At 67.5% G+C, this 203,876-nt stretch carries 169 protein-coding genes, 1 tRNA gene and 2 pseudogenes; 74 read left to right on the plus strand and 98 right to left on the minus strand.

Features of this window, described 5'->3' with window-relative positions; translation table 11 throughout:
* From ACYVAN_RS21935 to infC, 21 genes are all read right to left on the minus strand, one after another.
* Positions 1-198, minus strand: a 198-nt coding sequence (locus ACYVAN_RS21935) for a hypothetical protein (RefSeq protein ID WP_460962592.1), incomplete at its 3' end; no start/stop codon positions are given.
* 2 nt (positions 199-200) lie between these two features.
* Positions 201-1,475, minus strand: coding sequence for a tyrosine--tRNA ligase (tyrS, locus tag ACYVAN_RS21940; protein ID WP_460962594.1), 1,275 nt, complete (start codon positions 1,473-1,475; stop codon positions 201-203).
* A gap of 33 nt (positions 1,476-1,508) precedes the next feature.
* On the minus strand, positions 1,509-2,132 hold the full coding sequence (locus ACYVAN_RS21945) for a DNA-3-methyladenine glycosylase (RefSeq protein WP_460962596.1): 624 nt from the start codon (positions 2,130-2,132) through the stop codon (positions 1,509-1,511).
* Between the two features lie 100 nt (positions 2,133-2,232).
* Positions 2,233-3,666 (minus strand): argininosuccinate lyase, encoded by a 1,434-nt coding sequence (gene argH, locus ACYVAN_RS21950; RefSeq protein WP_460962598.1) that lies wholly within the window; start codon positions 3,664-3,666, stop codon positions 2,233-2,235.
* A 264-nt stretch (positions 3,667-3,930) separates the two neighbouring features.
* Entirely contained in the window at positions 3,931-5,124 is a 1,194-nt protein-coding gene (locus ACYVAN_RS21955; RefSeq protein WP_460962600.1) for an argininosuccinate synthase, read from the minus strand.
* Positions 5,117-5,710: an arginine repressor gene (locus ACYVAN_RS21960; protein ID WP_460962602.1), complete on the minus strand. Its 594-nt coding sequence runs from the start codon at positions 5,708-5,710 to the stop codon at positions 5,117-5,119. The genes ACYVAN_RS21955 and ACYVAN_RS21960 overlap by 8 nt, the downstream gene beginning before the upstream one ends.
* On the minus strand, positions 5,707-6,630 hold the full coding sequence (gene argF, locus ACYVAN_RS21965) for an ornithine carbamoyltransferase (protein WP_460962604.1): 924 nt from the start codon (positions 6,628-6,630) through the stop codon (positions 5,707-5,709). Before argF ends, ACYVAN_RS21960 begins: the two co-directional genes overlap by 4 nt.
* A complete protein-coding gene (locus ACYVAN_RS21970; protein WP_460962606.1) occupies positions 6,630-7,829 on the minus strand; it encodes an acetylornithine transaminase in 1,200 nt (399 codons plus the stop codon). The genes argF and ACYVAN_RS21970 overlap by 1 nt, the downstream gene beginning before the upstream one ends.
* Positions 7,829-8,758 carry an acetylglutamate kinase gene (gene argB, locus ACYVAN_RS21975; RefSeq protein WP_460962608.1) on the minus strand — a complete coding sequence of 310 codons (930 nt, stop codon included), beginning with the start codon at positions 8,756-8,758 and terminating at the stop codon, positions 7,829-7,831. The genes ACYVAN_RS21970 and argB overlap by 1 nt, the downstream gene beginning before the upstream one ends.
* Complete coding sequence (argJ, locus tag ACYVAN_RS21980; RefSeq protein WP_460962610.1) at positions 8,755-9,912, minus strand: bifunctional glutamate N-acetyltransferase/amino-acid acetyltransferase ArgJ; 1,158 nt, start codon at positions 9,910-9,912, stop codon at positions 8,755-8,757. Before argJ ends, argB begins: the two co-directional genes overlap by 4 nt.
* On the minus strand, positions 9,909-10,310 hold the full coding sequence (locus ACYVAN_RS21985) for an ACT domain-containing protein (RefSeq protein WP_460962611.1): 402 nt from the start codon (positions 10,308-10,310) through the stop codon (positions 9,909-9,911). Before ACYVAN_RS21985 ends, argJ begins: the two co-directional genes overlap by 4 nt.
* Entirely contained in the window at positions 10,307-11,335 is a 1,029-nt protein-coding gene (gene argC, locus ACYVAN_RS21990) for an N-acetyl-gamma-glutamyl-phosphate reductase (RefSeq protein ID WP_460962613.1), read from the minus strand. Before argC ends, ACYVAN_RS21985 begins: the two co-directional genes overlap by 4 nt.
* Positions 11,336-11,464: 129 nt before the next feature.
* The gene (locus tag ACYVAN_RS21995) at positions 11,465-11,614 is read right to left on the minus strand and encodes a hypothetical protein (RefSeq protein ID WP_460962615.1); all 150 of its coding nucleotides are present in this window, start codon (positions 11,612-11,614) and stop codon (positions 11,465-11,467) included.
* On the minus strand, positions 11,611-12,864 hold the full coding sequence (locus ACYVAN_RS22000) for an NAD(P)/FAD-dependent oxidoreductase (protein ID WP_460962616.1): 1,254 nt from the start codon (positions 12,862-12,864) through the stop codon (positions 11,611-11,613). The genes ACYVAN_RS21995 and ACYVAN_RS22000 overlap by 4 nt, the downstream gene beginning before the upstream one ends.
* A gap of 151 nt (positions 12,865-13,015) precedes the next feature.
* Positions 13,016-14,530 (minus strand): PucR family transcriptional regulator, encoded by a 1,515-nt coding sequence (locus tag ACYVAN_RS22005; protein WP_460962912.1) that lies wholly within the window; start codon positions 14,528-14,530, stop codon positions 13,016-13,018.
* Positions 14,531-14,742: 212 nt separating this feature from the next.
* Positions 14,743-17,235: a phenylalanine--tRNA ligase subunit beta gene (pheT, locus tag ACYVAN_RS22010; protein ID WP_460962618.1), complete on the minus strand. Its 2,493-nt coding sequence runs from the start codon at positions 17,233-17,235 to the stop codon at positions 14,743-14,745.
* Positions 17,236-17,282: 47 nt separating this feature from the next.
* Positions 17,283-18,350, minus strand: a complete 1,068-nt coding sequence (gene pheS / locus ACYVAN_RS22015) for a phenylalanine--tRNA ligase subunit alpha (RefSeq protein ID WP_460962619.1) — start codon at positions 18,348-18,350, stop codon at positions 17,283-17,285.
* A gap of 196 nt (positions 18,351-18,546) precedes the next feature.
* Positions 18,547-19,353 (minus strand): TrmH family RNA methyltransferase, encoded by an 807-nt coding sequence (locus ACYVAN_RS22020; protein ID WP_460962621.1) that lies wholly within the window; start codon positions 19,351-19,353, stop codon positions 18,547-18,549.
* Between the two features lie 50 nt (positions 19,354-19,403).
* Positions 19,404-19,772, minus strand: coding sequence for a 50S ribosomal protein L20 (rplT, locus tag ACYVAN_RS22025; RefSeq protein WP_460962623.1), 369 nt, complete (start codon positions 19,770-19,772; stop codon positions 19,404-19,406).
* Between the two features lie 109 nt (positions 19,773-19,881).
* Complete coding sequence (rpmI, locus tag ACYVAN_RS22030; RefSeq protein ID WP_460962625.1) at positions 19,882-20,076, minus strand: 50S ribosomal protein L35; 195 nt, start codon at positions 20,074-20,076, stop codon at positions 19,882-19,884.
* Positions 20,077-20,180: 104 nt separating this feature from the next.
* Positions 20,181-20,723 carry a translation initiation factor IF-3 gene (gene infC / locus ACYVAN_RS22035; RefSeq protein WP_460962914.1) on the minus strand — a complete coding sequence of 181 codons (543 nt, stop codon included), beginning with the start codon at positions 20,721-20,723 and terminating at the stop codon, positions 20,181-20,183.
* A gap of 275 nt (positions 20,724-20,998) precedes the next feature.
* On the opposite strand from infC, the gene ACYVAN_RS22040 reads away from it, so the two are divergent.
* Positions 20,999-21,403 carry a DUF1844 domain-containing protein gene (locus ACYVAN_RS22040; RefSeq protein WP_460962627.1) on the plus strand — a complete coding sequence of 135 codons (405 nt, stop codon included), beginning with the start codon at positions 20,999-21,001 and terminating at the stop codon, positions 21,401-21,403.
* A 68-nt stretch (positions 21,404-21,471) separates the two neighbouring features.
* On the opposite strand, the gene ACYVAN_RS22045 is transcribed toward ACYVAN_RS22040, so the two are convergent.
* Both ACYVAN_RS22045 and ACYVAN_RS22050 read right to left on the minus strand, forming a co-directional pair.
* Complete coding sequence (locus tag ACYVAN_RS22045; RefSeq protein ID WP_460962629.1) at positions 21,472-22,257, minus strand: DUF2182 domain-containing protein; 786 nt, start codon at positions 22,255-22,257, stop codon at positions 21,472-21,474.
* Complete coding sequence (locus ACYVAN_RS22050) at positions 22,254-22,910, minus strand: DUF1326 domain-containing protein (protein ID WP_460962631.1); 657 nt, start codon at positions 22,908-22,910, stop codon at positions 22,254-22,256. The genes ACYVAN_RS22045 and ACYVAN_RS22050 overlap by 4 nt, the downstream gene beginning before the upstream one ends.
* 193 nt (positions 22,911-23,103) lie before the next feature.
* Here ACYVAN_RS22050 and ACYVAN_RS22055 point away from each other — a divergent pair, with 193 nt between their 5' ends.
* Positions 23,104-23,544: a VOC family protein gene (locus tag ACYVAN_RS22055; protein WP_460962633.1), complete on the plus strand. Its 441-nt coding sequence runs from the start codon at positions 23,104-23,106 to the stop codon at positions 23,542-23,544.
* 90 nt (positions 23,545-23,634) lie between these two features.
* Here the strand turns inward: ACYVAN_RS22055 and ACYVAN_RS22060 are convergent, their stop codons facing one another.
* Positions 23,635-24,024, minus strand: a complete 390-nt coding sequence (locus ACYVAN_RS22060; RefSeq protein ID WP_460962635.1) for a RidA family protein — start codon at positions 24,022-24,024, stop codon at positions 23,635-23,637.
* 168 nt (positions 24,025-24,192) lie between these two features.
* On the opposite strand from ACYVAN_RS22060, the gene ACYVAN_RS22065 reads away from it, so the two are divergent.
* From ACYVAN_RS22065 to ACYVAN_RS22095, 7 genes are all read left to right on the plus strand, one after another.
* Complete coding sequence (locus ACYVAN_RS22065; protein ID WP_460962637.1) at positions 24,193-25,503, plus strand: amino acid deaminase; 1,311 nt, start codon at positions 24,193-24,195, stop codon at positions 25,501-25,503.
* 133 nt (positions 25,504-25,636) lie between these two features.
* Positions 25,637-27,229 (plus strand): N-acyl-D-amino-acid deacylase family protein, encoded by a 1,593-nt coding sequence (locus ACYVAN_RS22070; protein WP_460962639.1) that lies wholly within the window; start codon positions 25,637-25,639, stop codon positions 27,227-27,229.
* Positions 27,230-27,495: 266 nt separating this feature from the next.
* Complete coding sequence (locus ACYVAN_RS22075; RefSeq protein WP_460962641.1) at positions 27,496-28,650, plus strand: lactonase family protein; 1,155 nt, start codon at positions 27,496-27,498, stop codon at positions 28,648-28,650.
* A gap of 92 nt (positions 28,651-28,742) precedes the next feature.
* Entirely contained in the window at positions 28,743-30,026 is a 1,284-nt protein-coding gene (locus ACYVAN_RS22080) for an extracellular solute-binding protein (RefSeq protein WP_460962643.1), read from the plus strand.
* Positions 30,027-30,908 carry a carbohydrate ABC transporter permease gene (locus ACYVAN_RS22085; RefSeq protein ID WP_460962645.1) on the plus strand — a complete coding sequence of 294 codons (882 nt, stop codon included), beginning with the start codon at positions 30,027-30,029 and terminating at the stop codon, positions 30,906-30,908.
* A complete protein-coding gene (locus ACYVAN_RS22090; protein WP_460962647.1) occupies positions 30,905-31,756 on the plus strand; it encodes a carbohydrate ABC transporter permease in 852 nt (283 codons plus the stop codon). Before ACYVAN_RS22085 ends, ACYVAN_RS22090 begins: the two co-directional genes overlap by 4 nt.
* On the plus strand, positions 31,753-33,252 hold the full coding sequence (locus ACYVAN_RS22095; RefSeq protein WP_460962649.1) for a beta-N-acetylhexosaminidase: 1,500 nt from the start codon (positions 31,753-31,755) through the stop codon (positions 33,250-33,252). The genes ACYVAN_RS22090 and ACYVAN_RS22095 overlap by 4 nt, the downstream gene beginning before the upstream one ends.
* Before the next feature lie 65 nt (positions 33,253-33,317).
* Here ACYVAN_RS22095 and ACYVAN_RS22100 read toward each other — a convergent pair whose 3' ends face one another.
* A complete protein-coding gene (locus ACYVAN_RS22100) occupies positions 33,318-34,772 on the minus strand; it encodes an alanine/glycine:cation symporter family protein (protein WP_460962651.1) in 1,455 nt (484 codons plus the stop codon).
* A 366-nt stretch (positions 34,773-35,138) separates the two neighbouring features.
* The gene (uvrA, locus tag ACYVAN_RS22105) at positions 35,139-38,015 is read right to left on the minus strand and encodes an excinuclease ABC subunit UvrA (RefSeq protein WP_460962653.1); all 2,877 of its coding nucleotides are present in this window, start codon (positions 38,013-38,015) and stop codon (positions 35,139-35,141) included.
* A gap of 903 nt (positions 38,016-38,918) precedes the next feature.
* Between uvrA and ACYVAN_RS22110 the strand changes: the two genes are divergently transcribed.
* Both ACYVAN_RS22110 and ACYVAN_RS22115 read left to right on the plus strand, forming a co-directional pair.
* Positions 38,919-39,728, plus strand: a complete 810-nt coding sequence (locus ACYVAN_RS22110; protein ID WP_460962655.1) for a maleylpyruvate isomerase family mycothiol-dependent enzyme — start codon at positions 38,919-38,921, stop codon at positions 39,726-39,728.
* Positions 39,729-39,838: 110 nt separating this feature from the next.
* Complete coding sequence (locus ACYVAN_RS22115) at positions 39,839-40,519, plus strand: MBL fold metallo-hydrolase (RefSeq protein ID WP_460962657.1); 681 nt, start codon at positions 39,839-39,841, stop codon at positions 40,517-40,519.
* Positions 40,520-40,618: 99 nt separating this feature from the next.
* On the opposite strand, the gene ectB is transcribed toward ACYVAN_RS22115, so the two are convergent.
* The gene (ectB, locus tag ACYVAN_RS22120; RefSeq protein ID WP_460962659.1) at positions 40,619-41,863 is read right to left on the minus strand and encodes a diaminobutyrate--2-oxoglutarate transaminase; all 1,245 of its coding nucleotides are present in this window, start codon (positions 41,861-41,863) and stop codon (positions 40,619-40,621) included.
* A gap of 524 nt (positions 41,864-42,387) precedes the next feature.
* Here ectB and ACYVAN_RS22125 point away from each other — a divergent pair.
* Together ACYVAN_RS22125 and kynU are read left to right on the plus strand one after the other, a co-directional pair.
* A complete protein-coding gene (locus ACYVAN_RS22125) occupies positions 42,388-43,242 on the plus strand; it encodes a tryptophan 2,3-dioxygenase (RefSeq protein ID WP_460962661.1) in 855 nt (284 codons plus the stop codon).
* A 66-nt stretch (positions 43,243-43,308) separates the two neighbouring features.
* Positions 43,309-44,538 (plus strand): kynureninase, encoded by a 1,230-nt coding sequence (gene kynU, locus ACYVAN_RS22130; protein ID WP_460962663.1) that lies wholly within the window; start codon positions 43,309-43,311, stop codon positions 44,536-44,538.
* A gap of 96 nt (positions 44,539-44,634) precedes the next feature.
* Here the strand turns inward: kynU and ACYVAN_RS22135 are convergent, their stop codons facing one another.
* Both ACYVAN_RS22135 and ACYVAN_RS22140 read right to left on the minus strand, forming a co-directional pair.
* Positions 44,635-45,666: a hypothetical protein gene (locus ACYVAN_RS22135; protein WP_460962665.1), complete on the minus strand. Its 1,032-nt coding sequence runs from the start codon at positions 45,664-45,666 to the stop codon at positions 44,635-44,637.
* A gap of 186 nt (positions 45,667-45,852) precedes the next feature.
* Positions 45,853-51,393: a tetratricopeptide repeat protein gene (locus ACYVAN_RS22140; protein WP_460962667.1), complete on the minus strand. Its 5,541-nt coding sequence runs from the start codon at positions 51,391-51,393 to the stop codon at positions 45,853-45,855.
* Positions 51,394-51,723: 330 nt separating this feature from the next.
* Between ACYVAN_RS22140 and ACYVAN_RS22145 the strand changes: the two genes are divergently transcribed.
* Positions 51,724-52,116: a DUF2237 family protein gene (locus tag ACYVAN_RS22145; protein WP_460962669.1), complete on the plus strand. Its 393-nt coding sequence runs from the start codon at positions 51,724-51,726 to the stop codon at positions 52,114-52,116.
* Positions 52,117-52,272: 156 nt separating this feature from the next.
* On the opposite strand, the gene ACYVAN_RS22150 is transcribed toward ACYVAN_RS22145, so the two are convergent.
* Together ACYVAN_RS22150 and ACYVAN_RS22155 are read right to left on the minus strand one after the other, a co-directional pair.
* On the minus strand, positions 52,273-54,099 hold the full coding sequence (locus tag ACYVAN_RS22150) for an AMP-dependent synthetase/ligase (protein ID WP_460962671.1): 1,827 nt from the start codon (positions 54,097-54,099) through the stop codon (positions 52,273-52,275).
* A gap of 203 nt (positions 54,100-54,302) precedes the next feature.
* A complete protein-coding gene (locus ACYVAN_RS22155) occupies positions 54,303-55,520 on the minus strand; it encodes a GH25 family lysozyme (RefSeq protein ID WP_460962673.1) in 1,218 nt (405 codons plus the stop codon).
* 394 nt (positions 55,521-55,914) lie between these two features.
* Here ACYVAN_RS22155 and ACYVAN_RS22160 point away from each other — a divergent pair, with 394 nt between their 5' ends.
* Complete coding sequence (locus ACYVAN_RS22160) at positions 55,915-58,377, plus strand: Tex family protein (protein ID WP_460962675.1); 2,463 nt, start codon at positions 55,915-55,917, stop codon at positions 58,375-58,377.
* 165 nt (positions 58,378-58,542) lie between these two features.
* Here ACYVAN_RS22160 and ACYVAN_RS22165 read toward each other — a convergent pair whose 3' ends face one another.
* Entirely contained in the window at positions 58,543-59,298 is a 756-nt protein-coding gene (locus ACYVAN_RS22165) for a MerR family transcriptional regulator (protein WP_460962677.1), read from the minus strand.
* A 213-nt stretch (positions 59,299-59,511) separates the two neighbouring features.
* Between ACYVAN_RS22165 and ACYVAN_RS22170 the strand changes: the two genes are divergently transcribed.
* On the plus strand, positions 59,512-60,312 hold the full coding sequence (locus ACYVAN_RS22170) for an SAM-dependent methyltransferase (protein ID WP_460962678.1): 801 nt from the start codon (positions 59,512-59,514) through the stop codon (positions 60,310-60,312).
* Positions 60,313-60,406: 94 nt separating this feature from the next.
* Positions 60,407-61,522 carry an acyltransferase family protein gene (locus ACYVAN_RS22175; protein ID WP_460962680.1) on the plus strand — a complete coding sequence of 372 codons (1,116 nt, stop codon included), beginning with the start codon at positions 60,407-60,409 and terminating at the stop codon, positions 61,520-61,522.
* A gap of 437 nt (positions 61,523-61,959) precedes the next feature.
* Here the strand turns inward: ACYVAN_RS22175 and ACYVAN_RS22180 are convergent, their stop codons facing one another.
* On the minus strand, positions 61,960-62,919 hold the full coding sequence (locus ACYVAN_RS22180) for a hypothetical protein (protein WP_460962682.1): 960 nt from the start codon (positions 62,917-62,919) through the stop codon (positions 61,960-61,962).
* A gap of 279 nt (positions 62,920-63,198) precedes the next feature.
* Positions 63,199-63,762, minus strand: coding sequence for a TetR/AcrR family transcriptional regulator (locus ACYVAN_RS22185; RefSeq protein WP_460962684.1), 564 nt, complete (start codon positions 63,760-63,762; stop codon positions 63,199-63,201).
* Positions 63,763-64,243: 481 nt separating this feature from the next.
* Between ACYVAN_RS22185 and ACYVAN_RS22190 the strand changes: the two genes are divergently transcribed.
* The 4 genes from ACYVAN_RS22190 (at position 64,244) to ACYVAN_RS22205 (ending at position 69,992) form a co-directional block, all read left to right on the plus strand.
* Complete coding sequence (locus ACYVAN_RS22190; RefSeq protein WP_460962686.1) at positions 64,244-65,758, plus strand: aldehyde dehydrogenase family protein; 1,515 nt, start codon at positions 64,244-64,246, stop codon at positions 65,756-65,758.
* 216 nt (positions 65,759-65,974) lie between these two features.
* Positions 65,975-67,513: an APC family permease gene (locus ACYVAN_RS22195; RefSeq protein WP_460962688.1), complete on the plus strand. Its 1,539-nt coding sequence runs from the start codon at positions 65,975-65,977 to the stop codon at positions 67,511-67,513.
* Positions 67,514-67,533: 20 nt separating this feature from the next.
* Entirely contained in the window at positions 67,534-69,084 is a 1,551-nt protein-coding gene (locus tag ACYVAN_RS22200) for a GMC family oxidoreductase (protein ID WP_460962690.1), read from the plus strand.
* Positions 69,085-69,311: 227 nt separating this feature from the next.
* Entirely contained in the window at positions 69,312-69,992 is a 681-nt protein-coding gene (locus tag ACYVAN_RS22205) for an HNH endonuclease family protein (protein WP_460962692.1), read from the plus strand.
* Positions 69,993-70,122: 130 nt separating this feature from the next.
* Here ACYVAN_RS22205 and ACYVAN_RS22210 read toward each other — a convergent pair whose 3' ends face one another.
* Complete coding sequence (locus ACYVAN_RS22210; protein WP_460962694.1) at positions 70,123-70,764, minus strand: hypothetical protein; 642 nt, start codon at positions 70,762-70,764, stop codon at positions 70,123-70,125.
* Positions 70,765-71,310: 546 nt separating this feature from the next.
* Here ACYVAN_RS22210 and ACYVAN_RS22215 point away from each other — a divergent pair.
* From ACYVAN_RS22215 to ACYVAN_RS22245, 7 genes are all read left to right on the plus strand, one after another.
* Positions 71,311-71,985, plus strand: coding sequence for an HAD family hydrolase (locus tag ACYVAN_RS22215; protein WP_460962696.1), 675 nt, complete (start codon positions 71,311-71,313; stop codon positions 71,983-71,985).
* Complete coding sequence (locus tag ACYVAN_RS22220) at positions 71,982-73,019, plus strand: phosphotransferase family protein (protein WP_460962698.1); 1,038 nt, start codon at positions 71,982-71,984, stop codon at positions 73,017-73,019. Before ACYVAN_RS22215 ends, ACYVAN_RS22220 begins: the two co-directional genes overlap by 4 nt.
* A gap of 166 nt (positions 73,020-73,185) precedes the next feature.
* On the plus strand, positions 73,186-74,394 hold the full coding sequence (locus tag ACYVAN_RS22225; protein WP_460962700.1) for an acyl-CoA dehydrogenase family protein: 1,209 nt from the start codon (positions 73,186-73,188) through the stop codon (positions 74,392-74,394).
* Between the two features lie 112 nt (positions 74,395-74,506).
* On the plus strand, positions 74,507-75,274 hold the full coding sequence (gene fabG, locus ACYVAN_RS22230; RefSeq protein WP_460962703.1) for a 3-oxoacyl-ACP reductase FabG: 768 nt from the start codon (positions 74,507-74,509) through the stop codon (positions 75,272-75,274).
* 11 nt (positions 75,275-75,285) lie between these two features.
* A complete protein-coding gene (locus tag ACYVAN_RS22235) occupies positions 75,286-76,467 on the plus strand; it encodes an acyl-CoA dehydrogenase family protein (protein WP_460962705.1) in 1,182 nt (393 codons plus the stop codon).
* On the plus strand, positions 76,464-77,591 hold the full coding sequence (locus tag ACYVAN_RS22240; RefSeq protein WP_460962707.1) for an acyl-CoA dehydrogenase family protein: 1,128 nt from the start codon (positions 76,464-76,466) through the stop codon (positions 77,589-77,591). Before ACYVAN_RS22235 ends, ACYVAN_RS22240 begins: the two co-directional genes overlap by 4 nt.
* Before the next feature lie 113 nt (positions 77,592-77,704).
* Positions 77,705-78,157 carry a MaoC family dehydratase gene (locus ACYVAN_RS22245; protein WP_460962709.1) on the plus strand — a complete coding sequence of 151 codons (453 nt, stop codon included), beginning with the start codon at positions 77,705-77,707 and terminating at the stop codon, positions 78,155-78,157.
* A 60-nt stretch (positions 78,158-78,217) separates the two neighbouring features.
* On the opposite strand, the gene ACYVAN_RS22250 is transcribed toward ACYVAN_RS22245, so the two are convergent.
* The 6 genes from ACYVAN_RS22250 to ACYVAN_RS22275 all read right to left on the minus strand — a co-directional run bounded on the left by ACYVAN_RS22250 (position 78,218) and on the right by ACYVAN_RS22275 (position 84,744).
* Positions 78,218-79,246 (minus strand): hypothetical protein, encoded by a 1,029-nt coding sequence (locus ACYVAN_RS22250; RefSeq protein ID WP_460962711.1) that lies wholly within the window; start codon positions 79,244-79,246, stop codon positions 78,218-78,220.
* Between the two features lie 401 nt (positions 79,247-79,647).
* Positions 79,648-80,643: an NADPH:quinone oxidoreductase family protein gene (locus ACYVAN_RS22255; RefSeq protein WP_460962713.1), complete on the minus strand. Its 996-nt coding sequence runs from the start codon at positions 80,641-80,643 to the stop codon at positions 79,648-79,650.
* Positions 80,644-80,735: 92 nt separating this feature from the next.
* Positions 80,736-81,359 (minus strand): TetR/AcrR family transcriptional regulator, encoded by a 624-nt coding sequence (locus tag ACYVAN_RS22260; RefSeq protein ID WP_460962715.1) that lies wholly within the window; start codon positions 81,357-81,359, stop codon positions 80,736-80,738.
* Positions 81,360-81,435: 76 nt separating this feature from the next.
* Positions 81,436-82,206, minus strand: coding sequence for an SDR family oxidoreductase (locus tag ACYVAN_RS22265; RefSeq protein ID WP_460962717.1), 771 nt, complete (start codon positions 82,204-82,206; stop codon positions 81,436-81,438).
* A gap of 73 nt (positions 82,207-82,279) precedes the next feature.
* Positions 82,280-83,035, minus strand: coding sequence for an SDR family oxidoreductase (locus ACYVAN_RS22270; protein WP_460962719.1), 756 nt, complete (start codon positions 83,033-83,035; stop codon positions 82,280-82,282).
* Positions 83,036-83,082: 47 nt separating this feature from the next.
* Positions 83,083-84,744, minus strand: coding sequence for a class I adenylate-forming enzyme family protein (locus ACYVAN_RS22275; RefSeq protein WP_460962721.1), 1,662 nt, complete (start codon positions 84,742-84,744; stop codon positions 83,083-83,085).
* Positions 84,745-84,949: 205 nt separating this feature from the next.
* Here ACYVAN_RS22275 and ACYVAN_RS22280 point away from each other — a divergent pair, with 205 nt between their 5' ends.
* Positions 84,950-85,534, plus strand: a complete 585-nt coding sequence (locus ACYVAN_RS22280) for a hypothetical protein (RefSeq protein ID WP_460962723.1) — start codon at positions 84,950-84,952, stop codon at positions 85,532-85,534.
* Between the two features lie 39 nt (positions 85,535-85,573).
* A complete protein-coding gene (locus ACYVAN_RS22285) occupies positions 85,574-86,230 on the plus strand; it encodes an RES family NAD+ phosphorylase (protein ID WP_460962725.1) in 657 nt (218 codons plus the stop codon).
* A 150-nt stretch (positions 86,231-86,380) separates the two neighbouring features.
* On the opposite strand, the gene ACYVAN_RS22290 is transcribed toward ACYVAN_RS22285, so the two are convergent.
* On the minus strand, positions 86,381-87,385 hold the full coding sequence (locus ACYVAN_RS22290) for a TerC family protein (protein WP_460962727.1): 1,005 nt from the start codon (positions 87,383-87,385) through the stop codon (positions 86,381-86,383).
* A 569-nt stretch (positions 87,386-87,954) separates the two neighbouring features.
* On the opposite strand from ACYVAN_RS22290, the gene ACYVAN_RS22295 reads away from it, so the two are divergent.
* Positions 87,955-90,771, plus strand: a complete 2,817-nt coding sequence (locus ACYVAN_RS22295) for a CocE/NonD family hydrolase (protein WP_460962729.1) — start codon at positions 87,955-87,957, stop codon at positions 90,769-90,771.
* Positions 90,771-91,823 carry an ABC transporter permease gene (locus ACYVAN_RS22300; protein ID WP_460962731.1) on the plus strand — a complete coding sequence of 351 codons (1,053 nt, stop codon included), beginning with the start codon at positions 90,771-90,773 and terminating at the stop codon, positions 91,821-91,823. Before ACYVAN_RS22295 ends, ACYVAN_RS22300 begins: the two co-directional genes overlap by 1 nt.
* Here ACYVAN_RS22300 and ACYVAN_RS22305 read toward each other — a convergent pair.
* Positions 91,813-92,556, minus strand: coding sequence for a DUF1990 family protein (locus ACYVAN_RS22305; RefSeq protein ID WP_460962733.1), 744 nt, complete (start codon positions 92,554-92,556; stop codon positions 91,813-91,815). The two genes, ACYVAN_RS22300 and ACYVAN_RS22305, sit on opposite strands and share 11 nt — an antisense overlap.
* A 99-nt stretch (positions 92,557-92,655) precedes the next feature.
* On the opposite strand from ACYVAN_RS22305, the gene ACYVAN_RS22310 reads away from it, so the two are divergent.
* Together ACYVAN_RS22310 and ACYVAN_RS22315 are read left to right on the plus strand one after the other, a co-directional pair.
* Positions 92,656-92,865: a hypothetical protein gene (locus tag ACYVAN_RS22310; RefSeq protein WP_460962734.1), complete on the plus strand. Its 210-nt coding sequence runs from the start codon at positions 92,656-92,658 to the stop codon at positions 92,863-92,865.
* Positions 92,862-93,578, plus strand: coding sequence for a DUF1990 family protein (locus tag ACYVAN_RS22315; protein WP_460962736.1), 717 nt, complete (start codon positions 92,862-92,864; stop codon positions 93,576-93,578). Before ACYVAN_RS22310 ends, ACYVAN_RS22315 begins: the two co-directional genes overlap by 4 nt.
* Before the next feature lie 16 nt (positions 93,579-93,594).
* On the opposite strand, the gene uvrB is transcribed toward ACYVAN_RS22315, so the two are convergent.
* Entirely contained in the window at positions 93,595-95,781 is a 2,187-nt protein-coding gene (gene uvrB / locus ACYVAN_RS22320) for an excinuclease ABC subunit UvrB (RefSeq protein WP_460962916.1), read from the minus strand.
* Between the two features lie 78 nt (positions 95,782-95,859).
* On the opposite strand from uvrB, the gene ACYVAN_RS22325 reads away from it, so the two are divergent.
* Positions 95,860-96,435 (plus strand): ribonuclease FAU-1 family protein, encoded by a 576-nt coding sequence (locus ACYVAN_RS22325; protein WP_460962738.1) that lies wholly within the window; start codon positions 95,860-95,862, stop codon positions 96,433-96,435.
* Positions 96,436-96,560: 125 nt separating this feature from the next.
* Entirely contained in the window at positions 96,561-97,067 is a 507-nt protein-coding gene (locus tag ACYVAN_RS22330; RefSeq protein ID WP_460962740.1) for a hypothetical protein, read from the plus strand.
* Positions 97,068-97,149: 82 nt separating this feature from the next.
* Here ACYVAN_RS22330 and coaE read toward each other — a convergent pair whose 3' ends face one another.
* Positions 97,150-98,340 carry a dephospho-CoA kinase gene (gene coaE, locus ACYVAN_RS22335; RefSeq protein ID WP_460962742.1) on the minus strand — a complete coding sequence of 397 codons (1,191 nt, stop codon included), beginning with the start codon at positions 98,338-98,340 and terminating at the stop codon, positions 97,150-97,152.
* Between the two features lie 158 nt (positions 98,341-98,498).
* Positions 98,499-100,079, minus strand: coding sequence for a 30S ribosomal protein S1 (rpsA, locus tag ACYVAN_RS22340; RefSeq protein ID WP_460962744.1), 1,581 nt, complete (start codon positions 100,077-100,079; stop codon positions 98,499-98,501).
* Positions 100,080-100,437: 358 nt separating this feature from the next.
* On the opposite strand from rpsA, the gene ACYVAN_RS22345 reads away from it, so the two are divergent.
* From ACYVAN_RS22345 to ACYVAN_RS22360, 4 genes are all read left to right on the plus strand, one after another.
* Entirely contained in the window at positions 100,438-101,316 is an 879-nt protein-coding gene (locus tag ACYVAN_RS22345; RefSeq protein WP_460962747.1) for a class I SAM-dependent methyltransferase, read from the plus strand.
* Positions 101,317-101,413: 97 nt separating this feature from the next.
* Positions 101,414-102,343 carry a GNAT family N-acetyltransferase gene (locus ACYVAN_RS22350; protein WP_460962749.1) on the plus strand — a complete coding sequence of 310 codons (930 nt, stop codon included), beginning with the start codon at positions 101,414-101,416 and terminating at the stop codon, positions 102,341-102,343.
* 50 nt (positions 102,344-102,393) lie between these two features.
* Positions 102,394-103,056: a hypothetical protein gene (locus ACYVAN_RS22355; RefSeq protein ID WP_460962751.1), complete on the plus strand. Its 663-nt coding sequence runs from the start codon at positions 102,394-102,396 to the stop codon at positions 103,054-103,056.
* Positions 103,053-105,119: a YhgE/Pip family protein gene (locus tag ACYVAN_RS22360; protein WP_460962753.1), complete on the plus strand. Its 2,067-nt coding sequence runs from the start codon at positions 103,053-103,055 to the stop codon at positions 105,117-105,119. Before ACYVAN_RS22355 ends, ACYVAN_RS22360 begins: the two co-directional genes overlap by 4 nt.
* A gap of 156 nt (positions 105,120-105,275) precedes the next feature.
* On the opposite strand, the gene ACYVAN_RS22365 is transcribed toward ACYVAN_RS22360, so the two are convergent.
* Together ACYVAN_RS22365 and polA are read right to left on the minus strand one after the other, a co-directional pair.
* Positions 105,276-105,692 carry a VOC family protein gene (locus ACYVAN_RS22365; protein ID WP_460962755.1) on the minus strand — a complete coding sequence of 139 codons (417 nt, stop codon included), beginning with the start codon at positions 105,690-105,692 and terminating at the stop codon, positions 105,276-105,278.
* A gap of 196 nt (positions 105,693-105,888) precedes the next feature.
* Positions 105,889-108,576: a DNA polymerase I gene (polA, locus tag ACYVAN_RS22370; RefSeq protein ID WP_460962918.1), complete on the minus strand. Its 2,688-nt coding sequence runs from the start codon at positions 108,574-108,576 to the stop codon at positions 105,889-105,891.
* 65 nt (positions 108,577-108,641) lie between these two features.
* On the opposite strand from polA, the gene ACYVAN_RS22375 reads away from it, so the two are divergent.
* A complete protein-coding gene (locus ACYVAN_RS22375) occupies positions 108,642-109,091 on the plus strand; it encodes a PaaI family thioesterase (protein WP_460962757.1) in 450 nt (149 codons plus the stop codon).
* 121 nt (positions 109,092-109,212) lie between these two features.
* On the opposite strand, the gene ACYVAN_RS22380 is transcribed toward ACYVAN_RS22375, so the two are convergent.
* Entirely contained in the window at positions 109,213-109,824 is a 612-nt protein-coding gene (locus tag ACYVAN_RS22380) for an ANTAR domain-containing response regulator (protein ID WP_460962759.1), read from the minus strand.
* A gap of 178 nt (positions 109,825-110,002) precedes the next feature.
* Here ACYVAN_RS22380 and ACYVAN_RS22385 point away from each other — a divergent pair.
* Positions 110,003-110,076: transfer RNA gene (locus ACYVAN_RS22385), tRNA-Leu, on the plus strand.
* Between the two features lie 826 nt (positions 110,077-110,902).
* Here the strand turns inward: ACYVAN_RS22385 and ACYVAN_RS22390 are convergent.
* The 3 genes from ACYVAN_RS22390 to ACYVAN_RS22400 form a co-directional block, all read right to left on the minus strand.
* Positions 110,903-112,360, minus strand: coding sequence for a sugar porter family MFS transporter (locus ACYVAN_RS22390; protein WP_460962761.1), 1,458 nt, complete (start codon positions 112,358-112,360; stop codon positions 110,903-110,905).
* Between the two features lie 329 nt (positions 112,361-112,689).
* Positions 112,690-114,222, minus strand: coding sequence for a glycoside hydrolase family 32 protein (locus ACYVAN_RS22395; RefSeq protein WP_460962763.1), 1,533 nt, complete (start codon positions 114,220-114,222; stop codon positions 112,690-112,692).
* A gap of 272 nt (positions 114,223-114,494) precedes the next feature.
* Complete coding sequence (locus ACYVAN_RS22400) at positions 114,495-115,256, minus strand: DeoR/GlpR family DNA-binding transcription regulator (RefSeq protein WP_460962765.1); 762 nt, start codon at positions 115,254-115,256, stop codon at positions 114,495-114,497.
* A 1,072-nt stretch (positions 115,257-116,328) separates the two neighbouring features.
* Here ACYVAN_RS22400 and ACYVAN_RS22405 point away from each other — a divergent pair.
* Positions 116,329-117,921 (plus strand): glycoside hydrolase family 32 protein, encoded by a 1,593-nt coding sequence (locus ACYVAN_RS22405; protein WP_460962767.1) that lies wholly within the window; start codon positions 116,329-116,331, stop codon positions 117,919-117,921.
* Positions 117,922-118,369: 448 nt separating this feature from the next.
* On the opposite strand, the gene ACYVAN_RS22410 is transcribed toward ACYVAN_RS22405, so the two are convergent.
* On the minus strand, positions 118,370-119,602 hold the full coding sequence (locus ACYVAN_RS22410) for a PAS domain S-box protein (protein ID WP_460962769.1): 1,233 nt from the start codon (positions 119,600-119,602) through the stop codon (positions 118,370-118,372).
* A gap of 219 nt (positions 119,603-119,821) precedes the next feature.
* On the opposite strand from ACYVAN_RS22410, the pseudogene ACYVAN_RS22415 reads away from it, so the two are divergent.
* Both ACYVAN_RS22415 and ACYVAN_RS22420 read left to right on the plus strand, forming a co-directional pair.
* Positions 119,822-120,129: pseudogene (locus tag ACYVAN_RS22415) on the plus strand (hypothetical protein); the annotation flags it as partial.
* Between the two features lie 494 nt (positions 120,130-120,623).
* Entirely contained in the window at positions 120,624-122,201 is a 1,578-nt protein-coding gene (locus ACYVAN_RS22420; RefSeq protein WP_460962771.1) for a BCCT family transporter, read from the plus strand.
* A 144-nt stretch (positions 122,202-122,345) separates the two neighbouring features.
* On the opposite strand, the gene ACYVAN_RS22425 is transcribed toward ACYVAN_RS22420, so the two are convergent.
* The 4 genes from ACYVAN_RS22425 to ACYVAN_RS22440 are packed head-to-tail and all read right to left on the minus strand — an operon-like array spanning position 122,346 to position 126,897.
* Positions 122,346-123,122, minus strand: a complete 777-nt coding sequence (locus ACYVAN_RS22425; protein ID WP_460962773.1) for a DeoR/GlpR family DNA-binding transcription regulator — start codon at positions 123,120-123,122, stop codon at positions 122,346-122,348.
* Between the two features lie 9 nt (positions 123,123-123,131).
* Positions 123,132-124,169 carry a 4-hydroxythreonine-4-phosphate dehydrogenase PdxA gene (pdxA, locus tag ACYVAN_RS22430; protein ID WP_460962775.1) on the minus strand — a complete coding sequence of 346 codons (1,038 nt, stop codon included), beginning with the start codon at positions 124,167-124,169 and terminating at the stop codon, positions 123,132-123,134.
* Entirely contained in the window at positions 124,169-125,419 is a 1,251-nt protein-coding gene (locus tag ACYVAN_RS22435) for a four-carbon acid sugar kinase family protein (protein WP_460962777.1), read from the minus strand. Before ACYVAN_RS22435 ends, pdxA begins: the two co-directional genes overlap by 1 nt.
* A 17-nt stretch (positions 125,420-125,436) precedes the next feature.
* The gene (locus tag ACYVAN_RS22440) at positions 125,437-126,897 is read right to left on the minus strand and encodes a GntP family permease (RefSeq protein ID WP_460962779.1); all 1,461 of its coding nucleotides are present in this window, start codon (positions 126,895-126,897) and stop codon (positions 125,437-125,439) included.
* Between the two features lie 328 nt (positions 126,898-127,225).
* On the opposite strand from ACYVAN_RS22440, the gene lexA reads away from it, so the two are divergent.
* Both lexA and ACYVAN_RS22450 read left to right on the plus strand, forming a co-directional pair.
* Complete coding sequence (lexA, locus tag ACYVAN_RS22445; protein ID WP_460962781.1) at positions 127,226-127,888, plus strand: transcriptional repressor LexA; 663 nt, start codon at positions 127,226-127,228, stop codon at positions 127,886-127,888.
* A gap of 322 nt (positions 127,889-128,210) precedes the next feature.
* Positions 128,211-128,747 carry an EF-hand domain-containing protein gene (locus tag ACYVAN_RS22450; RefSeq protein ID WP_460962783.1) on the plus strand — a complete coding sequence of 179 codons (537 nt, stop codon included), beginning with the start codon at positions 128,211-128,213 and terminating at the stop codon, positions 128,745-128,747.
* Positions 128,748-128,858: 111 nt separating this feature from the next.
* Here ACYVAN_RS22450 and ACYVAN_RS22455 read toward each other — a convergent pair whose 3' ends face one another.
* The 7 genes from ACYVAN_RS22455 to ACYVAN_RS22485 all read right to left on the minus strand — a co-directional run bounded on the left by ACYVAN_RS22455 (position 128,859) and on the right by ACYVAN_RS22485 (position 137,528).
* Positions 128,859-129,317: a carboxymuconolactone decarboxylase family protein gene (locus tag ACYVAN_RS22455; protein WP_460962785.1), complete on the minus strand. Its 459-nt coding sequence runs from the start codon at positions 129,315-129,317 to the stop codon at positions 128,859-128,861.
* A 13-nt stretch (positions 129,318-129,330) separates the two neighbouring features.
* Positions 129,331-130,959, minus strand: a complete 1,629-nt coding sequence (locus ACYVAN_RS22460) for a class I adenylate-forming enzyme family protein (protein ID WP_460962787.1) — start codon at positions 130,957-130,959, stop codon at positions 129,331-129,333.
* Complete coding sequence (locus tag ACYVAN_RS22465; RefSeq protein WP_460962789.1) at positions 130,956-132,659, minus strand: CoA transferase; 1,704 nt, start codon at positions 132,657-132,659, stop codon at positions 130,956-130,958. The genes ACYVAN_RS22460 and ACYVAN_RS22465 overlap by 4 nt, the downstream gene beginning before the upstream one ends.
* Positions 132,656-133,465: a methyltransferase domain-containing protein gene (locus ACYVAN_RS22470; RefSeq protein ID WP_460962791.1), complete on the minus strand. Its 810-nt coding sequence runs from the start codon at positions 133,463-133,465 to the stop codon at positions 132,656-132,658. The genes ACYVAN_RS22465 and ACYVAN_RS22470 overlap by 4 nt, the downstream gene beginning before the upstream one ends.
* A 10-nt stretch (positions 133,466-133,475) precedes the next feature.
* Positions 133,476-135,062: a class I adenylate-forming enzyme family protein gene (locus ACYVAN_RS22475; RefSeq protein ID WP_460962793.1), complete on the minus strand. Its 1,587-nt coding sequence runs from the start codon at positions 135,060-135,062 to the stop codon at positions 133,476-133,478.
* Positions 135,063-135,150: 88 nt separating this feature from the next.
* Positions 135,151-136,305, minus strand: coding sequence for a DegT/DnrJ/EryC1/StrS family aminotransferase (locus tag ACYVAN_RS22480; protein WP_460962795.1), 1,155 nt, complete (start codon positions 136,303-136,305; stop codon positions 135,151-135,153).
* Complete coding sequence (locus tag ACYVAN_RS22485; RefSeq protein ID WP_460962797.1) at positions 136,305-137,528, minus strand: DegT/DnrJ/EryC1/StrS family aminotransferase; 1,224 nt, start codon at positions 137,526-137,528, stop codon at positions 136,305-136,307. Before ACYVAN_RS22485 ends, ACYVAN_RS22480 begins: the two co-directional genes overlap by 1 nt.
* Before the next feature lie 273 nt (positions 137,529-137,801).
* On the opposite strand from ACYVAN_RS22485, the gene ACYVAN_RS22490 reads away from it, so the two are divergent.
* Genes ACYVAN_RS22490 through ACYVAN_RS22515 form a run of 6 tightly spaced genes read left to right on the plus strand, consistent with a single transcriptional unit; the run spans position 137,802 to position 143,476 of the window.
* Entirely contained in the window at positions 137,802-138,815 is a 1,014-nt protein-coding gene (locus tag ACYVAN_RS22490) for a Gfo/Idh/MocA family protein (RefSeq protein WP_460962799.1), read from the plus strand.
* Positions 138,805-139,707, plus strand: coding sequence for a sugar phosphate isomerase/epimerase family protein (locus ACYVAN_RS22495; protein ID WP_460962801.1), 903 nt, complete (start codon positions 138,805-138,807; stop codon positions 139,705-139,707). Before ACYVAN_RS22490 ends, ACYVAN_RS22495 begins: the two co-directional genes overlap by 11 nt.
* On the plus strand, positions 139,707-141,023 hold the full coding sequence (locus tag ACYVAN_RS22500; protein WP_460962803.1) for a M20/M25/M40 family metallo-hydrolase: 1,317 nt from the start codon (positions 139,707-139,709) through the stop codon (positions 141,021-141,023). The genes ACYVAN_RS22495 and ACYVAN_RS22500 overlap by 1 nt, the downstream gene beginning before the upstream one ends.
* Positions 141,007-142,119, plus strand: coding sequence for an Ldh family oxidoreductase (locus ACYVAN_RS22505; RefSeq protein ID WP_460962805.1), 1,113 nt, complete (start codon positions 141,007-141,009; stop codon positions 142,117-142,119). The genes ACYVAN_RS22500 and ACYVAN_RS22505 overlap by 17 nt, the downstream gene beginning before the upstream one ends.
* Complete coding sequence (locus tag ACYVAN_RS22510; protein ID WP_460962807.1) at positions 142,119-143,060, plus strand: Gfo/Idh/MocA family protein; 942 nt, start codon at positions 142,119-142,121, stop codon at positions 143,058-143,060. The genes ACYVAN_RS22505 and ACYVAN_RS22510 overlap by 1 nt, the downstream gene beginning before the upstream one ends.
* A complete protein-coding gene (locus ACYVAN_RS22515; RefSeq protein WP_460962809.1) occupies positions 143,057-143,476 on the plus strand; it encodes a DUF6917 domain-containing protein in 420 nt (139 codons plus the stop codon). Before ACYVAN_RS22510 ends, ACYVAN_RS22515 begins: the two co-directional genes overlap by 4 nt.
* A 242-nt stretch (positions 143,477-143,718) precedes the next feature.
* Here ACYVAN_RS22515 and ACYVAN_RS22520 read toward each other — a convergent pair whose 3' ends face one another.
* Positions 143,719-145,095, minus strand: a complete 1,377-nt coding sequence (locus ACYVAN_RS22520; RefSeq protein ID WP_460962811.1) for a nucleotide sugar dehydrogenase — start codon at positions 145,093-145,095, stop codon at positions 143,719-143,721.
* 752 nt (positions 145,096-145,847) lie between these two features.
* Between ACYVAN_RS22520 and ACYVAN_RS22525 the strand changes: the two genes are divergently transcribed.
* Both ACYVAN_RS22525 and ACYVAN_RS22530 read left to right on the plus strand, forming a co-directional pair.
* Positions 145,848-146,369: an ion channel gene (locus tag ACYVAN_RS22525; RefSeq protein WP_460962813.1), complete on the plus strand. Its 522-nt coding sequence runs from the start codon at positions 145,848-145,850 to the stop codon at positions 146,367-146,369.
* A gap of 473 nt (positions 146,370-146,842) precedes the next feature.
* Entirely contained in the window at positions 146,843-149,281 is a 2,439-nt protein-coding gene (locus ACYVAN_RS22530) for an EAL domain-containing protein (RefSeq protein ID WP_460962814.1), read from the plus strand.
* A 78-nt stretch (positions 149,282-149,359) separates the two neighbouring features.
* Here the strand turns inward: ACYVAN_RS22530 and ACYVAN_RS22535 are convergent, their stop codons facing one another.
* Both ACYVAN_RS22535 and ACYVAN_RS22540 read right to left on the minus strand, forming a co-directional pair.
* A complete protein-coding gene (locus tag ACYVAN_RS22535) occupies positions 149,360-150,109 on the minus strand; it encodes a LysR substrate-binding domain-containing protein (RefSeq protein ID WP_460962816.1) in 750 nt (249 codons plus the stop codon).
* On the minus strand, positions 150,031-150,276 hold the full coding sequence (locus tag ACYVAN_RS22540) for a LysR family transcriptional regulator (protein WP_460962818.1): 246 nt from the start codon (positions 150,274-150,276) through the stop codon (positions 150,031-150,033). Before ACYVAN_RS22540 ends, ACYVAN_RS22535 begins: the two co-directional genes overlap by 79 nt.
* Positions 150,277-150,416: 140 nt before the next feature.
* On the opposite strand from ACYVAN_RS22540, the gene ACYVAN_RS22545 reads away from it, so the two are divergent.
* The 5 genes from ACYVAN_RS22545 (at position 150,417) to ACYVAN_RS22565 (ending at position 155,366) form a co-directional block, all read left to right on the plus strand.
* A complete protein-coding gene (locus ACYVAN_RS22545; RefSeq protein WP_460962820.1) occupies positions 150,417-151,679 on the plus strand; it encodes a M24 family metallopeptidase in 1,263 nt (420 codons plus the stop codon).
* Complete coding sequence (locus ACYVAN_RS22550) at positions 151,676-152,989, plus strand: MFS transporter (protein ID WP_460962822.1); 1,314 nt, start codon at positions 151,676-151,678, stop codon at positions 152,987-152,989. The genes ACYVAN_RS22545 and ACYVAN_RS22550 overlap by 4 nt, the downstream gene beginning before the upstream one ends.
* A gap of 68 nt (positions 152,990-153,057) precedes the next feature.
* Positions 153,058-154,314 (plus strand): NAD(P)/FAD-dependent oxidoreductase, encoded by a 1,257-nt coding sequence (locus tag ACYVAN_RS22555; protein WP_460962824.1) that lies wholly within the window; start codon positions 153,058-153,060, stop codon positions 154,312-154,314.
* Between the two features lie 128 nt (positions 154,315-154,442).
* Complete coding sequence (locus ACYVAN_RS22560; protein WP_460962826.1) at positions 154,443-154,646, plus strand: helix-turn-helix domain-containing protein; 204 nt, start codon at positions 154,443-154,445, stop codon at positions 154,644-154,646.
* A 324-nt stretch (positions 154,647-154,970) separates the two neighbouring features.
* Complete coding sequence (locus ACYVAN_RS22565; protein ID WP_460962828.1) at positions 154,971-155,366, plus strand: DUF2267 domain-containing protein; 396 nt, start codon at positions 154,971-154,973, stop codon at positions 155,364-155,366.
* A gap of 100 nt (positions 155,367-155,466) precedes the next feature.
* Here the strand turns inward: ACYVAN_RS22565 and ACYVAN_RS22570 are convergent, their stop codons facing one another.
* Positions 155,467-155,856, minus strand: a complete 390-nt coding sequence (locus tag ACYVAN_RS22570; protein ID WP_460962830.1) for a DUF1330 domain-containing protein — start codon at positions 155,854-155,856, stop codon at positions 155,467-155,469.
* A gap of 144 nt (positions 155,857-156,000) precedes the next feature.
* Complete coding sequence (locus ACYVAN_RS22575; protein ID WP_460962832.1) at positions 156,001-156,867, minus strand: LuxR C-terminal-related transcriptional regulator; 867 nt, start codon at positions 156,865-156,867, stop codon at positions 156,001-156,003.
* Between the two features lie 558 nt (positions 156,868-157,425).
* Here ACYVAN_RS22575 and ACYVAN_RS22580 point away from each other — a divergent pair.
* Positions 157,426-159,102 carry an AMP-binding protein gene (locus ACYVAN_RS22580; RefSeq protein ID WP_460962834.1) on the plus strand — a complete coding sequence of 559 codons (1,677 nt, stop codon included), beginning with the start codon at positions 157,426-157,428 and terminating at the stop codon, positions 159,100-159,102.
* 69 nt (positions 159,103-159,171) lie between these two features.
* Here the strand turns inward: ACYVAN_RS22580 and ACYVAN_RS22585 are convergent, their stop codons facing one another.
* Positions 159,172-159,648, minus strand: a complete 477-nt coding sequence (locus ACYVAN_RS22585) for a (2Fe-2S)-binding protein (RefSeq protein ID WP_460962836.1) — start codon at positions 159,646-159,648, stop codon at positions 159,172-159,174.
* A gap of 10 nt (positions 159,649-159,658) precedes the next feature.
* The gene (locus ACYVAN_RS22590) at positions 159,659-162,061 is read right to left on the minus strand and encodes a molybdopterin cofactor-binding domain-containing protein (RefSeq protein WP_460962838.1); all 2,403 of its coding nucleotides are present in this window, start codon (positions 162,059-162,061) and stop codon (positions 159,659-159,661) included.
* Positions 162,062-162,534: 473 nt separating this feature from the next.
* Between ACYVAN_RS22590 and ACYVAN_RS22595 the strand changes: the two genes are divergently transcribed.
* Entirely contained in the window at positions 162,535-162,768 is a 234-nt protein-coding gene (locus ACYVAN_RS22595; protein WP_460962840.1) for a hypothetical protein, read from the plus strand.
* A gap of 48 nt (positions 162,769-162,816) precedes the next feature.
* Here the strand turns inward: ACYVAN_RS22595 and ACYVAN_RS22600 are convergent, their stop codons facing one another.
* Positions 162,817-163,206 (minus strand): DoxX family protein, encoded by a 390-nt coding sequence (locus tag ACYVAN_RS22600; protein ID WP_460962842.1) that lies wholly within the window; start codon positions 163,204-163,206, stop codon positions 162,817-162,819.
* A 123-nt stretch (positions 163,207-163,329) separates the two neighbouring features.
* Positions 163,330-163,896 (minus strand): hemerythrin domain-containing protein, encoded by a 567-nt coding sequence (locus tag ACYVAN_RS22605; protein WP_460962844.1) that lies wholly within the window; start codon positions 163,894-163,896, stop codon positions 163,330-163,332.
* A gap of 123 nt (positions 163,897-164,019) precedes the next feature.
* Here ACYVAN_RS22605 and ACYVAN_RS22610 point away from each other — a divergent pair, with 123 nt between their 5' ends.
* From ACYVAN_RS22610 to ACYVAN_RS22620, 3 genes are all read left to right on the plus strand, one after another.
* Positions 164,020-165,003: a TIGR03557 family F420-dependent LLM class oxidoreductase gene (locus ACYVAN_RS22610; RefSeq protein ID WP_460962846.1), complete on the plus strand. Its 984-nt coding sequence runs from the start codon at positions 164,020-164,022 to the stop codon at positions 165,001-165,003.
* 139 nt (positions 165,004-165,142) lie between these two features.
* On the plus strand, positions 165,143-165,541 hold the full coding sequence (locus ACYVAN_RS22615) for a hypothetical protein (protein ID WP_460962848.1): 399 nt from the start codon (positions 165,143-165,145) through the stop codon (positions 165,539-165,541).
* Positions 165,496-166,248, plus strand: a complete 753-nt coding sequence (locus ACYVAN_RS22620; protein ID WP_460962850.1) for a hypothetical protein — start codon at positions 165,496-165,498, stop codon at positions 166,246-166,248. Before ACYVAN_RS22615 ends, ACYVAN_RS22620 begins: the two co-directional genes overlap by 46 nt.
* Before the next feature lie 247 nt (positions 166,249-166,495).
* Here the strand turns inward: ACYVAN_RS22620 and ACYVAN_RS22625 are convergent, their stop codons facing one another.
* The 13 genes from ACYVAN_RS22625 to ACYVAN_RS22685 form a co-directional block, all read right to left on the minus strand.
* On the minus strand, positions 166,496-166,864 hold the full coding sequence (locus tag ACYVAN_RS22625; protein ID WP_460962852.1) for a hypothetical protein: 369 nt from the start codon (positions 166,862-166,864) through the stop codon (positions 166,496-166,498).
* A gap of 77 nt (positions 166,865-166,941) precedes the next feature.
* Complete coding sequence (locus tag ACYVAN_RS22630; RefSeq protein ID WP_460962854.1) at positions 166,942-168,405, minus strand: MFS transporter; 1,464 nt, start codon at positions 168,403-168,405, stop codon at positions 166,942-166,944.
* Positions 168,406-168,642: 237 nt separating this feature from the next.
* Positions 168,643-169,986, minus strand: coding sequence for a UDP-glucose dehydrogenase family protein (locus tag ACYVAN_RS22635; protein WP_460962855.1), 1,344 nt, complete (start codon positions 169,984-169,986; stop codon positions 168,643-168,645).
* Complete coding sequence (locus ACYVAN_RS22640; RefSeq protein WP_460962857.1) at positions 169,964-170,773, minus strand: hypothetical protein; 810 nt, start codon at positions 170,771-170,773, stop codon at positions 169,964-169,966. The genes ACYVAN_RS22635 and ACYVAN_RS22640 overlap by 23 nt, the downstream gene beginning before the upstream one ends.
* Entirely contained in the window at positions 170,770-171,714 is a 945-nt protein-coding gene (locus tag ACYVAN_RS22645; protein ID WP_460962859.1) for a glycosyltransferase family 9 protein, read from the minus strand. The genes ACYVAN_RS22640 and ACYVAN_RS22645 overlap by 4 nt, the downstream gene beginning before the upstream one ends.
* Positions 171,711-172,397, minus strand: coding sequence for an SDR family oxidoreductase (locus ACYVAN_RS22650; RefSeq protein WP_460962861.1), 687 nt, complete (start codon positions 172,395-172,397; stop codon positions 171,711-171,713). Before ACYVAN_RS22650 ends, ACYVAN_RS22645 begins: the two co-directional genes overlap by 4 nt.
* 21 nt (positions 172,398-172,418) lie before the next feature.
* The gene (locus ACYVAN_RS22655; RefSeq protein WP_460962863.1) at positions 172,419-173,762 is read right to left on the minus strand and encodes a PfkB family carbohydrate kinase; all 1,344 of its coding nucleotides are present in this window, start codon (positions 173,760-173,762) and stop codon (positions 172,419-172,421) included.
* The gene (locus tag ACYVAN_RS22660; protein ID WP_460962865.1) at positions 173,728-174,315 is read right to left on the minus strand and encodes a D-sedoheptulose-7-phosphate isomerase; all 588 of its coding nucleotides are present in this window, start codon (positions 174,313-174,315) and stop codon (positions 173,728-173,730) included. Before ACYVAN_RS22660 ends, ACYVAN_RS22655 begins: the two co-directional genes overlap by 35 nt.
* The gene (locus ACYVAN_RS22665) at positions 174,312-175,538 is read right to left on the minus strand and encodes a glycosyltransferase (RefSeq protein ID WP_460962867.1); all 1,227 of its coding nucleotides are present in this window, start codon (positions 175,536-175,538) and stop codon (positions 174,312-174,314) included. The genes ACYVAN_RS22660 and ACYVAN_RS22665 overlap by 4 nt, the downstream gene beginning before the upstream one ends.
* Positions 175,535-176,497: a glycosyltransferase gene (locus ACYVAN_RS22670; RefSeq protein ID WP_460962869.1), complete on the minus strand. Its 963-nt coding sequence runs from the start codon at positions 176,495-176,497 to the stop codon at positions 175,535-175,537. Before ACYVAN_RS22670 ends, ACYVAN_RS22665 begins: the two co-directional genes overlap by 4 nt.
* The gene (locus tag ACYVAN_RS22675; RefSeq protein ID WP_460962871.1) at positions 176,485-177,507 is read right to left on the minus strand and encodes a glycosyltransferase family 9 protein; all 1,023 of its coding nucleotides are present in this window, start codon (positions 177,505-177,507) and stop codon (positions 176,485-176,487) included. Before ACYVAN_RS22675 ends, ACYVAN_RS22670 begins: the two co-directional genes overlap by 13 nt.
* A complete protein-coding gene (locus ACYVAN_RS22680; protein ID WP_460962873.1) occupies positions 177,507-179,015 on the minus strand; it encodes an HAD-IIIA family hydrolase in 1,509 nt (502 codons plus the stop codon). Before ACYVAN_RS22680 ends, ACYVAN_RS22675 begins: the two co-directional genes overlap by 1 nt.
* The gene (locus tag ACYVAN_RS22685; protein ID WP_460962875.1) at positions 179,012-180,649 is read right to left on the minus strand and encodes a carbamoyltransferase family protein; all 1,638 of its coding nucleotides are present in this window, start codon (positions 180,647-180,649) and stop codon (positions 179,012-179,014) included. The genes ACYVAN_RS22680 and ACYVAN_RS22685 overlap by 4 nt, the downstream gene beginning before the upstream one ends.
* A 231-nt stretch (positions 180,650-180,880) precedes the next feature.
* On the opposite strand from ACYVAN_RS22685, the gene ACYVAN_RS22690 reads away from it, so the two are divergent.
* From ACYVAN_RS22690 to ACYVAN_RS22700, 3 genes are read left to right on the plus strand one after another with little or no spacing between them, the layout of a single operon-like run.
* Positions 180,881-181,789, plus strand: a complete 909-nt coding sequence (locus ACYVAN_RS22690; RefSeq protein ID WP_460962877.1) for a polysaccharide pyruvyl transferase family protein — start codon at positions 180,881-180,883, stop codon at positions 181,787-181,789.
* Positions 181,786-182,679: a glycosyltransferase family 2 protein gene (locus ACYVAN_RS22695; RefSeq protein WP_460962880.1), complete on the plus strand. Its 894-nt coding sequence runs from the start codon at positions 181,786-181,788 to the stop codon at positions 182,677-182,679. The genes ACYVAN_RS22690 and ACYVAN_RS22695 overlap by 4 nt, the downstream gene beginning before the upstream one ends.
* A gap of 28 nt (positions 182,680-182,707) precedes the next feature.
* Positions 182,708-183,136 carry a GAF domain-containing protein gene (locus ACYVAN_RS22700; RefSeq protein ID WP_460962881.1) on the plus strand — a complete coding sequence of 143 codons (429 nt, stop codon included), beginning with the start codon at positions 182,708-182,710 and terminating at the stop codon, positions 183,134-183,136.
* On the opposite strand, the gene ACYVAN_RS22705 is transcribed toward ACYVAN_RS22700, so the two are convergent.
* Positions 183,078-184,046, minus strand: coding sequence for an NAD-dependent epimerase/dehydratase family protein (locus tag ACYVAN_RS22705; RefSeq protein ID WP_460962920.1), 969 nt, complete (start codon positions 184,044-184,046; stop codon positions 183,078-183,080). The two genes, ACYVAN_RS22700 and ACYVAN_RS22705, sit on opposite strands and share 59 nt — an antisense overlap.
* A 109-nt stretch (positions 184,047-184,155) precedes the next feature.
* On the opposite strand from ACYVAN_RS22705, the gene ACYVAN_RS22710 reads away from it, so the two are divergent.
* Positions 184,156-185,058: a glycosyltransferase family 2 protein gene (locus ACYVAN_RS22710; RefSeq protein WP_460962883.1), complete on the plus strand. Its 903-nt coding sequence runs from the start codon at positions 184,156-184,158 to the stop codon at positions 185,056-185,058.
* A 101-nt stretch (positions 185,059-185,159) separates the two neighbouring features.
* On the opposite strand, the gene ACYVAN_RS22715 is transcribed toward ACYVAN_RS22710, so the two are convergent.
* The 11 genes from ACYVAN_RS22715 to ACYVAN_RS22765 all read right to left on the minus strand — a co-directional run bounded on the left by ACYVAN_RS22715 (position 185,160) and on the right by ACYVAN_RS22765 (position 198,409).
* A complete protein-coding gene (locus tag ACYVAN_RS22715) occupies positions 185,160-186,764 on the minus strand; it encodes a peptide chain release factor 3 (protein WP_460962885.1) in 1,605 nt (534 codons plus the stop codon).
* A gap of 316 nt (positions 186,765-187,080) precedes the next feature.
* Positions 187,081-188,655, minus strand: a complete 1,575-nt coding sequence (locus ACYVAN_RS22720; RefSeq protein ID WP_460962887.1) for an ABC transporter ATP-binding protein — start codon at positions 188,653-188,655, stop codon at positions 187,081-187,083.
* Entirely contained in the window at positions 188,652-189,497 is an 846-nt protein-coding gene (locus tag ACYVAN_RS22725; RefSeq protein ID WP_460962889.1) for an ABC transporter permease, read from the minus strand. The genes ACYVAN_RS22720 and ACYVAN_RS22725 overlap by 4 nt, the downstream gene beginning before the upstream one ends.
* Positions 189,494-190,441 (minus strand): ABC transporter permease, encoded by a 948-nt coding sequence (locus ACYVAN_RS22730; protein WP_460962891.1) that lies wholly within the window; start codon positions 190,439-190,441, stop codon positions 189,494-189,496. Before ACYVAN_RS22730 ends, ACYVAN_RS22725 begins: the two co-directional genes overlap by 4 nt.
* Positions 190,438-192,003, minus strand: coding sequence for an ABC transporter substrate-binding protein (locus tag ACYVAN_RS22735; protein WP_460962893.1), 1,566 nt, complete (start codon positions 192,001-192,003; stop codon positions 190,438-190,440). Before ACYVAN_RS22735 ends, ACYVAN_RS22730 begins: the two co-directional genes overlap by 4 nt.
* A 126-nt stretch (positions 192,004-192,129) precedes the next feature.
* The gene (locus ACYVAN_RS22740; protein WP_460962895.1) at positions 192,130-192,921 is read right to left on the minus strand and encodes a class I SAM-dependent methyltransferase; all 792 of its coding nucleotides are present in this window, start codon (positions 192,919-192,921) and stop codon (positions 192,130-192,132) included.
* Positions 192,909-194,189, minus strand: coding sequence for an MFS transporter (locus ACYVAN_RS22745; RefSeq protein WP_460962897.1), 1,281 nt, complete (start codon positions 194,187-194,189; stop codon positions 192,909-192,911). The genes ACYVAN_RS22740 and ACYVAN_RS22745 overlap by 13 nt, the downstream gene beginning before the upstream one ends.
* Positions 194,186-195,208 carry a dipeptide epimerase gene (locus ACYVAN_RS22750; RefSeq protein WP_460962899.1) on the minus strand — a complete coding sequence of 341 codons (1,023 nt, stop codon included), beginning with the start codon at positions 195,206-195,208 and terminating at the stop codon, positions 194,186-194,188. The genes ACYVAN_RS22745 and ACYVAN_RS22750 overlap by 4 nt, the downstream gene beginning before the upstream one ends.
* Positions 195,205-196,281, minus strand: coding sequence for a PLP-dependent cysteine synthase family protein (locus ACYVAN_RS22755; RefSeq protein WP_460962901.1), 1,077 nt, complete (start codon positions 196,279-196,281; stop codon positions 195,205-195,207). The genes ACYVAN_RS22750 and ACYVAN_RS22755 overlap by 4 nt, the downstream gene beginning before the upstream one ends.
* A complete protein-coding gene (locus ACYVAN_RS22760) occupies positions 196,281-197,138 on the minus strand; it encodes a Rossmann-like domain-containing protein (protein ID WP_460962903.1) in 858 nt (285 codons plus the stop codon). The genes ACYVAN_RS22755 and ACYVAN_RS22760 overlap by 1 nt, the downstream gene beginning before the upstream one ends.
* Positions 197,135-198,409, minus strand: coding sequence for an ATP-grasp domain-containing protein (locus tag ACYVAN_RS22765; RefSeq protein WP_460962905.1), 1,275 nt, complete (start codon positions 198,407-198,409; stop codon positions 197,135-197,137). The genes ACYVAN_RS22760 and ACYVAN_RS22765 overlap by 4 nt, the downstream gene beginning before the upstream one ends.
* A gap of 97 nt (positions 198,410-198,506) precedes the next feature.
* Between ACYVAN_RS22765 and ACYVAN_RS22770 the strand changes: the two genes are divergently transcribed.
* The 5 genes and pseudogenes from ACYVAN_RS22770 to ACYVAN_RS22790 all read left to right on the plus strand — a co-directional run bounded on the left by ACYVAN_RS22770 (position 198,507) and on the right by ACYVAN_RS22790 (position 203,736).
* Complete coding sequence (locus ACYVAN_RS22770; RefSeq protein WP_460962907.1) at positions 198,507-200,003, plus strand: alpha/beta hydrolase; 1,497 nt, start codon at positions 198,507-198,509, stop codon at positions 200,001-200,003.
* A 151-nt stretch (positions 200,004-200,154) separates the two neighbouring features.
* Positions 200,155-200,376, plus strand: a pseudogene (locus tag ACYVAN_RS22775) (cyclic nucleotide-binding domain-containing protein); the annotation flags it as partial.
* A 57-nt stretch (positions 200,377-200,433) separates the two neighbouring features.
* The gene (locus tag ACYVAN_RS22780; RefSeq protein ID WP_460962922.1) at positions 200,434-200,781 is read left to right on the plus strand and encodes a helix-turn-helix domain-containing protein; all 348 of its coding nucleotides are present in this window, start codon (positions 200,434-200,436) and stop codon (positions 200,779-200,781) included.
* Position 200,782: 1 nt separating this feature from the next.
* Entirely contained in the window at positions 200,783-201,703 is a 921-nt protein-coding gene (locus tag ACYVAN_RS22785; protein ID WP_460962908.1) for a nucleotidyl cyclase domain-containing protein, read from the plus strand.
* Entirely contained in the window at positions 201,700-203,736 is a 2,037-nt protein-coding gene (locus tag ACYVAN_RS22790; RefSeq protein WP_460962910.1) for a hypothetical protein, read from the plus strand. Before ACYVAN_RS22785 ends, ACYVAN_RS22790 begins: the two co-directional genes overlap by 4 nt.
* The last annotated feature ends 140 nt before the right edge of the window (positions 203,737-203,876 follow it).

The following is a 203,876-nucleotide window of genomic DNA, read 5'->3' on the forward strand; positions in this document are numbered from 1 at the left end:
CATCAACACCCAGTCCGAAAACCCGAACCCGAAGTCCGAAGCAATCCGCCCTGTTCCGTGCTGACCTGAACCAAGGTACGTGCCGATGCGCTCCGAGTCAAATCGGCTCGCATAGACACCGAAACCTTTCGACTTCCCCATCACGCGCAGGTCAGCGACACGACTCAGGTCATCGACCGTTTCCGGCTCTGCGAGCAACTCTAGTACAGCACCGCAACCCCTGCAGTGTTGCGCTTGCCACGGCGGACGATGAGCCATCGTCCGTGCAACAGGTCCGCCTTCGAGGGAGACCACGTGTCATCAGCGATTTTGCTGTTGTTGACGTACGCACCACCCTCGTTGATCGTGCGCCGCGCGGCACCCTTCCCCCCTACGAGGCCGGTTTCGACCAGGAGATCCACGATGGTCGGCTCGTCCGACAACCGCACTTCGCCGGTCGGAACCTCCGCCATCGCAGCGTCCAAGGTGCTTTCGGTCAATTCGCCGAGTTCTCCTCGGCCGAACAGCGCCTGGCTGGCCGCGACGACCTGTTCGGTCTGCTGCTGACCATGCACCAGCGTCGTCAGCTCCGCGGCGAGCCGACGCTGTCCGGCGCGCAACTGCGGACGCTCGGCGGTCTCGCGTTCGAGTTCCTCGATCTCCTCGCGGCCGAGGAAGGTGAACAACCGCAGGTACTTGCCGACATCCGCGTCGTTGCTGTTCACGAAGTACTGGTACCACGCGTACGGCGAGGTCATGCTCGGGTCGAGCCACACGTTGCCGCCACCGGTGGACTTGCCGAACTTGCGTCCCTCCGAGTCGGTCACCAGCGGCAAGGTCAGCGCATGCGTTGTCGCGGATTCCTGCTTTCGCACCAGGTCGACTCCGGCGACGATGTTGCCCCACTGGTCGGAACCACCGAGCTGCAACCGCGTTCCGTACTTGCGGTGCAGGTGCACGTAGTCGTTGGCTTGCAGCAGCATGTAGCTGAACTCGGTGTAGGACATGCCGTCGGTTTCCAGACGGCGTTTGACCGTGTCGCGGGCGAGCATGGTGTTCACCGAGAAGTGCTTGCCGATGTCGCGCAGAAACTCCGTGACCGACAGATCGGCCGTCCAGTCCGCGTTGTTCTCCATCACCGCCCCGGTCGACGACTCGTCGAAGTCCAGGAAGGTCTGCAGCTGACGGTGGATGCGCTCGGTCCAGTCCCGAATCGTGTCGAGGTCGTGGAGGTTTCGCTCACCGACGTCCCGAGGGTCCCCGATCATGCCGGTGGCCCCGCCCGAGAGCGCGACCGGCCGGTGTCCGGCCAACTGGAACCGCCGCAGCGTCAGGATCGGCACGAGGTGCCCGGCATGCATGCTCGGCGCGGTCGGGTCGAAGCCGGCATAGAGAGTGAGCGGCCCGTCGTCCAGTTCGCGACGCAGTGCGTCGAGGTCGGTGGACTGCGCGATCAGACCGCGCCAGGACAGCTCGTCAAGGATGTGCTCACTCACGTCGGTCAGTTTCGCGCATGGCCGCGAACGGGATTACGCCCGGTCCCGGATCCGGCGACGTCCGCCACGCCGGAAGCTGCTCACCGAGGGCGAGCCGTCCACCCAAGAACGCCAGGGAAGATCCATCGCCGCGGCCACACCGACCCGCGGGCCGGTGCGCACGTCGTCCTCGTCCACGTCCGAGCCGTTGTAGAGCCGTACCGGCGAGGCGGGATCGGTGAGGTCGAGGCCGTTGTGCTCACGCGTGATCCCCAGAGACCCCGCGAGCCGGGCCGGTCCACTCGCCAGCTGCACGTCCTTCCGGACCGACGGACGGCGCTGCTTGGCGAGTTCGTGGCCGACCTCGATCTCCCCCGCTCGCAGCAGCACCGCTCCGGGAACGCCGTCGGTCAGGCACACGACGTTGATGCAGAAGTGCATCCCGTAGACGAAATAGACGTACAGATGTCCGGCAGGACCGAACATGACCGCATTGCGGTCGGTACGCCCCCGATAGCAGTGCGAGGCGGGGTCGTCGTGACCGCGGTACGCCTCCACCTCGACGAGCCGGACGCGCACCTCGCCCTGCGGACTGTCGGAGCGCAGTTCGCACCCGAGTAGCCACCTGGCCACCCACAGCGGGTCCTGGCCCAGTTCATCGCGCGTCACTTGGCTCACGACCCGCACAGTACCTGTCGATTCGCGGTGATCAGCGCGCCCACGGCCGGATCACCGTATCGGTGAAACACGGGAACCACCCGTGAGCGGTCGCCCCGGCTCAGTCGGCCAGCCACTCCCGATGAGTCGCCACCGCTTGCTCGACGCGCTGCCGCTGTTCGGCCACCCGGTCGGGAGCGGTTCCGCCGTGCGAGTCGCGGGACGCGATCGAACCGGCGACGGTGAGCACCTCACGCACCGCTGGAGTCAGCGCCGGGTTGGCGGCGGCCAGTTCCTCGTCGGTGAGCTCGTCGAGCCCGACGCCGCGAGCTTCGGCCGCCCGCACGCACTCCCCGGACGCCTCGTGCGCGACCCGGAACGGCACGCCCTGCCGCACCAGCCATTCGGCGATGTCCGTGGCGAGGGTGAAGCCCGCCGGGGCCAATTCGGCGAGCCGATCGGTGTGGAAGGTCAGGGTTCCGAGCATGCCCGCCATCGCGGGCAGCAACAGGTCCAACTGCTCGACCGAGTCGATGACCGGTTCCTTGTCCTCCTGCAGGTCGCGGTTGTACGCGAGCGGCTGGGCTTTGAGCGTGCTCAGCAGACCCGTGAGGTTGCCGATCAGTCGTCCCGACTTTCCGCGCGCGAGTTCGGCGACGTCCGGGTTCTTCTTCTGCGGCATGATCGAGCTACCGGTGGCCCACGCGTCGTCGAGCGTGATGTAGCGGAATTCCGCGGTGTTCCAGATGATCACTTCTTCGGCGACTCGGGAGAGGTTCACCGCCAGCATCGACATGCAGAATGCCGACTCCGCCGCGAAATCACGGGCCGAGGTCCCGTCGATCGAGTTGTCGACGGCGCCGTCGAAACCCAGTTCGGCGGCGACCGTCTGCGGGTCCAGTCCGAGTGAAGCCCCGGCGAGCGCACCGGAACCGTAAGGCGAGAAGGCGGTGCGGGCATCCCAGTCGCGGAACCGTTGCACGTCCCGCAGGAGCGCCTGGCAATGGGCGAGGAGGTGGTGGCCCAACAACACCGGTTGTGCGTGTTGCAGGTGGGTGCGTCCGGGCAGCACCGCTTCCGGATGCGCCGCGGCCTGGCGGGTCAGCGCGTCCACCACGTCGAGCACGCCCGTGGCGACGCGGCGGGTGGCGTCCCGCAGCCACATCCGGAACAGGGTGGCCACCTGGTCGTTGCGGGAACGCCCCGCGCGCAGTTTGCCGCCGAGCTCGGGACCCACTCGTTCGAGCAGGCCGCGTTCCAGCGCGGTGTGCACGTCCTCGTCATCGATGACCGGTTGGAACTCGCCCGATTCGACGTCGGCGGCGAGCACGTCCAATCCCGCGAGCATGCGTTCGAGTTCTTCCGCCGTCAGCAGATCCGCGTGGTGCAGCACGCGGGCGTGCGCGCGCGAACCGGCGATGTCGTAGGGCGCGAGTCGCCAGTCGAAGTGGGTCGACAGGCTCAGTGCGGCCATCGCCTCGGCCGGGCCGGAGGCGAACCGGCCACCCCAGAGTTTGGTGGGCGCACCCGGCTGAGTCTGTTCTTGCTGCGTCACGATGCTTTCCTCGGCTAATCAGGTCGGACTGGATTGTCGGGTGCTCGATTCCAGAAGATGGATGGACCACCGTCGGGCAAGCTGCGAAGCCGCTTCAGGCCACTCCCGCGGGCGCCATCGCCGCGGGTTCTCGGGCGTCGCCTCGCGAGGACAGCCCCGACGCCGCGTACAGGTGGTACGTGATGTCGGGGATCCCGCAGCGAGGCGGCGCCCGAGGTTCCGCTCAATGACCCGCCGAGCACAGCGAGCCACGAGCAGAGAGGATCAACCCTGGTCGCGCTTCGCGGCGATCTTGCTGGGCAGGCCCCACAACTGCACGAATCCCTTGGCCAGCTCCTGGTCGAAGGTGTCGCCCTCGTCGTAAGTGGCGAGGTTGAAGTCGTAGAGGGACTGCTCGCTCCGCCGGCCGTTGACCACGGCCCGTCCGCCGTGCAGCGACATCCGGATGTCGCCGCTGACGTGCTGCTGGGTCTCGGTGATGAACGCGTCCAGGGACTTCTTCAGCGGCGAGAACCACAAGCCGTCGTAGACCAGCTCGCCCCAACGCTGTTCGGCGGTGCGCTTGAACCGGGCGAGGTCGCGCTCCAGCGTCACGGTCTCCAGTTCCTGGTGCGCGGTGATCAGTGCCAGCGCGCCAGGGGCCTCGTAGATCTCGCGGCTCTTGATGCCCACCAGCCGGTCCTCGACCATGTCCAACCGCCCGTAGCCCTGGGCACCGGCCCGACGGTTGAGCTGTTCGATGGCCTGCAACACGGTCACCGTCTCGCCGTCGATGGCGACCGGAACACCCTTGTCGAAGCTGATGATCAGCTCGTCGGGGTCGCGCGGCACGCTCGGGTCCGCGGTGTAGGAGTAGACGTCCTCGACCGGGGCGTTCCAGATGTCCTCCAGGAACCCGGTCTCTACGGCGCGGCCCCACACGTTCTGGTCGATCGAGTACGGCGACTTCTTGTTGACGTCGATCGGCAGATCGCGGTCCTCGGCCCAGGCGATGGCCTTCTCCCGGGTCCAGGCGAAGTCACGGACCGGGGCCATGACCTTCAGGTCCGGGGCCAACGCACCGATGCCGACCTCGAAGCGGACCTGGTCGTTGCCCTTGCCGGTGCACCCGTGCGAGACGGTGGTCGCGCCGTGGGCCTTGGCCGCGTCGGTGAGGTGCTTGACGATCAGCGGCCGGGAGATCGCCGAGACCAGCGGGTACCTGTCCATGTAGAGCGCGTTGGACTGCAACGCGGGCAGGCAGTACTGGTCGGCGTACTCGTCGCGGGCGTCGGCCACGACGGCCTCTACCGCCCCGCATTCCAGCGCTCGCTCGCGGACGGCTTCGAGGTCCTCGCCGCCCTGACCGACGTCGACCGCCACGGCGACGACCTCGGCTCCGGTTTCCTCGGCGATCCACCCGATGGCCACGGAGGTGTCCAGGCCACCGGAGTAGGCCAGCACTACCCGCTCAGTCATTTTCGTTGCTCCTTCGTGATGGGGATGTCCGCGTGTCATCGCTGACACCGCTGTCTTGTTGTGGCCGGCCGGGGTCCTCGTCGTCCGGCCCGCTTTCGGGGTCCTGCTGCTCGCCTGCCGCCATGGTGCTGAACCGCTCGGCCAGGTCCAGGCCGGTGAGCGGTTCGCGAGCGATGACCATGAGGGTGTCGTCGCCCGCGATCGTTCCGACGACTTCCAGCAACGCGGCCCGGTCGATGGCACTGGCCAGAAACTGGGCGGCTCCAGGCGGGGTGCGCAGCACGGTCAGGTTTCCGGATCCGTCCGCGCTGACGAGCAGTTCGCCGAGCAGTCTGGACAACCTGGACGTCCCACCCTGGACTCCGCGCACCGGACTACCGTCCTCGGGGACCACGTAGACCGCTGCGCCGCCGTCGGGGCCGCGCAGCTTGACCGCACCCAGCTCATCGAGGTCGCGGGACAACGTCGCCTGGGTGACTTCGATGCCGTCTCCCGCGAGCAGCCTCGCCAGCTCGGTCTGGCTCCGGACCGCCATCGAGGCCACGAGCTCGATGATGCGTGCCTGCCGTGCAACCCTGGTCGTCATCGTCGCTGCACCAACCACGCGAGCAGGGCTTTCTGCGCGTGCAGGCGATTCTCCGCCTCGTCGAACACCGCGCTGGCCGACCCGTCGAGCACCTCGTCGGTGATCTCCCAGCCGCGATGTGCCGGCAGGCAGTGCAGGACGCTGACGTCGGTCTTGCCGGTGGCGGCGAGCAGTTCTGCGTTGACCTGGAACGGCCGGAACGGGCTGACCCGGTCCTTCCCGTCGTTCTCCTGGCCCATCGAGGTCCAGGAGTCGGTGACCAGCACGTCCGCGCCCGCCACCGAGGGGGTGGGTTCGTGGAACGTCTCGACGGATCCCCCGGTTTCGGCGGCGCGTTCCTTCGCGGCGGCCAAGGCCCAGCCGGAGGGACCGAACCCGGTGGGGGCTCCGACTCGCACGTGCATCCCCGCGTTGGCGCCACCGACCAGCAGCGAGTGCGCCATGTTGTTGGCGCCGTCACCGAGGTAGGTCAGCGTCAGCCCCGCGAGGCTTCCGTGCCGTTCGCGGATGGTCTGCAGGTCCGCCAGCACCTGGCAGGGGTGGAATTCGTCGGTGAGGGCGTTGACGACCGGGACGGCCGACCCCTCGGCCATCGCGTCGATGCGGGCTTGGGCGAAGGTGCGCCACACCACGACGTCGACATAACGGGAGAGCACCCGCGAGGTGTCTTCTATGGTCTCCTCGCGGCCGAGCTGCATCATGCGCCCGTCGACGACGATCGGCTGTCCGCCGAGCTGGTGGATGCCGACTTCGAAGGACATCCGCGTGCGGGTGGAGTTCTTCTCGAAGATCACCGCGATGGATTTGTCGGCGAGCGGGCGCGAACCGTGCGGATCGGCTTTGAACCGGGCTGCGAGGTCGAGCACCTCGGCCTGCTCTTGCGGAGTCAGGTCGTCGTCGCGCAGGAAGTGCCGGGGCATCACGCATTCACCTCGTGGGAGAGCAGTTCGGGAAGGTCGGCGAGCAGTCGCTGCGCCTGCGCGGTCTCGAGCACCAGTGGTGGGCACAGGCGCAGGACGTCCGGCTGCACGGGGTTGATCAGGTAACCGGCGTCCTGCGCGGCCGTGGCGATATTCGCCGCCGCGGGTTTCGCCAGCTGGATGGCGATCAGCAGACCCGCACCGCGCACTCCGGTGATCATCGGGTGGTGCAACTGCTGGATCCCCGTGACGAGGTCTTTTCCGGTACGTTCGACGTGCTCCAGCAATCCCTCCGCGGTGATGGTCCGGAGTACGGCGAGGGCTGCCGCGCAGGCCACCGGGTTCCCGCCGAACGTCGTGCCGTGCTGGCCGGCGGCGAGCAGCGTTCCCGCCGCGCCGATGCCGATGCACGCTCCGAGGGGGAGCCCGCCGCCCAGTCCCTTGGCCAGCGTAATGACGTCCGGCACGATCCCGGCGCGTTGGAAGGCGAACCAGGAGCCGGTGCGCCCGACCCCGGTTTGCACTTCGTCGAGGACGAGCAGCGCGCCGTTGCGCGTGGCGATTTCACGGGCCTGCTGAAGGTATCCGTCCGGGGGCAGGATCACGCCGTTCTCGCCCTGGATCGGTTCGAGCACGATCGCGGCCGTGGTCTCGTCCACCTCGGCTTCCAGCTCCGCCGGGTCGCCGTAGGTCACGTGCACGACGCCGGGCGGCATCGGAGCGAACGGCTCCTGCTTGCCGGGCTGGCCGGTCAGGGCCAGTGCGCCCATCGTGCGGCCGTGGAAACCACCGGTGGTCGCGACGATCTTCGTGCGGCCGGTCCGCCTGGCGATCTTGAAAGCGGCTTCGTTGGCTTCGCCGCCGGAGTTGCAGAACAGGACCTTCCCCTGGTCGCCTGCTCCCGTCAGGGCCAGGAGTTCTTCGGCCAGTCGGAGCCCGGGGTCGTGCGCGTACAGGTTGGACACGTGGGCGAGCCGGGAGACCTGCTCGGTCACCGCGTCGACCACGGCCGGGTGGGCGTGGCCGAGCGCGTTGACCGCGATTCCCCCGACCAGGTCGAGGTAGGTACGTCCGTCCGCGTCGGTGACCTCGCAACCCGAACCGCTGAGTAAGGTCAGCTTGGGAGTTCCGTAGTTGTCCATCATGGACCTCTGCCAGCGCTGCGTGCCGGCTGCGTTGCCACTGTCCTGAGATGTCATCAGCCGTTCTCCTCTTCTGCCGGCAGCACCATCGTGCCCACGCCCGCGCTGGTGAACACTTCGAGAAGCACCGAGTGCTCGAGCCGCCCGTCGATCACGTGAGCACGGGGCACTCCACCTCGGACCGCTCGCAAGCACGCTTCCATCTTCGGCACCATGCCGGAGGACAGTCCCGGAAGCAGTGCCTCCAGCTCGTCGGCATCGAGTCTCGACACCAGCGAGGACTGGTCGGGCCAGTCGGTGTACAGCCCTTCGACGTCGGTGAGGACGACGAGCTTCTCCGCTTCCAACGCGACCGCGAGCGCGCCTGCCGCCGTGTCCGCGTTGACGTTGTGCACCACCCCGTCGGCGTCGGGGGCCACGGTGGAGACCACGGGGATCCGGCCTGCGCGGATCACGTCGAGCACCGCATCCGGGTTCACCGAGACCACGTCACCGACGAGCCCGACATCGACCGCTTCGCCATCGACGAAGGCGCTGCGGCGCGCCGCGGTGAACAACCGGGCGTCTTCACCGGACATCCCGACCGCGTGGGGACCGTGCTGGTTGATCAGGCCGACGAGCTCTCGTCCGACCTGACCGACCAGGACCATGCGGACCACGTCCATCGTCTCGGACGTGGTCACGCGCAGGCCACCGCGGAACTCGCCCTCCATGCCGAGGCGGTCGAGCATGGAGGTGATCTGCGGGCCGCCGCCGTGAACGACGACGGGGTTCAGTCCGGCCAGTCGCAGGAACACCATGTCCTGCGCGAACGCGTGCTTCAGATCGTCGTCGATCATGGCGTTGCCGCCGAACTTGATGACGACGGTCGCGCCGCTGAAGCGGCCGAGCCAGGGAAGCGCCTCGATGAGGACGCTGGCCTTCTCCGCCGCGCTTGCCAGGCGGTCGGGCATCTGCTCTTCGGCGGGTTTCTGGGTTCCGGTCATGACGAGTACGCGCTGTTCTCTTCGACGTAGCCGTGGGAAAGGTCGGTGGTGAGGATGGTCGCCGCGTGCTCTCCGAGCTTCAGGTCGACGACGATTTCGATGTCGCGGCCCGAGAGATCCGCCTCGCTGCGGTCCTTGGCCTGGGTTCCGCCCGAGAACAGGGTCACACCGTTGGCGGCGATCTCCACCTTGTCCATCTCGATGCCGACCCCGGCACGGCCCGTGGCCATCGCGATCCGCCCCCAGTTGGGGTCGGATCCGAAGAGGGCGGTCTTGACCAGGTTGTCCTCGGCGATGACTCGTCCGATCCGGACCGCGTCGTCCTCGGTTCGCGCGCCGCGCACCGTGATGTCGATGGCCTTGGTCGCCCCCTCGGCGTCGGCCTGCAACTGCCGGACGAGGTCGGCGCCCGCGGTGGTGAGCAGCTCGGTGAACTCGGTCGGCGTCGGTTCCACACCGGAGGCTCCGGACGCGAGCAGCAGCACTGTGTCGTTGGTGGAGGTGCCGCCGTCGACGTCGAGCCGGTCGAAGGTCACGCGGGTCGCGGCGCGCAAGGCTCCTTCGAGATTGCCCGGGCTGATCACCGCGTCGGTGGTCAGCACGCTGAGCATGGTCGCGAGGTTGGGTGCGAGCATCCCGGCGCCCTTGACGAACCCGCCGATCGACCAGCCCTCGCCGTGCGCGCTCGTCTGTTTCGGCTTGCTGTCGGTGGTCAGGACCGCGGTCGCCGCATCGGTGGCCGCCTGGTCGCCATCATCCAGCGACTCGGCCGCACAGTCCACACCGGACAGTACGGCGTCCATGGGGAGTAGTTCGCCGATCAGACCTGTCGAGCACACCGCGACCTCGATCGCCCCGGTCCCCAGCACCTCCGCGACCTTCTCCGCTGTCGCGTGGGTGTCCTGGAAGCCCTTCGGCCCGGTGCAGGCGTTGGCGCCGCCGGAGTTGAGCACCACAGCTCTCAGCTCGCGTTCCTCCAACACCTGCTGGGACCACAGCACCGGAGCGGCTTTGACCTCGTTGGTCGTGAAGACTCCGGCCGCTGTGTGGTGGGGTCCGTCGTTGACGACCAGGGCCAGGTCCCGACCACCGCTGGATTTGATGCCCGCGGCGACGCCTGCCGCCCGGAAACCGGCGGGTCCGGTCACGCTCATTGCTGCTCCTCGGTGATCACGGTGTGCCCGGCTGCGTTCAGCGCTCGCGTCGCGGCGCCGGTGTCTCCAGCGGGAACGAGAATCCAGTCGGTATCGAAAGTGGAGAGGGTGAAAATGCTGATCTCGGCTTCGGCCAACGGACCGAGTAGAGCGGTGAGCACACCGGTCAGCGAGAATTCCAAGGGGCCGACCACTTCCAGGGCGCGGAACGGGCCTTCCACCCGGGCTTCCGGCACGAGGTCGCCGGCGTTCCGGTGCGGGAATACGACCGTTCGACCCGCCGCCGTGACGAGCTCGCCCCGAATCGGAGAGTCCGGAGAGACCTGGACTTCCGCTCCGGCCGGGAGCAGCCCGACGGCCAGCGTTTCGGTATGCCAACGGCAGGTGAGAACCTTCACGGCGCGACCCCCGCGAGCGGCAGTCCAGTGGTTTCCGGCAGACCGAGCGCGAGGTTCATGCACTGGACCGCGCCGCCCGCCGTGCCCTTGGTGAGGTTGTCCTCCGCGCCGACCACGACGAGCCGCTGCGCGTCGGTGTCGATGGTGGTCTGGATGTGGACGGTGTTGGCACCGAGCGTGGACGCGGTCTGCGGCCAGGCCCCCTCGGGCAGCACGTGCACGAAGGGCTCGTCGCCGTAGGCGTCGAGGTAGATCTTGCGCGCGGCGGCCACGTCGAGGTCACCCCGCAGCGGCGCACTGCAGGTGGCGAGGATGCCCCTCGACATCGGAGCCAGCACCGGCGTGAAGGAGACCTTGACCTGTTCGCCCGCGGCTGTGCTGAGGTTCTGGATGAGCTCGGGCGTGTGCCGGTGGGCGCCACCGACGCCGTATACGCTGGCCGAGCCCATGACCTCGGCGGAGAGCAGGTGCGGTTTGAGCGCACGGCCCGCACCGGAGGTCCCGGTCACCGCGACCACGACCGCTTCGGGCTCCACCAGGCCGGCCGCCAGAGCGGGCACGAGCGCGAGGGAGGAAACGGTCGGGAAGCAACCGGGTACCGCGATGCGGTTCGCATCGCGCAACCCTTCCCGGCCACCCGGCAGTTCCGGGATCCCGTAGGGCCAGGTTCCGGGGTGCTCGCCGCCGTACCAGCGCTGCCAGTCGGCGGGGTCGTTGAGCCGGTGGTCGGCACCGCAGTCGATGACGGTCACGTCGTCGCCGATCGCGGCGGCGATCTCGCCGGAGTGACCGTGCGGCAGGGCGAGGAAGACGACGTCGTGTCCGGACAGTTCCTCGACGGATGTCTCGGTCAGCACGCGGTCGGCCAGCGGGAGCAGATTGGGCTGGTGTTGCCCCAGCACGCTGCCTGCGTTACCGCCCGCGGTCAGGGTTCCGATCTCGACTTCTGGATGTGCCAGGAGCAGACGGAGGAGTTCGCCGCCCGCGTAGCCACTGGCACCCGCTACTGCCACCCGTACAGTCATGCGGATAATTATGCACCCTGATGCAACATCAATCAAACGGGGTGCGTTTCGCGGCGGTGACCACGCAGAACGGCGGCGCGGAGCTGCTCCACCCCCAGAGCGACCGGTCATCTCCCGGTGGCGTTCAGGTCATGCCGACCCCGGCGAGATCAGTCCGTCCCGGCGCTCCAGCGCGTACTCGGTGGCGATACGCCGCAGCATCTCGTTCTCCACCCGGAGCAGGCGGTTCTCCCTCCGGAGACGTTCGACTTCCCGTTCCGGAGGTTCGTGGGCGGTCAACGTAGCGGGTCGAACGGGCGCAGTTCGGCCGGTTGCTTTCCGGAGACGATCTGCTCGGCCAACCGTTGACCGGTCAGCGGCCCCAAGGTGAGTCCCCACATCCCGTGCCCACCCGCGACGAACACTCCCGGCATGTCCGAGGCTCCGATCAGCGGCAGACTGTCCGACGAGACCGGGCGCGGCCCGACCCAGTCATCACGGCGATCCTCCCAGGACACACCTTCGAGTAGCGGTTGCGCCGAGCGCACGATCGCCTCGATGCGTTCCGGGTACACCCCCGCATCGGGCGAACGGAACTCCATCGTGCCCGCCACCCGCAGACCACCCTGGTACGGCGTGCAGGCAACTCGTGCCGCCGGCAGGTAGATCGGCCCCGGGACGGGCTGTTCCGTGGGCACGGTGAAGGAGTATCCGCGCCCAGCCTGCACCCGCTTCCGAACCCCGAGCGGCTTGGCGAGCTCGGTCAACCACGCGCCGGTGGCCAGCACCACCGCCTCCGCCGACACGTGATCACCGCGGGTGGAAGTGAGCACGACCTGACCGCTGCCCCGCAAGACCCGGTCGACTTCGAAGCCGGTGCGGATGGAACCACCCCGGTTCTGCACGGAACACGCCAATGCGCGCACGTACTCGCCGGGATCGACGTAGCGCTGACCATCCACTCGCAGCACGGACGTGATCCGCGAGGACAACTGTGGGACACCGGCCTCCGATGGAGACAGCTCGGTGATCTCGACGTCCTGCCCGGCCTTCCGCACCTGTTCGAACTCGTGGCGCAAGTCCTCGACCTGATCCGAGTTCTCGAACGCCGCCGTGATCGGAGCCGGCACGGTCGGCGCCCGCACTCCCCCCGCCTCCAACACGTCGAACGCGTCCAACGCTTCGAAGTTGACCGGCACGAAAGCCCGCATCGACCGGTTCCACGCCCCGCTCGTGCAGCGGCGGGCGAACGAGAGCAGGAACGACCACAAGGAGGGGTCGACCGTGGCCGGCACGTACAGCGGGGCGTCCCGATCGAGCAGCGAACGCGTCCCGTAGCGCAGCACGCTCGGTTCGGCCAACGGAATGGAGAACGTGGGTGACAAGTAGCCCGCATTACCCCACGACGACCCCGCGGCCACGCCTTCGCGGTCGAGCACGGTCACCTCGACCCCGTGCTCCTGCAGGAACCACGCGGTCGACAGCCCGACCACACCGGCACCGACCACCACGGCCCGGCGCGGAACTCCGTCAATACCGTCCGCACGCATGCTCGCCTCCACCATCTCGGATCACGGATCGAGCATGACCGCTCACCGGCCCGAGACGCTTGCCCGTCTCGCACAATTCACGAGTCCGCGATTGGCGATTCCGAACAAACGACCAGGCGGGTTCACCCTGGCATCGAGCACCGGAATTCCCTCAGGTCGCCGCCAGAGCGATGATCATGGCGAGTCTGGATTCCGGGTCGTCCAGCCGTAGCGAGGTCACCCCGGCCATACCCCGCATCCGGTATCGCACCGTATTGGGGTGCACGGACAACCTCGATGCGGCCGCACCCACATCGCCCTGGCATTCCAGCCACGCGCGCAACGTCGCCACGTAATGCGTGCCGTTCGCACGGTCGAACCCGCGCAGTTCCGCGATCGGCCCGCGCGAAGGCGTACGGCCAGTTGATGCCGCGGCCCGCAACCGCCACAGCAGTATCTCGTGCCACGCCTCGTCATACACCACGGCGGCCCGTTCCGGATCCGCCGCGTGCACCGCCAAGGCCTCGTCCGCCTCCTGACGACTCGCCTGCAATCGCAGCGCATCCGCGGTTCCCCCGATACCGGCGGACAGCGCCACCTCCGCGGGCAGCTCCCGCACCAACTCGCGAACCCACTCCAGCGCGCGTTCCGGATCGTCGTCGCCGTTCATGATCGTGTACACCGTGTTGGCGAACAGCGCACTGCGGGTGCTGCGGGCCCAACCGAACCCCACCGTGGCAGCCTCGAACGCGAGCAACGTTGCGCTCTGGTCACCACGCGCGCGCACCTGCAACGCCACTACCCGGAATCGCTCACCCGCCAACCCGAGACGACTCACGATCGCCTGCGCATCCGCGCTCCCCTCCAGCACGCGCAGTACGAGGTCGGATTCAACCTGCCGTTCGAGGTCCGCGCTCGCTCGGGCGCGGAGCATGTGCAGCGCTGCGGTCCGAGCGCCCTCGACGAGCGCGACGCGGTGGCTGTTCTCCAGCGGACGTCGACTCTCCACCCAGATCGAGCCCAGCAGTTCTCGCCCCGCCCGGACCGCTGCCACCACGCGCCCTTGAAAGCCCTCGGCGATCGGTTCCACGAACAGCGGGTCGTCGGAAACCGCGACGTGCGCGAAAACGCCCCGCGCGTCGAGCTCCCGGCGGATGCGTTCCGGAACTCGACGCCCGAGGATCGTCTGCGAGCGCGCACGATCAGCGCTCTCCTGCGACCGGGAGTACGCGAGCACCCCGGAATGGTGATCTTCGATCGTCACCGGACCTCCGACCGACTCCGCCAGCGAATCGGCCAGGGTGAACAGGTCGGTCGGACCGCGCCCCGCCTCCGTCTCGCGGCCCTCGAGGACGAGACCGTAGATCACGCCCGCGACCTGCCCCCAGGACACGGCCGGGTCGACCAGCACCACGGCCACGCCGCGCTCCCGCGCGACCGCCAACGCCGGATCACCGATGTGCTCGCGGCGGAACACGACCACAACAGCTTGCGTCTCGGCCAACAGATCGCTGTCCTGATCGGCATCGATTCCGATGGCCAGTAGGACTTCGTTCGCGCTCGAATCCCCCTCGGCGGGATCGCAGACCGCGACTCCGCGCAGCCAAGCCTGCCGGTCGGGTGGTGCCGTGCACAGCCGTGCCCCGTACCCACCCAGAACGTTGATCAACCGATCCAGTTTGACCATCGACAACCGCCAATCCGATGCCGAAACGCGGCTCCGCAGCCCCAGGAACAGGAGAACACGCCGCGCGGGTGGTGGAGCGTCGTCGCAGCGCGTTTCGAGGGTCGACCGAAGGCGGCGCCGACCGAAGACGGAGTTACGAGCAAGAAATGGGGTTCCGACCGAAAAGCAGGGTGCCTCCGAAGGTGTTCACCCTCGGAGGCACCCTGCTCAGATCATGCTCGCAGTGTGGCGCCGAAGGCCTGCTTCGCGGCGTCGACCGCCGCATCGCGGGCCTCGGTGGCCTCCTCCTGCTTCAAGGTCCGGTCGTGCGCCCGAAAACGCATGGCCAGCGCCAACGACTTCTTGCCCTCGCCGACCTGCTCACCGGAATAGACGTCGAACAGCCGCACGTCCTCCAGCAGCTCACCACCGCTGGAACGGATGACCTCGATCAGTTCGGTGGCAGGCAACTGGGCGTCGACGACCAGCGCCACGTCCATCAGCACCGGCGGGTACGCCGAGAGCTGTGGCGCCGGACGAGGATCGGTCAACGGCAGGGCGTCGAGATCGATCTCCATCGCACAGGTGCGCTTCGGCAACCCCAACGCCTCGACGACCTTCGGGTGCAGCTCACCGGCGTGGCCCACCACGTCGTCGCCCACCTTCAGGCTCGCGCAACGCCCCGGATGCCACGGGGCGTGATCACCCGCGTCGATCGTCAGCTCCACACCCGCCGACGACGCGACCGCCCGAGCGGCTTCCACCGCATCGGCCCAGCTCGACGCGCGTCCCTTGCCCCACCAGCCCGCAGACTCGCGCTGGCCGGCCAGGACCACGGCCGCATGCGCCGGTTGGACAGGCAACGATGCGCGCAGCGCTTCCAGCTCGGACTCGGACGGCTTGGTGGCGACCCCGACCTCCGGAACAGCCGGCTGCTGCTCCGCGGGAAGGACCACCTGCCCGATGTGGAACAGCGCAAGGTCACGTTGACCGCGCGACACGTTGCGCTGCAACGCGTCCAGCAGCCCCGGCAACAACGTGGTCGCCAGCTCCGCCCGGTCGCTCTCCAGCGCGTTCACCAGGGACAGCGTGCGCCTGCGCGGATCTTCCGCCGGCACGTTGAGCTTGTCGAGCGTCTCGCTGCTGGTGAACGGGAACGGCAAGACCTCGACGTAGCCATCGGCCGACAGCGCACGGGAGACCGAGCGGCGCCTCCGTTGTTCGGCGGTCAACCCACGACCGGGGGGCGCGGCGGGTAGCACCGAGGGAATCGTGTGATACCCCTCCATGCGCAGCACTTCTTCCACGAGGTCCGCGGGCTGCGTCAGGTCCGGCCGCCAGCTCGGCGGAGTCGCGGTCACCAACCCGACGCCTTCGTCGGAGGTACTCACCTCGATGCGGCACCCGATCTGCGTGAGCCTGCGCGCGGTCACACCGCGCTCGTAGCCGACTCCGGCGATCCGGTCCGGCAGCGCCAGCGGCATCGTGACCGGTGCCGGCTTGGCCGGTTCACCCACGTCGGTACGCCCCGGCTCGATGGTGCCTTCGCCGTAGCGGACGAGTAGTTGTGCCGCGAGTTCGGTGGCGACCGGGGCGATCGCCGGATCCACCGCCCGTTCGAAGCGCTTGCCCGCTTCGCTCGGCAGCTTGTGACGCCGGATCATCCTGGCGATGCTCTTCGGGTCCCAGTTGGCCGCTTCGAGCAGCACGTCGTGGGTCGACTCGCCGATCTCGGTGCTCGCGCCACCCATGACGCCGGCCAGCGACACCGGGCCGGACTGGTCGCAGATCACGATGTCGTCCGTGTCGAGCTCCCGGTCGAGGCCGTCCAACGTCGTCAGCTTCTCGCCCTCGACGGCGCGCCGGACGACGACATCGCCCTGGAGCTTCGTGCCGTCCCACGCGTGCAACGGCTGCCCCAGTTCGAGCATCACGTAGTTGGTGATGTCCACCGCCAGCGAGATCGACCGGATTCCCGCCAACGCGAGCCGCCTGCGCATCCACCACGGCGTCGGCGCCGTCGGATCGACGCCGGTGACCCTGCGGAACACGAACCGCGAGCAGGCGCTCGGATCCTGCAGGTCGACGGGACGCGACGGGCGCTGGTCCTCCGGAACCGACATCGAAGCCGGGTCGCCGAAGGGCACGTCGAGCGCGTTGGACAGTTCCCGCGCCAGCCCGCGCACCGAGAAGCAGTAACCGCGGTCCGGCGTGATGTCGAGTTCGATCACCGCGTCGTTCAGGCCGACCAGCTCGATCGCGTCGTCACCGGGGTCGGCGACACCGGCGGGCAACACGAGGATGCCGTCCTGGTCCTCACCGATGCCCAGCTCCTTGGCCGAGCAGATCATGCCTTCGCTGGGGCGACCGTAGGTCTTGCGCGAAGTGATCTCGAACCCGCCGGGCAACACCGTTCCGGGGAGCGCGACGGGAACCAGCGCCCCTTCGGAGAAGTTCGTGGCGCCGCAGACGATTCCCTGCAGCTTCTTCTCACCTGAGTCGGCCTCGCCCACTTCCACCCGGCAGAACCGGATCGGCTTCTTGAAGCCGGTGAGTTCTTCGATCTCGACCACGCGGCCGACGACGAGCGGCCCACGGACCGAGGAGAGGTACGTGACCTCCTCGACCTCCAGCCCGATCCGAACGAACGCTTCGGCCAGCGCCTCGGCGGTCGTGTCCTCGGGCAGCTCAAGGTGCTCGGCCAACCAGGAAACCGGGATCCGCACTTGGTCAGGCCCTTCTCTCGTTCAATGGTAGGTACCGGGAGTGAATGTCAGAGACCGCGGCCGAAGGGCTCGGTGAAGCGGACATCACCCTCCACCATGTCCCGCATGTCCGGGATTCCGTTGCGGAACTGCAGGGTGCGCTCCAAGCCCATGCCGAATGCGAAACCCGTGTGCACGTTCGGGTCGAGCCCGCAGGCACGCAGCACGTTCGGGTTGACCATGCCGCAGCCACCCCACTCGACCCAACCTGCGCCGCCCTTCTTCTCCGGGAACCACACGTCCATCTCGGCGGACGGCTCGGTGAACGGGAAGAACGACGGGCGAAGACGGGTTCGGGACTCCGCACCGAACATCGCACGGGCGAACGCGTCGAGGGTGCCCTTCAGGTGCCCCATCGTGAGGCCCTTGTCCACGGCGAGCCCTTCCACTTGATGGAAGACCGGCGTGTGGGTGGAGTCCAATTCGTCGGTCCGGAAGGTCCGGCCCGGGCAGACCACGTACACCGGCAGCTCACGATCCAACAGCGCGCGGATCTGCGACGGGGAGGTGTGGGTGCGCAGCACCAGGCCCGAGTCCTCCGGCCCGACGTAGAAGGTGTCCTGCATGGTGCGGGCCGGGTGGTCCTTGCCGAAGTTCAACGCGTCGAAATTGAACCACTCGGTTTCGAGCTCCGGCCCCTCGGCGACCTCCCAGCCCATCGCCACGAAGGTGTCCTCGACGTGCTCGATGAGCTGTGTCATCGGGTGCCTGGCTCCGGGTGGAGTCCGGTCCCACGGCAGCGTGACGTCGACCGACTCGTCCCGCAGGACGCGTTCGTCACGCTCGGCTTGCAGGTTCGCCCGACGCTCGTCGAAAGCGCTCTGGATCGAGTCGCGGGCCTGGTTCACGCGCTTACCGGCCTCGGAGCGGGCCTTCGGCGGCAAGGCGCCGATCTCGCGTCTAGCCGTCAGCAACGGCGAACGGTCCCCCAGATGAGCGGGCTTCACCGCTGCCAGCTCATCGAGATCGGCCGCAGCCTTGAAGGCCTCCCGCGCGTCGGCCACCGCGCTGTCCAGCGTTTCCGCGGAGAGCGCGGCGACCTCCTTCGGGTCGTACGGGTCGTTGGCTCCAGACATCTTTAAGGCGTAACTCCCGTGATCCGACGGATGTGCCATGTCGCGGCCCTCGGCCGCGAACCCGCGCGAGGGCATGGGACTCGTGCCGCAACTGTTCCCCACAGTCTATGCGACGGTCTCGACTCGGTTACGTCGAGCATCGATCCTCCGCGTGTTCGTCGACCGTGTGCGACACGGCGATCACAGTCGGTTCGGATCAGCGCGGGCGGTTCTGGCCGCGCGCGGACGCGTACAGGCACACGGCCGCGGCCGTAGCGAGGTTCAAACTCTCGGCTCTGCCGTACAGCGGCACCGACAGCGTCGTGTCCAGTTCGGTCACGACCTCCGGCGACAAACCATGGGCCTCACTACCGAACACCCAGGCAGTGGGCTCGGCCAGGTCACCACGCGAGTCGGCGGTGTCCAGGTCGGTCGTCGCGTAACCATCCGCGCCCACCAGTCTCAAGCCAGCCGCGCGGCATTCGGCGAGAACGGCCGAAACGTCGCGGTGCCTGGCGAGCGGGAGGTGGAAGAGGCTACCGGTGGAAGCGCGGACGGCTTTGCCGTTGTAGGCGTCGACCGAGTCACCCGCGAACAACACCGCGCCCGCACCTGCCGCGTCGGCAACCCGGACCACCGTTCCGGCATTCCCGGGATCGGAGATCCCGACGAGAACGGCAACCAGTCGCGGCCGCTCCGCAAGCGCCTCCGCCGGAGTGGAAAGCGGCAGGTCGCACACCGCGACGACCCCCTGCGGGGTCACCGTTTCGGACAGCGAGGCCGCCGCCCGTTCGGTCACCACGTGCACCGGTACCGGTGTGGCGTGGGCTCTGGTCACCAGTTCGCCGTGCCGTTCGTCATCGACGACGAACACCTCTCGAACACGCGCCGCACCGTCGGTGTGGGCCGACAGCGCTTCACCCACCGCCTGCGCGCCCTCGGCGAGGAACGCACCCGCGCGTTCCCGACCGGCGCGGCGAGTGAGCTTGCGCGCAACAGCGACCCGGGTGGAGCGCTCCGTCAACGGAGCCACTCCTTGCCCGGGTCGCTGTTCCGGTCGCGCAGCCTCGGAAATCAGGCCGAGCTTTCCGGCACGTTCTTGCGTGCCACCTCGACGAGCGCGGTGAACGCCTGCGGGTCGCGGACGGCGAGGTCGGCGAGGATCTTGCGGTCGACCTCGACGTCGGCTGCCTTCAGACCCTGCACGAACCGGTTGTAGGTCATGCCGTTCTGCCGGGTCGCGGCATTGATGCGGGTGATCCACAGCTTCCGGAACTCGCCCTTGCGGGCACGCCGGTCGCGGTAGGCGTAAGTCTGGGAATGGAGCATCTGCTCCTTGGCCTTGCGGTACAGCCTCGAGCGCTGACCGCGGTAGCCGCTGGCCGATTCGAGAACACTCCGGCGCTTCTTGTGGGCATTCACTGCCCGCTTGACGCGTGCCACGGGTCCGTCCTGTCGATCTCATCGGGGGCGGGGTTACCGCCCGGCGTGGGAGCTGGAAATCACTGGTGAGCGAATTGCGTACAGCCACTCACCCGGGGAAGTAACCCGGTCAGCGACCCAGCATCTTGTTGATGCGCTTGGCGTCGTTGTCGGACACCTCGGTGGTGCCCTCCAGGCGCCGGGTCACCCGGCTGGACTTCTTTTCCAGGATGTGACGACGGCCGGCCTGCTCCCGACGCAGCTTGCCCGAGCCGGTCACCTTGAACCGCTTGGCCGCACCGCTGTGGGTCTTGTTCTTCGGCATCTTTCATCCTCTTTCATACGTGGGCCGGGCAGGAGCGGTGTTGCGACCTTCCCACCCGGCTCATGTTTCGCGTCGCCGCTCGACGGACCGGGGTCCGCCGAACCTCACGACGCGGTCGCCTTGGCCTTGGTCTTATTGGTCTTGTGCGGCGCGAGCACCATGATCATGTTTCGGCCGTCCTGCTTCGGGTTGGCCTCGATGAAGCCGAGCTCGGCGACATCGTCGGCCAGCCGCTGCAGAAGACGAAAGCCCAGCTCGGGACGCGACTGCTCACGACCGCGGAACATGATCGTCACCTTGACCTTGTGACCCTGTCCGAGGAAGCGGGAGACATGCCCCTTCTTCGTCTCGTAGTCGTGCGGGTCGATCTTCGGGCGGAGCTTCTGCTCCTTGATGACGGTCTGCTGCTGGTTGCGGCGCGATTCGCGAGCCTTCTGCGCACTCTCGTACTTGAACTTGCCGTAGTCCATGAGCTTGCAGACCGGCGGGCGCGCCTGCGGGGCGACCTCGACAAGGTCCAGATCCGCTTCCTGCGCCAGCCGGAGCGCGTCCTCGATGCGGACGATGCCGACCTGTTCGCCGTTCGGTCCGACCAAGCGGACTTCCGGCACGCGGATGCGGTCGTTGATGCGCGTCTCCGTGCTGATGGGGCCTCCTCGGTTCGATGGCTTTCAGTGCTACACCACGGCGCGTGAAGCTCGCCCCTGGCGCAGACGTTTCGTGCTCCGAGCAATTCGGACCACGAAACCCTACTCCTACCGATCGAACAGGTACCCGCAGTACCGTTCGCGCCACCGAGGGAATATCCCAGGCGGGACCGGAACCCGACGACCTTTGAAACGGTCGATTCGGGTGGGAGCGGGGCTCCACTTTGCCGCCCCCGACTTAGCGGGGGCTGGTCGCTCATGCCAGGCTACCAGCCGTGACGGAACGGCATGCACCCCAGCCCCCCGAGGGGCCGCTCGACGGCCAGCCCGCCGAGAACGACAACGTGGACACCGAGCACAACATCCGCGAGCTCGTCGATGTTCCCAGCGTCGAGGTGATCAGCCGGGCTGCGGTGATGCTGATGTCGTCGGCTGCCGAGAAACTGGGTCTGGCCGAGGACGATCCGGAGGGAGCACCGGCCCGCGACCTGGACGAAGCGCGCAGGCTGATCACCGCCCTGGCCGGCCTGGTGACCGCATCCGTCGAGTACCTGGGCATCCACGCCGCTCCGATCCGCGACGGTCTGCAGAGCCTGCAGCGCGCATTTCGCGAGGCTTCGGCCGTGCCGGACCCGCCCGGGCAAGGTCCCGGCGAGAAATACACCGGCCCCGTCCACTGAATCCCTCGAACCACCACAACCCGGTGGCGCCGGGCCCCGTCGCCACCGGGCGGTCGGTACCGGAGCGCTCAAGCAACGAGCCCCGGTAGCACCAGGACGAGCCCGCCGAGACCGAGCAGTACCACCCCGAGTCCGACGTCGAACAGACCACTGCGCGGTAGCGCTTTCTCCAGGGTGATCACCGCCGCGATGAGCGCCATCCACACCAGGCTCATCGCTCCGGCTGCGAGCAGGACGAGCATCAGAGCCCAGCAGCACCCCAGGCAGTAACCACCGTGCCGAATACCGGCCGACAACGCGCCCGTTCGGCTGGTCGCCACCGCGGGGCCGTACCGCACGACCAGCGCCAGCGGCGAACGACATCGCACCAGGCACCACCGCTTCAGCGGCGTGAACTGGTAGACCCCCGCCAGGATCAGGACAACAGCCCCCACCCACACACCCGTCCGTTCACCGGTAGCCAACACGTCGAAGAGGCGCAGCACCCCGTGGGCAAAGACCCCGGTGACGCCCCATACGAGCAGGTACCCGGCGGTGAGCGCGACGATAGTGGCCGCGCCCGCACTCACCATCCGGCTGATTCGGACCGTGAACGGGATGATTCCCGGCAGCATCATCGCGGCCATCATGACCACCCAGGTCACCAGGAACAGCCCGGTGGGCAACGAACCGGACATGCCGTCGTGGCCTCCGGCTCCGGTCAGAACGCCGCTGCGCATACCGGGCATGGTCAGGCCTACGGTCAGCAGCCAAGCCAGTGCGGCCAACCCGAGCAGCACTCCGGCCAGCAGCAACTCGGTTTTCGACCACGAACGCGGTTCCGGTACGCCGCGGGCCCCCAGCCGTCCGATCATGTCCGGTCCGGACCCGACCAGTCGAACGGGATGAGCTTGCTCGAACGGCCCGCGTAGTCCCAGTCGTACCCGAAGGCGCCGACCCGGTTCTGGATCGCCTTGCCCCAGGTCGCCGGAGGTTGATCGGGACCGACCTCGGAGCCCGGCAGGTTGTGCACCTGCACCCGACTGTTCTCGTCCGCCGTCGGGCCGGTCAACGCCTCCACCACGACTTCGAAACGCCCCGGTATACGCACCCGCCACGAGGCCAGGTCGTCGTCGATCACGGACTCGATCGCCCCGAACTCCACACCGAGGACTTCCGCGCCGAACAGTTCGGTGAACTGCTGTGGCCAGCCGCCCGCCTGGCCGCCGAAGATCAGTTGGAGCGCGGCTCGCTGCTGCTGGTCCGCCCGCTCGTCGAGGAACACCGCGGCGTGGGCATCGCTGTGCTCTCCCCAGACGTTGCCGATGAACGAACCGAGCATCGCGACGTTCAGATCGTCGAGCCGTGTGCTGCCGTAGTTCCCTTCATTGAGCTGCCACAGCAGCACCCCTTCGCAGTCCCCGTAGGTGGGTGGCCGGGCGAACGAACACGGGCACGGGATCTCGCACTTGCAGGCGTCGAACCACGTACCTCGGAGTCGCCACTGCTCGATGCTAGGAGCACTCATGATGTCCTCCAGCCGGCGTCGAAAAGCCGTTACGGAGCCATCGTCACTCCCTCGGGACCAGTTGGGACACGGCCCAACGTCCCGACCCACGAGCCGTCACGGCGGCCGGGCGGGAACGAGCGGAGCACGCCGGTTCGAACGGATCGCCGTTTCGTCCGGTGCGAACTCCCGTCCGGCTGTCAGAATCCGCTCCATGGACCCGAGAGTGCACTTCATCACGCTCGCCACGCCGGACCTGGCCGCGGCGCGTGCGTTCTACCGCGATGGCCTGGGTTGGCAACCACTGCTCGACGTACCCGACGAGATCATCTTCTTTCAGGTGGGGCCGGGGCTCGTCCTCGGTCTCTTCGCCGCCGAGAAATTCCGATCCGACGTCGACGGAGCCGTCACCGACACGGGCACCGGGGGCATCACCCTGGCGCACAACGTGGCCAGCCCCGAAGAGGTCGAAGCGGTGGTCTCGACCGCCGTCCAGGCGGGCGGGAGGATCGTGAAACCGCCGCAGCGCGCCGCGTTCGGCGGTTTCCACGGCCATATCGCAGACCCCAACGGGGTGCTCTGGGAAATCTGCCACAACCCGGGTTGGGACGTCGACGAGTCCGGGCGCGTCCACCTGAGTCAGGTCGAATCGTGAGCAGGCCCCGCTGAATCCGGGCCGGGCTCGATACGGACGCGCAGGGGTCGTCCGCATCGGGCCCGGCAACCTCGGCAGCGCCGAGCCCGGTCAGCCGTCCAGGACCGCGAGAGCGTCGATCTCCACCAGCAGCCCGGCGGGAAGGTCGACGTACACGGTGGTCCGGGCCGGGCACGGCTCGCCGACGACCCGCGCGCAGGTCTCGTTCATCTCGGCGAACTGCGCAGTATCGGTCAGATACACCCGCAGCATCACGACATCCCGCAACGAGGCGCCCTCCGCTTCCAGGACCGCGATAACGTTCCGCAGGCATTGCTCGGTCTGCTCGGGGACCCCGCCCTCGATGACGACGCCGGTCCCGGGGTTCACCGCGGTCTGCCCGGAGACCTGCACGATGTTGCCCTTGCGGACTCCCTGCGACAGCGGGACGTTCGCGGGAGGTTTCGGGGCTCGGTCAGTACTGATCACGATCCTGTCCATCAGGCATCCTTTCTCCGATGTTGCCGACGTGATGCGGTCGATGAAGTCCTCGTGCCAAGCTCTGGTTCACCGCTCGCTCCTTCCGTTGACGCGCTGTTTCCGCGAGTGGTACACACCAATCTGTCACAGTGCGCAACGTTGTTGGCGCTTTCTGCAATGGAGGTCCGCGTGTCGGCACCGGGAATCGACGGCGAAGCGGTTCGCGCGCTGCAGGACGAACGCATCGACTGGCGATTCAAGGGCATGCCGTCGCAGGCGTTCGGCCAGACGATCGGAGGTTTCCTCGCGCAACGACCGAATATCTTCGACAGCGGGTTCGTCGGGCCGCTGCTGACTCTCGACGAGCACGCCATCCGGCACAATCTGCGCACCATGTCCGAGTGGTGCGCGAGCCACGGCCTCCAACTCGCCCCGCACGGCAAGACGACCATGGCCCCGCAGCTGTTCCGACGGCAGCTGGAACAGGGTTCCTGGGGGATCACCGCGGCCAACATCAGCCAACTGCGGGTGTACCGGGCCTTCGGCGTGGACCGAATACTGTTCGCCAACCAGCTGCTGGACCGCAACGGTCTGGCATGGCTGGCCGCCGAACTCGACGCGCACCCGAACTTCTCCTTCAGCTGCTTCGTGGACTCGGTGCCAGGTGTGCGCCTCATGTCCGAAGAGCTGACCCGATGTGGAGCCGCCCGGCAGGTCGATGTGATCGTCGAACTCGGAAGCGACGGTGCTCGGACCGGCGCCCGCACGTTCGAGCAAGCACGCGAGGTCGCCGACGCGGTGGCCGACAGCCCGATGCTTCGGCTGGTCGGGGCGGGTGGATATGAAGGTGCGGTGGCCGGGGACGTCAGTGGCCGGGCACTGGACGCGGTGGACATCTACATGCGCCGGATGCACGATCTGGTCGCCGAACTCGCCGCGGCGGGGTGTTTCGACGGGCTGGACGAGGTGATCGTGACCGCGGGAGGCAGCGCCTACTTCGACCAGGTCGCCGAAGCGATCACCGCCCCGTGGCCTGCGGACCTGCCGGTGGTTCCGGTACTGCGCAGCGGCGGCTACCTGGTGCACGACGACGGTTTCTACCGGGTTCGCTCCCCGTTCGGCCGCGAACACCGGCTGGCGGGAGAGGAAGCGCCGTTTCGACCCGTGATGCGGGTCTGGGGCCAGATCACCTCCCATCCCGAGCCCGGCCTCGCGCTGATCACGATGGGTCGTCGCGACGTGTCGTTCGATCAGGAGCTACCGGAGCCGCAGGTGATCCGCGGCGCGGACGGCGAAGTGCGGCCGCTGCCCGCCGGTTCGTGCGAGGTGCGGTCGCTGGCCGACCAGCACGCGTTCCTGTCAGTGCGCGATGCCGGAACGCGGACCGGAGACTGGATCGGATTCGGTCTCTCCCACCCGTGCACGGTCTTCGACAAGTGGGCGCTGATTCCGGTCGTCGACGGCGAAACCGTCGTGGACATGGTGCGCACGTTCTTCTGAAGAAGTCCCCTCGTTCGGCGGAATCCCGCCCACGGAGAACTGCCCGGACGTTCGCCGCACGGGCGACTCCGCTCGCTCCGGCCGGTGAGCGTGGCGGGCCGGAAGACGGAGGCACGCCGAAGGAGGTTCCACTATGGACATCGCGATCCGCGGTGCCCGGGTCATCGATGGTGAGGGCGGCCCGGCTTACCGCGCCGACGTCGGCATCGATGGCGGGCGCATCGCCGAGATCAGCACCCGGAGGCGGCTGCGCGGCACGCGCGGGATCGATGCCGACGGCTTGGTGGTCGCTCCGGGTTTCATCGACATGCACGCGCATTCGGACCTGCAGATCCTCGCCGAGCCCGACCACACGGCCAAGGTCTCGCAGGGGGTCACGCTGGAGGTGATCGGCCAGGACGGCCTGTCGTACGCGCCGGTGGACGACGACACCCTGGCGACCCTGCGCGCCCAGCTCGCGGGCTGGAACGACGACCCACCCGGTTTCGCCTGGAACTGGCGCAGCGTTGCCGAGTACCTCGCACGGCTCGACGCCGGAATCGCGACGAACGCCGCATACCTGGTGCCGCAGGGAACGTTGCGTCTGCTGTGCGTGGGATACGAAGATCGCGATGCCACCCGCGCCGAGCTCGACCGGATGCGCGAGGTGCTGGCGCGGTCACTGGCAGAGGGGGCTTTCGGTATGTCCTCCGGGTTGACCTACACCCCCGGGATGTACGCCGACACGGCCGAACTGATCGCACTGTGCGAGGTGGTCGCCGCCCACGGAGGTTACTTCAGCCCGCACCATCGCAGTTACGGTGCAGGCGCGCTGACGGCGTACGGGGAGATGATCGAGGTCTCCCGCGCAGCGGGGTGCCCGCTGCACCTCGCCCACGCCACGATGAACTTCGGGGTCAACAAGGACAAAGCCGCCGATCTCCTGTCCATTCTGGACTCGGAGCTGGCTGCCGGTGGCGACATCACGCTCGACAGCTATCCCTACCTCCCCGGCAGCACTTCGTTGCACGCCCTGCTGCCCAGCTGGGCGATGGAAGGCGGTGTGGAGGCAACGCTGCGGCGGCTCACCGACCCCGTGCGGCGCGAGCGGATCCGCGCGGCCCTGGAGGAAGAGGGGTCCGACGGCTGCCACGGAGTTCCGGTGGACTGGGAGACCATCGAGGTCAACGGGGTTCGGGACACCGACCGCAACGGTCACCTCGTCGGCCGAAGCGTCGCCGAATCCGCCCGGACGGCCGGCCGATCGAGCGCGGAGATCTACTTCGACGTCCTGGTTTCCGAACGGCTCGGCAGCTCCTGCCTGATGCACGTGGGCCACGAGGACAACGTGCGGGCCATCATGCGCCACCGGGCGCACACCGGCGGCAGCGACGGCCTCCTGGTGGGGCCCCGCCCGCACCCGCGTGCTTGGGGCACCTTTCCCCGCTATCTCGGGCATTACGTGCGCGAACTCGGCGTGCTCGGACTCGAGGAGTGCGTCCAACACCTGACCTCACGTGCTGCCGACCGGCTCGGCCTCACCGACCGTGGCCGCGTTCGGGAAGGTTTCGCTGCCGATCTGGTGGTTTTCGACCCCGAGTCCATCACCGCCACAGCGACGTTCGACGAGCCGCGGCAACCGGCCACCGGGATTCCGCACGTGCTGGTCAACGGGGTTCCGGTGATCGACGACGGCCACCGCACCAGCGCTCTCCCCGGCCGCGCACTGCGCAACCCGGCTGCCTGAGCACCCTTCGGGGCGGCTGGATGCATTCGGAGGCCGACATCCCGACGACCGCATGGAGACGGCAACGACCGTCGCTGCGATGTCGTCAATGTCCGCCGCCCGGCCCACCGTGCGTACTCCGTCCGGTATCCAGCTCCCGGTACTCAGTGCTTCGCGACGCAAGCATCGGCAACGGCGCATCGTCGGAATTAGCCCATTTTGGTCTAGTCCAATAACGCACGGCGACGGCAGACTGGCCCGACCCGATCAGCGAGCAGGGAGTCATCGTGCGAAGCAACGGAATGTCCCGTCGCCGGTTCCTCAGCACCGTCGGCAGCGCGGGTGCCATCACCGCGGCCGGTTCCGTCGGCGCGGCAACCTCGGTCGACACCGCTGTCGCTGTCGGTTCCGCGACGACGCGGACCGGCCGGACCGAAGGACTGCTGACCCTCGTCGGCAGCTACACCTCGACCACGCCACCGGGCCGCGGCCTGGAATTCGCCCGCCGGGACCAGTCCGGGCACCTGGAACCGGCAGGCATCGTGGAGGGCGTACCGGACGTTTCGTTCTTCTCCTGGGCACCCGGCCGAACGCGGCTGTACGTGACCAATGAGCTCCCGACCGGTGCGGTCACCTCGATCGACGTGACCGGACATCGACCGACCGCGCTCAACACCCGATCGAGCGGCGGAGCCGGGCCGACGCACCTGAGCGTGCACCCCGACGGTAGGTATCTCCTCACCGCCCACTACACCGACGGCACGATCGCCGTACACCGGCTCGACGAGGACGGCAGCATCGGCGAGCCCACCGACCTCCTGCGGCATCCCGGTTCCCGTCCACACGCCCATCAAGTACTGGTGGATCCGAGCGGGCGCTGGGTCGTCGCGGTCGACCTCGGTGCGGACTCGGTGTTCGTCCACGGTTTCGATCCCTCCACCGGGAGGCTCTTCCGGCACCAGCGGATGACAGTTCCACCGGGAACCGGACCACGACACCTGGTGTTCGACTTCGAACGGGCCTACTTGCTCTCCGAGCTGCGGTCCACGATCACCACCCTGGATTGGGATGCGGAGTCCGGCCGGTTCACGCCCGGGTCGGTCGTGAGCACCCGTGAACCGGATGCGACGGGCGAGAACTTTCCGGCTGAGATCGCGAGGTCCCGCGATGGGAGGTTCGTGTACGCCTCCAACCGGGGAGACGACACGATCGCCACCTTCCGCGTCGAGGATGATGCGCTGATCCGGCTCGGCACGACTCCCACCGGCGGCAGCTGGCCGCGCCACTTCGTGCTCGATCCGGAAGAAACGTCGATCCACGTGGCGAACCAGCGAACCGGCACCATCGCGCGATTGGCACGTGACCCGGCGAGCGGCACGCTGCACCGCACCCGGGACCGCTACGACTGCCCCTCCGTAGCAGCGCTGACCTTCCGCGGCTAGACGGCCCGATCCGGCGTCTCACACCACTCGCTCCAGACCGTTCTTTCGTTCAGCTCGAGTCGAGAATCGCGAACAGTGCAACGGAGAATCCCATGTCGGCGTGGAAAGCAGTCCTCATCACCTCGTGCGCGTTGCTCACCGCCTGTGGTCCTCCGCAGGTGCAGCAGTCCGCGCCTGCCGAAGACCTGAGCACCGGAACCCTTCGGGTCTGGTTGTTCGACGAAGCCGAACGCGGGCCGAAGCAGGCCACTGTGGACCAGGCCGTGGAACGGTTCGAGGCCCAGCACGAGGACGTTCGGGTGGATGTGCGGTACATCCCCGTCGACACCCGCTCGGAACGGTTCACCGGCGCGTTCAACGACCCGGCCAGCGCCCCGGATGTCGCCGAGTTCGGCAACACCGACCTCGCCGGCTACGTCGCCGCGGACGGCCTGACCGACATGACCGAGCACCTCGAGCAGTGGTCGGAGTCCGAAGACCTCGACAGGGCGGTGCTGAACACCGCCATGGTGGACGGCAGGGTCTACGGAGTTCCCTGGTACACCGGAATCCGCGCGCTGTACTACCGCACCGACGTCTTCGACGAGCTCGGCCTCCAGCCACCGCGCACCCTCGACGAACTCTCCGAGACCGCCGAACGCGTCCGGGAGGCACGCCCCGATCTCTACGGAATCTCCGTCGGCGGCAAGTACCACTACGCACTGATGCCGTTCATCTGGGCCGCAGGCGGCGACCTCGCCCACGAGGACGACGCAGGATGGAGGGCCGCCGTGGATCAGCCGGAGGCACGGCAGGGCATCGCCGATTATGCGAGGCTGATCAGCAGCGGCGCCTGCCCGCCCGAAAAGTGCGCGGACATGACAGGAAGTCAGAGCGTGCAGGCGTTCGCCGCGGGCAAAGCCGCCATGACCATCGGCGGCGACTTCAACCGCGCGGCCATCGACGCGGGCGCGGCAGCCGGGAAGTACGACGTCGTACCACTGCCCGGTACCGAGACCGGATCGATCGCTCCCGCGTTCGCCGGCGGCAACATGCTGGGCATCATGAAGTCCTCCGACCGCGCCACCCTCGCACGGGAGTTCGTGCAACTGCTGGCAGGCAAGGAGTACCAGCGCAAGATGTACTCCGCGATGGGCAACCTGCCGACGTTCACCGACATGCAGGAGAACCTCGCCACCACCGATCCCGCGGTGGCGCCGTTCGTGCGGAGCCTGCAGGCCGGAACCCGGTTCGTCCCCACCACGCCTGCCTGGTCGGAGATCGACGCCCAGGACGTGCTGCCGACAATGGTGCAGGAAATCGTCACCGGAGTGCCGGTCGAGCAAGCGACCAACGACGCGGCCCAGCGGATGAACGCCGCGTTCCAGGAGCGCTGAATGGCTGCGCTGCTCTACCTGGCACCGGCCGGGCTACTGCTCGTGGGAATGATGGCGTACCCGCTCTACCAGCTGGTGCAGATCTCCCTCTACGAGTACGGGCAGGCACAGGCAAGCGGTGGCGCCACGCCCGAGTTCCTGGGCCTGAGCAACTACGCGGAGCTGCTCGGCGACAGCCGGTTCTGGACGATCCTGGCGCAGACCGTCGGGTTCGCGTTCGTGTGCGTGGTCGGCAGCCTCGCGGTCGGCATCGCGCTGGCCGTGCTGGCCACGAAGATCTCGCCGTTGCCACGGATGGTGCTGTTCCTGACGGCGATGGGCGCGTGGGCCACTCCCGCGGTGGCCGGCTCGACGGTCTGGCTGTTCCTCTTCGACCAGGATTTCGGGTACGTCAACGAGGTGCTGTCGGGTATCGGTGTCCAGGCCGCGGACGGCTTTTCCTGGACCTACGACCGATTCGTGGCCTTCGGGCTGGTGGCTGCCGAGGTGATCTGGTGCTCGTTCCCCTTCGTGCTCGTGACCACCTATGCCGGGCTCACCGCTATCCCCCGCGAGGTGGTGGAAGCAGCTGAACTCGACGGGGCGTCGACGTGGCGCGCCACCCGCGCAGTACTGATCCCGATGCTGCGGCCGATACTGCTGATCGCGACCATCCAGTCGATCATCTGGGACTTCAAGATCTTCACCCAGATCTACGTGATGACCAACGGGGGCGGCGTCGCCGGGCAGAACCTGGTGCTCAACGTCTACGCCTACCAAAAGGCGTTCGCCGGTTCCGACTACGGGTTGGGCTCGACCATCGGCGTGGTCATGACCGCCCTGCTCATGCTGATCACGCTGGCCTACCTGCACCTCCAGCGCCGAGACGAGGGGCTCGTATGAGTGTGGCCCGTAAACCGCGCCTGTTCGCCGCCAACGCGTTGGCGCTGGTAGTCGCCGGAGCAGTGGCGTTCCCGCTGTACTGGATGCTACTGGCGGCGTTCAAGCCGGAGGGCGAACTCCGGTCGGCCAATCCCCGGCCGTGGACGTTCAACCCCACTCCGGACAACTTCCTGCGCGTGCTCACGGTGGACGGCCTGGGTGGGTACTTCGTGAACAGCCTGCTGGTCGCCGGAGCGGTCGTGCTGCTGTCCCTGCTGCTTTCGTTCCTCGCCGCGGTCGCGTTGACCCGATTCCGGTTCCGCGGGCGGACCGTGCTTCTGCTGATGCTGCTGATCGCGCAGATGGTCCCGGTGGAAGCCTTGACGATTCCGCTGTTCTTCCTGATGCGCTCGGTGGGATCGGTCTCCCCTGCGTTCGGACTCAACCACCTCGGGTCGCTGGTCCTGGTCCACCTCGCGTTCAGCCTGCCGCTGACGATCTGGATGCTGCGCGGTTTCGTCGCCGCCGTTCCCACGGAACTGGAGGAAGCCGCGACACTGGACGGCGCGAGTCGCGCGCGGTTCGTCTGGCAAGTGCTGTTCCCGCTGGTGGCACCGGGTCTGGTGGCGACGAGCGTGCTGGCGTTCATCCATGCCTGGAACGACTTCCTGTTCGCCAAGACGTTCATCATCTCCGCGACGGAGAACCAGACGCTGCCGATGGCGATCCTGGTGTTCTTCACCCCGGAAGGAAACGATTGGGGGGCGATCATGGCCGGTTCGGTGTTGATGACCATCCCGGTGCTGATCTTCTTCATCCTGGTGCAGCGGCACCTGGTGTCCGGACTGTCCGGGGCGGTGAAGGGATGAGCTGGGATTCGCTGATACCGAAACCGCTTTCGGTCGAACCGGGGAGCGGCCACCTCGCGCTCGACACGACCACCACCGTAGGCGGTGATCCCGCGACTGCCGGCTGGTTCCGCCGCCACCTCGGAGCCGCCACGGGGCTGCCTCTCGACCCCGCCGAAAACCCGGTGATCGACTTCCGGATCGACGCGGAGGGCATCGGGGAGGACGGCGGCTACCGCATCGAGATCGGACCCGACGGGGTCACCGCGGTGAGCAAGGACCCCGCCGGTGCGCACCACGCGGCGCAGACGCTGCGGCAACTACTCGCCCCGGCGGCCTACCGGGAATCGGCGATCGGCCACGGCGCATGGACGCTACCTCGTGGCCGGGTCGAGGACCGGCCACGATTCGGCTGGCGCGGATGCCATCTCGACGTGGCCCGGCACTTCCTGCCCAAGCGGGAAGTGCTGCGGTTCATCGAGCTGCTGGCCATGCACAAGATCAATGTCCTTCACCTGCACCTCACCGACGACCAGGGATGGCGAATCGAGATTCCCCGCTACCCCGCGCTGACCGAAGTCGGTGCCTGGCGACGGCGGTCGATGATCGGCCGGGGCGAACCACCGGTCTTCGACGACCGTCCGCACGGGGGTTACTACACCATCGCGGACCTACGAGAAATCGTCGCGTTCGCGGCCGAGCACCACATCACCGTGGTGCCCGAAGTCGATGTTCCCGGCCACAGCCAAGCGGCCATCGCGGCGTACCCGGAGCTCGGTACCGGCGACCGGCCGGAGGTGCTGGATTCCTGGGGCATCAGCGATCGGGGCCTCAACACCGATCGAGCCACGGTCGACTTCTACCGCGAGGTGTTCGACTGCGTGTTGGATGTGTTCCCGTCGCCGGTGATCAGCATCGGCGGAGACGAGGTGCCGGGCGCGACAGCGGCGCACTCCCGGTTCGTGCACGAACTGATCGCCTACATCCACACGCACGACCGACGAGCACAGGGATGGGACGAGATCCTCGACTCACCCGACCATCTACCCGTTGGAACCATCATCGCGGCGTGGCGGGACGAGTCAGCCGCGCAGCGGGCCGCCGAGCGGGGACACGACGTCGTGCTGTGCCCGGAGCAGCACCTCTACCTCGATCACCGACAGTCGGACCACCCGGACGAACCGATCCCCGTCGGCTTCCTCGTCACCCTCGCCGATGTCTACGGTTACGAGCTACTCTCCGCACTTCCGCTGACCCGCGTGCTGGGTATGCAGGCGCAGGTCTGGACCGAACACCTGGACACACCGCGCCGGCTGGACTACGCGGTGTTCCCGAGACTCAGCGCATTCGCGGAGACGGCGTGGACCTCACCCGATCAGCGCGACTTCATCGGCTTCCGGCAACGGTTGGTCGACCACCACCTACCGCGGCTGGAGGCTCTCGGAGTCGAGTACCGCCCGTTGGAGGGCCCACGTCCTTGGCAAACTCGCCCCGGAGTGTCCGGACGCTTCCGCTGAGGCGCCCGGACACGCTCCGATCCTCGGGGGAGACCGGACGTCGACACGCCCGGTCACGTCAGCCTCTAACCGGTGGTCGTCCTCACCGGCTTCTCCCCGACAGGCTCCCAGCAGTGCACACCCTCCAGGTCGGGCATCCGATCGCGGGTGAACACGGGATCCTTGCCCTGCTTGAGCTGGTCGGTGTAGTCCCGGAGCAACCGGAGGGCCACCACGCCGAGCGGGGCGATCGCGATGAGGTTGGTCAGGGCCATGAAGCCCATCGAAGTGTCGGACAGGTTCCAGATCAGATCGACCGAGCCGATCGACCCGAGGAACGTCATCATCAGGAAGACCCACTTGTAACCGGTCAAGACCGCGGGATTCTCGGTCAGGAACCCGATGTTCGATTCACCGTAGTAGTAGTTGCCCAGCACCGAGGTGAACGCAACGAGCAGGATGATCACGGTCAGCAGGTGCAGCGACCAGGTACCCAGGCTCGTTGCCAGGGCGTCCTGGGTCATGCTCGGCCCGCGCGTCTCACCGAAGACCGGGTCGGAGACGAGAATGATGAACGCCGTGGTCGAGCAGACGATTAGGGTGTCGAAGTACACGCCGAACGTCTGAGCGAGGCCCTGCTTGACCGGGTGGCTCACCGACGCGGTCGCTCCGGCGTTGGGCGCCGAACCCAGACCGGCCTCGTTGGAGAACATTCCTCGACGAACACCCTGCACGATCGCGGTACCGACACCGGCCGAGGCCATCTCGCGGAAGCCGAAGGCGTGGGTGACGATCTGGGCGAACACCTCGGGAATCTTGTCCACGTTGAGCGCGACGACGACCAGGCCGAGGATCATGTAGATCGCGGCCATGAACGGAACGAGCATCTGAGCCACGTAGGCGATGCGTCGCACACCACCGAAGATGATCAAAGCCGTCACGGCGACGAGCACGAGGCCGAGCACCGGTGCGATCCAACCGAGCGAATCGGCTCCCACCGAGTCCGCCGAGGTCTGAACGGCGCCGACGATCGTGTTGCTCTGCACCGCGTTGAACACGAAGCTGAAGGTAATGATGATCACGATGGCGAAGACCACGCCCAACCAGCGCGCCTTCAAGCCGTGTTGCATGTAGTAGGCCGGCCCGCCTCGGAAACCGGATCGATCCCGGACCTTGTAGAGCTGGGCGAGGGTGGACTCGACGAAGCTCGCGGCAGCCACGAGAAGCCCCATCAGCCACATCCACATCACCGCGCCCGCACCGCCGAGAGCGATCGCGGTGGCCACCCCGGCGATGTTCCCCGTTCCGATGCGCGCCGCCGCCGAAATCGCGAAGGCCTGAAAGGAGGAGACGGTCTTACCGCCGTCTTCGGCCACCTCCGCCTTGCTCCTGAGCGAACGGAACATCTCGGGGATGAGTCGCAGCTGCACCGCCCCGGAACGCACCGTGTAGTAGAGGCTGATCAGGGCGAGCAGGGGAATTACCAGGTAGAGCCAGAAGACATCATTGAACGCGACGATCGCGTCGTTGACCGATTCCACGTACGAGCAACCTTTCCGTGCACGGCGGGTGTGCGCGCGGCACTGCGCCACGTGCGCGGGTTACGCGAACACGCGACGCGTGGCTGGACTGCCGACCGGAGATGAGTCCCGTCCCCACGCTCCGGTGCGGTCGACGACCGCGAGGAGCGCACCGGCAACAGCAGTGGTTGTACAGCTTCCCCGATGGAACCAAGCTCGAACCAGTCTGCAACGAGATTCATCACAAAACGTGACCAAAGCGCAAAGATCTGGGCGCTTTGGTCACTTCATCCGGATTGCCACTCCCCGACCGCACACTCTCGGCGACATGAACGGACGGGTGCTCCCGGCGCCCGATCATCGAAAAGGCGGTTCCGGAATACCGGATCACCCGGCGACGACATCGCCCTCCACCAGGACCGGTGCCAGGAACCGGCCGGTGTAGCTCTCCTCGACCTCGGCGACCTCCTCGGGGGAGCCCTCGGCCACGAGCAGACCGCCGGCCGAACCACCCTCGGGCCCGAGGTCGAGCAACCAGTCCGCTGTCTTGATGACGTCCAGGTTGTGCTCGATGACGATCACCGTGTTGCCCTTGTCGACCAACCCGTTGACCACGCCGAGCAGCTTGCGGATGTCCTCGAAGTGCAGTCCGGTGGTCGGTTCGTCGAGGATGTAGACGGTCTTGCCGGTGGAACGCTTCTGCAGCTCGCTGGCCAGCTTGACCCGCTGGGCCTCCCCGCCGGAAAGCGTGGGCGCGGGCTGCCCGAGCCGGACGTAACCGAGGCCGACCTCCACGAGCGTTTTCAGGTGCCGGTGGATGGCCTTGATCGGCTCGAAGAATTCGGCGGCCTCCTCGATCGGCATGTCGAGGACCTCGGCGATCGTCTTGCCCTTGTAGTGCACCTCCAGGGTTTCCCGGTTGTAGCGGGCTCCCTCGCACACCTCGCACGGCACGTAGACGTCCGGCAGGAAGTTCATCTCGATCTTGAGCGTGCCGTCACCCGCGCACGCCTCGCACCGACCGCCCTTGATGTTGAACGAGAACCGTCCGGGCTGGTAACCACGTACCTTCGCTTCGGTGGTCGCCGCGAACAACTTGCGGATGTGGTCGAACACGCCGGTGTAGGTGGCCGGATTCGAGCGGGGGGTGCGACCGATCGGCGACTGGTCGACCTGCACCAGCTTGTCCACGTGGTCCAGTCCTTTGACCCTGCTGTGCCTGCCCGGAACCTGCCGCGCGCCATTGAGCTTGTTCGCCAGGACCGCCGCCAGCACATCGTTGACCAAGGTCGACTTGCCGGAACCGGAAACGCCGGTCACGCCGATCAAGCATCCCAGGGGAAACGACACGTCGATCTTGTGCAGGTTGTTCTGCCGAGCGCCCACGACCGTCAACTGCCGCTTCGGGTCCGGCGCGCGGCGTTCCGCGGGCAACGGGATCCGCTTCCGCCGGGCCAGGTAGTCACCGGTCAGCGACGCCTCGTTGTCGAGCAGCTCCTTGTACGGGCCGCTGTGCACGACCTCCCCGCCGTGCTCGCCCGCGCCGGGGCCGATGTCGACGACCCAGTCCGCGCTGCGCACGGTGTCCTCGTCGTGCTCGACGACGATCAGCGTGTTTCCCAGGTCGCGAAGCCTGCTGAGGGTTTCCAACAACCGGTGGTTGTCCCGCTGGTGCAACCCGATCGACGGTTCGTCGAGGACGTAGAGCACGCCGACCAGGCCCGAGCCGATCTGCGTGGCCAGGCGAATGCGCTGCGCCTCGCCGCCGGAAAGGGTGCCAGCGGGGCGGTCCAGGGACAGGTAGTCCAATCCCACGTCCAGCAGGAACCCCAGCCTCGCCTGCACCTCCTTGAGCACCCGGCCGGCGATCATCTCCTCGCGCTGCCCGAGCACCAGGTCTTGGAGGAAACCCGCGCAGTCGTACACGCTCAGGGCGCTGAGCTCGGCGATGGAAAGTTCGCCGTGCTCGGCGCTTTCCATCGTCACCGCGAGGATCTCCGGCTTGAGGCGCGCGCCGTCGCAAGCCGGGCAGGGCACGTCCCGCATGTAGCCCTCGTACTTCTCGCGGGAGTAGTCGGACTCGGTTTGCTCGAGTCGACGTTCCAGGAACGGGATGACGCCCTCGAAGTTGGCGTAGTAGGAGCGTCGCCTGCCGTAACGGTTCTTGTAATGAACGTGGACCTGGTCGTTCGTCCCGTGCAGCACCGCTTTCTTGACCTTCGTCGGCAACCGCTTCCACGGCGTGTCCATCCGGAAGCCGATCGATTCGGACAGCGAGGTCAACAACCGGGTGAAGTACTCGGCGGTGTGTCCGCCCGCCCAGGGCGCGATGGCACCCTCGCCGAGCGGCAGCTCCTCGTCGGGCACCACCAGTTCGGGATCGACCTCCTTCCGGATGCCGATACCGGCGCATTCCTGGCAGGCGCCGTAGGGCGAGTTGAACGAGAACGCGCGGGGCTCGAGCTCGTCGACCCCCAGTGCGTGCCCGTTGGGGCAGGCCAGGTTCTCGGAGAACTTGCGTTCCCGCTGCGGATCCTGCTCGTCGACGTCCACGAACTCCAGCAGCACGAGCCCGTCGGCCAATCGCAGCGCGGTCTCCACCGAGTCGGTGAGCCGCTGCTTGGCACTGGCCTTGACGGTGAGCCGGTCGACGACGACCGCGATGTCGTGCTTTTCCTGCTTCTTGAGCTTCGGCGGGTTCTCCAGCGGGTGTACCTCGCCGTCGACGCGCACCCGCGCGAAACCCTGGGTCTGCAGCTGTTCGAACAGGTCTACGTACTCGCCCTTGCGGCCACGCACCACGGGGGCCAATACCTGGAACTTGGTGCGCTCGGGCATCTCCAGGACCTGATCGACGATCTGCTGGGGCGTCTGCTTGCTGATCGGCTCACCGCAGGTCGGGCAGTGCGCCCTGCCCGCGCGCGCGTAGAGCAACCGGAGGTAGTCGTAGACCTCGGTGATGGTGCCCACGGTGGACCGCGGGTTTCGACTGGTCGACTTCTGATCGATCGACACCGCGGGAGAAAGACCCTCGATGAAGTCCACGTCCGGCTTGTCCATCTGCCCGAGGAACTGACGCGCGTAGGCGGACAGCGATTCGACGTATCGGCGCTGGCCCTCGGCGAAGATCGTGTCGAAAGCCAGGCTCGACTTCCCCGAGCCGGACAACCCGGTGAACACGATGAGGCTGTCGCGCGGCAGATCGATATCGATGCCGCGCAGGTTGTGCTCACGGGCGCCGCGGACGACAAGGCGGTCAGCCACTCGTTGGTTCCCTTCGAGAGTCTTTCCGGTTCGTGGGCGCGGACCCGCACACTCAATCCGGACTTGTTCAGGATGGCTCAAGCGCAGCGGGCCGCCGGAAACGTCCCCACGGCGCACGCAGGGCCCCGTGGCACACCGCAAGCCGGCTCTCGGTGCCCGCCGGTTCCGTGCGCATCGGCTCTCGGTGCGCACTGGCTCTCGGTGCGCACTGGGGCTCGGTGCTCACTCGGCAGGGTGCCGGCCCGACGAGCGTGAGGACGGCTGCCCGCAGCCCTCGTTCAACCATGCTATTCCGAGGCACCGACAGTGCCGCCGACCATGCCGCCGACAGGGCCCGACGGCGCCGCCGGCAGGGGCGCCGACCGATATTCGTGCCGACAGTGCCAGCCGTGCCAGCCGTGCCAGCCGTGCCAGCCGTGCCAGCCGTGCCAGCCGTGCCAGCCGTGCCGGGAGGCCAGCCGACCGGCAGGCCGACCGTGCCTTCGAGCAACACCCGTGAGCGGAACGCAGCACCGCCCGCACCGATTCCGAATGTCGCCCACTCGAGTTAAGAATGCCACCCGTTCGACAACGACAATACGCAAGGCACCGGACGCAAGGCACCGGTCTCGAGGCATGTGACCAGCTCCGGCCGTCCCTCCGCAACGGGCCGACCGGGCCGGGGCCGGGGCACTTTCCGGCCGACGACACGGGAACAGCGCGATTCCTCGCCACTCGGGCCACCGGCGCGCCCGAGACACCCGGCGGTACTGCTCGTCAACCGTGTACGACCGGCGACCGGCCGTCCTTTCCCGCACGACCGGCGAACCGAGGACCTCGAACACTGTCGCGGGGACATACCAGCGCCTACGCTCAGGGTTCACCGGCGCGCTCACCATTCTGCTATCGCAGGGAGACCCCGTGATGTCCGAAATCGTTCTCGGTTCAGACAACCGCAGCACGTTCACCGACCACAGCACATTCACGCAGGCCCCCGCGACCACCGCCGGGCTTGCGGAGCACGTCCAGGGAACGACGTGTGCGATCGAACGCGCGACATCGACGATGATGGACCTCGTGGAGCAGCTCGACGAGAACACCGCCCACCTCCCGAGCCTGCTGCCCGGTTGGACGCGGACACACGTGCTTTCGCACCTGGCCCGCAACGCCGACGGTTCGGTCAACCTGCTGCTGTGGGCACGCACCGGTGTCGAGCACCCCATGTACACCAGTGACAGCGACCGCGAGGCCGACATCGAAGAGGGCGCCCTACGCGATCACCGGCTGATCGTGGAGGACCTGGCCGCGTCGTGCGAGCGACTCGCCCACGAGATCCGAATCATGCCGCTGTCAGCCTGGACCAGCGAGATCGTGGGCAGGACCGGCGAACCGGAACCAGCTCACGAGGTGCTGCGCTCCCGGCTGTTGGAGGTCTGGACCCATTTGGCGGACCTCGATCACGGATTCGGTTTCGACGACATCCCCGAACCGGACGTGGAGCTGTTGACCGAGGACGTCGTGCAGCAGTTCGGCGGCCGCCCGGACGTGCCCGCCATCACGGTCACGGTCGACTTCGACGACCACCGTCGGGACTGGGAGTTGCGCGGGACCACGTCCAAGCCCGTCGCGGTCCGCGGCCGCCCCGGACCGATGCTGGGTTGGCTGCTGGGACGCACCGGGGCCGAACGGCTCGAATGCGGTGGAAAGCCCCCCACGCTGCCCGACTGGCTGTGAGCCCGCGCCTGCTCCGCGGAGGACCGAGAAGTCTTCGGAACACGTTCGGCTCCGGGCGGTGGTGCCCAGCGAGGTCCGCGCATCCTGCGAGGACTCGTTAGGATCTCGGCGTGGAGGTACAGGAGAATTACACAGGTCACGTCGAGCCGGGTGGCACCGCAACGCGCCGGACGCTCGACGCGCTGACCATCACGAAGCTCTCGGTCGGCCCGATGGACAACAACGCGTACCTGCTGACGTGCCGTCGTACCGGCGACGCGCTGCTGGTCGACGCCGCGAACGACTCGGAGCGTCTGGCCGACCTGCTCGGTCACGACGACCAGCGGCCACGGCTACGCACGATCGTCACGACCCATCAGCACGGGGACCACTGGCAGGCGTTGGGGTCGATCTCGGGTCAGACCGGTTGCTACACGGTCGCGCACCCGGACGATGCCGAGGAACTGCCGGTTCCGCCGGACAGGCTCGTCGAACACGGCGAGAGCATCCAGGTCGGTGAATCCGCACTGGAGGTAATCCACCTCCGCGGGCACACGCCGGGTTCCATCGCCCTGCTCTACCGCGACCCGGCCGGGCATCCGCACCTGTTCACCGGTGACTCACTGTTCCCCGGCGGTCCGGGACGGACGACGAACCCGACCGATTTCGCCAGCCTGATGGACGACCTCCAGAACCGGGTCTTCACCGCGGACATGCCGGACGACACCTGGGTCTACCCGGGGCACGGCGACGACACCACCATCGGCACCGAGCGCCCCAAGCTTTCGGAGTGGCGCGAACGCGGCTGGTGAACGACACACCCAGGATTCCTCGGTCGGCGAGTTGCACCACAACACGCCGACCGGGATTCCTCGGACCAGCGACCGACGCGCGACCAGCTGTCGGGCGGGCTAGGCCAACACCGAAGCGACCGAGTCGGTCAGGATCTGCAGGCCCTGCTCCAGCTCGTCGTCTGTGACCGTCAACGGCGGCATCAGCTTGACGACCTCGCTCGACGGGCCGATCGTTTCCAACAGCAGGCCACGCTCGAATCCTGCCTTGGCGACCGAGCCCGCCAGGGCCGGCTCGGAGAACCCGAGTCCCCTCGCCAGACCACGGCCCTTGGCCTGCAGACCTTCGTACTTGCTCGCCAGGCTCTCGAAGACCTCACCGACGCGCGCTCCCTTGGACAGGGTCGACCGCTCCAGCCGATCGTCCCGCCAGTACTCCCGCAGGGCGACGCTGCCAGTCACGAACGCGGGATTGTTACCGCGGAAGGTGCCGTTGTGCTCACCGGGCTCCCACAGGTCGTGTTCCGGTTTGATCAACATCATCGCCAGCGGCATTCCGTAGCCGCCGATGGACTTGGCCAGGCACACGATGTCCGGTTGGATGCCCGCCAGCTCGAAGCTGAAGAACGGGCCGGTGCGTCCACAACCCATCTGCACTTCATCGACGATCAGCAGCAGGTCGTGCCGACTGCACAGCTCGGCGAGCCCGCGAAGCCAGTCCACCCGGGCCGCATTGATGCCGCCTTCGCCCTGCACGGTTTCCACGATCACGGCAGCCGGGTCGTTCAGCCCGCTGCCGCTGTCCTCCAGCACCCGCTCGAACCAGAGGAAATCGGGGTGGCCCTCCAGGTAGTTGTCGTAGGGCATGGGGGTGGAGTGCACCAGCGGAATCCCGGCGCCACCACGTTTCATCGAGTTCCCGGTGACCGCCAACGCACCCAGGGTCATCCCGTGGAAGGCGTTCGTAAAGTTGATCACCGATTCCTTGTTCGTGATCTTGCGGGCCAGTTTGAGCGCCGCCTCGACGCAGTTCGTTCCGGTGGGCCCCGGGAACTGCATCTTGTAATTCAGTCCACGTGGGCGGAGCAACGTCTCGTCAACCGTTTCCAGGAACTCCCGCTTGGCGACCGTGGCCTGGTCCAATCCGTGCACCACCCCATCGCGTTCCAGGTACTCCAGGAGCGGTCGTTTGAGCACGGGATTGTTGTGCCCGTAGTTCAACGCCCCCGCACCCGCGAAGAAGTCCAGGTAGGGTTTCCCGTCCTCGTTGTAGAGCCAGCTGCCGGACGCGCGGTCGAACACCGTCGGCCAGCTCCTGCTGTAACTGCGGACCTCTGATTCAACACTGGCAAAAATGTCGTTCACCGCATCCTCCACCCGCCGGGCTGACGCTGCTCCGCAGGCGACACCGCGCATCCTCACGTCGCGCCGACAGCGCGGTGGGGGTGTACGACGGTCTCGTCGGCGGACGAACCTCCATCCCGTGGGTACCCGGCACACCGCTCGCTACGCGTACGCACTGCCGGGCGAACTCGCCACCACGCGGAAGGGGCACGGCGGCAACCGCACTCCCGGCCACACGGGTGAACCGGGCCGGCAGCCGGGGAGCGCGCGCGTCCGCCGCTACCTGCGGGCACGCGGCATCGGGCTACCGGACACGACCTCGTCGGAGTTGTTCTTGGCCTCCACTGCCGGATTCCCCCCTACACTGCGGGGCCGGGCAGGCTGGTCCGAACGATCTCGGCGAATGGTGATCGGTTCGGTTGCCACACCCGAACCGGTGGTCAGCCGACCTCCGCGACCGCGTCCGCGCCATTCGGAACGGGAGCGACGGACGTCCGACCCGGAGCACACGCAGCGCGCGTCGCACGCGCCCGAGGGAGACTCCCATGACCGACGCGACCAATTCCAGACCGCTCGAAACCGGGGTGATCCGCGACTTCCGCGAGAGCCCTTCGTACGGAAACTACCTGCACCTGGACCAGCTGCTCACCGCGCAGCAACCGGTCAGCGAACCCGAACACCACGACGAGATGCTGTTCATCATCCAGCACCAAACCGTCGAACTCTGGCTGAAACTCGTGCTGCACGAACTACGGGCCGCCGGCTCCCACCTCAGCGGCGACCGGCTACAAGCGGCCCTCAAAAAACTCGCACGGGTCAAGCACATCCAGCACACCCTGACCGAACAGTGGTCGGTCCTCGCGACGCTCACCCCGTCCGAGTACGCCGAGTTCCGCGGATTTCTCGGTACCTCCTCCGGATTCCAGTCCTACCAGTACCGGGCTGTGGAATTCGTGCTCGGCAACAAGAACGCCGAACTGCTGGAAGTCTTCAAGGACGACAGGCACGCCCACGCGTTGCTCTCCGGACTGCTCGAACAGCCCGGTATCTACGACGCGTTCCTGCATCACTTGTCCAGGCGGGGGCATCCGGTCCCGGACGCGATCCTCGAACGGGACGTCCGCCGAGCCCATACCTACAGCCCCGAACTCGTCCCGGTGTTCCGCGAGATCTACGAGTACCCGAGCGAGAACTGGGCCGTATACGAAGCCTGCGAAGAACTCGTCGACTTGGAGGAGAACTTCCAGTTCTGGCGATTCCGGCACCTCAAGACAGTGGAACGCACCATCGGGGCAAAACCGGGCACCGGCGGTTCCAGCGGGGTTTCCTTCCTGCGGGAGGCGCTCGACCTGACCTTCTTCCCCGAGCTCTACGCGGTCCGCTCCGAAATCGGCCGCTGACCTACCTCCCCGCGAGCTGCTTCCGCAAACCCGCTCAACACCGCAATGATCCCGAAAGGACCAGACATGTCCGAACTCGCCGCACTCGGAGAAAAGGCACGCTCGCTCGACGAGTCCGATCCGCTGCGCGAGTTCCGCGAGCAGTTCGTGGCACCGGACGGTACCGACGTGGTGGCCTACCTGGATGGCAACTCGCTCGGTCGCCCGGCCCTGGCGACCACCTCGCGAATGGACCGTTTCATCCGCGAGGAATGGGGACGGCGGCTCATCCGGGGCTGGAGCGACGAGTGGCTCAGCTGGCCCGAAAGCCTCGGCGACCGGATCGGGCAGATCGCGCTCGGCGCCGACACCGGTCAGGTGGTGGTGGCCGACTCCACCACCGTGCTGCTGTACAAGCTCGTCCGAGCCGCGGTCTCGGCCAGGCCCGGCCGCCGTGAGATCGTGCTGGACACCGACAACTTTCCCACCGATCGTTACGTGGTGGAGGGTGTCGCCGAGGAGTGCGGGCTCGATCTGCGCTGGATCACCACCGACCCGGCGTGCGGAGTGACCGAGCAACAGGTCGCCGAGGTGCTCTGTCCGGACACCGCGCTCGTGGTCCTCAGCCACGTCGCCTACCGCTCCGGTTTCGTGGCAGATGCCGAGGCCATCACCGAGATCGCCCACCGCGACGGCGCACTGGTGCTGTGGGACCTGTGTCACTCCGCCGGGTCAGTACCGGTGCGACTCGACGCGTGGAACGCCGACTTCGCTGTCGGCTGCACCTACAAGTACCTAAGCGGCGGCCCCGGTTCGCCTGCGTTCGGGTACGTCAACCGACGCCACCACCAGACCGCGCGGCAGCCGATCCGTGGCTGGATCGGCCACCGTGACCCGTTCGCGATGGGTCCGCTGTTCGAACCCGCCGAAGGTGTCCGGGGCGTGCTCAGCGGCACCCCACCGATCCTGGCAATGCTTCCGCTGATCACCAGCCTCGACATCCTGCAAGCCGCCGGAATGGACGCCGTGCGGGAGAAGTCGTTGCGGCTGACCGGTTTCGCCCTCGAACTGGCCGACACCGCGCTGGGTGAGCACGGCGTGGAACTGGCCTCACCACGCGCACCCGGGCGACGCGGGAGCCATATCACGCTGCGGCGCAACGATTTCAACGAGCTCATCGACCCGCTGTGGCAGCGCGGGGTGATTCCGGACTTCCGTGCACCCGACGGCATCCGGATCGGTCTCGCGCCGCTGAGCACCAGCTACACCGAGGTCCACGCCGGGATGGCGGTGCTCGCCGAACTCGCCGCCCGTTGACGGCCCCGGTGGGCTCGGTTTCCCGGTTGTCGCCGAAGAAACCGGGCGCCTACCCCGTTCGCGGGGAGCGAGGTAGGTCCCAGCTGTGCCGTGCGCTCACGTCCGACGAAGTGCACCTGCGACGACTTTCCCCAGCACGAGGTAGACGATCGCGGCCAAGCCGTAGTTGAGCACCAGCCCCATCGTCGCGTCTCCCGGGGTGAACACGTCCCCGAATCCGAGCACGAAGACCTTGGCCGTGCCGTAGACGAACGACACGATGCCGCTCCCCTGGTTCGCGCCCGCGATCACGAACACGATGTGCAGCACGAACACCGTCGCGATCAGGCCGGTGAACAGCTGCACCACGGTCGCGATGGTCCGAGCCCGGTCTTCGCGCCGTGCCCGCTTCTCCTCGTACGAGAGTCCCGGGCGGCGCTGCTCCGATTCGTGGCCGTCCGCGCCGCGACCCGGCCGCCTCCGGGGCGGTGGTTCGGGTTCGAAATCGTACGGGTCGGATTCGTAGTCGTACCGGTCGTCGCGGAAATTCCGGTCGTCGCGGTCGTACCGGTCGTCGCGGAAATCGCGCTCGTCCCGGTAGTCGTACGGTTCGAAACCACGCTCGTACTGGGCGGTCTGGTTGACCGCCTGCTCCTGCGGGGGCGCGGCGTGGGGAGGCGCTGCGGGCGGCGGGGCCATCGGAGGCTGCTGCGGGGGTCCGGGCGGGCTCTGCTGCGGAGGCCCGGGCGGGGGCGCACCGAATCCCTGCGGGGGTTGTCCACCCGGCCCCTGCGGAAACTGACCCGCGCCGGGCTGTTGGGGCGGCATCGGTGGTTGTCCGGGCTGCTGGGGCGGAGCACCGGCAGGCTGGTTCGGCCCCGGCGCGGGTCCGCCCTGCGGCGGCTGTTGCCCCGGCTGCACGGGCGGCATCGCACCACCCGGCGGCGGTCCGGCCTGCGGGGCCTGCCCGGGGGCCTGCTGATTCGGCCCGGGCTGCGGCGCACCTGCAGGTGGTTGCGGCGGGTAACCGCCCGGAGCCTGCTGCGGCGGTCCCGGCGGGGGTTGCGGACCCGGTGACGGCTGCTGCGACCCAGGACCCTGCCCGCGCTGCGGCCTAGGCGGCGGTCCTTGGGGCGGTTGGTTGCTCATGTTCGGCATTGTGACGATCCGATCAAGTCGGCAACAGACCTCCCCCTCGCCTCCCGGCCGCAACCGGCCAAAACGGGCAGTCCGGTCCTGCTGAAATTCGTTCAACGGTGAGGTCCTCGCCGAGAGGTACGGGCACGAGCGCTCCCCAACGACGCGACCAGCTCCCGGCACACCAGGCCTGCACGATCAGTCGACGCCGAGTTTCCCGAGCAGTTCGACGGCTTCGCCCGAAAATCCCGGATGTCCGGTCTTGGCGGCGAGGCGCAATCTCGCGGTGGCACGCGGGACATCACCCGCCTGGTAGTGGAACTCGCCGAGTCGGTACGCGGATTCGGCGACGAGTTCCGGTTCGGACGCGTTTGCCAAGGCGTACTCGTAGAGCTCTACCGACTCGGCCGCCTCCGAACGCCAGTAGTGCATCTCCGCCAAGTGGGCGGCTGCCAGCGGCGCCAACCCATCCCCGGTATCGATGAGCCAGAGCAGCCACGGCCTCGCGGTCGCCAGGTCGCCCCGCCGCTTGGCGACCATCGCGATGCTCATCGCGGCTCTGGCCACCAACGCCGGGTCCCCTGATTCCGCTGCTCGCCAATACCACCGGTACGCCTCGTCGTCGTCATCCGACTCGTAACCGATGCTGCCCAGCTCCAGAACGGCCTCGCCGGAGCAATGCGGGTCCTCGGCCGCGATCACCCGCAGATACGCTTCCCTGGCCGCGTCCATTTCCCCACGTGCTCGCAACGACTGTGCCAGCGCGTAGTCGTTGGCCGGGACCGGCGGCAGTGGCTCGCCCACTGTTACCGCGGGAAGTTGCGGCTCTCGTGGGCCGACGCCGGGTTCCTCCGCGCCCCCGAAAGATTCTCCCGGTTCCGACGATTCCGAGCTCGGTGCCGGTGACGCCCCACTGTCGGCGGCGGGGTCGGCTCCGGACGGAATACCAGCCGCCCGGCCACCGGTGGCGCCACCTCGCGCACGGAGCGCATGCACCTCGTCGGAATCGCCGATCCGCTCCAGTACTTCCGCGAGCGCCAGCAGCGCGTCCGGTTCCGGCCGCTCGCCACCGAGTTCCACAGAACACCGCAGGTAGAGCAGGGATTGCTCGGTCTCGCCCGACTCGAACAGGGCCATGCCCAACTCGAACGCCCGCCGCGCGGCCCAATCCGGGTCGGCCACATCCGCGAGCAGTCGCAGGCTCGTCACCGCATCGACGTGCTCACCGTCCTCGTTCTGCTGCCGGAGGCCCTGTCGCAGGCTGTCCAGCGCGGCCGCGTCCACCTCGGGAACCCGGTAGGACAGTGCTCTGGCGAACGCGGCCGCTGCCCCGATGCGGTCCCCGCTCTCGGCGAGCAGCAGACCGATCCCCAATACGCCGTTCGCGGCGTAGATCGGCTCTTCGGACCGGCTCAGCCGATCGAACTCGGCCCTCGCCGCCCACGCATCCCCGCTGTCGGCCAGCAACAGCGCCAACGACAACCGCGCGTTCCAGGCCAACGGAGTCCCGTCGACTTCCGCGGCGCGGCGGTAGCACTCGACGGCGCGGGAGTCCGCACCTTCCGCACGTGCGATCTCGGCCAATGTGGACATACCAGTCACGAGCGCGTCCGGGGATCGGATCCGACTCGCTCGCTCGGCCAGTGGCCCGGATCGCTCCTGCCGTCCCGCATCGGCGAGCTCCCGGAGCAGCTCGACGAACGCCGCGGAACAGCTTTCCACCGAGTCCGCCAATTCCTCGGCTCCGTCCCAGGCCTCGTTCGCGCCGCCGTCGTCCCCCCGCTCGGCACGCAGGTGTCCGAGCAGTACCCCGGCCTTGACCGACTCCTGCCCGGCCGCAAGTTTCACGGCGTGGCGGCACGCCTGTTCGGCTCCCGGTTGGTCGCGCAGTTCCCGCAGGACCCGTGCCACCCGACGCGCGCCCCCCGCGGCGACCTCGACGACCGGAGACCCCATCGCCCGCCGGTACCATCCCAGCGCCGAGGACCGGTCCCCGCCGTCCTCGGCCAGGTTGCCCAGCATGAGGCGGGCCTTCCCGACCGTCGTCAGGTCGGCCACCTCGATCAACATGCGCAGCAGGTCGACGCCTGTCTCCTCCTGCCCGTTAACCACGTGGGCACGGGCGAGCCGCAAGCCCTCTTCGGCCCCCACGCGGCTCTCCGCCTCCCGGGGGGTGAGCCGGTCGAACGCCGCGCGCGCTCGCTCGACGTTCCCGTGGTGGGCGGCGACGCAGAACTCGGCGATCCCGGTCGATCCGTAGTGCGGGGTGAGGGCTTCGGCCGCCTCGTCGAGCCTGTCCTCCCCCGACAGTCGCCAACCGCGTTGTTCAGTGGTCTCGATACCCATGTGCTTGCGGACGTAGGGGGTGACGTCCGGGTGGTCGAATGCCAAAGCCCGCGCATAGGCGGTTTCCGCGTCCGCCGCCTCACCCGCGTCCCGCAGCGCGTTGCCGAGATTCAGCGCTGACAGCGCCCCCACGTACCGATCTCCGGCCCCGATAGCCCGTTCGAAAGCATTTCGGGCACCCTGCACATCTCCGGTCTCGGCGAGCAGGCGGCCGAGGTTGCGCGCGGAATCGGCCGCCGTGACTCCTGATGCGAGCTCCTCAGTACGCTCGAACGCCGCGATCGCCGCCGATGTCGCGCCCTGCTCGGACCGTAGAACGGCGAGTTCGTAGGCGGCGTTCCCCGCTTCTCGCGATCGACCGCGGGCGATGGTGTCCAGCGCTGCCGCCGCGCTCTCCAGTCGGCCCAGTTCGCGGTGCAGAGCTGCCACCGCGTTCAGTGCGGTCGCGGCGAGTTCCGGATCGCGACCACCGGCGGCGTGCTGCCACGCGGCGAGAGCCGCTTCGCCATCGTGGCTGTCGTTGCGCAGCACTCCGAGATACAGCCAGGCTTCCTGTTCCAGCTCGGCGTGCCCGGAGTCGATCGCCAGCCGCAGTGCCCATTCGGTGAACTCACCGTCACCTCGGGGCAGGTGTTTGTGCGCGAGATCGAGGCACAGTCGAGTTGCCGTGTAGTGCTGTCCGGAGTGCTCTTCGGCGGCTGCTCGCTCGAACTCCGCTTGCGCCCGGTCCAACTCGTGGCGCAGGGCGTATCCGGCGAAGGCGCCCAACCGCGCGACGGTGGTGTTCGAGTTCGCGGCCTGCTCGAACAGCTCGAGCGCGGTTTCGAGCTGTTCGCCTCGGACTCGTTCCGCTCCGAGCACGAAAGCCGCTTGCGCTGCCGTCTCCCCGTCGCTGCCCGCCAGTGCCCGGCGGCACAGCGACTCCAGGGACGCGAAGTCCGCCATCGCGGTGTAGAACATGGTGAGACTGCCGAACACCGCGGACAGGATGGCGGGATTGTCGCCGGAGACAGCGGCTTCCAGCGCTTGTCGTGCGCTGTCGAACGCTTCTTGCGCCATGAGCAGCTCACCGAGCAGCGCTGCCGACCACGGAGCGAGCGCCGGATGCCCGTGTCGCACCGCGTGTCCCAGCACCTCCGCGCGGCGGTCGTTCTCCTCGAGCAACGCGGCCAATGCGAAGCCCGCCCTCGCCACCACCAACGGGTGATCGGATGCTGCGAGCACGGACAGTCGTTCGACCGCACCTTCGACATCGTCGGAACCGTCGAGTTCGGCTCGCAGTGTGGCGGCCAGCTCGCCGACCACCGGATCGGCACTCCGGATGGCGTCGTCGAGCATCGCATCGCCACGCTGTCGGTGGTACTGCCGCTGGAACCGCGCGCGCAGCAGCACGTGACCGGCGCCCGCGGGTTCGTCGAGCAGGACCAGGAGGAACGCCGCATCGTGGGCCAGTGTCGGTTGGGGGTCACTCGCCGCGCGCTGCCAGGCGCTCCTGGCCGCTTCCGGCCGCCCGAGGGCGGCTTCGAGCAGACCGAGCGAAATCCCCGCCAGCGCGGACCGGGTCGGCACCGCCAGCGAAACGATCCTGTTCAACGTGGTTCGGGCGGTATCGGCATCACCGTCTTCAACCGCCTGGGCCGCCTCGTCCGAGAGCTGTCGGGCTTCCTGCTCCCGGCGTTCGGGCTCCCCAGCCGATTCGAGCGCGACCGCATGGTCGCCTCGTGGATCGGGCACCTCCTCGTGACCGGAAGCGTCCGGAGCGGCGTCCTCGCCGAGCACAGGGGAAGCATCGAGCTCGCGGAGCGCTTGCGCCCCGGGCGTGGCTGATTCAGGAGTTTCTTCCGCCGCAGAAACTTCGCTGGGCGCGAATTCTGCAGGCGTTTCCGGAGTCGCCGGAGTCTTTTCGGGAGGTGTACCGCCGCCGGGTAGCTGGTCACCGCGGGGCAAGCGAACCGGCTCGGTCGCCCGGCGCCCCCTCGACGCTCCCGCGGCACCAGCACCAGCACTTCCCGAATCGTGCTCCACGCTCCGCCAGAATTCTTCGAGCCCCCAAGACGGCTCGGCTTTCCAGGACTCGTCCGTGCCAGAAGACTCCTCGGCGCCAGAAGATTCACCAGGCCCGGAATGCTCGGCAGGCCCGGACTGTTCCTCAACCGCCGTCACTTCGGCCGCCTGAACCGGTGGCGGAGCCTGCGCGGCAGTCGCTTCGGCAGCGATCAGCGTCAACGCATCCGTCGCATGCCGCACCAGCTCCGGGTCGTCGGACTCGCTCGCCCGGAGGAAAGCCGCACGGGAATCGAGGATCTGCCCCCGCTCGTGCAGAAGAACGCCGAGGTTGTACGCCGCCCGCGGAGCCTTGTCGCTGTGCCCGGAACGGGCGACCCTGCCGAATGCGGAGATCGCGCCGTCGACATCCCCCTCGTCCCGGTTCAGCTCGGCCAGTGCCCCCAACGCCTCCACCGCGTAGTGCTTGTGTCCGGTGTTGACCACTCGTTGGAACGTTTCACGAGCGCGTCCGGACTCGCCGATCCCCCGCAGTTCCTGCCCCAGCTGGACCAGCGCGTGCAGTCGTACATCCGGGCGCGGGTCCTGCGCGGCACGCTGATAGGCGTCCACCGCCGCTCGCTGGTCGCCGAGATCGCGCAGGACGTCGCCGAGAAAGGAATGCCCTCGCCCCACGTGGTCCGGATGCTCGAACGCGATGATGTGCTCGGCCGCGCTCCGCGCCGCCGCGAGGTCGCCTTCCGAAGCGTAGATCGAGCACAGCTGAAACGCGGCGAGCGAACCGAAATCCGGGTGACCGCTGTTGACCAGTCGAACCAGGACCGGCTTGGCTTCGTCGAAGCGTTCCTCTTCCAGCAAGGACCACGCCTGGTCGTAGGCGACCTCGAGATAGTCCTCGGCCGGGCTGCCGCCGCCCAGCGCGGGCAGGCGTTGCTCGGTGGCCATGGCGACCACATCGGGGTCACTGCAGGTCAGCGCCCGTTCTTTCGCGGCATGTGCACCGGGCAGGTCGCCCAGCAGGTAGAGCACCTGAGCGAGCAGCGCGTGCGCCCGCCCCGCCACATCCGGGTCGGCGCCATCCCCGGCGAACTGCAGAATCGGGGAAGCCGCGGTCAACTCCTGCTCATCGGTGAACAGCATTCCGAGCGCCAGCGCCGCTCGCTGGGCGTGGATCGGGTGGCCGGAATCGATCCCGCGCTGATACATCTCCTTGGCCTGCGAAAACTGCTGGTCCTCGTAGAGCAGGAGACCGAGCACGCAAGCCGCGTGCGGTGCGGTATCGCTGTCCGCCCTGTCGACGATTTCGCGCAGCGTCCACTCCGCCCCCGCGATGTCCCCATTCCGCCACTGCGATCGGGCTTGCGCGATCCGCTGCTCACTGGGCGACATCCGACTCCTTCACCTGATGTGATCACCTGTGGTCGCGAGGTCGGGCCGGGCGAGGGACCACTTCCGACCGAATACTGAAATCATGGGCCACCGCGTTCCACGCGATCACACCGGCCCGGACGAGAACGATCTTGTCTACCCAGGCACGCAGCGCCTCGCGACGCGGTGTCGCGCGAACACGTCCGGCGATCGTTCCCGCCCCGCTACGAGATGTTCACCACCGATCGGCTTCGGCGCCGCAACCAGCGCTTTTCCGGTGGGAGATTTCTCGTCCCAAAATCGGCGTGCTGTGGGCTGCCCGAAGTGGGGCCGAGATGCGATTCTGTTCTCATGACGAGTGAACGCAACGTCCTCGGCGGCAAGCTGGAAGAGTGCGGCACGGAACCGTTGACCGGTTTCTACCGGGACGGGTGCTGCAACACCGGGGAAGAAGATCTCGGCAGTCACACCGTCTGCGCGGTGCTGTCCACGGACTTCCTCGATCATCAGCGTGAAGCGGGCAACGACCTGGTCACGCCTCGCCCGGAGCACGGCTTTCCCGGGCTACGCGCGGGCGACCGCTGGTGCGTGTGCGCAGCTCGCTGGAAAGAGGCCTACGAGGCAGGCACCGCTCCCCCGGTGATGCTGGCAGCCACCCACGAGAGCGCGTTGGAAGTCATTCCGCTCGAAGCGCTGCGCGAGCACGCTGCCGACGTCCCCGCCGATCCGAGTGCCCTTACCTGACCAGTAGGACCAACGGACCGGCCGAGTCGGCGCGGAGTGCCCGCACGGGCGGTGACCGCTGCGCCACGACTGGCGGGCGCGCGGCAGGCGGGCGTGCGGGTCGGGTACCGGACCGGCGGGCCACCGGGGTCTCGAGGGCCCGCCGGTGCAGCGGGGTCAGTCCGCGTACATCGACTCGAGGGCGTCGCTGTTGCGCTCTTCGACGACCTTGCGCTTGACCTTCAGACTCGGGGTCAGCTCACCGTGCTCGACGGAAAGCTCACGCGGCAGAATGATGAACCGCTTGATCGTCTCCCACCGGTTGAGCCCGGCGTTGAGCTCGTCGACATAACCCTGCAGCAACTCGCGGACCTGGTCCGACTCCACGATCTCCGAGTAATCGCGCCCGCCCAAGCCGTTGCGCCGAGCCCAGTCGGTGATGGCTTCCTCGTCGAGGGTCACCAGCGCGGTGCAGTAGTTGCGGCCCGGCCCGTGCACGAGGAACTGGCTGGCATACGGGCAGACGGCCTTGAACCGGCCCTCAACGGAGGAAGGCGCCACGTATTTCCCGTTGGACGTCTTGAACAGGTCCTTCTTCCGGTCCGTGATCGCCACGAACCCGTCCGCGTCCATCTCACCGATGTCACCGGTGTGCATCCAGCCGTCGGAATCGAGCACGTCCTCGGTCTGCTCATCCATGTTGTGGTATCCGGCCATCACGCCGGGACCTCGCACGAGGATCTCGCCGTCTTCGGCGATGCTGACCTCCGTGCCGGGCAGCGGCTGACCGATCGTGCCGAGCTTGTAGTTGTCCGGCCGGTTCAACGTGGTTCCCGCGGCCGTCTCGGTCAGCCCGTAACCTTCGAGCACGAGGACGCCTGCGGCTTCGAACCACTCGGCGATCTCCTTGTTCAGCGGCGCCGAACCGGAGACGAAGAACCGCACGCGTCCACCGAAGCGGTCGCGGATCTTGGTGAAGACCAATCGGTCGGCGATCTTGTTCGCGGCCGCGAGCAGCGGCGGAACCCGTTCTCCCGCGCGGCGTGCTCGAGCTGCCCTCTTTCCTACGCCGAACGCCCAGTCGAACAGCTTCTTCTTGGCCCCGCCCTCGGAATCGACCGTGGTCTGGATGCGACCGTGTGCCTTCTCGAACACGCGGGGCGCTGCGGCCATGAACGTGGGCCTGACCACCGCGAGATTCTCGATGATCTTGTCCACCCGACCGTCGACGGCGGTGGCGAAACCGACCGCCAGCTGGTTGCTCAGCATGACCTTGCCGAACGCGTGGGCCAACGGCAGCCACAGGTACTGCAGATCGCTGCTCGACAGCTGACCTTGCAGGGTGGCGGTCGTCCCCTCGTAGGTCCACGCGGAGTGCCGCAGGCGGACCCCCTTCGGTCGACCGGTCGTTCCGGAGGTGTAGATGATGGTCGCCAGCTGCTCCGAGGTGGTCGCCGCCACCCGCTCGTCGACCACGTCCGGCTGCTCGGTCAGCAGGCGCTCGCCCAGTTCGACGAGCTTCTCGAACGTGATGACCCAATCGTCGTCGGCGGTGCCGTCGAAGGTGACGACCTTGCGTACCTCGGGAATCTCGTCGCGCTGGGCCCGCAGCTTCTCGATCTGCTCGTCGTCCTCGGCGAACACGACAGCGCTGCCGGAGTCGGCCAGGATGTAGGCGACTTCCGAGGCGATCGTCGTCGGATACACGGTCGTCGTCGCCGCTCCCGCGCACATGATGGCCAGGTCGGCCACGATCCACTCGTAACGGGTACTCGCCGCGATCGCGACTCGTTCTTCCGGGGCGACTCCCAGCGACAGCAAGCCCGCGGCGATTCGGCTGACCCGGGCCCCCACCTGTGACCAGGTTCGGGATTCCCACCCGTCCGCTCGCGGATACCGGAACGCTTCGCGGTCCGATGATTCCGCGACCCGATCGAGAAACATGCGTCCCACCGAGGGCGCACGCTGCTCGAGCGCTTCGGAGACCTGTGCGCTGGCTGTCATCGAGCTCCTCCTGCCATGCAGTGCTACCGACACGCGTCCGTTTCGGATGTGCTCCGGCACACTAGAACAAACAGCACCGAGCTAGATAGTGCTCGCGAAGACGAAAGTGGGGCCGTCCGCACTGTGGCGAACGACCCCACCCGGCACTCCGGGCGCTCAGCCCGGGGGCACGTCGTCCCGGACTCCTACCGAACTCCGCCGACTCAGTCGTCGGCGAGCTTGCGGAGCTTCTCGACGCTGCCGTTGAACTTGTTCAGGTCGACGTCACCGCCGATGCCGGGGACACTGCCTTCTTCGGTGTACTGCCAGAAGTCGTAGGAGTCCCAGCCACCGGGAACCTTGGGCTGATCAACGCCGTAGCTGGCCAACCAGAGCGGGTGGTCCTTGAACTCGTCACTGCCGGCCATGCACTGGGACCAGAAGGACGGGCTCGCGTAGACGATCGCGTCCTGTCCGGTGCCTTCCTTGATGCGGTCGATGAACTGCTGGGTCCAGCCGTGCATCTGACCGGACGTCAGGCCGTAGCAGCCACCGCTGTTGGGATCGACTTCCAGGTCCAGCACGGGCGGCAGGGACTTTCCGTCCTCGGTGTACTTGTTGACCGCCATCAGCCGGTCGGCCTGTTCGACAGCCGATCCGCTCGGACGCCCGAAGTGGTAGGCACCGGCCATCATGCCTGCCTGCTTGGCTCCGTTGTACTGCTCGTCGAACGTCTTGCTGGTGAAGCTCTGGCCATCGGTGGCCAGAACGAACGTGAACTTCTTGCCGGAGGCCGCCACGCTCTGCCAGTCGATCTTGCCGTTGTGGTTGGACACGTCGATGCCTTCGGCAGGCGGTCCGGAGGGAACGGGGTCGACGTCCTTCGTCTTCTCCTCCGCCTTGTCCGCAGCCGTCTCCTCGGGCTCTTCCTCGGAAGAAGACTCGTCGGGCAGCGCGGCACCCTGCGCCTGTTCCGGCGTGGGCTCCGAGGAGAACGGTGCGACCTGGGAAGCAGTGTTCACGCTCTGGCCGCCGCCCGCACCGCCTACGACGCCGAAGATGATGCCGAGCACACCGACGGCGGCAACGCCGGCGCCGAGTCGCATCGTCCGCAACCTGGACGAGGGACGATCGGTCGCGTGCCGGGCTTCCGAGCCGGAGCGGGTACGAATCCACTCGCCCACCGGTGCGCTCATCGCGCAGAGCCGTTCGTAAGCGGCGGAGCGCTGGATTCGCTCGATCAACGGGGCGAGCCAGTTCCAGACGCGCGCCACATACGGGGATATGGCCTGGCCGAGGCGTTCGGTGCCGGGGCGCAGCCGGTCCACACCGCTTCGGACGGCGTGGTCGGCAGCCAGCGCCTTGGAATTCCAGTCCTGGCCCTGCCGGTCGTCGGACGTGGACGCTGCGACGGATTCGGGGGCGTCGCTGTTCGCGTTCACGGGGGTTTCGGGGTTTTCAGGATTTTCGGGGGTTTGGTCCGGGGGTGTCACAGCTCCCCACTGTCCAGCACGGAGAGTGCAACAACATCGCGGTTTGTACGTACGCGAGTACCTAGTTTCACCCATATGGACCGCGAGGGCGGCCCAGTTAGTCACTCCCTGTAAAGACGAATGTGCGCTGCTTCACGATGGCGGGCCCACTTCGGCCGCCCGCCCACCGAAATCGGGCTCAGTCACCGGGCCCCGGCGCCGACGACTTCCCGAGGAATCCTCACATACCAGTCAGGTGGGTCGTGCGGACACGCCGACGCGAGTGCCGGGCAACCTCAGTATCGGTATCCGGCACAATGCACGGTGAGCTGGGTGGAGATCAAAGAGAGGTCGGATCAGGATCGTGACGACGGCTGTACATCAGAAGATCGCCGACGAACTCGATGTCCGGGAGCATCAGGTGCGAGCCGCTGTCGAGCTGCTCGACGGCGGAGCCACCGTGCCGTTCATCGCGCGCTACCGCAAGGAAGTAACCGGGACGCTGGACGACGCACAGCTGCGCACCCTCGAGGAGCGCCTGCACTACCTACGTGAGCTGGAAGAACGCCGGTCCACCGTGCTCGAGTCGATCCGCTCCCAGGGCAAGCTGGACGACGCGCTCGAAGCCAGGATTCACGCAGCGGACTCCAAGGCTCGGCTGGAGGACATCTACCTCCCCTACAAGCCGAAGCGACGCACCAAGGCGCAGATCGCGATGGAAGCCGGGCTGTCCCCGCTGGCGGAGGGCCTGCTGGCCGACCCGTCACAGGACCCCGAGGAGACCGCCGCGGCCTACGTCGATGCCGACAAGGGCGTCGCCGACGCCGGAGCCGCGCTCACCGGAGCACGCGCGATCCTGGTGGAACGCTTCTCCGAAGACGCCGACCTCATCGGTGAGCTGCGCGAACGGATGTGGTCACGTGGCCGCCTGGTTTCCCGGGTTCGGGAGGGTCAGGAAGAAGCAGGCGCCAAGTTCGCCGACTACTTCGAGTTCGACGAGTCCTTCACGGAGCTTCCCTCCCACCGGATTCTCGCGATGTTCCGGGGCGAAAAGGAAGAGGCGCTCGAACTCGTACTCGAACCCGAGCCCACCGACCAGGCGCCGGAAGGGGAAGGCCCCGGCAGCTACGAAGCCAGCATCGCGCAACGCTTCGGCATCGCCGACCAGGGCCGCCCGGCCGACCGCTGGCTCGGCGAGGTGGTTCGATGGGCCTGGCGCACGCGCGTGCTCACCCATCTGGGAATCGACCTCCGGCTGCGCCTCCGGCAAGCCGCGGAAGAGGAAGCGGTCCGCGTGTTCGCCGCCAACCTGCGCGATCTGCTGCTCGCCGCCCCCGCCGGAGCACGCCCCACGCTGGGCCTCGACCCCGGCTACCGGACCGGAGTGAAGGTCGCGGTCACCGACAGAACCGGCAAGCAGGTCGCCACCGACACGATCTACCCGCACCAGCCGCAGCAGCAGTGGGACGCGTCGATCACGACGCTCGAGCAGCTGGCCCGCACCCACGGCGTCGAGCTGGTCGCGATCGGTAACGGCACGGCCTCGCGGGAGACCGACAAGCTCGCTGCCGACCTGATCAAGCGACACCCCGACCTGGGACTCACCAAGATCTCGGTTTCGGAGGCCGGTGCCTCGGTGTACTCGGCTTCCGCGTACGCCACGCGGGACCTTCCCGACTTGGACGTGTCCCTGCGCGGAGCGGTCTCGATCGCCCGGCGCCTGCAGGACCCGCTCGCCGAGCTGGTCAAGATCGACCCGAAATCCATCGGAGTCGGTCAGTACCAGCACGACATCACCGAGTCGAAGTTGTCGCGTTCACTGGACGCGGTGGTCGAGGATTGCGTCAACGCGGTCGGCGTGGACGTCAACACCGCGTCCGCACCGCTGCTCACCCGGGTCTCCGGAATCGGAGAAGGCCTGGCCGACAACATCGTGCGGCACCGGGACAGCAACGGCCCGTTCCGCTCCCGCACCGCTCTCAAAGACGTGTCTCGGCTGGGACCGAAAGCCTTCGAGCAGTGCGCGGGCTTCCTGCGCATCGGCGATGGGGACGATCCGCTCGATTCGTCGAGCGTGCACCCGGAGGCCTATCCCGTGGTGCGTCGGATCCTGGACACCACCCAGGGCGACATCACCGAACTGATCGGCAACACCCGGGTCCTGCGCTCGCTGCGCCCTGACGACTTCGTCGATGACACCTTCGGACTGCCCACGGTCACCGACATCCTCGCCGAACTGGACAAACCGGGCCGTGACCCGCGTCCGACGTTCAAGACGGCCACGTTCGCCGAGGGAGTGGAAAAACTCCAGGACCTCAAGGCCGGCATGCAGCTGGAGGGCGTCGTGACCAACGTCGCGGCCTTCGGCGCCTTCGTGGACGTCGGGGTGCACCAGGACGGCCTGGTGCACGTCTCGGCCATGTCGAAGAACTTCGTCAACGATCCCCGCGAGGTCGTCAAATCCGGCGATGTGGTCCGGGTCAAGGTGCTCGATGTCGACGTGCCGCGCAAGCGAATCTCGTTGACGCTTCGACTCGATGACGAGGCCACCGCCGAAAACGGAGACCGTTCCGCCGAACGCGGCAAGCGGAGCGACCGCGGCGAAGGCGCCCGCGGCAAGGGTGGCCAGGCCGGAAGCGGCGGGAACGGTCGCGGCAAGGACGGCCGGCCCGAAGGCGGGCACGGCAATGGCAAGGGCAACCGGGCCGCAGGTAATGGGAACAGTGGCGGCAAGGGACGGTCCCGCGAGGGCGGGCGTCCTGCTCCCGCCGGAGGCGCCATGGCGGATGCGCTTCGCCGCGCCGGATTGACCGACGGCGACCGCTGAGGTGCGGCACGGCACGGGTGTCATGCGAGCGACATCCGTGCCCACGCCGTTCATGCGCAACGGCCTGGGCACCTGGTCGTCGGCGCACCTCCGGTGGGACCGGGGCCGGGGCCGGGGGTGCACCGCATTCGGCTACCTCCGGACGACCCGAGCGCGATCCGGTCGCTAGGAGGACTTCTCGGTGTGTTGCGCCTGTTCGAGCAGCTGGACGAGCCGGTCGCCCAACACCTCCGGGATGACTCGTTCCGCCGAGCGCGCCGCTGCCGCCCCCAGCGCCGACATCACCAGTTCCCGCAACCGCTGGAGCACGTCGGAGTACCGGACGACGTCGTCTCGGTGCGGCAGGCTGCCGGTTCCCTCCGGGTCGAACACCCGGGTGTGGACCAACCGCACGAGCATCTTGGCCACCCCATCGATGTCGTGCTGCAACCGCTCGGCGAGATCCAGTACCTCGCTGAGCGGTACCCCCAGATTCACGAGCTCCACGCCCGCGTCGAACAGCTGCGGACTGCGGGCGATGAAGTCGGTCCCGTTGCGTTCCAGCAGCCCGAGTTCGAGCGCGCGCTTGATGTTCTCGGCGGTGAGCTGAGTGCCGTAGAACTCGCTCAGTTCGGCCGCCGAGATCACCCGAGGCCCTTCTTCCGCCCAGGACGCGCCCATCGCTTCTTCCAACCCGAGCACGTCCGCCAGGCTGCGTCCGGCCTCCCACGCCGAGAGCATTTCCTTGATCTGCGCGAACGCGTAGCCGCGCTCCAGCATGTTGATGATCAGGCGCAGCCGAACCAGGTGCGCATCGGAGTACACGGCGGTCCTGCCCTCTCGCCGGGGCGGCGGCAACAGCTCCCGATCCTGATAGACGCGAACGTTGCGCACCGTGGTCCCGGCGCTACGAGCAAGATCGTCGATCCGATATTCCGCCACTCCTCGCAGTGTAGTTACCTCGACATCGACATCTCGTCCACGCCTGCGGGGAGGTCGCACCTTTTCCGCCGGGTTCGCACCGTCGCGGGCCCCGTGCTCCCCTCCGGAGAGAGGCGTCACGACCACGCTCGGCGTGGCGGGTGATGATCGACCAGGGTTCCCTTCGTCAGTACTGTGAGTTCGTATTCGCTTACGCACTGAAAGGGTACGGCTATGGCGCCGAGCGAGTGGATTCCGCATGACGTGGACATCGAGCGGCCGAGCGCCGCACGGATCTACGACTATTACCTGGGCGGCGGCAACAATTTCGCCTCGGATCGAGAGCTCGCGAAGAAGGTGCTCGCGGCGGCGCCCGAAATCCGCACCGCCGCACTCGCCAATCGGGATTTCCTGCAACGGGTGGTCCGTTACTGCATCAGCCGAGGAATCACGCAGTTCCTGGACATCGGATCCGGCATTCCCACCGTCGGCAATACCCACGAGGTGGCGCAGCAGATCGATCCGGAATGCCGCGTGGTCTACGTCGACAACGAGCCGGTCGCGGTGGCGCACAGCGAACTCATGCTCTCGGACATTCCCAACACCGCGACTGTGCAGTGCGATGCACGCGACGTCAAGGGGGTTCTCGACGCAGAGGCGACCAGGAACCTGCTGGACTTCGACAAGCCCGTGGCGATCTTCATGCTGGCACTGCTGCACTTCATTCCGGATTCCGAGGTTCCCGGCGACATGCTGGAGAGCTACCGCGCAGCCGTGGCGCCGGGGAGCGTATTCGCCCTGTCGCACGTGACGGGGGACGAGCTGCCCGAGGAGATGAACACTGTGGTCGATCTGTACGAGCAGAGCCAGAACCCGGGCACCTTGCGCAACCGGGCGGAGTTCCGGGCGTTGGTCGGTGGTTTCGAGGTGGTCGAGCCCGGCGTGGTCTTTCTGCCCGACTGGCGTCCGGATCGGGAACGAGACACGGATCCGGAGCGTTCCGTGTGCTACGGACTGGTCGCGCATGTCATGTGACCGGAGCCGATGCGGCGACTCACGCGTTTACACCTGTTCACCGCTGGGAACCGGCAGGCGTAAACGACAATCATCCCATTGGTAACGTGAACGGGTGCCCGAGAAGACTCAAGCGCATGCCTCCCCGACCTCGGGTAAGCGGAGCAATCGCAAGATCAGTTGGGACGTTGTTCGCGCAGGTTGCGTACTTCTCGTCATGCTGTACCACTCGACGTTCCTGAGTGTGTACCTCCATCCGGAGCTGATCCCGCGCAAGTTTGTATTCCCTTACCAGGTAGGCGCCAGCCTGTTGCTGGTCGTCTCGGCCTATTTCGCGTGCGTGACGATCGGCCGCGGCTCCCTGTTGCGGTACTGGTGGGGGCGGATAGCCCGGTTGCTTCCCTCCTTCCTCGTCGCGGTCGTGGTCATCTTCGTCCTGATGCGGTGGGCAGCGATCGAGGGCTGGTTCTACCCGACCGGCCAGGACCTGCTGGCCAACCTGCTCATGCTCTGGCACTGGCGACCGGAGGACTACTCCTTCATCGACGGCTCGCACTGGACCGTTCCGCTCCAGCTCATGGGCTTCACCGCGGCCGCCTTGCTCTACAAGTCCCGCTGGGGGCACGACCGGCGCATTCTCGTGGTGATGTGGCTGGCCGTACTGGTACCGATGGCGCAGTGGCCCTTGCGCGTTTCCGACCCACCGGACTTGTACCGGACGTTGGTCGACGGGTTCGGCCTGCACCGTTGGCACCTGTTCGTCGTTGGCGTGTCGATCTGGCTGTTGTCCACCAGACGCATCAGGTTGCCGCATTTCACTGCTCTGTTGGCCGCCTGCATGGCGGGTCAGGCGCTGCACAACTACGCGGAGACCCCGGAGGGACTGGTCGCCGACTGGGGCTCGACCACCGCGGTCTGCATCGGCATGGTCGTGATCACGGTGACGGCGAGCGGTCCGGATTGGGACCGAGTGGTGCCGTCGTGGTCGTTCCGACCGATCCAATGGTTCGCCAAGATCTCCTACGGAACGTTCCTGATGCATCAAACCGCCGGCTACCTGACGGCTCGGCTGCTCCAGAACCTCGGATTCGGCCCTACACTTCAGACCGCCGCCGCGCTGGCGACCGGGGTGTTCCTCGGTTGGGCGTTGACGCGGGCGGTGGAGACCCCGGCGCACACGTTCCTGATGGCCAACTTCGACCGCTTCGTCCCGCAGCGCAAGACGGCCTGAAGGCAGCGGCGAAAGGGTGTCGCCGCCGATCGGCGTACATCATCCGCCGACGCCGAGACCGACGGGAAGCGCCGAGGACCGACACGAGATCCTGGGTGTTGACGCGAGATCCTGAGGAGTCGACGGGGAAGGCGCCGGCTCTCCACACGCATGGTGAGTCGGCACATGACAAGTCGACATCGCTTGCCCAGGAGAACGTCGCATTCGATCGCGGATCCGGGCGCGTTGACCTCTCGTTCGGGAGCGTCGGATGAATTGCACACGTGCCGGAATACTGCATCCGGCACGATGCGCGCGCCACGCTCGATACCCGAAACTCCGGCGAGCAGAAGCCCTCAAACGCAGAACCCGTCAAACCCAGGAGCCACCAAGCGCGGGATCCGTCAAGCCGGTGTGGTGTCCGGCCCGGTCGGCCGGGCACCACACCGGCTCACGGCTCAAGTCGCGTTGGCCGCGGCCTCTTCGGCCACCGGCTCTTGGACCCGTTGTTCGGGAACCGTCACCTCGGGCTCCACCGGCACCTCAGGCGCCCGTCCACTGTGGACGACCTGGGTCACATAGGTATCGCTGCACTGCCCGTCGGTACCGTCCTCGGACGCCACCAGGAACGGTTCCGCGGTGAGTAGCACCTGTTGCGCGGAGCGCACTCGATTGGCCAGGTCCTGCCGCATTCGCAGCATGGTGTCCGCGTAGTCGTCAGCCCGGCGGATGCGCCGCTTCGCCTCCAGGGTGGCTTCCCGGACACGCCGCTGCGCCTCCTGCCTGCTCTTGTGCTCGCGATCAGCCAGCACCCGCATGGCTTCTTCCCGGCGGGCGGACATGGAGATCTCGAAGTCGGTCTCGATCTGGGTACGCCGCTGCTCGGCATCGTTGTCGAGCTTCCGGCGGTGCTGCTCGGCTTCGCGCGCCATCCGTTCGATATCCTGCCTGGTCTGCGCGAGCGACTCGTTCCGTTGTTGTTCCGACTGGCGACGCCAGTGGTCCGCCTCGGCCACCAGGCTCTCGTAACGAGCCCGCAGCTCGGCCGCCGACTGCTCCGCACGAGCCCACTCGTGCTCGGCAGTGGCTCGCGCGGAAGAAACGACCTCCGCGGCTTCGTCCTGCGCCAATCGGACCATCCGGCGCATCCGGTCCGACAGCGCCGATTCGTCGACAGGAGTGCGGCACACGTCATCGAGCTGCTTGCGCAGCGTCTCGATCTCCGCCCTGGCCTGGTTCAGCTCCTCCGACAGATCGGCGACCTGGCTCAACGCCGAATCCCGATCCTCGGTGAGCATGCGGACCTCGTTCTCGGTCTGCTGGATGTAGAACTTCACCTGCGATCGCCGAAACCCACGCCACACGACGTCGAAGTCCGACTTCAACGGCACGAGTTCCCGATCTTCGTTCTGCCCCACGGTCTCACCCCACTACAAGGTTGATCATCTTCAGTGCTGGAGCGAGCCACGCCCCGACGCGGCAATTCCGTTGTACACCTTCGAAAGCGGTCTGCGATGTGCTCCACCCGGCTACACGGGCAGTGCGCACGGGTTCGGCGCAAGCAGCGTCGCGGATCGCTGCCCACCATTGTTCACCCGGGCAGGCGCTAAGATCAACTGCCTGATCTCTTCGAGACCAGCAGGACACCGGGCTTAAACCGAACCGACACCGGGCGGAAATTTCCAGCTCGTCGAGCTCTACGGACGCGCCTCGAGCACGCGCCGGAAAATCATTTCAATCTCGTCTCGACTCGGCACCGATTCCCGGACGACCCCCTGCAGCAGCAATCCGCAGAACACCGCGGACAGCGTTCGCCCGGTGACCGCATCGGTGCAGGACGTGAACAGCTCCACCAGCGCGCCGTCCCACTCGTGACTGACGTCGCGCAACGCGGGGCGGTGCAGTGCCGCCACGTACAGCTCGTGCTCCACCACGGTCCGCGAGCGCTGCGGGCCGAGGTAGTGCAACACGAGGTCGCTCAGCGCACCCGCCAGGTCACCATCGACCCCCAGCGCCGAGTGCCAGTCGCGCAGCTCCGCGATGTCGTCCTCGGAGGCTTGCTTGAGCGCCACCGCGAGCAGGTCGTCGAGGGTACGGAAGTAGTAGGTCGTCGAGCCGAGCGGAACACCGGCTTCGGCCGCGACCGCCCGATGGGTCAGCTTCTCGATGCCTCGCTCCGCGACCACCGTGATGGCAGCACGGGCGATGCGCTCGCGGCGCATCGGATCCTTACGGCGGGCAGCGGGCTCGGTCGTGGTCATCGCGGCGCGGCGTTCCTCCTGTGCCAGTGAGCACTCAAAACGATCGGGGCACCGACAGCTTGCCACGAACCACGGGGGCAACGATGCGTCACACGTCACCGCAGGCGCGTTTTGCCTGTTCAGGACGAACAAATCAACGGGCGGACCTTCTTCGTCACCCGGTTTGATGTACAGATGTACAGCAATGGTGTTAGAGTCTTTTCCGGCACACAGCAGCGCGCCACAACACGAATCGTGCAGCGATCGCCAAAAGGGAAGTCTACGGCGATTTCAGAGGCACATTCCGTGCGGGTAGAGCGCACAAAAAGTGATCACCGGGCGAAGACGATCGATCGTGAGCATTCGCATTGCGCGATCATCGGATTCGCTCGAATGTTGATCCCAACATTCCTGGGTGGCGCCGCTGCGACGACACGAGCGATCCGTGAAATGACTTCCTCATGCGGACTCGCGACAAGCGATGAACCACAAGGAAACATCCATGCCGCAAACAGAAGGATCTCCGAACAGCACGCCGGGTGACGACAGCACGTTGTTCGTCGACGGCGCGTGGGAGGCACCGAGTTCCGGGGCCACCCGGCAAATCCACTCCCCCGCGGACGGCGCGCTCGTCGCCACGGTCGCCGAAGCCGACCGGCACGACACGGAACGCGCCATCCACGCCGCACGCCGGGCGTTCGACGACGGGGCATGGGCGAACAGCTCCGCGTGGGAACGCGGCGACCTGCTGCTCCGGGTGAGCGACATCCTCGTCCGGGACAGGGAGGAATTCGCTCGCGCCGAGTCGCTCGACACCGGCAAGCGGGTGGTGGAGAGCAGGTTCGACATGGACGACATCGCCGCCTGCTTCCGGTATTTCGGCAAGATCGCGGGCACGCAGGCAGGAAGCGTGGTCGACACCGGATCTCCGGACGCGATCAGTCGCGTAGTGCACGAGCCCGTCGGTGTCTGCGGTCTGATCACGCCGTGGAACTTCCCGTTGCTGCAGGTCGCGTGGAAGGTCGCACCGGCACTGGCCGCGGGCAACACGTTCGTGCTCAAGCCCAGCGAGCTCACGCCGAGCACCGCGATCCTGCTCATCCGCGCCCTGGCCGAGGCAGGCATGCCCGCCGGAGTGGGCAACCTGGTGCTGGGGACCGGTGCCGAGGTCGGAGCCGTGCTGGCCGAACACGCCGAGATCGACCTCGTCTCGTTCACCGGTGGTCTGCACACCGGCCGGGCCATCTCGGCCGCGGCCGCTCCGACCGTCAAGAAGGTCGCGCTCGAACTGGGCGGCAAGAACCCGAACGTCGTGTTCTCCGACGCCGACTTCGACACCGCCGTCGATTACGCGCTGATGGCCGTGTTCCTGCACTCCGGCCAGGTCTGCTCGGCGGGCGCCCGGCTGATCGTGCAGGACGACCTGCACGACGCCCTGGTCGACGAGATCGTGCGTCGGGCCGAACTGATCCGACTCGGCGGCCCCTTCGACATCGACGCCGAGACCGGCCCGCTGATCTCGGCGACGCACCTGGCGAAGGTCGAGGATTACGTGTCCAAATCGGTTTCGGAGGGCGCCGTCCTCCGCACCGGTGGCCGTCGACCGGAAGGTGAGCGGTACGCCGGCGGTCACTTCTACCTGCCGACCGTGCTCGACGAGGTCGAACAGGGTTCGTACGCCGTCACCGAGGAGTCGTTCGGACCGGTTCTGACCGTCGAACGCTTCACCAACGAGGACGATGCGGTGCGCATCGCCAACGACACGCACTACGGCCTGGCCGGAGCGGTGTTCACCTCGGACGTCAGCAAGGCGCAGCGGGTGGCGAACCGGATGCGTCACGGCACCGTGTGGATCAACGACTTCCACCCCTACCTGCCGCAGGCCGAATGGGGTGGCTACAAGCAGTCCGGGATCGGACGCGAGCTGGGACGCGGCGGACTCGCCGAGTACCAGGAGACCAAGCACATCTACCAGAACCTGCGCCCGGAACCCCCGCGCTGGTTCGCAGGCGAGTAAGGAGTTCCTCCGTCCACCGGTGGTGCCGGTGGGGACAGCGGACGGTCCCGGCGCGCCGCTTTTCCCGGCGCCCGGCCGTCGAGCGCGGATACACACGCGCTGCCGTGAGGCCGCGTGTATCCGCACACGCCACCGGCACCACCCGTTCGCGCAAACAACCACCCGGTACTGCCCGCCCAGCGAATGCGGGGAGGCCTGGGAAAGGAGTTACGGGGCATGAGCGCGCCCACTGGCGACTCCGAACTCAACGAGTTCGGTTACACCAACAAACTGAAGAGATCGCTCGGCAGCTTCCACACCTTCGCTGCCGGAATCAGTTACATCTCGGTGCTCACCGGCACCTTCCAACTGTCCTACTTCGGTCTCTCCCTGGGCGGACCCGCCTACTGGTGGTCCTGGCCGATCGTGTTCATCGGGCAGTTGTTCGTGGCGTTGAGTTTCGCCGAGCTGGCATCACACTTCCCGATCGCCGGTTCCATCTACAACTGGGCCAAGAAACTGGGTGGTCAGCACATCGGGTGGCTGGCCGGTTGGATGATGCTGCTGGCCTCGATCGTGTCCATCGCGGCCACCGCCCTCGCCTACCAGAACACGCTGCCCCAGATCTGGGCCGGCTTCCAGGTCGTCGGTGACGGCAGTGTGGCAGCCGACCAGGCGATCAACGGCATCCTGCTGGCCACCGCGTTGATCCTGTTCACCACCGTGGTCAACGCCTTCGGCGTGAAACTGATGGCCCGCATCAACAGCGCGGGCGTGTTCATCGAACTCGTCGCCGCCGTGCTGCTGATCGTCGCGCTGGCCATCGCCGCCGTCCGCGCACCCACCGTGGTGCTGGAGACCAACGGCACCGGCAACCAGCACTCCTTCGGTTACCTCGGCGCCTTCCTCGTCGCGGGTATCGCCTCCTCGTACGTGATGTACGGCTTCGACACCGCGGCATCGCTCGGCGAGGAGTCGGTGAACCCGCACCGCAACGCACCCAAGGCGATCCTGCGGTCGTTGATCGCCTCCTTCGTGCTGGGTGGACTCATCCTTCTGCTCGGCATGATGGCGATTCGCAACCTGTCCGCTCCGGAACTGAGCGAGAGCGGACTGCAGTTCGTGCTCAACGATGCGCTCGGGCCGGTGATCGGTCGACTGTTCCTGGTCGCCATCTTCGTGGCGATCACCGTTTGCGTCCTCGCCGTCCACACCGCGGCCATCCGCATCGCCTTCGCGATGGCCCGGGACAACGCGCTGCCCGCGGGTTCCAAGCTGGCCAAGGTGAGCCCGAAGTTCCAGACCCCGGTGATCCCGGCGATCCTCATCGGCGGCATCGCAGTCGCGCTGCTGGCGCTGAACATCAACCAGCCGCAGATCTTCACCGCGATCACCAGCCTGGCGATCATCCTCATCTACATCTCGTACCTGCTGGTCACCGTTCCGATGCTGATCGCCCGACTGCGCGGCAAGTGGTCCTCGGCGAAGCAGGCCGGCCGCTTCACCCTCGGCAAGTTCGGACTACCGGTCAACATCTTGGCCGTGCTGTGGGGTGCGTCCATGACGATCAACCTCGCCTGGCCCAGGCAAGCCGTCTACAACGCCGAACCGCCTTACCACTGGTACTTGCAGTGGAGTTCGATCCTGTTCGTCACGATCGCGGCCGTAGGCGGGTTCGCGTACTACTGGTTCGTCCAGCGTCACCGGATCGGTGTGCTGGCCGAGCACTCCGCACCGGAAGCAGCAACCCCTCAGGACCGCGAACCGGTCTCCTGAACAGAAACGGAGATTCGACCATGACCGAAGAGTTCGACTACGTCGTGGTGGGTGGCGGCAGCGCTGGTGCCGCGGTCGCGGCCCGCCTGTCCGAGGACCCGAACATCACCGTCTGCCTGCTGGAAGCGGGACCGTCCGATATGGACGACAAGGCGGTCCTGGAGCTCAACCGCTGGATGGCCCTGTTGGAGTCCGGCTACGACTGGGACTACCCGGTCGAACCGCAGGAACAGGGCAACTCGTTCATGCGGCACGCCCGCGCCCGGGTGCTCGGCGGGTGCTCCTCGCACAACTCGTGCATCGCGTTCTGGGCTCCTGCCGAGGATCTCGACGAATGGGAGTCGTTGGGTGCCACCGGCTGGGGCGCCAAGGACGTATTCCCGCTGTACAAGCGGCTGGAAACCAACGACGGCCCCGGCGAGCACCACGGCCGGAGCGGGCCCGTCACGATCCGCAGCGTCCCGCCGAAGGATCCCTCGGGTGTGGCGCTGCTGGAGGCCTGCGAACAGGCGGGCATCCCGACCACCGAGTTCAACTCCGGCAAGACCGTCACCCACGGCGCCAACTGGTTCCAGATCAACGCCCGTGAGGACGGCACCCGCTCGTCGTCGTCGGTGTCGTACCTGCACCCCATCATGGGCAAGCGCCCGAACCTGGAGGTGCGCACCGGGATCCGGGCCAAGAAGGTGGCCTTCGACGGCACACGGGCGACCGGTGTGGACTACCTCGATCCCGACCTCATCCACACCAGAACCGTGCGAGCCCGGCATGAGGTCGTGCTGAGCACGGGCGCGATCGACACCCCGAAGCTGCTGATGCTCTCCGGGATCGGGCCCGCGCAGCACCTGGCCGAGGTCGGTGTGGACGTGCTCGTCGACTCCCCGGGAGTCGGTTCGAACCTGCAGGACCACCCGGAGGGGGTCATCGGTTGGGACGCCAAGCAGCCGATGGTCACCGATTCGACGCAGTGGTGGGAGATCGGCATCTTCACCACCACCGAGCCGGGCCTCAACCGTCCGGACCTGATGTTCCACTACGGTTCCGTTCCGTTCGACATGCACACGGCCCGACAGGGGTATCCGACGACGGAGAACGGGTTCTGCCTGACCCCGAACGTCACCAGGAGCCGGTCGATCGGCACCGTCCGGCTCAACACGCGGGACTTCCGGGACAAGCCGAAGGTCGACCCGAGGTACTTCACCGACCCGCACGACATCCGCGTGATGAGTGAGGGGATCAAGCTCGCCCGCAAAATCGTCTCGCAGCAGGCGATGCAGGGCTGGGCCGGCGCCGAACTGCACCCGGGGCCGGATGTGCGCACCGACGACGAGATCGCCGACTACATCCGCAAGACGCACAACACCGTGTACCACCCGGCGGCTTCCGTGCCGATGGGCGCTGACGACGACGCGGACGCGCCGCTCGACGCCCGCCTGCGGGTCAAGGGTGTCCAAGGACTGCGGGTCGCCGACGCCTCGGCGATGCCCTTCCTGGTGGCGGTGAACCCGAACATCACCACGATGGCCATCGGTGAGAAGTGCTCGGACATGCTCAAGGAGGACAACGCCTGAGCATCGATCGTGTTCCGGTGCGCCGGCTGCCCCGAACGACCACGCACCGATCATGATCGCCAGAGAGCCCTTCCGGTCCCCCGTTCCGGAAGGGCTCTCTACTTTTCCGCGGCAGGAACGACGAGGTCGGCGACGTGATCTCGCGCTCTCAGCGGTACGGGAAATCGGACGGTCGTGGTCGAATCGACCGGACAGATCCCTCCGACGGACGCGGGAGTAGGCCGGCGATGACGACGCGGCAGAACAACAAGAAGGCCCCGGTTTGGACGTCGGTGCTGGCAGCGGTGCTGCTGGGCGGCGGATGGCTGCTGTTCGAGTCCGGCTGGCTCGACTCGTGGCTGTCCGGATCGGACTCCGGCTCGCCCCCCGCTTCTTCGGGCGCCGCCGGTGATCACCTCGGCGAACTGAGCGTGGCTCCGGCCGGCTCGATGGACGGTTACTCGCGGGATGCCTTCGACCACTGGGTTTCCCAACCGTCGGCGGGCAAGAACTGCAACACGCGGGAAGCCGTGCTCAAGCGCGACGGTGACGGAGTCGCCGTCGACGGTGCCTGCGAGGCCACGTCCGGCTCGTGGGTCAGCGACTACACGGGTGAGACCCTCACCGACGATTCGAAGCTCGACATCGACCACATGGTCCCGCTGGCCAACGCTTGGCGGAGCGGTGCGAACGAGTGGTCGGACGAACGTCGCGAGCAGTTCGCCAACGACATGCAGCGCCCGCAGTTGCTCGCCGTCGATGCGGGGTCCAATCGCTCCAAGGGCGATCAGGGGCCGGCGGAATGGCAACCCGAGATCGAGCTGTGCGCGTACGCCACGGATTGGATCACGGTCAAACACGAGTACGAGCTCTCCATCACGTCGGCCGAGAAGACCGCATTGGAGAACATGCTGGCCGGGTGCGCCTGATCGACCGGGGGTGCCGGATCGAGGAACAGGCACCTTTCCCGTCGTTTCCGGGAAAGGTGCCTGTTCCTCGGGAAAGTCGATCACCCCGGGGTGGCCGGTCGATCCGTTCACCCGGGGTGGCGGTCGTCGGTCACTCGATGGCGGTGGTGGTCAGCACGGGGTTCGGGTCCGGGTAGCAGCTGGAGGGCACGTCGGTGTCGCCGAGCAGTGTCTCCACGACGGCGTTGAACGTCAGACCCGGATCGTCGTAGCTGGTTCCGTCGAGTCGGGTCTCGATCGCTCCGGAGTCGCCTGCGGTCAGGTGTGCGGTCACGGTCGGCAGCTCGAACTCGCTGCCGCCGGCCATCGGTCCGTCCACGTGCAGGATGGCGGTGTCACCTTCGACCGTCAGGGTCGGTTCGGCGCCGCCGAGACCGCTTCCTCCTTCCATGTCGGTCGAAACGAGCGTGGAGTTCTCGGGAATCGGAATCCGCAGGTCGAGGCCGTCGACCTCCTTGACGGTGTACCCGTTGACCTCGGCCGGAACCGTGTTCACCGCCGGGTCGATGACGATGTCCAGGTTTCCACCCGGGGCTACCGTCTCCGGTGCGACCACGTCCGCGGACTGGCCGAGGCTGAATTCCTGCTGCCCCACGGGAGAATCACCGGAGCAGGCGAAGTTGATGTCGAAGCTCTCCGCCGCAGCCGGTGGCGCGAGCGCCAGCACGGGGGCTGCGGCGAATACGGTGGCGGTCAGGGCGCGGGCGCCACGAACGCGAAGCGAAGACTTCATGTGGTCCACCTCGAATCTTGGTAGAAATGCGGATTTTTACAGCTCGTAACCGCGGCCCGGAAATACTTACCGGCGAGTAAAGCAAGCGTCAACGCGGCTGTGTTTCCCAACATTCCCAGTGGTCACGCTTCGCAGCGTAGTCGCGCGCACCCCGCAGCCGACTACCCTCCATCCGGCGCGATCAGCGTTGCGAAACAACGAAAATCTTCACCCGCGCGCACGCTTGCCGTAACACTCGGCGAGCCCCTTGGGCCGATTGAGCGCACATCGGATTTCCCGTTCGGCCATGTTCCAAGAAACAGCGAAAACGACGAAAAAAAGCTTTCCCGCCAATCTCGTGGCGACATGGCGCCACACTCCCCTGACTGAGCCGACCGCCGGAACGAGCGGTGGAACTGTGGAAGTCCACCGGCCGCACGACGGCAGTGCGTCACGGCCCCCCGCGGCCGGCGCTCCACCGACGCGATCGCCCTCCCGAGGCGCCGGGTGAACCTTCTGGGGGCAGACCCTAGCGGACATACCGTCTAGTCGGTACGGTCCATGGGCATGGCCTCCAGCTCCGGACCGATCCGCGCGGCGATCTTCGACTACGGCGGGGTCCTCACCACACCGGGACGCGTCGCGATCCTGGCGTGGCTCGAAAGAGAGCGGATCCGCCCCGATACGTTCTCGGCGACGCTCAAGGCCTGGCTCTCCCGCAAGGCACCCGACGGCACACCGCTGCACCGCTTGGAAACCGGCGAACTGGGCATCGCGGAGTTCAACCAACTACTCGCGGAACGCCTGGTCACCGTCGACGGCGGCCCGGTCGCCGCCGAAGGGCTCCTCGGCCGACTGTTCGCGAACATGGCGCCCAACCCACCCATGTTGGAACTCGTCCGCCGAGTGCGCGACAACGGTCTGCGCACCGCGATGCTGTCCAACAGCTGGGGCAACGACTATCCCTGGGACCACCTGACCGGGCTCTTCGAAGTCTCGATCGTCTCGGGCGAAGTCGGCCTGCGCAAACCCGACCCGCGCATCTACCGGATGATGCTCGACCGGCTCGGACTGCACCCGCACGAGACGGTGTTCGTCGACGACGGCGCACCCAACATCGAGGCCGCCGATCAGCTCGGCATGCATACCGTGCTGCACGAGAACACCGATCACACCCACGCCCGGCTGGCCGAACTCCTGCCCGAACCGCCCTTCGCCCCCACCGCCGAGGAGAACCGTTGACCGACAGCGCCTCTACCCACGAGCTGCCCGGACTCGACCTGGTCCGGTTGCGCGAGCACCTCGAAGCCGAACTCCCCGGACTCACCCGCGGGCCGCTCACGGGCGAGGTCGTGCAGGGCGGCCGCTCGAACCTGACCTACATCGTCGGCGACGGCACCGACAAATGGGTCGTACGGCGACCGCCCCTCGGACACGTGCTCGCCACCGCTCACGACATGAGCCGCGAGTACCGCGTGATGACCGCCCTACGGGAGACCTCCGTTCCCGTACCGCGGACCCACCTGCTATGCCAGGACGAAGAAGTGATCGGCGCGCCGTTCTACGTGATGGAGTACGTCGCCGGAACCGTCGTGCGCACCCCGGAAGACACCGATCGGCTCACACTCGACCAGCGACGCGAGCTGTCCTTCCAGCTCATGGACGTGCTCGCCGACCTGCACGAGATCGCGCCGCAGGAGGTCGGCCTCGAGGAATTCGGGCGCCCGGACGGCTTCCTCGAACGACAGGTCCGCCGCTGGAACAAGCAGCTGGCCGCCTCGCAGAACCGCGAGATCGAGGGTGTCGCCGAACTGGCCGAACGGCTCGCCGAAACTGTCCCCACCACCCGGCGGTCCGGCATCGTGCACGGCGACTACCGGCTGGACAACGTCATCATCGATGCGAACCACGACATCCGCGCGGTGCTGGACTGGGAGATGGCCACCCTCGGCGATCCGCTGACCGATCTCGGCCTGCTGATCGTGTACTGGGACGGGTTCGGAAACATCGCGGAAAACCCCGTGGTCAAGGGCGTCGGCCCGCAGTACGGGTATCCCACCTCGCAGGAAATTCTCGACCGCTACGCCGCACGCAGCGGAGCGGACCTCTCCCAGCTCCACTGGTACATCGCGTTCGGATACTTCAAGATCGCGGTCATCCTGGAAGGAATCCACTACCGCTACACCCAGCAGCAGACCGTCGGCGAAGGTTTCGACCACGTCGGTGCACTCGTCGCTCCGCTGGTGGCCGAAGGACTGTCCGCGCTCGACCCGTAGAGATCGGCTCCGTACCTGCCGGCGGACCGATCGCCGCCGTGTCCCGTGGAGGGCATCCGGAAGCCGGGCCACCACGAATCCCGCCACCGATCACCGATCCCCGGCCATCTCGCGGACCCGCCGGACCGCGCCGTTGACCGGTTCCCCAGCCCGAGGAGGCATCAGCATGGACTTCTCCTTCGACCAGCGGACCGAAGATCTGCGCGAGCAGATCACCGAGTTCATGACCGAGCACGTCTACCCGGCCGAGTCGGTACTCGCCGAACAGGTCGCGGAGGCCGACAGCCCGTGGACGCACCCACCCATCGTCGAGGACCTCAAGGCCAAGGCGCGCGCCGAAGGGCTGTGGAACCTCTTCCTGCCCGAGGAGCACGGTGGGCAGCTGACCAACCTGCAGTACGCACCGTTGGCCGAGCTCATGGGCAGGAGCCCGCAGCTGGCCCCCGAGGCGATGAACTGCTCGGCGCCGGACACCGGGAACATGGAAGTCCTGTCGATGTTCGGCACCGAGCAGCAGCGCGAGCGGTGGCTCAAGCCGCTGCTGGACGGCGAGATCCGATCGGCGTTCTGTATGACAGAGCCCGAGGTGGCCTCGTCGGACGCGACCAACATCAGCACCCGCATCGAGCGCGACGGCGACCACTACGTGATCAACGGGCGCAAGTGGTGGTCTTCCGGGGCCATGAGCCCGAACTGCGAGATCCTGATCGTCATGGGCAAGACGGACCCGGACGCCGAGCGGCACCGGCAGCAGAGCCAGATCCTGGTTCCGATGGACACCCCCGGAGTTCACGTCAAGCGGGGCATGCGGGTCTTCGGCTACGACGACGGTGATCACGGCGGGCACGCCGAGATCGTCTTCGACAACGTGCGGGTTCCCGCCGAAAACATCATCCACGGCGAGGGCGAGGGCTTCGCCATCGCTCAGGCCAGGCTCGGACCGGGGCGAATCCACCACTGCATGCGGGCGATCGGAATGGCCGAGCGCGCATTGGAACTGATGTGCAGGCGCGCCAGCGATCGCATCGCGTTCGGCTCGCCCATTGCCGACCAGGGCATTGTTCAGCACTGGATCTCCGAAGCCCGCATCCGTATCGAAACGAACCGCCTGCTCACGCTCAAGACGGCCTGGCTCATGGACACTGTGGGCAACAAGGGGGCGCACACCGAGATCCAGGCGATCAAGGTCGCCGTCCCGGAGATGGTCACCTCGATCATCGACCGGGCGATCCAGACCCACGGAGCCGGTGGCGTCAGCCAGGACTTTCCACTGGCCTCCCTCTACGCCCACGCTCGAACCCTGCACATCGTCGATGGTCCCGACGAGGTGCACCGCCGATCGCTCGCGCGACGCGAGCTCAAGCAGTACCGCTGAGCCACCGGTAGGAGCACCGACGTCGCGGAACCGACCCGGCCGTGGCGCGCGTTGTCCCCCAACCGGAATCACGTAAAACTCGCACCACCGAATACGAACAGGGAGCACCAACATGTCGAATCCGAACGCCACCGGCCGCGCCGCCATCGTCACCGGAGCAGCACGCGGCATCGGCGCGGCGACGGCGAAGCGGCTCGCGGCAGACGGCTACTCGGTCGGGGTCGTGGACCTGGACGAGAAGCAGTGCGCCGAAACGGTCTCGGCCATCGAGTCCGACGGTGGCAGGGCAGTGGCTGTCGGGGCCGACGTCAGCGACGCCGCGCAGGTCGACGCCGCGGTCACCCGCGTCGCCGAGGAGCTGGGCGCCCCGCTGGTGCTGGTCAACAACGCCGGGGTGCTCCGGGACAACATGCTGTTCAAGATGTCCGAGGACGACTGGGACACCGTGATGTCGGTCCACCTGCGGGGGGCGTTCCTGATGAGCAGGGCTGCCCAGAAGTACATGACCGAGGCGAAATGGGGGCGCATCGTCAACCTCTCCAGCACCTCCGCCCTCGGCAACCGCGGCCAGGCCAACTACTCGACGGCCAAGGCCGGTCTGCAGGGGCTGACGAAGACCCTGTCGATCGAGCTCGGCAAGTTCGGCGTGACCGTCAACGCCATCGCCCCCGGGTTCATCGCCACCGACATGACCAAGGCGACCGCCGAGCGGGTGGGCGTTTCCTTCGAGGAGTTCACCAAGGCCGCCGTCGCGCAGATCCCGGTCGCCCGCGCGGGCGCCCCCGAGGACATCGCCAACACCGTGTCGTTCTTCGCGGGTGAGCAGGCCGGCTTCGTCTCCGGCCAGGTCATCTACGTCGCCGGCGGCCCGAAAGCTTGAGGAGTCCGACAATGGTCGACGAGGACGAACTTCGCAACCGTGTTCGGGACTTCCTGTCCGAGCACGATCCTGCTTCGACGGAGCCCCTCACCTTCCTGCGGGCACGTTTCGACGCCGGGCTGGCATGGGTCCACTACCCGCGCGAATTCGGTGGCATGGACGCCCCGCGTGCGCTGCAGCCCGTGGTGGAGGAAGAATTCGCCGCCGCCGGAGCCCCGAACAACAGCCCGCGCAAGAACTCCATCGGACTCGGCATGGCCGCTCCGACGATCCTGCGGTTCGGCTCGCACGAACAGCGCGAGCGGTACTTGCGTCCACTGTGGACGGGCGAGGAGATCTGGTGCCAGCTGTTCAGTGAGCCCGGCGCCGGATCGGACCTCGCCGCGCTGTCGACCCGTGCTGTTCGCGACGGTGACGACTGGATAGTCGACGGGCAGAAGGTGTGGACTTCGCTGGCGCACAGCGCCCGGTGGGCCATCCTGGTCGCTCGCACCGATCCGGACCTGCCCAAGCACAAGGGTCTGACCTACTTCATCTGCGACATGACCGATCCCGGTGTGGAAGTGCGCCCGCTGCGCCAGCTCACCGGCGAGGCCGAGTTCAACGAGGTATTCCTCTCCGGCGCCCGCATCCCGGACTCGCAGCGCCTCGGCGAAGTCGGACAGGGCTGGGAAGTCGCGATGGGCACCCTCATGAACGAGCGCGTGGCCATCGGCGGCAGCAACACCGCCCGTGAATCGGGAATGATCGGGATCGTCGCCGACGCTTGGCGGCGCAATCCCGAACTGCGCACCAGCGGAATGCACGATCGACTGCTGCGGTTGTGGGTGGATGCCGAAGCCACCCGGTTGACCGGAGAACGGCTGCGCCAGCAGCTCGCCGTCGGCGCCCCCGGCCCGGAGGGATCCGCGGCCAAACTCTCGTTCGCCAGGTTGAACCAGGAGATCTCCGGTTACGAACTCGAACTGCTCGGCGAACAGGGACTGACCTACGAAGACTGGACGTTCCGACGCCCGGAGATCACGGACCTCACCGCTCGCGACGGCGGTTACCGCTATCTGCGGGCAAAGGGCAACTCCATCGAGGGCGGCACTTCGGAGGTGCTCCGCAACATCATCGCGGAGCGCGTCCTCGGGCTGCCTCCCGAACCCCGTGCCGACAAGGACGTTCCGTGGAAGGAGCTGCCGCGTTGACTTCTTCGGACCTGCTCTACAACGAGGTCGAGGACGACCTCCGCGACAACGTGCGCAGGTTGGCCCAGCAGCGCTGCGACTGGACCGACGTGCTCGCGAGGTGTGAGAGCGACGAGCCCTACGACCTCGCGCTGTGGCGCACGCTGGCCGACGAGATGGGATTGGCCTCGCTGCTCGTGCCCGAATCCGCGGGTGGTGCGGGCGCTAGTGCCCGAGAACTTGCCGTGGTCGCCGAGGAACTCGGGCGAGCGGTAGCACCCGTGCCGTTCCTCGGCAACGTGCTCACCACCGCGGCCCTGGTGGAGTGTTCGCGGCAGCCGAAGGCCGCCGAGGTCCTGCCCCGGCTGGCCGGCGGTGCGCACGTGGCCACGCTCGCCGTCGGACTGACCACCCCGCCCTTCGCCGAGTTCCCCACCGCTGTCCGCGCCGACGGCGGCTCGTTGTCCGGCACGGTCAACGCGGTTGTCGACCTCGAGGTCGCCGATTCGGCTCTCGTCCCGGTTTCCGGACCCGATGGCCCCGCGCTGCACTGGCTCGACCTGACCGCTGCCGGGGTGTCCGTCCAACCGTTGACGCCGCTGGACCTGACCCGCCGCATCGGCAGGCTCACCCTCGACGGTGCGGTCGGGGAGGAGATCGCCCGCGGTGACGACGCCGAGCGGATCCTGCGTCGAGCTCTGCTCACCGGCGCGGGGATCCTCGCCTCCGAACAGGCCGGACTGGCCCAGCACTGCCTGGACGCCACTGTGGAGTACGTGCAGACCCGGTACCAGTTCGGTCGCCGGATCGGCTCCTTCCAAGCCGTCAAGCATCGGCTCGCGGACTTGTGGACCGGGGTGAGCACGGCTCGTGCTGCCGCCCGCAACGCCGCCGACGCGCTCGCTCGCGCCGATGCGGAAGGCGAGCTGGCAGTGGCGGTGGCGCAGGCGTACTGCTCGGACGTGGTCGTGCTGGCGGCCGAGGAATCCTTGCAGCTGCACGGTGGAATCGGAATGACCTGGGAACACCCCACCCACCTGTACCTCGGCCGGGCCAAGAGTTCCCAGCTCACCTTCGGCATCGCCGAACGGCACCGCGCGCACATCGCCACGCTGGTCGACATCGAAGCGCCCACGGCAAGCTGATCGCTGCGCGCGCGGCCACGCGCGCGCAGCGCCACCACGGTGGGTCGGGTGGGGTTCCGCCACCCGACCCACCGCAGCGTCCACATCGAAAAGAGCAGTCCCGAGGAGTTCGCATGCGGGTTTTCGCCACTCCCGAGCAGATCGTCGCCGCGAAAGGCGAGAAGCTCGGCAGCAGTGATTGGCTGACCATCACCCAGGAGCAGGTCAACCAGTTCGCCGACGCCACCCACGACCACCAGTGGATCCACGTGGATGCCGAGCGGGCCGAGCAGGGACCGTTCGGCGGCACGATCGCCCACGGGTTCCTCACGTTGAGCCTGCTACCCCACCTCAACTCCCAGACCTACCGGTTCGAGGACGTCAAGATGGGGATCAACTACGGCCTCAACAAGGTACGGTTCCCCAGCCCGGTCCGCGTTGGTTCGCGGGTGCGGTCGCACACCGAGCTCACCGAGGTCACGGAGATCTCCGGGGGCCTGCAGCTGACTGTCGACGTCACCATCGAGATCGAGGGTGCCGACAAGCCGGCGTGCATCGCGGAGAGCCTGACCCGCGTGCTCTTCTGAATCGAGAACCGACGGCACCCGGAACTCGACAGAGGTCCGGGTGCCGCTCTCCTCCACGCCCTACGCCTCGATCAGCGCCCGCCTGCAGGCCGCCCATTCGGAATCCGCCCACTCGTCTGGCATCTCCGCCATCGAGGCGGTCGCCGAGTCCTTGGCGGCCTGCACATCGCCGAGCTCCCGGAGCACGAGAGCGCGTTGGCCGAGGAAAAAACCCGGCGTGTACCAGTAGCCCGACCTCGGCAGTTCCCGAGCGGGGGGCAACGCCTCGACCATTCGATCGGCCTCGATGAGCAACCTCGCCGCCTCCGAACGATCACCGCGCTTCGCCACGATCTCGGCGCGCTGGAACACCAGGTAGGTGCGCAGACCGATGTTGACTCGAGTGTCCCGCCCCGCGGCCTCGGCGAGTGCTTGCGCAGTGCGCAGATCGCCGGTGCGCATGGCGACATCGGCTTGGAACGAAAGCGCCGTGGCCAGGCGCAGCGGGTCGTCGGCTTCCAGCGCGAGCGCGACCGCGCGGTCGAAGTGCCGGAGCGCGACCTCCCACAGCCGGCTCGGCACGTAGAGCCAGCCGAGGTACTGGGCGATCTCCGAGGACAGGCCGACCGCCTGCTGCCGGATCCGCCCGCGCGCGTCGGCGACCATCCGGTCGACCAGGGCGCGCTGGGCAAGCACGCTCGGCAGCACGTCGGCGGCGCTGGTTTCGTCTTCCAACTTCCGGATCCCGGCCAGTACCCGGGCAAGCGAGTCGAGCGCGGCGGCATCGGTCCTGCGTGGGAAGCCCCTGACGGCGGACAGCCGTTCGTCCTCGTGCGGCTCCACGTGGCCTTCCGGGACCGGAGTGATGCTCGGCCCGTTGCCGGGTGCGTCGCGCAGCGCCGACCGTGCTCGGTTCGGCGGCAGGAAACCGAGCGCGGAATCCGTTCCCACGCCCAGGATCGCGCGGAACCCGGCGCGATACTCCCGCCCCGGCCAGCGGACCGCACCCCGCTCCAAACGCGCGACGTAGTGCGCGTCGAGGGCACCGGCGCGATTGGTGTGGTGGTGCAGCCAGGCGTTGACCGCGTCGGCCAACTCCTGGCGTGACAAGCATTCCCCAGGCAATCTGCGCGAGGGGACGGCTTCTCGCGCGGATCGCAACCGCTCGTTGCGGACCATGCGGCGATGCTTGCACGAACGACGGCATGGACCAACCTGCCGCACGGAGCAACACCCGTTCAGCCCAGCTTCACGCGATCAAATGCCCTGAACCGGCACACCCCCGAAGAAACCGGTCCCTCCAGCGCAGGTCCTCCGGGCGCTGCACGTGCTCCCCGACCGAGGCTGTCCGAACCCACCTGTGCGCTCCGGTTCGAAGTCGTTGGTGGGCGAATGTGAAGCACCCGCCCACCAACAACGCCACGTCCACGGTTCGCCGAGCCGGTTCGAGCGGACCGGTGCGGCGCAACATTCCGGTGTGCGTTCAGCCGCCGAGCGGTACCGCTGTGTGCTCAGCCGCCGGTCGTTGCGCGGTAGGCGACCCGGCCGACCGTCTTGCCGTCCCCGACGCGCTGCACGGCCTCGGCCAGGTTCGCCAACGGAACCTCTTCGCTGACCAGCGGTCGCACAGCGCCGGAATCGGCCAATCCGCAGAGATCATCGTGCGCGCGCCGGATCGACTGCGGATCCCGTTCGTTGTAGAGACCCCAGTGCAGGCCGACGATCGAGTAGTTCTTGATCAACGCATGGTTGAGCCCCGGGGTCTGGATCGTCCCCCCGGCGAAACCGATGATCAGGATCCGTCCTTCGAAGGCGATGCACTTCGTCGAACGCATGTAGGTGTCTCCGCCGACGGGGTCGTAGACGACGTCGGCCCCTCGGCCTCCGGTGGCTTCCTTGACCACCGCGACGAAGTCCTCCTCGTGCCTGTCCACGACGATGTCGGCACCGAGGTTCCTGGCGACCTCGGCCTTGTCCGAGCCGCCGACCACACCGATGACGGTGGCGCCTGCCGCTTTGCCCAGCTGGATGGCAGCACTGCCGACCCCGCCCGCGGCCGCGTGCACCAGCAGCGTCTCGCCGCGCTGCAAGCCGGCCCGTCGATGCAGACCGAACCAACCCGTCTGGTACCCGATGAACAGCGACGAGGCCTCGGCGTCCGAGAGCGCGTCGGGAGCGGGAAGGGTCCGTTGGGCGTCCATGACCGCGTACTCACCGAAGGCACCGCTGGGCATCGCGGAGCCGCCGATCACGCGCTCCCCCGGCAACAGGCCGGTGACCTCGGATCCGACCTCGACGATCTCGCCGCAGAGTTCGACGCCCGGGATGAACGGGAGCGGCGGCTTCATCTGATACTCGCCGCGACACAACAGCACGTCCGGAAAGTTGATCGGGCTGGCTTTGACGCGAACGACCACCTGGTTCGGCCCTGGTCGTGGATCGGAAAGTTCTTGGAGCCGAAGCACATCCTGCGGCTCGCCGAGCTCGTTGAGCTGCCACGCCTTCACACACACCTCCGTGTACCGACTAGTCGGTATGCTAATCGTCGGGCCCGGCGGTGTACACCGCTCGAACCAGGAACCGAGCCGCCGAACGACCCTCAGGGACGGAGCGACGCGAGCAGCAGATCCGCGAAGTGCTCACCGATCTGCTCGCCGCTCCACTCCCCTTCTTTCCGGTACCAAGTACCGAGATGGTGAACAGCGCCGAAGAAATAATCCACCACGAGCTCGGCGGGTTTGTCCGGCCGGAACGTGCCGTCCGCCTGCCCCTCTTCGATCAGCTCGCGGACGCGCTCGTGGTAACGCCGACGCTCCGCGCGAACCTCGGCGCGCTTGTCCGAATGCAACAGGTGCATCGAGCGGAAGAAGATCACCGTGTCGTCGAGATTGGCCGTGGTGGTCGCGACGACATCCGCTGCCACCGCGTGCAACCGCCGGGCCACCGGCTCGGTGCTGCTCGCCGCCGCCTCCATGCGCGCGGTCTGCACCCGCAACAGGCGGGCGTAGATCTCGTAGAGCAGGTCATCCTTGGAGCCGAAGTAGTGGTACATCGCCCCCTTGGTGACACCGGCGGCATCGACGATCTGCTGCACCGAGGTCGTTTCGAATCCGTACTCGGCGAACAGCCGGGTCGCCGCCGACATCAACCGCTCCGGCACGGTCCCGGCCTCCGCCCGTGCGGCACCGGCCCCCGCCTCAGCACCTTCCCCGGTCCGCACCATGTGCCCCTCTTCCACTCACGTCCGCCGATAAGCGGATCGGTCGATCGCGGCGAGCCGTGACCGGCCGATCCCGTCCTCAAGCATTGTCCAGACCACGCCGCAACTTCCGCATACCGCCTTGCCACCGCATCGGATCAGCGGCGCGCGCGGCGTAGTAATCCGCGACCTCGGGATGCGGGAGGACGAGGAAACGCTTGTCCCCCAACGCTTCGACGACCTCCTCGGCGACCTGCTCCGGCTCGATCGCCTCCTTGCCGAGGAGCTTCTCACCCTTCTCGCCGGTGTTGCCCAGCATGTTCGTTCGGACACCCTGCGGGCACAGTGCCTGCGCCGTGATTCCCCGATCACCGTAGGTCACCGACATCCACTCCGCGAACGCCAGCGCACCGTGCTTGGTCACCGAATAGGGGGCAGCGCCCAGCATCGTCAGCAGACCCGCCGCGGAGACGGTCGCGAGGAAGTGTCCGTGCCCCTGCTCCAGCCAGTGCGGCAGGACCGCACGAGCCGCCCGGACGTGGGCCATCACGTTGATCTCCCACGACTTCTCCCAAAGGTCTTCGGGAGCTTCCGGCCCGCCCTCGTGTGCGACCCCGGCGTTGGCGCAGAACATGTCGATCCGGCCGTAGCGCTCGATCGCGGCATCGACGAGCCCGCGCGCACCGTCCTCACTCGCCGCATCGCCGGGTACGGCCAGACCACCGACTTCCCGGGCCACCTCGCGCACCGCGTCCGCGTCCAGATCGTTGACCACGACACGAGCGCCGCGCCGCGCGAAGTTCCGGCTCATCGCGGCACCGATTCCGTTTCCAGCCCCGGTGATCACGACCACCGCGTCGGACAGTTCCATGCTCGCCGATCCCTTCTTGTCGATACCTCCCCGAACACCGCACCGCCGCTGTGGCAGCGGTGCGGCTGAGCGGTCACACGCCGCCGGTGAGGGTGACCCCGCCGTCGAGCACCAGGATCTGTCCAGTGATCCAGGACGCTTCATCCGAGAGCAGGAAGGAAGCCGCCCCGCCGACGTCCGACGGAACTCCCAACCGCCCCAACGGATACTGCGCCGCGACCTCTTCTTCCCTGCCCTCGTAGAGCGCGGTCGCGAACTGGGTCTTGACCACGGCCGGTGCGACCGCGTTCACGCGGACGGAGGGCCCGAGTTCCACCGCGAGCTCCTGGGTCATGTGTGCCAGAGCAGCCTTGGTGGCACCGTAGAAACCGATTCCCGGAGCGGGTTTGAGCCCGGCCACCGAAGCCACGTTGAGCACCGAACCACCGTGCTCGCTCATCCACTGCCGGTGCACCTGCTGGGTCCAGGCGAGCGCACCGAGCACGTTCACCTCGAGGGTCTTGCGCGCCACTTCCTGATCCAGGTCGATCATCGGCCCGTACGCGGGATTGATCCCGGTGTTGTTCACCAACATGTCGACGCGCCCGAAGGATTCCAGCGTCTTGGCGACCGCTTCCCGCTGGTGTTCCGGATCATCGGCCTTGCCCGCTACCGCCATCGCGTGCTCCGGTCCGCCGAGGCTCTGCACGGCCTCTTCGAGCGCATCGGGTTTGCGAGCCGTGATGCACACCTTGGCGCCTTCGGCGACCAGACGTTCGGCGATGCCCAAGCCGATGCCGCGGCTGGAACCGGTCACGATCGCCACCCGACCGTCGAAACGCTTGCTCATTCGTTCCCTTTCATCACAACGGATCTGTCCGAATTGCACTCCGGCCCTCACCGCGCGCTCTCGCGCAGCTGACGCCGGAGAATCTTGCCGGTCGTGGTCTTGGGCAGGTCATCGAGAACTTCGATGCTGCGCGGGTACTTGTAGGCGGCGAGCTGCTCCCGGCAGTGGTTCACGAGTTCGCTCTCGGTCGTGGACACGTCCGCGGCGAGGCTGACGTAGGCCTTGACCGATTCGCCCCGGTAGGTATCGGGCACTCCGACCACGGCTGCTTCCCGGACCGCCGGGTGGGCGTAGAGCACGTCCTCGACCTCACGCGGCCACACCTTGAACCCGGAAGCACTGATCATGTCCTTCTTCCGGTCCACGACGTAGAACCAGCCCCGTGCGTCCATGAAGCCGACATCGCCGGTGAGTAGCCGTCCGTCCGGGATTCCCGCCTCGGTGGCCTCCGGCTTGTTCCAGTACTCGGCAACCACCATCGGACCCTCGATGACGATCTCGCCGACCTCGCCCACGGGCAGGTCCGCCCCGGAATCGTCCACGATTCGCAGAACGGTGTTGAACGTCGGCAGTCCGACGCTGAGCGTGCCCGATGCTTCGTCGACCGGAGCTTCCAGATGTCCTGGCACCGAGGTGGCGGTCGCCGTGGTCTCGGTGAGCCCGTACCCGTTGCGGATGTAGTGCCCGAATCGGTCGCGGAAGGACTCGACCACGGCGGAGGGCAACGGCGCACCGCCGGAATAGACCAGTTGGAGCGACGCGAAGTGCTCGGCGGTCGCCTCCGGACGGTTCATCAGGGCCATGTACGCCGTCGAGGGTCCGATCATGTAATCCGGCCCGTGCTCGCGGAGCGCATCGAGCACGACCTCGGGCTGAAAGCGATAGGCCAAGTCGAGGCGCCCCCGCAACGCGATCGCCGCGCCGAGCTGGCAGACCATCCCGGTGATGTGGAACAGCGGTGCCATGCCGAAAACGCCGGTGTCCTCGCCGAATTCGAGGCGTGCCTTGAAGCCCTCGGAGTTGAATGTGACGTTGCCGTGCGTGTTCACAGCCCCCTTGGGCACTCCGCTGGTGCCGGAGGTGTAGACGAGCAGTGCCGGGTCGGACGGGCTCGGCTGGATCTCCGGCGGCCGGACACCGCGGCGAGTCTCGGCGACGTCGAGCAGATCGGCGGCGTCCACCGAGGGGCTCCTGTTCAGGTTCGCGAACACGCGCGAATCGTTCCTGCACTGCAGGTCGAGTTCACTGGTCGTGATCGCGATCCGCACCGCCGTTTCGGCGGCCACCGGGCGCAACACGTCTTGCCAGCCGTGTTCGGAGGAGATCACCGCACTGGGTCGGCTGTCGCCGAGAATGGTCGTCAGCTCGTGGGAGCGGTACATCGGATTCAGCGTGACCACGATGCCACCGGCTTTCCACCCCGCGAGCAGCGCGATCACGAACTGCGGAACGTTCTGCAGATAGACCGCGAGCCGGTCACCGGCCGCGAACCCCTGTTCCAGGAGGTATGTGGCCAATCCGTCGCTGAGTTCGTCGAGATCACGGTAGGTCAGCCGCCCGTCGAAGTAGGTGACGGCGACCTTGTCGGGACTACTCCGCGCGGTGTCCGCGAACATGGCGAGCATGTTGGGGTACTCGGGCTCGAGTTCGTGCGGTTGGTTCTCGCTGTACAGCTCAAGCCAGGGTCGTTGACCATAGACGTCCGTCACGCGCACCTCCGTCGGACCGACCAGTCGGTACGTCCAGTCAACGACGTGTCCCCCGCTCCCGTCAACCCTCCCCCGCGCCCATCAGCCGTCCCATCGCACGAGCCGGGTCCGACTCGGTGCATCCGGCCCGCACGACCGTCGCGCCGTTGATCAAGGTGCGCACGTCCGCGCACACATTCGGCCCGGATCGCGATACTCTGGGGGTATGACATTCGCGCTGGAGACCATTCTGGCCCGTGCCGGGTTGCGGGTCACGGCCGAGGAGTTCCTCTCCCAGGTCGAAAGCGCCGCGAAACGGCTCACCACACCGGCCGCGGACCCCGCCACGCACTTCACGCACTCCGAGCGGCAAGCTCTGTCCGCAGCCGGCCTCGACCTCACTCCACTCGACAGCGAAGAGTTCGACCCGCGCGCCAGGACGGTCGCCGAGCAGGCGGTCCTGCGCGACACCGCGTTGTCGGTCAACCAGGCCGCCGACCGCGTGGGCGTCGACAGCAGCCGCATCCGCCACCGGATCAGCAACGGCCACCTCGTCGGCTGGAAGGACCGGGGCGGATGGCGATTGCCCGCGTGGCAATTCACCGACGACGACGTGCTGCCCGGGCTGGAAACGGTGCTGGCCGCAATGCCCGCCGACCAGCCCGCTCTCGTGCTGGCCAACTTCATGACCACCCAGCAGGAAGACCTGGACCTCGCCGAACGACCGGTGAGCCCGCGCGAGTGGCTGATGGCAGGCGGGAGCGCGCACCTCGTGGCCCGGCTCGCCTCGGTCATCGGCAACCCCGCCTGACCGGCCACACTCCGCGCCCCGAACGAATCCGGTAACTTCATGGCACGGCTTCCACAGCCTCCCGCGCCTGCGGCGCTGCAAGCGATGCTCCGTCGCACCGAAGACGTCATCGCCGTCCCCGCAGGCACCAGACTGGTGCGCGTGTTCACTTCGGGCGGCAACCATCCCCAGCAATGGGACAGCTTCCGCTACGCCGGTCCGCTCCCGCATGCGCGCTTCGACCCGCACGTACCCAACACCCAGGGCGGCCCCACGGTCACCAGGGAACACGGGGTGCTCTACTTCTCGTTGGCTGTCCGCACGTGCATCGCGGAGGTCTTCCAGGCGACCTCGACCGTGGACCGGCGGACGCGCAGCCCGTACCTGGTCCTGTTCCGCCCCCGTCGAACGCTGCGGCTGCTCGACCTCTCCGGTCTATGGCCCACCCGCGCGGGAGCTTCGCAGGCCATCAGCAACGGCACCAAGGAACGCACCCAGGCGTGGGCGCGCAACATCCGCGCCGCATACCCGGAGCTCGACGGGCTCTGGTACAGGTCGTCGATGGACGCGGGCAACCCGTCGCTGTGCCTGTGGGATCCACCCTCGGCGACCGCCTTGCCGGAATCACCGGACGTGCTGCTACCGCTCGACCATCCCGGCCTCGACCTGCCGCTGGGCAGGGTCTGCAACGAACTGAGTTTCACCCTGCTGGATTAGCAGTTCTCGCCCGGACGGACTTCCGGAAGCACAGCCGCACGAGTACCGCGCGGCGAACCACCGTCGGGCCTCTCGAACTCTCCCGAATACCGGCCCCGCCCCAGGTGAAACCGCCGCGCGGGATCCGTGACGGATCCCGCGCGGAACGGATCAGGCCGATTCGACTTCCTTCTCCTCGGCCGCCCGCTTGGACTTGGCCAAACTCGCCCACGTCGTGATGACGAGCACCACGACGATGAAGCTCAGCGACATCCAGTTGGCGATCTCCAACCACTCCGGTACGAGGTGGTACTCGTGCAGAGCGTGGACGATCAGCTTGATTCCGATGAAGGAAAGGATGACGGCCAGACCCACCGACAGGTAAACGAGCTTGTCCACCAACCCGCCGATCAGGAAGTACAGCTGCCGGAGACCCATCAGGGCGAACGCGTTCGCCGCGAAAACCAGGAACGGGTCCTGGGTGATGCCGAAGATCGCCGGAATCGAGTCGACGGCGAACAACAGGTCCGCACTTCCGATCGCGATGATCACCACGAACATCGGCGTCAGGTAGCGCTTGCCGTTGACCTTCACGAACGACTTCGAACCGTGGTAGTCGTCGGTCACCGGGAACACCTTGCGCACCCAGCGCACGAGGACGTTGTCGCCTTCCGCCTCGTCGTCCTTGCGGATCATGCCGAAGGCGGTCCACAGCAGGAACGCACCGAAGACGAAGAAGATCCAGACGAAGTTCGCGATCAACGCCGCGCCGACGGCGATGAAAATACCGCGCATGACCAGCGCGATGAGAATGCCGACCAGCAGCACCCGGTGCTGGTGGATCGACGGGACGGCGAAGGACGCCATGATCACCATGAAGATGAACAAGTTGTCCACGCTCAACGAATACTCGGTGAGATACCCGGTGAAGTACTCGATCGCGAAGTGCGCGTCGCCGAAGATCCACACTCCGACGCCGAACAACACGCCACAAGCGATGTAGAAGGCGACCCACCTCGCCGCCTCGCCCGTGGTCACCTCGTGCGGCTTGCGGTCGACGATCACCAGATCGACCAACAACAACACGGCCAAACCACCGAGCGTGGCGGCCCAGACCCACCACGGCACGCTCAATGTGTCCGTAGCGGGCTGCGCCAACATCATGTCGGCACCCATCGATCACCTCCGGTTTAGGGCACAAGCCAGCACCGGAGGTCTCTTCCACCGGCAACAGGCCGGCCGACAGCACCGGGAATCGCCGGCGGAATGGCCGGGAGTTCCGTGATGACGATGCCGCCGCGAAGGAATACTCCCCTCCATAGCGTCGACAGGATTGTCACGCATGCAACGTCCACAACACCAGCCAGGGTGATTATCGGCACGGGCCCACTGGAACACGCACCGTACGAGGCGGCCACGCACACGGCAATCCAACCGCCGACAGTTCACACCGTCGGCGTTGTCCACACCATCTTCCCCCGGAACACTTGATCCGTGGGCCAAAACCACTATGATCAGCCCCACTCGCCGATCTTGCGGACGCTCAGCCGCAAAGCCGGCGAGACCGCACGCGGGGATGCGGTCGTGTACCCACGATCCACCTGAGGACCTGTCCGGTTTCTGTTTGGTTTCTGGTTCATAGCGTCTTCATTTTCGCCCGCGTCAGGATGAATCCGTTGCCTCCCCCGTGCCCTACTGTCGGGGCCGTGTCCTCGCCCCGTCGCCGCCACCGGATGCTGTCCGCCGTGGCAATCGCTCTCGCCGCCTGCGTGATCGCGGGCGTGTCGCTGTGGTCCCTCGATGAGGACGAGGAACCGGCAGCCGCACCACCGCGCCACGTGCTACTCGACGTCGTCGACGGTCCGAACGACAGCCGACGGGCGCAGATCGACGTCACCCTCTTCGCGCCACCGGAAACACCCGCTCCGGCGGTGATCCTGGCCCACGGGTTCGGCGAGGACAAGAACAGCGTCACGCAACAGGCACGGAAACTCACCGAACGCGGCTTCACGGTGCTGACCTACTCCTCCCGCGGGTTCGGCAACAGCACCGGCCGGATCGCCCTGAACTCCCCGGACTACGAGGTCACCGACGCGCGACAGATCGTCGACTGGCTCGCCCGCCAGCCCGAGGTCCTGCGGGACGCCAACGGTGACCCGAGGGTCGGCGTGACCGGAAGCTCATACGGGGGCGCCCTGAGCCTGCTGCTGGCCGGCTCCGACGAGCGAGTTGACGCGATCGCCCCCGTGATGACCTACAACGACCTCGGACGGGCACTGCTGCCGAACGCGGCGTCGGAGGAACCGATCACCGGCGACTCGCCGGCGGCGGGTTCCGCTGACGGTCGCGGCGTGTTCAAGGAAGCGTGGGCGGGACTGCTGTTCTCCGCAGGCGCGACACCAACGCACGGCTCGACCACGCCACCGGACGAATCACTCAACAGCGCCGACGGAGGAACGACGCCCCGCCGCGCAGGCGAGGGCCCCACTACCGCCCCCACCAAACAGATGCCCCTGACCTGCGGGAACTTCATTCGAGAGGTGTGCAGGACCTACACCGAAGTCGCCGAGAACGGCCGAGCGAGCCGGCAGACGTCGGACCTGCTCGACTCGGTCTCCCCGAAGAGCGTCACCAGCAACATCGACGTGCCCACCCTGCTCGTGCAAGGCACCCAGGACACGCTGTTCGGCCTCGACCAGGCGGACGCCAACGCGCGCCAGATCACCGAAGCCGGCGGTGAGGTCAAGATGATCTGGTACGCCGGTGGCCACGACGGAGGCGCTCCCAGCGCCGAACTCCGCGACGAGATCGCCGACTGGTTCGCGTTTCACCTGCGCGAACCCGGTAAGTCTCCGGTCTCCGATCCGGGCACCGGATTCGAGTACGAGATCGAAGGGGACCCACGGGGCGACGACGAAGCCCCCGTTCGCCGCATGGTGGCACCGACCTACCCGGGCACGAACTCGCCACGCACCCCCCGGTTCTCGATGAACCTGCAGGGCGAGGCCACCACGGTGATCAACCCGCCCGGCGGGCGACCGGCTGCGACCAGCTCACTGCCCGGATCCTCCGCCGCCCAGGAGGCCGCGGACGATTTCGGCCACTCCCTGGCCAAGGACATTCCCGGACAGGTCGCCGTGTTCAGCACCGATCCCGCCGACAGCAGACTGGTCATCTCCGGAGTCCCGCTCACCCGGTTGTCCGTGGCATCCGTGCCTGGTCAGCCGAACTCCGGTGAGGCCGTCCTGTTCACCAAGCTCTACGACGTCGGCCCGGATGGAAACCGAGACCTCACCGGTAACGCCGTCTCACCGATCCGCGTGTCGGACCTCCCGCGCGACGGCTCGTCCGTCGAGGTCAACGTCGCACTGCCCGGAATCGTACACTCACTGGAGGCCGGTCATCACCTCGAACTGGCCGTGACGACCACCGACCAGGCCTACACGACACCCGACGCCCCGGCGGCGCACCGGATCGATCTGGCCGGCTCCGAATCGCTGTCTGTACCTTCCGTGCGCGGCACCAGCACGACCGGTCACGGAGTTCCGGTTCCGGCCCTTCTCGGCATCGGAACCATCGCACTGCTGGGCTTGGCGGTCTGGGCCTTCGCGGCCATCCGCGGGAGGCACTCCGAGAACGCCGACCCGGCTCTCGGCACCACCCCGTTGGCGATCACCGAACTCACCAAGTCGTACCCCGACGGATTCACGGCCGTCGAGAAACTCTCCATCCGCGTCGAGAGCGGCCAGATCGTAGGGCTGCTCGGGCCGAACGGGGCGGGGAAGACGACCACCCTGCGCATGTTGCTGGGACTCCTGCACCCCAGTTCAGGACAGGTCCATGTGTTCGGGCATCGCGTGTTTCCCGGCGCACCAGTCCTCTCCCGGGTCGGTGCGCTGGTCGAAGAGCCAGGTTTCCTGCCGCACCTGTCCGGCGCGGACAATCTGCACTACTACTGGGCGGCCACCGGGCGTCCGTCCGCGGAAGCCCGCGTCGAAGAAACCCTGCGGATCGCGGGGCTCGAGAAGCACGAGACCCGTCGAGTCGGCGAATACAGCCGAGGTATGAAACAGCGACTGGCGATCGCCCAGTCCATGCTCGGCCTTCCCGAACTGCTGATCCTCGACGAACCGACAAACGGTCTCGACCCACCGCAGATCCGCCAGATGCGCGAGATCCTGCGCCGCTACGCCGCCACCGGCCGCGCGGTTGTCCTGTCGAGTCACCTGCTCAGCGAGATCGAGCAGATCTGCACGCACGTGATGGTCATGCATCAGGGCCAACTGGTGACGAGTGGAGCCGTGGACGAGATCGGCGCCGTCCAGGGAGAAGTCACGTTCCACGTGGACGAACCCGCACTGGCGGTGACAGCGCTGCGCGCGCTCGAAGGGCTCGGGGAGGTCGAGGCCGACGGTGCCCAGGTGCACGCCGAACTCGCCGGGCACAGTCCGTCGATCGCGGTGAACGCGCTGGTCGCCGCCGGCGTCCTGGTGAGCCGGGTCGAACCGCGGCGACGGCTGGAAGACGCCTTCCTGCAACTGGTCGGAGAGGAACAGCAGTGATGCGCGAGAACAAGCCCGGCTCGCCCGAGGCCAACGCCGACGCCCCGCAGGACGGTGCCGACGCGGAACCGATCATCGCGGACTCCGAGGACGCAGCCGGGACGGTCTCCGCGGAGAGCACTGTGGAGGACGGCTCACCGGCAGCGGCCGGTTCCGCAGCGATCGAGCCGGAAGCCGAGAAGGGCCTCGCCCGGACGACCGTTCGCCCGAGCCAGCCGGACGGCAGCGTGGAAGGCTACCGCGCCAACCGCACCATGCCCGTCGCGGTCGAGCTGGCGCGGCAACTGCGGCGCAGGCGAACCCGGCTGGTGCTCGCTTTCCTGACGGTGCTGCCCGGGCTTCTGCTGTTGGCGTTCGAAAACGGGGACGGTGGACCGGGCCCCGGAAGCGTGGTCGGTCTGGCCACCTCCGGAGGACTCAACTTCGCGGTGTTCACGCTGTTCGCGTCCACCAACGTCCTGCTCGTCGTCATGGTCGCACTGTTCTTCGGCGACACCGTCGCCAGCGAAGCCTCCTGGTCGAGCTTGAAGTACCTGCTCGTCGCACCCGTCCCACGTTCACGGCTGCTGCGGCAGAAGGCGATCGTCTCGGCGTTGCTTTCCGCGATCGGCCTCTGCCTGCTGACCTCGTCCGCGCTGGCTGTGGGCCTCACCTGGTACGGGACGGCCGAGCTGATCAGTCCGAACGGCGAGACCCTGCCGTTCGCCGCCGGACTGATCAGCCTGATCGGCGTGGTCGCCTACCTCGCGGTGCACCTGATGTGGATCGCGGGCTTGGCGTTGTGGCTCGGTGTCATGACCGATGCACCCCTCGGCGCGGTCGGGGGCGCCGTGCTGGTGTCGATCCTGTCCCACATCCTCGACCAGATCACCGTCCTCGGCGACATACGGAATTACCTACCCACGCACTTCTCCCGGGCGTGGGTGGACCTGCTGGCCAACGAGGTGGAATGGACCGCACTGGCCAACGGCGTGTTCTCCGGACTGGCCTACGCGTCCGCGTGCGCGGCGCTGGCCGTGCTGTACTTCCGTCGAAAGGACATCACCAGCTGAGGCGGTCCCGCACGGCCCCGCCTCGTTCGATTCGGGCGGCGTCGGCGACGCAGCGCGTGTCGACCCGCACTCCGCCACGTGCTCGACCGTCGGCCAGGCGCGCGACGCCCAAGCAATAGCGGACCCACATGTTCAGCTGCATCTCCTTCGCCAACCGGAGCTTGGCGTAGAGCAGGTTCACCAGCGCGCTGCTCGCCCTGGCCCAAGTCTCGATCTCGAACCACACGACCGCGCCCTCCGTGAACACCCGGAACTCGATCTGGCCCGCTTCGAGGTGCCCGCACAACGTGACGAACCGAAAGTGCTGGTCACCGCATTCGATGACCCGTACGGGACCGTTCCACGGGCCGGGCATGCGCACGACGAACTCATCACCCGGCCGCATGGCGTCCATGGCGCCGCCAGTCTTGTGGAAACGCACGACCTCCGTCGGCGCCGCTCGGTTGAGGTCTTCCTTCACCTCGGACATGAGTTCGCGGGCAGCGCACCGGCTGTCCTCGATCCGAACCCTGAAGCGACGGTGGTAGAGCTCGCCGGCACCGTCCGAATCCGGTTGGCAGCGCTCGTCCAGCAGGTGTTCGGCAACCTCCGGAGCGGAGTTCTCGGGAGCAGCTTCCACCAGCACTTCGGTGCGATGCAGCGGAGTCGTCTGCCACAGATATCGCCACGAGATCAGCGCCATACCGACGCCCCACCGAACGGGGAGCAAAGCGTTCCTGACGATCGTGCCCATGCGGTCCTTTCGCGAGATCCGCTGTTCCGGGGGATCCTGTCGGAGTACCGGAATCATCCCCGAGATCGGGCACGATCACATGTCAGCGAGGTGTCAGCGATGCTCGACCTCCTGCACCGGGCGGGGCTCCGCAGTGCGCATCTGCGGCCGCTCTCGGTGGGCGCCATCGGCCTTTGCATCGGCCTGTGGATCAGGGCCAAGACCGTCGACCAGGACGAACGCGGAAACGCCGAGCGACGGGCGTTGTTCGTGGGCCTGTGGCCACCCACGTTGTGGTTGATCGGCGACAGCCTGCGCGAGTTGGAATGAGGAGTCGACACGGTCACCTGCTCGCCGGGGTCGACCACGTCGCGGCGCTCGAAGACCTCCACGACCGGCGGATCAACTACCTGGCAGAAGAAGTGCGCGGCCCGTTGTGGAACGTCGATGCGCACCGCCAGTACCTCGGCACCGAGTCCCCGGGGCCGGCCGAGCCAGGTGGGCTGTGGGAGACCGCGTGCGAGCTGGTCGCCGACTACGAGTTCTCCCCACCCGACCGCGTGCGCGCCATCTACCGACCGGAGGCGCCGTTGCTCGGCCGGGACATGCTCCTGGAGGGTCGCTTCTGCGGACTGCGTTTCCACATGGGGGTGCGCGTCACCGGCGTCATCGACGAGACGCTGCCCGAGCGGGTGTGGGGATGGTCCTACGAGACCCTCGAAGGGCACCTGGAACGCGGGAAGATGAGCTACCTGGTGGCGAAGCATCCCGCTTCGGGACGGGTCGAGTTCATCATGAGCGGATTCTCCCAGCGCTCGCCGACTCTCGACCCCCTTCTGAAACTGGGATGGGCGGCGTTCGGACGCCGTACGCAGCTGCGCTTCTACCACCACTGCGGGCAACAGCTGGGGCGACTCGTGCGAGCCGGCCTGGCAGGGCACCGGCCGGGCCCCGCCCACGAGGCCGACGGAATCGTGCTCGCCCCGTCACTGGCCGCGCCGCCACGGCCGGGGTTCGTGCGGGCCACCTTCTCGGGAAGGTGACCCGCACGAGCTCGCCTCATTCGATCCCGGCGGCATCCATTCCACGCAGTTCCTTCTTGAGGTCGTGGATCTCGTCACGCAATCGGGCCGCCAACTCGAACTGCAGTTCCCTGGCCGCGCTCATCATCTGCTCGTCGAGCTGCTGAATCAGATCAGCCAGCTCGGCACGCGGCATCGACTTGGTGTCCCGGTCCTCCAGCACACCCGCGCTGCCCGAGCTCTCACCGCTGGGCTTCTTGCCGCGGGAGGTGTTGCGCCCCGAGCCGCCGACCGCGACGGCCTCCTCCGTGTCGTCGGATTCGGTGTACACGCGATCGAGGATGTCGGCGATCTTCTTGCGCAACGGTTGCGGATCGATGCCGTGTTCTTCGTTGTAGGCGATCTGCTTTGCCCGGCGACGATTCGTCTCGTCGATCGCCCGCTGCATCGAGTCGGTGATCCGGTCGGCGTACATGTGCACCTGCCCCGAGACGTTCCGCGCCGCACGACCGATCGTCTGCACGAGACTCGTCTCCGAGCGCAGGAAACCCTCCTTGTCGGCATCCAGGATCGACACCAGGGAGACCTCGGGCAGGTCCAGCCCCTCGCGCAGGAGGTTGATGCCGACCAATACGTCGTACTCACCCAGCCGCAGCTGTCGCAGCAGCTCGATTCGCCGTAGCGTGTCGACCTCCGAATGCAGGTACCGCACCCGGACGCCCAGTTCCAGGAAGTAGTCGGTGAGGTCCTCGGCCATCTTCTTGGTCAGCGTCGTGACCAGCACCCGTTCGTCCCGCTCGGCGCGTTCGCGGATCTCGTGCACCAGATCGTCGATCTGCCCCTCGGTCGACTTCACCACGACCTCCGGGTCCACCAGTCCGGTGGGCCGGATGACCTGCTCGACGAACTCGCCGCCGGACTGGCCGACTTCGTAGGACCCGGGTGTCGCCGACAGGTACACCGTCTGCCCGATCCGGTCGCTGAACTCCTCCCAGGTGAGGGGCCGGTTGTCCACCGCGCTCGGTAGTCGGAAGCCGTGCTCGACCAGCGTCCTCTTTCTGGACATGTCGCCTTCGAACATCCCGCCGATCTGCGGCACCGTCACGTGCGACTCGTCGATGATGAGCAGGAAGTCCTCGGGGAAGTAGTCCAGCAACGTCGCAGGAGCCGTACCCGCCGCGCGGCCGTCGATGTGCCTCGAATAGTTCTCGATACCGGAGCAGAAACCGACCTGGCGCATCATCTCGATGTCGTACTGCGTGCGCATTCGCAGCCGCTGCGCCTCCAGCAACTTGTTCTGGTTCTCCAGCAGCTCCAGCCGCTCCTCGAGTTCCGACTCGATCGACCGGATCGCCTTCTCCATCCGCTCCGGTCCCGCCACGTAGTGCGTCGCGGGGAAGATCCGCAGGTCCTCGACCTCGCGGACGATCTCTCCGGTCAGCGGGTGCAGGTAGTACAGCCGCTCGATTTCGTCGCCGAAGAACTCGATGCGCACCGCGAGCTCCTCGTAGGCGGGGATCACCTCGACGGTGTCGCCGCGCACCCGGAAGGTGCCCCGCGCGAACGCGATGTCGTTGCGCGTGTACTGCACGTCAACGAGCGTTCGCAGCAGCTGGTCCCGGTCGATCTCGCCGCCCACCGCGAGCTCCACCGACCTGTCCAGGTACGACTGCGGCGTACCGAGGCCGTAGATGCAGGACACCGACGAGACCACCACGCAGTCCCGCCTGCTCAGCAGGTTCGACGTCGCAGAATGCCGCAACCGCTCCACGTCCTCGTTGACCGAGGAATCCTTCTCGATGTAGGTGTCCGTCTGCGGGACGTAGGCCTCGGGCTGGTAGTAGTCGTAGTAGCTGACGAAGTACTCGACCGCGTTGTCCGGAAAGAAACCGCGCATCTCGTTGGCGATCTGTGCGGCGAGCGTCTTGTTCGGTTCCAGAACCAGCGTGGGGCGCTGGAGACGCTCGATCAACCATGCCGTGGTCGCGGACTTGCCGGTACCCGTGGCTCCCAGCAGCACGACGTTCGTCTCGCCCGCGTTGATCCGCCGTTCCAGGTCCTCGATCGCTTCCGGCTGGTCACCCGAGGGGTCGTAATCGCTGACCATGCGGAACGGGGAACCCGTCCGCTCGATGTCGCCGACCGGCCGGAACTCCGATTGAGCCGTCACGGGGTGCTCAGTTGCGAATGCCACGTCCCCGAGGGTACGAGCACGCACCGACATCGTGTCGCGGTGACCGCCGCGGCTTTTCATTCCCGCCAACGGTTCTGTTCCGCCCCCGGACCGACCTACAGTGTCGGTGTGACCACTCAGCGCGAGATCGCCGAGCAGTTGGGACTTCCCATCCACCCTCCGAAGGTCGAGACATTCGATCTCACTCGTGGCACGAACACCGACCCGAAGAAGCGCGCACGCGAGGTCGACGAATTCCGGGTCGAATCGTTCGGGCTGTACATGGCACGCTCCACCCCCGGACACGCCCGCCTGCGGCACGTCGAGTCGTGGCTGCTGCCCGATCTCGGCCTGCGAGTGAGCCGGTGGCGCTGGTGGCCCGGCCACGAACAGGATCTCGACTACTACCTCGACGTCGCCGAGGTCACCACGGGAAGCACCCAGTGGCACACGGTCGACCACTACCTGGACATCGAAGTCGGTGACCGACGCTGGGCGCGACTGCGGGACATCGACGAGTTCGCGCTCGCCACGGGGGCGGGTCTGCTCGACACCGCGACCGCGCAGCGCGCTCTGGAAACCGCCTACGACGCGGTCGACGGGCTGGCTCGGCACGGCTACGACCTCGACCGCTGGCTGCGTGAGAAGGGCGTGGACCTTTCCTGGCAGCCGCAGCCCACTGAACTTTCCACCGTTGGTCGCTGACTGCAACCGCCAGGATGGTGAAACAGGTTGCCATCACCGGATCGAGATCTAACGACGCCGGAAAAGTTACGTTAAAGAACTGCGTTGTTGATCACTAGTGGCGGATTTCACGTTACGGTTTCCGTGTGGGCACCGTGGTTACTCCGCAATTGGTCGACGTCGTCGATGTCTTCAGCTCGCAGCGGTCACATCCCTCGGGCGTGGTAACGCCTTTGGAAGCATGCCGCTTGGAGCGCTGGGGACTTTCGCTGGAATGCCCGACGCCGGAAGATCCGGCGCACGAGGCGGAGATCAGTTGGCTGCTCCCCGAACCGGGCTTGCGGCTCACTCGATACCGGCCTCGGCGGAGGCACTCCAAGCGGGAACCGAGCATGCTCACGGCCGTTCACATCGAACGCGACACCCGATCGTGGAAGACCACGGACCTCCTGCTGGGTCTCCAGGTGGCCGATCACGGACCAGCGCGCATCGTGCAGTCCGAGGACTTCGCCGCAGCTGTTTCCGCCGGCATCATCCGCCCGGGCGAGGCCGACCACGCCTTCCAGATCGTGCACCGCACGCTGGAGGAGCTCAGCAGGCAACGGGACCTCAACCAGTGGCTGGCGCACCGGGGCATCTTCGACCTCTGGTGACATCGGCGAGCGCGCGGGCACGCGGCTGACCGAGCACCACGACCACGCTCCAGCCGGGGACAACCCGACAGCGCGCGGAGACCTACGGGTACCAGCCGGTCTCCGCCGCCCACTCGTCGGCCAACGGCAGCGCTTCGGCGAACCACGGATCTTCGGCCTCGGCGCGATCTCCCCCGCTCGGCTCGGCGGCAGCCCGAGCGACGGTTTCCCGCTTCACCCGCTCGTACTTCTCGCGAGCCTCCGGGGTCGCCCGGAGCCACGCGGGCAACAGTAATCCGTACCGCCATCCCGCGGTCCCCTCCACCCGAACGTGCAGGTTCAGTGGACGCCCGGGATCAGCCGACACGTGGAAGCTCTTCCGCCACTGGGCGGGATCCGGCTCGATGTCCCGGACGGGGTCGTACGCCACGTCCGGACGACGCGGAAGACCCGCCTGCGCCAACGGCTCGGCGATCGCCTCCGCATCCACCCACGAGGCGACGGTGAGCTGGACATCCAGCAGGTCCTCCGCGGGCAGACCCGGCACCGCCGTGGACCCGATGTGATCCATCCGGAGCGCCCGCTCCCCCGCTGCCCGACCGATGCGCGCGATCCACCGCCGCGCCGTGCGTGGCCATTCCGGATCGGAGTCCATCAACCGGCCGGGTTCCCGCTCCGGCGGGCGCCGCGCACGCAGGTTCCGCTCGAACGGCACCAGGCGCTGCTGCCACAGCTCGTCCACTTCGCCCAGCACGCCCTCCACCGGGCCGCTGTTGTCGATCCAGACGTCCGCGGCCGCACGCCGCTGCTCTCCGGTGGCCTGCGCACGGATTCTGGCGCGCGCGTCGGATTCGTCGAGGCCCCGGTCGATCAACCGTCGCACCCGGTCCTCCTCCGGCGCGTCGACGATGACCACCAAGTGGTAGTCGGCCGCGTAACCCGCTTCGACCAGCAGGGGCATGTCGTGCACGACGATCCCGTCTTCGGGTGCCTCGGCCATCAACTCGGCCGTTCGTGCCCCGATCCGGGGGTGGGTGATCGAGTTCAGCGCTGCACGTGACTCCTCATCACCGAAGACGCGCGCGGCCATCGCGGGACGATCCAACGCCCCGTCGGCATCGAGGATGTCCGGGCCGAAGCGTTCGACCAGTTCCGTCAACCCGGCACTGCCGGGTCGGACCACTTCGCGAGCTATGACGTCCGCATCGATGACGATCGCGCCCCACTCCGCCAACCGGCGCGCCACCGTGGACTTGCCCGACCCGATTCCGCCACTGAGCCCAACCCGCAACACGCGGCTCATCCTGTCAGGTCGGCTGTCCAGTCCCAAGTAGGTCTCCCGAGCCGAGGCGTGGGCTCCTGGGCTCGACGTCCCCGGAACGCCGAACGGCCCCGCGCCTCGTTCGAGACGCGGGGCCGTTCGCACTATCCGTTCAGCGGGCGAGTACCGGCTCACGCACCGCCGGAGAGCTTCTCCCGCAGGGCAGCGAGCTGAGCGTCGCTGGCCAGCGAACCGGAGTCCTCCTGCTGCTCGGCCGGGGCCGAGGAGGAGTAGTCCCCGCCGTCGCCCTGCTCCTCCGAGGAGGAAGAGGAAGAGGAAGACGAGGAGGAAGAGGACGAGGACGAAGAGGAAGACGAGGAGGTGGACGACGAGGTGTTGGCACCCGCCGCAGCCGCGGCAGCGGCCTCCGCGTCGGCCTCAGCGGCCTTCTGGACCTGACGCATGTGCGCCTCGTAACGCGTGTGGGCCTCGCTGTACTGGCGCTCCCACTCCTCGCGCTGGGTCTCGTACCCCTCCTGCCATTCCTGGGTCTCCACATCGAAGCCCTCGGGGTAGATGTAGTTGCCCTCGTTGTCGTACTCGGCGGCCATCCCGTACTGGGTGGGGTCGAACTCCGAGTCCGGCGTGAAGCCCTCGTTCGCCTGCTTGAGCGAGAGCGAGATCCGGCGACGCTCCAGGTCGATGTCGATGACCTTGATCATCACGTCGTCGCCGACCTGGACGACCTGCTCCGGGATCTCCACGTGACGCTCGGCCAGCTCGGAGATGTGGACCAGGCCCTCGATGCCCTCGTCGACCCGGACGAACGCACCGAACGGCACCAGCTTGGTGACCTTGCCCGGCACGATCTGACCGATCGCGTGGGTGCGGGCGAACTGACGCCACGGGTCTTCCTGGGTGGCCTTCAGCGACAGCGAGACGCGCTCGCGGTCCATGTCCACGTCGAGCACCTCGACGGTGACTTCCTGGCCGACCTCGACAACCTCGCTCGGGTGGTCGATGTGCTTCCAGGACAGCTCCGAAACGTGCACCAGTCCGTCGACTCCACCGAGGTCCACGAACGCACCGAAGTTGACGATGGAGGACACGACGCCCTTGCGGACCTGGCCCTTCTGCAACTGGTTGAGGAACTCGCTGCGGACCTCGGACTGGGTCTGCTCCAGCCAGGCGCGGCGGGACAGGACCACGTTGTTGCGGTTCTTGTCCAGCTCGATGATCTTCGCCTCGAGCTCGCGGCCGACGTAGGGCTGCAGGTCGCGGACGCGACGCATCTCGACAAGCGACGCGGGCAGGAAGCCGCGCAGGCCGATGTCGAGGATGAGGCCGCCCTTGACGACCTCGATGACGGTGCCCTTGACCGGCTCGTCCTTCTCCTTGAGCTCCTCGATGGTGCCCCAGGCGCGCTCGTACTGCGCACGCTTCTTGGAGAGGATCAGTCGGCCTTCCTTGTCCTCCTTCTGAAGGACAAGCGCTTCGACGAAGTCGCCGACGGTAACGACCTCGGCGGGGTCGACGTCGTGCTTGATCGACAGCTCGCGGGAGGGGATGACGCCCTCGGTCTTGTAGCCGATGTCAAGCAGCACCTCGTCGCGGTCGACCTTGACGATGGTGCCCTCAACAATGTCGCCATCGTTGAAGTACTTGATGGTGAGGTCGACGGCGGCGAGGAAGTCCTCCTCCGTCCCGACGTCGTTCACGGCGACCTGCGGCTTGGCTGCGGCAGTCGGGACGGTGGTGGTGTCGGTGGACATCAGGTGGGTTGCTCCGGTACGGATAGTTGGTCGTTGGATTGCGTGTGCAATGCACCCGGGGCCTCGCTCGGCGCCCCGCTCGCAACGGAATCGCCCGGCTTTCGCCGGGACGGATCCCGATGGTTTCGAGCGCCGCTCCGGCAAGCCGACCGGGTGGTCAACGTGCTGTACACGGTGCTGAACACGGCCGGCCGCGCGGGCAGAACATGGGGACGACGAAAGACCCTAGGTGCGGGCGGTATCGTACGCGCTCTCTCGATCGTCGAGCAAACCGTGTCGTCGGCAGACCACCTGCGCAACGTCGGAGGACTCGAATGCATCACGTTCGAGCCATACCCACACCAGCCGGAGGAACACCTTGACTCGTCCCGATGACCTTCCAGGCGACGAGGAACCGGCCGCTGACAGCCACGCTACGGCTGAGCACACCCTCGGCACCGTCGGTGTGACCAAACGCACCGTGGATGCCTCCGAGTCCCGTTCGGCGAACCGGTTGTGGTGGGACGCCGACGCCGACGACTACCAGGCCGAACACGGCGACTTCCTCGGACTCAGCGATTTCGTCTGGTGCCCGGAACGGCTGCGCGAAGAAGACGCCCGATTGCTCGGGGATGTGCGGGGCAAGGACGTGCTGGAAGTCGGCTCCGGATCGGCGAGCTGTTCGCGGTGGCTGGCCAGCCAAGGCGCACGTCCGGTCGCGCTGGACATCTCGGCGGGAATGCTCCGGCACGCGGCGGACGGGGCCGCGCGCACCGGCATCGACGTTCCGCTGGTGCAAGCGAGCGCGGACGTGCTGCCGTTCGCGACCGACTCCTTCGACATCGCCTGCTCGGCCTTCGGCGGGGTGCCGTTCGTGGCCGATTCCGGCGCGGTGATGCGCGAGGTCGCACGCGTGCTGCGACCGGGAGGGCGCTGGGTCTTCGCCGTCACCCACCCCATGCGGTGGATCTTCCCGGACGATCCGGGACCGGGCGGACTGACCGTCGCGCAGTCCTACTTCGACCGCTCCCCGTACGTGGAGATCGACGCCGACGGACGCGCCACCTATGCCGAGCACCACCGCACCCTGGGGGATTTCGTCGGGCAGATCGCGGGAGCTGGAATGCGCCTGGGCAACCTGATCGAACCCGAGTGGCCGCAGGACCACACCGCCGTCTGGGGCCAGTGGAGCCCGCTCCGCGGCAAGCTGTTCCCCGGCACCGCGATCTTCTGCTGCGAGCTCGACTCGCGCGACTGATCTTCCGCTCTGACATCGCGCCGGGCGCTTCGATTCGTCCACCCGTGGACGAATCGAAGCGCCCGGCCCCGGCTACGGACAACGCCTGGGAGAGACCGTGAGCACCGCGCAGGAACTGTTCGACGCGCAGCGGGCGCGGTTGACCGCGTTGGACCCGCGTCTGCCGGAGTCGTTCGCGCTCCCGCGCGGTGAGCCGATCATGACCCGGCTGCCCGGCGACGAGGTGGCGGCAGGACTGATCACCCGAACATCCGCCCCGCCGGGATCCCTGCAGAGCCTCTGGCAGGCAGCCGATACCTACGAGCTCTTCCCCTTGCTGGGCAACCGGCCGCGAGTCGGGATGGACGCCCTGCTGCACGCCTGGCGGGACTGGTTCTCCGAGCACGGAACATCGGCCGCGGACTCCTGCTGCATGGTCACCTGGCCGAGCCGGGATGCCGAGGCGACCAGGGCACTCCTCGATCACGGGATGACCCCGCTGACCTGCTTGGCCGTCCGGGAGGCGGCACCGAGTCGAGATACGAAACTGTCTGGTACCGTAAAGGTGCGCCGCGCCGGACCGGCCGATCTGGACGACGTCGTGGAGCTCACGCTCGCCGAGCTCTCCTACGCCGCCCTGGTCGGAGGGTCGGTGCACCGCCCGGACGCCGCCCAGCTCAAGCGGACCGCAGCCCACGTGCGCCTGCACTCCGACGACCCGGTCTGGCTGGCCGAACGGGACGGAACACCGATCGCGCTCGCCGAGTGCGGCTGGATCGACACCGACAAGCACCAGGGTCGACACCGGCTACCCGCCGGCAAGTGGGCCTACGTCAACTGCCTGTCGGTGCACGAGCAGGCGCGCGACACCGGCGTCGGCAGAACCCTGATGGACACGGCGCACAACGAGTTCGCCCGCGCCGGGGTCCGCGGCAGCTTCCTGTACTACAACACACCGAACCCACTTTCCTCGGTGTTCTGGCCCCGGCAGGGGTACCGGCCACTGTGGACCACGTGGGAGGTGCGCCCCGGCACCGCGCTGCGCTGACGCTCGCAAGGCCGGGAGCACCGGTCACAACGCGAGGAGTCGAGAACGGCGTGGAAATCGTCGCTGACAGCGTCGAGGTCATCGGAACGCACGGCACCCTGCTGGTGCCGACCTCCCTGCACGCGCGGAGCGGTGAAGCGATCCTGGTCACCGGCAACCCCAACTCCGGACGCACCGCATTCGCCCTGGCCCTGTCCGGTCGACTACGCCCCACCAGGGGCACCGTGCGACTGGACGGATCGAGCGACCTCGCCGCGTTGCGCCGCAGAGTCGCGGTGGTGGACGCGCCCGCCGTGTCCGAGCCCGACGGCGCGATCACCGTTCGCGACGCCGTCGCCGAAGGGCTCAGCATCGCTGGCAGACGATCCGGACGGCGAAAGGTCCGATCCTGGCTGCACGAGCGTGAACTCGACGAGCGCGCGAACGAACGCTTCGAACGCCTGCCCCCACCGAGCCGCCTCCGGCTGCTGATGGACCTGGCCGTCGAAGCGCGCGGAGTCGAGGCCCTCGTTCTCGACTGTCCCGACCGGCACGGCGGCGACCCCGCCCACTGGTACGCCCTCGCCCGGCGCGAAGCCGACCGAGGACGTGCCGTGATCGTGCTCTGCTCGGAGCACTCCGCCCAAAAACTCGACATCGACCCCGTCCGCATCGGCGCGGACGGGACCGAACCGGATCCGTCCACAACGGACCAAGCTGAAGGTGCTCGATGACCACGTTCCGCCTCGCCCGAACCGAACTCCGCAGGTTGACCTCGGGCAAACTACCCGTTCTCGCGCTCGTCGCGATCACGCTCGTGCCACTGCTCTACGGCGCGCTGTACCTCTACGCGAACTGGGACCCCTACGGCCGCCTGGACTCGGTTCCCGCCGCTGTCGTCATCGAAGACGAAGGCGCCGACCGGGAAGACGGCACCTCGTTGCAGGCCGGCCGGAAAGTCTACGACAAGCTCGTCGACTCCGGATCCTTCGACTGGCAGCGCACCGACCAGGGCCGAGCCGAAGCCGGAGTCGCGGCCGGCCGATACACCTTCGCCCTCGTCGTCCCGAAGGACTTCTCCGGGGCCCTGCTCTCCCCCGGAGAATTCGAACCGAGACAAGCCCAACTGCGGCTGATCACCAACGACACCAACAACTACCTGGTCGGCACCATCGCCGACCAAGTCGCCTCCGAGGTGAGCCGAGCCGTCGCCAAGGACGCGGGCACCGAAGCCGCCGACCAACTACTGCTCGGCCTCGACACCGTGCACGACAAGACCCTCGAAGCAGCCGACGGCGCGGGCAAGCTCGCCAACGGAGCCGGACAACTCGACGACGGACTCGACAGCGCCCAGCAAGGCGCAGGCGAACTCTCCGACGGCGCCCACCAACTGCTCAACGGTCACTACGAACTCGCCGACGGGGCGGAACAGCTCGCCGACGGTGCCGACCAACTCCACGACGGCGCCGGACGACTGCACGGCGGCCTGCAGCAGCTCCAGGACAAAACCGCACCACTGCCCGAACAAACCGCCGCCCTCGCCGACGGCTCGGCCCGGGTCGCCCACGGCAACGAACAACTCGCCACCAAAGCCGAAAACCTCGGCGGCTTCTCCCAGGAACTCGTCGACAACCTCGATCGGTCCAAGGCCGAGATCGCCGACCAACTTCGGCGAACCGGGATGAGCGAGTCCGACATCCAACGGATCCTCGACGGGATCGACGACATCAACCAACCCGTCACCGACGCCAACGAGAAGGTCCAGAACCAGGTCGGCCAGCTGCGCGAACTCGCCGACGGTGCCCACCAGGTGGCCGAGGGCAACCGCAAACTCGCCGAAGCCACACCCGCCATGACCACCGCGATCGGCCGGCTCACAACCGGTGCCGGCGAACTCGAAGCCGGCAGCGCCCGACTCGACAGCGGAGCAGCACAACTGCACGCCGGCGAACGGGAAGCGCTCAACGGGGCCGACGCCCTCGCCGACGGCGCCGACCAGCTCGCCGGGGGCACCGCACGACTCTCCGCCGGTTCGGACGAACTCGCGGACGGATCGACCACCCTCGCCGACGAGCTCGACAACGGAGCCGGCGACATCCCCAACCTCGACGACCCCACCCGGGAATCCACCGCCGAAACCATCGCCGACCCGGTCGCGGTCGACACCGAGGCACAGTCCAGCGCGGAGAACTACGGAGCCGGACTCGCGCCGTTCTTCCTCGGCTTGGCGCTGTGGATCGGCGGCTTCGTGCTGTTCCTGCTGATGCGCCCGCTGTCCAACCGCGCACTGTCCGCCGGAGTCGCCTCGTGGCGCGTCGCACTCGGCGGGTGGCTACCCGCCGCGACCGTCGGCGTCTGCCAGGTCGCGCTGCTCTACGCCGCCGTCGTCTTCGGCCTCGGACTCGCCCCGGCCCACCCGTGGCTGACCTTCGGGTTCCTGCTGCTGACCTCGTTCGCGTTCACGGCCCTGGTGCACGCGCTCAACGCGGCGTTCGGGCCCCGGGGCAAATTCATCGCCCTGGTGGTCCTGGTCCTGCAGCTGATCACCGCGGGCGGCACGTTCCCGTGGCAGACGATCCCGGAGCCACTGCACCCGCTGCACCAGGCCCTGCCGCTGAGCTACGTCGTCAGCGGACTGCGCCACCTGATCTACGGCGGGTCCGGCATGGAGCCGGTCGGGACGGCCGCCGGAGTACTGGCGTGCTACCTGTTCGCGGGTCTGCTGTTGAGCACCGTCGCCGCGTGGCGACAGCGACTGTGGACGCCGAGCAGGCTCAAGCCCGAACTGTCCCTGTAGGAGTCCCACCGGGTTTCGCGCGCCGACCCGCGGTCGGTGCGCGAAACCACCCCGCACCGGTGGCCGGGACGGCCCGCCGTTCGCGCCGGTCGAATCATCCGTCGCGAACGCGGGCACGTCCCCTCACGAGCGGACACGCCACCGAAAACCGGTCCATCAGGATTCGGTGACCGGGTTCTCCACGGTCGGATCGTCGTACCGAGCCACCTCGATCAAGTTCCCGTCCGGATCGCGCAGATACAGGGACGTGATCGGCCCGAACGTGCCGGTCCTGCTGACCGGCCCCTCTTCGATGCGCACCTCGTTCGCGCGCAAATGCTCCTGCACCTGGCTGATGGCACTGTCGGTGATCACGCACAGGTTGGCGGAGCCGGGCACCGGGTGAGTCGCGGTGGGTTCCACCAGCTCACTCGCCGCGTGCAGCTTGATCGTCTGCTGCCCGCAGCTCATGGCACGACGGTTCCCCTCGAAGGTCACCGTCTTCATGCCCAGAATCCGCTCGTAGAATTCCGCTGCCCGATCGACATCGGCCACGGTGAGGACCAGGTGGTCCACTCTGTCGATGCTGATCATGTTCCTCTCCTCCGAGGTCAGCCGCGCACCTCGGCCCGATAATGATGTGCCGGCGCGAAACCGGCGGATACGCAGGCTAACCGGAACGATGCGTCAACCGTCCGGGCGGGCCCCACCGAACGCGCTCCGCCAGGAGAGAACTCCGGAGGGTCACGCCACAGCCGAACGAAGGATTCGTGATGCAGCCGCAACCTCCTCAGTGCGCGGCCGAGTCCCAGGAGTTCCCCACGCCGACCGAGATCTCCAGCGGAACATCGAGGTGGTGCGCGTCCGCCATCTGCGCGCGCAGAATCCGCTCCACCTCGTCGCGTTCCCCGTCCGCCACCTCGACGATCAATTCGTCGTGGACCTGCAACAGCATCCTGGAACGCAGTCCCGCTTCGCCCATCGCTCGCCGCACTCCGAGCATCGCCACCTTGATGATGTCGGCCGCACTGCCCTGGATCGGCGCGTTGAGCGCCATCCGCTCGGCCATTTCGCGGCGCTGCCGGTTGTCACTGCTCAGATCCGGAAGGTAGCGGCGCCGTCCGAGGATGGTCGAGGTGTAGCCGTCCTTGCGGGCCCGGTCGACGACCTCGTGCAGGTACTCGCGCACCCGGCCGAACCGGGCGAAGTAGGCGTCCATCTGGGCCTTGGCCTCTTCGGACGAGATCCGCAACTGCTGGGCGAGGCCGAACGCCGACAGCCCGTAAGCCAATCCGTAGGACATCGCCTTGACCCGGCGGCGCAGTTCCTGGTCGACCTCGTCGATCGGTACGCCGAACGCCTTGGACGCCACGAAGTTGTGCAGGTCCTCACCGGTGCGGAAAGCCTCGATGAGCCCGGCGTCGCCCGACAGGTGAGCCATGATGCGCATCTCGATCTGGCTGTAGTCGGCGGTCATCAGTTCCCGGTAGCCCGCGCCGACGACGAAGACCTCGCGGATCCGGCGCCCCTCCTCGGTCCGGATCGGGATGTTCTGGAGGTTCGGCTCGGTCGAGGACAACCGCCCCGTGGCCGCGATCGTCTGGTTCAGCGTCGTGTGGATCCGGCCGTCATCATCGATCGCCTTCTGCAGGCCTTCCACAGTGGTCTTGAGCCGGGTGGCGTCGCGGTGTTCCAGCAAGTGCTGCAGGAACGGGTGCTCGGTCTTCTCGTACAACCCCTGCAGCGCCTCGGCATCGGTCGTGTAGCCGGTCTTGGTGCGTTTGGTCTTCGGCATCTCGAGCTCGTCGAACAACACCACCTGCAGCTGCTTGGGCGACCCGAGGTTGATCTCCTTGCCGATCACCTCGTAAGCGTCCTGCGCGGCCTGCTTGACCCGTGCGGCGAACCTGGCCCCGAGCTCGTCGAGCCGGTCGGAATCCACCGCGATGCCCGCTTCCTCCAGCTCGCCGATCACCTCCAGCAACGGCAGCTCCAGATCGGTCAGCAAGGCGCCGCTCTCGATCCGAGCCAGCTCCACATCGAGCGCATCGGCAAGATCACCCACTGCCTTCGCCCGAACCAGTTCGGCCGCGGCAGCATCCGCCTTGACCTGCTCCTCGTCCGCGAGCAATGACAGCTGCCCGTCACCCGAACCCTGTTCGGAGCGCAGCTCCCGCTGCAGGTAGCGCACGACCAGATCCGGCAGGTCGAACGAGCGCTGCCCCGGGCGAACCAAGTACGCAGCCAGCGCCGTGTCACTCGTCAACCCGGCCAACTGCCAGCCCCGGTCCCGGATGGCGTGCAACGGGCCCTTGATGTCGTGCGCCGCCTTCGGCACCGCCGGATCCGACAACCACCCCGCGAGTGCCCGCTCATCCGCCACGGACAACGCCGGGACGTCCACGAACGCGCCCTCGCCCGAACCGTTGACCAAGGCGATCCCCGCCAGATCACCGCGCCCGCGCGCCCAGTTCCCGGTGAACGCGAGCCCCACCCGGCCCGCGCGGGCGTGCTCGTCCAGCCACGCCCCCAGCCCGTCCGGCTCGACGATGCCGCCGGAGACCTCGAAGCCCTCTTCCACCTCGGGTTCGGCCGACGAGAGCGTGGCGAACAACCGGTCCCGCAGCACGCGGAACTCCAGATCGTCGAACAAGCGGTGGACGGCGTCACGATCCCACTGCCGGGTTTCCAGGTCGAGCGGTCCGAGTTCCAGCGGCACGTCCCGGACCAGCTCGGTCAGCTGCCGGTTGAGCAGCACCGACGAGAGGTTCTCCCGCAGCTTCTCGCCCGCCTTGCCCTTGACCTCGTCCACCCGGTCGACGAGTTCGGCCAGCGAACCGAACTGCTGGATCCACTTCGTGACGGTCTTCTCCCCCACACCCGCGATCTTGGGCAGGTTGTCGGACGGGTCCCCGCGCAGTGCGGCGAAGTCGGGGTACTGCTGCGGCGAGAGCCCGTACTTGTCCTCCACCGCCTGCGGGGTGAAGCGGGTCAGCTCCGAAACCCCCTTGGTCGGGTAGAGCACCGTGATGTCGCCGTCGACCAGCTGCAGCGCGTCGCGGTCACCGGTACAGATCGAGACCTTGAAGTCCTCGCCGGTGGCGGCGGTGCTCAGCGTGGCGATGATGTCGTCGGCCTCGTAGTGGTCCTTGCTCAGCACCGGGATGTTCAGCGCCGCGAGCACGTCCTGGATGAGGCTGACCTGCCCCTTGAACTCGTCCGGCGAGGCGCCGCGATTGGCCTTGTAGTCGGCGAACTTCTCACTGCGAAACGTCTTGCGGGACACGTCGAACGCGACCGCGAGGTGGGTGGGCTGCTCGTCGCGCAACAGGTTGATCAGCATCGATGTGAAGCCGTACACCGCGTTGGTGTGCTGCCCGGTGCCGGTTTGAAAGTTCTCCTTCGGCAGGGCGTAGAACGCGCGGTAGGCCATCGAGTGGCCGTCGATCAACAGCAGGCGCCGGTCTTCTGATGCCATCACGACGTGCGAGTCTAGGCTTAGCCCCTGACAGCGCGTACGCGGAGGCGGAGGAGGCACACACGGTGACGGCCACCGACAACGGCGAGGCGATGACCAGCCCCGATGACATTGCGGGACAGGTCACGGCGGCAGGCAACGAACAGCTCGGACACCGAATGGGGATGGAGCTCACCGAAGCAACCCCCGATCGTGTGGTCGGGACCCTGCCGGTGGCGGGCAACCGCCAGCCCTACGGTCTGATGCACGGTGGCGCGAACGCCGTGCTCGCGGAAACCCTCGGCTCCGTGGCCGCCGGTCTCCACGCGGCTCCGGACCGCGCGGCGGTCGGTCTCGAACTCTCCTGCACGCACCACCGAGCCGCCACCAGCGGCCTGGTCACCGGCGTCGCGACCCCAGTGCATCGCGGACGGTCGACCGCCACCTACGAGATCGTCATCACCGATGAGCACGGGAAGCGCACCTGCACGGCGCGGCTGAGCTGCCTCCTGCGCGATCAACCCCCGGCGCAGTAACCCGGGTCACTACCGGTCGGTGCGGAATAGGGCGGCGCGGACGAGGCCGTCGGCGTCGAGACGTTCGGTGCGGGTGAGACCGCGGATGGAGGAAGCCCCGGCGAGTGGCCGGGGCTTCCTGTCATCCGAGGTTGTCCAGCACGGCTTGGGCGACGGCTTTCATCGTCGTCCGCCGATCCATGGCGGTGCGCTGGAGCCAGCGGAACGACTCCGGCTCGGAAAGGTTGTGGTTGTTCATCAACAACCCCTTGGCGCGCTCGATCGTCTTGCGCGCGTTCAGCCTTTCGGAGAGGTCGGCGACCTCCGCTTCCAGCGCCTGCACCTCCGTGAACCGGGAGACGGCGAGTTCGATGGCCGGGACGAGATCCCGCTTGGCGAACGGCTTGACCAGGTAAGCCATCGCCCCCGCGTCACGGGCCCGCTCGACGAGGTCCCGCTGGCTGAACGCCGTCAGGATCACCACGGGGGCGATGCGATCGCCCGCGATGTTCGACGCGGCCTCGATACCGTCCATCTTCGGCATCTTGATGTCCAAGATGACCAGGTCCGGCCGCAGCTCATCGGCCAGCCGAACCGCCTCCTGGCCATCCCCAGCCTCACCGACGACCTCATAGCCCTCTTCGCGAAGCATCTCCACCAAATCGAGCCTGATCAACGCCTCGTCCTCGGCCACGAGTACGCGACGTTCGACGGGCTTGTCCTCGCGTGGGTCCTCGGTAGCCGGCGTGGTCACCGGGTCCTCCTGGTCATACTCGGGTCGGCCGATGCGGTTGCACCGGGGAAACCGCAGCTTACCGCGCACACCCTCACGCCGATGTAAACCGGGCGCGTGACCAACGCGACACCATCCGAAACCGCACCACCCCACCCACGCGAGCTGATCAACCGTCCCGTATGCTGTAACGGCACCAGCCCCCGTAGCCCAACCGGCAGAGGCAGCGGACTCAAAATCCGTCCAGTGTGAGTTCGAATCTCACCGGGGGCACCCTTTGTGACCAGGTTTTCCTTCGTCAGCTCTGCTCAAGATCACCGTGTGACGTGGGGTGACACAGCCAGTTCCGGTGACTGCCCTCGGGATGATCGCTGCCGTCCGCTCGACAGCCTCGCGGGCGACCTCGGGTAGGACGTTGGTGTAGGTATCGGCGGTCAGGCTCAGGGTCGAGTGCTCGGCGAGAACCCGGCCAGGTCTACTGGCTCGTCGGATGCGTCGCGCATCACCGCGGCGATCTGTTCAGTCAAGGCCTCCGAACTGATCGGGCTCCATCATCGACGGTGGCGCCGATTCCGGCGTGATCACCGTGTTCGTATCGGTGAACCGGTCGACGAGGTGGCCGGAGTTCGACGCGCCGAATCCGCCCCGGTGCCATGCACCAGCGCCAAGCCGGGCCCGCTGCCAGCGGTCGTGTAATGCACCATCGCCGTCGAGGTGGACACAATCCTCACGATTGTTCATCGCGATCGCTGACGAGGTGTGATCGATAGCGGCAACATCAGTGGCGAGACGTACCTGGTCCCGCCTGAGGCGGTCGGCGATGAGACGGCCGTGCTCGTCGTCGGAGTAGCTGGTCGCGAACAGGTCGGTCTGCCGAGACGGGCGAGGGCGACGTCGGCGGCGCTACCTCCGGGTAACTGGCCATTGATCGGTCTCGCGCGTGCACGATGTCGACCAGGGACTCCCATGACGAGGACTACCTGGCGCATGGCATTACCTTCCGTGGTCGGAGTGCTGACCCGGCGCGGGACTCTGCTGTTACGTCGGGCCCCAGGTCGGCCACTCTCGTCGACCTGGGGTAGCGACGGTCAGTGTCCGGTCAGTCGTGGGAGAACGAGGTGGGGTTGGCCCGGGACTGACCGGAGTCCGGGTGGATTTCCGGGTTATCCTGCACCCCGAGCACGCCCTTCAGCTTCTCCAGCGGGACGCCTTTGGTCTCCGGCATCAGCAACAGCACCCAGGCGAGCTGGCCGACCATGCACACGAAGAAGAAGGCGAAGGCCATCCCGCCACCGACCGCCTCGGCCAGCAGCGGGAAGATCCAGGAGATGGCGGCCGCGAACCCCCAGTGGATCAGTGAGCCGAACGCCTGTCCACGGGCGCGGATCGAGGTCGGGAAGATCTCGGAGATGAAGACCCAGATGACAGCGCCCTGACCGAAAGCGTGCGCGGCGACGAACAGCATCACCATGACCACGACGAGCAGGCTGGCCCCGCCGGAGAACGCATCCCCCTGACTGAGAAAGGTTGCCGCGAGAAGGCCCAGGGTAACCAGGTAACCGAACGATCCGATCAGCATCAACTTGCGCCGTCCGAGCCGGTCGATCACGAGGAGAGCGAGCATCGTCGAGATCAGGTTGATCAGCCCGACACCGCCGCTGCTGAGGAACGAGGCGCTCTCCCCCATCCCAGCTGACTCGAAGATCGAGGGGGCGTAGTACAGCACGGCGTTGATCCCGGAGAGCTGGTTAAACGCTGCGATCGCGAACGCGAGGAAGATGATCTTGCGGTGCGGGCGGATGAAGAACTTGGTGCGATGTTCCGCGCCGTCAGTCTCGAGCGCCTCGGTGATCTCCTTGCGGGCCAGGCGTGCCTCGTCCGGGTCCGAGACGAGGGCCGCGATCACGCGGTCGGCCTCTGCCACCCGCCCCACCTTCAGTAGCCAGCGTGGGCTCTCCGGTACCAGGACGAGCAAGAGCACGAACGCGAGCGCGGGCAACGCCTCGACTCCGAACATCCACCGCCAAGCCGTCGCTTCGGGCGCCAGCTGAAGCAGGACGTAGTTCGACAGATAGGCCAGCAGGATGCCGAGCACGATGTTGAACTGGAACAGCCCCACCATGCGGCCACGGAGTTTGGGCGGGGACACCTCGGCGTTGTAAATCGGTGCGACCGCGGCGGCCGCGCCGACCCCGATACCGCCGACGAAGCGCAGCACCATAAAGGACACCCAGTCGGGCGCGAGGGCGGAGCCGAGGGCGGATACCAGGTAGAGGATTCCGATTACGTAGAGGACCTTCTTGCGTCCGAACAGGTCGGCCGGCTTCCAGATCCCGGTCGCGGCGGCACCGACGATGGTGCCGAGCAGTGCGGTCGCGACGGTGAAGCCCAGGCCAGCTGCGCTCAGAGAGAACACTTGCTGCAGCGCGTCGGTGGTGCCGGAGATCACGGCGGTGTCGAAGCCGAACAACAGGCCGCCGAGCGCGGCGATGACAGCGCTGCGCAGCGCGAGGTGTCTCCGGGCAGGATTGCCTGCCAGGGTCGGTGCGTTCTTCATGCCGGGAACCTTCCTCGATCCGGGGCTGAGTAACGGGAAGTGTCGTCGTGGGACGGTCCGCTCGACCGTCGGCCAGTGCGGCAGCGAACGACGGGACGATCGGAAGTTCGGGTAGCAGGGCCTGACAGGTGCGGTAGATATCGGTTGGCCGGCCGCACGTCGGCGCTGGGGAGATTGTCGGGACCGCGCTCGTGTCGCCAGGAGCCGTGCTCGTGGTCCGCCAGGTAGCGGACGTAGGCCCACCAGCGGTCGGCAAGCTCGGCGCACGTCGCTGATGACCGGGCACAGCGTCTCGGCGATGTGAGGCCGGCGAGCTGATCGTGTTCGACCTATCGGATCGGGTTGAACTCGCGGACCAGCACCGTGGAGAACAGCGCGGATCCGCCCAGCGCGAAGAGCGTGACGTCAGTGTCGGCAGGGTCCGGGAACACCAAGTGGGAGTGGGTGTGCGGGCCGTCGTCGACGAAGACCTCGATCGTCGTGCGGTCGACGAGAACGCGCAGCCGCACCTGCTTGGCAGCCGGATCGAACGAGGACCGGCTCTCCAGCCACCGCCCGGTCTCGTCCGGATGACCGGTGGCGGCCCGGTTGACGTAGACGTAGTCGCCGAACACCCCGACATCCACGTGCCGCGTCCCGTCGCCGGACTTGCGCAGCTGCATGCCCACGTTCTGCACCTGTTCCCAGGTCACCTCCGCGCTGATCTCGTAGGCGACGCCCTGGTACGGCAGATCTCGGTGGCCCTCCACCCGCAGGTCTCCGAGCTCGAGCGTTCTCGCGACCCGGGCATCGAGCGCCTCAACCGGCCGGGACGCCAGGGCTAACCCCTCGGCGGTTTGATGCAGGGAGATTTCCCGGACGATCGAATCCGTCCCATTGAACCCGTCGGTCTGAACAGTCGGCGTGTTGTGCGCGTAATCCCAGTTGTTCATCCACGCCAGCGCGTACCGGCGGGTCGGGTCAACACTCCCGCCGACGTACTTCTCCCAGGTCACCGCCGCATACCAGTCGAAACCGTGGTCCAGCCACCGTGGCTCGGCGGTGTCCGCGAGGAACGAGTCGCCGGTGAACTCGCCCGTCCAATAGGCGTAGGTGTTGGGCAACCCCGAGGCCTTGCCGTTGGCGCTTACCCCGAGGATCCACGTCGCCGAGCCATCGGCTGCCTCGATCCGGAACAAGTCGGGGCACTCCAGCAACCCAAGGCCGTCCTTGACGAACCCACCGGTGTAATGCCACTGCTGGAGATCAGGAGACGCGTAGAAGCCGATCTTTTTTCCCTCCGCCACGAGCGCGACCCAGCGTCCGCGGTCGGTGTCCCGGACGACCTTCGGGTCGCGGAAGTCCGGCACGCCGGGATTCGGCAGCACCGGACCACCGCCTCGCGGCGTGAAGGTGCGGCCGGAGTCGGTCGAATACCAGAGGAATTGCGCCTGCGCGTCACCATTGGCGTGGTCGCGTTGCGTGACGAGCACAATGACGCTGCCCGCCCCGAACCCTGCCGTGTCGTCGGTGTCGACGACCGCCGAGCCGGACCACAGATCACCGTTGGGCGTGGTGTTCTTCGGGATCGCGATCCCTTCGTCGCGGAACACCACATTGTCCTGGGTCGTGGCCAGCCGCCACGCAGTGCCCGACCCGCCGCCGGTGTAGTCGGCGTTGTACAAGTAGTAATAGTGGTACGTGTCGTTGATGAAGACGGGCCGCTGCGGATCGTTCTTCCACTCTTCCGGGACGGTGAAGTGGAACTCCGACCGGTAGGTTTCCAGGAAAACCGGGCGGTTCTCCCGGGCGCGCGGGATCGTCCACGCAGCTGTTCCTGCCGCAGCGAGCTGGAACAGCACTCTTCGGGACATGTCGAACATGGCACTCCTCTCGCGATTCCCTTGCATCCCCCCAAAAAGTCTTCGTGACTGCCTCATCGGTGCGCCGGCGCATGACGAGGCGACGCCCTCCAAGCTGTGGTCCTTGATTCCCCGGCAAGTTCCGGTAGAGGTAGGCGAGCCCCGCTACCCGAACACCCCGTGGCGGTGGCAAGCCCGCGCGCCACCTTGACGCCCCATCTCGGCCGTGCGGCTCGCCGCGCCGCATGCGAATTCCTCGACCACCAGGCTCGAGTCGGGCGTGACCGTCGAAATCATGCGAGCACCACCTCGACCTCGGCCTGGTTGAGTTCGGCCACGGCCTGCTCGTCGAGACCGTTGTCGGTCACCACGACGTCGATCTCGCCGAGCGTGGCGAACCGGGCGAATTGGTCGTCGCCGTACTTGCTGTGGTCGCTGAGCAGCACGCGACGGCGGCAAGCCCGGACCATCGCTGCCTTCACCGCGGATTCGGCGGTGTCCGGTGTTGTGCACCCCCGCGCGACGGAGAAACCGTTCGTCCCGAAGAAGCCGATGTCCACGGTCAAATCGTCCAGGACGTCGAGTGCCCAGGATTCGACCGTCGCCAGCGTCGTACCCCGGATGCGGCCGCCCAGCATGTGCAGGTTGGTGTGGTTGCGAGCGGCGAGCTGCGAGGCAGCGGGCAGCGAGTTCGTGACGATCGTCAGGTCCCGCCTCTGCGGCAGCAACGCTGCCAGGCGGCTGGTCGTGGTACCGGCGTCCAGCAGTACGGTTCCGCGCTGGGGCACCAGGTCGAGCGCGGCGCGGGCGATCCGATCCTTCTCGTCCGAGCGGGTCTGGTCACGCTGGTTCACCTCGGGCTCAAAATCCAGCCGCTCCACCAGGATCGCGCCACCGTAGACCCGGCGAACCAGGCCCTGCCGTTCCAGAGCGGCGAGATCCCGCCGAATGGTTTCGGGCGCTACACCAAACTCCTCGGACGTGGCGGTGACATCAATCCGCCCGTCCGTGCGTGCCTGCTGCGCCAGCAGCTGTTGACGCTCTGCGCCATACATGCCCGTTTCCCTCCGGTGCATTCTTGATGTTGCCTGATTTTGACTGTTGTTTCGTACTTGTCAACCCTCACAGGTGAAGCAGGAGGCGAAACCGTTGCTTGTTGTGTTGCGGCTCAGCACGAAACCGGAAGACAACAGGGGAATCCGTGCTGTGGAAGAGCGCTACCGGCTGCGCATGTGCCGCGGTCGGTGGGCGCGGCAACGGAGGCGATGCGGGTCCACCCCAGGCTCGGCGTAGGCGTGCACCAACGGGATTTGATCGTGGCCTGCCGTTGGTTCCTGTCAATATCCGCATGGCGCAGTGGGATCGGCGATACGGCGCAGATCGACCTGGACCGCATCGCGTCATCGAATTCGCCCGGGCCGAGACCGACTCCGGATTGGATGTCCGGCGTGTTGCTTCCAGCCATGGGACGGCTCCACGAGTTCCCAGGTTGCACATTCGCCGTTTCCACGGCCTTGACAATCTGGCAACAACGCGCACAATCAGGCAATACCAGACACGGACCGGAGAAAATCGGGCAGGTGCGAGGCGGAGAGTTGCCTGATGCCCCTCGGCGCGGCACAGGGGGAGGTGGAGTTGACCTCCGACAGCTCCGAAGGACTCGCCGAACTCGCCGCAGTGCCGGAGCGAGATCCCCCACGAAGCTGTCACTTCCTGATCAAGGAGGAGCGCGTGACTGAAGGCTCGGCATTATCGAGCACTTCCTTTTCGAGTCCCAGAATGAACCGGCAGGGCTTCCTCGCCGGAAGCGGCGGCCCGCCCGGCCCAGACCCGCCCCGGCCCGTCCCGGGAAGACCTCAACGCCTTCACCGCCACAGGCTTGTTGTGGATCTACCCGGCTCCGGACACCGCGGGACTGATCTTCCTGCGCCGCACGCTTCCCGAAACGGACGGCCGCAGTCCTGAAAATGCCGAAGCGTCGCGGCGGGGCTCATCCGCCTCCGGCCGGTGCGAATCAGAAGACCTCGCGCCCCGCGGCGCAACAATCTCGACCCGATCTCCGCAGGAATGCATCACCGATGAACTGCCGTGTGCCCAATCGGGCGCAGGAACACTGAGGAGGTAACGATGCAGCACTCCGGCACTGGGGACGCTATCAACCCACGTCAGCCACTGGAACGAGCCTTCGGACGCCGCGGTCTCCTGGCCGGGGCCGGCGCTCTGGTCGGCCTGGGGTTGACGACCCTGCCAGGTTCACCAGCCGCCCGTGCCTCAGCGACAGCGTCCGCCACCGCGGAAACGTCGCAGTGGCGTCCGTCGGTGTGCTTCACCCCAGCGCGCAACTGGATGAACGACCCGAACGGCATGGTGTACTTCCAGGGCGAGTACCACTTGTTCTTCCAGCACAACCCGTACGGCGACCAATGGGGCAACATGTCCTGGGGTCACGCGGTCAGCACCGACCTCGTGCATTGGCAGGAGCTGCCGGTGGCGATGGAACCCGATCACCTGGGAGCCATCTTCTCCGGCTGCGCGGTGGTCGACCGCCAGGACACCAGCGGTTTCTTCGGCGGCCGGCCCGGATTGGTCGCGCTCTACACCAGCGCGGGCGACACGCAGCAGCAGAGCCTCGCCTACAGCAGCGACCGTGGCCGTACCTGGACCAAGTACTCGGGCAACCCGGTGATCCCCAATTCCGGCGAGGCGGATTTCCGCGACCCGAAGGTCTTCTGGCACGCCCCGACGAGCAAATGGGTCATGTCGCTAGCCGTGGGCGATCGCATCCGGTTCTACGGCTCGCCGGACCTCGTGCATTGGCAGCAGCTCAGCGAATTCGGCGCAAACCATGGCTCCCACGCAGGAGTGTGGGAGTGCCCCGATCTGTTCCAGCTCCCCGTGGACGGTGATGCCGACAGCAGCAAGTGGGTACTCATCGTCAGCATCAACCCAGGCGGACCGGCCGGGGGCTCGGGAATGCAGTACTTCCTGGGCGACTTCGACGGCACCACGTTCACCGCTGACAGCGCACCCGGCGACGTCCTGTGGGTCGAAGAGGGAGCGGACTTCTACGCCGCAGTGTCCTGGTCGGACGTTCCCGACGGCCGCCGGTTGTGGCTGGGCTGGATGAGCAATTGGGCTTATGCCGGCGACATCCCCACCTCTCCATGGCGCGGTGGCATGTCCGTACCGCGCGAACTGGAGCTGATCTCCACAGAAGCGGGAGTCCGGCTCGCGCAGCAGCCGGTCAAGGAACTGACGAGAATACGCCGCAACAAGCGCACCTGGAGCGGCACAGTCTCCGAACAGGGCGGATCCCCCGATTTCGCAGGAACAGTGCTCGACATCGTCGCCGAGTTCCAACTCGCCGGAGCAACGGCACCCTCATTCGGTTTCGACGTCTTCGCCGACGACTCCTACCGCACCCGCATCGGATACGACCTCGCCGCTCAAGAACTGTTCGTGGACCGAAAAGCTTCCGGGCAGACAACTGTCGGTGCCACATTCCCGGCACGGCACACCGTCGCTCTGACCCCGATCGGCGACGTCCTCCGAATCCGAATAGTGATCGACAAGGCCAACGTGCAAGTGTTCGGCGACCGCGGCCAGGCCATGATCACCGACTTGGTCTTCCCGGACACCGGAAGCGATCGGGTACGCACCTTCGCCACCGGCGGCCAAGTCACGGTGCAGTCACTGGAGATCTTCGACCTCGACGCATAGCGACCCAGCGGCGCCGCCCCCGCACATGATGGACACACGTGGGCGGCGCCGCTCGGCACCGTGTTGCAGTTCCGGCCATCCGGCGATTGGGGCTCGCAAGTCCGTTTGACTACTCCAAGCCCGGCACCGTCGCTTTCCCGACGACAGCGAGCCACACCAGATGCGCTGATCCGCCGGCCTCAGCGACACTGACTGCACCGGAATGAGCACCGACCCGCCGGGGGCTGCCAAACCTCTGGCAACCTCCGCAAACGTTTGCTCGCCAGACAATAAGATCGCCGTTTTGATCTTGGAGGAACACCGTCGTGCCCCGTCTCCCGAGCCGGAGAAGCGGACCAATCCACAGTGGACGAGTCGTCGATCGGGCAGTGCTGGCGGCAACACGGAACGAGTCCCCCGCGGTGGTCGCTCGTCACGGACGCTCCCGAGGCCCAGGACCGGCCGAAACCTAGAGTCGGGTCCGAGCTTTGCGGAGGTACATGTCTCGGTCGGCGGCGTCAAGCAACTCCACGCTGGAGATCGTCGGGGAGGTCGTGGCGGCAAGTCCGACGCTTGCCTGCAGAGAAACCCGGCGGCCCGACACGACGACGTCGGTCTGGAGGCATTTCTCCACGCGGTCGCGAAACGCCTCCGACGCCGCAAGATCGGTCACGCGGCCGACCACGACGAACTCGTCTCCCCCGAAGCGGGCCACGGTGTCACCGGTCCGCGCGGCGTGCAGCAGTGCGTCTCCCACCGAAATCAGGAGCTGATCGCCGACGGCGTGCCCGTGGCGGTCGTTGGTCTGCTTCAGCTTGTCCAGATCAACCAGCATCACGGCCAGCACTCCCCCGTCGCGCGGTAATTCCGCGAGGGCATGATCCAGCCGATCAGCCAGTAGGGCGCGATTGGCCAGCCCGGTCAACGGATCGTGCAGGGCCAAGTGAGCAAGGTGTTCGTCTGACATGCGCCGGTCACCGATCTCCTCGTACTGGCCGACCACGTACACCGGCTCGCCTTCCGGTCCTGGGACCGCGCTGACCCGGATGAGCAGCCAGACCGGGTGCCCGGCCTTGTGCCGATAGCGGGTCTCCAAGCTCGCCCGGTCTATGCGCCCTTCGAAGACATCGGCGAGCACGGCACTCGCCTCTTCATCCGGGTATGTGAGATCGGCGGGTTGCAGGTCCATCAGCTCGTCACGGCTGTAGCCGAGCAACTCGCACAAGGCGGCGTTGACCTCTGTCCAAACCCCGTGCATGTCCAGCATGGCCATCCCGATGGGAGCGTGGGCGAAAGTCCGTTTCCATCGGACCGTGAACTCGTGCTGGTCTGTGACGTCCTGCGCGTGGGTCACGACGCAGAGCGGACGGCCTTCGTCGTCCCGGATGACCGAGGCGGACAGAAGCAACCAGATGACCCGTCCGTCGGAGCACACGCATCGGAACTCGCGGGAGACCTCGCCCGAGGGCGCCGCGAGCACATCGCCGATCATGTCGAGTCCCACCGTGTCGTCGGGGTGGATGAAATGATGACGGTGGTGCTGGACGATCTCGTCTCGCTCGTAGCCGAGGAGTCGGCACAGGGCGCGGTTGACGTAGAGGAAACGCCCCTCGAGATCGAGCACCGTCATCGCGGACGCGGCCTGTTCGCACACGGCCTGCCACGGAATCCAGTCCTTGCCACAGTGGCCCGAAGAGGGCATAGCGCCGACGGTAGGCGGCCTCTCCCGAATGTCGAGTCGGGTTCACCCTTGTGAGTGAGTCGGCTCGGTTCTCAGCAGATTGCCGGCGTCTAGGTCGTGTTGGCGCCCCTGGAGCCACCTCCGGAACGTCTTGGTATCACCCACTGGTCGTCGCGTTTGTTGGCTGATCAACTCGGGATTTCCCATGTCGGGGTGGCAAGATCTGGAAGAAGTGGGCCCCCGAGGATCACCTTGCACTTCAGCCCGACCTCAGGATCCTGGCTGAACATGGTGAAGATTTTCTTCGGCACCATCACCCGCCAGGCCGTCCGCCGCGGCAGCTTCAACCGCTTCATCGACGGCTGGAACGAACGCTGCCAGCCTTCACCCGGACCAAAACCGCCGACGACATTCTCGACCACGCCAAACCAGGTCAAAGGACATCATTTACACGACACCAGGCCACGAGATCATCTACACCGGCGATGGAGGGCAGGATTCCCGCGGCCGGCAGATGCGATTTCGTGGCCCCGGTGGCGGCGCGGTAGTTCGGCGCGCATTACAGGCTGATCGAACACGTCAATGACAGCATCACCGCCACGGAGACCCGCCGCTCGGCGTGGACGGGTCGGTGCATACCCATACCTGGGTGCCTGCTCGGGGGCGTGTTAGGTTCCCAGGCTGCGAGTGTCAGGAACTGGTCAATCGGGGCCACCGCGACGTCGGGGCCACAGCCGCAGCGTCGTGCTCTGCCTGCGGGGACCAGCCGGATCCGCGTACTACGCGGCCCAACCCCGTCACGCGCCACCCGCTTCGATGGTCATCGCCGACCTCGTGCGGAACCTCGAACTTCGTTTCCATCCGGTCGGTGATCGCCGACGCGGCTTCCGGAAGGCATGGCAGGAGACCCCCGCGCCGAGATCCACCATCAGTGCCCATCACCGCACGAACTCGACTTCCGGTCCCGGTTCCTGGCGGACGACGCACCGCCTCAGAGCCAACACCCCATCGGGGTCCACCATCTCCAACTTGGAGTCGAGTCATGACACAAGCCACCACCCGAAGAGATCCCACCTCCCCTAACCTCGGCAGCGTCTTCTCCATATCCGTGACGCTCTGCGCCCTGTTCGTACTGTGGGCGACGCTCTTTCCCGACAACCTCAACGCGGTCACCTCGACCGGCCTGAACTGGGTCACCGGCCATTTCGGCTGGGTGTACCTGGTCTCCAGCCTGGCGATGCTGGGCTTCCTGGTCGTGCTGGCGAGCAGCAGGTTCGGCAGGATCCGCCTCGGCGCTGACACCGACCGCCCCGAATTTCGCACCGTCAGCTGGCTGGCGATGATCCTGGCCGCGGTGATGGGCATCGGCCTGGTTTCCTACGGGGTTTCCGAACCGATCAGCCACTTCGCCGAACCGCCGCACGACTTGGCGGATCCGGGCACCAAACACGCCGCCGTGGTTGCCATGCAGTACTCCTTCTTCGACTGGGGACTGCACGCGTGGGGAATCTTCGCCGTGTTCGGTATCGCCCTCGGCTACTCCACCCACCGCAAGGGCCGCAAAGGCCTGATCAGCCCGATGCTGCGTCCGCTACTCGGCTCCCGGGTCGACGGACCGATCGGCAAAGCCATCGATGTGCTGGCGATCTTCGCCACGCTGTTCGGCACCACCACGTCGCTGGGGCTCGGAACGCTGCAGATCAGCGGCGGATTGAACCGACTGTTCGGGCTGCACGACGGCACCACCACCCAGGTGGTCATCATCGCCGTGGTCACGATCTTGTTCACCATCTCGGCGGTAACCGGGCTGCACAAGGGCATTCGGTTCCTCAGCGAAAGCAGCATGGGATTGGCCGGTTTGCTGTTCGCCTTCGTGCTGATCGTGGGCCCGTCGACGTTCGTGCTCAACCTGTTCGTCGAATCCCTCGGTCAGTACGCGGGCAATTTCGTGTCGATGAGCCTGCGGACCGGGACCTTCGGTGAGCTGGAGTGGATGCAGAGCTGGACCTACTTCATGCTCGCGTGGTGGATCTCCTGGGGTGCCTTCGTCGGCGTGTTCTTGGCCCGCATCTCCCGTGGCCGCACCATCCGGGAGTTCGTCATCGCCGTCGTCGGCGTGCCCAGCGCGGTTTTCTTCCTGTGGTTCACCGTCTTCGGCGGCGCCGCGATCTTCCAGGACGCCTTCCGAGGCGGGCAGGTTGCGCAAGCCGCCGCGCAGGACTCGAACAACGCCATCTTCGCGATGCTCGAGGCGTTCCCGATGCCCTCCGCGACGTCGTTGATCGCGATGGCGCTGGTCCTGCTGTTCTTCGTCTCCGGCGCCGACGCGAACACCTTCGTACTGAGCATGCTGTCCTCGGACGGCGAGATGAAGCCCCGGACCACGGTTCTGGCCTTGTGGGGCGCGCTCACCGGTGCGACCGCGATCGTGCTTCTCGTGGCCGGTGGGCTGGAGGCGCTCCAGCAGACCGTGATCATCACAGCGGCACCGTTCGTGGTGCTGATGCTCGGTCTGGCCTACTCGTTGTGGCGGGAAGTGCGCGAGGACCCGTTGTTCGGTCCCGTTGCCGAACAGGCACAACCGGCGCAGGAGGACGAGCGGCCCGCTCTCGTTCCATGACGTCGTGGGTGTGGCGGCAAAGTGGATACCTCTCCATTCGTGGTCATGTCGCTGGGGCGCGAACCTACACTCAGGAGCCGAACACCACCGTGAGCAGCCGTGGACGAAGCCGAGGACCCGCCGTCCTCCGCGAAAAATGTGCCGTCACTGCCGCACGACGAAGGTTGTGCACAGTGGATGGTCGTCGAGAGCGTTGAGCGCTTCGGGGTCGCCGTCGTCGAGGAGCACGGTGCACTCGCGGTCCAGCGGTGTCCAGTAGGCGAACGGCGCGTAGTTCACCTTGGAGTGGTCCACGAGCAGATAGGGTTCGGATCCCGCGTGCAGCATGGTGTGTTTGAGCTGGGATTGCTCCAGCGTCGGTGAGCAGACTCCGCGGTCGGCGGTGATCCCGTCGGCGCCGAGGAACACCCGGTCCGGTTTGATGTGTCGGAGTTGCTGTTCCACGGTGCTGCCGAGGATCGCCTCGTTCGGGTACCGCAACCGCCCCCCGAGCACGACGACGTCCACATCCGGCCGGTCGGCGAGCGCGAACAGGACGGTCAGCGCGTTGGTGACCACGGTCAGCCCTTGCTTGCCCGCCAGGTGGCGAGCGAGCCTTCCCGTCGTGGTGCCCGCGTCGAGCAATACCACTTCGCCGTCCTGAACGATCTCGGCGGCCGCCCGCGCCACCGCGTCCTTCTCGTCGGAACGGCTGGCGTCCTTCTCCCGGAGGGTGCGCTCGACGCGGTTCCCCGTGTCGAGCGCACCACCGTACGTGCGCACGACGTAACCTTCGCGCGCCAATTCGGTGAGGTCCCGGCGAATCGTCGAGGACGAGACTTCGAATTGCTCGGCCAGTTGCTGGATGCTTCGGTCACCATTGCGTACCGCGGCGAGCAGCATGGTCCGTCGCTGGGTCGTCGTCTGTCGAGGGGCGGTCACGATCGAACCTTACGACAGAGCCGAGGGGTAGGTCGTCCGCAACCGGTCCGCGAACGGTGCGAGCTCCACGGCGGCGCGGTAGGCCGCGCGCATCGTGCCCGGATCGGCGACTCCGGTGCCTGCGATGTCGAACGCCGTGCCGTGGTCGACGGACGTCCGCAGGATCGGCAGTCCGACCGTCACCGACACGGTCCCGTGGAAGTCGACGGTCTTCGACGCGATGTGCCCCTGGTCGTGGTAGAGCGACAGCACTCCGTCGTAGGCTCCTTCCAGTCCTTGGTGGAACACCGAGTCCGCCGGGATCGCACCCACTACGTCCAGACCTTCGGCGCGCGCGACCTCCACGGCCGGGTTGATCGCGACGATCTCCTCGTCGCCGAACTTGCCGTTTTCCCCGCCGTGCGGGTTCAACGCCGCGACGGCCAGCTTCGGTTCGCGGCTGCCGAACACCTCCAGGGCCGTGTAGGCCTCCCGGATCGAGTGCTCGACGTTGGGCCGGGTGATCCCGTCCAAAGCCTGGCGCAGCGACAGGTGGCGGGTGGCGAAGAAGATCTTCAGTCCGCGCACCCAGAACATGGTGTTGAACCGGTGGGATCCGGTGAGTTCGCCGAGCATCTCGGTGTGTCCGAGGTGTGTGGATCCCGCCGCCCAGATGGCTTCCTTGTTGATCGGGGAGGTGACGATCGCGGCGACGGTGCCGTCCAGTGCGGCCTTCGTCGCGGTCTCGATCGCCGCGACCGCGGAGGCTCCCGCGGTGGCGCTGACCTCGCCCCAGGGGAGGTCGGCAGGAGCGATGCCCAGGTCGAGGACGTCGATGACGCCGGGTTCGAATCGCGCCTGGTCCACGGAGCTGACGGGGTTGACCCGGGCGTCGAGCTTGCACACGTCGATCGCTCGGCGCAGGACCGCCGCGTCTCCGACCGCCAGTGGGCGTGCCTGTTCGGCGGCGTTCGGTTCCGCCAGCGTGCGGGCCGTGATCTCCGGGCCGATTCCCGCGGGGTCGCCGAGCGTGACGGCCAGGATCGGACGGGTCGCTTGAGTGCTCACTACGGATTTCCTCTCTCGCGTTGGGCGATTGCGCTGATCAGGTGTTCCACGCAGGCGATGGCACCGTCCGGGCCGCCGATGAGGCCGCCTTTCGTGGCGAAGGGCAGCCCGGCGTGCACGCCGCCGGTCAGGCGTCCCGCCACCGCCAGCGGCAGGACTTCGGTGTCGATGGCGAATCCATCGCTGTCGAGCGCCTCCGTGAGGGCCTCGGCGATGTCTCCGCCGGTCGCGTACAACCCGCCGATTCGGATCTCGGAGAGCAGGAGCGCGGCGGCCTCGGCCAGTACTCCGGGAATTCGGGCGGCGGTCGCCGGGTCGACGCGTTCATCGGCGGCCGGAAACCGCGTTCGGATGCCGATCACCCGACTGCCGGAACGTGCCAGTTCCGCGGCCCGGTCGGCGATCGCCCGCGGGTCGAGTCCGTCGGGTGGCACGTCGACGAACCGGGCGCGGAGCACCTGTTCCAATTCGTCGACCTGCTCCCGCGTGGTCGCGGTGATGCTGCCGACCACGGCGAGCACGGGTGGGCTGTGGTGCACGTGGGAACCGATGCCCAGCGCGGTGGTCAACAGGACCCCGAACGGGCCGCTGTCCACGGACAGCCATCGCGTGCCCTGCTCGGCACGCACGTTGGCCGCTGCCTCGGCGATCGTGGTGAGGTGTCCGTTGGTGGTCGCATCGCAGACCACGATCTGCGCTTCCGCGCCGGTGAGGATTTCGGCGACCGCGTTCGCGCCGGATTCGACGATGTCGAGGGGAACTTCGGCGATGGACCGCTCGGTCCCGCGCCGCAGTACGGTCGCCACTCGCGAGCCGCCGACCGGGGCCAACGGGTCCCGCCCGGCCGAGGTCTCGGCCAGCGGCATTCCGTCCACCAGGTGCAAACCACCGACGGTGGTGCGACCGGCATCGGGAAAGGCAGGCACCACCAGAGCGCGGGTGTCCGGCGGGAGGACGTCGAGGAGCGCGTCGACCTCGGCTCCCACGTTGCCGCGCAGGGTGGTATCCACCCGCTTGACCAGCAGATCCACCGGAGATACCGCCGAGGCTGCCTTGGCCACGACGGTTCTGGCCCGTTCCGGTCGGCAATGTCGCGTGCCCACGTTGAGCACGACGACCTCGGCGCTCATCGCACACGGAACGCGTTCGATCCCGCTGACCGAGATCGCCTGCAGCCCGGCTCTCGCGAACCGAGCCCCGGTGGCGTTGCTCCCGGTCAAGTCGTCACCGATGACGAGGACCCTGGGCATGGTTTCTCCCTCTCCGTTCACAGCACCGCGCCGGCGAGGAGCACCAGCGGAAGCGTTCCCAGCCATACGACGGTGGTGATTCCGGACCAGCCGCGAATGGCGGCGGTGCCGTTCAAGCCGGTGAACCGGGTAACGACCCAGAAGTAGGAATCGTTGAAGTAGCTGAACACCGTGGAGCCCGCGCAGCAAGCGAGCGCGGCCGCGAGTGGGGAGATCCCGAGCCCGGCGACCAGCGGCGCGCTGACCGACGCGGCGGTGATCATGGCGACGGTGCCCGACCCTTGTGCCAGACGCACCACCGTGGCGATCAAGAACGGCACCAGCACGCCGGGAAGGCTCCACGACGCGATCACGCTCGCGAGTTCGTCACCGACACCGGTTGACCGCAACACCTTGCCGAACGCGCCGCCCGCTCCCGTGATGAGGATGATCAGGCCGGCCGAGGACGCGGCCTGCGCGAGCCAGCTGTGCACTTGGTGTCGTGGCGTCCAGCGGGGCAGCAGAACGTAGACCGCGAGTACGAGCCCGACGAGCAGCGCCACGACCGGGTCGCCGATGAACGCCAGCGCACCGGCCACGGCGGACGGCTCGTACTCGTCCCCGCTGAGCACGCCTTGCGCCGAGCGGTCGATTCCGGTGGCAACGGTGTTGACCACGATCAACAGGAGCGGCACGAGCAGCGGCAGCATGGCGACCATCGCCGGCAGCTTGCGCGGCTCGGCCCCATCGGGCATTTCCGGTGCGGCAGCGTCGCCGGGCTCGTCCGAGCCCCGGGTCGCCGCCTCTGCACCGGTGCCCGTTGTCACCGACGCGCGGGACTCGTCGGATCCGTAGACCTCGGCGCGGATCTCCGGCGCCACCTCGGATTCCAGCCGCGGACCCACCCACCGGGCGTAGGCGACCACGAGCGGCAGCAGCACCAGCACGCAGACCGTCCCGGCCAGGATCAGGCCACCCACATCGGCACCCAGGATCCCGGCAACACCCAGCGGGCCGGGTGTCGGCGGGACGAGATGGTGGGTCAGCGTCATCCCGCATCCGAGGGCGAGCGCGAGCGTCACGTAACCGGCGCGCTTGGCTCGGGCGATGGAGCGGGCGAGCGGGTTCATGATCACGTAGCCGGAGTCGCAGAACACCGGGATCGAAATGATCGCCCCGGTCCCGGCCATGGCCCACGGTTCGCGGCCTCGGCCCACCAGCCGGACGAACGCCGTGGCCAATGCGTCCGCGGCACCGGATACCTCGAGAATCTTGCCGAGGCCGACACCGAGTCCGATGACGATGCCGATGTTGCCCATGGTGCTGCCGAACCCGTCCGCGATGGAGTCCAGCACGTCGGTGACCGGCGATCCGGCGACGAACCCGGTCAGTAGGGCCGCGATCAACAACGCGATGAATGCATCGAGTCGAGTACGCAGCACGATCACGACGATGGCGGCGATCCCCAAGGCGAGTGCCGCCAACAGTTGAAGATCCACGTTGATCCTCCCGTTAGCTCGATCGAGCGATGCGAGCAAGCATGCCGGTAGGAGTTGCTCAAAACAAGCATCTCTCGCCAACAAGTTGAAACAACTGAGCATGTTCCAGCGGGATCCGGGAACGAACTGTGGTCCACGCGGGGACTCGAAACCGGCAGCAAATTGGGCTGACCAGCACGTGCTCGTCACTGCCCGCCAGGAACAACCAGTGCGCGACATGCGAGCCAGGGGAAGCTCCATCGGGAGCTCCGGGAAGTTGTCACCGCGACTGGTCGGACCACACGTGCCGGTAGCCGCATCGGAGGTGCTTACCTCTACCATTTCGCGAGTGACCGCCTACGACGATCTCGACGCGTTCGAGCACCTGGACACCTCGACCCTGCCGCCACGTCAGCAGCGAATCCTGGGCGCGATCCGCGATTGGGTGGTCCGGTACGGCTACGCTCCGAGCGCCCGCCAGCTCGGCACTGCAGTCGGCCTGCGGTCGCCGTCCTCGGTGTCGAAGCACTTGAGAAGCCTGGAGGAGAAGGGCTTTCTGCGACGCAGCGCCACCGTTTCCCGGCCGATCGACGTCCGGATGTTCTTGCAGGAGTCCGCGGCGCAGGAACCTGCCGACGGCTCGGTGACCGTACCCGTGGTCGGCCACATCGCCGCAGGCAATCCCATCGCAGCCGAAGAACACGTCGACGACATGCTGACGTTGCCCCGCGAGTTCACCGGACGCGGCGACGTTTTCGGTTTGCGCGTGCGCGGTGACTCGATGATCGACGCCGCGATCTGCGACGGCGACGTCGTCGTGGTGCGACAGCAGCCCGAAGCGCATTCGGGCCAAATCGTGGCCGCGATGATCGACGACGAGGCCACCGTCAAGGAATACCGGCGCCGCAACGGCCACGTCTTCCTCGAACCGCGCAACTCGGAGTACGACACCATCGACGGTGACACCGCCGTAGTACTGGGCACCGTCGTCTCAGTACTCCGCAGCGTCTGAGGTTCCCCGGCGCCCGAAGTTCCCAGCACCCGAAGTTCCCAGACACCCGAAGTTCCCGGCGCCCGAAGTTCCCCAGCGCCCGAGGTCCCAGCCCCTTACGTCCGCAGGGCTGCCACGAGGTCACGGGCACCGCCGCGTTCGCCGAACACCTCGACCGGTGCCCCTACGGCTGTTCGAAGGACTCTGGCGACACGTTGGTGTGAGATCGCGTGATACCGGCAGATGTCGCCGATAATCTCGGCTCGTCCCGTGACGTCACAACTCCATTGTGGACTCAACCGGGCCGGGGACGGGACACTCGACGCGAAGGGAAATCTGCGACATGACCAATGTAACCGCGCAGAACCGCGTAAAGCAGCGCTTCGATCGGTGGGATGCCAACGGAAACGGCACTCTCGAGCGCTCGGACATGGAAGAGGAAGCCGCGAACATCGCGGCCGCGTTCGGCAAGTCCCCTTCTTCGCCGGAGACGCAGAACATCAAGGCGGCCTTCCGCGGCCTTTTCGAGCTCGTGGCCGAACAATCCGGTGTGAGCCCGGAAGAATCGGTGAGCGAGGAGCAATTCCGGCTGGTCGCCGAGAGCCTGATCTTCGAGCAGGGTGAGGCGACCTTCAACCGCGCCCTCAGTCCGATCATCGAGGGCATCGTCGGACTGTGCGACAAGAACGCCGATGGCAAGGTCAACCGCGAGGAGTTCGCCACCTGGCTCTCCGCCGTCGGGCTGAGCCACGAAGAGGGCCAGGAGGCGTTCGGGAAGATCGACAAGAACGGCAACGGTGTCCTGACGCGTGACGAGCTGCTGGAAGCCGTCCGCGACTACCACTTCGGGCGACTCGACATCGAGCTGATCGCCGTCTGATCGGGCCCACAGACCTCCGAGTTGATGGACCACTGGATCGGGCGTTCCGCATCACGCTGTGAACCGCGCAGGAGCGCGGAAGGTGACGCGGAACGCGCCCGACCCTGCGGGTCACACTTCAGGAGCCATCGCGATGGCCAGCCTGTTGTACGTGTTGATCAGGCCGATCGTCCACACCAGACCGACGATCTGCTTTTCGTCAAAGTGCTCCTGAGCAGGACGGTAGTCCTCCTCGGGCACCTTTCCACCGTGCAGCAGGGTGACCGATTCGGTCAGCTGCAGGGCGGCCCGTTCCGCACCGTCGAAGTGCGTTGATTCCTGCCACGTAGCGAGCTCCTGCAGGCGCTCCTCGGTTTCACCGGCTTCACGAGCCTGCCTGGTGTGCATGTCCTGGCAGTACCCGCAGCCGTTGATCTGCGAGGCGCGGAGGCGCACGAGTTCGATCAGCCGCGGGTCCACACTGGACTCGCGGGCGTGCTCCTCCGACCGCCGGGTGAGCTCGTGGAGTTCCCCGAACGTAGTCGGCGTCACATTGGCCAGGTCGAACCGGGGACCGGTCGTTTCCGTCATTGTTGTCAGCTCCCTATTGCATCGTGTAGGCAGTGGTCTTTTCCACGGCTAGCTCGGTGACGGTGTGGCGGCACACCTTGCCGGTCGGCGCGAGCGGCAACTCCGGCAGCCGCAACAGGTATTCCGGCAGCTTGCGCTGCTCCAACCCGCGTTCTTCGAGGAACTCCGTGATATCGGCGAGCGACAGTTCCGGACTGCCCGCCGTCTGACTCACGCAGGCGCACAGCCGTTCGCCCAGATCGTCGTCCGGCACAGGAACGCAGATCACGTCGACGATCCCCGGGTGGGCGCTGATCTCGCGCTCCACCTCGGCCGGGCTGATCTTGTAACCACCCCGGGAGACGACCTGTTCGATCCTGCCGAGCACGTGCAGTCGGCCCTGTTCGTCGAACACTCCCCTGTCGCCGCTGCGCACCCACCCCTCCGGCGTGCGGTAGGTTGCGTCGAGCTCCGGATCCGCGACGTAGCACAGCGGGGTCATCGGACCCCGCGCCCAGATCTCGCCAGTCTTCCCGGCAGGAACGTCGTGTGCATGCGCGTCCACGATCCGGATCTCGGCAACCGAAGGATCGGGCGTACCCGTTCCGGCACCGTTGCCCGTTCCGGTTCCGGCCGTGTGGCAGTTCAACCCGTCGGACGATCCGTAGATCGTGATCACGCGGCAAGCGAACCGCCGGCGGCACTCCTCCGCAGTGACGTCGGACATCGGCGCGGCGCTGGACACCACGGCCCGGAGACTGGACAGGTCTTCGTCGGGGGCCGCGGGGTGTTCGGACAGGCGCCGCAACATGGTCGGAACCCCGAACAAATGGGTCGGCCGATGCCGAGCGACCTGCCGCAGCGTTTCGTCCGGATCGAAGCGGTCCATCAGGATGAGCGTCGCGCCGATCGCGGCGATGCTCACGAATGTCGCGCACGACCCGTAGGACGAGGACAACTTCATCAGGAGCAATCCGCGCATCGGCTCGTGCCCGTCGTGCAACGCCCGCACGTAGTTCGCTCTTCCGCCGGCCATCGCGTTGTGCGAGTACGCGATCATCTTCGGCTCCGATTGGGAACCGGAGGTGACGAGGATGCGGGCGGGTGCTTCCGGGTCGACCGGTTGCGGGTTCCAGTCGGCCGCGTCGGAGATGTCGTCCAGCGAACGCGCCCCGCTCTCCCCCGCGCCGAAGGTGAAGACCGCGCGGACGTCCGGGAGTTCCCGGGCGACGTCCGCGTCGGAGCAGTTACCGAAGATTCCCGCGCCTGCGCGGGATCGTCCCAACAAGGAGATGGTGTCCTTGCTTCCCCGCCCCGCCGGGTAGGGCAGAGCCACCGCGCCGATGGCTGCCACCGCCAATTCGGCCGCGACCATCCGCCAGCCGTTGGGCATGCGGAGCCCGATGATGTCCTGCGCACCGAGCCCGGCCGCGCTCAACGCGGCGGCGACACCTCGCACCGCGCGGTCGAGGCCCGCGTAGTCGAGCGCGGCCTCGGAGTCGATGACCGCCTCGCGGTCCAGGTGCGCACGCACGTGTTCGGAGAACAGCGTGTAGAGGTCACGGTCCGGGCACAAGCCCTGCTCGACCCACCGCTGCCGCAGATCCCGCGGTACGTGGTCGCGGATATCGATTCCGTTCCGGGACGTCCAGCAGTCGGTCATGAGAACTTCCATGGGGAGAGAGACGATCGGTGGGTCGTGCCGCCGAGAGCGGCGTCGAAGCGCGGATCGGCGGCCAACTCGCGCAGGTCGGTGCATGCACGCGTCGCGCGGAGATCGGCCTCGGACAGGCGTTCCATCCAGAATTCGGTCGGTTCCTCTCGGAATCGTGCCGCGAGGGTTTCCGGCGTGGCGTCCGACCTCATGCTCAACGGTCCGGCGACGTCGGCCACGTCGCTCTGATCCGGGAGCACCAGAAAGCCGTCAGCGGTCCGAATCGGACGGTCGAACACCGTCCACACGTGGCGCGTCGCCGGGCGTGGGAGCACACCGGCGGCCGAATAGAGGGAACTGTCGACCCGCGATCCCCTGCCGGTCCGTTCCCGTCGGAGTAGTGACGCGAGTACCCCTGTTGCGCACACCATACCGCCCAGGATGTCGGTGAGCGTCATCAGCGACGGGGCGCTCGGTTCGTCGTTCGGGTACGCCGCAGCTGCCAACCCGCTGTGGGCCTGCACCAGAAAGTCCGTGCCCAGCGGTTGTTCCGGCCAGGACAGCGGTTCCCACCCGGAGGACCAGGCGTAGACGAGCCCGGGGCTGCTCCGGGCGAGGGACTCGGCGCCCAAGCCGAGCTGTTCTGCCTTGCCGGGGGCCCAGTTGTGCACGAACGCATCGGCACCGGCCACGAGTTCGTGCAGTTCGCGCCGTCCTGCCGAGGATTTGAGGTCCACCTCCACGACCCGCTTGCCGTCGTTGAGCGCGCGGAACCGTGCGGAACAGTCGCCCGCCATCGGCGGGACCCCGCGCATCGGATCACCGCCGGGCGGCTCGACGCGGATGATCTCCGCCCCCAGCATGCGCAGCACGTGCCCTACCACCGGGCCCTGGATCCGCCGGGTGGACTCCACGACGACGACCCCGTCGAGCGGCGCCGCACCGGTCGTCACCGACCGCCGCCGGGCAGTGCCCGGCAAGGGCCGGAAGGTGAACGCGGGCACATCGACCGGCTGGGCGGGATCTTGCCGGACCGGCAGCACGCTCAGGTCTGCGGCGTCGGCAGCAGCTGCCGCCACGGTGTCGTAGTCGACGGCCCGCACGGCCTCGTGCAACGCTTCCGGCAGGCTTCCCGACGCGGTGGCGAAGCGCTGCTGGAAGGGCCACCACCCCGTGGTGATCGGTGCGTGGCCGGCTCCGAGCTGCTGCCAGAACCGTTGCCAGCCTTCCGGGTACAGGGTTTCGAGTTCGAAACGCACGCCTTCTCGGGTGGTGAACGGTGGGCGACCGCCCGATACCCACCGTTCGGTCCAGTCGTCGTCGGTGCTGGCAACCGCGAGGTACTGCCCGACGGCCAGCAATGCGGCCTCGGCCACCGACGTGCGCACCGCGGTGAGGTGGGCACCGCGGGCGCGGGCGATGGAGGCGGCCAGCACACCTTGTGCCGCAAGTACTCCGGCGAGAGTGGAGGCGTAGTCGACGCCGAGTCGCTGCGGGGTGCCCGCGGCGCGTCCGTGGACGTGCATGATCCCGCACGCGGCCTGCACCGCAGGTTCGTCCCCCAGGGGCAGTCCGATGGGACCGGCCCAGTCGATCTCGCTGTCCAGCGGTTCCGGGGCACGGTCCCCTGTCAGCGCGTTGAGCTGCTCGATCGCGACGTGGGTGGCGACGTCGGCTCCTGTCCGCCTGACCGTGGGGAACGCGGTCACCGCTGCGGTTCCTTCCGGCCATGGACCGAGTACATCGGGCTGGACGACGCACGGAACGACGGGTCGCGCATCACCACGCGCACCCGGTCCAGCTCCACATCGGTCATGCCTGCCCACACCAACCCGTCCCGTAGGTGGTAGGTGTGATGCAGCTGCAGCCCGAGGTTTACCGACCCCGCGTGCCGCGGCCGGATGTACGGCCGCGGATCGATGTCGACAAGTCCTGTCGAACGCATCGCGCCCGCCGCCCGCCGCCCCCATTCCGGGTCACCACCGGAGGAACGCATCAGCGTCTTCTTGGCTTCGAGGAACTTCTCGTACAGTTCGGCGTCCTCGTCGTCCCGGGTCATGAGCACCGGCTCGTAGGAGGCGTCCAACTCGTCGATCTGCAACCAGCCACCTGGTGACAACGCCCGGGCGAGCTTGACCAGCACGGCATGCCGCTCCGGAACGTGTTGCAGGACGAGCCGGGCCACGATCAGGTCGAACCGCTGTTCCGGCAGCGGATCGGCAGCGATGTCGTGCACCGCGGTGGTCAGGTTGGGGTGCTCGGCGATCCCACCGGGTTTGAGGTCGGTGGCGAGCACGCTGCCGGTGGGCCCTACTCGGTCGGCCAGCCATCGGGCGATGCTGCCCGCGCCCGCGCCCACCTCCAGGCAATGCCAACCGTCGGTGACACCGGTGGCCGCCAGCCGTTCGGTCGTTATCGGGTCATATGCCGAGGCCAGGCACCGGTGCTGCTCGCCGCTGTGGGGGTTGTCGTTGTCGAAAACATACCCGCAACTGTCGGATCGGATGTGCGTCATCGCGTGCTCCTCAGGTCCATCGGCCGATGCCGTGGGTGTCGGCGCTGCCGGTCAGCTGCTCCAGCAGGGCTCGTCGGCGCACCTTGGCGGTACCGGTGCGAGGTACCGCATCCCAGGTGAGGACCGTCGGATCCTGCATGGGAGGCAGTCCCGCGCACGCTCGCTGCCAGGCGTGGTCGGACAGCGTGCCCTCCACCGTGACGACCACCGGGAGCGGTCGTTTTCCCGGCGGGGCGAGCAGCACGCATTCCAAAGCCTCCGGCAACCGGTCCTCGATGACGTCCTCGGTTTCCACGCAGCTCCCGCCGGGGATGCGGTCGACCTCCCGGTCGAGCAGTCGCACGCTGCCGTCCCAGCGGCGGATGCCGAGGTCGCCGGTGTTCCACCACGAGCCCATGCTTTTGTCGGCCCACCGTTCGGACTCCCCGATGTAGTCCAGGCAGCGCGCCGCCGTCCGAGCCAACAGCAGTCCGGCCCGACCGGGACGCACCGGCTGGAAGGTTTCCGAATCCACCAGCCGGATCCGGGTCTTGACCGGGACGGGGTGCCCGATGTCGTGCGTCGTGGTGCGAGAGCGCGCGACCGAACGGCGGGTGTGAAAGCGGAAGGTCAGTGGTCCCGTCTCCGTCTGCCCCCAACCGTCCATCCACAGCGGACTCGGATGGCGACTCGCGGAGAGGTATGCGCGCACCGTCGGCGGGTGCACGGCGTCGTAGGTGCTGATGTAGATCCTGGTTCGGCGGAACGGGTTGTCGAGCCGTTCGGTCAACGGCCGCAACTTGACGTAGGCGGCCGGGAGCCCTTCGACGATGGTCGGTGGATGCGCCCGCAACACCGGATCAGCCCGGTCCGGATCCTGGTCGGTAAGAACGACGACCTCACGCGGTGCCATGCTCATCACCACTCCGGTCCAGCAGAACGTGCGCCCGTGCGCGAAGGAGCTGGCGGTGGCCACGACGTCATCGGAGCGAATTCCGATCTTGGGCATCCGTCGGGCCTCGAACCTGGCGAGGGCACCGACCATCGTCCGGGTCGAGTGGACCACGAGCTTCGGAACGCCGGTGGTACCCGACGTGTGGTCGATCACCAGCGGTTCGTCCTCGCCGCGGTGGTGCGGCGCGATCGGCTGCTGCCCGCGGAGGTCGTCGAGGGGCACCGCGCGCGGCACCGAGGCGTCCGATGTGACCGCGACGCGGGCGAACGAGGCCACGTCGATTCCGTCAGCTCGGCACCGCTCGACCAGCTGCGCACTGGTGAACAGCACCGCCGGTTCCAGCCGTTCGAGCAGGATCGCCAGCGTGTCGGGGTTCAGCTGCGCGGACAGCTGGGCAGGTACCGCACCGATTCGCACCGCGGCGCAGGCGAGCAGGTCGTAGTCCCAGTGGTTGTCCTTGACGATCGCCACCCGGTCACCGCGCTCGACACCAGCTGCCGACAACCAGCCCGCGGCATCGCGAACCAGCTCCGCCAGCGCGACCGCGTCGTACTCGGTGCCGCCGCTCGGGGCGATGTCGAACGGCCGGTCCAAGTGCACCGTGGTCGCACTGCGGCGCGCCGCGCACTCGTCGAAAAGGACGCCCATGTCGTGCGGCTTCAAGGTGAGCTCCTCAGGTCGTTCGTCGGGATCGCCTGGGCGCGCGCTCGTGCCGGCGTCGCCGCGACCCTGCGGCGGTCATCGCCTTCCCTCACGTCGATGCACGGTCGGCCGCCGGATTCGCGGCGCTGTCGGCGAATGCGCAGACCGCGTCGGCGACGCGTTCCACATCCGCGTCCGTGAGGTGCGGGTAGATCGGAAGCGCCAGGATCCGCCGACTCGCGTACTCGGCGTTCGGCCAGCGCTCGTCTGCCGGAGCACACGGGGCGAACGCGGCTTGGCGAGGAAGCGGCAGCGGGTAATAGACGTGCGAGCCGATCCCTCGTTCCGCCAGATGATCGCGCAGCGCATCGCGGTGCTCGGCTTGCACGCAGTAGACGTAGTAGCACCGCCCTTCACGTCCGGACGGCGGCGATACCACACCGCGCTCGGCCAGCGAGGTGAATCGTTCGGTGTAGTAGTCGGCGATGGCGGCCCGGCGTTCGAGACGCTCGGGGAAACCGGCGAACCGGTGTGCTTGGAACGCGGCCTGGATCTCGTCGAACCGCGAGTTCGTCCCGACGACTTCGTAGACGAAACGTCGACCCTCCTGGCCGTGGTTGCGCAGTCGGCGCACTCGGCGTCCCAGTTCGCCGTCACGTGTCACGACCGCGCCGCCCTCACCCGGCATGCCGAACGATTTCACCTGCACGAACGAGTAGACACCCGCCTCACCCCACAGCCCGGCCGCGGTGCCGTCGAGGACCGCTCCTTGGGCGACCGCCGAGTCTTCGAGCAGTCGGAGACCCCGGTCGGCGGCGAGCTCGGTGAACCCGCGCATGTCGGCCATGATCGAAAACATGTGCGCAGGCATGATCGCTTTGGTGCGAGCGGTGATGTGCGGCTCGACGGTGTCCGGCCGGACGACCATGCTGTGCCGGTCGATGTCGGCGAACACGGGCTGCGCCCCCAAGGCCAGGACCGACGAGACCAGCGGTGCGCAGCCGAAAGCCGGCACCACTACCTCGTCGCCGGGGCCGATCTCCATCGACCGGAGCACGAGTTCGAGCGCGGTTGTGCCACTGCCGCAGGCCACCACGTCGGCCGCCCCGAGCGATTCCCGCAGCATGGTCTCGAACCTCGCTGTGTGCTCACCGAGGATGAACTTCTGCTCGGGCGCTGAGCCGATCTCCCGGACCAGATCGAGCATGACCTTGCGGTCACCCTCGAACAGGTCCGCCGGGAAGAACGGGATCGCCGGTGCCATCAGGCGCACCTCCGGGTGCAGAACTCGCGAACGGCCGAGCACACCTGGTCGACCTGCGCGAGGTCCAGGTCCGGGTAGAGCGGCAGCGCCACGGCCCGTTCGCTGGCGGCCTCGGCGCGGGGGAAGTCACCGCGAGCGTGGCCGTGTCCGCCGAAGCACGGCTGCAGGTGCAACGGAACCGGGTAGTAGGTCTCGGTGCCGATTCCGCGCTGTGCCAAGTGGGCGACGAGTTCGTCGCGGTGCTCGACTTCGATCAGGTAAACGTAGAACACGGCCGACGTATCCGGCCCGGCATCGACGACTTCCGGCAACCGGAGGATCCCGGGGATCGACGAGAGGCGTTCCCGATATGCCTCGGCCAGCTCGGCTCGGCGAGCGATGTCGGCGTCCAGACAGGTCATCTTCGCAAGCAGCACCGCGGCCTGGAGGTCGTCCATCTTGCTGTTCGTGCCCGCGATCCCGGTTTCGGTGGAGATGCCCGGAAAGTGATCGAGGGTGCGCCCGAGCCGGCCGTGGTGGCGCAGCCCGGCAACCAGTTCCGCGACCTGCTCATCATCGGTGAGTACCGCACCGGCATCCCCCAACGCGCCGAGGGTCTTGCTGGGGAAGAACGACAGCACCCCACCCATGCCGTGCAGCCCGGCATGGCGGCCGTCTTGCCGCATCCCGATGCCTTCGGCGCTGTCCTCCAGTACCGACAGCCCGCACTGCTCGGCAACGTCGGTTAGCGCGGACATGTCGGCCATCTGGCAGAACAAGTGCGCGGGCATCACGAAGCGACTGCGGGGGCCGGCTACCCGCGCGACATCCACCGGGTCGAGGTTGTAGGTGACCGGGTCGATGTCCGCGAACACCGGTCGACCACCGGCGAGTACCACCGATGTCGCGGTCGAGACGAAAGAGTAAGCCGGTACGACGACCTCGTCCCCGGGGCGCAACCCGACCGCGCGCAACAGGAGTACCAGCGCGTCCGTTCCGCTGTTGACGCCCACCACGAAGCGTGCGCCGCTGTATTCGGCGAGTTCGCGCTCGAGTTCGCCGACCTGCCGCCCGTGGGAGAACTTTCCGTTATCGAAAACCTCCTCGACGCGGGCGCTGATGGTTGACCAGAGCCGGTCGAAGGTCCGAGCTTGGGAGAAGAACGGAATCGGCCCGGTGCCGCGGTCTCCTGATGACGCCGCGGTCCGGCCCTGAACCTCGGGGGTTTCGGTGCCGCGGGACACGATGACCACGCTCCTGAAGGGGCCGGGGTTGATCTTGACAAGCCCGAACGTAGCCGACTCTCGACCGGCGTTGAAAGCTCGCAAGAGCGACCTCCAGGCATTTTCACTCATTGCGGTGATGTGCGGATCCACGACATGTTCCGGGGTTCTGAATGCCTTCCACGCTCGGTAGGGTCGACACGAGATCGAGCCGCCCTGTTACGTCCTTTATGGACTGTCCCGTACACCGGCACGGGCGCGTCCATTATCTGTCCACAAGGGACTTCGTTCACCATGCTGCATACACTCGTGCTCGGCCTCGGTCGATCGGGCTCCGGCCTGCACCTACGCGCCCTGTCGAAGGCGCGGGACGCCACCGGCGGACTGTTCCACCCAGGCCCGGTGGTCGCGTACGATTCCGACCCGGACGCACGACAGCGCCAGTCCGACGTCGTCACCACCCACTCGGTCGGCGCCGCCGCCGAGCTGCTTCCCCCGGACCGGACCGTCGCGCACGTGTGCACCCCGCCCACGGCGCGTGCGGCGGTGCTCGCCGAACTCGCCGAGCACGGTTTCCGCCGGATCATCGTGGAAAAACCACTCGCCACCGGAACCGACGAGCTCCGCGTGATCCGCGACCTGCGCCGCCGGCACGGGCTGGACCTGGCGGTCGTCGCGCACTGGCTGGACGCCGAACTCACCGGCAAGCTCGGCGCCGTCATCCGCCGTGGCGAACTGGGCGAACTGCGTTCGATCGCCTTCGCCCAGCACAAGCCCCGATTCGCACGTTCCCTCGCAACCGAGGGACACCCCACGGCTTTCGACGTGGAAATTCCCCATTCCCTTGGAGTGGTCCTGCACCTCGCCGGAGCAGCGGAACTGGTCGACGCGGAGCTGGCCGATATGCGCTGCGCGCAGGCCGTAATCCCTCGGATCGGCAGTGCACGGCTCGCGCTGCGCCACCGCAACGGGACCACGAGCGAGATCTCCTCGGATTTGACGTCACCCGTTCAGGAGCGCCGGATCACGCTCGACTTCACCGGCGGCCGGGCCACCGGCCACTACCCGATCAGCGCCCAGGACGAGCACGCCCAGCTCGTTGTCGACGGCGAACGGCAGGTGTTCGCCGATGACGCCCTGACCCGGTTCATGACACGCGCCTATCGCCACTTCCACCGTTCTCCGCGCGGAGATCACGGCACCTTCGATCTGCATTGCGAGATCACCCGCCTGGTGGCCGACGCCAAACAGCGCAGCGTTCGGAACACGGCAATGGCACCGGAAGGGACGGTAGAACATGCCCGCTGACCCCTTGCCCCACCGGCTCTCCGGGATCGGCGACGAGGCCGCGGTCGACCTGACAGGTCAGATCGCCGCCGTCACCGACCTCGGCTGGTCCGCGATCGAACTGCGCACGGTGGACCGAACACCGCTCGGTGATCTGGACTCGCGACGGTTCGGCCGCATCGTGCGGGCTATCCGCGAAGCAGGCGTCGACGTGGTCTGCCTGGCATCCCGGATCGGCAATTGGAGCCGCCCGGTCACTGCACCGTTCGCCGACGACCTGTACGAACTCGACATCCTCGCCGAACAGTGCGAGGTACTCGGAACTCGCTTCGTCCGGATCATGTCCTACCCGAACGACGGTCTGCCCGAGACCGAGTGGCGCGACCGCGTCCTGGACCGCATCGCACGACTCGCCGAGCGCGCGGCCCAGCACGACGTCGTCCTCCTGCACGAGAACTGCTCGGGATGGGCCGGCACGAATGCCGACCGGATGCTGCAGCTGATCACCGAGGCGGGCGGAGCGTCCCTCCGGTTGCTGTTCGACACCGGTAACGGCATCGAACACCGCTACGACGCGATCGACCTGCTCCCTTCGCTGCTACCGCACGTCGCGCACGTGCACGTCAAAGACGCGGTCCGCAGCTCCGAGGGCGTCCGCTACGTGCTCCCGGGCGAGGGCCGAGCGCGCGTGTCCGACTGCCTGCGCCTGCTGCGGGAGCACGGCTATACCGGCGCGTTCTCGCTCGAACCGCACCTGAGCACCCGCCCGCACGACGGCGTGTGCGCCGACACCTCCGCCGCGGAGCTGTTCATGCGGGCAGGGCGGAGTCTCGAGCGACTGCTGGGTGACACCGAGACCACGACCGCGCCGCGGGTACCGGCGACGGCGGCACCGAGCCACGAAACACCGTGATGCGGGGGCTCTTCACCCAGGCCGACACCGACCTCCTGCTGCGACTGCTGGACACCCCCACGGTCGGCCTGCTCGAAACGTCCCAGGACGACCCGCCGCCGCGGTTCTGGCAGGCGCAACGCACCTACGCAGCGGCCGCCGAGGCGATCGGCTTCCACGTCGTGCGCCACGGAAGTCCACCGGCCCACGTGCTGACGCGCGAAGACGTGCCCTCCACTGTGCACCGAGCCGCGTCCGACGACGACTTCCTCGTCCGGCAGCCCAGCCTCGTGCTGCGCCTCGGTCCGGAACTGCCCCGCGCGGCGACCGTCATGTTCAACGTCCACTTGGACACCGTCGCCGGTATCGAACCCGTGGGGCTGGACGGTGGACGGTTCAGCGGGCGCGGAGCCATCGATGCCAAGGGACCGGCCGTGGCGCTGTTGGCGGGCATCCGTCACGCCGTCCGGGCAGAACCCGCGCTGGGACGGGACGTCGCCGTTCTGGTGCAGGCCGTCGCGGGTGAAGAGGGCGGGGCGATGGGGACGTTCGGCACGCGGCCACTGGTCGAGGACGGGTTCGTAGGACGACTGAACATCTTCTGCGAACCGACCGGACTGCGCTACCTCCCCCGGTCCACGGCGTCCATGACCGCGCGGGTGCGGGTCGACGGGCACAGCGCCGTCGACGACTGCCCCGATGCGGGGCACAACGCCACGGTGCTCCTCGGTTATCTCGCCCAGCACCTCGCGGAACGACTCGACTCGCGGTCCCGCCCGGGACGGCTGTGCGTGGCAGGTGTCCACACAGGTGACCTGCACAACCGCGTCTACGGAGCCGGGGAGCTGCTCATCAACCTGTCCTACGCGTCCTCGGCGGAAGGATCCGCTGCGGAGACGGCACTGGTGGAGGCCGTGACCGGCGGCATCGAGCGGTTCGGTCACACCTTCACCGGCACGCGGGAATTCGCCCGCACCGCGGCCGAAGCCACCGCGATCACCCGGGTGGACTGGCTCAAACGCGGTCTACCGAGCCTGCACAACAGCGACTCGTGGGCCGAGGAGCTGCTCAGTCGTGCCGGCGTCGCCCGCTGGCCGGACGACGAACCCGCGTTCACCTGCGACGCCATCTGGATGGACGGTGTCCCGGACGTCTACACGGCGGTGCTGGGTCCCGGTTCGCTCGACGGGAACAACGCGCACGCCGCAGGCGAGTACGCCGACCTCGACGAACTCGACGCCTTCGCCTCCGCCGTGTTCGCGCTGCTCACCGACTTCGCCGAACAGCGCTGCGAAACCGTTTCCGAAGAGGGGAAGACCGATGACCTCACAGCATGATCCGAGCCCGGCGCTCGTGCCGTACGATGCACTGCACTCCCTGGTCAGCGAGCTCTTCAACGAGCGCGGCGTGCCGGCCGAACGGGCGCTGACGGCCGCGTCGGCGTTGTGCCACGGCGATCTGTACGGCTTCGATTCGCACGGTGTGTTCAACCTGGCCCGCCTATACCTGCCGTTGTTCGCCTCCGGACGGGTGGATCCGGCCGCCGAGCCGACGACCGTGACCGACCTGGGTGCGTGCGCGGTTGTCGATGCCGGCCGCGCCCTCGGCCTGTGGTCGGCCGCCGAAGCGATGGACGACGCGATCCGCCGCGCCGAGCAGCACGGGATCGGGTTGGTCTCGGTCCGTGGCGCGACGCACTTCGGCTGCGCCGGATTCCACGCGGCACGCGCCGCGGACAGGGGCATGATCGGCGTCGTGGCGAGCAATTGCGGGGGGCAGCGCATTGCGCGGCCGCCACTCGGCGCGTTGACCATGCTGGGCACCAATCCGCTCAGCATCGCTGCTCCCGCCCTCGAGGACCACCCGTTCGTCCTGGACATGAGCACCACCGTGGCGCCGACCGGCAAGGTGCGCACTGCCGCGAGCAACGGCGAGACCATCCCGGAAGGCTGGCTCGTCGACGACGCCGGGAACGCGGTGACCGATCCCGGCGCCTTCGATGGCGGCACCGCCCATCTGCGTTGGCTCGGCGGCACGCCCGAGACCGGCGCATACAAGGGATTCGGCCTCGGCCTCGCCGTCGAGGTGCTGGCCGCCCTGCTGCCGGGAGCAGGACTCGGTCCCGCCCCGGAAGCGCTCCAAGGCGATGGCGGCCCGCACGGTCGCGACGACGACATCGGCTACTTCGTCCTCGCCATCGCACCCGACCTGCTTCGGCCCGCCGGTGAGTTCGGCGACGTCGCGCACACCATGTTCTCCGCCCTCATCGACTGCCCACCGGCGAGTCCGGGCGAGGAGGTCCGCTACCCCGGCTGGCGGGAGGCGGAACGGGCCAGGCAGCGCCTGCGCGACGGGGTGCCGATTCCCGAGCACGTGCGCCGCGACCTGCGCGAACTGGGCCTGCGCGAGGCCGAGCCCGCGGGAACTCGCTGATGGGGTCCGCGCGCCCCCGCAGGGTCGGTGTCATCGGCCTCGGCACGATCTCGCAGTACTACCTGCGTGCGATCGAGGAGCTCCCGGCATGGGAGCTGAGAGCCGTGTGCGACGTTCGCCCCACCGCACTCGCCCCGCACCGATTGGTGACGCGGTGCTTCCAGGACCACCGCGACATGCTGGACAGTACCGACCTGGATGCCGTGATCGTCACCGTGCCGAACGACGTCCACGCGGCTGTGTGCCGGGACAGCCTGCACCGGGGAATCCCGGTCTGCGTGGAAAAACCGCTGGCGGTGTCGCTCGCGGAGGGGCACGAACTGGTGCGGCTGGCACACGCCTGCGACACGCCGCTGTTCACCGCCTTCCACCGGCGTTACAACGACAACGTGCTGCGACTGCTGCGACGAGTGCGCGGTAGGGACATCGCGTCGATGGCCGTCCGGTATTTCGAGCTCATCGAGGAGCACATCGGCGGGGACACCTGGTATTTGGACCCGCAGCGGTGCGGCGGCGGGTGCGTGGCCGACAACGGTCCGAACGCCTTCGACCTGGTCCACCTCGTGCTGGGCGAGGCCGGAATCGTGCACGCCGCCGTGGGACGCGACCGGCATGGCACCGACCGGCGAGCCGTGATCGAGCTGGCTTCGGCCGGTGGCGTACCGGCCACTGTCGAACTGGACTGGTCACATCAGGGAGAGGTCAAAGACGTCGAGGTCCATCTCGACGACGGAAGCCGGGTTCGGGCGGACATGCTGGCGGGGTACCCCGGATTCAAATCTTCGCTGTGGCACGAGTACGCCGGGATACTCGAGGACTTCGCGACCACCCTCGCCGGCACGAGGGCCGGTGACGGTGGCTTGTCGGTGCTGGAACTGGTCGCGGAAACGTATCGGACGGAACGATCCGGTGCTCCGGCGCCGGGAAGGGAGCTCACGTGAATCCGGAGGAGGACGGTCCGAAGCGCGCGCTGGTCGGCACGGTGGTGAAGGTGTTGCTGCACCACCGGGACCGGCGTGGGATGAGCCTGGAGCCGCACGCGAGCCGCTGTGTCCGGCAGGGCGAGGTACACGAACTGGTAACGACCGACCACCGCGAAACCGACGGGGGAGCTCGAATCGACCGCGTCGGTTTCCTCGGATTCGCGGAGTTCGACGCGGCAGGAGTGCTCGATCGCGGCGATGAGTTGTGGATCGGCGATCGGCGGGTCGGCACCGTGCTCGGTTTCGACGCCTGCCACTTCCCCAATCACTACAACGTCCTCATCCAGGTAGACGCACCGGTGAGCGGCGCTGACCTCGGTCTGGAGGTGGAGGCAGCGGTCTCGTTCGTCCCGGCACTGGTGCCCGCGAGCTGATCCGGGAAAGGCGAACTGCCGGTCCACTCGGCACCGGCAGTTCGCTAATCGCGGAGCGCCGGTCAACTCAGCAGCTCGATGTCGAGGTCGCCGTAGTGAAACGCGCGCACGCCGGCGAGCAGCTCTTCAATCGAGCACTCGTCGGTCCCTGACTGCGGAATGCGGTGGCACAACGTAAGTTTGCCGCACCACGCGGTGATTCACAGTGCCCGCGCCGCAGACCTCTTCCCGGCCCGCTCTCCTCAGAGCAGCGTCACGTTCTCCCCGGACAGCTTTCCCCGGGTATCGAGCAACGGGCACCCGGATGCGACCAGCTGTGCCGCTTCGTAGCACGAGTGGTCCTGCATCAGGATGGCGATGTCGGCCGATTCCAGCGCATCCGTGACAGACTCCTCTTTGGACACCGCGGTCTCGTCGACGGTGAACGAGGGGACACCCGGGTCGTGGTAACAAACGTCAGCGCCGTGCCGCAGCAATCCGCGGGCCACCGGGAAAGCGGGAGAATCCCGCATGTCCGTGGTGTCCCGCTTGTAACTCACGCCGAGCAGCAGAACCCTGGCGCCGGAAAGGCTCCGCCCGCGGCCTCGAACCAGCTTGTCCGCACGGGCCACGACATGTTCGGGCATCCGTTCGTTGATGTCCCGCGCCGCGGCGATCGAATTGAAGGAGAACCCTTCGCTACTGGCCTTGTGCGCCAGGTACAGCGGGTCCACGGGGATGCAGTGCCCACCGATACCTGGTCCCGGATGAAACGAGGCGAATCCGAACGGCTTGGTCCCCGCGCAGTGCAGGACGTCCCACACGTCGATGCCCATCCGGTCGCAGAACAGCGAAACCTCGTTCACCAGGCCGATGTTGACGTACCGGTAGGTGTTCTCCAGCAGCTTCGCCATCTCGGCTTCGCGTGCACCTTTCGACACCACCAGCGTGTCGACGAAATGGCCGTAGAAGGCCACGCCGTGTTTCGCGCACAGGGGTGTGACACCACCGATGACCTTCGGCGTGTTGCGCACGTCGAAGGACTTGTTCCCCGGATCGACCCTCTCCGGCGAGTACGCCAGGTGGAAGTCCTCCCCCGCGGTGAGTCCGCTTCCGCCCTCCAGGATCGGACGCACGACTTCCTCGGTGGTACCCGGGTATGACGTGGACTCCAGCACCACGAGAGCTTTCGGGCGCATGTGGGCGGCCACGGTGTGCGCCGCATCGCGCACCGCCGTCAGATCGGGTTCCCCGTCCTCGGTCAATCCGGTGGGCACGCAGAGCACGACGGTGTCGGCACGGTCGATCACCGAGGGGTCTGTCGACGCGTGGAAGCCGCTGTCGAGCATGCCGGCGACCACCGTGTCCGACACGTCCTCCACGTGGGATCGACCGGCGTTGAGCCCGGACGCCACGTCGGCGGAGATGTCCAGTCCGACGGTCGTCAGGCCGGCTGCGCAGGTACGCACGGCCAGTGGCAGTCCGACGTAGCCGAGCCCGACCACGACGAGATCAACGGACAGGCGTCGTTCCGGAGACGTCATCCGCTTCGGCGCGTCCCATCGGCGCGTGCGCAGTGATACTTCTTCGGATGCACCGCCATCAACAGGAACCTGCCGCTGATCCACAGTCCTCGTCATGCCGACTTTCCCAACACACGAATGCAACAACAGCTTGCCGACCGAATGTCACACGACCACTTTCCGCCCGTTGACGCGTTCATCGATTTCCGTGGTGACGCCTTCTCGACCCCCCTGCGGCGAGCAACGACCCCAGCGGCTCCGACCAACCAGTCCGGTGGGCAAGGACACCACTTCGACACCGCGGCTCACCCCTCAAGAAACAGGCATCGGTCCACACATCACTACGAAGGTCGGAAAACTCACCGGGAGCCGCACCTACGACGGCGACGTCCTCGCTCGAAGCTTAACAAGCGTCCGAACTCCACCAAGGACTTCGCCAATCGAGCCTCGGTTGATTCTTACCCTGAATGACCAGGCATTCTGCTATTCGAAAGTCTTCCTGCCCGCATCGACCTTACTGCGGTCGTGGGACACCCGGTTTCAAGATCACCTCATCCGGTGAAGTTCCCTGCGCCACGCCGAAACTGTCCGGCGGCATCCCCGCTCCGTGGGTCGGCCACCCGCGCGACATCGCCGCCCACGCCAGGGTGACCAACCGTCGAGTGTTGTCCGCACCCGGACCGGCCCGGACCGGATCGTGAACACACCGTCGTCCTCCCGAATCCGTTACGAGTGCTGTTCAGCGGCGCACAGCGCTCAACACGGAGTTTCGACGGACGCGGAACCGACTGTCATCGATGGCGCGGCCGATTTCGGTTCGTGTGGCGCGCATGCCTGCGTGCCCACACGCTGACCCATCGGGAGGTGCCATGACCGACTCGACACCGCGCTCCTCGGAGGGGCGTCAGTTGCGCAACCTCGTCGCCGCCGTGTTGGCCGTGGCGGCCTGCACTGGCGTGTACTACCTGTTGCCGCTGCGACGCATCGGTAGCGCAGCCGGGACCTGGATCTTCGTGGCGTTGTTCGCCGTGGGCCTCATTGCCGTCGCAGCGGTCATCCTTCTCGAGGTGGCGCATTTCCGGTCCGAACGATCGTACCGGCGGACATCCATGGCCGGTGTGATCGCTGCGCTGTACCTGGTGGTGCTCTTCTTCGCCGCGGTCTACTACGGGCTCGCCGTACACCTGCCTGGCTCGCTCGTGTCGTTGCACACCAAGACCGACGCCCTCTACTTCTCGGTCTCGATCACGGGCACCGTGGGGTTCGGGGACGTGTACGCGGCCGGACAGCTCGCCCGGGCGGTCACTACGGTGCACATGGCGTTCAACATCGGATTCGTGGGAGCCGTGGTCACCGTCCTGCGCACCAGCGTCGCGCAGCCCCGCGATTGATCCGCCATCGCCGATGGACTCTTGTCTTGTTCCCGCAAGCATGTCCACTCGAGGGGGAAACGCGGTGAACGAGTCAGCGTGGCAGCCGTCGGCCACGCGAGAGCAGGTGGTTCCGGCGGCTGGACAGGCCAAGGAGCATCGCACGGTCGAACGCGTCACCACCATCCTCGAAACCGTCGCGGACGATCCGCACGGCGTCCGAGCACGTTCCGGCACCACCCGGTCTTCGCCCGCTTGTAACCGCAGTCGAGCGGGGCGTTGGAACGCGGCAGCGCCGAACGCCACGAACTGGCCAGGTGACTGCCCGGCACAGTGATCGAGATGGGTGCTGCACATGGATCTCCGCATGTCGGTCCGACCCCGGGTGCACGCGTGCCGCTTCGGAGCGATGCGCTCGCGCGACACCCGCACACGCTTCACCAACGGCAGACTCACAGCCTGTCGTCCACCCATTCGTGTCGCATACTCGACAGGTGGTTCTGTTGAGCAACGGGCGGATCTCCCTGCTGGGACGAGTCTACGCACTCGTGACGGTCCTGTTCGTGCTGCTCGGAGTCCTCGCCGCGGGCACGGTCGTCTTCCGGAAGCAGGCCGCGACAGCGTCCACCACGTTGACCACCGTGACCCTTCCCGCTCAAGCAGCGGCCGCCGAACTGACCAAGTCCTATTCCGAACAAGCGAACGCGGCGCGTGGATACGTGATCACCGGCGACTCCGCGTTCCTCCGCGCCTACGAGACGGAGCGCAGCGAAACCGCGCGGCTCGAAGAGGTCGTCGAGGAGCGATTCGGCCATGATCCGGCGATCATGAACCACCTGGCCGATGTCCGGGAATCAGCTCGAAACTGGCAACATCAATTCTTCGAACCCCAGCTCTACACCGCCTTGCAGAGCAGCGTGGCCGGCCTGAGTACGAGGGTCGATGAAATCGCCGCATCGGAAAGGGCCGAGACCGAAGCGGCGCGAACGCTCGCTGACTGGCTCACCGCGCTCATCTTCCTTGCCGGGTTCTCGGTAGCCGCGGTCGGCGTCATCCTCCTGCACCGATCACTCACCCATCCATTGCGCACGCTCGTGGCGCAGATCGAGCAGGTCGCCTCGGGCGATCTCGACCGTCCGGTTGACGAGGTCGGACCTCCCGAGCTGACCATGCTCGCGCGCGCGGTGGAGACGATGCGGGGCCGCATGCTCCGCGCGACCCGCTGGAAAACGCAGATGCTCAAGGACTTGGCCAGGTACGAGGAGGCGGAGCGCCAGCGGGCCGAGCAGGACTACGCCACCGTTGTCGCCGCGCTCGACGAGGGGGTGGTCGTAGTGGGCTCGACGGGTCGAGTGGAAGCAGCCAATTCCGCTGCTGAACGCATTCTCGGGGCCTCCGAGGTCGTGGGTTCTGCGCTCGCCTCCTGGCGCCTGTTCGACGAGGCCGGGATGGAGTTACAGCCCGAACAGCACCCTTCGGAGGTGACCCGGTGGACGGGTGAGCCGGAGAACTCGCGGGTGGTCCGCCTCGCTCAACCGGATGGGGGCCGTGTGTGGCTGGCGGCCACCTCACGGGCGCTGACTCCGCAAGGCCAGCCACCGCACAAGGTCGTCCTCTCGTTCACCGATATCACCGAGAGCTGGCTGGCGCGGGAACAGTTGGAATACGAGGCCACCCACGATCCACTGACCGGACTCGCCAACCGCACCCTGGTGCTGCGCCATCTCGGGCCGCTGCGGCTTCCGGAGATACCGATGGCCATGCTGTTCCTCGATCTGGACAACTTCAAGCGGATCAACGATTCCCTCGGCCACGGTGTCGGCGACGAGGTGCTGCGAACCATCGGGCAACGCCTGCTGCGGACCGCACCCGACGAGGCGCTGGTGGGCCGGCTCGGCGGGGACGAGTTCGTCGTGGTCGTCCATGACCACCACGACGAACTCACCGACATGGCCGATCGCCTTCTCGGAGCGCTGACCGTACCGGTACGGGTGCACGACCGGCAGGTGCACGTCAACGCCAGCATCGGCGTAGTGGTCTCCCCGACCGGGGACACACGGGACGACCAGGAACTGCTCCGCGATGCCGATGTGGCCATGTATCAGGCCAAGACGCAGGGCTCCGGGCGTTGGGCGCTCTTCGACGTCGAGCTGCGCGAACGCGTGCAGCGGCACATGGCCCTGGAACAGGACCTGCGCCAAGCCGTGGAGAAGGATCAGTTTTGGGTGGCCTACCAACCGTTGATCGAGCTGGGCAGCGAGCGCACGGTGGCTGTGGAGGCTCTGCTGAGGTGGGAGCATCCCGTGCACGGGTCGGTCTCGCCCGGGGAGTTCATCCCGATAGCGGAGGAGAGCGACCTGATCAACCAGGTCGGGGCGCACATGCTGCGCACCGCGACCTGGCAGCTCGCCGCCTTCCGCAAGCGCTGCGGGCTCGACCTGCAGCTGAACGCGAACCTCTCACCCCGCCAGCTCGAAGATCCCGACCTGCAAGCCATGGTGGAACAGGCACTGGCGGCATCCGGGCTACCAACACGTGCCCTGTGCTTCGAGATCACCGAGAACGCGCTCATGCAGGACCCCGACGCAGCTTCCCGGGTCCTGCACGCGCTGCGCGCGCTGGGCGTTCGACTGGCGATCGACGACTTCGGAACCGGGTATTCGTCGATGGCCCAGCTGCGGCGGATGCCACTGGACATCCTCAAGATAGATAGATCGTTCGTCACCGATCTCGGTAGTTCTGCCGAGCTGGAGGCGATCGTCAAAAGCATCGTGGTCATGGCCCACGCCGTCGGTCTCGCCGTGGTGGGCGAAGGTGTTGAAACCGCCCGGCAGCTCGCCCTCCTGCGCCGTCTCGGATGCGACCAGGTACAGGGCTTCTATTTGGGCGAACCCGCCCCCATCGACGAGTTCGTGCCCTCGACGGGAGGCTGAGCGGTGCCGAGCACCTGCCTGCGCCGGTCGTCCCGAGCCGGAATCGGTCGAGAGCACGACGTGCTGCGTTCCCCGCCTTCAGCTCTGTGGCTGGAGACCCAGCGAGACCGCCGCGTCCAACGCCGACCGCAGGAACGCCCGTTCTGAGGGCCGACTGCCGGTCGCCAGTCGGCGGGCCACGAAGACGCGACGCATGAGCGGCTGTTGGAGCGGGAGTATGTCGACGCCTTCGGGCCGGAGCGGGAGGCCGAGATCGGCGACGACGGTGATGCCGAGGTGGCCCGCGACCATCGCCATCGCGGTGGCCTGTTCATCCACCTGGTGCGTGATGCGCGGTTCGAAGCCGGCGACACGGCACACCGCCAGCAGAGCCCGGCCGAAGTCGGTGTCGCTTCCGGAAGCGACCCACGAGCACCCGGTCAGGTCGCCAAGCGCGACCGGGCTGTCGATGCCGAACTCGCCCTGTGGCACGACGAGGTGGAGGTGCTCGACTCCGACGAGGGTGAAATCCAGATCCAGCCCCCAGGACATGGGCGCATCCGGGTAATCGAGGACGAACGCGAGGTCGAGGTCCCCATCGCGAACCGCGACGAGCGCATCCTCGGGGCTGACCTCTCGGGTCTTGACCGCGACCCCTGGATGCCGAGCCGACAGGTTCGCCAGCGTCGGCGGCACGAGAGACGCGGCGATCGTCGCGAGCACTCCCACGGTGAGGTCCGCGGTGAGGGTTTCCTGGCTTTGTTCCAGCGCTACTCGCGCTCGCTCCTCTGCCGCGAGGACTTCGGCGCCGTGCTGGGCGAGGGTGCGACCGACCTCCGTGAGACGCACCCGGCGGCCGACCTGCTCCAGCAGTTCAGGCCGACCTCGCGTTCCAGCGCGCCGAGCTGTTGGGAGACCGCCGAGGGCGTGTAATGCAGTGCGGCGGCCGCATCGGTGATCGTTCCGCGGCGGGCGAACTCGTGCAGCATCCGCAGCCGGTGCAGCGACAACTCCATCAACGAACGCTAAAGCATTCGATGAAGCTTCCTGTAATGGACGTGAAAAGAGATCCACCGCAAACTACCGGGGCCAACGTTGGCCCGCGCGGCATCGGTCTCGTCGGAGCACGGGCTCCACCCCACCCGAGAGGGGAAACATGGGTTACGAACAGCGGACGTCGGTTTCGCCGAGCCTCGACGGGCTCGATGGCGAACCTCCCGCACACTGGTTGTCGTCGGCGGTCACCGAGTCGGTACGAGCGTCCGAGGATCGCCCCTTCAGCGACACCGAGTACGAGGCACGTTTGGGCCGGGTCCGGGCTCGGATGGCGCGAACCGGGCTGGACGGGCTCATCGTGTTCAGGCCTTCCAGCGTCGAGTACCTGTGCGGCTTTCACACTGCCGAGACGGCACCGCAGCCGTTGCTGGTCACCGAGTCCGACACATTCCTGTACGTCCCGGACTTGGAGGTGGGGCGGGCACTGGCCAGCTCGCGAGTGGGCAACGTCCGCTACGCGGGCTATGCGGACGCGCTGGGGAGCCTGGAACGGTTCCTCGATCACGCCGTGGGCGTGCTCCCCCGGGCCGCCCGGGTGGGTGTGGAGGCCGGTCATGCCTCCACACCGCCGAAAGCGGCGCGGATCCTCGAGGACCGGCGCGTCGAGGTCGTCGATCCCGACTACCTCGTCGAACGGGTGCGACTGGTGCTCTCGCCCGGCGAGATCCGTTGCGTCGAGCAGGCCGCCACGGCGACCAGCGCGGGTGTGGAAGGGGCCATCGCCGAAGCAGGCAAACCCGGCGCGACGGATGCTTCGGTCGCGGCGGCGATCGTGGCACAGCTGTTCGAACACGCCAACTCCCCGGCGGCATGGGGTCCGGTGGTGGTGACCGGTCAGCGGGCGGGCATCCCGCACTCGAGCTGGGTGGGTCAGTCGCTGTGCAACGGCCCGACCTTCCTGGAGTTCGCCGGGACCCACCACCGCTACCACGCGCCGGTGATGCGCACCTTGATGGCCGGCACGCCGGACGCGACCGAGCGGCGCCTGCGGGATCTGGCGCGGACCGCGCTGAATTCGGTGTTGGAGAACGCCCGGCCCGGAGTGCCGTGCAGGGACGTCGCTACCCGGGCCTCCCGTGCTCTGGGCCGGATGCCCGACGATGTCGTGTTCCACCAGCTGTTCGGATATCCGGTCGGGTTGGCGCACAAGCCACATTGGATGGACGGCGCGCCGTTCCACATCACCGCGGACAACCACGAGCCGTTGCAGGAGGGAATGGTTTTCCACGTGCCCGCGTCGTTCCGCTCGTTCGGAAGGACCTGCGTGGGCCTGAGCCAGACTTTCGTCGTCGAACAGCACGGGACACGCGTTCTGACGCAGGGCCAACCCGAACTCATCGGGATCGAGGAGCGGACGGCATGACCGACACGGCGAATCCTGCTGTCGGAGCGACCTCGCGGTTGCAGCGGCGGGCGGTCACCGCGGCGATGATCGGCAATGCCACCGAGTGGTACGACTACGCGACATACGGCTACCTGGCCGTGGTCCTCGGAGATGTCTTCTTCCCCACCTCCAACCCGACGTTGTCGTTGCTCGCTTCGTTCGCCACCTTCGCCGTGGCGTTCGGAATTCGACCCGCCGGTGCGTTCTTGCTGGGGCCGTTGAACGACAAGATCGGCCGCAAGCGCACGCTGTCGATCACGATTCTCACCATGTCGGCGGCCACCTGCGCCATCGGCCTCCTTCCGGGTTACGGCACGATCGGCGTCCTCGCCCCGGTCGCACTGGTGCTGGCCCGGCTGGTGCAAGGCTTCGCCGTCGGTGGTGAGTACGGTGGTGCGTCCACCTTCGTCGTGGAGTACGCGCCGGACGAGCGGCGGGGTTTCTGGGCAAGTTGGCTGGAATGTGGCGCGATCGGTGGTTTTCTGCTGGCTTCGGGTCTCGTGACCTACCTGACCTACGTCTTGTCGGAAGCGGCCATGAACTCGTGGGGGTGGCGCATTCCCTTCCTCATCGCGTTGCCCCTCGGGGCGATCGGCCTGTACCTGAGATGGCGACTGACGGACACGCCGAGTTTCACGACGTTGACCGCGAAGGCAGCCGCGGCGCGCGCTCCGGTCCGGGAGACCTTCAGCGGCTATCGCCTGCGCGTGCTGCTCTGCGGCGGCATCGTCATCTACTCGAGCATCGGGACCTACGTGCTGCTCACGTACATGCCGAGCTACCTGGAGCGCAACATCGGGTTGTCGTCCGAGTTGGCGCAGCTACTGGTTTTCGTGGCGGGCGGGGTACTGACCGTATCCATCCCATTCGCGGGTGCGCTGTCCGACCGTGTCGGTCGCAAGACCATGCTGGTGGCGGCCGCCGTCGGGTATCTGGTGCTCGCCTTTCCCGCCTTCTGGTTGATCGGGCGTGCGAGTTGGCTGCCCGTGCTCGCCGGTGTCCTGATGTTGACCCTGTGCCACATTCCCGTGCTGGGCACGACGACCGCGACGTTGCCCGCCCTGTTCCCGGCGCGGGTGCGCGGCACGGGCGTGGCGATCGGTTATAACGTCTCGTTCGCCGTTTTCGGGGGAACGGCCCCGCTGCTGATGACCTATCTCGTGGATGCGACCGGCAACCTGTTCATGCCCGCGTTCTACCTGACCGCGGTCGTGCTCGTCACGCTGGTTCCGATCCTGAACAGCCCCGAAACGGCGGGACGACCGTTGGACCAACCGGTTCCCGACTAGCCGGGGGCGACGTTTCGTGCGCTCGGTCGAAGTTCCCGCGCGCGTGAAGACGAGGAGGAAGGGAAGACATGGGAGCTCGATCAGGCCCCGAACACGTCGTCATCGTGGGCGCGGGCATGGCTGGTCTGGCAACGGCCTGGTTCCTGCAAGAACGCGGAGTTCGCACGACGATCGTGGACAGATCCGGTGTCGCCGCCGGAGCGTCCTGGGGAAACGCGGGACTGATCAACCCCGCGTTCACGGTTCCGCAGCCGGAGCCGCGCGTGCTGCGTTTCGGGCTCAGATCGATGTTCGACCCGTCATCACCGCTGTCGATCCCCCTCGTCGCCGACCGTCGAATGTGGACTTTCCTTGCCGCGTTCGCCCGCAACTGCACCGAATCGCGGTGGCAGCGTTCCATGGCCGTGTTCAATGAGCTCAACCTCGGCGGTATCAGCGCCTACGAGCAGCTCGCCGATGGTGGTGTGGCCGCACCGCTCAAGCACGCCGACCCGTTCTTGGCGGCCTGCTCCTCGCGCCACGACCGCGACCACCTCGTCGAGGAGTTCGACAAGGTTCTGGCCAATGGCGGCAGCGTCGAGTACGAATTCGCCGATGGTGCCGAACTTCGCACCCTCGAACCGACCCTGAGCGCCGAGGTACGAGCAGGTGTTCGCGTACGCGGCCAACGCTTCATCAACCCGCCGGAGTACCTCCGCTCGCTGGCGGAAGCGGTCCGCGTCCGGGGTGGCCGCATCGACGAGGAGTTCGACGTCGCCGATGTCCGGGACCTCGGTCCGGCGGGAGTCGAACTCGACTCCACCACCGGGAGCGATCTCCGCGCGGACGCGGCAGTGCTCGCGAACGGTGCCTGGTTGGGAAGGCTGGCGCGGCCTTTCGGAGTCCGCAGGATCGTACAAGCCGGACGCGGGTACAGCTTCAGCGTCGAACCCCGGGCCATGCCCACCCACCCGATTTACCTTCCGAAGCAGAAAGTGGCCTGCAATCCGCTGGACGATCGCTTTCGAGTCACCGGCGTGATGGAGTTCGGTTCCGCGAATGCCGCGCTCGACTCCCGGCGCATCCATACGATCGTCGAATCCATCCGCCCCATGTTCACCGGCGTGGACTGGGACCGGCGCTACGACGAATGGGTCGGCTCCAGGCCGTGCACGCCCGACGGCCTGCCGCTGATCGGCGCGACGTCGTCGCCGCGGGTGTACGTCGCGGGTGGGCACGGCATGTGGGGCATGACTTTCGGCCCCGTAACCGGCAAGGCCCTCGCCGATTCGATCACCGGTCGAACCACACCCGGTTGGATGCGCGAGGTCTCCCCGCTGCGGTGAACTGGCGAGACGGATCGTGCACCGCTGGCCGGGTTGCCTGTCGCGATTTGATCATCGCGTCCGCCACTGGCAGCTAAGATCACTTCGGTCGTTGTCGAACACATCGCTGTTGGCGGGCGGTCTCCTTCGTGGGTTCTTCGATTCCTCTGGGCGGGTCCATTCGGAAACTTCGACTAAGGAAAGGGCCGGCGCAGCAGGAGTTCGCGGAGCTCGCAGGCTTGAGCGTCTCGGGGTTGCGAGATCTGGAGCAGGGCAGGTCCGACAGCCTCGCCCGGACACGATCCGCCGGCTGGGAACTGGATGGGCCGGATCAGCGGTACCGAGGGCGGTAAGCGCGGCACGAACTGCGGCTGAGCGCAGCCCGCTGTTGGCCTTGCCGTTCACCGTGGGGCGCCTGCGCGTATGTTCCTCAGCCGGAACCAACACGCGGGCGCACCACTCGAAGCTCGGCTCAACTCGACACAGGCGTCGCTCCCCTACCGGGCACAGCTGATCTACGACGGACGACTCGCCGAGTTCTCGCGGGCGCGGACGGAGCCGTTTCCCGACCGAATGAACTTCACCGCGCATTCCACTGTTCGAGTTTCGGTGCCGCTCGGAGCGGGTAGCAACAGGGCAGCGTCGATTGATCGAACTCGGAAGGAGAACAACCCACAATGGAATCGGTCTGGCAAGGCGACCCCATGTTGTCGTTCATCGAGCAGGTGCGTGAGTCGACCGGACTCTCCTCGTCGGACGAAGCTTCGAGAGTTTCTCGCGCCACTCTGACCACCTTGGCCGAGAGCATCAGCGCCGGGCAGGTTGACGACCTGATGCAAGGGTTGCCGCCCGAACTTCAGCGAGAGCTCTCCCAACGAAGCGGACAGGCGCGTTCCTTGGACAAGATGGGTTTTCTCGACCGGGTCAGCGGTGAGATCGCCACGGCCGACATCGAAACCACGGAGCAGCAGGTCCGTGCCGTGTTGACGACGTTGCGCGAGTGGGCCCCGCAAGGCGAGACCGCCAATACTCTCGAACAACTACCCCAGTCGGTGGCGGACCTCTTCCGATGATCACGTGCGACACCGACCGCGGTCGGTGTCGGCGAGCAGGTCGAACCGTGCTGCCCTTGCGCACGCGCTCACCCGCACCCAGTGGCGGCCGCGGCTTCGCTCACGTCTCGGTGGAATCCGCGGCCGCCTGCCAGGGAATCGTCGCCTGCAGCACGGCTTCGCTGAGCGCCTCGGTCCGGAACTTTGTCACCTGCTGGTATTCCGGATCGGCGACCATGCGGCTGAATGCCTCCCGGCTCGGATACTGGACGACCAGCACGGCGTCCCACGCTTGACCGTCTTCGGCGACGAGGGCGGTGGAACCGAGTCCGGCATAGAGCACCTTCGCGCCGTAACGGGGCAGAATCGTCTCCTCGATCTCGGCGGCGTACCTGCTGTAGGACTCGCGGCCACCGTCGCGGAAGCGCAGCAGGTTCAGCATCACCACCGGACCGTCGGTGTCCTCGGCCAGGTAACGCTTGATGTCGGCCCCGCGCGGGTCCACAGCCATGAAGATCGATCCTCCTCGTGCCTCTGCCACAGTTGACCAAGCGCCTGCTCGCCCACCCACCGATGCAGGTACCGGCGGGCGGCATCGATCGGCGACGTTACGCCACGGAAGGCATCCGCCGCGACCATCAGATCGCACCCGCCGTCAGGGCAGGAGGCCGTGTCGCCGGGCGGTGACGACCGCTTCGTGGCGGGTGCGCACGTCGAGCTTGCGCATGACACTGCGCAGGTACGCCTTGACCGTTTCGGGGAGCAACGACAGCCGGTTCGCGATCTCGGCGTTGCTGCATCCCAGGGCGACCTGGGAGAGCACGTCCAGTTCGCGGGGCGCCAGCGTGGTGGCGGTCGCCTTCGGCTCGTGTCCGGTGGTGAGGTTCGCGAGCCGGTCGCAAGCCTCGCGCAGGCGATCGCGCAGGGTGCCCTCTTCAAGCCCTTGGGCGATGCACCGGAATTCGGCGTGCAGTTCGCGGACCTCCTCGATCCCCCAGCTGTCCTGCCCGGTCGGATCGTTGGTCTCGGCCGCCCGCAGGAGGTGCAGCCGCCTGTCGACCTCGTCGCGGGTGGAGACCTCGACCGCGAGCCTCCGCGCGGCGTCGACGACCACGTCGAGCACGCGGTCCCCCATCGGCTCCACACCCCGGTCCGCGGCGTAGAGGACGCCGCGGACGGAGCCCCGCACCGCGACCGGGACGGCGATCACCGAGCGGATTCCCTCCGCGAGCACCGGAGCGTCGTAGTGATGCGTGATCGACAGGTCGGCACCGTAATCGTTGACCCATGCCGGGCGCTGGCAGGAGACGACCTGACCACCGAGGCCCTTCGGGGAACGCACGTGCAACCCCTTGAGTCCGGTGGTCCGAACACCGAGGAACTCGGAGAGGCTCAGGATGCCGTCGCTCACCTGTCCTCCGAACGCCACCGGTGCTTCGGCATACCTCCGGACCTCTCGCACCGCGTTGCGGAAGGCATCCGCATCGTTCGGGCGCAGGACGGCGTCATCAGTAGGCTTCACTGTCCCTCCGTTCAGGAAATGTGTAAACGTGTTCCTGAGCCGTCACCTTGCGGTGCAGCGTGGACCCGGTGGTCTTCCCGTGGCAATACCGGTGCCAGCGGGCTGGTCTTAGGGGATTTCACCCCGAGGCCCACCCCGACCGCACCACCCCGTGTGGCCACACACCTACTCTGCGCAGCACGAGCCGCTTCCAGACGCTCGACATCAACCCGGGCCAACGAGCACGGCGCTCCACAACCACAGTCCGAGCAGCCAGCCCGACAAGAACGCACACAACTCCGCACGGCTACCGCTCAAACCCGAACCGAGCCGGTAGAGAGCTGACCAACGGACGCGCGGCAACGTGCCCGCATGAAACCAGATTCACCGATACGAAACACCCTGCCCACGCGCCCACCCCTACAAACGATGACAGCTCAACACAAACCGGCACGTCCTTACCCATAAACCCGAACAGCTAAGAACCCCATTACGGGGGTAGTCCGCCGTTGGTGTGTCGCGGAGCATAACCAGACACATCGAACCGGCAAAAGACCGACCAACAGGAGAGGAGCCCTCGTGAGTACCTGGTCGAGCACGAGCTCCGCGGACACGGCACCGGCTGACCACGTGAGCGAACTGCTGCGCGTGTTCTCCTCGGAACAGGCGTGCGCAGCCGAACTGCTGTGCGATAGGCATCCGGCAGACGGGGTGGCGTTCACCGTCGTCGACGCCGACCTCTCCAGCAGGCAGCTCACCTACGCGGAGTTGCGCCGTGAGTCGGAACGCTTCGCCGCGGCCCTCGCCGATCTGGGTGTCGAGCCGGGCGACTCCGTGGGCGTGCTGATGGGCAAGTCCGTTGATCTCGTCGTGGCACTGCTCGGGATCTGGCGGCGCGGAGCGGTCCACGTGCCGCTGTTCACCGCGTTCGCACCCCCGGCCATCGCACTGCGCCTGCGGGCGAGCAACGCGAAGCTCGTCGTCGTCGATGCGGATCAACGCACCAAGCTCGCACCCGGCGAGGACATGCCCGCCGACCCACCGTGGCGGATCGTCGTCGCCGATGGCGCCGCCGAACCCGGTGATCTCGCGTTGCGCGACCTGCTCGACGCTCGCACCGGCGACGAGCCCGGTGCCGGTGCGGTCGCGCTGGGTGGCGACGGCACACTCGTGCAGCTGTTCACGTCGGGCACCACTGGCACGCCGAAGGGTGTTCCCGTCCCGGTCAAGGCGTTGGCATCCTTCCAGGCCTACCTGGAATTCGGGCTCGACGTCCGGCCCGAGGACGTTTTCTGGAACGCCGCCGACCCCGGGTGGGCCTACGGGCTCTACTACGCGATTCTCGGCCCGCTCGCGGCAGGACATCCGGCCGTCCTGCTCCGCGCGAAGTTCTCCCCGGCGTTGACATGGGAGGTGATGCGCGAGTTCGGCGTCACCAACTTCGCCGCGGCTCCCACCGTCTACCGGAGCCTGCGGACCGGTTCCGCTGTTCCGGACGGCATCCGGCTGCGGCGTGCTTCGTCGGCCGGGGAGCCGCTGACTCCCGAGGTGGTCAGCTGGTCCGAGCAAGAACTCGGTGTCGCCGTGCGGGACCACTACGGGCAGACCGAGCACGGGATGATGATCGTCAATGGCTGGTCCGAGGCCGTTCGTTCTCCGGTCCGTGCCGGCTCGATGGGCACGGTGCTGCCGGGGTGGTCGGCCGAGGTGCTCCACGACGAGCGCGACGAGCCCGCCCCCGCTGGAACCTCAGGACGGATCGCGATCAACGTCCCGGGAAGCCCACTCATGTGGTTCTCGGGCTACATTGACGCGCCGGAGAAGACCGCCGAGCGCTTCACGTCCCAAGGCGACTGGTACCTGACCGGTGATGCGGGTTCCAGGGACGAGGACGGGTACTTCTTCTTCGCCTCCCGCGATGACGACGTGATCATCATGGCCGGTTACCGCATCGGACCGTTCGAGGTCGAAAGTGTCCTGGTCGGACACGAGGCCGTGGCCGAGACCGCCGTGATCGGCGTTCCCGATCCGGTCAAGGGCGAGGCGTTGGAGGCATTCGTCGTGCTCTCTCGCGAATTTTCCGGTGACCGAGCACTGGTCCAAGAGTTGCAGCAACTGGTCAAACGAAAGTTCGCCGCGCACGCCTACCCGCGCGCGGTGCACTTCGTGGACGAACTGCCGAAGACGCCCAGCGGCAAGATCCAGCGCTTCGTCCTGCGTGCTGAGCGCGCGGCCGGATCCGGGGCCGATAGCTGACCCGGCCCCGCCGCAGGATCCGGGTGACTGCGCCTGCCCCGCCTTCACGGGGCAGGCGCAGTCGGTGGTTCACATGTTCTCGGCGCCCGCGGTGATCGCCTCCCGGATGCGGCAGTAGGTGCCGCATCGGCAGATGTTGCGGATCTCGTCGAGGTCGGCGTCGCCCACCTCGTGCCCGTCTTCGCGGGCCTGCCGCACCTTGGCCACCGCGGCCATGATCTGGCCGGGCTGGCAGTAGCCGCACTGGGCCACGTCGTTGTCGAGCCACGCCTCCTGCATGGGGTGCAGTGGTTTTCCGACGGTACCCGGCAACCCTTCGATGGTGGTGATCTCGTCGGTGGGCTGGATGTCGGAAACCTGGACGGAACACGGGTTGAAGGCCTTGCCGTTGATGTGGCACGTGCAGGCCTTGCAGACGTTGATCCCGCAGCCGTACTTGGGGCCGGTGACGCCGAGGACATCGCGCAGGACCCAGAGGAGCCGCACGTCGTCAGCAACGTCCACAGTGACCTGCTCGCCGTTGAGCTGGAAGGTGTGTTCGGGCATCGTGATCTCCTCAGAAGGTGTACTGCAGTCCGTTGGTCGGCGACGGGGGCAGCGGGGGCACCGCCGGATATGGTTCGAAGGCCAACGGATCGTTGTGGTTGATCGGGAAGTAGGTCGGCATCGTTCCCGTCGCCCGCCCGTAAGCGCAGGCCACAGCCGAGAACGCGGGGGCTACCGAAGCTTCACCGGCACCGGCGACCTTCTCTTCCGGATCGGCGGGCAGCATGACCACTTCGAGATCGAACGGCACGTTCCACTGGCGGCTGTAGAAGTAGTTGTCCCAGCTGGCTTCCAGGAAGCGTCCGTTCTGCAGGTGCACGCTGGAGGTCAGGGCGAGCGCCATTCCATCGATGAATCCGCCCTGCAGCATCGCTTCCATGCCCATGGGGTTGACGACGACCTGCCCCGGGATGGTGACGAACACCGCGCGGGTGACCCGTGGTCCGGCAACACCGTCGCGAATCTCCCGCTCGGTGGTTTCGGGACGGCAGTCGATCTCCACCAGGCAGGCCATCGCGTGCTTGTACTCGCCGTGGATGGCGATACCCTGCGCCATTCCCTCGGGCAATGACTTGCCCCATTCGCCGACCTCGGCCGCCTTGTCGAGAACCGTGCGCATGTTCTCGTTCTTGGCTATCTCCCGCCGGAATTCGTAGGGGTCCTTGCCCAGATCGGCAGCCAACCGGTCTATGACGAGTTCTCGGGCGCACACCACGTTCGGCGAGTAGACGTTGCGCATGCTGCCGGTGTTGAAGCCGCCACGGTACTGGTTGTCCTGCGGTGTCTGGTGACTTTCGGTCAGCAGTTGCTTGGTTGCCCCGATGCTGTAGGGCGAGGTCTGGGTGAGTTCGAAGATGGTTTCGGACAGGACCGGCCCCACTGCGGGGATTCGCGAGGCGGTGCTCGTGATCGCGTCCCCGAAGCCGTGGCTGAAACTGGTGCGGACGCTGGCGTGGTGCTGGTCGTAGCTGAGGATGTCGCCGCCGTTGTAGCTGGCGCGGATGCGGGAGAACGACATCGGGTGCACGCGGCCCTGCCGGCAGTCGTCGGCGCGGTGCCACATGAGTTTGACCGGTTTGCCGAACTCCTTCGACGCTTCGGCGGCTTCCGCCGCCGCGTCGTGGAAGAGCTTGCGTCCGAAGGAACCACCTCCGGTCATCACGTGCACGGTTACCGATTCCGGTGACATGCCCAGTGTTTTCGCGATCTCGGACTGGGCCACGATCGGAATCTTCACCGTGGACCAGATCTCCGCGCTGCCGTCCTTGACGTCGGCGATCGCGCAGTTGGTCTCCAGGGCGCTGCTTCCCGCGAACGCGAAGGTGAACTCCGCGTCGAGGGTCTTGGTGCCGGGCGCGGCCGGTGGCATCGGCGGTGTGATCGCCTTGAGCTTCTCCAGCACCGTGTCGTCCGATTCGTCGTCGACCGGGCCGGGCCCCCACGTCACGTCGAGCGCGTTCACGGCGTCGATGCACTGGCCGAAGGTCTCCCCGCGCACCGCCACGCCGCTGCTGATAGTGGCGACATCGGTGATGCCGGGCATCTTCCGGACTTCGTCGGCGTTGTTGACCGATCCGACGGCACCGTTGATGGTCGGCGGCCGGCACAACATGGTCGGCTTCGCGTCCGGGATGTCCAAGTCCATCGTGAATTGCTTGCGCCCGGTGACGCTGTCCAGCGCGTCGATCCGCTTCTGCGGTTTGCCGATGAGGGTGAACTCGGATTCCGGCTTGAGTTGCGTGGACAGCTCTTCGGACCGCTTGCCGGCCGCCTTGGTCGCCAGTTCTCCGTAGGACAGGCTCTGCCCGGCGTGCGAAGTGATCACTCCGGCCGTGCTGGTCAGCGTCGAGACGGCCTCGTCGAGCTCGATGGCGGCGACTTCCAGCAGCCGCCCCTTGGCGAGTGCGGCGGCCACCCGCACCGGCGTGTACATGGCGTTGAGCGTGTTCGAGCCGCCGGTGATCTGATTGAAAACAAGCTCCGGCCTCGCGTCGGCCAGGCTCATGTTCACCTTCTCCAGCGGCAGATCCATCTCCTCCGCGATCAGCATGGCGATCGCCGTGGTGATTCCTTGACCGACCTCCGTTCTGGGCAGGGCGAAGGAGACGGTCCCATCTGGATTCACCTGGACCGCTATCAGGTTCTCGGTGGGCTTCGCGGCCAACGTCAACGCGTCGTTGAGGTCGACGAAGTCCGCCAACTGCGGATTGGACGGTGCCGCCGCCGCTTCCGGCGGCGCGATGATCGACTCGCCCAGTCGGGCTGCGGCGACCACGGTCGGTGCGGCCAGCAGGTAGCCGAGGAAGCGGCGCCGAGCCGTCACTCGAGAACCGGCCTGTGACCCGCTGTCGGCGGGGTCCACTTGTTGTGGCGAATGGCGGGATTCGCGAGGAGCGGAGTGACGAGATGCCATCGACATGTCCTCTCATGGACCTGGCTCGCCGGGCGCTTGTCGCCCGGCGAGCAGGAACGACTTGTCAGCACGGACGGGAGTGTTGATGCGAGAGTCGGGTTGTCGTTGTTGGCGTTCGCCGGCGGAACGTGGCGGTGGCGTCAGGATGGAGGTCGTCCTCCCGGCCACGCGGGCTCGATCGGATCTTGCCCGGAAACATGTTCCATGTCACTCTCACGCGCTACTACCCCCGAAATGGGGTGCCCTGCGTGTACGCCGACTCACGGGGAGTGGCATCTACTCCCCCGCCGGTACCGCTCGGGCTGCCCTGCTTCCGAACCGCGCAGCCCGCTGCGGGGTCTCGGCGCTCAGTGCGCAGGATCGACCACGCGGTGTGCGCACCGACTGACCGGCTCGGACGGATCCGGCTTCGGTAGGATTTCCACCGGTGCGCGGTCCGGCGCTACTGCCCGAACGTCGAGGAGCATTCCACGTTGAACGCCCGGAGGATGACCTTCCTACTGGTCAGAACACTCGTGTTCTTCGTGGTGGCCGTCGTTGTGGTCCTGTATGTCGGCTGGTCGTGGCCGGGTGGGTTGGCACTGCTCCTGATCGGACTCGCCGCTGCCGCGCAAGGAGGCGCGGTGCTGTGGTTGCGCCGTTCCGAACGTGCCTCGGCTTCGGAGTCCGGTACGGATTCGGAGTCCGGCACGGAGAATTCGGAGTGACCTACCGGCCATGAGCACGCCGGGCGGCTGTGCCGCCTCCGCGTGAAGCTACTCCCGGGGCCCGTTCCGCACCCGGAGGGCGAGGGCGACCAGTGGCCATTGCAGGGGCAGTCGCGCCCAGCCGAGTGCCCGTAGCCATCGGGGCTTGCGGGTGCGCCAGAAGTCGACGGCCATCTTGATGTTCCCCGGGAACACCGCCACGAACAGCGCCGCACTCGCCGTCGCACCCGCCCGGCGGGTACGCGGGTGGGCCACGGCGGCAGCGCAGGCCAGTTCGGCTCCACCGGATGCGAGCACCCACGCGCGTGCGCTGCCGGGAACCCGGTGCGGAATCAACGGCTGGAACAGCGAGGGCCGCGCGAAGTGCGCGATACCGGCGGTGCCCAGCAGCCCGGCCAGGGCGATGGTTCGTGAGCGGTGCCGGAAACGATCAGTCATGCCACGAGTCTGCCACCCGTGGGCACCGACCGGTAGCCGTGCGAACGCTTGGTCAACGGGATGAATCGCATCCGCCCTGTCCGGCTGCGCCCGTCACCGCCTGCGCCCTCACCGACTGCGCCCTCACCGACTGCGCCCGGAGAGGGCGTCCCGCATGCGGTCGATCAAACCGACCCCCGGGTCAAGGATCATGTTGGCCGGTGGCTGATCGGGTGCGGAGGGGTGCGGGCGCGTCGGGGCGACGTCCTTCGCCATGATCACCTTGTTCCCGAGGTCCAGCAGCTGTTCGGGCGTGCACACGTCCTGCAGCCGCGGGAACAGGTCCCGTTCCTCCTCTTCGACGTGGTGGCGGATATCGGCAATCAGTTGCCGGGTCAACCGCTCGAATTCCGGATCGTCGGCGTCCAGCCCTTCCAGGCGCTTCATCACCTGCTCGGCTTCGGCGTGTTCCCGGAGTTCCTCATCCGCCAGTTTGTCGCCGTCGCGCAGCATTTCCCGCGCTGCCGGGTAGAGGTACTGCTCCTCGGCGACCGAGTGGCGGACGAGTTCGGTGATGACGTGATCCACCAGTTCGCGCCGCCGTTCCTTCGACAGTCCGCCCCGTTCGTAGTCGGTGAACGCCTTCTCCACCTGCCCGTGATCGGTGACGAGGATGTCGATGAGATCGCCTTGTTGGCGTGTGCGCGCCATGCCGATACCTCCCGGAAACAAGAAGCTGCCTCCACTTCGCATTTCCCGAGCGGACACGGGCCAAACCGGATGGCGGCAATGCTCTCCCGCGCGAATCCCGATTTCCCGTGCCAGCCTGGAGGCATGGTGCGATTCGGATACACACTGATGACCGAACAGTCCGGGCCGCGAGAGCTGGTCGCGCACTCCTCCGCCGCCGAACGCGCCGGTTTCGACTTCGAGGTGATGAGCGACCACTACTTCCCGTGGCTCGAGGCCCAAGGACACTCGCCGAACGCTTGGAGCGTGCTGGGGGCGGTTACGCAGGCGACCGAACGGGTCGAGCTGATGACCTACGTGACGGCTCCGATCATCCGCTACCACCCGGCGGTCGTCGCGCAGCAGGCGGCGACGGTGGGACTGCTCTCCGAAGACCGTTTCGTACTCGGCGTGGGCGCAGGGGAGAACCTCAACGAGCACGTCGTCGGCGGTGGATGGCCCCCCGTGAACGTGCGCCACGAGATGCTGACCGAGGCGCTGGAGATCATCGACCGCCTCTTCAACGGCGGCAACGTGAACTACACCGGCAAGCACTACCGGGTGGATTCGGCGAAGCTGTGGGACCTTCCGGCGAGGCGAGTGCCGGTCGCGACCGCCGTCTCGGGTGGCCAATCCATCCGGCGGTTCGCACCGCTGTCCGACGCGATGATCGCGGTGGAACCCAACCACGAGTTCTGCCGCGATTGGGATTCGCGGTGCACCAACGGGCCCGCCCGCAAGATCGCCCAGATGCCGATCGCCTGGGACCCGGATCGCGATGCGGCGCTCAAGCGTGCGTGGGAGCAGTTCCGCTGGTTCGCCGGCGGGTGGAAGGTCAATTCCGAGTTGCCGGGGCCCGCGTCGTTCGCCGCGGCGACCCAGTACGTGCGGACCGAGGACATCGCGGCAGGAATCCCGTGCGGCCCTGACGTGGAACCCGTGGTGTCCTCCGCGAGGGCCTTCTGGGAAGCCGGATTCACCGACATCGCCCTGGTCCAGGTCGGTGTGGACGCTGATCCCGCCGGATTCTTCGACTTCGCCGAACAGCGGTTGCTGCCCGCGCTGCGCACGGCGGCCCCGCAGACCTGACGGTTCCCCGCGCGTGACCGCTCGCTGGGCGAACCGGAGCGCGAGTCGCGCGTGTCCGGCCGCCCGCGAGCGGGAACACCCCTTCTGGCATTCCGTTCCGAACACGGGTTCTTGCTCAGCCACGCGACAAGGGGGCGCATTGTCCGGTGAACACGACACGTCCGTCGTCTCGGTGGGGATCGTGGCGGATCCCGGAACTCCGAGCGCGGTCGCCAGGAACGTTTCGGATCAGCTTCCCGATGCCCTCGGCAGGCGCATCATTCGCGACGTGGAATGGAATGTGGTCACCAGCACCGAGGAACTGAGCCTGGACGCGCAGGGCCGCCTCCCGGTCGAGGAGAAAGCCAGGACCCTGTTGCCGGACCGGGGTTGGGACGTTCTCATCTGCCTCACCGACCTACCCCGCCGGAACGGAACCAGGCCGGTGATCGCCGATGTCCACGCCGAGGCGGCAGGGGCTCTGGTATCGCTGCCGGCGATCGGCTGGATGCGATGCGGCTCGAATCGCACACCGCTGAGACGATCGTGCACGCGGTAGGTCTCATCGCCACCGAGGTGCTCAGTTCGGCCCCGCACCGGACCGCCGCCGAGAAGCACCACCACATTCGCCGCCGGGCCACCGAGGCGGTCTCACCCGTGCGCCAGCTCCCCTCGGCCGAGTCCAGTGTTCAGCTCGTGCTGACCGGGATGCGCGGGCGGCTCCGGTTGCTGCTCGGCATGGTCCGGGACAACCGGCCGTGGCGCCTCGTGCCGAGCCTGTCCCGTGCGATCGCGGCCGCCGCGGCCACCGGCGCCTTCGGGATCTTCTACCCGACGCTGTGGCGGATGGCTGATGCCCTGAGCTACCAGCGTCTGTCCCTGATCTCCCTGGTGGCCATCTGCGCCATGGTCATCTGGTTGATCTTCAACAACGGGCTGTGGGAACGCCCGCGCGAGCGCAACGATGGCGAAGAAGCCGTCCTGTTCAACCTCGCCACCGTGCTCACCCTGACCATCGGGGTGGCGTGCATGTACCTGGTGTTGATGGCCGCGACCTTGGTTGGGGCCGCGGCGGTGATCTCGTCGAGCTACCTGTCCATCATGCTGGGTCATCCCGTGGGGGTCCTCGACTACGTGTCGTTGGTGTGGTTGGCGAGTTCGATGGGCACGGTCGCCGGTGCGCTCGGAGCGAGCTTGGAGACCGAAGCAGCGGTTCGGCGGGCCACGTTCAGCAAGCGCGAGCGCGAACGTCGCAGCCATTCGTGAGGTCGCGCAACGAGAGGGCCACGTGAGCCCAACGGGTGGATGGCGTGACGTCACGTGACGGAGGGGAGTGTTTCAGCACACCACCGGCGGGAAGCCTCGGAGAAGAGTTGTGCGGGGTCCGGCGCCGCGCCCGGACCCGGAAACCGAAAGCGCGGCAGCACCGAACATCCCCGGAACCGGGCGGGCGCCGGGGATGTTCGTCTTCCGGCACACCAGGTCGCGTCACCGTTGGAAGTCGGGTCCGCGCTCAGTCGGGGCGTTTCAACTCGACTGTGCTCGACAGGATCGGGTTCGAGTCCCCGGTGACGTCTTCCATGATCTGGTCGTAGCGGGTCCGCCGCCTCCACTCGACCTTGCGTTCGATCTCGGGGTCGGCGGACGAGACCACGCCGAACTCGCCGTTCGCGAGTTTCAACATCAGCTGGTCCCAGGGTACGTCCGTGTCGGCCTGCGTCCACTGCGAACCGCACTGCAAGCAGTGCGCGTTGAACACGCTGCAGTTGTGGTCCTCCGGCGGGAAGTGCCCGGTGAAGTTGATGGACTCGCGCGGGTGCTCGCAGACACGCGGTGACATCCAAATCCGACTGGGGTACTCCGGCTCCCGTGCCACGCTCATACGTATCCCCTTACTGGCGTGATTACCCTACGTGCCCGCGTGATTACGCTAGCAGCATCACGCCGGGCAGACGATCATCAGCCAGTGGGTATTTCGTTGACCGGCTCGGGTCCGGCGGCCCGTTGTTCCTGCGGCGCGCTTTCCCGCGTTGTGCGGGCACGTTGGCTGTGACGACGCCGACTCCTGGTGAGCCGACCACCCGGCCTGGTCCAACCAGGACCCCGCGGTGGACGTGCTTCCACGCTTTTGGGCGGGGTCGGCGGCGCGTCGACCGACGGCGAAGCGGGGTGCACATCCGCCAGACGCACCCACCTGTGCTGCCGGGGCAGTGCGCGGCGTTCCGGCATCCGCGAGAAGACGAACCAAGCCGCCAGGGTCGCCACCGTCGTCACGACGCCCGCGATCTCCAGTGCCCGCCCGGCTCCGGCGAACTCCGACATCCAGCCGAGCAGCGGACCGCCGACCGCTCCGGACGCCGAGGTCACCATCGATTTGGCTGCCAGTACACGTCCGCGCATGTCCTCGTCGGTGTCGAGTTGCATCCGGGTGCTCTGCGCGGTGTCGAGCACGACCGCGCCCAGCGCGATCGGGAAGAGCAGAGCCGAGAACGTCAGAACGGTAGGGCTGGCACCGCTGAAGATCTGCAGCACGCTCGTCACCAACGCCGCTCCCAGCACCAGCCGCAGCGTCAGCTGCCGGTGCGCGGCCGCCACGAATCCGCCCGCCACGGTTCCGACCGCGAAGACGACCGAGAGGACGCTGTAACCGGCGGCGCCCGCGGCCAACTTCCCTTCGCTCATCGCCGCCATCGTCACCTGGTAGTTGCGGCCGAGGGCGGAGAGCACGAAGCTGAGCAGGAACATCACGATCAGCGGTCGGTGCCCCAGGACGTACTTGAGCCCGGCACGAATGCCGGTTCGTTCGGCCGTACTCGTAGCCAGTTCGAAGATCCCCTCCGGGCGAACCCTGCTGATCGCGACGAGCACGCCGACGAAGCTCGCCGCGTTGAGCACGAACAGCAGCGGCACACCGGTGAGCACGACGAGGGCGCCCGCGAGGCTCATGCCCAGGATCCGGCCGCCGGAGCTGAAGATCGAGCCCAGCCCGAGAGCGTTGCCGAGGTCGTCGCGGGGCACCAGTTGGGCTCCGAACCGGCCGAGAGCCGGACCGTCGAACACGGTGATGATGCCGGACAGCAGCGCCATCACGTAGACGGCGGACATCGGAGCTTCGGTCCAGGCGATGGCCGCCAGCACGAGAGCGAGCAGGGCGTGCAGGGACTGGGTGGCGAACAGGATGCGCCGCGCGGGCCAACGGTCGGCGATCGAGCCGGCGAACGAGGCGAGCAATACGCCGGGCAGTGTTTGGAACAGCAGGGACACGCCGAGCAACCCCGGGGACCCCGTCTGCGTGAGCACATACCAGTTCAGCGCCAGGTTCTGCATCCACGCACCGGTGACGGACACGAAGTCCGCGACGGCCCACCGCCGGTAGTTGGCGTGCTTGAGCGCACGGAACATCGTGGCCAGTCGGGCACGCAAACCGGGGGTCCTTCCGGGGGATCAACGGAGTCACGTCCTGGTTCGGCGAGCTCACGCCCGGCAATCAGGACCCCTCAACCGTGACAACCTAGCCCGGCGGACGAACACTATTTGTGCTTGCACTCTCATCGACTGCCTTCTCACCAGCCATTTCAGCGACAAGACGCCCAACGACTGCACACTCTCCGTCTACTGACTGGCTCGCGCACCCCCGACGCTCGGGGGCACCCACGCGTCCTACGCGTTCTTCCAGGAGCTCCCACCGACTCGTCCGAGCCCGCACCAATCGAGACCGGCGAGGCGCAGCTCGGTGGGGTCGAGGTGGTTCCGGGTGTCGACCACCACCGGCCGATCCAGCAGGTCGGCCAGCCGCGGCCAGTCGAGTCCACGGAACTCCTGCCACTCCGTCAGCAGCACGAGTGCCGCCGACCCCTTGGCCACCTGGTACGGGTCCTCGGTGACCGTGACCGGATCGAGCAGGCCCGGCTCGTTCCCCCGAAGTGCTGGATCGTAGGCGAGAACCTCCGCTCCGCGATCGACCAGCAGCCGGGCCACCGCCAACGCGGGCGAATCCCGCAGATCGTTCGTGCCCGCCTTGAAGGTCAAGCCCAGCAAGCCGATCCGGAGTCCCTCCAACCGGGCGGGAGCGCCACAGGCCGAGGCGATCTTGTCCGCGACCCGTTCACGCTGCCACATGTTCGAACGGATGGTGGCCCGCAACACCGAGAAGTCCGAATCCGCCTCCTCCGCGACCCGCATCAGCGCCGCGGTGTCCTTCGGCAGGCACGATCCACCCCAGCCTGGTCCGGGACGCAGGCAGGAGTTCTCGATCCGCCGATCGAGCCCCATCCCTTCGGTCACATCCGTGACATCGGCACCCAGCCGATCGCACAACTCCGCGACCGCGTTGACGTATGAGAGCTTCATCGCCAGGAAGCAGTTCGCCGCGTACTTGACCATTTCCGCACTGGCGGCATCGGTGACCACCGCGGGAGCCCCCAGCCCGCCGTAGACGGACACGAGCCGCTGCGCGGCCGCCCGGCTGTCGGTCCCGATCACGATCCGACCCGGATGCAGAAAATCGTGCACGGCCGCCCCCTCGCGCATGAACTCGGGATTGCTGGCCACCGGAACATCACCGCGTCCGAGCGATTCCGCGAGCCACTCGGTGGTACCCACCGGCACCGTGGACTTGGTGACCAGCACGCATCCGCGCGGCAACCGATCCCCGATCTCGTCGGCGACGGCCTCCACCGCTGCCAGATCCGCCGCGCCCCCGGCGCCCATCGGAGTCGGCACGCACAGGAACACCACGTCGGCCCCGACGGTAGCCTCGGCAGGTCCCGCCACGAAGCGCAACCGACCGGTCGAGATCCCGTCGGAGACCTTCTCCGGCAGTCCGGGTTCGCGGATCTCCACCACACCACGCGCGAGACGCTCGACCTTCGCCGCATCCACGTCTCCGCACACCACGTGATGGCCCAGCGAGGCCAAGCATGCCCCTGTGGTCAGTCCGACGTAACCCGCTCCGATGACCCCGATTCGCCGGGAAACTCCGTCACCGGCAAGCACTTCCACCACGCCCCCGCCCTTCATCGCCGAACTCGCGCAGCATCGGTGTCCCGGGGTCCCCGCCCGCCATGTCGAACAGCGAACCGAGGCCCGCGAACTCGTCGGGGTCGGCGGGCAGCAAGGAGTCTCGGCATTCGATCCGATCGTCGTACCGGAGGCACTCGACGACGCTCCGAGCATCGACGCCGACCTCCGCGCAGAGTTCGGCAAGCTGTTCGAAGAACCGGTGGCGGATCGCGCAGTATCCGTCACCGGCCGGTGCGATCAGGTCGGCGCTGCGGACGTCGCTCCGGACGACCGGTGCGTTCACGCCCCCGTAGAGGCACTCCGCAGCGCTCGACGCACGCTCGTCGTCGGCTCCGATCACGATGCGGGCGGGTTCCAGGAAGTCCCGGACCGCGCGACCCGCGCGCAACGCGAGCGGGTTGCTGACCACGGCGTCCGCACCACGGCCGAGACGGTCGCCCACGGCCTTCGTCGATGCCCACGGTGGCACGCAGGTGTTGACGACCACGCCATCCCCGATCCGCGCTCCCGCGCGATCCAGCTGGTCGACGGTCGGGCCGCAGACGACCAGCACGTCCGGGCAGGGCCCCTCGGAAAACGACCACCGGCCGCACCTGATCGCGTGCTGGGCCAACGTCGGCAAACCGGGCTCGCCGCACTCGTCGGCACGGGAGCGGACGCGGCTGGTGACCTGGTGGCCGAGCTCCGCCATCCCGGCGGCCACCACAGCGCATCGTCGGCCCCGTCCCACCACCAACACCCGGAGCCGACGTTGCCACCGGAAACTCATCGCGCCACCTCGGAGTCGCCGCGATCGAGCAAGGTTTCGGCCGATTCGAGCACCGCTGCGGTCGACAGTTCCAGCAGTGCAGGGTCGGGCCGGTCCGCGAACGTGTCACCGGTGGTGCCGTTCCACAACGTGACGTGTCGGCGGTCCTTCGGTGGTCCCCAGTGGAACGGGGAAACCGGACCGAACAGCGTTACCGAAGGTCGGTGGTATGCGGTGGCCACATGGGCGAGCCCGGTGTCACCGCACAACACCAGCCGTGCGCCGTGGACCAACGCGGTGAGCTGCCGCAGACTCGTGCTCCCCGCCAGCACCGCTGAATCCTCGATCCCCGCCAGTTCGGCCACCCGCTCCGCGGCGGGACGCTCGGCGGCGCTACCGGTGATGACCACCCGCTCTCCACGGGCGGCGAGCTTTCCCGCGACAGCGGCGAATCGTTCCACCGGCCAGCGCCGGGCACCGTGGCTGGCACCGGGATGCACCACCGTCGATCCCGGGCGGAACGACTCCTCCGGTGGCGCCAGGAACAGGTCCGCGTCGTCCGGTTCGAGGCCGTACCAACGCAGCATCCGGCACCACCGCGAGACCTCGTGCTGGTCGTCCGACCAGTCGGGACCATCGACGTCCGGATGCGCGGGATGCCGGTGGCTCAGGACGCACTCGGCGCCCGTCGACCGCACCGCTTCGAGGCTCTGCGGCCCCTTCCCGTGCAGGTTGACCGCGATACCCGGCGCGGGTGCGGACCATGACAAGGCCATAGGCCCGTCCGTCGGCCACAGATCGTCGGCCGCACGGGTCAACGGCACCAGCTCCGCGAGGGATCGCGGAGCGGCCAGGACCAGCCGGTGTCGTGGCCAGGCCTGCCGCAGCGCGCGCAGGGCCGGGACCGCGGTCAGCACGTCTCCGAGACCCAGCGCGCGCAGCACCAGGATCGTGCCGTTCACGGCCACGAACCCTCTTCCGAGGAGCACACGACCAGTTCCCGGACTTCGCAACCCGGCGGCTGCCGCAGCGCGAACAGGACGGTTTCGGCGACGTCCTCGGGCTGGTTGAGCTTCGCCTCCCGAGGCGGTTGGTACTGCTCGTCCCGTCCGTCGAAGAACGAGGTCCACATTCCACCGGGAACGAGCATGGTCACCCCGATCCGGCCCGCCGTCTCGGCGGCCAGCGAGCGGGAGAACCCGACGACGCCCGCCTTCGACGCACAGTAGGCCGTGGCGTCCCCGACTGCTTTGATGCCGAGGGTCGACGAGCAGGTGACCACCGTTCCTCGGCTGCGCAGCAAGTACGGCAGCGCGGCGCGGACGACCGCTGCCGTGCCGAGCAGGTTGACGCGCACCACTCGGTCCCACTCGTCGGCGGGGACGGCGTCGAGCGGGCCGCACGAGTCGATGCCCGCGGCGGTGAACACGCCGTCGATCCCGCCCGCGGAGTCGGACAGTTCGCGGACGGCCTGCTCGGCCGCTCCCCCGTCCGCGAGGTCGACGGTGCGGTACTTGACCGGATCCGGTGGTTCCAGGCGGTCCAGCACGAGCGGGGTTCCGCCGCGTGCGGCGACCGCGCGAGCGGTTGCAGCCCCGAGTCCCGAGGCGCCTCCGGTGATGAGGATGTTCCCCATGTCGTTCATGCGCTTCTCCCTTTTCTCGGATCAGCCGACCGCCTGCGCACTGTCGAGCAGACGAGTGGACGAGTAACCGTCGAGCAGCGGCAGGAGCACGGTGCGTCCACCGTGTCGCCGCACAACCCGCGCTTCGGGCAGTTCCGATGGCTTGTACTCGCCACCCTTGACCCACACGTCGGGCCGGAGTTCCGCCAGCAGCTCGCACGGGGAGAGTTCGTCGAAGACGGCCACCGCGTCGACGCATTCGAGCGCTTCGAGGAGCTTGCGCCGGTCCTCCGCACCGGCCACCGGCCTGGACGGGCCTTTGAGCCCGCGCACCGACTCGTCGGAGTTCAGGCACACCACGAGGACGTCACCGAGGGCGCGCGCCCGCTCCAGCAGGTCGACGTGTCCGGGATGCAGGAGGTCGAAGCAACCCCCCGCGGCCACGACCCGACCTCCTTCGGCTCGCACCCGCGCCGCAACTTCGAACGCCGAAAGCGGGTGGGTGCGGACGGAGTGGCTGGTTCGATCCGTGTCCCAGCACTCGACTCCTCCCCCGGCCACGAATCGGCTGGAACTGTCCACAGCGTACCGAACACAATCCACAATGGACTCACGATTGCCGAGTGCCTTCGCGGCGGCGACCGCGAAACTGTCCCCGGCCCCGCACACGTCCGAACCCGGCGGTACTTCGGGCGCGGGCACGTGTTCGCGCGCCGGTACGACGACCGCGCCGTCAGCACCCAACGTCACGGCCACGGCACCGCATCCCCAACGCTGCCGCAGGACTTCCGCGGCGACCACCGGCGAGCTCACCTCGTCGAGGACACCTGCCTCCGAGCGGTTGGGCACGACGAGGTCCGCCCGCGCCACCGGTACAGCGCCCTTCGGATGCGGGTCCCACACGAGTGGGGTTCCCGGCCCCAACGCGGTCAGTTCCCCTCGCAGCCACGCGTTGCGGGTGATGCCGCGCCCGTAATCGGCGACGAGCACCGTGTCCGCGTCCCGGATCGCCGCGCGGGTCTCGTCCCCCAACGGCACATCGGGTACCGCACCGTCACCGGAATCCAACCGCAGCAGCGACTGTCCGGACGCGCGAACCCGGATCTTCGCCGGTGTGCCCCCGATAAACGGCGCATCGATGAGCGTCACCTGACCGGACAGCAGCCGACCGAGTTCGCCACCGTCCGCGTCAGCACCACGCCCGGTCACGACCGTGACGTCCACGCCCTGCCTCGCGGCGAGCAACGCGGCCAACGCCGCCCCTCCCGGACGTCGGACGCGGGCGGCCACGTCGACCACCGGCACCGGAGCGTCCGGACAAAGCCGACTCGCCGAACCGGTCAGATCCACATCAAGTACGGCATCCCCGATGATCGTCAGCTTCACCACACGCCTCCTCATCGAACGCCGCGCACAGCGCGTGCACGAGGGCCAGATGCATTTCCTGGATCGTCGCGACGCTCGTCGCTTCCACCGGCACCGCGTCGTCACAGACCGCGGCGAGGCTGTTCGGCGTCGGCCCGGTCAGTGCCCAGGTGACCAGCCCCAGTTCGTGCGCGGTCTTCACCGCGGCGATGACGTTGTGGCTCCGGCCGCTGGTGGACAACGCGATCAACACGTCGCCCCTGCGGCCGTGGGCCTGCACCCCGCGTGCGAACACCTCCTGCTCGCCGTAGTCGTTGAGGATCCCGGTGATCGCGGACGTGTCGGCGTGCAACGGGATCGCCGAGAACGGCCTGCGGTCCCGCAGGAATCGGCCGGTCAGCTCGCCGCTGAGGTGCTGGGCCTCGGCGGCACTGCCCCCGTTGCCACAGGTCAGGAGTCGACCGCCCTCGCCGAGCACGGTCGCCAGGTGTCGAGCCCACGAGTGCAGGACGGGTGCCGAACCAGCGGTCTTCTCAGCGGCTCTGCCCAGCGCCGCGAAGTGCTCCTCGATCATGGCGCACCTCCGGTCGACGCGGCGAACCTGCTGCGGTCTTCCGCCAGCACCCCCTGGTAAACAGCCTCTGTGTCCCGCACCAGCACGTCCCACCCGTAGTGGGCGTGCACGCGGCTGATGCCGGTCCGTCCGAGCTCGTGACGCCATCCGGGACGGGCCAGCAGTTCGCGGACGCGCTCGGCCAGCGCCTCGACGTCCCTCGGGGGAACGAGCAGACCGGTCACTCCGTCCACGACGGTGTCGAGGTGCCCGCCGACCGCTGTCACCACCGGAGGAACGCCGCAGGCCATGGCTTCGAGCGGCACGGTCCCGAAGGGCTCGTACCACGGGACGCTCACGACCACGTCCGCCGAGCGGTACAGGGCGGGAACAGCAGAATGGTCGACCGGCCCCAGGAACACGACCCGATCCACCACTCCGTGGTCGCGCGCGATCGTCCGCAACCTCGCCACCTCACCGTCCGCCTCCCACTCCGAAGCTGCCGGCCCACCCGCGATCACCAGCTCGGCGTCCGGGATCCGGGCCAGTGCGGCGATCACCGTGTCGATTCCCTTGCGCTCCACGAGCCGCCCGACGCAGAGGATTCGCGGCCTGTTCCGGCCGTCGGGGGTACTCGCTCCGTCCGGCACGAACTTGGTCACGTCGATGCCGCACGGCACGATCTCGGTGCGGTCCGGACGGACTCCCATCCCGACCAGCTCGTCGACCTCGTCCGAACAGGTGGCCACGATCAGGTCGACCGTCCGCGCCACCGTCGCTTCCAGACGCGCCCGCCGGGCCGGACTCGTGTCGCGAGTGCCCTGGTGCCGCCGTTTGACCCGACCAAGAGCGTGGAAAGTCTGCAGCAGCGGGATCGCGGTCCCCGCCGCGGCCCGGCAGACCGCCAGGCCGCTCATCCAGAAGTGCGCGTGGACCAGATCCGGCCGCTCCCGCGCCCAACGACGCGCGAGGTTGTCGGCGAACTCGTCCATGAACGGCAGGAGAGCATCCTTGGGCACCGGCTCCGGAGGCCCCGCGGGCACGTGCTCGACGACGACGCCGGTATCGAGTGGCACCCTCGCGGGCACGTCGGGAGCTTCCCTCCTGGTGTGCACCACGACGTCGTGACCGAGCCCGGCGAGGCGGGTCGCGAGTTCCGCGACGTGCACGTTCTGCCCACCGGCATCGGCACCTCCGAGCGCGGCGAGCGGGCTGGCGTGTTCGGAGACCAGATGGATCCTCACCTCGTCACCTCCTCCAACAGGTCGTCCCACGCGGTGTGGAAGCGGTCGAGCGAGTAGGTGCGCAACGCCGATTCCCGAGCGGCCGCGCCGATTTCACGAGCCCGGTCCGGATCGGCGACGAAATCCGCGACGGCGTCGGCGAGCACGTCGAGTCGGGTGGAGACCACTCCGGCTTCCGGCGGCACCGCCTCGACCGCCTCCGTGGTCGCCAGGGCGACAACCGGCATGCCCAGCTGCATGGCTTCCAGCAGGGAAAGCCCCAGCGAGGTCCAGCGGTACGGGTGGACGTACACGCGCCGCAACGCGAGCGCCGAGTGCATGTCTGCCTGCGGGAAGTTCTCGTATGGCGTGAGGGAGTCGGTTCCCAGCCACTCCGGCACACCGCACACCCGCATGCCGAACAGGTCCAGCGGGACCTCACCGGTGATGCTCGGAAGCAGGTCGGTGCCGGCTATGCGGGCACGCCGGAGGGGCTCGTTGATAGCCGCGGCGGCGCGCGGGAGTTCACCGGTGTAGCGATAGCCGGGATCGATGATGCCGTGTTCGACCACCGACGTGGGCGCGCGGCCGCAATCCCAGAACGCCCGGTTGAAGTGTGTGACGTGCACGACCGGGATGTCGTCGCGATCCGCGAGCGGGTGCCGGGTCGCGGCCACTTCGCCCCTGGGCGCGTCGTGCTCCACGTAGACGGCGGGCACGTCGATGCCGGGGCGCCTGCCGAGCCACTCCTCGGCGAGATCCACCTCGTGCGGGCGCTGCAGGACGAGCGCGTCGACCGGCAGCTCGGCCAGTTCCTCGGGCGGGACCTCGACGGCGTGCCCCGGCCAGGTGAACGTGTCCGGCCTGCCCTTGCCGTCGGCGTCGCCGCCCGGCTTCCGGGGCACGAGGTAGGTGTGGTTCGGCCCGTGCACGAACGCCGTCGTCCAGGAGCCGTGCACGTGCCAGATCAGGATGCGCATGCCACCACCTCGATCCGGTGCACCGCGTCCACCACGTCGTGCGCGGAGACGTTCGACAGGCAGGGATGACCGCTGATCGGGCATTCCCTCGCGCGGGAGGCGCGACAAGCGGCCTGCTGGTCGCCGAGGAGCACCGTGGGGACGCCGTAGGGCGCCCATCTCGCCGCGGGCACGACCGGGGCGAACAACGAGACGACCGGCGTTCCCACCGCGGCTGCCAAGTGCGCGGGCCCGGTGTTCGGCGCGATCAGCACCCGTGCGTGCGCGAGCACGGCCGCGAGCTCACGCAGGCCGGTCGCACCGCCGAGGTCCAGCGCGTTCCCGCCCGCGACCCGCGCGGTCAGTTCGCGCTGCGCGGGAGTTCCCGTGACGACCACGCGATGACCACGCCGGGCCAGCAGTCGCACCGCCTCGGTGCAGCGTTCCGCGGGCCATTCCCGAGCGGGCACCGACGCTCCCGGGTGCACCACCACAAAATCCGACGATCCGACCAGGTGGGACACGTCCGGCAGTGGTCCGCGAATGGCGAGGCGGCCGTCGTCGGTGGCTGCAAGGTCGTACCCACCGGCCCGGACCAGCGAGAGCGCACGTTCCGGCTCCGGCGGATCGCCGTCAACGCGGTGGCGGAGGTCGAGCAGCGAACCCGGGTAGTCCTCGCTGATCGCACCGATCCACTCCACACCCGCCATGCGCAGCAGTAGTGCCAGCGGCAGCGCGGACTGGTGGAACGAGGTCAGCACGAGGGCCTTCTGCGGACCGAGCTCGCGGACGCGATCGATCAACTCCCGCATGTCGGGTTCGCGGACCGGATCCGGTTCCGGGTCGATCCACGGAGCTCGCCAACGAACCACTCGCTCGACGCCGGGAAGCAGTTCGGCCGCCGCGGCCCCTCGGGGGCCGGCGAGCATCACCACGGATTCCGCCCTCGCGGCAACCGCCCGCACCGCGGGGCCCGCGAGCAACACGTCACCGATATTGTCCAGTCGAGCCACCAGAACGCGTTGCGTCATCACCGACCTCCCAGAATCCGTTCAACGGCTTCCGGGACCGTCGCGACCACTTCGGCTCCGGTCCGGGCGTCGGCGATCTCGGTGCGCAACGTCCGCTCGGTGGGCACGAGGATCGCCCGCGCACCGGCCGCCCGTGCTGCTGCCACGTCCGCCCCTGTGTCACCGACGACAACGCATCGGGAAGGCTCCCCGCCGAGCGCCGACGCCGCGCGTTCGATCAGCGTGGGCGCCGGTTTCCGGCAACCGCACAGGTCGACCGAGTCGTGCACGCAGATCTGCCAGGTACCGAATGGCCCCAGCTGCCGTTCCACCTCGGCGTTCACCGCCGCCACCTCGTCCCTGCGCACCAGTCCGCGCGCCACGCCTGACTGGTTGCTGACGACACCGAGGGGAATGCTCTTGGACCGCAGTTGGTCGAGCGCCGCCCGCATACCGTCCTTGGGCCACACCAGATCGGGGTCGCCGTTGTAGGGAACGTCGTGGATCAAGGTGTCGTCCCGGTCGAACAGCACCGCAGCGGGCAGCCGTCCGGACGACCGGACCCGGATCTCGCCACGGGTTCGGTGCAGGCACGCGGCCGGCGGGATGAGCACACTGGTCACCACCATGCGCGCGAGCTCCGCCGGTGTTGCCGGGCCCTGCCGGATCCGGCGCAGGGCGAACTCCGCCGTCAGCGCGCACCACAGCGCTCCGGCGGCCCGCCCGATCCGCCGGAGCGTCGGTTTCGATGACCCGCCGATGGCCAGCGCGACGCCCGCGGCACCTGTGGTGAGCAGGTGCTGGACCAGCCGCCCGGCTCCTTCGCCGGTGCGCCAACGCCAGCGCCGGCCGTGCTTGCGCCGCATGGTCGCGTTGTCGGCATTCCCTCGTTGGGCGTGGACGCTGGCGAGGAAGCCGGCAGCACGAACCGGGTGGTACGTGATCCGCTCGCCGGTGACCAACCGGTACCCCGTCTCCTGCACTCGCAGAGCGAGGTCGGCGTCCTCCCGGAAAGCCCGGGGGAAGTCCTCGTCGAATCCACCGGTGGCCATCAGCGACGAGCGCCGGTAGGCCATGTCCGCGGTGATCCACCAAGCTTCGACCAGGCATGCGGTGCCTCGCTCGTTGTCGGTGGGTTTGCGATGTCCGGGCACGGGCACGACGATTCGTCCCTGGCACGCCGCGACGTCTCTGCCGACGTCGAGGTCCCGGCACAATTGCGCCCGCCACCGGGAACCGGGGATCACGTCGTCGTCCAAGAACACGATCCATTCGGTCCGCACGGCACGCCAGCCGGTGTTGCGGGCTCCGGCCGGTCCGCGACCGAACGAATGCAGCAGTCGCGTGGAAAGCCGGGAGTCCGGCAATCGCAGTGGAACCTCCGGGACCGGACGGTCGTCGACCACCACGACCTCCGCCGGATCCGGTCCCCTGCCCGCTTCCAGCGCGTCGAGCACCGCCCGCAGGCTGTCCCGGCCCATCGTGGGGATCACGACCGAGTAGACCGGCATCTCCGACTCGGCACTCACGATTCGCTCCCGGGCCGCCGCACCACGAACGGACCGATGACCAGCACGTCGATCGGGGCTGCGCCGAAGCATTCGAGAGCGTCCACGGGGCTGTCGACCATGGGACGGCCTGCCGTGTTGAAGCTCGTGTTGATCACAGCGGGCAGCCCGGTCCGGGATTCGAACTCCTCGAGCATCCTCGACAGCCCGGGTTGTGCGCCGCCGTCCACTGTCTGGATCCGCGCGGTGCCGTCCACGTGCACCACCGCCGGTATTCGGTCCTGCCATTCGGGATCGACGTCGTGCACGAAGAGCATGTAAGGACTCGGCAGCGGTCCTCCGGAGAACAACTCGCCCGCCCGCTCCTGGCGGACCATCGGCGCGACCGGGCGGAACTGCTCACGCCCCTTGACCCGGTTCAACCGCTCTACGTTGTCCGCGTGTCCCGGGTGCGCGAACAGCGATCGGTGCCCCAGCGCGCGCGGACCGAATTCGCTTCGGCCCTGGAACCACGCGACGATCCGATCGGCGGCGAGGTACTCGGCCGCTACCGCACCCACATCCCCTGGACGCTCGTACTTCAGCGCAGCGTTGTCGAGTAGCGCGGCGATGTCCTCTTCGGACCATTCGCGCCCGAGGTCGGCATCGGGCATCGGAATGATCCGATCCCCGTTGCTCGACGCGAGCTGCAGTGCACCACCGAGCGCCGTTCCCGAATCGCCCGCTGCCGGTTGAACCCACACCTGTTCGAACGGGCCTTCGACGGCGAGGCGGGTGTTCGCGACGCAATTGAGCGCGACGCCGCCGGCGCACGCGAGGAAGCGGTGTCCGGTTCGCTGGTGCAGCCAGCCTGCGAGTTCGAGGAGCACCTCTTCCAACCGGGCCTGCACGCTCGAGGCGAGCTGCGCGTGCTCCTCGCGCAGCTCACCACCGGGCTGCCGGGCAGGTGCCCAGCGGCCCCAGTCGATCGGCGCCACTTCGAAGTGCCCGTCATCGACCGTGCGCACGAATTCGGCGATCTCGCTGCTGAAGACCGGTTTCGCGTAGGACGCCAGGGCCATCACCTTGTATTCGTCGCTGGACCGTGCAAAACCGAGGTGCTCGGTGAGCTCCTCGTACATCAGGCCGAGCGAGTGCGGTAGTCGCTGCGTCGCGAGCACGTCCAGTTCCCCGTTCCGGTACGAGCCCGCCAGCGCGGAGATCCGCTCTCCACGACCGTCCACGGTCAGCACCGCACAGTCCTCGTACGGGGCGGCGAGCCCGGCGGACGCGGCGTGCGCAACGTGGTGCGGAACGAACTCCACAGTGGACGAATCGAGTCCTGGCAAGGCTGTTTTCAGGAACTCCGGCGCGCGGCGCGCGTACAGCGTACGCAACCATTCCCAGTTCCGATCCGTGCCGCTGAGACCTTCGTCGACCAGTCCCGGGTCGTACGAACACGCCACGGCATCCACCTCGGACGCCGTTATTCCGCCCGTCCGCAGGCACCACTTCGCGGCCTCCACCGGTTGTTCCCACGCGGAGAACGGCACCGGATCCTTGCCGTGCTTGCGCCGGGTGAAGCGTTCCTCCTCTGCCGCGGCCAGGATCCGGCCGTCCACGACGAGAGCCGCCGCCGGATCGTGGAAGACCGAGTTGATTCCCAGTACCCGCACGGTGAACCCCCAGATTTTGCCGGAATCCGTACTGGCCTTGACGCGCCGAAAAGCGTAAGTGTCCCCCGTACTCCGCTACCCTCCGAAGCGACGCGCGAAACAAACCACCACAAAACGCCCGTGGCCTTCGCCGTACGAGAACGATCGACCACTCACTCCGCGAAATCTTCCTGCATCCCCGCCCGCCGACGCGGGTATTCCTGCCACGACCGCGGAGGAGGGCAGATGCGCGTGCTGATCACTGGGTGGGCGAGTTTCGTTCACGGTGAGGCCACTGCTGGGGACGTGCGGAGCATGGAACGCGTCGCTGCGGAACTGACGGCGGACGGAATTCCGCACGACGTCGTGTGGAGCCCGAAATTCCGCGCGGACGGGCAGCCGTTCGCAGGCACGTCCGATGCGGAATACACCCATGTCGTTTTCGCCTGTGGCCCGCTGCACGGATGGCAGATCGAGGAGTTGCACCACCGTTTCGCCGGACTACACCGGATCGCGGTCGGGACCTCGGTGGTGACCTCCGATTGTCCCGCGGCCGCCGGTTTCGACCGCATCCTCGCCCGCGACGGACCCGGCCTTCCCGCCAGGAAGGACCTCGCCACCCAAGCAGGCGAGGGACGTTCACCGGTGGTCGGGGTTGTCCTGGCGCCCGGACAGCCCGAATTCGGCGATCGGCGGCGTCACGAGCAGGTCCACGAAGTCCTGCGGGACTGGCTCGTCGATCAGGAAGCCGCACCGCTACCGTTGGACACCCGGCTGGACACCGCCGATTGGCAGCGGTGTTCGACCGCCGACGAATTCGCCTGTCTGATCGCCCGGACGGATCTCGTCATCACAACCCGGCTGCACGGGATCGTTTTCGCCTTGTGCGAGGGCGTTCCCGCGTTGGCGATCGACCCCGTCGAAGGTGGCGGGAAGGTGACCGCCCAAACCGCGGCCTGGCAGTGGCCGGCTGTGATCAGCGCGGAGGAGCTGGCCGGTCCGCGTCCCCGACAGGTGCTCGACCGGTGGTGGACGTGGTGCCGTTCGGACGAGGCCAGGGAACTCGCAATCGCTTGCGAGCGTTCGGCGGCGGGAGGCTCTCCACTGCTGCCCGAGCTGGCGGCCTGCCTCCGGAAAGCCGGCCAGAGGGCCCGATCATGACCGGCGCCCCCGGGACGAGCGTCGTGATCGCAACCCGGAATCGCTGTCCGGAACTTCTGCGCACGCTGGCGAAGCTTCACGAACTGGCCCCGCCGCCACCGGTGATCGTCGTGGACAACGCTTCGGACGACGGCACGCCTGCCGCGGTGGCGGAGCGGTTCCCGCGTGTATCGCTGATCCGGCTGCAGCGCAACCTCGGAGCCGTCGCCCGCAACATCGGCTGCTTGGGCGCCTCCACGCCCTACGTGGCTTTCTGCGATGACGATTCGTGGTGGGAGCCCAAGGCGCTGACGATCGCGGAGACCGCGTTCGCCGACAATCCGGGAGTCGGCCTGATCGCGGCACGCACGCTGGTCGGCGAGCAGCGCCGCCCGGACCCGGTGAACGAACCGATGGCGAATTCACCGCTGACCACCCCACCGGAACTGCCCGGGCGGAGGGTCCTGGGGTTCACGGCGTGCTCGGCGATCGTGCGCCGTAGCGCGTTCGCCGGGGTCGATGGCTTCAACCCGGTCCTGTTCTTCGTCGCGGAGGAGAAGATGCTGGCCTGGGATCTCGCCACGCACGGGTGGGATCTGATCTACCTCGACGCCGTCGTGGCACGTCACCATCCGTCCGACCGGCGCTCCGGCACCGACCGGCGCGCGCTCCTCGAGCAGCGCAACAACCTGCTGCTGTCGTGGATGCGTCGATCCCCGGACGTCGCCGTCCAGCACACACGCAGGGTCGCTCGGGCGGCACTGACCGACCGGAACGCTCGTGGCGCGTTCTCGCAGGCCTTGCTGCGGGCACCGGCAGCACTGCTCCGGCGCAGGCGACTGCCCGCTCCGGTCGAGCGGGAGGTCGAGCTGCTCGAAGCCGACCAGCGTTCCGTGCGGCGCGATGTCTGATCGGCCCGTGCTCCCACCGCGGACGGCCTTGACAGAGGCCGTCCGCCTGGTGCCCGGCGCCCGGATGGCGTGCCTCCGAGTGCTCCACGTGCGCGGTGATGTTCTTCTGCACACCGAGAAACGAGCCGCGCGGATGGAGGAATGCCAGTTGGACCACGGCCACGGCCCGAGCATCGAGGCGGCGCGCTCCCACATGATCGTGCTCGCCGATGTCGGCGAGATCCGCACGCACTGGACGGCTTTCGCCCGCAGCGCCAGGGAATCCAACGTCTTCAGCTTCCTGGTCGTCCCGCTCTGCGAATGCGATGAACTCGTGGGAACGCTGAGCTTCTACGGACGTCGGTCCCATGCGTTCGACAACAACGCCGAAGTGGTGGCCGCATCGGCCGCCCGAGCGGTCATCCTCCGACTGCGGGCGGAACGAGCTGCCGACGGTACGCACGAGACCGCCAGCTGATCGTCCGTCGAAGACCTTCTCGAACACCGACCACGGGCCGCCATCCCAGTTTCTCCTCTGCCGTGGAGATGTCCGGGCAGCGCCGCCGCGGATCGTCCGGAGCCGCCGCAACGTGCACGATGGGCGAGCTCGACTCCGCGAGCACACGAACCACCTCGGCCAATGTGGACACACGTGACTCGTGCGGGTGGCCGATGTTGACCGGGTCGGGCCACGTTCCTGCCGCCACCGCGAGCAACCCGCCGACCGTGTCGTCCACGTAGCACAGCGACCGGGTCTGCTCCCCGTCGCCGGTCACCGTGATCGGCTCGTTCCGTAGTGCCTGCCGGATGAAGGTCGGAACCATCCGGCCGTCGTCCGAACGCATCCGGGGACCGTAGGAGTTGAAGACGCGCGCGATCCGGGTCTCCAGGCCGCGGTGTGCCCGGTAGGCGGAGGTGAGCGCTTCGGCGAACCGCTTGGCCTCGTCGTAGACCGCGCGGGGTCCGGTCGGGTCCACGTTGCCCCGGTAATCCTCGCGCTGCGGATGCACGAGCGGGTCGCCGTAGACCTCGCTGGTGGAGACCAGCAGGAAGCGCGCCCGGTTGTGTTCGGCCAGCTCCAGCGCGTGCCGGGTACCGTCACTTCCGCTGCGAAGCGTCTCCAGCGGCAGCTTCATGTAGTGTTCCGGCGACGCGGGCGAAGCCATGTGCACGACCAGGTCCACACCGTCGCGGGTGAACGGTGCGGAGGCGATGTCGTGGTCGATCAACTCGAATCCTGCTCGTGTCCCCATCTCACGGGTGTTCTCCCGCAGTCCGGTGCAAAAGTTGTCCAGGCAGCACACCGCGGTTCCTCGATCGAGCAAGGCTTCGCACAGGTGGGAGCCGAGGAATCCCGCACCGCCGGTGACCACGGCCCGACCGAACATCGACCGCACGTACGATCCACCACCCCTCCACGAGCCTGCACGATCGAGATACCCCTGGAGGTGCAGCGACAAACAACGGTGGGTACCCGCGTACGCGGGGTGGTCTCCGATGGTCCGAGCCGAGAACCGGGTAACCGTGGTGGTCATGACGCACAACCGCCGGGAAGAACTCCGGCGGACGCTGGCGCACATGGGAGCGATACCCGACGCCGCGCCGATCATCGTCGCCGACAACGCATCCACCGACGGAACCGCCGAGATGGTGGCCGCCGAATTCCCCGGCGTGGATCTGTTGCGTTGCCAGCAGAACGTCGGCGCCGCCGCGCGCAACCGGGCCGTCGACCGGATTCGGACTCCGTATGTGGCCTTCTGCGACGACGACACCCGGTGGCAACCGGGATCGGTGCAGCGGGCCGCCGACGTGCTCGACACGACTCCGGAGATCGCCGCTGTCATGGGCCGTTGCCTCGTCGAGCCGGCTCTCGAGGAGGACCCGCTGACCCCGGAGTTGCGGGCGTCACCGGTTCCGGCACCGTCCTGGTTGCCGGGTCCGGCACTGCTCAGCGTCATGGCCGGTCTGACGACCTTCCGCGTCGAGGCCTTCCGGCAGGCGGGCGGATTCTCACCCGTCCTGTGGCTCGGTGGCGAGGAGGAGCTGCTCGCGATCGACGTGGTCACCCGCGGGTGGTGGCTGTGCTGGGTGGAGGACGTCGTGATCCATCACGCGCCTTCCCTGGCGCGCGACGCGCGCCGTCGCCGCCAGCTCGGGATCCGCAATACGCTCTGGACTCTGTGGTTGCGGCGTCCGGCGCTCAGCGCACTGCGGCGCAGCGCCACCGTCCTGGCCTCAGCGCCTCGGGACAGGTACACGATCTCGGCCGTCGGCGAGGCGCTCGGTCGCTCGAGGTGGGTGCTTCGCAATCGCCGCGCCGTCCCACCGGAGGTCGAACGACTGCTGCGCCTGCTGGAGGAATCACAACGCGAGTCCGTTGCCCGCCGGTACGTCGGCTGATCCCGCGCGGTCGTTCGGGAGACGAGCACGCGTCCACACCGGCCGGTCCCCGACCGGCCCGGCGCGGCCCGAGTAAGCGCTTTTCCGAGAACCCGCCCGGATCAGCTCTCGTCGGCGATCACGTTTTCGAGCTTCAGTTCCGGGTGCAACCGCAGCAACGAGTTCATCGCGATGTTGTCGGAGAACAGCGCCAGCGGCGTACCGTCGTCGCGATCGAGCACTTCGCTCCTGGAGGTGTCGAACTGAGCCCGCTGGGTCGGATCGCTGACGATCCGCACGACTTGGTAGGGCAACCGGTCGAGCTGCAGCGGTACCCGGAACTCCGATTCCATCCGCTGCGCCGCGACTTCGAACTGCATCGGACCGACAGCGGCGAGCACCGGCGCGGCCTCCCCGCGTTTGTCCGACCGCAGGACCTGCACGACGCCTTCCTGCGCGAGCTGCTCCACACCTCGCCGGAACTGCTTGGAACGGCCGGGGTCCTTGGTGCGTGCGACCGCGAAGTGTTCCGGCGCGAAACTCGGAATGCCGGGGAACTCGACGTTCGGTTTACCGGAGTGCAGCGTGTCGCCCACGCGGAGCGCCTGGGCGTTGACCAACCCGATCACATCGCCGGGATAGGCGGTTTCCAGGGTCTCGCGCTGCTGGCCGAAGACCTGCTGCGCGTACTTGGTTCCGAACGGTCGACCGGTCTTCGCGTGGGTGACGACCATCCCGCGTTCGAACACGCCGGAGCACACGCGCGCGAAACCCACCCGGTCGCGGTGCGCGGGATCCATTCCGGTCTGCACCTTGAACACGAAGGCCGAGAACGGCGCGTCCAGCTCACGCGGCTTTCCCGCGACGTCGGGTCGGGGTTGTGGTTGCGGCGCGAGATCGACGAGCGTCTCCAGCAGCTGCCCCACGCCGAAGTTCCGCACCGCGGAACCGAACAACACCGGCGTGGCCTTCCCGCTTTCGAACGCGGCGACGTCCAGGTCGGAACCACTCGCCGACAGCAGTTCCGATTCCTCGCTGGCCTGTTCCCACTCCTCGCCCACCTCGTCGGCGGCTTCCGCAGCGGTCAACCGCTGTTCGTGCGCGACCTTCGCGCCGCCCTCGGTCCGCTCGTACCCCACGAAATCCCCGCTATCGCGGTCGAGCACGCCCTTGAAGCGGCCCGCTTCGCCGACCGGCCACGTCAACGGCATCGGTTCCAGCCCGATCCGTTCCCGGACCTCATCGCACAGTTCCAACGCGTCCCGGCCTGGACGGTCCCACTTGTTGATGAATGTGATCGTCGGGATGCCTCGGTACCGGCAGACGTCGAACAGCTTCAGCGTCTGGGGCTCCAGTCCTTTCGCCGCGTCCAGCAGCATCACCGCGCAGTCGACGGCGGCGAGAACGCGGTAGGTGTCCTCGGAGAAGTCCGCGTGGCCGGGCGTGTCCAGCAGGTTGATCACGCAGTCCTTGTAGGAGAACTGCAAAGCCGCCGAGGTGATCGAGATACCTCTGGTCTGCTCCATCTCCAGCCAGTCGGAGACCACCCCCCGACGGCTGCCCTTGCCGTGGACCGCACCCGCTTCGGAGATCACCTTGGCGTGCAGTGCCAGCGCCTCGGTCAGCGTGGACTTACCGGCGTCCGGGTGACTGATCACGGCGAACGTGCGCCGTCGGCGCGCCTCGTCGGACGGGGACGCCCCCGCTTGGCCGGATGTCCCGCTCATCGAGCGACCACCACGAGTGCCCGTGCCGCAATCCCGAGGATCAACTACTGCCCACCTTCACCAACAGAACCGAACATGCCCTTGACCGATGTCGGCGCCCACCGCTGTGGGCAGCTACGACATCCGAAGCACAACACTCACGTTACCGTAGTGTTCACCGCGGACGGTCCTCACCCGCCGAACACGACTCCGGCGAGATCGTGGAACCGCCACGTTCCGACCCGCACCACCCGGTCTTTCTCCGGCGGCGGTAGCCGGGAACCGGCACGGCCCGTCCACCGACCCTACTCCCGAATCGCGCCGCCCCTCGCGGGGCTCACGCCCGCGTGGCCGCGGACCCGAGGTCGGTCGCCGCGTCCACCAGTGCTCTGGTCGCGTCGTGCCGGGGGGCCAGGAGGACGTCCGAGGTCGACCCTCGCTCCACGATCCGGCCGTCGTCGATGATCAGCACGCGTTGGGTGAGGCCGCTCACCACCGCGAGGTCGTGGGTGATGACCACGAGCGCGCAACCCGTGTGCCGCTGGAGCTCGCCGAGTTCGCGGAGCAGCTCGGCGCGGGTCACGGCGTCCAGTCCCGAAGTGATCTCATCGCAGATCAGCAGATCCGGCCTGCTCAACACCGCCCGTACGAGTGCGGCCCGCTGGAGTTCACCGCCGGACAGCGACCCCGGACGCCGGGACGCGACCGATCGGGGCACGCCGACCCTGGCGAGTTCCACCGAAGCCCGCTCCACGGCCGTCTCCCGGGAGAATCCGCGCAGCCGTCGTGCCGTACGAGCGACCTGGTCGACCACCGGAACGAACTCGTTGAACGAGGCGCGGGCGTCCTGGAAGACGTACTGGACTCGGGCGAGCTGGGTGCGGTCGCGTCGCCGCAGCGACGGAGCGAGTGCGACCCCGTCGAGCCGAACCTCGCCACCGGTGAACGGGTGCAAGCCGGCGATGCACCTGGCCAGGGTCGTCTTCCCGCTGCCGGAACGACCCACGATCGCGCAAGTGTCGCCGGGATGAATGTCCACCGACGCATCGCGCACGGTCTCCCGCCCCGGCTGTTCCCGATGGCCCGCCGTGAGCGAGCGCACCGCCACCACGGGGCGTTGTCCGCGCTCGACCTCCCGCTCGGGCAACGGGAGTTCGGCGCGAGCTTCGACCAGTCGACGGGTGTAGTCGTGGGCCGGACGGCCGAGCACCCGCGCGGTCGGCCCGGCTTCCACGACGGTGCCCTCCCGCATGACCACCACCTGGTCGGCGAGCGCCCGGACGAGGTCGAGATCGTGGGTGAGCACGAGCACGGCGATCCCCTGCTCGCGGATCAGGCGCAGCTCGTCGATGATCCGGCCACGGGTGAGTACGTCCTGCCCGGTCGTCGGCTCGTCCGCCACGACGACCTTCGGGTCGCCCAGCAGCGCGTGCGCGAGCACGACGCGTTGCTGCTGGCCTCCGGAAAGCTGGTGCGGATAACGGCGCAGGAGCTCCGCGCCGTCGGGCAGCTGCGCGCGGCGGAGGGATTCGTGCACGAGTTGCCGGATCGAGCGCCTCCGCGCCGCCCGGGTACCGCCGCGGACGTACTGCCCGGCGATCTCGTGGAGCACCGAGCCGATCCTGCGCACGGGGTTGAGCGAAGCGGACGGCTGCTGGGGGATGTAGCTGACCGTGCCTGGCCGCGGTGGCCGGTCGCCGTCCACGACTTCTCCGTCTACCTCGACCCGCCCGCCGACCAGTGCACCTCCCGGCCACTCACCGAGCAGCGCCAGTCCGGTCGTGGTCTTGCCACTTCCGGAGGCACCGACCAGTGCGGTCACCTCGCCCGCACCCATCGCGAACGACACCTCGTCCACGATCCTGTTCCCGCCCACTGATACGGCGAGCGCGCGGACGTCGACGACGGTCATGAAACCACCTCCGTTCTCGGACGTCCCGACGTGGGCGCCGGGGTCTCCGCGGCCCGTCCCCGGGCCCGTTCGTCGTTTCGCAACCACTGGTCGAAGGCCAGGTTCACCCCGATCGACAACATGATGATCAGCACGGCGGGCACCACCACCGCCCACGGCTGCAGGAACAGGCCCGCGCGGTTGCGATCGACCATGGCGGCCCAGTCGCTCGTGCCGGGTGGGACACCGACACCGAGGAAGCTGGCAGACGCCACCAGGTAGACGGCACCGGTGAACCGGGTGCCCAGGTCCGCGGCCAGCGTCCGGAGCATGGCGCGGGCGACGTAGCCGCAGCCGATCCGCAGCCGGTTCTCTCCCTGCAGTCGCATCGCCTCCACGGCGGGACGGCTCGACACCGACAGCGCGGCGGCACGGCTGAGCCGGATCACGTCGGGAACGTTGATGAGGGCGACGATGGCGACCAGAATCCAGGCGATGTTCGGCGCGATCGAGGCGAGCAGCAGCAACAACAACATCGACGGAATCGCGAGGACGACGTCCAACGGTCGCATGAGCAGTTCGTCGAGCCACCGGTTGCGGGTCATCCCGGTGACCAGGCCCAGCGGAACCGCCACCAGGTAGGTGGCAGCGGTCGCGAGCACGGCGATGAGGACCAGCGATCGGCCGCCGAGCAGCACTTCGTTCCACACGTCGCGACCGACGAAATCGGTGCCGAGCCAGTGTCCCTGCCCTACCAGGAAGGCCACGTCCTTGGTGGTGTCCTCGGAGGCCACGAACGGCCCCAGCAGGGCCAGCAGCACGGGAACGCCCACGAGGGCGCCGGGAATCGCGTATCGGCTCATCGACCTACCTCCGAGGCGGGTGCGAATGCTCGGGCGGCGACGTCCGCGGCTAGGTTGATCAGCACGGTGGTGGTGGCGAAGACCAACGCCAGGCCTTGAACGACCGGCAGATCCCTGGCCGAGACCGCCTCGACGAGAGTCGTTCCCAGGCCGGGTACGGCGAACACGTACTCCACGACGATCACCCCGCCCAGCAGCCAGTCGAGAGTGCGGGCCAGCTGTTGGACGGCGGGCGCGATCGCGTTGGGCAACGCGTGCGCCACCTGGACCCGGGTGGGCCGGAGCCCGAGCCTGCGGGCGTGCCGCACGTAGTCCGAACGCAGCGCGTCGACCATGCCTGCTCGGACGAGCCTGCTCAGCGAGCACACCGGGCGCAGCAACAGGACGAACACGGGCAACACGAGCAGTGCGGGGTTGCTCAGCAGGGACTCCGATCCGACTGCCGTGGGTGGGAACCAACCGAGCTGCACGGCGAACAGCGCCACCAGCAGGATCGCCGTGGAGAACTCGGGAGCCGAGTACAGCCCGAGCGTGCTACTGGTGATCAACCGGTCGGTGCGGCTGCCTTCCCGGTTGGCGGCGAGCATCCCCAGCAGCACCGATACCGGAACGAGCAGTGCGACGGTGAGCGCGGCCAGCAGCAGCGTCGGCCCGATCGCCGCACCGATCACCTCCGTCACCGGACTCGGCCCCACCAGCGATTCACCGAGGTCGCCGTGCAGCACACCCGACATCCACGAACCGAGTCGCTGCCATGCGGGTTCGTCGAGGCGGAGCTGTTCGCGGAGCAGTGCGATGACCGCCGGGTCGGGATTGTCCCCGGCGGTCGTCACCGCAGCGTCCCCGGGCAACGCGTCGGTCAGGAAGAAGATCGCGACCATCGCGGCAACGACCTGCACGATGCCGAGCAGAAGCCGCCGGAGCACGTAGCGCGGGAGGTTCACCCCGACCACACCTTGTCGAACCGCGCCCAGTTCAGGGTGTTCGCGGGGGCCCGGTCGTCGATTCCGCCGATGTGGCCTGCCGAGGCGACCACGAAGTCGGAGACGCCCCACCACACGAAGCCGCCCTGGTCGTAGAGCTCTTCCTGCATCCGCCGGTAGAGCTCCGCCCGCCGACCTTCGTCCGATGTGGACTGCGCTTCGTGGAACAGCGCGTCGAAGTCGGGGCGCTGCCAATGGGACAGGTTCGTGGTCGAGGAGGAGAGCAACCGCTGCGAAATGTGCGATTCCAGCGGCAACGCACCCGATCGGTAGCTGGCGAGCACACCGCTGTCGGCGATGTCCGACCAGTAGGTGTCCTCGTTCCCCTGTTTGACGTTGAGGTTCAGTCCGGCCTGCTTCGCCTGGTCGGCGATGGCCACCGCAGCCTCCCTGAGCCCGCTGGAGGCGTCGGAGGTGTCGAAGTCGATGCTGAGCCCGTCCGCACCGGCCTGCTTGATCAGGGCCCTCGCCCGGTCCAGGTCCTGGCTTCGCTGGGGCAGCGAGTCGGCGTAGTACTGGTAACCCTTCCCGTAGAGGTCGTTTCCGATCTGCCCGGAGCCCTGCAACACCGATCGGACGAGCTCTTCCCGGTTGATCAGGTGGAACATCGCCTGCCGCAGCTCGGGCCGATCGAACGGTGGCCGGTCGGTCTTCATCACCAGGCCGTGGAAACTGCTCAGCGGGAGCCGGTGTATCCGCATCCGGCCGCTGTCCTCGTACGTGCGCGCGCTGGTCGGGGTGAGGTCGTGGGCGTAATCGACCTGCTCGCCGAGCAGCGCGTTCACCCGCGCGGACTCGTCGTTGGTCACCACGATCTCGAGTTCGTCCAGCCGTGGGGCGCCTTCCCAGTATTCGGGGTTGCGCGCGGCCACGAAGCTTCGCCCCGGTTCGAAGGAGACGAACTTGAACGGCCCCGAACCGATCGGGCGGTCGAAGTTCGTGGCACCTTCCGGGACGATGTACGCCCCGAGGGTGGCCATCGCGTTCGGGAAGTCCGCGTAGGGCCGGGTCAGCCGGAATTCGATGGTCCGGTCGTCGACGGCACGACTGTTGGGCAGGTCGATCGAGGACAGGCTCGCTTTCGCCCTGCGGGTGCTGCCCGGCTCCAGAATTCGCGCGTAGCTGGCGAGCACGTCATCGGCGCGCACCGGACGTCCGTCGTGGAAGGTGGCCTCACGCAACGTGATCCGCCAGGTGGCGAGGTCATCGGCTGCTTCCCAGCTCTCGGCGAGCCGGGGCTGCGGGGACATGTCGGATCCGTAGTCGGCGAGCTTGTCGAACAGAGCTTTGGCCCTGGCGATCTCGACGTACAGGTCGGTCGTGTGGGGGTCGAGCAGTTCGTCCGCGCCACCACCGGAGAAGGCGGCGCGCAGGCGACCACCAGGTCGGGGATCACCGGGGCCGGAGGCACCCGTTCCTCCTGCGCAGCCCGACAGCGCGGCCGCCGTGGCGGTGGCCGCGCCCAGCCCGAGGAAGCCTCGACGATTCAATCCGGCACCGGTTGTTCCGCGGTCGATTCGCACTTTCGATCACTCCATCTCCGGATCACCGCGCCGCCGTCGGCGTCGGCGAGCGCTGATCCAAACTAACGCAATTGGTTTTCATTTTCGATGACTTCTACGGGCCGGCTGCTGCGGAACCGCCGGACATCACTTCCTGCGTGCGACGAGATGCAGGCGGTCCCCGCTCAACCGCTCCGACAGCGACGCCCCCGAACCCCACGACATCTCGGTGCGCGGACCCGGTTCGTCGAACAGAGCCACCACCTCGAAGCCGTTCCGGCTGGCGAAGTAGCGCAACTCCTGCGGGAACAGCAGCCGCCACGCGGAGAGCTGCTCCAGCGGTTCCGCACGCCCCTCCCAATCCCAGTGGCGCTCGCGCCGCAGGAGTTGCGCCGCGTGGTCGATCCACAACCTGGTCCTCGATCGGTAGACCACGTCCTGCCAGGTCACGGTCTGCTCGCGGACACCGTCGAGCAGCTCGGTACTGCCGAGGAAGAACGCGCCGTTACGCATCTCGGCGATCAGCAACCCGCCAGAACGCAGGTGTCGTCCGCACCGCCGCAGGAAATCCTCGATCTCGTCGTTGGTGTGGCAGTACAGGAACGCGCTGTCCATGCAGGTGATGACGTCGAAGGCGCGGTCCAGACCGAAATCTCGCATGTCGGCGACAGCGAACTCCGCTCGCGCGCAGTGCTCCCGCGCGTGCTCGACCATCCGCGACGAGGCGTCCAAGCCGGTGACTCGGTAGCCCCGCCGCACCCAGAACCGGGCATCCCGCCCGGTGCCACAACCCACGTCGAGCAGTTCCCGGCCATGGCCGAACCTGCCGACGAGGTCGTCGACGAACCGGGCGGCCACGTTCTCGGGGTCGGGAAACCGCTGCTCGTATAGCACCGGGTTGTCGGTCAGGAAGTTCGCGCCCGCGGTTACCGGGTCCAAGGGGATACTCCTTTCGTGGCCGCTTCTCTCGATGCCGGGCCGAAGCTTCCGCGTGCTTCCAACGCGAAGGCCCAGAGGGCCGACCCCAGTCCGATGAGGACGCAGAGCAGAGACGGAAGCCACGGCAAGTGGCTGCCCGCCAGGTCGATCACCCACCCGAGAACCGCGTTGCCACCCGCGGCCGCCACACCGGACGCGAGGTAGAAAACGCCGAAGTACGTTCCGGAGAGCTCCTCGCTGCCGAAGGACGGGATCAGCTCGTAGACGAACGGCTGGGTGAGCATCGATCCGACGGCGAGAACGAACACCGTGATCAGCACGGGCGAAAGCCTGGCCGCGGTCTCCCATGGGCCGTCGGGCCCGTGCTCCGGGATCATCGAGGAAGCCACCCCGGTAGCTGAGAACGCGAGTCCCATCAACGCCAGTCCGGTGGCGATCGACCTTCCCCTGCTCCACCGGCGCTTCATGACCTCGGTGACCCGAACCTGCAGCGCCAGCGTGGCCAGAGTGGACACCAGGTAGATCGCGGCAACGGTCCCCGGCGAGCCGGTGAACCGCTCGGCATGGATAGGCAACACCAGGTACAGCTGGTTCTGCAGGGTGAACATCCCGGTCAGCGCGCCGGTGAACGCCAGGAAGCGCCGGTCGGACAGCACCCCGCGCCAGTCGGTGAGGACCGTCGTCTCGCGACGCTCGACCGCGCGCACCGGCAGCACGGCGACCTGGGCGACCGTAAGCACCGTGAAGATCACTGCTGCCGCGACGGCGGACAACCGGAAGCCGACGAGGATCAACACACTCCCGAGTAGCGGCCCCAGCAGCGCACCGGTGGTGGCGAACACGTTGAACAGCGAGAACGCCTCGGCACGCCGATCACGTGCCTCCTGGGAGAGATAGGACCGGACCGCCGGGTTGAACAGTGCTCCCGCCAACCCACTGAGCACCGAGGCCAAGAACAACACCGGCAACGAGACCCCGAACGCGAACATGCCGAACCCGACCGCGCGCAGGGCACAGCCTGCGATGATGACCCCGCGCGCCCCCAGCCGATCGGAAGCCGTCCCGCCCAGCAGGAACATGCCCTGCTGGCTGAGATTTCGCACCCCGAGGATCACCCCGACCATCGCGGCCGAGATACCGAGATCGTGCCCGAGGTAGCCGGCCAAGAACGGGATCAGCAGGTAGAAGCCGGTGTTCACGCCGAGCTGGTTGACCAGCAGGAGCTGCACCGCGACGGGGAAACTGCGGATCAGGCGCCAGGTCTTCATTCCGCGACCACCGGGTGCACCCCCAGGCCAGGTTCCGCTCCCAGGCGGAGATTCCCGTCCGCTCCCGCGATACCCGCCCAGGGGTCGTCAGCGAGCAGCAGGTGCCCGTCCAGATCCACCCAACGGGCCACGCCCGCCAGGTGCACCGCCGGAGCGATGCCCAGTGAACTCGACACCAGGCAACCGAGCATGATCTCGACACCGAACCCGTGCGCGGTGTCGATGATCTCGCGGGCGGCACGGATTCCCCCGCATTTCGGCAACTTGACGTTGACTCCGTGCACTCGGTCGCCGAGCGCACGGACGTCGTCGACGGTGGCGGCATCCTCGTCGGCGATCACCGGTATCGGCGACCGTTCCGCCACCCGGGCCAGTACATCCGGTGTTCCGGGTGCGATCGGTTGCTCCACCGCTTCGACGTCGTGCCGCCGGAAGGCGTGGAGCATCCGCAGCGCCTGTTCGGGCCCCCAGGCACCGTTGGGATCGAGCAGTAGCCGCGCGGCCGGTGCGGCCGCGCGGATGGCACCGACCCGCTCCGGCTCCCCGTCCGAACCGTCCACTTTGATCTTGATTACCGAGAACCCGCTGTCGGCGAGATCGCGGGCCATCTCCGCCGCGCGGCCGATCGGCGTGATTCCGATCGTGTAGGCCGTCGGGATCGGCTGCGCACAGCCGGTACCGAGCATCCGGTGCAACGGGATTCCCCGAGTCTTGGCGGTCAGATCGTGCAGGGCAGCGTCCACTGCCGCCGCCACCCCGGGAACTCCGGTCAGGCGCGCGAGCGGCAACCCGAGATCAGGGCCGGGTGCGTTTTCGACGAGATCTCGAACGCTTTCCAGCGCAGCCGAGATCCGCGGCACATCGAGTCCGTAGTAGACACTCGTGACCACCTCGCCATGGCCGACGAGCCCGGCGTGCTCGATGCCGACCACGACCACCTCGCGCTCGGACATCACCGACCGCGAGATCCGGAACGGCTCCCGAAGCCGCAGCGTGCCGGCATTCCAGTGCAGCTTCACGCCGGTACCTCCATCGCCGCCAGCGGATCGGCAACGACCCGGCAACGGGTCCACCCGTCGACGGCCACCGCCCCGGAATGGGCGATCTCCATGGGGCGTCCGGCTACCGGTTGTTCCAGCAGCCCCCGCTCCCGGCAGTAGTCGTCGTCGAAGATCGTGCCCAGGTACCGGTGCGGCCCGTCCGGAAATACCGTCACGACCCGTGCTTCCGGCTCGACACGCGCCGCCCACGCCGCGACCACGGCCACCGCTCCGGTGCTCCAACCACCGGTGATGAACGCCCGCGCGGCGAGCCGCCTGCACGCTTGGGCGGCTTCCGCGGGCCCCACCCAGTGCACCTCGTCGAATTCCCGGTAGGCGACGTTGCGCGGATGGATGCTGCTGCCGAGCCCGCGCATGATCCGTGGCCGGCTCGGTTGCCCGAAGATCGTCGATCCGATGGTGTCCACCCCGATCATTCGGGACCGTGGCCAACGGCGCCGAACAGCGCGGATCGCTCCTGCGCTGTGCCCGCCGGAACCGACACTGCACACCAGCACGTCGACATCGTCGACCTGACGCACCAACTCCTCGCCGAGCACCTCGTACCCGGCCGGGTTGTCCGGATTGTTGTACTGGTCCGGCCAGTAGGAATCGGGCAGTTCGCGGCGCAGTTCACGCACGCGGTCCAGCCGGGCCTGCTGCCACCCTCCGGTGGGATGCGGCCGGTCGACGACCTCGAGACGCGCCCCGTGCGCCTTCAGCAGCGCCCGCATACCGGGTTCGAGTTCGCGGTCGACGACGAGCACGATCGGGTGGCCGAGGGCTTGCCCGGCGAATGCCAGGCCGATCCCGAGCGTCCCGCTGGTCGACTCGACGACCGGGTGGCCGGGCCGGAGTTCGCCCCGATCGCGCGCGCCGAGCAACATCGACACCGCGGCCCTGGCTTTCATCCCTCCCGCGCTGGTGCATTCCAATTTGGCCCAGAAGCCCGGGTGCTCCAACGGGAGCGGCGCGCGAACTCGTGCCAGCGGGGTGTCGTGCATGAGATCGAGCAGATCGGGATTGCCTGCGGGAACGTACGATCCGGGCATCAATGCCCTTCCTTTCCAGCACGTCGTGGGTTGGCATCGACACGCGTTCGGTAGTGGTAGATGGAGCTGGGGCCGCCGTCGAGCCAGAAGAACGGGTAGGGCTCGGCCGAGATCGCGGTGACGCCGGAGCCGAGGAACCTCGGTAGGATTCCGCTGGCGGTTTGCGCGAACAGCACGAACGGCACGCCGCTCGTGCGGGCGTGTTCGAGGAGCGGCGCGAAGGTGCCGTTGCCGACGACCATCCCCGAGGCGAGCACCGCGTCGCAGTCGTCGAGCACCGAGCCCGCGTCGGTGACCACGGTTTCGCCCCATTCCGTCTTACCGCCCCGGTAATCGCAGGCGACGTAGGAACTTCCGCGTTCACGGAGGTGGTGCAGCAGGGAGTTGACCACTCCGATCACCAGCACCCGTTTCCCTTCGCCCACCGGAAGCAGGTCCACTACGGTTTCGGCGCGTTCCAAGGATTTCCGCAGCGAATCGCCTCGCCCGATGACGATTGGCTCCGCGTGCTCGTGATGCGGACGCAGCCATTGCAAGTAGGCGTCGAGGGTCGCCACTCGGACCGCGCGGCACGGATGTGCGAGCAGCTCGCGGACGGGTGCACCGAGGCAGTCGAAGACGACGTCCTCGGTCACCTCCCCCGGCTCGACCGCGCACGAGCCCACCGCGTCTGCCACTCGCAGGCTGAGCACGTGGTTGCGGTAGCCGTGGGCGCGGGAGCTGTGCCGCACTCCCTGTGCGGTCACGAAACCGAGATCGACCGTGGCGGTGCTCACGTGGTCACCGAAGTGCCCGCGTGCGGCGGAATCGGCCAGGTCTTCGAGGGACCCCGGTGGATCGGCGGTCTGCTGGTTCACGCGGCCGACTCCTCGGGACTGTCGGCGTAGCGGACCGCGAGACCGTTGACCAGCGACTCGGCGCGAGCTCTCGCCGCAGCCGCAACCGGGCTGGTGACCATGACGTGCCCGAGGTAGTGGTTGTTGCTGGTGGGCGAGCCTGCCCGGTGGCCGTGCCCCTTGACCGCCCAGTCGACCACGTCCGGGGTACGCGCGAGTTCGTCGATGCCGGCGACCTCGTCGATCACGCCTTCACGGGGCGGCAGCAGGAAGGAGACGGCCGCGCTCGCCGCCCCGGTGTCGGCCGGCTCCAGCTCCGGCCGCTCGCCGAGCGCGACCCGAGCGGCGACGGCGGGAAGGTCGATTCCGGTAACGCGGCGCACGAGTTCGGTGATCTGGTTGCCCGCAGGGCGTGGGTTGACCTCGACCAGCCGCGGACCGTCGGCGGTGAGCTTGATTTCGGTGTGTGCGACCACGTTGTCCAGCCCGAGGGCTTCGATCGCCGCCACCGCGACGCGGGTGATCTCGTTCTCGGTGGTCTCCGTCAGAGCAGCGGGGAACATGTGTCCGGTTTCGACGAAGCAGGGCGCTCCGGCGACGCTCTTGTCGGTGATGCCGACCACGGTGGTGTTTCCCCCCATGGTCACCGTCTCGACACTCAGCTCCGGTCCGGTGAGCAGTTCCTCCAGCAGCACGGTCGGATTCCGGCGCTGTCCGCGCGCGTTCACCGGAAAGCCCAGAATGGCCCGGTGTGCCGCGCGCAATTGTTCCGGACCGTCCACTTCGCGCACGAACATTCCCGCGCACAGGTCGACCGGTTTGATCACGAGCGGGTAGCCCATCGCCTCGGCCGCCTCTTCCAACCCGGATGTGGTTTCGGCCAGCGCGAACGCGGGGCCGGGCACGCACGCGTCGTGCAGTGCGCGCCGGGCGAGGTCTTTGGAGCACGCGCGTTCCACCGCTTCGGGCGGGGCTCCGGGGAGCCCGAGGTGTGCGGCCAGGCGCGCGGCGGCAGGCAGGTAGTAGTCGCAGGAGGTCAGTACGCCGTCGAAGCCGAGCGCGGGGTTGAGCCGTTCGATGCGGTCGAGCAATCCCCGCGGGTCGTTGGTTTCGACGGTGAGCACGTTCTCCGCCCCCAGCAATGGATGCGCACCGCGTTCCGGGGCCGCACGCAGGTAGTGATGCAGGTCGCGGGTGGCGAAGCTGAAGCGATGGCCTGCCTCCCGAATCCCACGCGGCAGCAGTGAGCTCATCGCGCCTACCCAGCTCTCCACCAACAGCAGATGCCCCACAGGACTCCTTCCAGAGGTTGCCAGCAACGATCGGTGATGATAATCGTTTTCAACAGTCCCCCGCAACACCCTCGGATGAACCTGGAAGTGACGATCCGTGATCAAACCTCTTCGAGTGGGGCTTGCCGCCGCCATGACGGCACCCTTGATCAGCGCCTCGCCCGCACCTGCCGAGAACCTCGAATTCGGCGCCTGCCCGGCAGATCTCACCCGCAGCGCCGCGACGTCGACCGACGTCGGCCAGGGCGAGGCCCCCGAGCTGGAATGCGCCGAAATCACCGTGCCGCTCGATCACGCCACCGACGATCCGCGGCGCATACCGATCGCGCTCTCCCGCGTCGAAGCGTCCGGGACGCCCGGTGAGTACCGGGGCGCCCTGCTCGTCAACCCCGGTGGCCCCGGTGGTTCCGGGCTGGACTACGCATTGACCAAGCGGGCCAAGATGCCCGAATCAGTGCGGCGTTCCTACGACATCATCGGATTCGACCCGCGCGGAGTCGGCCGAAGCGCACCGGTCGACTGCGGTCCGCTCGGCGGCCTCTTCGACCATCCGGGTCCGGAACCCGTTCCGAGCGACGTTGCCGGGGAGCGCACGTATCTCCACCGCCTGCACGACATCGCCACCGACTGCCGGGAGTACGGCGGCGACAATCTGCCGTGGATGAACACCACCAACACGGCGCGGGACATTGACCACATCCGGCGCGCCCTCGGCGAAACCGAGTTGAACTTCCTCGGCGTTTCCTACGGCACCTATCTCGGCGCCGCCTACGCGGCCGAATTCCCCGAGCACGTCGGTCGGATGGTGCTCGACAGCGTCGTCAGCCCGGATCGCTGGCACGATTTCGACGTACAACAGGCGTTCGCCATGATCGAGCAGCGCGACGTGCTCTTCGATTGGATCGCCGCGCACCCGTCCTTCGGTCTCGGAACCAACTCGGCGGCCGTGCGGGAGCACTACCTGCGCGCCCGTTCCGCGCTCGCCGAACAACCGGCGCGCGACTCGTTCGGCCCGAACGAGTTCGACAACCTCGTGTACCGGATCCTCTCCCGCACCGAACGCTGGGAACCGTTCGCCCGCGCACTCGCCGACTACATCCGCTCGGGCGACTCCCGGGGCCTGGAGCCTGCGATGCCCGAAACCGATGTGGAATCCCGCAATTATGAAGCCGCACTCCGCACCGTGAAGTGCGCCGACAGCAAGCGTCCCGGCACCGCCGAGATCATCGGGGACCTCCGCGCACTGCGTGACCGCGATCCCCGGCCGATCCTCACCGGCCTGGAAGCCGACGCGTGCCGGTTCTGGCCGAAACCCCGCGAGACCACCCGGCTCGGCCATCCCGCGATGCCGCCGGTACTGCTCGTTCAAGCCGACCACGACCCCACGACACCGCACCGGGGCGCCGAACGGATGCAGCGGAAACTGCCGGGAGCACGGATGATCACCATGAAGGACGGTTACTCCCACGGAGTCTTCGCCAGCCAGGAGAACACCTGCGTCGACACCGCCACCGCGAACTACCTCGTCTTCGGCACCGTTCCGCCGGGTGACATCACCTGCCAGGGCCCCGGGCTTCCGGAACCGCAGAACTGAGCCGCTCCTCCGGGCGCAACCGCCGCGGGGCGAGCGCTGCTCCACCGGCTGCGGCTGCGCTCAACGGGTGAACGAGTCCCGTTCGAGCTCAATCGCACCGGGCGAACCGGCATCGTGATCGGCTGTGCGAAATCACAGTGCCGAGCAAGGAATGCGCGCGCTGCTTGCGAGCGGGCGGTCAGCGCCATTCGTTCGCGATGAATACCTGATCGTCGCAGGCACGGGTAGCGCCGAGGTCCTCCTGATCGAGCAAGGACTTGTGAAGGCGACACTCCCCGCCCCAGACGGCACGGAGACGATAGCGGGCTTGTTCGGCCCCGGTGATTTGCTCGGTGAGATGGGCGTCGTCGGTCAACGCGCACGCACCGCGCACGTCGTCGCCCTGAGCAGTGGTCGAGCTGTTCACGTTTCCGCCACCACCTTCCGAAGCATGCAGGGCCAGGGCAGTGACGTGCGGGAGCTGCTCGACGAGACGTGGCGCAAGCGGCAACAGAACGCGGACGACCGGCAGCTCGCGCAGACGCGGGACGTTCCGACCCGAGTGGCAAGTGCACTGCTGCGATGGGCAAAGGAGTTCGGCCGTACAACGGAGCAGGGTCTGCTCATGCGCGGCCTCAGCCAGAAAGACATTGCCCAAGCCGTGTGCGCGTCGGAGAAGACCGTCGAAGCCGTCCTCGGCGACCTCCGGAATGCCGGGCTGCTGCGCACCGAGAGGTTGCGGTACTGGCTTCCTGCCCCGCATGCCCTCGAAGCCCGCGTCACCGGCGACTCATTCTGACTTGGCACTTGTCCCGGAAATCAGGGAGAAGCCAACGCCAGTTGGCGGCACCGTGGTGTGGGCGGCAACCGCCGCCCCGATCGAGCGTGTGCGGACATCTCAGACCACGCCGATCGCCGAGTCCCTCTGTTCTGGAGCTGCGATGCAAATGGTCCCCGAGTACCGCACCTTGCTCGGCGTCGACGTCGTCGAGTCGGCGAGCAACCACGGGTACGACCTGCAGGTCGTTCCCGAGGCCGTCGAGCACATGCTTTCCGAGTCCCTGCGCAACAGCGGAATCGATCCCAACGAGGTTCTCGAGTGGGAGCCCACCGGTGACGGCGCATTGCTGACCTTGGCCAGCAGGCATCTCGGGGCCGTCCTTGACACCACGCAACGCCTGGACATCGCCGCTTCGGCGCGCAATCGGCGGCACAAACCGGATGTCCGGCTGCGCATCGCCGTTGAAGTCGGGCCTGTCGGTGAGGGGCCAGGATTCTTCGCCCCGAAGATTGCACTGAACAGAATCCTGGAAGCCGGAGAGTTCAAGACCCTGTTCCGCCGATGCCGCCGGGAAGGCCCTGACGATGCGGTCCACAGTGCGTTGATCATCTCCGACCACGCATTACGAGTTGCCTTCAGCGGGGACCACACCCGACTGTTGCACCGGAATGACTTCGGACAACTAAATATCCAGAACAAGGAACACAATGAGACCACGTGGATCCGCGTCCCCAATTTCGACTCCCGCAGCATTACCGAGTTTGCTTCGGAACAGCAGACTCAAGATCGTGGATCCGAAACGCCGCGACCACCCGAAGAAAGGGAGGAACCAACCTACCCGTCAACACAGCAGGTTTCCAACACGATCCACGGAAACAGCTACGGAGTTCAGGCGGGCACGATAAACGGCAACATCTCACAGGGAACAGCGCAGCGATGAATTCGACGACCGAGGACAAGGGGGACGAACCAACCGAACACCCCTTCCTGCTCAGCGAGAACACGATAAGCGGTGATCAAAAGGGAGGCGTCCAAAGTGCCTCGATCCACGGCGACGTCACATTGCACAACGTTTTCGGAAATATCGAGGAACCCCTGATCATCCGCCGTAAGACCACCGACGAAATCACCAAGGCTACCCAGCAGTTCGTGGCGCCGGGCGGCTTTTCCGATGCGAGTCGGATTCTGGCCAGCCGCAGCGTCGTGGTCTTGTGCGGTCGCGGCGCCGGACGGTCACACGCTGCCCTGCGGCTGCTGGTCGATGCGGGCGTGACCGGCGTCTCCGAGATGAGCCAGCGACGCTCGCTCGGAAAGATCCGCGGGAATGAGTTGGAACCCGCGCACGGTTACGTGTGGGCAGCCGACGAGTTCGCTCGCAAACCGCTCTCCGAAGCAGACTTCGAGCACTGCGAGCGAGTGATGAACGAATCGGGCTGCCGACTGGTGATCGTGCTCGATCACAGCAAGCAGTCACCTTCCACGGCGTACGGGCAAACCGCCTCGTTGACCCCGCCCGAGCCACTCGAAGTGGCCCTGTCCGCGATCCATCGACAGCACGCGGAAGACTTCGAGTTGCCTTCATTGACGCTGAAAAACGAGCTCCATGCCGAATTGGATTCGGGTGATCCGCCGGAAAAAGCCGTCCGCGCGGCGGATTTGGCCGTCCACGTAGCTCTGGGCAATTTGGGCACGGACCGTGCTCTACTCGAACTTCGCGAAGATGTCGACGCCGCCGTCGCCCGCTGGTTCGAAGACTGGACGCTCCGGGAGTACACCATGGCGCTCTCGGTCGCGATACTGGAGGACGAACCGTACGATCGGGTCGTCTCACATGCGCAGAGGCTCGACCAGCTAATCCGCACTGCTCAGCTTCCCGAAGACAAGTCGCTGCGTCCCCGCCGGGTTTTCGACAAACCCAAGGAGCAGTTGAAGATCGACATCCGCAGCGAATTCGTCGTTCGGGACCATCCCTGGTACACCGGGTTACACGAGGAGACCATTCGGTTCGTGCGGGAAGGCTGGGCGGCCGCGGTGCTCCGGCACGCGTGGCGCGAATACCATTCCGTCCACGGCATTTTGCGCGAATGGCTTTCCGGAATTCCGGAAAATGCAGCCCGTCGGGCACTCTGCAGGATCGCCACAGAAGTCCCCGCCCACGATCCGTTGGATTTGGTCAATTCCCTCGCGAACGAAAAAATGCGGGCGCGGCGACATCTCGCCGCCACAACCCTTGAAAGACTGGCCGACGACCACAATGCACTCGTCCGAGAAACACTGGAGCATTGGACGAAATACGGAAGCGCCTACAAGAAATGGACCGCGGCGACAGTTTACTCGTCGGCGTTCGGCCGACAAAACATGGAAGAAACACTATCCCAGTTGAGCTTGATCGGGAAGTCGGACAAGAAGTCTCCGCAGGACGCTGTGATCGGCGGAATTTTAAGCATTCTTCCCGATGCGGAGGACCGCGAGCAGGTACTGAACACCGTAGTGAGTTGGTCGGAACCGAAAAACCGGAAAACCGGTCTGCGTCCAGTGTCCTTGAGCCTCGCACTGTGGATAGCCGGTTTCAACACCTACGCGAGACTCGCTGAGGAGAAAATCACCGAATCCTTCAATGGCCAGGTGCTGATCCTGGTGCGACGCTTGATGGAGGACCACGAGTTCGGACCGATCGCACTGCGACGTATGACCGAGCTGTCTGTACGCGCGTCGTGGGAGCCCGCAGCGGCCGCAGAGCTGATCCGGCTTGCGCAGCTGATCGTGCCCGATCTGCATTGGTGGCAACGGCGGAGGCGCGTCGACGATCTCATCGCCACGCACCCACACCGCGAGGCCGAAGTTCGGTGCCTGTTCCGGAACGCCAGGAAGCAGCAGCGACGGAGCGGCGCGAAACAGCCTTCCATCTGGTGGGAAACAGCAACCGCCGCGGGGCGAGCGCTGCTCCACCGGCTGCGAAGAGGGCAACGATAAGCGCTCGGCTCGGCAGACCGGAGTCGGCCGAGCCGAGCGCCGCGTGGTGGGAGGAGGGGAAGCACCACGCTGGGGGATGGTTCGGGGTCAGTCGTCGTTGTTGTGGAGTCCGGCGGTGATGAGGTCCATGACGCTGGAGT

It is taken from the genome of Parasphingorhabdus pacifica (assembly GCF_054779195.1).

Excerpts from the sequence above, each read along its gene's own strand:
- ACYVAN_RS21955 (WP_460962600.1), bottom strand. The coding sequence starts at position 5,124 with ATGACTGAGCGGGTAGTGCTGGCCTACTCCGGTGGCCTGGACACCTCC.
- ACYVAN_RS21960 (WP_460962602.1), bottom strand. The coding sequence starts at position 5,710 with ATGACGACCAGGGTTGCACGGCAGGCACGCATCATCGAGCTCGTGGCC.
- argF (WP_460962604.1), bottom strand. The coding sequence starts at position 6,630 with ATGCCCCGGCACTTCCTGCGCGACGACGACCTGACTCCGCAAGAGCAG.
- ACYVAN_RS21970 (WP_460962606.1), bottom strand. The coding sequence starts at position 7,829 with ATGACATCTCAGGACAGTGGCAACGCAGCCGGCACGCAGCGCTGGCAG.
- argB (WP_460962608.1), bottom strand. The coding sequence starts at position 8,758 with ATGACCGGAACCCAGAAACCCGCCGAAGAGCAGATGCCCGACCGCCTG.
- argJ (WP_460962610.1), bottom strand. The coding sequence starts at position 9,912 with ATGAGCGTGACCGGACCCGCCGGTTTCCGGGCGGCAGGCGTCGCCGCG.
- argC (WP_460962613.1), bottom strand. The coding sequence starts at position 11,335 with ATGACTGTACGGGTGGCAGTAGCGGGTGCCAGTGGCTACGCGGGCGGC.
- ACYVAN_RS22000 (WP_460962616.1), bottom strand. The coding sequence starts at position 12,864 with ATGCGTGCGGACGGTATTGACGGAGTTCCGCGCCGGGCCGTGGTGGTC.
- ACYVAN_RS22005 (WP_460962912.1), bottom strand. The coding sequence starts at position 14,530 with ATGGTCAAACTGGATCGGTTGATCAACGTTCTGGGTGGGTACGGGGCA.
- pheS (WP_460962619.1), bottom strand. The coding sequence starts at position 18,350 with ATGTCTGGAGCCAACGACCCGTACGACCCGAAGGAGGTCGCCGCGCTC.
- rpmI (WP_460962625.1), bottom strand. The coding sequence starts at position 20,076 with ATGCCGAAGAACAAGACCCACAGCGGTGCGGCCAAGCGGTTCAAGGTG.
- ACYVAN_RS22045 (WP_460962629.1), bottom strand. The coding sequence starts at position 22,257 with ATGATCGGACGGCTGGGGGCCCGCGGCGTACCGGAACCGCGTTCGTGG.
- ACYVAN_RS22050 (WP_460962631.1), bottom strand. The coding sequence starts at position 22,910 with ATGAGTGCTCCTAGCATCGAGCAGTGGCGACTCCGAGGTACGTGGTTC.
- ACYVAN_RS22055 (WP_460962633.1), top strand. The coding sequence starts at position 23,104 with ATGGACCCGAGAGTGCACTTCATCACGCTCGCCACGCCGGACCTGGCC.
- ACYVAN_RS22060 (WP_460962635.1), bottom strand. The coding sequence starts at position 24,024 with ATGGACAGGATCGTGATCAGTACTGACCGAGCCCCGAAACCTCCCGCG.
- ACYVAN_RS22070 (WP_460962639.1), top strand. The coding sequence starts at position 25,637 with ATGGACATCGCGATCCGCGGTGCCCGGGTCATCGATGGTGAGGGCGGC.
- ACYVAN_RS22080 (WP_460962643.1), top strand. The coding sequence starts at position 28,743 with ATGTCGGCGTGGAAAGCAGTCCTCATCACCTCGTGCGCGTTGCTCACC.
- ACYVAN_RS22085 (WP_460962645.1), top strand. The coding sequence starts at position 30,027 with ATGGCTGCGCTGCTCTACCTGGCACCGGCCGGGCTACTGCTCGTGGGA.
- ACYVAN_RS22090 (WP_460962647.1), top strand. The coding sequence starts at position 30,905 with ATGAGTGTGGCCCGTAAACCGCGCCTGTTCGCCGCCAACGCGTTGGCG.
- ACYVAN_RS22095 (WP_460962649.1), top strand. The coding sequence starts at position 31,753 with ATGAGCTGGGATTCGCTGATACCGAAACCGCTTTCGGTCGAACCGGGG.
- ACYVAN_RS22110 (WP_460962655.1), top strand. The coding sequence starts at position 38,919 with ATGTCCGAAATCGTTCTCGGTTCAGACAACCGCAGCACGTTCACCGAC.
- ACYVAN_RS22125 (WP_460962661.1), top strand. The coding sequence starts at position 42,388 with ATGACCGACGCGACCAATTCCAGACCGCTCGAAACCGGGGTGATCCGC.
- kynU (WP_460962663.1), top strand. The coding sequence starts at position 43,309 with ATGTCCGAACTCGCCGCACTCGGAGAAAAGGCACGCTCGCTCGACGAG.
- ACYVAN_RS22135 (WP_460962665.1), bottom strand. The coding sequence starts at position 45,666 with ATGAGCAACCAACCGCCCCAAGGACCGCCGCCTAGGCCGCAGCGCGGG.
- ACYVAN_RS22140 (WP_460962667.1), bottom strand. The coding sequence starts at position 51,393 with ATGTCGCCCAGTGAGCAGCGGATCGCGCAAGCCCGATCGCAGTGGCGG.
- ACYVAN_RS22145 (WP_460962669.1), top strand. The coding sequence starts at position 51,724 with ATGACGAGTGAACGCAACGTCCTCGGCGGCAAGCTGGAAGAGTGCGGC.
- ACYVAN_RS22150 (WP_460962671.1), bottom strand. The coding sequence starts at position 54,099 with ATGACAGCCAGCGCACAGGTCTCCGAAGCGCTCGAGCAGCGTGCGCCC.
- ACYVAN_RS22170 (WP_460962678.1), top strand. The coding sequence starts at position 59,512 with ATGGCGCCGAGCGAGTGGATTCCGCATGACGTGGACATCGAGCGGCCG.
- ACYVAN_RS22185 (WP_460962684.1), bottom strand. The coding sequence starts at position 63,762 with ATGACCACGACCGAGCCCGCTGCCCGCCGTAAGGATCCGATGCGCCGC.
- ACYVAN_RS22190 (WP_460962686.1), top strand. The coding sequence starts at position 64,244 with ATGCCGCAAACAGAAGGATCTCCGAACAGCACGCCGGGTGACGACAGC.
- ACYVAN_RS22195 (WP_460962688.1), top strand. The coding sequence starts at position 65,975 with ATGAGCGCGCCCACTGGCGACTCCGAACTCAACGAGTTCGGTTACACC.
- ACYVAN_RS22200 (WP_460962690.1), top strand. The coding sequence starts at position 67,534 with ATGACCGAAGAGTTCGACTACGTCGTGGTGGGTGGCGGCAGCGCTGGT.
- ACYVAN_RS22205 (WP_460962692.1), top strand. The coding sequence starts at position 69,312 with ATGACGACGCGGCAGAACAACAAGAAGGCCCCGGTTTGGACGTCGGTG.
- ACYVAN_RS22210 (WP_460962694.1), bottom strand. The coding sequence starts at position 70,764 with ATGAAGTCTTCGCTTCGCGTTCGTGGCGCCCGCGCCCTGACCGCCACC.
- ACYVAN_RS22215 (WP_460962696.1), top strand. The coding sequence starts at position 71,311 with ATGGCCTCCAGCTCCGGACCGATCCGCGCGGCGATCTTCGACTACGGC.
- ACYVAN_RS22225 (WP_460962700.1), top strand. The coding sequence starts at position 73,186 with ATGGACTTCTCCTTCGACCAGCGGACCGAAGATCTGCGCGAGCAGATC.
- fabG (WP_460962703.1), top strand. The coding sequence starts at position 74,507 with ATGTCGAATCCGAACGCCACCGGCCGCGCCGCCATCGTCACCGGAGCA.
- ACYVAN_RS22235 (WP_460962705.1), top strand. The coding sequence starts at position 75,286 with ATGGTCGACGAGGACGAACTTCGCAACCGTGTTCGGGACTTCCTGTCC.
- ACYVAN_RS22245 (WP_460962709.1), top strand. The coding sequence starts at position 77,705 with ATGCGGGTTTTCGCCACTCCCGAGCAGATCGTCGCCGCGAAAGGCGAG.
- ACYVAN_RS22260 (WP_460962715.1), bottom strand. The coding sequence starts at position 81,359 with ATGGTGCGGACCGGGGAAGGTGCTGAGGCGGGGGCCGGTGCCGCACGG.
- ACYVAN_RS22265 (WP_460962717.1), bottom strand. The coding sequence starts at position 82,206 with ATGGAACTGTCCGACGCGGTGGTCGTGATCACCGGGGCTGGAAACGGA.
- ACYVAN_RS22270 (WP_460962719.1), bottom strand. The coding sequence starts at position 83,035 with ATGAGCAAGCGTTTCGACGGTCGGGTGGCGATCGTGACCGGTTCCAGC.
- ACYVAN_RS22280 (WP_460962723.1), top strand. The coding sequence starts at position 84,950 with ATGACATTCGCGCTGGAGACCATTCTGGCCCGTGCCGGGTTGCGGGTC.
- ACYVAN_RS22285 (WP_460962725.1), top strand. The coding sequence starts at position 85,574 with ATGGCACGGCTTCCACAGCCTCCCGCGCCTGCGGCGCTGCAAGCGATG.
- ACYVAN_RS22290 (WP_460962727.1), bottom strand. The coding sequence starts at position 87,385 with ATGGGTGCCGACATGATGTTGGCGCAGCCCGCTACGGACACATTGAGC.
- ACYVAN_RS22300 (WP_460962731.1), top strand. The coding sequence starts at position 90,771 with ATGCGCGAGAACAAGCCCGGCTCGCCCGAGGCCAACGCCGACGCCCCG.
- ACYVAN_RS22305 (WP_460962733.1), bottom strand. The coding sequence starts at position 92,556 with ATGGGCACGATCGTCAGGAACGCTTTGCTCCCCGTTCGGTGGGGCGTC.
- ACYVAN_RS22310 (WP_460962734.1), top strand. The coding sequence starts at position 92,656 with ATGCTCGACCTCCTGCACCGGGCGGGGCTCCGCAGTGCGCATCTGCGG.
- ACYVAN_RS22315 (WP_460962736.1), top strand. The coding sequence starts at position 92,862 with ATGAGGAGTCGACACGGTCACCTGCTCGCCGGGGTCGACCACGTCGCG.
- uvrB (WP_460962916.1), bottom strand. The coding sequence starts at position 95,781 with ATGTCGGTGCGTGCTCGTACCCTCGGGGACGTGGCATTCGCAACTGAG.
- rpsA (WP_460962744.1), bottom strand. The coding sequence starts at position 100,079 with ATGTCCACCGACACCACCACCGTCCCGACTGCCGCAGCCAAGCCGCAG.
- ACYVAN_RS22360 (WP_460962753.1), top strand. The coding sequence starts at position 103,053 with ATGACCACGTTCCGCCTCGCCCGAACCGAACTCCGCAGGTTGACCTCG.
- ACYVAN_RS22365 (WP_460962755.1), bottom strand. The coding sequence starts at position 105,692 with ATGATCAGCATCGACAGAGTGGACCACCTGGTCCTCACCGTGGCCGAT.
- polA (WP_460962918.1), bottom strand. The coding sequence starts at position 108,576 with ATGGCATCAGAAGACCGGCGCCTGCTGTTGATCGACGGCCACTCGATG.
- ACYVAN_RS22390 (WP_460962761.1), bottom strand. The coding sequence starts at position 112,360 with ATGAAGAACGCACCGACCCTGGCAGGCAATCCTGCCCGGAGACACCTC.
- ACYVAN_RS22395 (WP_460962763.1), bottom strand. The coding sequence starts at position 114,222 with ATGTTCGACATGTCCCGAAGAGTGCTGTTCCAGCTCGCTGCGGCAGGA.
- ACYVAN_RS22400 (WP_460962765.1), bottom strand. The coding sequence starts at position 115,256 with ATGTATGGCGCAGAGCGTCAACAGCTGCTGGCGCAGCAGGCACGCACG.
- ACYVAN_RS22405 (WP_460962767.1), top strand. The coding sequence starts at position 116,329 with ATGCAGCACTCCGGCACTGGGGACGCTATCAACCCACGTCAGCCACTG.
- ACYVAN_RS22410 (WP_460962769.1), bottom strand. The coding sequence starts at position 119,602 with ATGCCCTCTTCGGGCCACTGTGGCAAGGACTGGATTCCGTGGCAGGCC.
- ACYVAN_RS22420 (WP_460962771.1), top strand. The coding sequence starts at position 120,624 with ATGACACAAGCCACCACCCGAAGAGATCCCACCTCCCCTAACCTCGGC.
- ACYVAN_RS22435 (WP_460962777.1), bottom strand. The coding sequence starts at position 125,419 with ATGCCCAGGGTCCTCGTCATCGGTGACGACTTGACCGGGAGCAACGCC.
- ACYVAN_RS22450 (WP_460962783.1), top strand. The coding sequence starts at position 128,211 with ATGACCAATGTAACCGCGCAGAACCGCGTAAAGCAGCGCTTCGATCGG.
- ACYVAN_RS22455 (WP_460962785.1), bottom strand. The coding sequence starts at position 129,317 with ATGACGGAAACGACCGGTCCCCGGTTCGACCTGGCCAATGTGACGCCG.
- ACYVAN_RS22460 (WP_460962787.1), bottom strand. The coding sequence starts at position 130,959 with ATGACCGACTGCTGGACGTCCCGGAACGGAATCGATATCCGCGACCAC.
- ACYVAN_RS22470 (WP_460962791.1), bottom strand. The coding sequence starts at position 133,465 with ATGACGCACATCCGATCCGACAGTTGCGGGTATGTTTTCGACAACGAC.
- ACYVAN_RS22480 (WP_460962795.1), bottom strand. The coding sequence starts at position 136,305 with ATGGCACCGGCGATCCCGTTCTTCCCGGCGGACCTGTTCGAGGGTGAC.
- ACYVAN_RS22490 (WP_460962799.1), top strand. The coding sequence starts at position 137,802 with ATGCTGCATACACTCGTGCTCGGCCTCGGTCGATCGGGCTCCGGCCTG.
- ACYVAN_RS22495 (WP_460962801.1), top strand. The coding sequence starts at position 138,805 with ATGCCCGCTGACCCCTTGCCCCACCGGCTCTCCGGGATCGGCGACGAG.
- ACYVAN_RS22500 (WP_460962803.1), top strand. The coding sequence starts at position 139,707 with ATGCGGGGGCTCTTCACCCAGGCCGACACCGACCTCCTGCTGCGACTG.
- ACYVAN_RS22505 (WP_460962805.1), top strand. The coding sequence starts at position 141,007 with ATGACCTCACAGCATGATCCGAGCCCGGCGCTCGTGCCGTACGATGCA.
- ACYVAN_RS22510 (WP_460962807.1), top strand. The coding sequence starts at position 142,119 with ATGGGGTCCGCGCGCCCCCGCAGGGTCGGTGTCATCGGCCTCGGCACG.
- ACYVAN_RS22520 (WP_460962811.1), bottom strand. The coding sequence starts at position 145,095 with ATGACGAGGACTGTGGATCAGCGGCAGGTTCCTGTTGATGGCGGTGCA.
- ACYVAN_RS22525 (WP_460962813.1), top strand. The coding sequence starts at position 145,848 with ATGACCGACTCGACACCGCGCTCCTCGGAGGGGCGTCAGTTGCGCAAC.
- ACYVAN_RS22540 (WP_460962818.1), bottom strand. The coding sequence starts at position 150,276 with ATGGAGTTGTCGCTGCACCGGCTGCGGATGCTGCACGAGTTCGCCCGC.
- ACYVAN_RS22545 (WP_460962820.1), top strand. The coding sequence starts at position 150,417 with ATGGGTTACGAACAGCGGACGTCGGTTTCGCCGAGCCTCGACGGGCTC.
- ACYVAN_RS22550 (WP_460962822.1), top strand. The coding sequence starts at position 151,676 with ATGACCGACACGGCGAATCCTGCTGTCGGAGCGACCTCGCGGTTGCAG.
- ACYVAN_RS22555 (WP_460962824.1), top strand. The coding sequence starts at position 153,058 with ATGGGAGCTCGATCAGGCCCCGAACACGTCGTCATCGTGGGCGCGGGC.
- ACYVAN_RS22565 (WP_460962828.1), top strand. The coding sequence starts at position 154,971 with ATGGAATCGGTCTGGCAAGGCGACCCCATGTTGTCGTTCATCGAGCAG.
- ACYVAN_RS22570 (WP_460962830.1), bottom strand. The coding sequence starts at position 155,856 with ATGGCTGTGGACCCGCGCGGGGCCGACATCAAGCGTTACCTGGCCGAG.
- ACYVAN_RS22585 (WP_460962836.1), bottom strand. The coding sequence starts at position 159,648 with ATGCCCGAACACACCTTCCAGCTCAACGGCGAGCAGGTCACTGTGGAC.
- ACYVAN_RS22590 (WP_460962838.1), bottom strand. The coding sequence starts at position 162,061 with ATGGCATCTCGTCACTCCGCTCCTCGCGAATCCCGCCATTCGCCACAA.
- ACYVAN_RS22600 (WP_460962842.1), bottom strand. The coding sequence starts at position 163,206 with ATGACTGATCGTTTCCGGCACCGCTCACGAACCATCGCCCTGGCCGGG.
- ACYVAN_RS22605 (WP_460962844.1), bottom strand. The coding sequence starts at position 163,896 with ATGGCGCGCACACGCCAACAAGGCGATCTCATCGACATCCTCGTCACC.
- ACYVAN_RS22610 (WP_460962846.1), top strand. The coding sequence starts at position 164,020 with ATGGTGCGATTCGGATACACACTGATGACCGAACAGTCCGGGCCGCGA.
- ACYVAN_RS22620 (WP_460962850.1), top strand. The coding sequence starts at position 165,496 with ATGCGGCTCGAATCGCACACCGCTGAGACGATCGTGCACGCGGTAGGT.
- ACYVAN_RS22625 (WP_460962852.1), bottom strand. The coding sequence starts at position 166,864 with ATGAGCGTGGCACGGGAGCCGGAGTACCCCAGTCGGATTTGGATGTCA.
- ACYVAN_RS22640 (WP_460962857.1), bottom strand. The coding sequence starts at position 170,773 with ATGAGTTTCCGGTGGCAACGTCGGCTCCGGGTGTTGGTGGTGGGACGG.
- ACYVAN_RS22650 (WP_460962861.1), bottom strand. The coding sequence starts at position 172,397 with ATGAACGACATGGGGAACATCCTCATCACCGGAGGCGCCTCGGGACTC.
- ACYVAN_RS22660 (WP_460962865.1), bottom strand. The coding sequence starts at position 174,315 with ATGATCGAGGAGCACTTCGCGGCGCTGGGCAGAGCCGCTGAGAAGACC.
- ACYVAN_RS22670 (WP_460962869.1), bottom strand. The coding sequence starts at position 176,497 with ATGCGCATCCTGATCTGGCACGTGCACGGCTCCTGGACGACGGCGTTC.
- ACYVAN_RS22675 (WP_460962871.1), bottom strand. The coding sequence starts at position 177,507 with ATGACGCAACGCGTTCTGGTGGCTCGACTGGACAATATCGGTGACGTG.
- ACYVAN_RS22695 (WP_460962880.1), top strand. The coding sequence starts at position 181,786 with ATGACCGGCGCCCCCGGGACGAGCGTCGTGATCGCAACCCGGAATCGC.
- ACYVAN_RS22705 (WP_460962920.1), bottom strand. The coding sequence starts at position 184,046 with ATGTTCGGTCGGGCCGTGGTCACCGGCGGTGCGGGATTCCTCGGCTCC.
- ACYVAN_RS22710 (WP_460962883.1), top strand. The coding sequence starts at position 184,156 with ATGGTCCGAGCCGAGAACCGGGTAACCGTGGTGGTCATGACGCACAAC.
- ACYVAN_RS22715 (WP_460962885.1), bottom strand. The coding sequence starts at position 186,764 with ATGAGCGGGACATCCGGCCAAGCGGGGGCGTCCCCGTCCGACGAGGCG.
- ACYVAN_RS22720 (WP_460962887.1), bottom strand. The coding sequence starts at position 188,655 with ATGACCGTCGTCGACGTCCGCGCGCTCGCCGTATCAGTGGGCGGGAAC.
- ACYVAN_RS22725 (WP_460962889.1), bottom strand. The coding sequence starts at position 189,497 with ATGAGCCGATACGCGATTCCCGGCGCCCTCGTGGGCGTTCCCGTGCTG.
- ACYVAN_RS22745 (WP_460962897.1), bottom strand. The coding sequence starts at position 194,189 with ATGAAGACCTGGCGCCTGATCCGCAGTTTCCCCGTCGCGGTGCAGCTC.
- ACYVAN_RS22755 (WP_460962901.1), bottom strand. The coding sequence starts at position 196,281 with ATGCCCGGATCGTACGTTCCCGCAGGCAATCCCGATCTGCTCGATCTC.
- ACYVAN_RS22780 (WP_460962922.1), top strand. The coding sequence starts at position 200,434 with ATGCAGGGCCAGGGCAGTGACGTGCGGGAGCTGCTCGACGAGACGTGG.
- ACYVAN_RS22790 (WP_460962910.1), top strand. The coding sequence starts at position 201,700 with ATGAATTCGACGACCGAGGACAAGGGGGACGAACCAACCGAACACCCC.